Annotated in this window: 209 protein-coding genes, 1 tRNA gene, 3 pseudogenes and 1 riboswitch (1 of these 214 only partly in view); of the genes and pseudogenes, 120 read left to right on the plus strand and 93 right to left on the minus strand. The window is 63.5% G+C overall.

The genetic code is table 11. The annotated features are described in order from the left end of the window. The 3 genes from RYH74_RS03275 to RYH74_RS03285 form a co-directional block, all read left to right on the plus strand. Window positions 1-138: the 3' portion of a WbuC family cupin fold metalloprotein gene (locus tag RYH74_RS03275; RefSeq protein WP_075043765.1), read on the plus strand. It extends 336 nt beyond the left edge of the window; the window shows 138 of its 474 coding nt (coding positions 337-474); its start codon lies off the left edge, out of view; its stop codon occupies window positions 136-138. Window positions 139-280: 142 nt separating this feature from the next. Continuing rightward, on the plus strand, window positions 281-751 hold the full coding sequence (locus RYH74_RS03280; protein ID WP_013970925.1) for a hypothetical protein: 471 nt from the start codon (window positions 281-283) through the stop codon (window positions 749-751). Window positions 752-819: 68 nt separating this feature from the next. Then, the gene (locus RYH74_RS03285; protein WP_084785037.1) at window positions 820-1,110 is read left to right on the plus strand and encodes a PA4642 family protein; all 291 of its coding nucleotides are present in this window, start codon (window positions 820-822) and stop codon (window positions 1,108-1,110) included. A 178-nt stretch (window positions 1,111-1,288) separates the two neighbouring features. Here RYH74_RS03285 and mqo read toward each other — a convergent pair whose 3' ends face one another. Both mqo and RYH74_RS03295 read right to left on the minus strand, forming a co-directional pair. After that, a complete protein-coding gene (gene mqo / locus RYH74_RS03290) occupies window positions 1,289-2,797 on the minus strand; it encodes a malate dehydrogenase (quinone) (protein ID WP_025337698.1) in 1,509 nt (502 codons plus the stop codon). A gap of 600 nt (window positions 2,798-3,397) precedes the next feature. After that, on the minus strand, window positions 3,398-3,631 hold the full coding sequence (locus RYH74_RS03295) for a hypothetical protein (RefSeq protein ID WP_025337699.1): 234 nt from the start codon (window positions 3,629-3,631) through the stop codon (window positions 3,398-3,400). A gap of 145 nt (window positions 3,632-3,776) precedes the next feature. On the opposite strand from RYH74_RS03295, the gene RYH74_RS03300 reads away from it, so the two are divergent. Both RYH74_RS03300 and RYH74_RS03305 read left to right on the plus strand, forming a co-directional pair. Continuing rightward, complete coding sequence (locus RYH74_RS03300; protein WP_013970929.1) at window positions 3,777-4,361, plus strand: YajG family lipoprotein; 585 nt, start codon at window positions 3,777-3,779, stop codon at window positions 4,359-4,361. A gap of 197 nt (window positions 4,362-4,558) precedes the next feature. Then, on the plus strand, window positions 4,559-4,819 hold the full coding sequence (locus tag RYH74_RS03305; RefSeq protein WP_046616028.1) for a hypothetical protein: 261 nt from the start codon (window positions 4,559-4,561) through the stop codon (window positions 4,817-4,819). Between the two features lie 130 nt (window positions 4,820-4,949). On the opposite strand, the gene RYH74_RS03310 is transcribed toward RYH74_RS03305, so the two are convergent. Continuing rightward, window positions 4,950-6,116, minus strand: a complete 1,167-nt coding sequence (locus RYH74_RS03310) for a 1-acyl-sn-glycerol-3-phosphate acyltransferase (protein ID WP_025337700.1) — start codon at window positions 6,114-6,116, stop codon at window positions 4,950-4,952. 125 nt (window positions 6,117-6,241) lie between these two features. On the opposite strand from RYH74_RS03310, the gene RYH74_RS03315 reads away from it, so the two are divergent. The 4 genes from RYH74_RS03315 (at window position 6,242) to RYH74_RS03330 (ending at window position 8,315) form a co-directional block, all read left to right on the plus strand. Beyond that, complete coding sequence (locus tag RYH74_RS03315; RefSeq protein WP_012270508.1) at window positions 6,242-6,424, plus strand: CPXCG motif-containing cysteine-rich protein; 183 nt, start codon at window positions 6,242-6,244, stop codon at window positions 6,422-6,424. After that, window positions 6,424-6,684 carry a putative signal transducing protein gene (locus tag RYH74_RS03320; RefSeq protein WP_025337701.1) on the plus strand — a complete coding sequence of 87 codons (261 nt, stop codon included), beginning with the start codon at window positions 6,424-6,426 and terminating at the stop codon, window positions 6,682-6,684. The genes RYH74_RS03315 and RYH74_RS03320 overlap by 1 nt, the downstream gene beginning before the upstream one ends. Before the next feature lie 15 nt (window positions 6,685-6,699). Further along, window positions 6,700-7,320 (plus strand): SOS response-associated peptidase, encoded by a 621-nt coding sequence (locus RYH74_RS03325; RefSeq protein ID WP_286101036.1) that lies wholly within the window; start codon window positions 6,700-6,702, stop codon window positions 7,318-7,320. A 179-nt stretch (window positions 7,321-7,499) separates the two neighbouring features. Continuing rightward, entirely contained in the window at window positions 7,500-8,315 is an 816-nt protein-coding gene (locus RYH74_RS03330; protein ID WP_025337703.1) for a M48 family metallopeptidase, read from the plus strand. A gap of 36 nt (window positions 8,316-8,351) precedes the next feature. Here the strand turns inward: RYH74_RS03330 and RYH74_RS03335 are convergent, their stop codons facing one another. The 3 genes from RYH74_RS03335 to RYH74_RS03345 all read right to left on the minus strand — a co-directional run bounded on the left by RYH74_RS03335 (window position 8,352) and on the right by RYH74_RS03345 (window position 11,222). Further along, entirely contained in the window at window positions 8,352-8,936 is a 585-nt protein-coding gene (locus RYH74_RS03335; protein ID WP_013970934.1) for a TMEM165/GDT1 family protein, read from the minus strand. Between the two features lie 88 nt (window positions 8,937-9,024). Then, window positions 9,025-9,164: riboswitch (yybP-ykoY riboswitch) on the minus strand. 39 nt (window positions 9,165-9,203) lie between these two features. Then, a complete protein-coding gene (locus tag RYH74_RS03340; protein ID WP_286101037.1) occupies window positions 9,204-10,202 on the minus strand; it encodes a class I SAM-dependent methyltransferase in 999 nt (332 codons plus the stop codon). A gap of 54 nt (window positions 10,203-10,256) precedes the next feature. Continuing rightward, window positions 10,257-11,222: a 2-hydroxyacid dehydrogenase gene (locus RYH74_RS03345; protein ID WP_317408960.1), complete on the minus strand. Its 966-nt coding sequence runs from the start codon at window positions 11,220-11,222 to the stop codon at window positions 10,257-10,259. 312 nt (window positions 11,223-11,534) lie between these two features. On the opposite strand from RYH74_RS03345, the gene RYH74_RS03350 reads away from it, so the two are divergent. From RYH74_RS03350 to RYH74_RS03395, 10 genes are all read left to right on the plus strand, one after another. Beyond that, on the plus strand, window positions 11,535-13,217 hold the full coding sequence (locus RYH74_RS03350; RefSeq protein ID WP_075043772.1) for a fatty acid--CoA ligase: 1,683 nt from the start codon (window positions 11,535-11,537) through the stop codon (window positions 13,215-13,217). 332 nt (window positions 13,218-13,549) lie between these two features. After that, entirely contained in the window at window positions 13,550-15,421 is a 1,872-nt protein-coding gene (locus RYH74_RS03355) for a DUF1302 domain-containing protein (protein WP_075043773.1), read from the plus strand. 25 nt (window positions 15,422-15,446) lie between these two features. Further along, a complete protein-coding gene (locus tag RYH74_RS03360; RefSeq protein WP_075043774.1) occupies window positions 15,447-16,811 on the plus strand; it encodes a DUF1329 domain-containing protein in 1,365 nt (454 codons plus the stop codon). A 338-nt stretch (window positions 16,812-17,149) separates the two neighbouring features. Then, the gene (locus tag RYH74_RS03365) at window positions 17,150-19,867 is read left to right on the plus strand and encodes a LuxR C-terminal-related transcriptional regulator (RefSeq protein WP_286101039.1); all 2,718 of its coding nucleotides are present in this window, start codon (window positions 17,150-17,152) and stop codon (window positions 19,865-19,867) included. 158 nt (window positions 19,868-20,025) lie between these two features. Then, on the plus strand, window positions 20,026-21,633 hold the full coding sequence (locus RYH74_RS03370) for a response regulator (RefSeq protein WP_025337710.1): 1,608 nt from the start codon (window positions 20,026-20,028) through the stop codon (window positions 21,631-21,633). Continuing rightward, complete coding sequence (locus RYH74_RS03375; RefSeq protein WP_025337711.1) at window positions 21,630-22,322, plus strand: sensor histidine kinase; 693 nt, start codon at window positions 21,630-21,632, stop codon at window positions 22,320-22,322. The genes RYH74_RS03370 and RYH74_RS03375 overlap by 4 nt, the downstream gene beginning before the upstream one ends. Before the next feature lie 168 nt (window positions 22,323-22,490). Next, the gene (locus tag RYH74_RS03380) at window positions 22,491-22,769 is read left to right on the plus strand and encodes an AbrB/MazE/SpoVT family DNA-binding domain-containing protein (protein ID WP_003259615.1); all 279 of its coding nucleotides are present in this window, start codon (window positions 22,491-22,493) and stop codon (window positions 22,767-22,769) included. Beyond that, complete coding sequence (locus RYH74_RS03385) at window positions 22,766-23,113, plus strand: type II toxin-antitoxin system ChpB family toxin (protein ID WP_075043777.1); 348 nt, start codon at window positions 22,766-22,768, stop codon at window positions 23,111-23,113. Before RYH74_RS03380 ends, RYH74_RS03385 begins: the two co-directional genes overlap by 4 nt. An 18-nt stretch (window positions 23,114-23,131) precedes the next feature. Then, entirely contained in the window at window positions 23,132-23,776 is a 645-nt protein-coding gene (locus RYH74_RS03390) for an MBL fold metallo-hydrolase (RefSeq protein ID WP_075043778.1), read from the plus strand. Window positions 23,777-23,884: 108 nt separating this feature from the next. Next, window positions 23,885-24,601, plus strand: coding sequence for an OmpA family protein (locus RYH74_RS03395; protein WP_084785039.1), 717 nt, complete (start codon window positions 23,885-23,887; stop codon window positions 24,599-24,601). Window positions 24,602-24,726: 125 nt separating this feature from the next. Here RYH74_RS03395 and pta read toward each other — a convergent pair whose 3' ends face one another. Together pta and RYH74_RS03405 are read right to left on the minus strand one after the other, a co-directional pair. Continuing rightward, window positions 24,727-26,814 (minus strand): phosphate acetyltransferase, encoded by a 2,088-nt coding sequence (gene pta, locus RYH74_RS03400; RefSeq protein ID WP_317408961.1) that lies wholly within the window; start codon window positions 26,812-26,814, stop codon window positions 24,727-24,729. A 31-nt stretch (window positions 26,815-26,845) separates the two neighbouring features. Beyond that, on the minus strand, window positions 26,846-27,148 hold the full coding sequence (locus RYH74_RS03405) for a DUF3565 domain-containing protein (RefSeq protein ID WP_015268965.1): 303 nt from the start codon (window positions 27,146-27,148) through the stop codon (window positions 26,846-26,848). Here RYH74_RS03405 and RYH74_RS03410 point away from each other — a divergent pair. Together RYH74_RS03410 and RYH74_RS03415 are read left to right on the plus strand one after the other, a co-directional pair. After that, window positions 27,147-27,632 carry a peptidylprolyl isomerase gene (locus RYH74_RS03410; RefSeq protein WP_003259610.1) on the plus strand — a complete coding sequence of 162 codons (486 nt, stop codon included), beginning with the start codon at window positions 27,147-27,149 and terminating at the stop codon, window positions 27,630-27,632. The genes RYH74_RS03405 and RYH74_RS03410 overlap by 2 nt on opposite strands. A gap of 144 nt (window positions 27,633-27,776) precedes the next feature. Beyond that, window positions 27,777-28,259: a glutathione peroxidase gene (locus RYH74_RS03415; RefSeq protein ID WP_075043781.1), complete on the plus strand. Its 483-nt coding sequence runs from the start codon at window positions 27,777-27,779 to the stop codon at window positions 28,257-28,259. 131 nt (window positions 28,260-28,390) lie between these two features. Here RYH74_RS03415 and RYH74_RS03420 read toward each other — a convergent pair whose 3' ends face one another. Beyond that, on the minus strand, window positions 28,391-29,608 hold the full coding sequence (locus tag RYH74_RS03420; RefSeq protein ID WP_075043782.1) for a glycosyltransferase family 4 protein: 1,218 nt from the start codon (window positions 29,606-29,608) through the stop codon (window positions 28,391-28,393). Window positions 29,609-29,911: 303 nt separating this feature from the next. Here RYH74_RS03420 and RYH74_RS26415 point away from each other — a divergent pair. After that, a pseudogene (locus RYH74_RS26415) lies at window positions 29,912-30,511 on the plus strand (PAS domain-containing protein); the annotation flags it as partial. Window positions 30,512-30,739: 228 nt separating this feature from the next. Beyond that, window positions 30,740-31,099 (plus strand): annotated as a pseudogene (locus RYH74_RS26420) (methyl-accepting chemotaxis protein); the annotation flags it as partial. Between the two features lie 148 nt (window positions 31,100-31,247). On the opposite strand, the gene cysZ reads toward RYH74_RS26420, so the two are convergent. After that, window positions 31,248-31,976: a sulfate transporter CysZ gene (cysZ, locus tag RYH74_RS03430; protein WP_085587379.1), complete on the minus strand. Its 729-nt coding sequence runs from the start codon at window positions 31,974-31,976 to the stop codon at window positions 31,248-31,250. Between the two features lie 329 nt (window positions 31,977-32,305). Between cysZ and trxB the strand changes: the two genes are divergently transcribed. Next, window positions 32,306-33,268, plus strand: coding sequence for a thioredoxin-disulfide reductase (gene trxB / locus RYH74_RS03435; protein ID WP_317408963.1), 963 nt, complete (start codon window positions 32,306-32,308; stop codon window positions 33,266-33,268). 163 nt (window positions 33,269-33,431) lie between these two features. Here the strand turns inward: trxB and nadC are convergent, their stop codons facing one another. Next, window positions 33,432-34,280, minus strand: coding sequence for a carboxylating nicotinate-nucleotide diphosphorylase (gene nadC / locus RYH74_RS03440; RefSeq protein ID WP_046616049.1), 849 nt, complete (start codon window positions 34,278-34,280; stop codon window positions 33,432-33,434). A gap of 243 nt (window positions 34,281-34,523) precedes the next feature. On the opposite strand from nadC, the gene RYH74_RS03445 reads away from it, so the two are divergent. From RYH74_RS03445 to ampE, 3 genes are all read left to right on the plus strand, one after another. Further along, a complete protein-coding gene (locus RYH74_RS03445) occupies window positions 34,524-36,671 on the plus strand; it encodes a DUF1631 domain-containing protein (protein WP_075043795.1) in 2,148 nt (715 codons plus the stop codon). Window positions 36,672-37,004: 333 nt separating this feature from the next. Continuing rightward, complete coding sequence (gene ampD / locus RYH74_RS03450; protein ID WP_025337723.1) at window positions 37,005-37,577, plus strand: 1,6-anhydro-N-acetylmuramyl-L-alanine amidase AmpD; 573 nt, start codon at window positions 37,005-37,007, stop codon at window positions 37,575-37,577. Then, window positions 37,574-38,404 (plus strand): regulatory signaling modulator protein AmpE, encoded by an 831-nt coding sequence (ampE, locus tag RYH74_RS03455; protein ID WP_025337724.1) that lies wholly within the window; start codon window positions 37,574-37,576, stop codon window positions 38,402-38,404. Before ampD ends, ampE begins: the two co-directional genes overlap by 4 nt. Window positions 38,405-38,559: 155 nt before the next feature. On the opposite strand, the gene RYH74_RS03460 is transcribed toward ampE, so the two are convergent. Both RYH74_RS03460 and cra read right to left on the minus strand, forming a co-directional pair. After that, the gene (locus RYH74_RS03460) at window positions 38,560-39,336 is read right to left on the minus strand and encodes a TatD family hydrolase (RefSeq protein WP_286101062.1); all 777 of its coding nucleotides are present in this window, start codon (window positions 39,334-39,336) and stop codon (window positions 38,560-38,562) included. Between the two features lie 2 nt (window positions 39,337-39,338). Continuing rightward, window positions 39,339-40,334 (minus strand): catabolite repressor/activator, encoded by a 996-nt coding sequence (cra, locus tag RYH74_RS03465; RefSeq protein ID WP_317408964.1) that lies wholly within the window; start codon window positions 40,332-40,334, stop codon window positions 39,339-39,341. Between the two features lie 284 nt (window positions 40,335-40,618). Here cra and ptsP point away from each other — a divergent pair, with 284 nt between their 5' ends. From ptsP to RYH74_RS03480, 3 genes are read left to right on the plus strand one after another with little or no spacing between them, the layout of a single operon-like run. Continuing rightward, window positions 40,619-43,471, plus strand: coding sequence for a phosphoenolpyruvate--protein phosphotransferase (gene ptsP / locus RYH74_RS03470; RefSeq protein WP_317408965.1), 2,853 nt, complete (start codon window positions 40,619-40,621; stop codon window positions 43,469-43,471). Further along, the gene (pfkB, locus tag RYH74_RS03475) at window positions 43,472-44,419 is read left to right on the plus strand and encodes a 1-phosphofructokinase (protein ID WP_025337728.1); all 948 of its coding nucleotides are present in this window, start codon (window positions 43,472-43,474) and stop codon (window positions 44,417-44,419) included. After that, window positions 44,416-46,155: a PTS fructose-like transporter subunit IIB gene (locus RYH74_RS03480; protein ID WP_317408966.1), complete on the plus strand. Its 1,740-nt coding sequence runs from the start codon at window positions 44,416-44,418 to the stop codon at window positions 46,153-46,155. The genes pfkB and RYH74_RS03480 overlap by 4 nt, the downstream gene beginning before the upstream one ends. Before the next feature lie 122 nt (window positions 46,156-46,277). Here the strand turns inward: RYH74_RS03480 and RYH74_RS03485 are convergent, their stop codons facing one another. Further along, window positions 46,278-46,499 carry a DUF3820 family protein gene (locus RYH74_RS03485; protein ID WP_075046881.1) on the minus strand — a complete coding sequence of 74 codons (222 nt, stop codon included), beginning with the start codon at window positions 46,497-46,499 and terminating at the stop codon, window positions 46,278-46,280. A 203-nt stretch (window positions 46,500-46,702) separates the two neighbouring features. Between RYH74_RS03485 and RYH74_RS03490 the strand changes: the two genes are divergently transcribed. Continuing rightward, on the plus strand, window positions 46,703-47,179 hold the full coding sequence (locus RYH74_RS03490; RefSeq protein ID WP_025337730.1) for a ferritin-like domain-containing protein: 477 nt from the start codon (window positions 46,703-46,705) through the stop codon (window positions 47,177-47,179). Here the strand turns inward: RYH74_RS03490 and RYH74_RS03495 are convergent. From RYH74_RS03495 to norR, 11 genes are all read right to left on the minus strand, one after another. Next, the gene (locus RYH74_RS03495; protein ID WP_286101065.1) at window positions 47,176-48,666 is read right to left on the minus strand and encodes a GGDEF domain-containing protein; all 1,491 of its coding nucleotides are present in this window, start codon (window positions 48,664-48,666) and stop codon (window positions 47,176-47,178) included. The two genes, RYH74_RS03490 and RYH74_RS03495, sit on opposite strands and share 4 nt — an antisense overlap. A gap of 237 nt (window positions 48,667-48,903) precedes the next feature. Beyond that, on the minus strand, window positions 48,904-50,238 hold the full coding sequence (locus RYH74_RS03500) for an OprD family porin (protein WP_075043801.1): 1,335 nt from the start codon (window positions 50,236-50,238) through the stop codon (window positions 48,904-48,906). A 205-nt stretch (window positions 50,239-50,443) separates the two neighbouring features. Beyond that, a complete protein-coding gene (locus RYH74_RS03505) occupies window positions 50,444-50,668 on the minus strand; it encodes a hypothetical protein (RefSeq protein WP_075043802.1) in 225 nt (74 codons plus the stop codon). Window positions 50,669-50,983: 315 nt separating this feature from the next. Continuing rightward, on the minus strand, window positions 50,984-52,372 hold the full coding sequence (locus RYH74_RS03510) for a heavy metal sensor histidine kinase (protein ID WP_075043803.1): 1,389 nt from the start codon (window positions 52,370-52,372) through the stop codon (window positions 50,984-50,986). Continuing rightward, on the minus strand, window positions 52,347-53,021 hold the full coding sequence (locus RYH74_RS03515) for a heavy metal response regulator transcription factor (protein WP_025337735.1): 675 nt from the start codon (window positions 53,019-53,021) through the stop codon (window positions 52,347-52,349). The genes RYH74_RS03510 and RYH74_RS03515 overlap by 26 nt, the downstream gene beginning before the upstream one ends. 9 nt (window positions 53,022-53,030) lie before the next feature. Next, the gene (locus RYH74_RS03520; RefSeq protein WP_317408967.1) at window positions 53,031-56,123 is read right to left on the minus strand and encodes a multidrug efflux RND transporter permease subunit; all 3,093 of its coding nucleotides are present in this window, start codon (window positions 56,121-56,123) and stop codon (window positions 53,031-53,033) included. After that, window positions 56,120-57,283 carry an efflux RND transporter periplasmic adaptor subunit gene (locus RYH74_RS03525; protein WP_317408968.1) on the minus strand — a complete coding sequence of 388 codons (1,164 nt, stop codon included), beginning with the start codon at window positions 57,281-57,283 and terminating at the stop codon, window positions 56,120-56,122. The genes RYH74_RS03520 and RYH74_RS03525 overlap by 4 nt, the downstream gene beginning before the upstream one ends. Window positions 57,284-57,609: 326 nt before the next feature. After that, window positions 57,610-58,344 (minus strand): YkgJ family cysteine cluster protein, encoded by a 735-nt coding sequence (locus tag RYH74_RS03530; protein WP_317408969.1) that lies wholly within the window; start codon window positions 58,342-58,344, stop codon window positions 57,610-57,612. After that, a complete protein-coding gene (locus tag RYH74_RS03535) occupies window positions 58,341-58,652 on the minus strand; it encodes a hypothetical protein (RefSeq protein ID WP_025337739.1) in 312 nt (103 codons plus the stop codon). The genes RYH74_RS03530 and RYH74_RS03535 overlap by 4 nt, the downstream gene beginning before the upstream one ends. A gap of 88 nt (window positions 58,653-58,740) precedes the next feature. Further along, window positions 58,741-59,640: a chemotaxis protein gene (locus tag RYH74_RS03540; protein WP_075043807.1), complete on the minus strand. Its 900-nt coding sequence runs from the start codon at window positions 59,638-59,640 to the stop codon at window positions 58,741-58,743. Window positions 59,641-59,839: 199 nt separating this feature from the next. Then, window positions 59,840-61,393 (minus strand): nitric oxide reductase transcriptional regulator NorR, encoded by a 1,554-nt coding sequence (gene norR, locus RYH74_RS03545; RefSeq protein ID WP_075043808.1) that lies wholly within the window; start codon window positions 61,391-61,393, stop codon window positions 59,840-59,842. 154 nt (window positions 61,394-61,547) lie between these two features. Between norR and hmpA the strand changes: the two genes are divergently transcribed. The 15 genes and pseudogenes from hmpA to RYH74_RS03620 form a co-directional block, all read left to right on the plus strand. Beyond that, window positions 61,548-62,726 (plus strand): NO-inducible flavohemoprotein, encoded by a 1,179-nt coding sequence (hmpA, locus tag RYH74_RS03550; protein ID WP_075043809.1) that lies wholly within the window; start codon window positions 61,548-61,550, stop codon window positions 62,724-62,726. Between the two features lie 631 nt (window positions 62,727-63,357). After that, the gene (locus tag RYH74_RS03555) at window positions 63,358-63,864 is read left to right on the plus strand and encodes a disulfide bond formation protein B (RefSeq protein WP_025337743.1); all 507 of its coding nucleotides are present in this window, start codon (window positions 63,358-63,360) and stop codon (window positions 63,862-63,864) included. 559 nt (window positions 63,865-64,423) lie between these two features. After that, window positions 64,424-65,368, plus strand: a complete 945-nt coding sequence (gene cyoA / locus RYH74_RS03560) for a ubiquinol oxidase subunit II (protein WP_015268993.1) — start codon at window positions 64,424-64,426, stop codon at window positions 65,366-65,368. A gap of 3 nt (window positions 65,369-65,371) precedes the next feature. Beyond that, a complete protein-coding gene (cyoB, locus tag RYH74_RS03565; RefSeq protein WP_025337744.1) occupies window positions 65,372-67,390 on the plus strand; it encodes a cytochrome o ubiquinol oxidase subunit I in 2,019 nt (672 codons plus the stop codon). Between the two features lie 3 nt (window positions 67,391-67,393). After that, complete coding sequence (gene cyoC / locus RYH74_RS03570) at window positions 67,394-68,017, plus strand: cytochrome o ubiquinol oxidase subunit III (protein ID WP_025337745.1); 624 nt, start codon at window positions 67,394-67,396, stop codon at window positions 68,015-68,017. Next, window positions 68,017-68,349: a cytochrome o ubiquinol oxidase subunit IV gene (cyoD, locus tag RYH74_RS03575; RefSeq protein ID WP_003259128.1), complete on the plus strand. Its 333-nt coding sequence runs from the start codon at window positions 68,017-68,019 to the stop codon at window positions 68,347-68,349. Before cyoC ends, cyoD begins: the two co-directional genes overlap by 1 nt. Window positions 68,350-68,360: 11 nt before the next feature. Then, the gene (cyoE, locus tag RYH74_RS03580; protein ID WP_025337747.1) at window positions 68,361-69,248 is read left to right on the plus strand and encodes a heme o synthase; all 888 of its coding nucleotides are present in this window, start codon (window positions 68,361-68,363) and stop codon (window positions 69,246-69,248) included. A gap of 338 nt (window positions 69,249-69,586) precedes the next feature. Then, window positions 69,587-70,795, plus strand: coding sequence for an alanine transaminase (gene alaC, locus RYH74_RS03585; protein ID WP_025337748.1), 1,209 nt, complete (start codon window positions 69,587-69,589; stop codon window positions 70,793-70,795). A gap of 114 nt (window positions 70,796-70,909) precedes the next feature. Then, window positions 70,910-72,037, plus strand: coding sequence for a hypothetical protein (locus RYH74_RS03590; protein WP_075043812.1), 1,128 nt, complete (start codon window positions 70,910-70,912; stop codon window positions 72,035-72,037). A 159-nt stretch (window positions 72,038-72,196) separates the two neighbouring features. After that, window positions 72,197-72,580, plus strand: a complete 384-nt coding sequence (locus tag RYH74_RS03595) for a YkgJ family cysteine cluster protein (protein WP_003259127.1) — start codon at window positions 72,197-72,199, stop codon at window positions 72,578-72,580. Between the two features lie 403 nt (window positions 72,581-72,983). Next, the gene (locus RYH74_RS03600) at window positions 72,984-73,238 is read left to right on the plus strand and encodes a hypothetical protein (RefSeq protein WP_013970985.1); all 255 of its coding nucleotides are present in this window, start codon (window positions 72,984-72,986) and stop codon (window positions 73,236-73,238) included. Further along, complete coding sequence (locus tag RYH74_RS03605) at window positions 73,235-73,486, plus strand: DUF3077 domain-containing protein (RefSeq protein WP_075043815.1); 252 nt, start codon at window positions 73,235-73,237, stop codon at window positions 73,484-73,486. The genes RYH74_RS03600 and RYH74_RS03605 overlap by 4 nt, the downstream gene beginning before the upstream one ends. A 193-nt stretch (window positions 73,487-73,679) precedes the next feature. Then, the gene (locus RYH74_RS03610; protein WP_008093840.1) at window positions 73,680-74,243 is read left to right on the plus strand and encodes a GNAT family N-acetyltransferase; all 564 of its coding nucleotides are present in this window, start codon (window positions 73,680-73,682) and stop codon (window positions 74,241-74,243) included. A gap of 12 nt (window positions 74,244-74,255) precedes the next feature. Further along, window positions 74,256-74,795: a hypothetical protein gene (locus RYH74_RS03615; protein ID WP_317408971.1), complete on the plus strand. Its 540-nt coding sequence runs from the start codon at window positions 74,256-74,258 to the stop codon at window positions 74,793-74,795. Window positions 74,796-74,826: 31 nt separating this feature from the next. Continuing rightward, window positions 74,827-74,973, plus strand: a pseudogene (locus tag RYH74_RS03620) (lysozyme inhibitor LprI family protein); the annotation flags it as partial. A 122-nt stretch (window positions 74,974-75,095) separates the two neighbouring features. Here the strand turns inward: RYH74_RS03620 and mnmH are convergent. Further along, complete coding sequence (gene mnmH / locus RYH74_RS03625; protein WP_075043817.1) at window positions 75,096-76,208, minus strand: tRNA 2-selenouridine(34) synthase MnmH; 1,113 nt, start codon at window positions 76,206-76,208, stop codon at window positions 75,096-75,098. After that, window positions 76,208-77,242 (minus strand): selenide, water dikinase SelD, encoded by a 1,035-nt coding sequence (gene selD / locus RYH74_RS03630; RefSeq protein WP_075043818.1) that lies wholly within the window; start codon window positions 77,240-77,242, stop codon window positions 76,208-76,210. The genes mnmH and selD overlap by 1 nt, the downstream gene beginning before the upstream one ends. A 126-nt stretch (window positions 77,243-77,368) precedes the next feature. On the opposite strand from selD, the gene RYH74_RS03635 reads away from it, so the two are divergent. From RYH74_RS03635 to phnE, 4 genes are read left to right on the plus strand one after another with little or no spacing between them, the layout of a single operon-like run. Continuing rightward, entirely contained in the window at window positions 77,369-78,223 is an 855-nt protein-coding gene (locus RYH74_RS03635; RefSeq protein WP_025337756.1) for a putative selenate ABC transporter substrate-binding protein, read from the plus strand. A 20-nt stretch (window positions 78,224-78,243) separates the two neighbouring features. After that, window positions 78,244-79,038, plus strand: coding sequence for a phosphonate ABC transporter ATP-binding protein (locus RYH74_RS03640; protein WP_075046882.1), 795 nt, complete (start codon window positions 78,244-78,246; stop codon window positions 79,036-79,038). Next, the gene (locus RYH74_RS03645) at window positions 79,032-79,859 is read left to right on the plus strand and encodes a PhnE/PtxC family ABC transporter permease (protein ID WP_075043819.1); all 828 of its coding nucleotides are present in this window, start codon (window positions 79,032-79,034) and stop codon (window positions 79,857-79,859) included. Before RYH74_RS03640 ends, RYH74_RS03645 begins: the two co-directional genes overlap by 7 nt. Beyond that, entirely contained in the window at window positions 79,856-80,623 is a 768-nt protein-coding gene (gene phnE, locus RYH74_RS03650) for a phosphonate ABC transporter, permease protein PhnE (RefSeq protein WP_075043820.1), read from the plus strand. The genes RYH74_RS03645 and phnE overlap by 4 nt, the downstream gene beginning before the upstream one ends. A 130-nt stretch (window positions 80,624-80,753) precedes the next feature. On the opposite strand, the gene RYH74_RS03655 is transcribed toward phnE, so the two are convergent. Further along, window positions 80,754-81,641, minus strand: a complete 888-nt coding sequence (locus tag RYH74_RS03655) for a bestrophin family protein (protein WP_075043821.1) — start codon at window positions 81,639-81,641, stop codon at window positions 80,754-80,756. A gap of 191 nt (window positions 81,642-81,832) precedes the next feature. Between RYH74_RS03655 and RYH74_RS03660 the strand changes: the two genes are divergently transcribed. Continuing rightward, window positions 81,833-82,129: an addiction module antidote protein gene (locus RYH74_RS03660; protein ID WP_039613839.1), complete on the plus strand. Its 297-nt coding sequence runs from the start codon at window positions 81,833-81,835 to the stop codon at window positions 82,127-82,129. A gap of 153 nt (window positions 82,130-82,282) precedes the next feature. On the opposite strand, the gene RYH74_RS03665 is transcribed toward RYH74_RS03660, so the two are convergent. Together RYH74_RS03665 and RYH74_RS03670 are read right to left on the minus strand one after the other, a co-directional pair. Beyond that, window positions 82,283-83,185: a transporter substrate-binding domain-containing protein gene (locus tag RYH74_RS03665; protein ID WP_085587431.1), complete on the minus strand. Its 903-nt coding sequence runs from the start codon at window positions 83,183-83,185 to the stop codon at window positions 82,283-82,285. Between the two features lie 27 nt (window positions 83,186-83,212). After that, complete coding sequence (locus RYH74_RS03670) at window positions 83,213-84,484, minus strand: D-amino acid dehydrogenase (protein WP_317408975.1); 1,272 nt, start codon at window positions 84,482-84,484, stop codon at window positions 83,213-83,215. A gap of 107 nt (window positions 84,485-84,591) precedes the next feature. On the opposite strand from RYH74_RS03670, the gene RYH74_RS03675 reads away from it, so the two are divergent. Continuing rightward, window positions 84,592-85,497, plus strand: coding sequence for a LysR family transcriptional regulator (locus tag RYH74_RS03675; RefSeq protein WP_286101076.1), 906 nt, complete (start codon window positions 84,592-84,594; stop codon window positions 85,495-85,497). Window positions 85,498-85,781: 284 nt separating this feature from the next. Here RYH74_RS03675 and RYH74_RS03680 read toward each other — a convergent pair. Continuing rightward, window positions 85,782-85,866: transfer RNA gene (locus tag RYH74_RS03680), tRNA-Leu, on the minus strand. 107 nt (window positions 85,867-85,973) lie between these two features. Here RYH74_RS03680 and queA point away from each other — a divergent pair. The 6 genes from queA to RYH74_RS03710 all read left to right on the plus strand — a co-directional run bounded on the left by queA (window position 85,974) and on the right by RYH74_RS03710 (window position 92,038). Further along, complete coding sequence (gene queA / locus RYH74_RS03685; RefSeq protein ID WP_085665013.1) at window positions 85,974-87,023, plus strand: tRNA preQ1(34) S-adenosylmethionine ribosyltransferase-isomerase QueA; 1,050 nt, start codon at window positions 85,974-85,976, stop codon at window positions 87,021-87,023. A gap of 14 nt (window positions 87,024-87,037) precedes the next feature. Further along, window positions 87,038-88,153, plus strand: a complete 1,116-nt coding sequence (gene tgt / locus RYH74_RS03690; protein ID WP_013971009.1) for a tRNA guanosine(34) transglycosylase Tgt — start codon at window positions 87,038-87,040, stop codon at window positions 88,151-88,153. A gap of 42 nt (window positions 88,154-88,195) precedes the next feature. Next, entirely contained in the window at window positions 88,196-88,531 is a 336-nt protein-coding gene (gene yajC / locus RYH74_RS03695; RefSeq protein ID WP_003259111.1) for a preprotein translocase subunit YajC, read from the plus strand. Window positions 88,532-88,594: 63 nt separating this feature from the next. Next, window positions 88,595-90,457, plus strand: a complete 1,863-nt coding sequence (gene secD / locus RYH74_RS03700; protein WP_025337767.1) for a protein translocase subunit SecD — start codon at window positions 88,595-88,597, stop codon at window positions 90,455-90,457. A 10-nt stretch (window positions 90,458-90,467) separates the two neighbouring features. Next, window positions 90,468-91,376, plus strand: coding sequence for a protein translocase subunit SecF (gene secF, locus RYH74_RS03705; RefSeq protein WP_013971011.1), 909 nt, complete (start codon window positions 90,468-90,470; stop codon window positions 91,374-91,376). Window positions 91,377-91,495: 119 nt separating this feature from the next. Continuing rightward, window positions 91,496-92,038 (plus strand): glycine zipper 2TM domain-containing protein, encoded by a 543-nt coding sequence (locus RYH74_RS03710; RefSeq protein WP_013971012.1) that lies wholly within the window; start codon window positions 91,496-91,498, stop codon window positions 92,036-92,038. A 218-nt stretch (window positions 92,039-92,256) separates the two neighbouring features. On the opposite strand, the gene suhB is transcribed toward RYH74_RS03710, so the two are convergent. Continuing rightward, window positions 92,257-93,075 carry an inositol-phosphate phosphatase gene (gene suhB, locus RYH74_RS03715; protein WP_025337769.1) on the minus strand — a complete coding sequence of 273 codons (819 nt, stop codon included), beginning with the start codon at window positions 93,073-93,075 and terminating at the stop codon, window positions 92,257-92,259. Window positions 93,076-93,226: 151 nt separating this feature from the next. On the opposite strand from suhB, the gene trmJ reads away from it, so the two are divergent. The 22 genes from trmJ (at window position 93,227) to RYH74_RS03825 (ending at window position 113,234) form a co-directional block, all read left to right on the plus strand. Continuing rightward, a complete protein-coding gene (gene trmJ / locus RYH74_RS03720; RefSeq protein WP_031325634.1) occupies window positions 93,227-93,982 on the plus strand; it encodes a tRNA (cytosine(32)/uridine(32)-2'-O)-methyltransferase TrmJ in 756 nt (251 codons plus the stop codon). A gap of 3 nt (window positions 93,983-93,985) precedes the next feature. Further along, window positions 93,986-94,771: a serine O-acetyltransferase gene (cysE, locus tag RYH74_RS03725; protein ID WP_025337771.1), complete on the plus strand. Its 786-nt coding sequence runs from the start codon at window positions 93,986-93,988 to the stop codon at window positions 94,769-94,771. A 179-nt stretch (window positions 94,772-94,950) separates the two neighbouring features. Then, on the plus strand, window positions 94,951-95,442 hold the full coding sequence (iscR, locus tag RYH74_RS03730) for a Fe-S cluster assembly transcriptional regulator IscR (protein ID WP_008092572.1): 492 nt from the start codon (window positions 94,951-94,953) through the stop codon (window positions 95,440-95,442). A 46-nt stretch (window positions 95,443-95,488) separates the two neighbouring features. Continuing rightward, window positions 95,489-96,703 carry an IscS subfamily cysteine desulfurase gene (locus RYH74_RS03735; RefSeq protein WP_013971017.1) on the plus strand — a complete coding sequence of 405 codons (1,215 nt, stop codon included), beginning with the start codon at window positions 95,489-95,491 and terminating at the stop codon, window positions 96,701-96,703. A gap of 46 nt (window positions 96,704-96,749) precedes the next feature. Next, window positions 96,750-97,136, plus strand: a complete 387-nt coding sequence (iscU, locus tag RYH74_RS03740; protein ID WP_003248539.1) for a Fe-S cluster assembly scaffold IscU — start codon at window positions 96,750-96,752, stop codon at window positions 97,134-97,136. A 28-nt stretch (window positions 97,137-97,164) separates the two neighbouring features. After that, window positions 97,165-97,488, plus strand: a complete 324-nt coding sequence (iscA, locus tag RYH74_RS03745) for an iron-sulfur cluster assembly protein IscA (RefSeq protein ID WP_003257854.1) — start codon at window positions 97,165-97,167, stop codon at window positions 97,486-97,488. 8 nt (window positions 97,489-97,496) lie between these two features. Continuing rightward, window positions 97,497-98,018: a co-chaperone HscB gene (gene hscB, locus RYH74_RS03750; protein ID WP_015269012.1), complete on the plus strand. Its 522-nt coding sequence runs from the start codon at window positions 97,497-97,499 to the stop codon at window positions 98,016-98,018. Between the two features lie 42 nt (window positions 98,019-98,060). Beyond that, window positions 98,061-99,923, plus strand: coding sequence for a Fe-S protein assembly chaperone HscA (hscA, locus tag RYH74_RS03755; protein ID WP_317408976.1), 1,863 nt, complete (start codon window positions 98,061-98,063; stop codon window positions 99,921-99,923). Window positions 99,924-99,926: 3 nt separating this feature from the next. Next, on the plus strand, window positions 99,927-100,268 hold the full coding sequence (gene fdx, locus RYH74_RS03760; protein ID WP_025337773.1) for an ISC system 2Fe-2S type ferredoxin: 342 nt from the start codon (window positions 99,927-99,929) through the stop codon (window positions 100,266-100,268). Window positions 100,269-100,278: 10 nt separating this feature from the next. Next, window positions 100,279-100,479 carry a Fe-S cluster assembly protein IscX gene (gene iscX / locus RYH74_RS03765; RefSeq protein ID WP_003257859.1) on the plus strand — a complete coding sequence of 67 codons (201 nt, stop codon included), beginning with the start codon at window positions 100,279-100,281 and terminating at the stop codon, window positions 100,477-100,479. An 89-nt stretch (window positions 100,480-100,568) separates the two neighbouring features. Further along, window positions 100,569-101,000: a nucleoside-diphosphate kinase gene (gene ndk / locus RYH74_RS03770; RefSeq protein ID WP_013971021.1), complete on the plus strand. Its 432-nt coding sequence runs from the start codon at window positions 100,569-100,571 to the stop codon at window positions 100,998-101,000. A 24-nt stretch (window positions 101,001-101,024) separates the two neighbouring features. After that, window positions 101,025-102,170, plus strand: coding sequence for a 23S rRNA (adenine(2503)-C(2))-methyltransferase RlmN (rlmN, locus tag RYH74_RS03775; RefSeq protein WP_046615810.1), 1,146 nt, complete (start codon window positions 101,025-101,027; stop codon window positions 102,168-102,170). A gap of 14 nt (window positions 102,171-102,184) precedes the next feature. Beyond that, window positions 102,185-102,946: a type IV pilus biogenesis/stability protein PilW gene (gene pilW / locus RYH74_RS03780; RefSeq protein ID WP_025337776.1), complete on the plus strand. Its 762-nt coding sequence runs from the start codon at window positions 102,185-102,187 to the stop codon at window positions 102,944-102,946. Next, complete coding sequence (locus RYH74_RS03785) at window positions 102,943-103,998, plus strand: RodZ domain-containing protein (RefSeq protein ID WP_317408977.1); 1,056 nt, start codon at window positions 102,943-102,945, stop codon at window positions 103,996-103,998. The genes pilW and RYH74_RS03785 overlap by 4 nt, the downstream gene beginning before the upstream one ends. A gap of 2 nt (window positions 103,999-104,000) precedes the next feature. After that, a complete protein-coding gene (gene ispG / locus RYH74_RS03790) occupies window positions 104,001-105,110 on the plus strand; it encodes a flavodoxin-dependent (E)-4-hydroxy-3-methylbut-2-enyl-diphosphate synthase (RefSeq protein WP_003257869.1) in 1,110 nt (369 codons plus the stop codon). A 25-nt stretch (window positions 105,111-105,135) separates the two neighbouring features. After that, on the plus strand, window positions 105,136-106,425 hold the full coding sequence (gene hisS, locus RYH74_RS03795) for a histidine--tRNA ligase (RefSeq protein ID WP_317408978.1): 1,290 nt from the start codon (window positions 105,136-105,138) through the stop codon (window positions 106,423-106,425). Between the two features lie 39 nt (window positions 106,426-106,464). After that, window positions 106,465-107,103: a tetratricopeptide repeat protein gene (locus RYH74_RS03800; RefSeq protein ID WP_015269019.1), complete on the plus strand. Its 639-nt coding sequence runs from the start codon at window positions 106,465-106,467 to the stop codon at window positions 107,101-107,103. After that, window positions 107,104-108,246, plus strand: a complete 1,143-nt coding sequence (gene bamB / locus RYH74_RS03805; protein ID WP_025337779.1) for an outer membrane protein assembly factor BamB — start codon at window positions 107,104-107,106, stop codon at window positions 108,244-108,246. A 117-nt stretch (window positions 108,247-108,363) separates the two neighbouring features. Then, window positions 108,364-109,827, plus strand: a complete 1,464-nt coding sequence (der, locus tag RYH74_RS03810; protein ID WP_025337780.1) for a ribosome biogenesis GTPase Der — start codon at window positions 108,364-108,366, stop codon at window positions 109,825-109,827. Between the two features lie 283 nt (window positions 109,828-110,110). Next, complete coding sequence (locus RYH74_RS03815) at window positions 110,111-111,136, plus strand: RHS repeat-associated core domain-containing protein (RefSeq protein ID WP_317408979.1); 1,026 nt, start codon at window positions 110,111-110,113, stop codon at window positions 111,134-111,136. Between the two features lie 170 nt (window positions 111,137-111,306). Next, the gene (locus RYH74_RS03820; protein WP_286919995.1) at window positions 111,307-112,455 is read left to right on the plus strand and encodes a pyridoxal phosphate-dependent aminotransferase; all 1,149 of its coding nucleotides are present in this window, start codon (window positions 111,307-111,309) and stop codon (window positions 112,453-112,455) included. Further along, the gene (locus RYH74_RS03825; protein WP_023661352.1) at window positions 112,443-113,234 is read left to right on the plus strand and encodes an amidohydrolase; all 792 of its coding nucleotides are present in this window, start codon (window positions 112,443-112,445) and stop codon (window positions 113,232-113,234) included. The genes RYH74_RS03820 and RYH74_RS03825 overlap by 13 nt, the downstream gene beginning before the upstream one ends. A gap of 129 nt (window positions 113,235-113,363) precedes the next feature. Here RYH74_RS03825 and RYH74_RS03830 read toward each other — a convergent pair whose 3' ends face one another. Both RYH74_RS03830 and RYH74_RS03835 read right to left on the minus strand, forming a co-directional pair. Further along, complete coding sequence (locus RYH74_RS03830) at window positions 113,364-115,919, minus strand: sulfite reductase flavoprotein subunit alpha (RefSeq protein WP_317408980.1); 2,556 nt, start codon at window positions 115,917-115,919, stop codon at window positions 113,364-113,366. Window positions 115,920-116,173: 254 nt separating this feature from the next. Further along, window positions 116,174-118,456 (minus strand): TonB-dependent siderophore receptor, encoded by a 2,283-nt coding sequence (locus tag RYH74_RS03835; protein WP_317408981.1) that lies wholly within the window; start codon window positions 118,454-118,456, stop codon window positions 116,174-116,176. Window positions 118,457-118,678: 222 nt separating this feature from the next. Between RYH74_RS03835 and RYH74_RS03840 the strand changes: the two genes are divergently transcribed. Both RYH74_RS03840 and RYH74_RS03845 read left to right on the plus strand, forming a co-directional pair. Continuing rightward, window positions 118,679-119,359, plus strand: coding sequence for a Fe2+-dependent dioxygenase (locus RYH74_RS03840; RefSeq protein WP_317408982.1), 681 nt, complete (start codon window positions 118,679-118,681; stop codon window positions 119,357-119,359). A 3-nt stretch (window positions 119,360-119,362) separates the two neighbouring features. Then, the gene (locus tag RYH74_RS03845) at window positions 119,363-120,112 is read left to right on the plus strand and encodes a tetratricopeptide repeat protein (protein WP_317408983.1); all 750 of its coding nucleotides are present in this window, start codon (window positions 119,363-119,365) and stop codon (window positions 120,110-120,112) included. Window positions 120,113-120,330: 218 nt separating this feature from the next. Here the strand turns inward: RYH74_RS03845 and RYH74_RS03850 are convergent, their stop codons facing one another. Further along, window positions 120,331-121,494, minus strand: a complete 1,164-nt coding sequence (locus RYH74_RS03850) for a type III PLP-dependent enzyme (protein WP_025337787.1) — start codon at window positions 121,492-121,494, stop codon at window positions 120,331-120,333. Window positions 121,495-121,988: 494 nt separating this feature from the next. Between RYH74_RS03850 and RYH74_RS03855 the strand changes: the two genes are divergently transcribed. From RYH74_RS03855 to RYH74_RS03865, 3 genes are all read left to right on the plus strand, one after another. Then, window positions 121,989-122,486, plus strand: a complete 498-nt coding sequence (locus RYH74_RS03855; protein WP_025337788.1) for a sigma-70 family RNA polymerase sigma factor — start codon at window positions 121,989-121,991, stop codon at window positions 122,484-122,486. 20 nt (window positions 122,487-122,506) lie between these two features. After that, window positions 122,507-123,469, plus strand: coding sequence for a FecR family protein (locus RYH74_RS03860; protein ID WP_317408985.1), 963 nt, complete (start codon window positions 122,507-122,509; stop codon window positions 123,467-123,469). Between the two features lie 108 nt (window positions 123,470-123,577). Next, complete coding sequence (locus RYH74_RS03865; RefSeq protein WP_317408986.1) at window positions 123,578-126,007, plus strand: TonB-dependent siderophore receptor; 2,430 nt, start codon at window positions 123,578-123,580, stop codon at window positions 126,005-126,007. 272 nt (window positions 126,008-126,279) lie between these two features. Here RYH74_RS03865 and RYH74_RS03870 read toward each other — a convergent pair whose 3' ends face one another. From RYH74_RS03870 to RYH74_RS03885, 4 genes are read right to left on the minus strand one after another with little or no spacing between them, the layout of a single operon-like run. Further along, the gene (locus RYH74_RS03870) at window positions 126,280-127,437 is read right to left on the minus strand and encodes a betaine/proline/choline family ABC transporter ATP-binding protein (protein ID WP_046615796.1); all 1,158 of its coding nucleotides are present in this window, start codon (window positions 127,435-127,437) and stop codon (window positions 126,280-126,282) included. Beyond that, window positions 127,434-128,087 carry an ABC transporter permease gene (locus RYH74_RS03875; protein ID WP_025337792.1) on the minus strand — a complete coding sequence of 218 codons (654 nt, stop codon included), beginning with the start codon at window positions 128,085-128,087 and terminating at the stop codon, window positions 127,434-127,436. Before RYH74_RS03875 ends, RYH74_RS03870 begins: the two co-directional genes overlap by 4 nt. Continuing rightward, window positions 128,084-128,998, minus strand: a complete 915-nt coding sequence (locus RYH74_RS03880; protein ID WP_286101091.1) for a glycine betaine ABC transporter substrate-binding protein — start codon at window positions 128,996-128,998, stop codon at window positions 128,084-128,086. Before RYH74_RS03880 ends, RYH74_RS03875 begins: the two co-directional genes overlap by 4 nt. Before the next feature lie 13 nt (window positions 128,999-129,011). Beyond that, window positions 129,012-129,725: an ABC transporter permease gene (locus tag RYH74_RS03885; protein ID WP_286101092.1), complete on the minus strand. Its 714-nt coding sequence runs from the start codon at window positions 129,723-129,725 to the stop codon at window positions 129,012-129,014. 558 nt (window positions 129,726-130,283) lie between these two features. Between RYH74_RS03885 and RYH74_RS03890 the strand changes: the two genes are divergently transcribed. Continuing rightward, complete coding sequence (locus tag RYH74_RS03890) at window positions 130,284-131,867, plus strand: peptide chain release factor 3 (protein WP_003257876.1); 1,584 nt, start codon at window positions 130,284-130,286, stop codon at window positions 131,865-131,867. A 137-nt stretch (window positions 131,868-132,004) separates the two neighbouring features. Here the strand turns inward: RYH74_RS03890 and RYH74_RS03895 are convergent, their stop codons facing one another. From RYH74_RS03895 to RYH74_RS03955, 13 genes are all read right to left on the minus strand, one after another. Beyond that, a complete protein-coding gene (locus RYH74_RS03895) occupies window positions 132,005-133,084 on the minus strand; it encodes a polyamine ABC transporter substrate-binding protein (RefSeq protein WP_238067290.1) in 1,080 nt (359 codons plus the stop codon). 52 nt (window positions 133,085-133,136) lie between these two features. Beyond that, window positions 133,137-133,478: a cupin domain-containing protein gene (locus RYH74_RS03900; RefSeq protein ID WP_075043846.1), complete on the minus strand. Its 342-nt coding sequence runs from the start codon at window positions 133,476-133,478 to the stop codon at window positions 133,137-133,139. A gap of 32 nt (window positions 133,479-133,510) precedes the next feature. Then, on the minus strand, window positions 133,511-134,917 hold the full coding sequence (locus RYH74_RS03905; RefSeq protein ID WP_317408987.1) for an FAD-binding oxidoreductase: 1,407 nt from the start codon (window positions 134,915-134,917) through the stop codon (window positions 133,511-133,513). Between the two features lie 61 nt (window positions 134,918-134,978). Continuing rightward, window positions 134,979-135,788, minus strand: coding sequence for a nuclear transport factor 2 family protein (locus RYH74_RS03910; protein ID WP_317408988.1), 810 nt, complete (start codon window positions 135,786-135,788; stop codon window positions 134,979-134,981). 371 nt (window positions 135,789-136,159) lie between these two features. Further along, window positions 136,160-137,128, minus strand: a complete 969-nt coding sequence (locus RYH74_RS03915) for a peptide ABC transporter ATP-binding protein (RefSeq protein WP_317408989.1) — start codon at window positions 137,126-137,128, stop codon at window positions 136,160-136,162. Next, window positions 137,128-138,096: an ABC transporter ATP-binding protein gene (locus RYH74_RS03920; RefSeq protein WP_075043849.1), complete on the minus strand. Its 969-nt coding sequence runs from the start codon at window positions 138,094-138,096 to the stop codon at window positions 137,128-137,130. The genes RYH74_RS03915 and RYH74_RS03920 overlap by 1 nt, the downstream gene beginning before the upstream one ends. A gap of 10 nt (window positions 138,097-138,106) precedes the next feature. Beyond that, the gene (locus tag RYH74_RS03925) at window positions 138,107-139,033 is read right to left on the minus strand and encodes an ABC transporter permease subunit (protein WP_015269040.1); all 927 of its coding nucleotides are present in this window, start codon (window positions 139,031-139,033) and stop codon (window positions 138,107-138,109) included. 10 nt (window positions 139,034-139,043) lie between these two features. Next, window positions 139,044-140,054, minus strand: a complete 1,011-nt coding sequence (locus RYH74_RS03930; RefSeq protein ID WP_012316108.1) for an ABC transporter permease subunit — start codon at window positions 140,052-140,054, stop codon at window positions 139,044-139,046. Between the two features lie 89 nt (window positions 140,055-140,143). Further along, complete coding sequence (locus RYH74_RS03935) at window positions 140,144-141,754, minus strand: ABC transporter substrate-binding protein (protein WP_286101096.1); 1,611 nt, start codon at window positions 141,752-141,754, stop codon at window positions 140,144-140,146. A gap of 75 nt (window positions 141,755-141,829) precedes the next feature. Beyond that, window positions 141,830-143,209 (minus strand): OprD family porin, encoded by a 1,380-nt coding sequence (locus RYH74_RS03940; protein WP_286101097.1) that lies wholly within the window; start codon window positions 143,207-143,209, stop codon window positions 141,830-141,832. Between the two features lie 233 nt (window positions 143,210-143,442). After that, window positions 143,443-145,035 (minus strand): ABC transporter substrate-binding protein, encoded by a 1,593-nt coding sequence (locus RYH74_RS03945; RefSeq protein ID WP_075043851.1) that lies wholly within the window; start codon window positions 145,033-145,035, stop codon window positions 143,443-143,445. A 146-nt stretch (window positions 145,036-145,181) separates the two neighbouring features. Beyond that, on the minus strand, window positions 145,182-146,807 hold the full coding sequence (locus tag RYH74_RS03950; protein WP_317408990.1) for an ABC transporter substrate-binding protein: 1,626 nt from the start codon (window positions 146,805-146,807) through the stop codon (window positions 145,182-145,184). Window positions 146,808-147,280: 473 nt separating this feature from the next. Next, on the minus strand, window positions 147,281-147,997 hold the full coding sequence (locus RYH74_RS03955) for an SIMPL domain-containing protein (RefSeq protein ID WP_015269044.1): 717 nt from the start codon (window positions 147,995-147,997) through the stop codon (window positions 147,281-147,283). A 202-nt stretch (window positions 147,998-148,199) separates the two neighbouring features. Between RYH74_RS03955 and RYH74_RS03960 the strand changes: the two genes are divergently transcribed. The 4 genes from RYH74_RS03960 to RYH74_RS03975 all read left to right on the plus strand — a co-directional run bounded on the left by RYH74_RS03960 (window position 148,200) and on the right by RYH74_RS03975 (window position 152,589). Continuing rightward, a complete protein-coding gene (locus tag RYH74_RS03960; protein WP_317408991.1) occupies window positions 148,200-149,456 on the plus strand; it encodes an ATP-binding protein in 1,257 nt (418 codons plus the stop codon). Continuing rightward, the gene (locus RYH74_RS03965; RefSeq protein WP_025337806.1) at window positions 149,456-150,016 is read left to right on the plus strand and encodes a response regulator transcription factor; all 561 of its coding nucleotides are present in this window, start codon (window positions 149,456-149,458) and stop codon (window positions 150,014-150,016) included. Before RYH74_RS03960 ends, RYH74_RS03965 begins: the two co-directional genes overlap by 1 nt. 216 nt (window positions 150,017-150,232) lie before the next feature. Next, window positions 150,233-151,174, plus strand: coding sequence for an AEC family transporter (locus tag RYH74_RS03970; RefSeq protein WP_025337807.1), 942 nt, complete (start codon window positions 150,233-150,235; stop codon window positions 151,172-151,174). 56 nt (window positions 151,175-151,230) lie between these two features. Then, window positions 151,231-152,589 carry an amino acid permease gene (locus RYH74_RS03975; protein ID WP_013971058.1) on the plus strand — a complete coding sequence of 453 codons (1,359 nt, stop codon included), beginning with the start codon at window positions 151,231-151,233 and terminating at the stop codon, window positions 152,587-152,589. 119 nt (window positions 152,590-152,708) lie between these two features. Here the strand turns inward: RYH74_RS03975 and RYH74_RS03980 are convergent, their stop codons facing one another. The 6 genes from RYH74_RS03980 to gatC form a co-directional block, all read right to left on the minus strand. Beyond that, on the minus strand, window positions 152,709-153,080 hold the full coding sequence (locus RYH74_RS03980) for a carboxymuconolactone decarboxylase family protein (RefSeq protein ID WP_046615782.1): 372 nt from the start codon (window positions 153,078-153,080) through the stop codon (window positions 152,709-152,711). Between the two features lie 10 nt (window positions 153,081-153,090). Next, window positions 153,091-154,134: a calcium/sodium antiporter gene (locus tag RYH74_RS03985; RefSeq protein WP_286101858.1), complete on the minus strand. Its 1,044-nt coding sequence runs from the start codon at window positions 154,132-154,134 to the stop codon at window positions 153,091-153,093. A gap of 60 nt (window positions 154,135-154,194) precedes the next feature. Further along, on the minus strand, window positions 154,195-154,575 hold the full coding sequence (locus tag RYH74_RS03990; protein WP_075043857.1) for a septal ring lytic transglycosylase RlpA family protein: 381 nt from the start codon (window positions 154,573-154,575) through the stop codon (window positions 154,195-154,197). 143 nt (window positions 154,576-154,718) lie between these two features. Beyond that, window positions 154,719-156,164, minus strand: coding sequence for an Asp-tRNA(Asn)/Glu-tRNA(Gln) amidotransferase subunit GatB (gene gatB, locus RYH74_RS03995; RefSeq protein WP_013971062.1), 1,446 nt, complete (start codon window positions 156,162-156,164; stop codon window positions 154,719-154,721). Window positions 156,165-156,175: 11 nt separating this feature from the next. After that, window positions 156,176-157,627 (minus strand): Asp-tRNA(Asn)/Glu-tRNA(Gln) amidotransferase subunit GatA, encoded by a 1,452-nt coding sequence (gene gatA / locus RYH74_RS04000; RefSeq protein ID WP_075043859.1) that lies wholly within the window; start codon window positions 157,625-157,627, stop codon window positions 156,176-156,178. A gap of 15 nt (window positions 157,628-157,642) precedes the next feature. Further along, complete coding sequence (gene gatC / locus RYH74_RS04005; protein WP_003255165.1) at window positions 157,643-157,930, minus strand: Asp-tRNA(Asn)/Glu-tRNA(Gln) amidotransferase subunit GatC; 288 nt, start codon at window positions 157,928-157,930, stop codon at window positions 157,643-157,645. A 205-nt stretch (window positions 157,931-158,135) separates the two neighbouring features. Between gatC and mreB the strand changes: the two genes are divergently transcribed. From mreB to tldD, 8 genes are all read left to right on the plus strand, one after another. Continuing rightward, window positions 158,136-159,173: a rod shape-determining protein MreB gene (mreB, locus tag RYH74_RS04010; protein ID WP_003255163.1), complete on the plus strand. Its 1,038-nt coding sequence runs from the start codon at window positions 158,136-158,138 to the stop codon at window positions 159,171-159,173. 225 nt (window positions 159,174-159,398) lie between these two features. Beyond that, entirely contained in the window at window positions 159,399-160,406 is a 1,008-nt protein-coding gene (mreC, locus tag RYH74_RS04015) for a rod shape-determining protein MreC (RefSeq protein WP_410902906.1), read from the plus strand. Next, the gene (gene mreD, locus RYH74_RS04020) at window positions 160,406-160,894 is read left to right on the plus strand and encodes a rod shape-determining protein MreD (protein ID WP_015269051.1); all 489 of its coding nucleotides are present in this window, start codon (window positions 160,406-160,408) and stop codon (window positions 160,892-160,894) included. Before mreC ends, mreD begins: the two co-directional genes overlap by 1 nt. Window positions 160,895-160,927: 33 nt before the next feature. Beyond that, window positions 160,928-161,659, plus strand: a complete 732-nt coding sequence (locus tag RYH74_RS04025) for a Maf family protein (protein WP_075043861.1) — start codon at window positions 160,928-160,930, stop codon at window positions 161,657-161,659. Window positions 161,660-161,713: 54 nt separating this feature from the next. After that, window positions 161,714-163,171 (plus strand): ribonuclease G, encoded by a 1,458-nt coding sequence (gene rng, locus RYH74_RS04030; protein WP_013971067.1) that lies wholly within the window; start codon window positions 161,714-161,716, stop codon window positions 163,169-163,171. Between the two features lie 82 nt (window positions 163,172-163,253). Beyond that, complete coding sequence (locus RYH74_RS04035) at window positions 163,254-167,087, plus strand: YhdP family protein (RefSeq protein ID WP_317408992.1); 3,834 nt, start codon at window positions 163,254-163,256, stop codon at window positions 167,085-167,087. A gap of 8 nt (window positions 167,088-167,095) precedes the next feature. Further along, window positions 167,096-167,947: a carbon-nitrogen hydrolase family protein gene (locus tag RYH74_RS04040; RefSeq protein ID WP_075043863.1), complete on the plus strand. Its 852-nt coding sequence runs from the start codon at window positions 167,096-167,098 to the stop codon at window positions 167,945-167,947. Between the two features lie 2 nt (window positions 167,948-167,949). Further along, window positions 167,950-169,389, plus strand: a complete 1,440-nt coding sequence (tldD, locus tag RYH74_RS04045; RefSeq protein WP_286101101.1) for a metalloprotease TldD — start codon at window positions 167,950-167,952, stop codon at window positions 169,387-169,389. A gap of 139 nt (window positions 169,390-169,528) precedes the next feature. Here tldD and yjgA read toward each other — a convergent pair whose 3' ends face one another. After that, a complete protein-coding gene (yjgA, locus tag RYH74_RS04050; RefSeq protein ID WP_025337817.1) occupies window positions 169,529-170,050 on the minus strand; it encodes a ribosome biogenesis factor YjgA in 522 nt (173 codons plus the stop codon). Window positions 170,051-170,158: 108 nt separating this feature from the next. Here yjgA and pmbA point away from each other — a divergent pair, with 108 nt between their 5' ends. The 4 genes from pmbA (at window position 170,159) to RYH74_RS04070 (ending at window position 174,204) form a co-directional block, all read left to right on the plus strand. Continuing rightward, window positions 170,159-171,505: a metalloprotease PmbA gene (gene pmbA, locus RYH74_RS04055; RefSeq protein ID WP_025337818.1), complete on the plus strand. Its 1,347-nt coding sequence runs from the start codon at window positions 170,159-170,161 to the stop codon at window positions 171,503-171,505. Between the two features lie 241 nt (window positions 171,506-171,746). Next, entirely contained in the window at window positions 171,747-172,148 is a 402-nt protein-coding gene (locus tag RYH74_RS04060) for a hypothetical protein (protein WP_025337819.1), read from the plus strand. Then, window positions 172,141-173,517 (plus strand): class II fumarate hydratase, encoded by a 1,377-nt coding sequence (locus RYH74_RS04065; RefSeq protein ID WP_317408993.1) that lies wholly within the window; start codon window positions 172,141-172,143, stop codon window positions 173,515-173,517. The genes RYH74_RS04060 and RYH74_RS04065 overlap by 8 nt, the downstream gene beginning before the upstream one ends. A gap of 75 nt (window positions 173,518-173,592) precedes the next feature. Further along, window positions 173,593-174,204 carry a superoxide dismutase gene (locus RYH74_RS04070; protein ID WP_317408994.1) on the plus strand — a complete coding sequence of 204 codons (612 nt, stop codon included), beginning with the start codon at window positions 173,593-173,595 and terminating at the stop codon, window positions 174,202-174,204. A gap of 352 nt (window positions 174,205-174,556) precedes the next feature. Here RYH74_RS04070 and RYH74_RS04075 read toward each other — a convergent pair whose 3' ends face one another. The 10 genes from RYH74_RS04075 to RYH74_RS04120 all read right to left on the minus strand — a co-directional run bounded on the left by RYH74_RS04075 (window position 174,557) and on the right by RYH74_RS04120 (window position 181,569). Next, the gene (locus RYH74_RS04075; RefSeq protein WP_023660775.1) at window positions 174,557-174,829 is read right to left on the minus strand and encodes an HPr family phosphocarrier protein; all 273 of its coding nucleotides are present in this window, start codon (window positions 174,827-174,829) and stop codon (window positions 174,557-174,559) included. Between the two features lie 19 nt (window positions 174,830-174,848). Further along, window positions 174,849-175,703 (minus strand): RNase adapter RapZ, encoded by an 855-nt coding sequence (rapZ, locus tag RYH74_RS04080; RefSeq protein WP_025337823.1) that lies wholly within the window; start codon window positions 175,701-175,703, stop codon window positions 174,849-174,851. Between the two features lie 2 nt (window positions 175,704-175,705). After that, window positions 175,706-176,170, minus strand: coding sequence for a PTS IIA-like nitrogen regulatory protein PtsN (gene ptsN / locus RYH74_RS04085; protein ID WP_015269060.1), 465 nt, complete (start codon window positions 176,168-176,170; stop codon window positions 175,706-175,708). Between the two features lie 12 nt (window positions 176,171-176,182). Next, window positions 176,183-176,491 (minus strand): ribosome hibernation-promoting factor, HPF/YfiA family, encoded by a 309-nt coding sequence (gene hpf / locus RYH74_RS04090; RefSeq protein ID WP_003255135.1) that lies wholly within the window; start codon window positions 176,489-176,491, stop codon window positions 176,183-176,185. Between the two features lie 79 nt (window positions 176,492-176,570). Then, the gene (locus tag RYH74_RS04095) at window positions 176,571-178,064 is read right to left on the minus strand and encodes an RNA polymerase factor sigma-54 (protein ID WP_015269061.1); all 1,494 of its coding nucleotides are present in this window, start codon (window positions 178,062-178,064) and stop codon (window positions 176,571-176,573) included. Window positions 178,065-178,239: 175 nt separating this feature from the next. Beyond that, window positions 178,240-178,965, minus strand: coding sequence for an LPS export ABC transporter ATP-binding protein (gene lptB, locus RYH74_RS04100; protein WP_015269062.1), 726 nt, complete (start codon window positions 178,963-178,965; stop codon window positions 178,240-178,242). Continuing rightward, window positions 178,966-179,490 carry a lipopolysaccharide transport periplasmic protein LptA gene (gene lptA / locus RYH74_RS04105; protein ID WP_015269063.1) on the minus strand — a complete coding sequence of 175 codons (525 nt, stop codon included), beginning with the start codon at window positions 179,488-179,490 and terminating at the stop codon, window positions 178,966-178,968. It abuts the gene before it with no gap. Next, a complete protein-coding gene (gene lptC / locus RYH74_RS04110; RefSeq protein WP_317408995.1) occupies window positions 179,477-180,049 on the minus strand; it encodes an LPS export ABC transporter periplasmic protein LptC in 573 nt (190 codons plus the stop codon). Before lptC ends, lptA begins: the two co-directional genes overlap by 14 nt. Window positions 180,050-180,057: 8 nt before the next feature. Continuing rightward, a complete protein-coding gene (locus tag RYH74_RS04115; protein ID WP_024086339.1) occupies window positions 180,058-180,582 on the minus strand; it encodes a KdsC family phosphatase in 525 nt (174 codons plus the stop codon). 12 nt (window positions 180,583-180,594) lie between these two features. Further along, window positions 180,595-181,569, minus strand: coding sequence for an SIS domain-containing protein (locus tag RYH74_RS04120; RefSeq protein WP_003257920.1), 975 nt, complete (start codon window positions 181,567-181,569; stop codon window positions 180,595-180,597). A 248-nt stretch (window positions 181,570-181,817) separates the two neighbouring features. Here RYH74_RS04120 and RYH74_RS04125 point away from each other — a divergent pair, with 248 nt between their 5' ends. The 14 genes from RYH74_RS04125 to RYH74_RS04190 all read left to right on the plus strand — a co-directional run bounded on the left by RYH74_RS04125 (window position 181,818) and on the right by RYH74_RS04190 (window position 193,046). Further along, window positions 181,818-182,627, plus strand: coding sequence for an ATP-binding cassette domain-containing protein (locus RYH74_RS04125; RefSeq protein ID WP_012270662.1), 810 nt, complete (start codon window positions 181,818-181,820; stop codon window positions 182,625-182,627). Next, entirely contained in the window at window positions 182,627-183,424 is a 798-nt protein-coding gene (gene mlaE / locus RYH74_RS04130; RefSeq protein ID WP_025337825.1) for a lipid asymmetry maintenance ABC transporter permease subunit MlaE, read from the plus strand. Before RYH74_RS04125 ends, mlaE begins: the two co-directional genes overlap by 1 nt. Beyond that, on the plus strand, window positions 183,424-183,909 hold the full coding sequence (gene mlaD / locus RYH74_RS04135; RefSeq protein WP_003257921.1) for an outer membrane lipid asymmetry maintenance protein MlaD: 486 nt from the start codon (window positions 183,424-183,426) through the stop codon (window positions 183,907-183,909). Before mlaE ends, mlaD begins: the two co-directional genes overlap by 1 nt. Before the next feature lie 9 nt (window positions 183,910-183,918). Next, window positions 183,919-184,566: a phospholipid-binding protein MlaC gene (locus tag RYH74_RS04140; protein WP_025337826.1), complete on the plus strand. Its 648-nt coding sequence runs from the start codon at window positions 183,919-183,921 to the stop codon at window positions 184,564-184,566. After that, complete coding sequence (locus RYH74_RS04145) at window positions 184,563-184,865, plus strand: lipid asymmetry maintenance protein MlaB (protein WP_075043869.1); 303 nt, start codon at window positions 184,563-184,565, stop codon at window positions 184,863-184,865. The genes RYH74_RS04140 and RYH74_RS04145 overlap by 4 nt, the downstream gene beginning before the upstream one ends. 117 nt (window positions 184,866-184,982) lie before the next feature. Then, window positions 184,983-185,222 carry a BolA family protein gene (locus RYH74_RS04150; protein ID WP_003255121.1) on the plus strand — a complete coding sequence of 80 codons (240 nt, stop codon included), beginning with the start codon at window positions 184,983-184,985 and terminating at the stop codon, window positions 185,220-185,222. A gap of 23 nt (window positions 185,223-185,245) precedes the next feature. Further along, window positions 185,246-186,511, plus strand: a complete 1,266-nt coding sequence (gene murA, locus RYH74_RS04155; RefSeq protein WP_075043870.1) for a UDP-N-acetylglucosamine 1-carboxyvinyltransferase — start codon at window positions 185,246-185,248, stop codon at window positions 186,509-186,511. Between the two features lie 167 nt (window positions 186,512-186,678). Beyond that, window positions 186,679-187,314, plus strand: coding sequence for an ATP phosphoribosyltransferase (hisG, locus tag RYH74_RS04160; RefSeq protein ID WP_003257924.1), 636 nt, complete (start codon window positions 186,679-186,681; stop codon window positions 187,312-187,314). 134 nt (window positions 187,315-187,448) lie between these two features. After that, window positions 187,449-188,774 (plus strand): histidinol dehydrogenase, encoded by a 1,326-nt coding sequence (gene hisD, locus RYH74_RS04165; RefSeq protein WP_025337829.1) that lies wholly within the window; start codon window positions 187,449-187,451, stop codon window positions 188,772-188,774. A 2-nt stretch (window positions 188,775-188,776) separates the two neighbouring features. Further along, window positions 188,777-189,823, plus strand: a complete 1,047-nt coding sequence (gene hisC, locus RYH74_RS04170) for a histidinol-phosphate transaminase (protein WP_075043871.1) — start codon at window positions 188,777-188,779, stop codon at window positions 189,821-189,823. Window positions 189,824-190,172: 349 nt separating this feature from the next. Then, on the plus strand, window positions 190,173-190,823 hold the full coding sequence (locus tag RYH74_RS04175) for a FadR/GntR family transcriptional regulator (RefSeq protein WP_075043872.1): 651 nt from the start codon (window positions 190,173-190,175) through the stop codon (window positions 190,821-190,823). Window positions 190,824-190,836: 13 nt separating this feature from the next. Further along, a complete protein-coding gene (locus RYH74_RS04180; RefSeq protein WP_317408996.1) occupies window positions 190,837-192,117 on the plus strand; it encodes a CynX/NimT family MFS transporter in 1,281 nt (426 codons plus the stop codon). 163 nt (window positions 192,118-192,280) lie between these two features. Continuing rightward, entirely contained in the window at window positions 192,281-192,757 is a 477-nt protein-coding gene (locus RYH74_RS04185; RefSeq protein ID WP_075043874.1) for a nuclear transport factor 2 family protein, read from the plus strand. Beyond that, window positions 192,750-193,046, plus strand: coding sequence for a GIY-YIG nuclease family protein (locus RYH74_RS04190; protein ID WP_075043875.1), 297 nt, complete (start codon window positions 192,750-192,752; stop codon window positions 193,044-193,046). The genes RYH74_RS04185 and RYH74_RS04190 overlap by 8 nt, the downstream gene beginning before the upstream one ends. Window positions 193,047-193,169: 123 nt before the next feature. Here the strand turns inward: RYH74_RS04190 and yejK are convergent, their stop codons facing one another. After that, on the minus strand, window positions 193,170-194,177 hold the full coding sequence (yejK, locus tag RYH74_RS04195; protein WP_025337836.1) for a nucleoid-associated protein YejK: 1,008 nt from the start codon (window positions 194,175-194,177) through the stop codon (window positions 193,170-193,172). A 370-nt stretch (window positions 194,178-194,547) separates the two neighbouring features. Here yejK and RYH74_RS04200 point away from each other — a divergent pair, with 370 nt between their 5' ends. Continuing rightward, window positions 194,548-194,829, plus strand: a complete 282-nt coding sequence (locus RYH74_RS04200) for an HU family DNA-binding protein (protein WP_003257928.1) — start codon at window positions 194,548-194,550, stop codon at window positions 194,827-194,829. A gap of 50 nt (window positions 194,830-194,879) precedes the next feature. Here the strand turns inward: RYH74_RS04200 and rlmF are convergent, their stop codons facing one another. The 5 genes from rlmF to RYH74_RS04225 all read right to left on the minus strand — a co-directional run bounded on the left by rlmF (window position 194,880) and on the right by RYH74_RS04225 (window position 201,349). Continuing rightward, complete coding sequence (gene rlmF, locus RYH74_RS04205; RefSeq protein ID WP_317408997.1) at window positions 194,880-195,830, minus strand: 23S rRNA (adenine(1618)-N(6))-methyltransferase RlmF; 951 nt, start codon at window positions 195,828-195,830, stop codon at window positions 194,880-194,882. A 117-nt stretch (window positions 195,831-195,947) separates the two neighbouring features. Further along, window positions 195,948-198,794 (minus strand): valine--tRNA ligase, encoded by a 2,847-nt coding sequence (locus RYH74_RS04210; RefSeq protein ID WP_075043877.1) that lies wholly within the window; start codon window positions 198,792-198,794, stop codon window positions 195,948-195,950. A gap of 209 nt (window positions 198,795-199,003) precedes the next feature. Next, window positions 199,004-199,369 carry a hypothetical protein gene (locus RYH74_RS04215; protein ID WP_013971096.1) on the minus strand — a complete coding sequence of 122 codons (366 nt, stop codon included), beginning with the start codon at window positions 199,367-199,369 and terminating at the stop codon, window positions 199,004-199,006. Between the two features lie 5 nt (window positions 199,370-199,374). Then, window positions 199,375-199,806: a DNA polymerase III subunit chi gene (locus RYH74_RS04220; protein ID WP_025337838.1), complete on the minus strand. Its 432-nt coding sequence runs from the start codon at window positions 199,804-199,806 to the stop codon at window positions 199,375-199,377. Between the two features lie 49 nt (window positions 199,807-199,855). Beyond that, the gene (locus RYH74_RS04225) at window positions 199,856-201,349 is read right to left on the minus strand and encodes a leucyl aminopeptidase (protein ID WP_025337839.1); all 1,494 of its coding nucleotides are present in this window, start codon (window positions 201,347-201,349) and stop codon (window positions 199,856-199,858) included. A gap of 301 nt (window positions 201,350-201,650) precedes the next feature. Between RYH74_RS04225 and lptF the strand changes: the two genes are divergently transcribed. After that, complete coding sequence (gene lptF, locus RYH74_RS04230; protein ID WP_015269075.1) at window positions 201,651-202,766, plus strand: LPS export ABC transporter permease LptF; 1,116 nt, start codon at window positions 201,651-201,653, stop codon at window positions 202,764-202,766. Next, complete coding sequence (lptG, locus tag RYH74_RS04235) at window positions 202,759-203,820, plus strand: LPS export ABC transporter permease LptG (protein WP_075043879.1); 1,062 nt, start codon at window positions 202,759-202,761, stop codon at window positions 203,818-203,820. Before lptF ends, lptG begins: the two co-directional genes overlap by 8 nt. Window positions 203,821-204,002: 182 nt before the next feature. Here lptG and RYH74_RS04240 read toward each other — a convergent pair whose 3' ends face one another. The 13 genes from RYH74_RS04240 to arcD (RYH74_RS04300) form a co-directional block, all read right to left on the minus strand. Further along, complete coding sequence (locus tag RYH74_RS04240) at window positions 204,003-204,491, minus strand: RDD family protein (RefSeq protein ID WP_075043880.1); 489 nt, start codon at window positions 204,489-204,491, stop codon at window positions 204,003-204,005. A gap of 91 nt (window positions 204,492-204,582) precedes the next feature. Beyond that, the gene (locus RYH74_RS04245) at window positions 204,583-204,795 is read right to left on the minus strand and encodes a cold-shock protein (RefSeq protein ID WP_003257941.1); all 213 of its coding nucleotides are present in this window, start codon (window positions 204,793-204,795) and stop codon (window positions 204,583-204,585) included. Between the two features lie 356 nt (window positions 204,796-205,151). After that, the gene (gene gcvT / locus RYH74_RS04250) at window positions 205,152-206,273 is read right to left on the minus strand and encodes a glycine cleavage system aminomethyltransferase GcvT (RefSeq protein WP_317409001.1); all 1,122 of its coding nucleotides are present in this window, start codon (window positions 206,271-206,273) and stop codon (window positions 205,152-205,154) included. A 27-nt stretch (window positions 206,274-206,300) separates the two neighbouring features. Next, entirely contained in the window at window positions 206,301-207,677 is a 1,377-nt protein-coding gene (locus RYH74_RS04255; RefSeq protein WP_317409002.1) for an L-serine ammonia-lyase, read from the minus strand. Between the two features lie 141 nt (window positions 207,678-207,818). After that, complete coding sequence (gene gcvP / locus RYH74_RS04260; RefSeq protein ID WP_085616775.1) at window positions 207,819-210,674, minus strand: aminomethyl-transferring glycine dehydrogenase; 2,856 nt, start codon at window positions 210,672-210,674, stop codon at window positions 207,819-207,821. Window positions 210,675-210,685: 11 nt separating this feature from the next. Continuing rightward, a complete protein-coding gene (gcvH, locus tag RYH74_RS04265; protein ID WP_075043885.1) occupies window positions 210,686-211,069 on the minus strand; it encodes a glycine cleavage system protein GcvH in 384 nt (127 codons plus the stop codon). A 298-nt stretch (window positions 211,070-211,367) separates the two neighbouring features. Continuing rightward, window positions 211,368-212,564 (minus strand): sodium/glutamate symporter, encoded by a 1,197-nt coding sequence (gene gltS / locus RYH74_RS04270; RefSeq protein ID WP_075043886.1) that lies wholly within the window; start codon window positions 212,562-212,564, stop codon window positions 211,368-211,370. 507 nt (window positions 212,565-213,071) lie between these two features. After that, entirely contained in the window at window positions 213,072-214,580 is a 1,509-nt protein-coding gene (locus tag RYH74_RS04275; RefSeq protein ID WP_075043888.1) for a sigma-54-dependent transcriptional regulator, read from the minus strand. Window positions 214,581-214,763: 183 nt separating this feature from the next. Further along, window positions 214,764-215,132: a DUF5064 family protein gene (locus tag RYH74_RS04280; protein WP_025337852.1), complete on the minus strand. Its 369-nt coding sequence runs from the start codon at window positions 215,130-215,132 to the stop codon at window positions 214,764-214,766. A gap of 55 nt (window positions 215,133-215,187) precedes the next feature. Next, entirely contained in the window at window positions 215,188-216,117 is a 930-nt protein-coding gene (gene arcC / locus RYH74_RS04285; protein ID WP_003257953.1) for a carbamate kinase, read from the minus strand. 180 nt (window positions 216,118-216,297) lie between these two features. Continuing rightward, on the minus strand, window positions 216,298-217,308 hold the full coding sequence (locus RYH74_RS04290) for an ornithine carbamoyltransferase (RefSeq protein WP_025337853.1): 1,011 nt from the start codon (window positions 217,306-217,308) through the stop codon (window positions 216,298-216,300). A 69-nt stretch (window positions 217,309-217,377) separates the two neighbouring features. After that, on the minus strand, window positions 217,378-218,631 hold the full coding sequence (gene arcA, locus RYH74_RS04295) for an arginine deiminase (RefSeq protein WP_075043890.1): 1,254 nt from the start codon (window positions 218,629-218,631) through the stop codon (window positions 217,378-217,380). Window positions 218,632-218,664: 33 nt separating this feature from the next. Next, a complete protein-coding gene (gene arcD, locus RYH74_RS04300) occupies window positions 218,665-220,092 on the minus strand; it encodes an arginine-ornithine antiporter (protein ID WP_025337855.1) in 1,428 nt (475 codons plus the stop codon). A 436-nt stretch (window positions 220,093-220,528) separates the two neighbouring features. On the opposite strand from arcD (RYH74_RS04300), the gene arcD (RYH74_RS04305) reads away from it, so the two are divergent. Beyond that, a complete protein-coding gene (gene arcD, locus RYH74_RS04305; RefSeq protein WP_075043891.1) occupies window positions 220,529-221,956 on the plus strand; it encodes an arginine-ornithine antiporter in 1,428 nt (475 codons plus the stop codon). Here arcD (RYH74_RS04305) and RYH74_RS04310 read toward each other — a convergent pair. From RYH74_RS04310 to RYH74_RS04330, 5 genes are all read right to left on the minus strand, one after another. After that, complete coding sequence (locus tag RYH74_RS04310; protein WP_013971115.1) at window positions 221,936-222,352, minus strand: YbaN family protein; 417 nt, start codon at window positions 222,350-222,352, stop codon at window positions 221,936-221,938. The genes arcD (RYH74_RS04305) and RYH74_RS04310 overlap by 21 nt on opposite strands. Window positions 222,353-222,408: 56 nt before the next feature. After that, the gene (locus tag RYH74_RS04315; RefSeq protein ID WP_317409003.1) at window positions 222,409-223,002 is read right to left on the minus strand and encodes a biliverdin-producing heme oxygenase; all 594 of its coding nucleotides are present in this window, start codon (window positions 223,000-223,002) and stop codon (window positions 222,409-222,411) included. 222 nt (window positions 223,003-223,224) lie between these two features. Next, the gene (locus tag RYH74_RS04320) at window positions 223,225-225,828 is read right to left on the minus strand and encodes a TonB-dependent receptor (protein WP_317409004.1); all 2,604 of its coding nucleotides are present in this window, start codon (window positions 225,826-225,828) and stop codon (window positions 223,225-223,227) included. Between the two features lie 267 nt (window positions 225,829-226,095). Beyond that, complete coding sequence (locus tag RYH74_RS04325) at window positions 226,096-227,058, minus strand: FecR family protein (protein WP_317409005.1); 963 nt, start codon at window positions 227,056-227,058, stop codon at window positions 226,096-226,098. A 71-nt stretch (window positions 227,059-227,129) separates the two neighbouring features. Continuing rightward, window positions 227,130-227,642, minus strand: a complete 513-nt coding sequence (locus RYH74_RS04330) for an RNA polymerase sigma factor (protein WP_025337861.1) — start codon at window positions 227,640-227,642, stop codon at window positions 227,130-227,132. Window positions 227,643-227,666 lie beyond the last annotated feature (24 nt).

The raw sequence follows: 227,666 nt of genomic DNA on the forward strand, positions 1-227,666 counted from the left end.
CCGGACAGCATCCTGTTCGAGTGCAAGGCCGGGCCGTATCGGCCGGTGGGTGAAGGCGAACATGCGCACTGGGCGCCGCGCGAAGGAGAAGAGGGCGTGGACGAGTACCAGGCCTGGATGCGCGCGCAGTTCGATTGATGTTGCCTGCACCGGCCCCATCGCCGGCAAGCCAGCTCCCACATGGATAGCGCGGTACCTGTGGGAGCTGGCTTGCCGGCGATAGGGCCGGTACAGCCCAGACACAGCATGCTAGAGTGCTCCTTCATTCAAGGAGCCTCACATGCGTGCGTTTCTTCCCCTCCTGCTGGCGGTCAGCCTGCCACTCGCCGCCGCACCGCTGCACAGCCAGTTCCTGCCACCTGACGACCAGTCCCTGCGCCAGGAAGCGCCGACCGGCCAGCAATTGCTGCAAGTGACCGACTACTCGGTGGTAGTGGGTACCCAGCGCCAGTCCGACCAGCAGCCGATCCCGATCACCTCGTCGTTGCAGGTGCGCCTCAAGGGCAAGCCGCTGAGCAAGGGCGCGACCATCGCCCAGGTGCTGCTGACCTTTGACGGTGAAGCGGCCAAAAGCCTGAAGAAACCCGTATATGACGAGAAAACCCGCACCCTGAGCCTGAATTACCCGCTCAGCGACTACCGCGTGATCATGGACCTGCTGCGCAACGAGACGCTGTATGTGCAGTTCCTCACGTACGGCAACGGCCACGTCTGGGCCGACCTGCACACCGGTACCGTACGTACGCGTTGAGGCGCCCGGCCTGCGGGGGGTACACTGCCGGCCTTCGAAATTTCGTGATGGTCCAGTTGGAGTCGGCAATGCGTAAAGACAAGAAACAGGTAATCGGTGACGAGATCAGCGACGACTACATCAAGTCGTTCCTTCAGTTCGAGCCGGCCGATGGCGTGACTTCGCCGTCGCTGCACAAGCTGGTCAAGGCCTACCGCGGCCTGCGCATCGACGATTTCGAGCGTTTTATCGGCTTCTTCGTCGAGGCTGGGCTGGACCTGGATGGCAAGGACGAGCACGGCAAGACCTTTGTCGAGCAGATTGCCGACCAGCGCAATGCGGCGGATTACATCGAGATCATCGCCAAGGCCCGTGGCTGATTTGTAAACCTGCTCCGGCCTCTTCGCGGGTAAACCCGCTCCCACAGGTACAGCACAGCCATTAGCTGTGGTGCGGTCCTTGTGGGAGCGGGTTTACCCGCGAAAGGGCCGGAACAGGCTTACTAGGATCCAGGCACAAAAAAACGCCCCGAGGGGCGTTTTTTCGTTACCGGCCGAATCAAGCGTAATGCTTGGCCGCCGGGCTGCTTTCCACCAGGTCCAGCGCCACGTCGTTGTCGGCACTGATCTTGTGGTACAGGGCAGCATCGGTCGCCAGGGTCTTCTCGCGAGCCGGGAAGATTTCCTTGAGCTTGGCAGCCCAGGCACCTTTGGCCTGCTCGGGGAAGCAGCGCTCGATCAGTTCCAGCATGATCGACACGGTTACCGAAGCACCCGGCGATGCGCCGAGCAGTGCAGCCAGGCTGCCGTCCTGGGCCGAGACCAGCTCGGTACCGAACTGCAGAACGCCGCCTTTCTTCGGGTCTTTCTTGATGATCTGCACGCGCTGACCAGCCACTTCCAGGCGCCAATCTTCGGCCTTGGCCTGCGGGTAGAAGCGACGCAGGGCTTCCAGGCGCTGCTCCATCGACTGCATCACTTCGCTGACCAGGTACTTGGTCAGGTCCATGTTGTCACGGGCCACGGCCAGCATCGGGCCGATGTTGCCCATGCGCACCGACAGCGGCAGGTCCATCAGCGAACCGTGCTTGAGGAACTTGGTGGTGAAGCCGGCATATGGGCCGAACAGCAGCGATTTCTTGCCATCGACCACGCGGGTATCCAGGTGCGGTACCGACATCGGTGGGGCGCCGACCGCCGCCTGGCTGTAGACCTTGGCCTGATGCTGCTTGACGATTTCCGGGTTGTCGCAACGCAGCCACTGGCCGCTGACCGGGAAGCCGCCGAAACCTTTGCTTTCCGGAATGCCCGACAGCTGCAGCAGCGGCAGGGCCGCGCCACCGGCGCCGAGGAAGACGAAGCGGGCGTCCACTTCACGGCTGCCGCCGCTGTTGACGTCCTTGATGCTCACGGTCCAGCCCTTGCCGTTACGGCGCAGGCCGACGACCTTCTTGCTGTACTTGACCTGAGCGTCCTGCGAGTCGCCCAGCAGCTTCAGCAGCTTGTTGGTCAGGGCGCCGAAGTTGACGTCGGTGCCCTTGAGCACGCGGGTGGCGGCGATGTGCTGGTCGGCTGGGCGGCCTGGCATCATCAGCGGCATCCAGTCATTCATCACGGCCTTGTCTTCGGTGTATTCCATGTCCGCGAAGGCATGGTGCTGCTTGAGCAGCTCATAGCGCTTCTTGAGGAAGGAAACACCCTTGTCACCCTCGACGTAGCTCAGGTGCGGGACAGGGTTGATGAAGGCACGTGCCGAGCCGAAGTTGCCCTTTTTGCTCAGGTAGGCCCAGAACTGGCGCGAAACCTCGAACTGGGTGTTGATGTGCACGGCCTTCTTGATGTCGATGCTGCCATCGGCGGCCTGGGGCGTATAGTTAAGCTCGCACAGGCCGGCGTGGCCGGTGCCTGCGTTGTTCCAGGGGTTGGAGCTTTCCGCGGCTCCGGAGTCCATCGCCTCCACGACCTCAAGCTTCAGGGTCGGGTCGAGCTCCTTGAGCAGTACGGCCAGGGTGGCACTCATGATGCCCGCGCCTACCAGTACCACATCAACCGATTCGTTCTGCGCCATTTAACGCGTCTCCACAATCTACAGCTACCTAATTGACAGCATAGGACCTGGGTTCGCCAGGGTCGCCATGTCCGACTTTTCGCAGTTCTTGCAACTTCCGCGGACACCGCCAATCAGTCTTCGGGTTCGCGTATTGAACGCGGTTTGCCACGGGTGCGGCAATTCGACTTATGGTCAAGGTGTCGTGCGTGCGTTATGGAACGGCTCAGACACTCATACGGGATGAGCGCATTTGCCGCCTGTTCAGGGCTGTTCGGGACACATCTGCCGCTTTTGCACATGCCAGACTGTTCATTTGCTCGCCACACTCTTGTGAAGTTGTGAAAACCGTTTTTTCACGCTCTTTTGGAGACGTGAACCTCAAAAGGGGACTGCGCGATGGCAACCCGCAGGTTCATGCAGTGTGAAGGGCCGGAAAAGCAGGCACGACAGCCGATGCAAGACCTGAGTGGAAGGCTCTCTGTGGGCGAAGCGTTGAAGTTGCCGGGGTCAATCGGCGAGTGCGGGGCCCGATCAGGAGACGTCCTTATAATCGGGGGGAGATTATAGCGATGTCGCGGGCAGAAATGTCGCCATTCGTGGTTTTTATTGCAGCGTTTGTCAGGCCGCGAGGATGCGCTGGTGCCAGCGGCGGCTTGCGCGGGCGCAAACCCGGGCACTGGCGGGCAGTTCGCGGCCCAGCCAGGCGAGCTGGATTTCGCCGATCTGGACCCAGCCGCTGCCGCTGGGCGCCTGGCTGCATTGCTTGAAGGCCAGGCATTTGCCGTTCGCGTCGAGGCGGGCATAGGTGTTGTGGCGCGGGCGTTGGAAGAGCAGGGTCCAGAGCGAGGCCATGGCAGCGAGTCCTGTGCGTTAGGGCTTGGCGCAAGGATAAGGGCGCGGCGATGAAACGATTGTGACAAGCGGGCCAGGCCGATGACTGGTCGATGCGTGGCTAGGTATACTGTGGGCCTTCGCCGCTTTTTCTGGAGTAACGCGCATGTTGCAACGTCTGTTGTTCGGTTTGATCGCCGTGGCCAGCCTCAGCCTGGTCGGTTGTGCCCACAGCCCGCAACAACTCAATCCGCAACCCACGCTCAAGGCCCAGCTCGCCCCGGTCGGCCATGGCCAGCCGGTAGTGGTCCGGGTGGTTGACGGCCGGGCCTCGCAGTCCCTGGGCACTCGCGGTGGCATGTACCCCGAGACCAGCACCATCAGCGTCAGCGGTAACGACATCGTGCCCAAGCTGCAAGCCCAGGCCGAAGCCGCCGTGCGCCTGCTCGGCTTCACCCCGACGCCGAACGCCTACAACGCGCCGCAGCTGACCGTGACCCTGGCGGAGCTGAAGTACCAGTCGCCGAAAGACAACCTGTACGTGACCGAGGCTACCATCGGCGCCACCTTCCGTGCCGACGTGTCCAATGGCGGCCGCCGCTACAGTGGCCGTTATGGCGCTTCGCTGGACCAGCGTTTCGGCATGGCGCCGAACCAGGAAACCAACACCCAGCTGGTGGGCGATGTGCTGAGCGATGCCCTGACCCGTATGTTCAAGGACCCGACCATCGGTCAAGTGCTGGGGCAGTAAGCCTTCAGCTGTAAAACAAAACCCGCTGCCTGTGTTCCAGGCAGCGGGTTTTTTGTTGTCTGTGCCCGCGAAGAGGCCGGCAAAGCTTCATGCCATGCCAGATGAAATTTGATGACACTTTGTCGCCTGGGCCGGGCGTCTGGGCATGACTTGGGTAGAATGCCGGCCTTTGCCGTCGCTCATACCGAGGTTGCGTGATGTCCTTGCAAGTGCTCTGGGGGTTCCTGGCCGCCCACCCGACCAAGCTGATCAATCTGCTGGCGCTGCTGCTGACCTGCCCGGGTGGGTTGCTGCTGCACAGTGCGCGGCGGCGCGAGGCCGAGACCCGCGAATACATGGCGGTGGACGACGGGGTGGTGGACGCGTTCGACCTGCGGGTACCGCGGTACTTCTACATTCTCGGTTTTTCGTGCCTGGCGATGGCGCTGCTGTTGTCCTGGTTCAGTACCTGGGTTTGAGATTCCGGGGCCGCTTTGCGGCCCATCGCCGGCAAGCCAGCTCCCACAGGATTACACAAGCCTGAGGGAAATGCGGTCTCTGTGGGAGCTGGCTTGCCGGCGATGGGCTGCAAGGCAGCCCTAGGATTGCTCAGGCAACCGGTGCCTGCTGCCTGACCTGGTATTGGTTGCGCACCGGCGTCGCATACTGCAACACCAGGTACGGCCGCTGCTCCTCAGGGCAGGCATCCAGGCGGCGTTGCCATTCTTCCTTGGCCCGGGCCAGTTCATCAGCCGGGAACACCTTCTCGGCGCTCGGCACCTGCAGCGCCTCATCCTTGCCATCCCACATCGCATAGGCCAGGTAGTGCACCGGGAACAGCCGGTAGCCACCGAGGATCTGCCGGTCGATTTCCACTGCCAGCTGCTTGGTGTCCTCGTGGTACTCGGTCACCGGCGGGGCAAAGTTGATGTGCACCCGGCCCTTGTAGCCGGTAATGCCCTTGGCGATGCTGTTGTCGTCCTCGCCCGGCGCCTTCTTGTAGGTGCCGGTGGTGGCGCGGATGTACAGCTCGCGGGCCTTGGCCTGGTCGCACGGGTCATATTCGTAGCTGATCGAAACCGGTGTCAGGTTCAGGCTCTGGATCACCGCGCCGAACGGCTCGTCCTTGCGGCTCATGTGGAACATCTTGAGGATCGCCGAATCGGTGCGATCGTCACCGTCCTTGGCCCGGCCTTCGGCCTGGGCGATCCAGATCGACGTGGCGTCGTTGCGGATCGAATGGTTGATGTAGGCCGAGAGCAGCTGGTAGGCCGCCAGCTTTTCGCGGCGCCCACTGATCGAGCGGTGCACGATGAAGCTCTTGTTCAGGCGCATCATGTCGCTGACAAACGGCTTTTGCAGCAGGTTGTCGCCAATGGCGATGCGCGGCGTGGGCAGGCCGGCGTGGTACACCGCGTAGTTGACGAAGGCCGGGTCCATGACGATGTCACGGTGGTTGGCCAGGAACAGGTAGGCGGTGCCGGCCTTGAGCTGCTCCACGCCCGAATAGGTGACGCCGTCGGTGGCGCGGTCGATGGTCTGGTCGACGTAGTACTCGACTTTGTCCTGCAAGGTCGAGACACAGGTGACACCGGCGAATTCCTTGCGCAGGCGGCGGGCGATCAGCGGTTTGAGCAACCAGCCGAGAGCACCGGCCGCACGCGGGAAGCGGAAGTGGGTGAGGATATCGAGGAATGCCGGGTCGCTGAGCAGGCGTGCCAGAACGGCAGGGACCTCAGCGTCGTCGTACGGTCGGATGGCATCGAATTCGCCCATCATGCTCTCTTGTTGGAAACGGCTAGGGTAATAAGGTAGGGACGGGCTCCGAAAAACGGCTCGGACACACACAGGCCCTGTAAACAGACCGGCAATTATACGCATAAGTCACCCCGGAGGCCGCGATGCTGGAAACTGCTATCTACGATTGCCCTTATTGTGGCGAAGAAGTCGAAACCACGGTGGACCTGTCCGGTGGCGATCAGGAGTACATTGAGGACTGCCAGGTATGCTGCAAGCCTATCCGCTTCGTGCTGCAAGTTCATGGCGAGGAGTGGATGCTGGATGTATTCGGTGAGAATGACTGATGCAGCGCATCTACGAACCGGAAAGCCTGCTCGAGGCGGAAATGCTGGCGGGCATGCTCGCCAGCGAGGGGATCGAGGCGCACCTGGTTGGTCGTGACCTGGTCGGTGCCGCCGGTGAGCTGCCGATGCAGGGTTTGCTGGGGCTTGCCGTGGCTGATGAGCAGGCCGAGTACGCACGGCAGCTGATCGATGCGTACAATGACGCCCAGCCACTGGTTGGTGACGAACCGGAGAGTTTCCCCGGTACCTTGATCTGCTAGGTTCTGAATTCGCCCATGTGTGGACGTTACGCCCTGTTTCGCTGGCCCCAGGCTCTTGCCAGTCTGCCGGGCTTTCCCGTTGGCCAGCCCGCCCAATGGAACATCTCGCCCGGGGCTTCGGTGCTGATCCAGCGCCAGCTCGACGGCCAGCTGCAACTGACCAGGGCGCGCTGGGGGCTGACTCCGGCGTGGCTCACCGACCTGTCCCGTACCCCCGCCCATGCCCGCGCCGAAACCCTGGCCGAGCAGCCGATGTTTCGCGACGCGTTTCGCCAGCGCCGCTGCCTGATGCCGGCCAACGGCTTTTACGAATGGCGCGGTAGCGTGCGCAAGCGCCCGTACTGGCTGACCCCGGGGGAGGGCGCGTCGCTGTACTTCGCCGCCGTGTGGGAGGCCTACCCGGTGCAGGACCAGGTTTGGCTGAGTTGTGCGGTGGTGACCCAGGCGGCGATGAACCAGCGTCGGCCGCTGATACTGGACGAGGCAGGGCAGGCCGCCTGGCTTGACCCGGACACGCCGCTGGCCCGTCTGCATGAATTGCTGGCCAGCCCGCCGGCGACGCTGCGCGAGCGGGCCCTGGCGCATTTCGTCAATGACCCGAAGCTGGATGCGCCGGAGTGCCTGACCCCGGCCTGATGTATGGCTGTGCCGGCCTCTTCGCGGCTGAAGCCGCTCCTACAACGATCGCATTATCCCTGTAGGAGCGGGTTCACCCGCGAAGGGGCCGGCACAGGCGACGAAAATCTTCCCTGCGGCTATGGCGGCCCCAAGCGACTCGGCCTACGATACGGCGCATGTAAAAAGGGAGTGTTTTCATGCGTAAGTCTTTTGTCGTCAGCCTGTTGAGTGCTGGCATCCTGCTAGCCGGCTGCCAGGCGGTGAATACCACCAGCGGCGGTGCTGTCGGCGTCGAGCGCCAACAGTACATGTTCAGCATGCTCTCGACCGATGAGGTCAACCAGATGTACGCCCAGTCGTACCAGCAGACCCTGGGTGAAGCATCGAACAAAGGCGTGCTCGACAAGTCCAGCGCTGTTGCCAAGCGTGTGCAGGTAATTGCCAACCGCCTGATCGCCCAGACCCCCAAGTTCCGCCCGGATGCCGCGCAATGGAACTGGGAAGTGAACGTGATCAAGAGCGACGAGCTCAACGCCAACTGCGGCCCTGGCGGCAAGATCATCGTCTACACCGGGCTGATCGATCAGCTCAAGCTCACCGATGCGGAAATTGCTGCGGTGGTGGGCCACGAGATCGCCCACGCCCTGCGTGAGCACAGCCGCGAGGCGATGTCCAAGGCGTATGGCGTGGAAATGGCGCGCCAGGGCGCCGGTGCCCTCTTTGGCCTCGGCCAGGGTAGCATGGCCATGGCCGATACCGTGGTGAACTATGCCATGACCCTGCCCAACAGCCGGGCCAACGAGAACGAAGCCGACCTGATCGGCCTGGAACTTTCGGCGCGTGCCGGTTACGACCCGAATGCCGCGATCACCCTGTGGAACAAGATGAGCCAGGCTTCCGAAGGCGCACCGCCTGAGTTCATGAGCACTCACCCAGCGTCCCAGAGCCGCATTGCTTCGTTGCAGGCGGCCATTCCGAAGGTGATGCCGCTGTATCAGGCGGCCAAGAAGTAAGACCGTAAGGGGCCGCAGAGCGGCCCCCGTCAGCAGTTAGCCCACCCAGCCACTGGCTTTCATCGCCGAGTACACGGCCACGATCGCCAGCACGAAGAACGCCGTGGCCGCCAGGCGACGGATCAGCGTCAGCGGCAGTTTGTCCGCCGCGAAGTTACCCGCCAAAACCACCGGCACGTTGGCAATCAGCATGCCCAGGGTGGTACCGATAATGACCATGATCAGGTACGGATACTGTGCTGCCAGCATCACCGTGGCGACCTGGGTCTTGTCACCGATTTCAGCCAGGAAGAACGCGATCAGCGTGGTCAGGAACGGCCCGAAGCGGCGCGCCGGGTTCTCGTCGTCATCCATCTTGTCCGGAACCAGGGTCCACAGGGCAGTGGCGGTGAAGCTCGCAGCCAGGATCCAGTGCAGTGCCGAGTCGCTGAAGAAGCTGCCGACCCACGCGCCCACGGCACCAGCCGCAGCATGGTTGGCCAGGGTGGCGGCGATGATGCCGGCGATGATCGGCCAGGGCTTGCGGAAGCGGGCAGCGAGTATGAGCGCGAGCAGTTGCGTCTTGTCGCCAATTTCGGCGAGGGCAACGATGGCGGTGGGGACCAACAGAGATTCCAGCATCAGGATTCCTACGGGGGCGGGTCGACACGGCTATGACACGTACAGCCTCCCCGCCCCGGGTAAGGTGTGCGTGTCATAGGTCTTGTCAAACCCTGGATCCGTCTATGCGGATCTCGCCATGCAGGCTGGCATGGTGGGTCGCACGCGCCATGGTCTGTGGACCAAGTATGTTGACGCGTACCGGGCGAGCTGGGCGCTCGCGGGAGACTACTCCCCTAGGACGGTGCGGATTCTGCCTAGGCAAAACGCTTTCGGCAAGCGCTGTTTTTATCCGTGTGTTGCCTGGTAGATGCGGAAACCGTCCGCCTCGTCGCGTACCTGGCAGTTGCCCAGCGCCCCTTCGATCAGTGGCTGGTAGCGCAGGAAGCTGTTGGCAACCAGGCGCATTTCGCCACCTTTTCGCAGATGAAGGGCCGATTTTTTCAGCAAGTTTTCCGATGCCTGATAGTTGGTGTGCACCCCGGTGTGGAACGGCGGGTTGCTCAGGATCAAGCTCAGCTCGGTTGGCGCCGCGTCGATGCCGTCGCCGCTGATCACTTCGCCTTCCAGACCATTGGCGGCCAAGGTCAGGCGGCTGGCGGCCACGGCGAAGGCATCCACGTCCAGCAGGGTCACCCGGTTTTGTGGATAACGGCGCTTGACCGTGGCGCCCAGCACCCCGGCACCGCAGCCGAAGTCCAGCACATGCCCGCTCGGCAGGCCGTCGAGGTGCTTGAGCAGCAGGGCGGTACCGCGATCGAGGCGGCCATGGCTGAACACACCGGGCAGGCTGACCACTTGCAGTGGGCCGTCTTCCAGGCTGAGCTCGAAGCGTTCGGCCAGGCTTTCCAGGGGCTTGGCTTCTGGCGCGTGCTCGATGGTCACCTGCCACAGCTGGCAATGGCGGGCGCTGTCGAGCTTGCGTGGCTTGCCAAAGGCCTGCAGCTGCTTGGCCGCGCCCTCGATGCCACCACGTTTCTCGCCGACCAGGTACAGCTCGCGGCCAGCCAGGCGCGAGGCCAGGGCGTTGAGCAGGTAGGCGGCCAGTTCGCGGGACTTGGGCAGGAACAGCACGGCGCTATCGAAAGCCACTTCAGGGGGCTCCACTGCATAGTGGCTGCGCCCGGCGAAGCGGCTTTCGAGCAAGGCCTGGTCGCCCGCATGCCAGGTCCAGGCCCGGGCCTGGGGCAACTGGCCGAGCAGGCCGTCGGCGGGGGCGCCGGCGAGCAGCAGCGGGCCCTGGAACAGCTCTGCCTGGCGGAGCAACACTTCACTGCGCGGGTCCATGGACGACGCCTCCTGGAAAAAAGTGGCGCAGTGTAGCAGAGGCGGGCGTCGGGCTCAGCTGACCACGCGGCGTGGCTGCCCGGCGAAGAAGGCCTGGGCGTTCTCGCTGAGCTGGCCGACGATGCGCTGGCGCGATTCCACCGCGCCCCAGGCGCTGTGCGGGGTGATGATCAGGCGCGGGATGCCGGGTTCGAGCAGCGGGTTGCCATTGACCGGCGGTTCCACGCTCAGCACGTCGGTGGCGGCACCGCCCAGATGGCCACTGCGCAGGGCGTCGGCCAGCGCTTGCTCGTCGATCAGGCCGCCGCGGGCGGTGTTGACCACCAGCGCATTGGGCTTGAGCAGGGCCAGCTCGCGGGACCCGAGCATGTGTCGGGTGTGCTCGTTCAGCGGGCAGTGCAGGGTCAGGGCGTCGACTTGCGGCAGCAACTCGTCCAGTGGCAAACGGTCGGCGCGTTCCGGGCGGCCGGGGATCTGCCCGCTGAGTACGCGCATGCCGAAGGCTTCGGCCAGCCTCGCCACCGCGCCGCCCAGTTCACCGTGGCCGAGCAGGCCAAGGGTCTTGCCCTCCAGCTCGACGATGGGGAAGTCCAGCAGGCAGAACTGGCTGGCCTTGGCCCACTGGCCGTCGGCTACCGCCTGGTTGTAGTCGCACAGGCGGGTGGCCAGGGCCAGCAGCAGGGCGAGGGTGTGCTGGGCGACGGACGGTGTGCCATAGCCCTGGCAGTTGCACACGGTGATGCCCTGAGCGCGCGCGGCCGCCAGGTCGACATTGTTGGTGCCGGTGGCGGCCACCAGGATCAGCTTCAGTTGCGGGTTGGCGGCCAGGGTCGCGGCGTCGAGCATGACCTTGTTGCTGACTACTGCCACCGCGCCCTGCAGGCGTTCGGCGACCTGCTCCGGGCGGGTGGCGGCGAACAGTTCGAACTCTTCGAACTGCTGCTTCAGGGGCGAGAGGTCGAGATCGCCCAGGTCCAGGGACTGGTGATCGAGAAACACGGCGCGACGCGGGCTGGGCATGAAGTTCTCCGAGGCTGGGCGGGATTTCGGTGTCGCGGCCATTCGCGGGTAAACCCGCTCCCACAGGTACTGCACCAGCCTTTGCAATGGTGCAATACCTGTGGGAGCGGGTTTACCCGCGAATAGGCCATCAGCTTCACCACATGACCTGAAGCTGCCGCCGCAGTGTCTAGTTCAACCTTGCCGCCCGTCAACGCCCGCCACTCATACCTTCATCATGCAAATCATTCCTTCGGCTGATTTAGCCGTCACATTGGCGAACTACAGTAGTTCCCAGACTTGTCCGGCCCGCTTTTCAGAAAAGGGATACCCATGTTGCAGACCCGCATCATCAAGCCCGCCGAGGGCGCCTACGCCTACCCCCTGCTGATCAAGCGCCTGCTGATGTCTGGCAGCCGCTATGAAAAGACCCGCGAAATCGTCTACCGCGACCAGTTGCGGCTGACCTACCCACAACTCAACGAGCGTATCGCGCGCCTGGCCAACGTTCTGACCGAAGCCGGGGTAAAAGCCGGTGACACCGTGGCAGTGATGGACTGGGACAGCCACCGCTACCTGGAATGCATGTTCGCCATCCCGATGATCGGCGCGGTGGTGCACACGATCAACGTGCGCCTGTCGCCCGAGCAGATTCTCTACACCATGAACCACGCCGAAGACCGCGTGGTGCTGGTCAACAGCGACTTCGTCGGCCTGTACCAGGCCATCGCGGGGCAACTGACCACCGTCGACAAGACCGTGCTGCTGACCGACGGCCCGGACAAGACAGCCGAGCTGCCCAACCTGGTGGGCGAGTACGAGCAACTGCTGGCCGCTGCCAGCCCGCGCTACGACTTCCCGGACTTCGACGAGAACTCGGTGGCCACTACCTTCTACACCACCGGCACCACCGGCAACCCCAAGGGGGTGTACTTCACTCACCGGCAGCTGGTGTTGCATACCCTGGCCGAAGCTTCGGTGACCGGCAGCATCGACAGCGTGCGCCTGCTGGGTAGCAACGACGTGTACATGCCCATCACGCCGATGTTCCATGTGCACGCCTGGGGCATTCCCTACGCCGCCACCATGCTCGGCATGAAGCAGGTGTATCCGGGGCGCTACGAGCCGGACATGCTGGTCAAGCTGTGGCGCGAAGAGAAGGTCACCTTCTCCCATTGTGTGCCGACCATCCTGCAGATGCTGCTCAACTGCCCGACCTCCCAAGGTCAGGACTTCGGCGGCTGGAAGATCATCATCGGCGGCAGCGCACTCAACCGCTCGTTGTACCAGGCCGCCCTGGCACGTGGCATCCAGCTGACCGCCGCGTATGGCATGTCCGAGACCTGCCCGCTGATTTCCGCCGCCCACCTGAACGACGAACTGCAGGCCGGCAGCGAGGATGAGCGCGTCACCTACCGCATCAAGGCCGGCGTGCCGGTGCCGCTGGTCGAGGCGGCCATCGTCGACGGCGACGGCAACTTCCTGCCTGCCGATGGTGAAACCCAGGGCGAGCTGGTGCTACGGGCGCCGTGGCTGACCATGGGCTACTTCAAGGAGGCGGAGAAGAGCGAAGAGCTGTGGCAGGGTGGCTGGTTGCACACCGGCGATGTCGCCACGCTCGACGGCATGGGCTACATCGACATCCGCGACCGCATCAAGGATGTGATCAAGACCGGTGGCGAATGGATTTCCTCGCTCGACCTCGAAGACCTGATCAGCCGTCACCCGGCCGTGCGCGAAGTGGCGGTGGTAGGGGTGGCCGACCCGCAGTGGGGCGAACGCCCGTTTGCCCTGCTGGTGGTGCGCGAAGGCCAGGGCATCGACGCCAAGGCGCTGAAGGAACACCTCAAGCCCTTTGTCGAGCAAGGGCACATCAACAAGTGGGCGATTCCAAGCCAGATCGCCGTTGTTACTGAAATTCCCAAGACCAGTGTCGGCAAGCTCGACAAGAAACGCATCCGCCAGGACATCGTCCAGTGGCAGGCCAGCAACAGCGCGTTCCTCTCCACGCTGTAACCGCCATGCGGGTCGCGTACCGCAGCACGCGACCCGCATGCTAGAGGGGTGGAGCCTTGCCAAACGGCAGAAATACGCCATCCTTTAGCACTGCCAGCGCGCAGCCGGGGCAACATGGCAGCGAGTTGGCCGCACGGAGCGCAAATCACACTTTAGAGGGATCAAGCGCCTGTGCCTTGCTGGCTATAGTCGGGGCCAGGGGATTTTCAGGAATGGGGGAAGGCGACATGCGCAAGCCGTGTCGCCGCGGGCGCAAGCCTGCAAACCGGTCGCTCGGGCCGTTCTTGAAAGGACTCACTGCCATAACAAAAAAAGTACATGGAGTAGCGTCGATGAAATCTGCAAACCTGTTCTGGCGCCGGGCCAAGCTGCCCCTGGCTGTCAGCCTTGCTTCCACGCTCGCAAGTCCTGCTTTCGCTGTCAGTTTCAACATTGGTGAAATCGAAGGCCAGTTCGACTCGTCGCTCTCCATCGGCGCCAGCTGGTCGACGGCCAACCCCAACAAGAACCTGATCGGGGTGAACAACGGCGGCAAGGGCCTGTCGCAGACATCCGACGATGGCCACCTGAACTTCAAGAAGGGCGAAACCTTCTCCAAGATCTTCAAGGGCATCCATGACCTGGAGCTCAAGTACGGCGACACCGGCGTGTTCGTCCGCGGCAAGTACTGGTACGACTTCGAACTGAAGGACGAAGGCCGCGAGTTCAAGGACATCAGCGACTCCAACCGCAAGGAAGGCGCCAAATCGTCCGGTGCCGAGCTGCTCGACGCATTCGTCTACCACAACTACTCCATCGGCGATCAGCCGGGCTCGGTGCGCCTGGGCAAGCAGGTGGTGAGCTGGGGTGAAAGTACCTTCATCGGTGGCGGCATCAACTCGATCAACCCGATCGACGTGTCGGCATTCCGCCGCCCGGGGGCCGAGATCAAGGAAGGCCTGATCCCGGTCAACATGTTCTACGTTTCGCAGAGCCTGACCGACAACCTGTCGGCCGAGGCCTTCTACCAGATCGAATGGGACCAGACGGTCGTCGACAACTGCGGCACCTTCTTCTCCCAGCCGGACATCATTGCCGACGGCTGTACCGACAACCTGCGCGTGTTGTCTAGCGGCCGAACCCTGGGGCAACTACCACCTCCCGTGCAAGGGCTGCTCGCCGCCACTGGCGTCAACTACAACGATGAGGGTGTGCTGGTGCGCCGTGGCGCCGACCGTGATGCGCGGGATAGCGGACAGTTCGGCGTTGCGTTCCGCTATATGTTCGAGCCGCTGGACACCGAATTCGGCGCGTATTTCATGAACTACCACAGCCGAGCACCGATCTTCAGTGCCACAGGCGCTTCGCAGGCGGTGTTCGACGGGGTCGCCGCGCTGCCGGCGCGTTTGCGTCCACTGATTGTCGCGGGTAACTCGCAGTACTTCGTCGAGTATCCAGAAGACATCCGCCTGTACGGCTTGAGCTTCTCCACCACGCTGCCTACCGGTACCGCCTGGAGCGGTGAACTCAGTTATCGCCCCAACGCGCCGGTGCAGCTGAACTCTACCGATATTCTGTTCGCTGGTGTCACACCACTGCCCGGGTTCAATGATGCGTCCGTGCTCAAGGGCACGGCGGGGCAGGACCTGCATGGCTACCGCCGCAAGGAAATCACACAGTTCCAGACGACCTTCACTCACTTCTTCGACCAGATCATGGGTGCCAGTCGCCTCACAGTGGTTGGTGAAGTCGGTGTTACCCACGTCGGTGGGTTGGAGAGTACCAGTAAGGCACGGTACGGCCGCGACCCAGTCTTCGGCCCTGGCGAGCTGCCTAATGGCATGTGTACCGCGCTCAACCAGACCACCATTGACGGCTCTGGCCTCGGTAGCTCCACCGCCAACTTGTCGCGCAACTGCGAAAACGATGGTTTCACCACCACTACCTCGTGGGGTTACCGCGCTCGCGCAATCTGGGACTACAACGACGTCTTCGCCGGGGTCAACCTGAAACCCAGCGTGGCTTGGTCGCATGACGTTTCCGGCTATTCGCCTGGCCCAGGCGCCAACTTCGAGGAGGGCCGCAAGGCCGTCAGCCTGGGCCTGGACGCCGAGTACCAGAACACCTACACGGCAAGCCTGTCGTACACCAATTTCTTCGACGGCAAGTACACCACCGTGGATGACCGCGACTTCGTCGCCCTCAGCTTCGGCGTGAACTTCTAAGCATACAGATCCAGGACGACACGACATGAACAAGACCAGAAGTCTGCTGCAAGCCGGTGTGCTGGGCCTGTCCCTGCTGGCGACCAGCGTCATGGCTGCAGTATCCGCCGACGAGGCGGCCAAGCTGGGCAGTACCCTGACCCCGATGGGTGCCGAAAAGGCCGGCAACGCCGATGGCTCGATCGGCCCGTGGGAGCCGCTGTCGAAGAGCGCGGGCAGTGCCGACGGCAAGGGCTTCCTGTCCGACCCGTACGGCAGCGACAAGCCGCTGTTCACCATCACCGCGCAGAACGCCGACCAGTACAAGGACAAGCTCTCGCCGGGCCAGCTGGCCATGCTCAAGCGCTACCCGGACACCTTCAAGATCCCGGTATTCAAGACCCATCGCGGTTCCACGGTGCCGGCCGATGTGTTCGCCGCCATCAAGGAGAACGCCACCAAGACCACCCTGGTCGAAGGCGGCAACGGCCTGAGCAATTTCCGCACGGCTGTTCCGTTCCCGATCCCCAAAAGCGGCCTGGAGGTGATCTGGAACCACATCACCCGCTACCGGGGTGGCAGCGTCAGCCGCCTGGTGACCCAGGCCACGCCGCAGCAGAACGGCTCCTTCAACCCTGTGTACTTCTCTGACCAGTTCGTCTTCCGCGACAAGATGAAAGATTACGACCCGAACAACCCGGGCAACATCCTGTTCTACTTCAAGCAGGAGGTGACCGCGCCCGCGCGCCTGGCCGGTACCGTGCTGCTGGTGCACGAAACCCTCGACCAGGTGAAGGAGCCGCGCAAGGCGTGGATCTACAACGCAGGCCAACGCCGCGTGCGCCAGGCACCGCAAGTGTCGTACGACGGCCCCGGTACCGCCGCCGACGGTTTGCGTACCTCGGACAACCTGGACATGTTCAACGGTGCGCCGGACCGCTATGACTGGAAGCTGGAAGGCAAGAAGGAGATGTACATCGCGTCCAACGCCTTCAAGCTCGACGACCCCAAGCTCAAGTACACCGACATCATCAAGGCCGGGCACATCAACCAGGACCTTTCCCGTTACGAGCTGCGCCGCGTGTGGCACGTGGTCGCGACCCTCAAGCCAGGCCAGCGGCACATCTATGCCAAGCGTGACTTCTACATCGATGAGGACACCTGGCAGGCTGCGGTGATTGACCAGTACGACGGCCGTGGCCAGCTGTGGCGCGTGTCCGAGGCACATGCCCAGCCGTACTACAACGTGGAAGTGCCGTGGTACACCCTGGAGACTATCTACGACCTGCAGTCGGGCCGTTACCTGGCCCTGGGCATGAAGAACGAGGAGAAGCGCGCCTACGACTTCGGCTTCAGCGCCAGCAAGGCGGACTTCCAGCCAGCGGCACTGCGCCAGTCGGGTATTCGCTAAGTATCACGCAACCTCGGAGCGCCCCGGCTTGTCCGGGGCGTTTCATTTTCCTGTTCTGGCCTCTTCGCGGGTGAACCCGCTCCCACAGGGATTGCACAGGTTTCAAGTCCAGTGCAGTACCTGTGGGAGCGGGTTCACCCGCGAAGAGGCCGGTACAGCAATAAAGCTGGTGAATACCTCCCCAAACCCCCGCCCCAGCCCCTGTCCATCAGCCATGTTGCTTTTTGTCGCAGTCTTTTCCAGGGGAATTGCGCCCATCATCTTCAAATGCGCAGCGTTACCCGCTAGTCTCGCAAGCATCCATACCGCCGTAGTCTTCCAATCAGAACGAGCCGGCCATGACAGATCTGTCCCGTACGCATGGATTCGCCAGCCAGGCCCTGGGCCTGCTGGACGGGCGTTTCTTCCGGCCGCCCTTGCCGGACGGCCATGTGCCGCGCCTGCGCCTGTGCCAGCGGCTGCAAGCCGGCCTCGGCGGGCGGCTGTTGCTGGTCAATGCCCCGGCGGGTTTCGGCAAAAGCTCCCTGGCCATCGAATTTTGCGAAGCGCTGCCCGAGCACTGGCGTAGCCTGTGGCTGGGCCTGAGCCAACGGGATGCCGACCCTGGCCGCTTCCTCGAACGCCTGCTCGAAGGCCTGCAGCAATACTGTCCGGCGCTGGGCGGCCAGGCCATGGGCCTGCTGAAAATGCGCCAACGCCACCAGCCGTTCGCCTTCGAGGAATGGCTCGACGGCCTGCTCGACGAGCTGGCGCTGTACCTGCAAGCCGATACGCCCTTGTTGCTGGTGCTGGACGACTATCACCTGGCCCAGGGGCCGGTGCTCGACCGCTGCCTGCAGTTCTTCCTCAATCACCTGCCCCCCGGCCTGGTGCTGCTGGTCACCAGCCGCCAGCGCCCGGACTGGCACCTGGCGCGCCTGCGCCTGTCGCGGCAACTGGTCGAGCTTAACGAACAGGACTTGCGCCTTACCGCCGAAGAGTCGCTGGCGGTGATCGGTCGCCAACCCACCGGGCTGCGTGGCCAGGCCCTGGACAACCTGATCCAGCGCAGCGACGGTTGGGTGGCCGGGTTGCGTTTCTGGCAACTGGCGGCCAGCGAGTCCGCTGACGAGCAGGCCTTGCCACAGGCCTTGCATGGTGGTGAGGGCTTGATCCGCGACTATCTGCTGGAAGAAGTCATCGACATGCTGCCCGCCGATGTGCAGGCCTTCCTGTACGAAACGGCATGCCAGGAGCGTTTCTGCGCCCCGTTGTGCGATGCCGTGCGCGGCCGCCACGACAGCGCCGCGATCCTGCGCTTCTTGCAGGCGCACCAGGTGTTCCTGGTGCCGCTGGACGAGCATGGCCACTGGTTCCGCTATCACCACCTGTTCTCCGACCTGCTGCGCAGCCGCCAGGCCAGCGAGCCGCTGGCCGGCCTGCAGTTGCGTGCCTGCCGCTGGTTCGAAAGCCAGGGCTTGCTGGACGAAGCGGTGGAGCAGGCGCTGCGGGCCGGTCACCTCGATGTCGCCGCCGACCTGGTGCAGAGCCTGTCCGAGGAGCAACTGCTGGCCGAACAGAACGTCGGCATGTTGCTGCGCTGGAAGATGGACCTGCCCGACAGCCTGCTGATCAGCACGCCGCGGCTCATCGTGCTGTACAGCTGGGCGTTGGGCCTGGCGTGCCAGCTGGACGCGGCCGAAGAGCTGGCGGGTTATCTCAGCCGCTTCCTGCCCGCGCCTTCGGCGACCGCGCAAAAGTCCATGCTGGCCCAGTGGCTGGCGCTGAGTGGTGTGATCGCCCGTGGCCGTGGCGACCGCGAGCGCACTCTGGCCTATTGCGGCGAAGCGCTGCAGAGCCTGCCGAGCAAGCGTTATGGCCAACGCCTGGTGTGCCTGTCGACGCTGTCCAACCTGGCGATTGCCGATGGCGATTTCTGGCGGGCCCGCGGCTGGAACCGTGAGGCCCTGGAGCTGGCCCAGCGCGTTGGCAACCCATTGTTCGAGGCCCTGGCCCATTACGACCGGGCGCGGGTGCTGCATGCCCGTGGCGAGGTGTTGCGCGCACTGGACGAAGTGCGCCAGGGGCTGCAACGCCTGCAAGGGCTGTCGGCACAGCGGCTGTATGCCGTGCGCGCCCGCCTGACGCTTTACGAAGGCTACCTGCTGGTATCGCGCCTGCAGCCGTCCCAGGGCCGTGCCCGCTTGCGTGCGGGGCTGGGCGAGGCGCGGGCCTGCCGCGATATCAGCGTGCTCATCGGCCACTGTGTGATCGCTACGCTCGATGGCCGGGAAGGGCACTTTGCCGAGGCTTTTGCCGAACTGGCCGAGGCCGAGCGGCTGATGCACATCTGGGATGTGCCGCCGGTCTACTACCTGGCCATGATCACCCTGGTCAAATGCGAACTGTGGCTGGCCCAGGGGCGCATCGACCTGGCCGAGTCCTGGCTGCTGCGCCTGGGCCAGACCTATGGCGGCGAGCAACCGGCGGCGGCCCCGGAGTTCCACCCGTTGCTGCCGTTGCACATCGCCTTGCAGCAGGCATCGCTCGAACGTATCCAGTCGCGTAGCGATGACGCGGCGCAACGCCTGGCCAGCCTGGTCGAGCGCGGCCAGGCCAGTGGCGGCATGATGCTCAGCGTCAGTGCCCTGTGCCAGTGGCTCGGCTTGTTGCTGGGCGAAGGCCGGGAAGAGCAGGCCGCCCAGTTGTTGCCACGGTTGCTGGAGGCCGCCCAAGGCGGCGTGCTGCAACCGTTCCAGCCTTTGCTGGAGCAGCACCCGCAGTGGCTTCTCGAACAGCTGCAGGCAGTTGCCGCCTGCTCGGTGCAGGGCGAGCTGCTCAAGCGCCTGCCACCGCTGCCGAGCGTCAGCGCCGGCAGCGGCGAAGCCCTGAGTAGCCGCGAGCTGGCCGTGCTCGAGCTGATTGCCCAAGGCTGTTCCAACCAGCAGATCAGCGAGCGGCTGTTCATTTCCCTGCACACGGTGAAAACCCACGCCAGCCATATCAACAGCAAGCTGGGAGTGGAGCGGCGTACCCAGGCGGTGGCCAAGGCCAAGTCCCTGGGAATGCTGGCGTGAAATAGCCCTGCAGAGCCTTGCTCGCTAAAGCGATGGCGTCAGGCCATCGTTCGTGGCCGCCAACGCTCTACCCTCATCTTTCCCGACCAGCTGCCGATACAGCTATCGGTGGCATCGCCTCGCGCGATTTTTCAATCATTCCAAGGCAGGTCGTGTTGATGCTGCAGTACGGGCAAAAGAGCTTTCTGATCGTCGACGACTTTACCGACTTTCGCACGTCGACCCGTTCCATGCTGCGCGAGCTGGGCGTACGTGACGTGGACACCGCCGACAGCGGCGAGCAGGCGCTGCGCATGTGCGCGCAAAAGCGTTATGACGTCATCCTGCAGGACTTCCACCTGGGCGACGGCAAGAAGAACGGCCAGCAGGTGCTCGAAGACCTGATCCTCGACAAGCACATCAGCCATGAGTGCATATTCATCATGGTCACGGCCGAGAGCAGCCAGGCCATTGTCCTCAGCGCCATCGAGCACGAGCCTGATGCCTACCTGACCAAGCCGTTCAACCGGGTTGGCCTGGCCCAGCGCGTGGAGAAGCTGTACCAGCGCAAGACCCTGCTCAAGCCGATCCTGCAGGCCCTGGACCGCAATCGCCCGGCCGAAGTGCTGGCGGCCTGCGCCGAGCTGTGCAAGCGCGACCCACGCCTGGCCCCGCTGTGCCTGCGCTATCGGGCCGATGCCTTGCGCAACCTCAACCGTTTCGAGGAGCTGGAGAAGTTCCTCAAGGCCATTCTGGCCAGCCGCCCGCAGCCGTGGGTGTACTCGGCGTTGGGCAGCCTGATGCACAAGCGCGGCCAGAATGCCCAGGCCCAGGGCGTGTACGAGCAGGCGCTCAAGGCCTTCCCGATCATGCCAGGCCTGTACGATGGCATGGCCGAGGTGCTGGTGGCCCAAGGCGAAACCAGGCGTGCGCAGAACATGCTTGAAGAAGCCGTGCGCCTGTCGCCGCTGTCGGTGCGCCGGCAGTCGACGCTGGGCAAGCTGGCGTTGGAAAACGAAGACTTCGAGAGTGCCTCGAAAGCGTTCCGTCATGCGGTGAACCAGGGCCAGAGCTCACGCTACAAGGACCCCGAGAACAACCTGGGGCTGGTGCAGGCGCTGATGAGCAGGAATGCCGGCTTTGGCCTGGATGCGCGCACCCGGGTCGAGATCAACAGCACGCTCAGCGAAGTAGCCAAGGAAAACCCCGAGGACCAGGGCCTGCAGGTGCGTGCCCGCATGATGAAGGCCGCCAGCCTGCAGCAGGCCGGCGACCCTGAAACGGCTGCCAAGCTGACCGAACAGGCGATCCAGCGCCTGGACAAGATGAACCAGTTCTTTTCGGTCGATTCGGCCCTGACCGTTGCCGCGCAGTTGCAGGCCATGGGGCAGGAAGCCGCCGCCATCGGCGTGCTGAGGAGCTGTGTGGAAAGTTATGGCGACGACCCCAAGGTCATGGAGAGGGTCGGCAAGCTGACGGACGACCCCAGCGTGCTCAACGCCATTACCGAAGCGGTCACCCTCAATCGTCAGGGTGTGCGCAGTTACCAGGGGGGGCAGCTCGGCGAGGCGTTGCAGCTGTTCCGCAAGGCGCTGGGTTTGCAGCCGAAGAACATCAGCATCGCCCTCAACACTGCCCAGGCGCTGCTGCGCATCGGCGGAGACAGCCCTCAGCCCGCGATCATGCAGGAGTGCCGCGACGCCCTGACCAGCGTGGCCGGCATCCCCGCCAGCGACAACCGCTACGACCGCTACCGCAAACTGCACATCCGAGTGTTCGGCGCATGAATCAAGACAACCAGGGGCTGGATTTTTCCACGGTGATCGCCTCCACCGTGCACGACCTGAAGAATTCCCTGTCGGCGTTGATCCAGTCCCACAACCAGTGGATGCAGCGCTTGCCCGAGGAACTGCGCGGTGGTGCCGAGCAGGGGGTGATGGAGCATGAGTTTCGCCACCTCAACGGCATGCTGGTGCAGTTGCTGGGGTTGTACAAACTGGGCGTGAACCAGTTGCCGGTGTGCCCGGACTACCACGAACTGGACGATTTCATCGAAGCCCAGCTGGCTGCGCACGAGGAAGTGCTCAAGCACAAGGACATCCTTGCCACCTGGCGCATCGACACCGACAACCCGCTGGGCTTCTTCGACCGCGAGCTGGTGGCCTCGGTGATCGCCAACGTGATCACCAACGCCACCCGCTTTGCCGCGCATGCCTTGCTGATCACCATCGAAGAGGCAGACAACCAGCTGGCCATCTGCGTCAACGATGACGGCCCGGGTTATCCACAGCGCATGCTCGAACGCCAGGAAGAATTCATCCAGGGTATCGACTCGACCAGCGGCAGTACCGGCCTGGGCCTGTATTTTGCGGCGCGGATCGCGGCACTGCATGAAAGCGGCGGGGTGCGCGGGCGGATCGAGATCTCCAATGGCGGGGCGCTTGGGGGTGGGTTGTTCAGGTTGTTCTTGCCTTGAAACTGACAAGGATTGCGTTTCAAATTTTTGCAGGTGGAAAGTAGGTTCCCAAGTTGATGTAGGGCATTTCCTTCTTGAGGTTGCAGGGCTTTTGTCCATACCGGGCAAATGACAGTGTAGATACGACGTCTCTACATTTCGCTTGCAATCATTTGGAGGGTTTCTACTATGTATCTACCTTGGGAGATACTCATGCAGATCAAGATTCAACAGTGGGGTAACAGCGCCGCGATTCGCTTGCCGGCTGCAGTGCTCAAACAGATGCGTCTCGGTGTCGGCTCTACCTTGAGCCTGGACACCGCGGGTGAGACCATGGTGCTCAAACCCGTCAGGTCGAAACCCAAATACACCCTTGAAGAGCTGATGGCCCAGTGCGATCTGGATGCACCGGAGCCAGAGGACATGGCCGACTGGAACGCGATGCCACCAGTAGGGCGTGAAGTGTGAAACGGGTGAAGTTCGCCAGGGGCGATATCGTTCGCGTCAATCTCGATCCGACTGTTGGACGGGAGCAGCAGGGGGCCGGGCGACCTGCGCTGGTGCTCACTCCAGCTGCGTTCAATGCGTCAGGCCTGGCTGTGGTAGTGCCGATCACTCAAGGTGGCGATTTTGCCAGGCATGCGGGTTTCGCCGTCACGCTCAGCGGTGCGGGTACGCAGACTCAGGGCGTGATGCTCTGCAATCAGGTGCGCACAGTCGACCTTGAAGCCAGATTTGCCAAACGCATAGAGTCGGTACCCGAGGTCGTCATCCTTGATGCACTGGCTCGCGTACAGACCCTCTTCGATTAACCGGTTCCCGTATTCCCTATGCAGAATCCATCGTCAGCGCTCATCCGCGAAACCTTCCCCGTAGGCCCCCTGCAATGCAACTGCACGCTGATCGGCGACCCGCTTACCAAAAAGGCCATCGTCGTCGACCCGGGCGGTGACCCGGACAAGATCCTTGCCCGCCTGCAGGCCCACGGGCTGACGCTGGTGAGCATCATCCACACTCACGCTCACTTCGATCACTTCCTTGCCTCGGGCAAGCTCAAGGAACTGACCGGCGCAACGCTGCACCTGCACAAGGACGACCGGGCGCTGTGGGACAACCTGGAAATGCAGTGCCAGATGTTCGGCGTGCCCTACACCCCGGTACCTGCGCCAGACCGCTGGCTGGGGGATGACGAGGAGCTGGCCTGCGGTTGTGGCGTGGCCCTGCATACGCCAGGCCACACGCCGGGCTCGATGAGCTTCTGGTTTGCCGACGCCAAGCTGCTGATCGCCGGCGATACCCTGTTCCGCCGTGGCATTGGCCGTACCGATTTGTGGGGTGGCGACCAGCGGGCCATCGTCCGTTCGATCAAGGAGCGGCTGTACCGGCTGGACGAGGAGGCCATCGTGGTGACCGGCCACGGGCCTGATACCCGCCTGGGCGACGAAATGCGCGAAAACCCCTTCGTGCGTGCCTGATGGCACATGAAGGCACTTTCATGGAATTTTTTGTTGCCGATGCAATCCAAGGCTGGCATAGATCCCTTTATGATCTGCCGCATTCATGAATTCAGTAGGAGCTTGTCCATGTTCACCATGCGTCGTCTGATTATCGTCGCAACCGCCGCTGCCCTGATGACCGGCTGTGCCGGGCAGAACCCTTATGACAGCCAAGGGCAGGCGCAGGGCTCCACAGGGATGAGCAAGACCGCCAAGTACGGCGGCCTGGGCGCGCTGGCCGGTGCTATCGCCGGTGCCGCCATCGACCACAACAACCGTGGCAAGGGTGCACTGATCGGTGCCGCCGCCGTAGGTGCCGCCGCAGCCGGTTATGGCTACTACGCCGACAAGCAGGAAGCCGAGCTGCGCGCGCAGATGGCCAACACCGGCGTGGAAGTGCAGCGCCAGGGTGACCAGATCAAGCTGATCATGCCGGGCAACATCACCTTCGCTACCGACTCGGCCAACATCGCGCCAAGCTTCTACTCGCCGCTGAACAACCTGGCCGGCTCGTTCAAGCAGTTCAACCAGAACACCATCGAAGTGGTCGGCTTCACTGACAGCACTGGCAGCCGCCAGCACAACATGGACCTGTCCCAGCGCCGTGCGCAGGCGGTCAGCACCTACCTGACCTCGCAGGGTGTGGATGCCTCGCGTATCACCGTACGTGGCATGGGCCCGGACCAGCCGATCGCCAGCAACGCCGACGCCAATGGTCGCGCGCAGAACCGTCGGGTGGAAGTGAACCTGAAGCCGATTCCGGGTCAGCAGTATGACCAGGGGCAGGTTCAGCAGTATCCCTGATCGATCAGAGTAACCCTGTGGGAGCGGGTTCACCCGCGAACACCGGCATAGCCGGTGCCAAACACCGCGTCGCATTCTTCGCGGGTGAACCCGCTCCCACAAGGGCTGCAAAGCAGCCCCAGCTTTTAGCCCACCACGCTCGCCTGAATCGCCGTCAGGGCAATGGTATGCACGATATCGTCAACCTGAGCCCCGCGCGGCAAGTCGTTCACCGGCTTGCGCAACCCTTGCAGCATCGGCCCCAGGCTGACCCCGTCGGTGCTGCGTTGCACCGCCTTGTGGGTCGTGTTGCCGGTATTCAGGTCAGGGAACACGAATACCGTCGCCCTCCCGGCTACCGGGCTGCCCGGCGCCAGTTCCCGTGCAATCGCCGGGTTGGCCGCTGCGTCATACTGCAACGGTCCGTCGATCAGCAGCTCCTGCGCCGCGCCCTGTGCCAGGCGGGTCGCTTCGCGCACTTTCTCGACTTCCTCGTCGCTGGCCGAATCGCTTGAATAACTGATCATCGCCACCCGTGGCGCGATGCCGAAGGCCTGCGCCGATTCGGCACTCTGCCGGGCGATCTCGGCCAGTTCGACAGCGCTCGGGTGCGGGTTCATCACGCAGTCGCCGTACACCAGCACCTGCTCGGGGAACAGCATGAAGAACACCGACGACACCAGGCTCGAACCCGGTGCGGTCTTGATCAGCTGCAGGGCCGGGCGGATGGTGTTGGCGGTGGAGTGCACCAGGCCCGAGACCAGGCCGTCCACTTCGTCCAGGGCCAGCATCATGGTACCGATCACCACCGGGTCTTCCAGTTGCTGCTCGGCCATTGGTGCATTGAGGTTCTTGCTCTTGCGCAGCTCGACCATCGGTTCCACATAGCGCCCGCGAATCACCTCGGGGTCGAGGACTTCCAGGCCCGGCGGCAAGGTGATGCCCTGGGCGCGCGCCACGGCATCTACATCCTCGGGCTTGGCCAGCAGCACGCAGCGGGCAATGCCGCGGGCCTGGCAAATGGCCGCAGCCTGCACCAGCAGCGGCTCGGCGCCTTCCGGCAGGACGATGCGCTTGTTGGCCTGCTGCGCCCGCTGGATCAGCTGGTAGCGGAACACTGCCGGCGACAGGCGCAGTTCGCGCGGGGTACCGCAACGCTGGTGCAGCCAGGCGGCATCGAGGTGGCTGGCGACGAAGTCGGTGATGAATTCGGCGCGCTCGCGGTCGTCTACCGGGATTTCGCGATTAAGCGAGTTGAGCTGGTTGGCGGTATCGTACGAGCCGGTACTGACCGACAGGATCGGCAGGCCGGCCTGCAGGGCGCCGCGGCACAAGCCCAGGATGCGTGGGTCTGGCTTGCCGTCGCTGGTCAGCAGCAGGCCGGCCAGCGGTACACCGTTGATTGCCGCCAGGCTGACGGCGAGGATGATGTCGTCGCGGTCGCCCGGGGTCACCACCAGGGTACCCGAGGTAAGCAGAGGCACCGTGTTGGCCACGGTGCGCGCGCAGATGATGATCTTGCTCATGCGCCGCTGCTCGTAGTCACCGGCATTGAGCACCTGGGCACCCAGCAGGTCGGCCACGTCGCGGGTGCGCGGGGCGTTCAGTTCGGGCTGGTAGGGGATGCAGCCCAGCAGGCGGAAGTCGTTGCCGCGCAGCAGCGGCGAGTGCTCGCGCAGGCGGGTGGAAAAGTCCGCCATGCTTTCGTCGGTGCGCACCTTGTTGAGGATTACCCCGAGCACCTTCGGGTCGCGCGGGCCGCCGAACAGCTGGGCCTGCAGTTCGACCCGGCCGGACAACTCGCTGAGCACTTCGTTTTCCGGTGCAGATACCAGTATCACCTCGGCATCCAGGCTCTTGGCCAGGTGCAGGTTGACCCGCGCCGCATAGCTGGCGTGGCGTGTGGGCACCATGCCCTCGACCACCACCACGTCGTTGCCGATGCAGGCTTGCTGGTACAGGCGGATGATTTCTTCGAGCAATTCGTCCAGCTGGCCATCGCCGAGCATGCGCTCGACGTGGGCCAGGCTCAGCGGCACAGGGGGCTTGATGCCGTGGGTGCGGGCGACCAGCTCGGTGGAGCGTTCGGGGCCGGTGTCACCCGGGTGGGGCTGGGCGATCGGCTTGAAGAAGCCGACCTTCAGCCCGGCGCGCTCCAGGGTGCGCACCAGGCCCAGACTGATGGAGGTCAGGCCGACACCGAAATCGGTCGGCGCAATGAAAAATGTCTGCATGCGTGCTTCTCGAAATAAGCGGTGCAAGAAATTAACGGCCAAGGGTAGCGCTATCGGCCCCTTGTGCGCACCAGCCGCAAGCGAAAGGCTGGCCGATGCGTTGCGCGCGCTGGGCCGGGTCGAGCACCCAGGGGCGTGCCTGCCACGGCGGCTGGTGGCGCAGGTGCTGGGTGTGGCCGCAGGACAGTTCGGCCACCCAGTGGCCCTCTTCGTCCTGGTGGAAGCCGGTGATCCGACTGATGGGCCGTTGCTCGTCCGCAGTGCGTTCGCAATCGGGCGATGGCTTGGTTACACTTGTCCGCTCTACATACTTTTGCAAAAGGTCTTGCCCCATGCTGATCGCCGCCAACAAGGCTGTCTCCATCGACTATACCCTGACCAACGACGCCGGGGAGACCATCGACAGCTCCGCCGGCGGTGCACCGCTGGTTTACCTGCACGGTGCCGGCAACATCATCCCGGGCCTGGAAAAAGCCCTGGAAGGCAAGCAGGCCGGTGACGAGCTGAACGTTTCCATCGAGCCGGAAGATGCCTACGGCGAGTACCTGGCCGAGCTGGTCAGCACCCTGAACCGCAGCCTGTTCGAAGGTGTCGACGAGCTGGAAGTGGGCATGCAGTTCCACGCTTCGGCGCCGGATGGCCAGATGCAGATCGTCACCATCCGCGACATCGACGGCGACGACGTGACTGTCGACGGCAATCACCCGCTGGCCGGCCAGCGCCTGACCTTCCAGGTCAAGGTAGTCAACGTGCGTGATGCCAGCGACGAAGAAATCGCTCACCGCCACATCCACGGTGAAGGTGGCCATCACCACTGATTTTCTGCGCTAAGCTCAGAAAGTCGCCAGGCGCTCGGGCAAGCCGATTTGCCTTCCTACGGGAGGTGGACGGTTTGGACGAGCGCCTTTTTAGTGGGCGGAATTCACCTGCGCGGCAACCGGGAACCTGAGAGGGGATTCATCATGAGTGCATTTCACGACCTGAAACTGGACGCGTTGAACGGCGGGGAGCTGCCCCTCGCACCGTTCAAGGGCCAAGTGGTGCTGGTGGTCAACGTTGCCTCCAAGTGTGGTCTCACGCCGCAATACAAGGCCCTGGAGAACCTCTACCAGGTTTACAAGGACAAGGGCTTCAACGTGCTTGGCCTGCCGTGCAACCAGTTTGCCGGCCAGGAGCCTGGCAGCGAAAAGGAAATCCAGGAGTTTTGCAGCCTCAACTACGGGGTGAGCTTCCCGCTGGGTGGCAAGCTGGAGGTCAACGGGCCGCAGCGCCACTCGCTGTACCGCCTGCTGGCGGGTGAGGGTGCGGAGTTCCCGGGGGACATTACCTGGAACTTCGAGAAGTTCCTGGTGGGCAAGGACGGGCGGGTACTGGCGCGTTTTTCGCCGCGCACGGCACCGGATGATCCAGTGGTGGTACAGGCTATCGAGAAGGCATTGACCTGATTATCACTGGCCGCTTTGCGGCCCATCGCCGGCAAGCCAGCTCCCACAGGTACAGCGTCAGGCTCAAGGTTCCTGCGATCCCTGTGGGAGCTGGCTTGCCGGCGATGGGCGCGAAGCGCCCCGGCGATCGCTCAGCCGCGAGGTGCTGTCGAGCCAGGCTTGATCACCAGCGTAGCGCTCTTGGTTTTTTCAACAGCTGAGCCGGTTTGCCGACAGGCACAGAACAGATACCCCTCGAACTGCTCGACAATCGCCGGCCAGCCCTGGCGGCTGGCATGCTTTCTCGCATTCAGGCGCACCCGCCGTAACGTCTCTTCTTCCTCCAGCAACCAGCACGCTGCATCGATGAAAGCCGCCTGATCCCCCGGCATGGCCAGCGCACCGCTATGGCCATGGCGAATATGCTGCGCGGCGGCCGCCTCGTCATAGGCGACCACCGCCAACCCCGAGGCCATGGCTTCGAGCACCACATTGCCAAAGGTTTCGGTCAGGCTCGGAAACAGGAACAGGTCACCGCTGGCATAGTGTTCGGCCAGCACCTCGCCTCGCTGGGCGCCGCAGAACACGGCATCCGGTACCTGCTGTTCGAGGGCGGCACGCTGCGGGCCGTCACCCACCATGATCAGGCGCAGGCGTTTGTGTGGATAAGTTTTCTGCAGGGCCTCCAGGCTTGGGCGCAGCAAACCCAGGTTCTTTTCTGCCGCCAGCCGCCCGACATGCAGCACGGCGATGTCGTCAGGGCCGAGCCCCCAGCTTTCCCGTAATGCGGGGCTGCGCCGGGCCGGGTTGAACAGGCAGGCATCGACCCCCCGGGCCAGTAGCTCCAGGCGTTCGAAACCGCGACGTTCTAGCTCCAGGCGCTGACTGAGGCTGGGTACCAGGGTGGTCGCCGTGCGCCGATGGAACCAGCGCAGGTAGTTGGTGAGCAGGCGCGTCAGCAGGCCCAACCCGTACTGGCCGGAATACTGCGGGAAGTTGGTGTGGAAGCCGCTGACCACCGCTACCCCCAGGCGCCGGGCCGCGCGCAGTGCGCTGAGCCCAAGCGGCCCCTCGGTGGCGATGTACAGCACATCCGGGCGCTGCCGTCGCCAGCGGCGCAACAGCTTGTGCATCGACACCTCGCCCCATTGCAAGCCCGGGTAACCAGGCAGGGGCCAGCCACGGCACAGCATCAGGTTCGGGTCGTTGTGCAGTGGTGCTTCACCGGCCTGGCGCGGGCGCACCACTTCGATCTCATGGCCGCGTTGGCGCAACCCTTCGCTGAGCCGGCCAAGGGTATTGGCCACGCCGTTGATCTCGGGTGGGAAGGTTTCGCTGACCAGGGTAATGCGTAGGGCGGGTGTATTCATGACAAAAAGTGTCCGCCTGCTGGATTGCGCCAATGTGACTGCCATGTGACGTACAGATGACGCCTGATCGCTGACGCTTTTCGCCTTGTGAATTTTTTCCTTGCAAGGGTGCTCAAGAGGGGGCACCGGCAGCCGATGAAGATGCATTCGACGATGCGCTCCAGGAGAGCGGTGATGTTCAACAACAAGCTCAAGCAAGAAATCCGGCAGTTGCGCGAAGACCTGATGTCCATCGAACAGGTCAAGAGTAGCCTCGACAGCGAGATGCTGGTACTGCAACTCGACCCCCAGGGGCGGATCGAGATGGTCAACGGCAACTTCGAGAGCGAGATGCTCTACCGTGCCGAACAATTGCTTGGGCGCAACATCGAGGACATCGTCCCCGCCCATGTGAAGACGCTGGATTTCTACCAGCGCATGAAAGGCGCGATCAGCCGCGGTGAACACCTGAACGGTGCATTCCGCCTGCTGCGCGGCAATGGCCAGGAGGCCTGGTTACGGTCGATCCTGCAGCCGGTCAAGGACAGCGAAGGGCGCATCAAGTATTTCACGCTGCACTCCAGCGACCTTACCCGCACCATCGAGACCTCCCGCGAGCACGAAAGCCTGATCAAGGCGCTGATGCGCTCCACCGCCGTGATCGAGTTCGATCTCGATGGCACCGTGCTTACCGCCAACGAACGCTTCCTGGCCACCGTCGGTTACCGCCTGGAGCAGATCCGTGGCAAGCATCACCGCATGTTCTGCGAGCCGGAGGAGGCCAACTCGGCCGGCTATCAGGCGTTCTGGGACAAGCTGCGCCGTGGCGAGTACGTTGCCGACCGCTTCAAGCGTATCGATGCCCATGGCCGGGTGGTCTGGCTGGAGGCTTCGTACAACCCCATCTTCGATGCCCATGACGTGCTGTACAAGGTGGTCAAGTTCGCTACCGTCATCACCGAGCAGGTCAACCAGGAGCAGGCGGTGGCCGAGGCGGCGGATGTTGCCTACAACACCTCGCTGGGTACCGATGCCAGCGCCCGCAAGGCCACCGATGTGGTCACCCAGAGCGTCAGCGTGATGCGCGGGCTGGAAGCTTCGATGCAAGAGGCGGCAGAGGGCATCCAGGCGCTGGATACCCAATCACGGGTGATTGGCTCGATCATCAAGACCATCAGCGACATTGCCGGGCAGACCAACCTGCTGGCGCTGAACGCGGCCATCGAAGCAGCCCGCGCCGGCGAGCAGGGGCGGGGGTTTGCCGTGGTTGCCGATGAAGTGCGCCAGCTGGCCTCGCGCACCAGCACCGCCACCGAGGAAATCGCCCGGGTGGTGCAGCAGAACGAGCAACTGGCCCAGGCGGCAGTGGCGATCATCGACACCAGCAAGCGCCAGGCCGAGCAGGGGCTGGCGCTGGCGGACGAGACAGGGAGCGTGATTGTCGAGATCCAGGACGGGGCCAAGCGGGTGGTGGATGTGGTGGGGCAGTTTTCCAGCCGGTTGGGGCAGTAAAAAGCTGGGGCTGCTGCGCAGCCCATCGCCGGCAAGCCAGCTCCCACCCGGACCGCATCGTATTCAAACCATGCGCCTTATCTGTGGGAGCCTGGCTTGCCGGCGATGGGCCGCAGAGCGGCCCCGGCAATTGGAGCATCAACAGGGATCAGTTCCGTTCCCGCACCCAGAACAACGTGGCCCCGGCCACCGCCGCCGGCATCATCAGCACGTTCACCAGCGGGATCATCAACGCCAGGTAGGTAATGCCGCCAAAGCCCAGGCTCTGCCAGCGTTTCTGGCGCAGCCAGGCGAGCATGTCCTGCCAGCTCATCTTGTTGTTGTCCGCCGGGTAGTCGATGTACTGGATAGCCATCATCCACACCCCGAAGATCAGCCAAAGCGGCGCCGCCACCACGTTGACCACCGGGATCAGCGACAGGATGAACAGCCCGATGGCCCGCGGCAGGAAGTAGCCCAGCTTGCGCATTTCACGGCCGAAGGTCCGTGGCACCATGGCCACCAGTTCGCCCCAGCTGAACGCCGGGAAGTTGTCCTGCCCACGCACCACCACCTCGACCTTTTCCGCCAGGAAACCATTGAAAGGCGCGGCAATGATGTTGGCTACCAAGGTGAAGGTGAAGAACACCATCAGCACCAACAAGGCAACGAACAGCGGCCAGAGAATGTAGCTGAGGAAGCTCAACCAATCCGGCAGCGTCGGCATCAGGGCATCAAGCCAAAGGTCGAATTGATGCCCTGCGAAGTAGATCAGGCCGCCGAACAGCAGCAGGTTGACCGCCAGCGGCAGCAGCACGAACAACCGCAGGTTGGGGCTCAGCACCAGTTTCAGGCCTTCGCGCAGGTACTGGGGGCCAGAGAGGACAGGGGCTTGCATCGAGAGACTCCGCAGAGAAGGAAAACGCGCTGACCTTACCGAGTTTGCCGCGCCGACGAAAGGCGGGCAGCGGGCGGGAAACGGGCTGTAACAAAAGCAGCAGGGCTTGGCTATCGATGAAATCGCTGAATAGACGATGCCTATGAGGTGGATTGTCGAAGGATATTTCCTTAATCTTTGCGACCTCGCTACAGTGCGCTCAACTTTCCGCTTTCTGGGCCTGCGCGTTGTAGCCTTCCCCAAGTGCTGCGTGGGTCCTTTTTAATTTTCCTGCTGGCGCAGCCGGTGCACCGATGCCGGCCCTGCGGCCCGCTCGACAGGAGTTCGACATGTCTGAAGTACGTCATTCGCGCGTCATCATTCTCGGTTCCGGCCCTGCCGGTTACAGCGCCGCGGTGTATGCCGCCCGTGCCAACCTCAAGCCGCTGCTGATCACCGGCATGCAGGCCGGCGGCCAGCTGACCACTACCACCGAAGTCGACAACTGGCCGGGCGACCCCCATGGCCTGACCGGCCCGGCGCTGATGCAACGCATGCAGGAGCACGCCGAGCGTTTCGAAACCGAAATCGTCTTCGACCACATCAACGCCGTCGACCTGGCCAACAAGCCCTTCACCCTGCAGGGTGACAGCGGCAAATACACCTGCGACGCGCTGATCATCGCCACTGGCGCCAGCGCCCGCTACCTGGGCCTGCCGTCGGAAGAATCCTTCATGGGCAAGGGTGTTTCGGCCTGCGCCACCTGCGACGGCTTCTTCTACCGCAACAAGCCGGTTGCCGTGGTGGGCGGCGGCAACACTGCCGTGGAAGAGGCACTGTACCTGGCCAACATCGCCAGCAAGGTGACCCTGGTACACCGTCGCGATACCTTCCGCGCCGAGAAGATCCTGGTCGACAAGCTGCACGCCCGTGTGGCCGAAGGCAAGATCGAGCTCAAGCTCAACGCCACCCTGGACGAAGTGCTGGGTGACAACATGGGCGTGACCGGTGCGCGCCTGAAGAACAACGACGGCAGCAGTGACGAAATCAAGGTCGACGGCGTGTTCATCGCCATTGGCCACACCCCGAACACCTCGCTGTTCGAAGGCCAGCTGACCCTCAAGGACGGCTACCTGGTGGTCAACGGCGGCCGTGAAGGCAATGCCACCGCCACCAACGTCGAGGGCGTGTTCGCCGCCGGTGACGTGGCTGACCACGTTTACCGCCAGGCCATTACCTCGGCCGGTGCGGGCTGCATGGCGGCGCTGGATGTCGAGCGTTACCTGGACGGGCTGGCCAACGCTTCGTTCTGATTCTGAATCGCCGGGGCTGCTGCGCAGCCCATCGCGACACAAGGCCGCTCCTACAGGGGTATGCGATCTCTGTAGGAGCGGCCTTGTGTCGCGAAAGGGGCGCAAAGCGCCCCCCCCAAAAAAAACCGGCTCAATGGCCGGTTTTTTCATGCCTGCAATCAGCTCACAGGCTCAACCGCATCGACAGGTCCACCGCCTTCACATCCTTGGTCATGGCACCAATCGAGATGTAGTCCACCCCAGTCTCGGCAATCACCCGCAAGGTCGTCTCGTTGACCCCGCCACTGGCTTCCAGCTTGGCCTTGCCCGCAGTAATGCGCACTGCTTCGCGCATCTCCTCCAGGTTCAGTTCGTCGAGCATGATGATGTCGGCACCTGCGGCCAGTGCCTGGCGCAGTTCGTCCAGGCTTTCCACTTCGATTTCCACCGGCTTGCCCGGCGCAATGCGGTGCGCCGCCGCCACGGCCGCGGCCACGCCACCGCTGGCGGCGATGTGGTTTTCCTTGATCAGGAAGGCGTCGTACAGGCCGATGCGGTGGTTGTCGCAACCGCCGCAAGTCACTGCATACTTTTGCGCCAGGCGCAGGCCCGGCAGGGTCTTGCGGGTGTCCAGCAGGCGCACCTGGGTGCCTTCCACCAGGTCGGCCAGGAAGCGCGCACGGGTGGCGACCCCCGACAGCATCTGCAGGAAGTTCAGTGCACTGCGCTCACCACTGAGCAGCGAACGCGCGGGGCCCTCCAGATGGAACAGCGGCTGGTTGGCCGTGGCGCGCTCGCCATCGGCCACCTGCCAGTGCACGGCCACGCGCGGGTCGAGTTGGCGGAACACGGCATCGACCCACGCGGTGCCTGCGATCACGCAGTCTTCGCGGGTGATGATGGTCGCCTTGGCCAGGCGCTCGGCCGGGATCAGCTGCGCTGTGATATCGCCACTGCCGATGTCCTCCAACAGCGCACGGCGCACGTTGGCTTCGATTTCAGCGGTCAGGTCGGCAAGGCGTAGGTTCGGCATGGTCGGCTCCACAAGCTAGATGCCGGCGATTATAGGGCAGGGGGCCGGTGTGTACAGTCGCCTTGGCGATGACCTTTGGTCGGCCGGTGTGAGCAAGCGGGGTTAAATCAGGGTCATTAGCCAGCCAGTGAAACGGCGCTGGCAGCTGTGCGGGTTTTTACCGATAATGGTGACCAGTATTTGGCGTCATGACTTTGACGATCTTCAGCCCCTTCGGGCGAGACACCCTGCAAGGAGTACAGGATGCAAAAAGAAGGCAAGGTGGTGCCCTTGGCGGCAGCCATCGATCGAGGCGGGCGTACGCCTCTGCCTTGCCTTCCGGTGTTGCTCCTGCAGGTGCGGGACAAGGCCGCCTTGCAGTTGCGTCAGGGCCTGCAGGACTTGTTCGACAACGCCGACGACACCCTCTTCGAGATGGCCGACAAGGCCTTCGACCGCAGTGACCAGAACCTGTACTTCGAGGCCATGCGCGACCTGCGCCTGAAGCGCAAGAGCATCGAGCGCGGTTTTCTCGACACGTTCTATGATGCCTTTGCCCGTATCGGCCAGGTCGACCTGCTGGCGCACCTGGTCGAGCCGGGCAACCTGCGCAGCAAGGCCCAGGTGGAGCGGGCCGCCGCGATCGAAGGCATGGTCGCGCGGGTGCTGTCACGCGACGGCATTGCCCTGCAGCAACTGGGCCTGCGCTTGCAGGTACTGCTCGACCGCCCCCTGCACGAGCAGCACAACCCGCTGGGGCCCGCAGCGCTGTGCGGCTACTTCCTCGACGCTGGCCGCAACCTGGGGGTTTGCCTGCGGGTCAAGCTGGTCCTGCTGAAACTGTTCGAGCGCTATGTGTTGCGCGATGCCGATGTGATCTATGGCGAAGCCAACCAGTTGCTGGCCGCTGCCGGTGTGTTGCCCGAGTTGCCAACGGCACCGCGCCGGCGCGCCGAAGACCGGCGCATGAACGCACGACGCGGGCCTGCGAACCTGGGGCACGAGGTGGGCGCGGACGCGGCAGGGCAGGCGTTCTTTGCCTCGTTGCAAACACTGCTGGCCCCGGCGCGCGGGCAGTTCGCGCCTCGTTTGCAGGCGGTGGCCGCCGCCCAGCCAATCAGCACCGCCGACCTGCTGCGCCTGCTTTCGCATTTGCAGCACTACGTGCCCGCTACCCACGAGGCCGATGATTTCGAGCTTGGCCAACAGCTTGAACAACTGCTGCTGCGGGTCAGCGTGCGCAGCGGCACACGCCGGCGCATCGATGTGGCCGACGAGGACATGATCAACCTGGTTGGGCTGCTGTTCGCCTTCATCCAGGCCGACGACAACCTGCCGGCCAGCCTGCGTGCGCTGATCGGGCGCCTGCATATTCCGCTGCTGAAGGTAGCCCTGCTGGACAAGGGGCTGTTCAGTCGGGCCAGCCACCCGGCCCGCCGCCTGCTCAACGAGATCGCTGGCGCGGCAATCGGTTGGGAATGCGGCAGCGACGGCATGCGCGACAGCCTGCACCTGCGGGTTGAGCGTATCGTCCAGCGCCTGCTCAATGATTTTGCCGAAGATGCCAGCCTGTTCGCCGAACTGCTCGAAGACTTCCTCGCTTTCAACCAGGACGAGCGGCGGCGCAACGAGCTGCTTGAACAACGTACCCGCGACGCCGAAGAAGGGCGTGCCCGAGCCCTGCAGGCCAGGCAGCAGGTGCAGCATGCACTCAACCAGCGGCTGCGCGGCCGGTTATTGCCGCAGGTGGTGGTACAGATGCTGGTGCAGGCCTGGAGCCAGGTACTGCTGCTGGCCTGGCTCAAGCAGGGCGAGGCATCCCAGGCCTGGCGAGACGCCTTGCAGACGATGGACACGCTGCTGGCCAGCATCACCCCGCCGCACGAGCCACATACCTTGCTGCAGCAGGTACCGGGCCTGCTCAAGGCACTTCGCGATGGCCTGTCCAGCGTGGCCCTGGATTCGGCAGCGACCCGCGAATTCTTCCTGCAACTGGAGCAGCTGCACCTGCGTGCTTGCGCAGGTACCGCGATGCAGTCCGGTGGTGAGGGCCAACCCCTGAGCGAGGTGCTGGTGGACGAGGACATCGTCCTGGCGATTGCTGAAGAACCCGCTTGTGCTCCGTTGCAGTTTGCCGACGGGCAGGCTGTGGCGCTGCGCCAGGTGCAGCGCCTGCGTATCGGTACCTGGGTCGAGGTGCTGGACGAGGACGAAGCGTTGCGTTGCAAACTGGTGGCGCGCATCGACAGCAGCGACCGGCTGGTGTTCGCCAACCGCACCGGCATGAAAGTGCGCGAATGGAATGGTGCCAGCCTGGCCCAGGCACTGCACCGAGGCGACGTGCGAGTGCTGGATGACGGGCTGTTGTTCGAGCGAGCGCTGGAGGCGGTGCTCGACAGGCTGCGGCGGTAGGAGCAACTGCCCTGCGCAAAACCTGCAAGCACGCCCAATTTCTGTGGGAGGTAACTCAGTCCTTCGTGCTGCGCTGTTGCATAGAGAGCCGAGTTGGCAGGCAGTTCGCTTACTCTGTGGGAGCGGGTTCACCCGCGAAGAATCCAACGCGGTGCTTGGCACCGGCTGCGCCGGTGTTCGCGGGTGAACCCGCTCCCACAGAGACCCTGTTGAATCAATAATTTATGTGCAGCTCTATGAGAGTGCCGCCGGGATTACATTCATTCACATGCAAACGCCGTTGGTCGCAGGGCATACTGTTGACCTGTTCACGGCGTTTTCAGGATCTGCCCCATGCAATTGGACCGTGCCACTGGCTGGTTCCACGGAATCGGAATCACCCACTGCCCCTCGCCGAACTTCAATACCCGCCCCGAAGGCGAATCGATTTCCCTGCTGGTGATCCACAACATCAGTCTGCCGCCTGCCTGCTTCGGCACCGGCAAGGTCCAGCAATTCTTCCAGAACCGCCTGGACCCCGACGAACACCCGTACTTCGCCAGCATCAACCACCTGACCGTGTCGGCGCACCTGTTCGTCGAGCGTGACGGTGCGGTGACCCAGTTCGTGTCGTTGCTCGACCGCGCCTGGCACGCCGGTGTGTCGTGCTTCGACGGGCGTGAAGGCTGTAACGATTTCTCCATCGGCATCGAACTGGAAGGCACCGACGATCTGCCTTATACCGATGCCCAGTACACGGTACTGGAGCAACTTACCCGGCACATCCGCGGTGCCTGGCCGGCCATCGACCTGGGCCGCATCCAGGGCCACAGCGACATTGCCCCGCAGCGCAAGACCGACCCCGGCCCGGCCTTCGACTGGCCGCGCTACCGACAGGCGCTGCAGCAAAACGAGGACAAGGCATGAGTTTTCTGGTGTTGTTGCTGGCGCTGTGGGTCGAGAAGTTCTCGGCCCTGCGCCATCAGGTGCAGCGCGATGGGTTCTTCCTTGGCGAACTGGTGCGCCTGGAGCGCAGCGGCAAGGTGCACCCGTGGTGGACGCTGGCCATCCTGGTACTGGCACCGGTAGCGCTGCTGGTGTTGCTGCTGCATGTGCTGGACCCGGTGGCGTATGGCTTGCTGGCATTGCCGGTGCACCTGCTGGTGCTGATCTACAGCCTGGGCCGCGGCGATGCCAAGGCATCGTTGGGGCCGTTCCGCGATGCCTGGCGGCGCGGTGATGACCAGGCCGCTTTGCATGTGGCCGAGCGCGACCTGGGGCTGGCGGCCGACGAACCGCACAGCCTTTTGGTGCGGGTGCAGGGCAACCTGCTGTGGCAGGTGTACCAGGGCTTTTTCGCGGTGATCTTCTGGTACTTCGTGCTGGGCCCGGGTGCCGCGCTGGCCTACCGCCTGCTGGCGCTGTGTGGCGAACACAGCAAGCAACCGACGTTGAAGGCTCGTGCCGAGCAGCTCAGGCATATCATGGACTGGCTGCCGGTACGGGTGCTGGCCTTGAGTTTTGCCCTGGTCGGCAACTTCCTCGCGGTCACCCGGGTGATGCTGCACGAGGTGCTCAACTGGCACATCAGCGCCGCACACCTGGTGGCCCGGGTCGGGCGCATTGCCGATGACATTCCCGAGGAAGAAGACAGCCAGCGCGGGCTGGGGCGGCTGGACAGCCTGTGGGAGCTGCTGCTGCGTTGTGCGGTGCTGTGGTATGCCGGTTTTGCGCTGTGGACGGTGCTTGTCTGAAGCCAGGCGCATTCTTTTGTGGGAGCGGCCTTGTGTCGCGAAAGGGCCGCAAAGCGGCCCCAGTGATTCGTGCGGTGGGGCTGAAAGTCCGGGGCTGCTACGCAGCCCTTTCGCGACACAAGGCCGCTCCCACAAAAATCGCGGTCACCTTGAACTTACCAGCCAAACAACTCGCAAGCATTGCGGGTGCTGGCTTCAGCCAGCTCCGCGACATCCACTCCCATCACCTGCGCCAGCGCCCCGGCAATTTCCGGCAGGTGCTCCGGGCTGTTCCTCACCCTGGGGAACATGACCGGCGCCATGTCCGGCGCATCGGTCTCCAGCACCACGCTGTCCAGCGGCAACCGCGCCAGGGTCTTGCGCAGCCGTAGGGCCTGCGGCCAGGTACCCGCACCGCCAAGCCCAAGCCGGAAGCCCAGCTTGATGTACTCACGGGCCTCTTCGTAACTGCCGGCAAACGCATGAATCACCCCCGCCCGCGCTGGCTTGTAGCGCTTGAGCGTGGCGATCACCTGCGCATGGCTGCGGCGCACATGCAGCAGGGCGGGCAGTTCGAAGTCGCAGGCCATCTGCAGTTGCGCTTCGAACAGCACCTGCTGGCGGGCCTTGTCCAGGTCTTCGAGGTAATAGTCCAGGCCAAACTCGCCCACGGCACATAGCCGTGGGTCGCCGTGCAGGCGCTCCAGCCACTCGCGCAGCTGCGCCAGGTGCTCCGGGCGATGCTGGTCAAGGTAGATCGGGTGCAGGCCGAGCGCGGCGAACAGGCGCTGGTCGGCACAGGCCAGGTCCCACACCCGCTGGAAATTCGCCTGGTACACCCCCAGCACCACCATCCGCTCAACCCCGCGCGACGCCGCGTTGGCCAGCAGGCGCGGGCGGTCGGCGTCGAAGTCGGGGAAGTCCAGGTGGGTGTGGGTGTCGATCAGGCGCATGTTCAGGCCGCTGTAATGCGTTGCTTGAACGTTCGACCGACAGCATGCACGCCAGGTTCGTAGCGTTTGTCCTCGATCGCGGCCAGTGCCAGTTCCAGGGCGGTGGCGGCAATCAGGCCATGCTGCTGGGCCATGGCATTGACTGGCAGCGGCAGGAAGTCGAGCAACTGGTTGTCGCCAAAGGTACCCAGCTGCAGCTGGCGCGAGTCGGCAGGGCGCGCCTGCAGGGTATCGAACACCCCTTGCAGCAGCACGTAGGAGGTAGTCACCAAGGCACCCGGCAGGCCGCCAAGGTCGTCGATCAACTGCTGCATCAGGCGCTGGCCGCACTCACGGCTGAACGCTTCGCCCTGATAGCGGCGAACTTCGCCGGCATAGCCTTGCAGGGCTTCGTCGAAGCCGCCGGCACGTGCCTGGCTGACCGACAGCTCGGGGCGTGCGCCGATCAGTGCGATGCTGCGCGGGGCGGCGCTCAGCAGGCTGGTGGCCAGTTGGCGGCTGGCGTCGCGGTCGTCGCTGATCACCGAGCAGAAGTGCGCAGGGTCCAGGCGGCGGTCGATGGCGATCACCGGCAGGCCTTTGTCCTGCAGTTCGCGGTAGCTGTCGTCCTCTGGCGGCAGGCAGCTGGCGACGAACAGTGCATCGCAACGGCGGGCGCGGAACAGCTGCTGCAACTGGCGCTCGCTGTCGGGCTGGTCGTCGCTGCTGGCGATCAGCAACTGGTAGCCACGGGCGCGGGCACCTTGTTCGAGCTGCTTGGCGATGCGGGCGTAGCTGGGGTTCTCCAGATCCGGGAGAATGAAGCCCAGGGTGCGGGTATGCCGGCTGCGCAGGCCAGCGGCCTGCGGGTTGGGGGTGAAGCCGTGGGCCTCGACCACCGCGCGTACCCGCTCGACAGTGCTGTTGCTGATGCGCTGCTGTTCGGCCTTGCCATTGATGACGTAGCTGGCAGTGGTCACGGACACACCGGCCAGACGGGCGATATCGCTGAGTTTCACCGAATTTTCCTTGTTATTACCGGGGCTGGCTGTGAGCCCTGACCGGGTAGTTTGACCCGGCGAGGGCGCCACGCGCAGACGACCATTGTCGCAATTGTCCGACAGGATGGGGCTTTTTCCTCGGCAGATTATCGAGTAACGTGGCCGTCTGGTCAGATTAATCGTTTCAGCTGCCGAATTTTCTGCCTCGGCTGCCATCCGTGCAAGGCTGTTGAACTGGCCGTTCAAGTGAATTTCACAACAATACTCCAGTACCCGACCGGGAACTGCAAAAGGAGAAGGTCATGCTCGAGCTCGCCAAGGAGCAGATAGCCATGGGCCAGAAGGCCGCCGACAAGGCCGAGGCATTGCGCCTGCTGGCCGACCGGCTGGTCGCTGATGGCCTGGTCGCCGAGGGATACCTGCAAGGGCTGCAGGCCCGAGAGGCACAAGGCTCCACCTTCCTTGGGCAGGGCATTGCCATCCCCCATGGCACGCCGCAGACCCGTGACCTGGTGTACGCCACCGGCGTGCGCCTGTTGCAGTTTCCCGAGGGCGTGGATTGGGGCGATGGCCAGATGGTCTACCTTGCCATCGGCATCGCCGCCCGTTCCGACGAGCACCTGCGCCTACTGCAACTGCTGACCCGCGCCCTGGGCGAGACCGACCTGGCTGAGGCATTGCGCCGCGCCGGTTCCGCCGAAGCGTTGCTGAAACTGTTGCAGGGCGCGCCGCAGGAACTAGCGCTGGATGCACAACTGGTCGGCCTGAACCTGGCGGCCGAGGACTTCGATGAACTGGCCTGGCGCGGCGCCCGCCTGTTGCAGCGCGCCGACTGCGTCGACAGCGGTTTTGCCGCCGTGCTGCAGCAGGCCGAGCCGCTGCCGTTGGGCGAGGGCCTGTGGTGGCTGCACAGCGAGCGCCAGGTGCGCCAGCCGGGCCTGGCCTTCATCACCCCCCAGCAGCCGCTGCGTTACCGCGACCAGCCGCTCAACGGCCTGTTCTGCCTGGCCAGCCTCGGTGCTGCCCACCAAGCCTTGCTCGAGCGCCTGTGCGAAGTGCTGATCGAAGGCCGCGGGCAGATGCTCTACCAGGCCACCAGCAGCCGCGCGGTACTGGAAGTGCTGGGCGGTGAAGCGCCGGCGGACTGGCCCAGCGCGCGGGTCGTGCTGGCCAACCCGCACGGTTTGCACGCCCGCCCGGCAAAGGTATTGGCGCAACTGGCCAAAGGTTTCGAGGGGGAAATCCGTGTACGCCTGGTCGACAGCGCACAGCCAGCGGTGTCGGTGAAGAGCCTGAGCAAGCTGCTCAGCCTCGGCGCCCGACGTGGCCAGGCGCTGGAGCTGGTGGCTGAGCCAGCCATCGCCGCCGATGCCTTGCCGGTGCTGCTGGCCGCCATCGAACAAGGCCTGGGCGAAGAGGTGGAGCCACTGCCACAGAGCGCGGCGACCATAGCCGGCGCAGCGGCCGAAGTGCTGCAAGCGCCCGCGGCCGGTAGCCGCATCCACGGCGTGGGTGCGGCGCCCGGCATTGCCAGTGGCCCGGCGCATGTGTGTGTCGAGCGTGAGTTCGACTACCCCCTGCGCGGCGAGTCCTGCGCCCTGGAGCGGCAGAAGCTGCGTGAAGCCGTGGCGACTGTCAATGGCGAGCTGCAGGCCTTGGTCCAGCGCAGCGACAAGGCCATTGGCGAAATCTTCGTCACCCATCAGGAAATGCTCGCCGACCCGGCCCTGGCCGATGATGTGGAGCAGCGCCTGGGCCAGGGCGAAAGCGCCGCGGCAGCCTGGATGGCAGTGATCGAGGCGGCGGCGCGCCAGCAGGAGTCGCTGCACGATGCCTTGCTCGCCGAACGCGCTGCCGACCTGCGTGACATCGGCCGCCGCGTGCTGGCGCAGTTGTGTGGCGTGCAGGCTCAGGCTGAACCCGAGCAACCCTACGTGCTGGTGATGACCGAAGTCGGCCCGTCCGATGTCGCCCGGCTGGACCCGAGCCGCGTCGCCGGTATCGTCACCGCCCAGGGTGGCGCCACCGCCCACAGCGCCATCGTCGCCCGTGCCCTGGGCATTCCGGCGGTAGTGGGCGCGGGGGCGTCGATACTGCTGTTGGACAGTGGCACGCCGTTGCTGCTCGATGGCCAGCGTGGCGTGGTCAGCGTGGCGCCGCCGGCGGATGAACTGCAACGGGCCCTGGCCGAGCGCGACCTGCGCGAGCAACGCTTGCAGGCCGCCTGGGCCAACCGCTTCGAGCCGGCGGTCACCCGTGATGGTCACGCTGTCGAGGTGTTTGCCAACATCGGCGAGAGCAACGGCATCGCCAAGGTAGTGGAGCAGGGCGCCGAAGGCGTGGGCCTGCTGCGCACCGAGCTGATTTTCATGGCCCACACCCAGGCCCCGGACGTAGCGACCCAGGAAGCCGAGTACCGCCGCGTGCTCGATGGCCTCGACGGGCGCCCGCTGGTGGTGCGCACCCTGGATGTCGGCGGTGACAAACCGCTGCCGTACTGGCCGATCGCTGCCGAGGAAAACCCGTTCCTCGGTGTGCGCGGCGTACGCCTGACCCTGCAGCGCCCGCAGGTGATGGAGGACCAGCTGCGCGCCTTGCTGCGCGCGGCCGACCAGCGCCCGCTGCGCATCATGTTCCCGATGGTCGGGCAGGTGCATGAATGGCGCGAGGCGCGCGCCATGGTCGAGCGCCTGCGTGCCGAGATCCCGGTAGCCGACCTGCAACTGGGTATCATGGTCGAGGTGCCCTCGGCAGCGCTGCTGGCACCACAGCTGGCGCGCGAAGTGGACTTCTTCAGCATCGGCACCAACGACCTGACCCAGTACACCCTGGCCATCGACCGTGGCCACCCCAGCCTCTCGGCCCAGGCCGACGGCCTGCACCCGGCGGTGCTCAGCCTGATCGACATGACCGTGCGCGCCGCCCATGCCCATGGCAAGTGGGTGGGCGTGTGCGGCGAGCTGGCGGCCGACCCGCAGGCGGTGGCCGTGCTGCTGGGCCTGGACGTGGACGAACTCAGCGTCGCCGCGCGCAGCATTGCCGAAGTCAAGGCCCTGGTCCGCCAGGCCGATCACCAGACGGCCCGCGCCCTGGCGCGCGAGGCCCTGCAACAGGACAGCGCCGCAGCGGTTCGCGCGCTGGTGGAGCGTTACTGAATGGCCAAGATCCTCACCCTCACCCTGAACCCGGCGCTGGATATCACCATCGGCCTGGATACCCTGCGCCCGGGGCAGGTCAACCGCAGCCAGGAGCAGCACAGCCACGCCGCGGGCAAGGGGCTGAACGTTGCCCAGGTACTGGCCGACCTGGGGCACAGCGTCACTGTTGGCGGCTTCCTCGGGCGTGACAACCTGCAGCCCTTCGAAGCGCTGATCGATTGGCGCGGCTTCGTCGATTGCTTTGTCCGCGTACCGGGCGAAACCCGCAGCAATATCAAGCTGGTCGAGGCTGATGGCCGTGTCACCGACATCAACGGCCAAGGCCCGGAAGTCGACGAAGCGGCACGCAGTGCATTGTTGCGCCGCCTGGCGCAGATTGCCCCGGGCCACGACGCGGTGGTGGTGGCTGGTAGCCTGCCGCGCGGGATCAGTGCCGACTGGTTCCGCCAGTTGCTCGAACAGCTCAAGGCGCAAGGCCTCAAGGTGGCCCTGGACAGCAGCGGCGAAGCCCTGCGTGCCGGCCTGCAGAGCTCGCCCTGGCTGGTCAAGCCCAATACCGAAGAGCTGGGCGAAGTGCTTGGCCTGGCTGTGGATAACCCGGCGCAGCAGCGCGCTGCTGCCGAGCGTCTGCTGGCCAGTGGCGTCGAACACGTGGTGGTGTCGGCGGGCGAGCAGGGCGTCAGCTGGTTTACCCATGACCATGCCGTACATGCTTGCCCGCCCAAGGTGCAGGTCGCCAGCACGGTGGGCGCAGGTGATTCGCTGGTGGCCGGCATGGTCCACGGCCTGCTGCAGGGCGAAGCCCCGGCGCAGACCTTGACCCGTGCCACCGCGATCGCAGCACAGGCTGTTACCCAGGTTGGTTTCGGCATCCGTGACCGCGAGCAACTGGCGCGTCTGGAAGCCGCCGTGCAACTGACAGAACAACAAGAGGGTTGCCGATGAACATTGCCATTGTCACTGCCTGCCCCAACGGCCAGGTGTCGAGCGTGCTGAGCGCGCGCTTGCTGTCCGCCGCTGCCCAGCGGCGGGGCTGGAGCACCAGCGTCGAAGTGCAGGATGCCGGCCACCCCGAGCGGCAACTGAGCGCCGCGCAGATAGCCGAGGCCGACTGGGTGCTGGTGGTCAGCACCGGCCCGGTGGACCTGGCGCGTTTCGTCGGCAAGCGCGTGTACCAGAGCGCGCCGTCCCAGGCTTTGGCCGACCGCGAAGGCTTCCTCGATGAGGCGGCGGCCAACGCCCGGCTGCTGGCCGCGGTGCCAGGCCTTGCGGCCGAAGCTGGCAGCGCAGGCGCACGCATCGTCGCCGTCACGGCTTGCCCGACTGGCGTCGCGCATACATTCATGGCCGCAGAAGCCTTGCAGCAGGCCGCGCAGCAACTGGGCTACCAGCTCACCGTCGAGACCCAGGGTTCGGTCGGTGCGCGCAACCCCTTGTCCGCGGAAGCCATCGCCGCAGCCGATGTAGTGCTGCTGGCCGCCGACATCGAAGTGCCCACCGCGCGTTTCGCCGGCAAGCGCATCTACCGTTGTGGCACCGGTATCGCCCTCAAGCAGGCCCGTGCCACCCTGGACAAGGCCTTGGCCGAAGCCAAGGTGGAAAACAGCAGCGATGCTGCAGCGGCGAGCACGTCAGCGAAGGGCGAGAAGACCGGGGTATACAAGCACCTGCTCACCGGCGTGTCGTTCATGCTACCGATGGTGGTGGCTGGCGGCCTGCTGATTGCCCTGTCGTTCGTGTTCGGTATCGAGGCCTATAAAGAATCGGGCACCTTGCCGGCGGCGTTGATGCAGATCGGCGGCGAGGCTGCGTTCAAGCTGATGGTGCCGCTGCTGGCGGGATATATCGCCTGGTCCATCGCTGACCGCCCGGGGCTGGCGCCCGGCATGATCGGCGGCCTGCTGGCCAGCACCCTGGGCGCCGGTTTCATCGGTGGTATCGTCGCCGGCTTCCTCGCCGGCTACAGCGCCAAGGCCATTGCCCGCTGGGCGCGCCTGCCCAGCAGCCTGGAGGCACTCAAGCCGATCCTGATCATTCCGCTGCTGGCCAGCCTGTTCACCGGCCTGGTGATGATCTACGTGGTCGGCCAGCCGGTGGCGGCGATGCTGGAAGGGCTCACGCATTTTCTCGACAGCATGGGTACCACCAATGCCATCCTCTTGGGCCTGTTGTTGGGCGGCATGATGTGCGTCGACCTGGGCGGGCCGATCAACAAGGCCGCCTATGCCTTCTCGGTGGGGCTGTTGGCCTCGTCGAGCTATGCGCCGATGGCGGCGACCATGGCCGCCGGCATGGTGCCGCCGATTGGCCTGGGTATCGCCACCTTCCTGGCCCGACGCAAGTTTGCCCAGAGCGAGCGTGAAGCGGGCAAGGCGGCCCTGGCGCTGGGGCTGTGCTTCATCTCCGAAGGGGCGATCCCGTTTGCCGCCAAGGACCCGCTGCGGGTGATCCCGGCCAGCGTGGCCGGCGGGGCATTGACCGGGGCATTGTCGATGTACTTCGGCTGCAAGCTGATGGCGCCGCATGGCGGCCTGTTCGTGCTGCTGATCCCCAATGCGATCAACCATGCGCTGCTGTACTTGTTGGCGATCGTGGCGGGTAGCCTGCTGACGGCGGTGGTGTATGCGGTGATCAAGAAGAGCGAGCGGGTGGAGTTGGCGGTAGCGCCGGTGAAGGGTTAGAGATTTCAGCGGGCCTTACTGGCCTCTTCGCGGGTGAACCCGCTCCCACAGGTACTGCACAGGCATCAGGTCCGGCGCGGTCTCTGTGGGAGCGGGTTCACCCGCGAAGAGGCCAGAACAGGTCAACGCCCGTGCTTTTGCCGCAACGGCACAAGCAGCTCACCCAGCCCGTTGTGATCGATCTCGTGCATCAGCGCCAGCAACCCACCCAATTCCCCCGCCGGGAAACCCTTGCGCGCAAACCAGGCCAGATAATCCCCCGGCAGGTCGGCAATGATTCGCCCCTGATACTTGCCAAACGGCATGGTGCGGGTGACCAGCAGTTCGAGGGTTTCCGGCTTCATCATCGGCGCACCTGGCTGTTGAAAAGCGCCGACCATACTGCAATCTGCACGAAGGCCCAAGCGGCAATCATGCAGAACGCCGTTTTCAGGTTCTGCTCTGATATTTGTATCTATTTGATTTATAAAGATTTTGTCGAGATTAAAGGCTTGGCACGAACGCTGCTCCATTACAGATGACTATCACCTGCCAAGGAGTTTGTGCCATGAGCAATCCCAACAAAGATGTGATCGACGTGCTGAACGACCTGATCGAGTACAGCAAGGATGGCGAGAAAGGCTTCAAGGCCTCGGCCGATGATGTGAAGAACCCCGAACTGAAAGCGTTCTTCGTTCAACGTGCCGGTGAGTGTGCCAATGCGGCCGGCGAACTGCAGAGCGAGGTGCGTCGCCTGGGTGGCGACCCGGAAACCTCCACCAGCATCAGCGGTGACCTGCATCGGGGTTGGGTCAACCTCAAGGCGATGGTCACCGGCAAGGATGAGGAAGCGGTGCTGAACGAGGTGGAGCGGGGTGAGGACCATGCCCTCAAGGCCTACAAGGAAGCCCGCGAGAAACTGGTGAAGCTGGGCCGCACCGCTAGCGACCAGACCTACACCCTGGTGGAAAAACAGCTGCAAGGTGTACAGCGCAACCATGACCAGGTCAGGGCCCTGCGCAACGCCGCCCGCGCCCGCGCCTAGCCGGCAGGCCCCTCTACCCGGTTGCGGCCTTTGGCCTTGGCCCGGTAGAGCGCTTCGTCCGCAGCACCCAGCACCCTCGCCAGATCGTGCTGGGTGCCTGACAGGCCGATGCCGATGCTCACCGTGACCGAGTGGGCATCATCGGCAAACGGCGCCAGCGCCTCGACACTGGCGCGGATGCGCTCGGCCAGCAGCTGCGCACCGGCCAGGTCGGTTTCCGGCAGCACCACCTGAAATTCCTCCCCACCGTAACGCGCTGCCAGATCGGCCGGGCGGCGGATGCATTCCTCGATGGTCCGGGCCACTTCACGCAAGGCATGGTCGCCACCGGCATGGCCGTGGCGCTGGTTGAACGCCTTGAAATGGTCCACATCCACCATCAGCACGGCCAACGGCTTGCGGTTACGCTGGGCGCGGGCCCACTCCTGGCGCAGTACCTGGTCCAGGCGGCGGCGGTTGGCCAGACCGGTCAGGCTGTCGGTGGCAGCCAGGGTCGCCAGGCCCTGTTCCGCCTCTTGGCGGCGGCGCAGTTCGCGGCCCAGCAGCAGGGTCAGCGAGAGAATGCCGACACAGAGTACCCCGGTGGCCACGCTGACCAGGATCGCAGTGCGGCGCCAGGACTCGAACACATCTTCGGCCGAATGCACCACCAGTACGATCAGCGGCAGCTGCGCGACCCGGGCGAAGGTGTACATGCGCGGTTTGCCGTTGCGGCTGGAGCGGGCAGTGAAGCTGCCGCTCTGCTCGCTGAGAATGCGTTTGAAATTGGGCCGCTCGGCATAGTTGCTGCCGATCCGCGGGTCTTGCGTGCGGCTGGGCTGGCGAGCCAGCAGTTGGCCGTCGGTGTTGAGCAGGTTGATGCTGCTGTCATCGCCAATGTCCAGGCGCTGGAACAGCTCACTGAAGTACGACAGGCGCAGTGCACCCGCTGCCAGGCCGGTGAATTCGCCATTGGCGTCGGAGATACGCCGGCTGAAACTGATGCACCAGTCCAGGTCGCCCAGCTTGGCCTTGAATGGCGGGCCCACCAGCAGGCCGAGGTTGGGGTTGTGCAGGTGCGCCTGGAATACCCCGGTGTCGCCGAAGTTGGCCTTGCGTGGCACGCTGCTGGTGGAGTCGCCCACCACATTGCCTTGCTTGTCCAGCCACAGCACGTCACCGCGCTTGCGGTCGACGAAGGCTTCATTGAATAGCAGGCGTTGGCGCACCGGGCCGGGGATTTCCGGCAGCTCCTTGCGCCCGACCGCCCAGATCAGGCCCTGCAGCGATTGGTCGTAGAGTTCGACGTTGCGCAGGATGTCGCTTTCGATCAGCTGGACGATATTGTTGGACGAGCGAATTGCCGACAGCTCGACATTGTCGCGCTCGCGCGCCAGCAGGTAGCTGACGATGGCCACGATGGCGAGCACGGCAAGGCAACTGCCCAGATTGAGGATCAGCTCGGGGTGCGACCTGTAGTGTGCGAAACGCGGTAATCGGGTGGTCATGCTCGCTACTGCGTGGGCAGGGCCATTCGCGGCGGCGACATTCTAGGGAAGCGGGGATTGTCGGACAAGATTTGTCCGACGGAATCACGGTATACCTTATTCTGGATTTACCACAAGCCCCTGTGGGAGCGGGTTCACCCGCGAAGAAACCAACTCGGTGTCTGGCACCGGCTTCGCCGGTGTTCGCGGGTGAACCCGCTCCCACAGGGGTTATGTGTACTTCCTTTTAAACCAGGATCAGAACACGTTCAACGGGTAATCCACGATCACCCGCAGTTCATCGTTGTCGCTGTTGCTGTCGATCGACGCATAACCCTGGCTGCCACGGTGGGTGGCATAGCGCACCAGCACCGACAGGTCCTTCAGGTCACCCTCCTGGAACACATACTTCACGTCCAGGTCGCGCTCCCAGTGCATGGCGTTCTTGCCATCGGCACGGTAGTAGTCGTAGTGGGTGGGGTCCTGGACGGCCTTGGTCAGGTCGGCTTCACCGCGCGAGTACGACAACACCGTGGTCAGGCCAGGGATGCCCACACCAGCGAAGTCATAGTTGTACTGCAGCTTCCACGAGCGCTCGTTCGGTGCGTTGAAGTCCGAGTACATGCGCGAGTTGTCCAGGTAGATGCTGTCGCCCAGGTTGATGTAGTCGAACGGCGTGTTGCCATTGACCCGCTGGTAGGCGGCGGTGACGCTGTGGAACCCGGCGTTGACGGTGAAATGCACGCTATAGGTGTTGTTGTCGATCTTGCCCAGCAGGGCCTGGCCGGTGTCCTGGGTGTGATAGAAGTGCACGCCCGGGTTCAGGCTGACCAGGTCGTTGACCACATAGGTGTAGTCGAAATCGGCGTAGTACTGGTTCCAGATGTCCTTCAGCTCGGCCGCATACAGGTTGGCGGTGATGTTCGGGGTACCGCTCCACGACGCGCCGGCCCAGTTCAGGTGCTTGCTCTTGTCATGCTCGCCCAGCGAACCGTAGTAGGTGTCGATGCGGCGGTGGCCGCTCTGGTTGTACGGCTTGGTGAAGCTCACCTGGCCGCCTTCGAGCAGCAGGCCGTCGATGCTGGTGTTGGTCAGGCTCACACCACGGAAGGTCTGCGGCAGCATGCGGGTTTCGCCGCCGGCGATCACCGGGTTGGTGAGGAACAGGTCACCGGCTTTCAGCTCGGTGTCGAACGCCTTGAGCTTGACTGCGGCACCGGCGGTGGAGAACGAGTGCGGGGCAGCACCCAGTTCGTCTTCGTTCTTTTGGTGGGTCGGCAGGATGCTGGTGCCAGCATGGCCGCCGCCACCGTCGAGTTTCAGGCCCAGCATGGCGTGGGCGTCCAGGCCAAAGCCGACCACACCTGGGGTGTAGCCCGACTCGAAGCGTGCAACCGCGCCCTGGCCCCACTCGCGGGTGTCGCGCACGCCGGCGTTGTGGTTGTCGCGGTTGAAGTAGGCATTACGGAAATGCAGGTTGAAGGACGAGCCTTCGATGAAGCCATCAGCCTTGTCTTCATCTGCCTGGGCGGCGAAAGGGATCGTTGCAGTCAACGCAATGAACAACGGGGTAAAACGAAACGCGGAAGGCACCGGTACTAGCTCCTTGGGTCTGGCGGTGGGGCAGTTTTTATTTTCGAATGTGCGTCTTTTTTATAGGTGGACGTTACAGCTTGGCTGATAGTTGAAGCACATAAAAAAAGCCGCTGATCGGCAGCGGCTTTAAAAGGCTAACATATCGGCACCGGTGGTGCCCATGGCGTAGCCAAGGGAAAACGGGAGCAGCGACAGCGCTTGATCAGCTGTCGGCGTTGGCATCGACAGAAACCTTGGAAGCTGTCTGGGTTGCGTCTTTGGCGGCGTCTGCCTGCTGTGCGGCTACGGCTTCGCGGGCCTCTTGGTGGACCGCGGCGAACTCAGCATTACGGGTGACGAAAGCATTGGATTCTTCGGCCATGGCCAGGGGCGACAACAACAGGGAAGACAGGACGAAGACGCTGGCAATACCCATACTGTTGGACATTTGAAACTACCTTCTTGCGGTGCAAGTGCTAATGAGGACGGGGGTAAAGTTAGTCCTTTCAATGCACTTGAAACAGAGCGAAGTGCGATAAGCACTGTTGCGCAAAAGGTAATTATCGCAGGAAAAGCAATTGGACTTTCGCCGCAAACCTGCATGCTAGAGGGCCTACGCGGTCTTTACTTTTGTGGGAGCGGCCTTGTGTCGCGAAAGGGGCGCGAAGCGGCCCCAGGTTCTGAGCCATGGCAGCATTTGTCGGGGCTGCTGCGCAGCCCTTTCGCGACACAAGGCCGCTCCCACATCGACCGCGACCTCCTGTCAGGCATGGGCCGGCAGCCTGATCCCAAAGGTATTGGCCCCAGCGGCACTACGCACGAACACCTCCCCACCATGCATCAGCGCAATCGCCTTGACGATCGCCAACCCCAACCCATGGTTACCGCCACCACTGTTGCTACGTGCCGCATCCACCCGGTAGAAGCGTTCGAACAGCAACGGCAGGTGCTCATCGTCGATCGCCGGCCCCGGGTTGCTCACGGCGATGCTGACCTGCTGCGGCCCGGCATCGATCTGCACCTTGATCACCTGGTGCGGTGCGGTGTGCTGCACGGCGTTGTTCAGCAGGTTGATCAGCGCCCGGCGCAGCTGGGCCTTTTCAATGGGCGCCTGGGCATCGCCGCTCACGCTCACGCTGACCTGCGCGTCTTCGAGAATGTAGTCCAGGTAATCGAGGGTGGTCGCCACTTCCTCGGCCAGCGAGGCCTGGGTCAGGGCAGTGGCCTTGCTGCCCTGGTCGGCACTGGCCAGGAACAGCATGTCGTTGATGATGCTGCGCAGGCGCTCCAGTTCCTCAAGGTTCGATTGCAGCACTTCGAAGTAATGCTCGGCGCTGCGCCCGCGGGTCAGCGCCACCTGGGTCTGGCCGATCAGGTTGGTCAGCGGCGAGCGCAGTTCGTGGGCGACGTCGGCATTGAACGCCTCCAGCCGCGAGTAGGCCTGGCTTACCCGGTCGAGCGCGGCGTTGAAGGCGCCGGCGAACTGCGCCAGCTCCGGGGCCAGGGCGTGGGTCTGCAGGCGCCCGTCCAGGCGCGGAGGGGCCAGGGCCTGGGCCTCAACGGACAATGCCAGCAGCGGGCGCAGGCCGATACGCGCCACCCAGTAGCCCAGTAGCGAGGCCAGCAGCACGCCGAGCACCGCCAGCCCGACAATCGCCACCAGCAGGCTGTGCTGCGCCTGCCAGAATGTTTCGGTGTCGATGCCGATCAGAAAGCGCAGCGGCGGCCGCTCGCCCAGGGCCGGCAGTTCGCTGACCAGCACCTTGTAAGGGTAGGGCCGGTCGGGCAGGCGCAGGTCGCGCATGCCCTGCGCGCCTTCGGCGAAGGCGCGGACCAGTTCGCTGGGGTGGCCGTATTCGTAGGCCGGGTTGCTGCTGACCACCCAGAAGCGAATGCGCTTGTCCTCTTCACTGAGCAGGTTGAGCTTGTTGTTGATCTTGACCCAGTGCTCCGGTGTGCCGAAGCGGTTGAGGGTGGACTCGAGCACGCTGAAACGCGCATCCAGCTCGGCCTGCGGCAGCAGGTCGAGGCTGCGGTCGACCTGGCGGTACAGCGCCGAACCGATCAGCAGGAACACGCCCAGCGCCACCAGGATGAACAGCGCCGAGAGGCGCAGTGCGATGGAATTACCCCGCACGGTTTTCCAGGACATAGCCCATGCCTCGGATGGTGTGCAGCAACTTGTTGTCGAAAGGCCCGTCGAGCTTGGCGCGCAGGCGCTTGATCGCCACTTCGACGACGTTGGCATCGCTGTCGAAATTGATGTCCCAGACCAGCTCGGCAATCGCCGTCTTCGACAGGATTTCACCTTGTCGGCGGGCCAGCACGCTGAGCAGCGAGAACTCCTTGGCCGTCAGCTCCAGGCGTTGGCCGGCGCGCGTGGCCTTGCGCGCCATCAGGTCGATCCACAGGTCACCCACCTGCACCTGCAGCGGTTCATGGTTGCTGCTACGGCGGGTCAGGGCTTGCAGGCGGGCGACCAGTTCGAGGAAGGAAAACGGCTTGCCCAGATAGTCGTCGGCACCCTCGCGCAGGCCATGGATACGGTCTTCGACCCGTTCACGGGCGGTCAGCATGATGACCGGTGTCTGCTTGCGAGCGCGCAGGGCGCGCAGCACGCCATACCCGTCCAGGCCAGGCAGCATCACGTCCAGCACGATCACCGCGTAGTCGCCTTCCAGGGCCAGGTGCAGGCCATCGATGCCATCCCGCGCCAGGTCGACGGTAAACCCCTGCTCGCTGAGGCCGCGATGCAGGTAGTCGGCGGTTTTTTCTTCGTCTTCGATGATCAGCACACGCATGGTCTTGTCCTAACTGGCACTGGGCGCCGCCGCACGGGCGGCCTGGCGGCGGTGGAACAGGCGCTCCAGGGCCAAGTATATGACCGGGGTGGTGAACAGCGTCAGCGCCTGGCTCACCAGCAGGCCGCCAACCACGGCGATGCCCAGTGGCTGGCGCAGTTCGGAACCGGTGCCGAAGCCGAACATCAGCGGCACCGCGCCGAGCAAGGCGGCCAGGGTGGTCATGATGATCGGCCGGAAGCGCGTCAGGCAGGCCTGATGGATCGCCTGCTCCGGGGTCAGGCCCTGGCGGCGTTGGGCTTCGAGGGCGAAGTCGATCAGCAGGATGCCGTTTTTCTTGACGATACCGATCAGCAGCACCACACCGATCAACCCCATGATGCTGAAGTCCTGGCCCATGGCCCACAGCAGGATCAGTGCGCCGAGGCCGGCCGAGGGCAGGGTGGAGATGATCGTCAGCGGGTGGACGAAGCTTTCGTACAGCACGCCGAGGATGATGTACACCGCCACCAGCGCAGCCAGGATCAGCCACGGCTGGCTCGACAGCGAACTCTGGAAGGCCTGGGCCGCGCCCTGGAAGTTGCCGCTGATGGAGTCGGGCATGCCCAGTTCGCGCTGGGTGCGCTCGAGGATGGTCACCGCATCGCCCAGGGCCACGCCCGGGGCCAGGTTGAACGACAGGTTGGCTGCCGGGAACAGGCCATCGTGGCTGATCGACAGCGGCCCGGTGCTGGGCGGCGCCACATGGGCCACTGCCGACAGCGGCACCATCTCGTTGGTCAGCGGCGAGCGCAGGTAGAAGTAGTTGAGGCTTTCGGCCTTGCCGCGCTGGCGGGCATCCAGTTCGAGGATCACCTTGTACTGGTTGGTCTCGGTCTGGAATTCACTGATCTGCCGCTGGCCGAAGGCGTCGTACAACGCCTGGTCGACGTCGGTGGTGGTCAGGCCGAAACGTGCCGCGGCCTGGCGGTCGATATCGATGCGGGTGACGCTGGCGCCCAGTTGCAGGTCGTTGGACAGGTCGCGGAACGCCGGGTTTTCCCGCAGGCGCTCGGTCAGGCGCTGGGTCCACAGGTTCAGCGCCATGCCGTCGTTGCTCTTGAGCACGTACTGGTACTGGGTGCGCGACGGGCCGGAGCTCAGGTTGATGTCCTGGCCGGCACGCATGTACAGGACGATGCCTGGTACCTGGGCCAGTTTGGGCCGCAGCCGGTCGATCAGTTCGCTGGCCGATACATCGCGTTCGCCACGCGGCTTGAGGGCGATCCAGAAACGGCCGTTGGCGATGGTCTGGTTGCTGCCGGTGACGCCCACCGAGTGGGAGAACGCGCGCACCGCCGGGTCGGCCTCGATGATTTTGGCCAGCGCCTGGTGCTTCTCGATCATCGACGGGTACGACACATCCGCCGCCGCCTCGCTGGTGCCGAGGATGAAGCCGGTGTCCTGCAGCGGGAAAAAGCCCTTTGGGATACCCACGTAACCGGCCACCGCCAGGGCCAGGGTCAGGCCGAACATGCCGAGGGTCAGGCGCTGGTGGGCGAGGGCGCGGTCCAGGCCCTTTTCGTACCACCTGACCAGCCGCTCGCCGAAGCCGCCCTTGTGCTCTCCGGGCGGGCGGCGCATGAACAGTGCGCACAGGGTTGGCGCCAGGGTCAGCGAAACCATCACCGAAATCAGGATGGTGGCGGTGGCGGTAAGGGCGAACTCCTTGAACAGCCGGCCGACCACGCCGCCCATGAACAGCAGCGGGATGAACGCGGCGATCAGCGAGAAACTGATCGACACCACGGTGAAGCCGATTTCCCCGGCGCCCTTGAGCGCCGCCGTGCGGCTGTCGTCGCCGGCCTCCAGGTGGCGGTGGATGTTCTCCACCACGACGATGGCATCGTCGACCACGAAGCCCACCGAGATGACGATGGCCACCAGGGTCAGGTTGTTCAGGCTGAAGCCGAAGATGTACATCAGCGCGCAACTGGCGATCAGCGATACGCCGAGCACGCTGGACACCACCATGGTCGCCGACCACTGGCGCAGGAACAGCGCCATCACCCCGATCACCAGGGCCACGGCGATCATCAGGGTCAGCTCCACTTCATGCAGCGAGGCACGGATGGTCTGGGTGCGGTCCTGCAGCACCGACACTTCGACCGAGGCTGGCAGCATCTCCTGCAGCTTGGGCAGGGCAGCCAGTACCCGGTCCACGGTATCGACGATGTTGGCGCCAGGCTGGCGGAAAATCACCAGGTTCAGCCCGGGCTGGTCGCCGGACCAGGCTTTGACATAGGCGTTCTCGGCGCCATTGATCACCTTGGCCACGTCCTTCAGGTGCACCGGTGCACCGTCACGGTAGGAGACGATCAGCTGGGCGTAGTCGTCGGGGTGGAACAACTGGTCGTTGGCGGCGATGGTCGACACGCTGTGTTCGCCGTACAGCGCGCCCTTCGCCAGGTTCAGGCTGGTCTGCTGGATGGCCTGGCGCAGGTCGGCCAGGGTCAGGCCGATGGCGGCCAGTTTCTCGGGTTGCGCCTGCACACGGATCGCCGGGCGCAGTTGCCCGGTGATGTTGATCAGGCCGACCCCGTCGATCTGGCTCAGCTGGCGCGCGAGCAGGGTTTCGGCGTAGTCGCTGAGGTCGTTGCCAGGCATCTGGCTGGAGCTGACCGTCAGCACCAGCACCGGGCTGTCGGCCGGGTTGACCTTGCGCCAGGTCGGCGGGTTGGGCAGGTCTTGCGGCAAGCGCGCGGTGGCGGTGTTGATGGCCGCCTGCACTTCCTGGGCGGCGGTGTCGATGTTCTTGTCGAGCGTGAACTGCAGGATCAGGTTGGTCGAGCCCAGTGCGCTGCTGCTGGTCATCTGGGTCATGCCGGGGATGGCGCTGAACTGCACTTCCAGCGGCGTGGCCACTGACGAGGCCATGGTTTCCGGGCTGGCGCCGGGCAGCTGGGCGGTGACCTGGATGGTCGGGAAGTCGGCTTCCGGCAGTGGTGCCACCGGCAGGCGCGGGAAGGCGATGGCCCCCAGCAGCACCAGGGCGAAGGTCAGCAGCAGGGTGGCGATGGGGTGGTCGATGCACCAGGCCGAAACACCGTTGTGCGTGTTCATGGCTGGCTCCGGCGGTCGGCCATTTCCGACGGCGCGGGGGCGTCGGGGGCCACCTCGACCCGCGAACCGGGCTTGAGCCGCGACTGGCCATCGAGCACCAGGCGCTCGCCCGGCTTGACCCCGGCAATGATGTTCAGCCCGCTGTCCTGGTACAGCACCTTGACCGGCACACTGCTGACCTTGTCACCGTCCAGGCGGTAGACAAAGTGCCCGTCGACGCCGCGCTGTACCACAGGCGGCGGGACCACCAGGGCGTTTTCTTCCACGGCGGTGCGTAGGCGGATGGTGACCAGCTGGCCCGGCCACAGGCGGCCGTCCTTGTTGTCGAACTCGGCTTTTACCCGCACGGTACCGGTGGTGGCGGAGATCTGGTTGTCGATCAGTGCCAGGTGGCCTTCACCGAGCAGGCTGCGTTCGCCGTCGGCATCCATGTAGGCCTGCACCAGTGCCGGGGTGGGCGCCTTCAGCAGGCTTTGCAGGGTTGGCAGCATTTGCTGCGGCAGGGCGAATTCGACGGCGATCGGGTCGATCTGGGTGACGCTGAACAGGCTGCGGGTATCGCTGGTGCGTACCAGGTTACCGGGGTCGACGTTGCGAATACCCACCCGGCCGGTCACCGGCGAGCGGATCTGCGTGTACGACAGCTGCACCTCGGCATTGGCGATGGCCGCCTGGTTGCCCTTGACCGTGGCTTGCAGGCGGTTGACCAGGGCCTGCTGCTGGTCGAGGGTCTGCTTCGAAACGCCGTTGTCGGTACTCAGCAGGCGGTAGCGCTGCAGGTCGACGTTGGCTACCTGGATCTGTGCCTGGCTCTGGCCAAGTTCGGCACGGGCCTGGTCGAGGTTGGCGCGGATGGCGCGGTCGTCGAGGGTGGCCAGCAGGTCGCCTTCCTTCACCCACTGGCCTTCCTTGACCAGCACCTGGGTCAGTACCCCCTCCACTTGCGGGCGCACCTCGACGCTGTGCAGCGACAGCACCGAGCCGATGGCGCTGGCGTAGCGCGGCACGTTCTGCTGGACGACACTGACCACGCGCACCGGGATGGCGGCTTGCGCGCGGGTGGCAGGTGCTGGCTGGCGCTGGCCGAACCAGATACCCGCTACCGCCAGGACCAGGAGTGCCAGGGCGGCGAGGATGACAGGGCGGGACGGACGTCGCATCGGTGCGGGCACCTTGGCCAGAGGGGAGGGGAGTGGTTGTCTGTATTCAAGCTTATAGCCCCCGAACCGGGTCGGCAGCGTGACCGCTGGCTGACAGCGCTGTCAGTTTTGCGCCCTTTGGTCATGCGCGGATTTCTTTTGTGGGAGCGGCCTTGCGTCGCGAAAGGGCTGCAGAGCAGCCCCAGCAATATCAGCACCATGGCCAAAATCCCGGGGCTGCGTCGCAGCCCATCGCGACACAAGGCCGCTCCCACCCTGACCGCGTCGACCTGAAGCCATGTGTTATCCCTGTGGGGCTTGCCGGCGATAGGGTCGGTACTGCTTACCTAGAAACCGATGAAGGCGTAATACACCGGGGGCTCGTTGGTGGTGCGCAAACCATGCTCCTGCAGGCTCGCCACCAGCGCCGCGTCCTCCACATGCAGGGCCCACTGTGCCCGGCCAGCCTCCGGTACCTGGGCCAGGGCCGCGCTGAACGCGCCCATGTCAGGTAAGTAGGCAGTAAACCCGTTGCCCTTGAGCGCACTGGTGGTCATGCCCAGCGCTTGGCACACCGCCACCTTGGCGGCGATATCATCGCGGTCGGCCTGGCGCGAGGCCTGCACCAGCGCCTCCAGCCCGGCATCGACCAGTTGCCTGCCGTGAATCAGCTCCGGCCCCTGTTGCCAGGCTTCCGGCGGGCAGTCCTTGCTGCCTGGCCGCAGCGGGATATGCGGGTTTATTTCCACCGGGTAGATGCGACAGACCAGCGGCCGCTGGTCATAGATGGTGCACAGGTCGTTGTCGTCGAGGTTGCGGCAGCGCCCGGGGTTGAAGGCGGCAAAGGTCACCGATACGCGCGCCTCGCCGTCGCCACAGGGCACGGGATGGGAACGACGCAGCACATGATCACGCTGTTCTACCGGCATGCCAGGGCCGTCTGCCACGAAGGCTTCGATCAGCACCACCACCTGGCCGCCGTTGTCCGCCCAGCGGCGCGCTTCGGCCAGGGTCAAGGGCACGTGGTGGCCGGTACAGCACTTGCCGCAGCCGGTACAGGCGAAACGCAGGCTGTCGGTCACTTGGCTTCCGGGCTCCACTCGCTGACGAAGGCGCGCTGGTGCTGGCGGTCGTAAAGGCAAAGCTCGGTGCCGGTGCGCTGCTGCATGTGCTTCTGGGGGTAGACGCCTTCGATCAGCAGGGCGCTCATGCCGACCTGGTCATCGAACTCGGCGGGCTTGCTGCGGGCGTGGGCATCCTTGAACTGGCTGGCGGCCAGGCAGGCCTTGAGCATCTGCTGGCGCTGCTCGTTCCAGGCCTGGCTGCTGGAGGCCTGGGCGATACCGCTGAAGAGGGCGCAACTGATCAGGATAGAGCTGAGAAACTTCATACGCGATTCCGGCAAGTTACTTGCGAGGGGCGCGAATTATGCCCGACTCGACCCCGGCGGCAAGCCGGGGAGTTTGTCTCCGAATATATCAGCGTTCGGCGAACACCACGGCGCGCGCCGCCACCACCAGACAGTCGGTCAGCTCCGGCGAGGAGAACTTGGTGAGGATGGCATTGGCCCCGGCCTGGGTCGCCTTTTCGCTGCTCATGGCGCTGTCCAGCGAGGTGTGCAGCAATATGTACAGATGCTGGAAATCGGGGGTTTCGCGCAGGGTGCGAGTGAAGGCGTAGCCGTCCATTTCGCTCATTTCGATGTCGGAGACGATCACGTTGATTTCCTGCGCGGTGCCTTGCAGTTCAAGCAGCACGTTGATGGCGTCCTTGGCGCTGCGCGCGGTATGGCATTCGATGCCGAGGTTGCGCAGGGTGTGCACCGACTGCTGCAGGGCCACCTGGCTGTCGTCCACCACCAGGATGTTGGCGGCGGCCAGCAGGCTGGCATCTTCCTCGCTCAAGGTGCCGTGAGGCTGCTCGGGCACCGGCGGGGCGATGGCGTGGATGACTTTTTCGATGTCCAGCACCTGCACCAGGGTGTTGTCGACCCGGGTCACGCCGGTGATGAACGAGCGGCTGCCCGAGCCGTAGGGTGGTGGTTTGATGTCGGTGCTCAGGCAATGCACGATGCGGCTGACCGCCTGTACATGCAGGCCCTGGCGCGAGCGGCTGATCTCGGTGACGATCAGGCAGCCGCCGTCCGGGTCAGCCAGCGGCCGTTCGCCGATGGCGCGGGACAGGTCGATGACCGACAGCGGATTACCGCGCAGGGTCGCCACGCCTTTCACGTGGGGGTGCGATTCGGGCAGCTTGGTCAGCGGCGGGCAGGGAATTATCTCGCTGACCTTGAGCAGGTTGATTGCCATCAACTTGCCGCTGCGCAGGGTGAACAGCAGCAGGGACAGCGAATCCGCGCGGGCATTTTGCGTGGCCATGGTGACCTTCGTGGGGAACAGGGGATAACCGGTTATCGGCCTGTTCGGGCTTGGCTTTAGTCATTTTGCACCGAGCCAAGGAATGCTCTGGACCCTGTGGGAGCGGCTTTAGCCGCGAACACCGGCGCAGCCGGTGCCATGCACCGCGTTGGATTCTTCGCGGCTAAAGCCGCTCCCACAGGTACCGCGCTGGTTTCAATCAGCGCAGCCCGAGCCTACGGGCCAGGCGACTAAGGTTGGCGCGGTCCAGGCCGAGTTCCCGGGCAGCCGCTGCCCAGTTTTCTTCGTGCCGCTGCAAGCAGGCCTCGATCACCTGGCGCTGGTAGTCGTCGACGGCTGCGCGCAGGCCCCCCTCGGGTAGCGGTGCCGCCGGCAAGGGCACAGCAGGGGAGGGCGGGGTGCCGGGCGTTGCCGTTGCGCGCAGGTCCAGGTCGATGGCTTCCAGGGTGAGGATGCGTGGCCTGTCGGAATGTTGGCCCAGCGCCTTGAGCGCCGAGCGGCCGATCAGGTGTTCCAGTTCACGCACGTTGCCTGGCCAGTCGTAGGCCAGCAGCGCGGCCTGGGCCTCGCTGCTAAGGCGCAGGCTGTTCAGGCCCAGGCGCGAACGGTTCTGTTCGAGGAAGTAGCCGGCCAGTAGCAGCACATCGCGCCCACGTTCGCGCAACGGCGGCACATGCAGCGGGTATACGCTGAGGCGGTGGTAGAAGTCGGCGCGGAAGTTGCCAGTGCGTACTTCTGCTGCCAGGTCGCGGTTGGTGGCTGCGATCAGGCGCACATCCACCCGGTGTTCGCGATCCGAGCCCAGGCGCTGCAACTGGCCGCTCTGCAGCACGCGCAACAGCTTGGCTTGCACCGTCAGTGGCAGCTCACCGACTTCGTCGAGGAACAGTGTGCCGCCATTGGCCAACTCGAACTTGCCGCGGCGCTCGCCATGGGCGCCGGTGAAGGCACCGCGCACATGGCCGAACAGTTCGCTTTCCACCAGGGTGTCGGGCAGGGCGGCACAGTTGAGGCTGACCAGCGGTTTGTCGGCGCGGTTGCTGGCCTGGTGCAGGGCCTGGGCCACCAGCTCCTTGCCGACGCCGGTCTCACCGGTGATCAGCACGGTCAGGTCGCTGCCACCGACCAGTCGGATTTCCTCCACCAGGCGCTTGTGCGCGGGGCTCTGGCCAATCAGCTCTTTATCCTGGCCGCTGGCCTGGCGGTAGATCTCCGCGCGGTGGTGTTCGTCTTCCGCGCGCAGGGCCAGGTGCTCGATGCGCTCGGCCACGGTGACCGTGGCGGCGGCCAGGCTGGCGAAGGCCTGCAGGGCACCCAGCTCCAGGCTCTGGAATTGCCCGGGGGTGAGGGCGTCGAGGGTAACCAGGCCCCAAGGGCGCTCGTCGACCATCAACGGGCAGCCCATGCAGTCATGTACTTCCAGGTTGGCATCGGGGGCGTTGACCAGGCCGTCGTAAGGGTCGGGCAGCTCGGAGTCGCTGGCGAAGCGGGTGGGTTCCGCGCTGCTGAGCAGGATCTGGAAGCGTGGGTGCTCGCTGACCCGGAAGCGCCGGCCCAGGGTATCGGGGCTCAGGCCGTCCACTGCCAGCGGCACCAGCCACTCGCCGTCCAGGCGCAGCAGCGCGGCGGCATCGCAGGGCAGCAACCCACGCATGGCCTGCAGCAGGCGGCGATAGCGTTCCTGGTCGGGTAGGTCGCGGGAAAGGTCGCTGACCAGGGGCAGCAGGGTGGTGAGCAGGGGCTTCGTGGTCATATGGACTCCTGTGGGTCGATATGACTATACGTCGAGGTGGGTCGTTTTGACATGACCTGCGTCAAACCCCTGATTTTGCTGGAGATAAAAGTTGGCATGATTGATGTAGTAGCTCGGGCAGTCATTTGAAGCCACAGGCTCAGGAGTTGTTGCAATGCTCAATGCCGAACAACGTGCAATCATCAAGGCCACTGTCCCCCTGCTGGAAAGCGGCGGCGAAGCGCTGACCACCCACTTCTACAAGATGATGCTCAGCGAGTACCCGCAAGTGCGCCCGCTGTTCAACCAGGCCCACCAGGCCAGCGGTGACCAACCGCGCGCCCTGGCCAACGGCGTGCTGATGTATGCCCGCCACATCGACCAGCTGGAGCAGCTTGGCGGCCTGGTCGGCCAGATCATCAACAAGCACGTTGCCCTGCAGATTCTGCCGGAGCACTACCCGATCGTCGGTAGCTGCCTGCTGCGTGCCATCGAAGAAGTGCTTGGCAAGGAAATCGCCACCCCTGCCGTGATCGACGCCTGGGGCGCGGCCTATGGCCAGCTGGCCGACATCCTGATCGGTGCGGAAGAGAACCTCTATAAACAGAAGGAAGAAGCCGAAGGCGGCTGGCGCGGTACCCGCGAATTCCGCCTGGTGCGCCGTGAGCAGGAAAGCAGCGAAATCGTTTCGTTCTACTTTGCCCCTGTGGATGGCAAGCCGGTGCTCAAGGCCGAGCCTGGCCAGTACATCGGCCTGAAGCTGGACATCGACGGCGCCGAGCAGCGCCGCAACTACTCCCTGTCGGCACTGTGCGACGGCAAGGAATACCGCATCAGCGTCAAGCGCGAGGCGGGTGGCAAGGTCTCCAACTACCTGCACGATGTGCTGGCGGTGGGCGATACCCTGCAGCTGTTCCCGCCGGCTGGCGATTTCACCCTGGCAGCGAGCGACAAGCCGCTGGTGCTGATCAGCGGTGGCGTGGGTATTACCCCGACCTTGCCAATGCTGCAGGCGGCACTGCAAACCCAGCGTGAGGTGCATTTCATTCACTGCGCCCGTAACGGCGCCGTGCATGCCTTCCGCGACTGGATCGACGAGCTGGCCGAGCGTCACCCGCAGCTCAAGCGCTTCTACTGCTATGCAGAGCCGCAGGGTGGTGCCGCGGCTGATGCCGTGGGCCTGCTGAGCGAGGACCTGCTGGCCGAGTGGCTGCCGCAAGAGCGAGACGTGGATGCCTACTTCCTCGGGCCCAAGGGCTTCATGGCGGCGGTCAAGCGCCAGCTGAAAGGCCTTGGTGTGCCAGAGCAGCAGAGCCGCTACGAGTTCTTCGGGCCGGCGGCTGCGCTGGAGTGATGTAGCGCCTGCACTGGCCTCTTCGCGGGTAAACCCGCTCCCACAGGGACCGCACAGGTTTCAAAACTTGTGGGGGCCTGTGGGAAATTCTGTGGTTTTCAACAAGCCAGCCCCCACAGGGATCGCGCAGATTTCAAAGCCTGCGCGATCCCTGTGGGAGCGGGTTTACCCGCGAAGAGGCCGGTACAGGCTTGCAGCGTATTCATCCCAGCCGCTGGCAAGCCAGCTCCCTTGCAGCACTGCTCCCGCCCGTGGGTAATCGAGAACGAAACGGTCGATCGCATTCGCCGCCTGGGGGCTGGCTTGCCAGCGGCTGGGCCGCACCTCACCTTCCTGCCTATATAAAGGAGAGATGAAAGCGGCTGTGCAGCTTTCATCTTTAATCCTCCTTTAATCACGGTATCCTTCACTCCCGGGTGTCGAGGGGCTTGCCCCTGCGCGGCACCCGGGCAGCCGCTTTTTTGCCGCCCGGCGTTGAACCGACGTCGTTGCGGCCGGTCTCAGCCACACCGGATAGCCCTGCGCAGCGCTATCACGCCGCTTCCTCGGCACGCTCAAAGGCCCTGCCCAGCGTGTAGACTTGCGCCAGGCAGGCGGATCACGCTGCCACTATCCATCGAAGGAACCGGCAATGAACGAACAAACATCGCGCCTGAATCGGGAACGGCGCTTTCTGGTACTGTTGGGCCTGATCTGCCTTTCGCTGATCGGTGGCGCCCTCTACATGCAGATAGTCCTGGGCGAGGCACCATGCCCGCTGTGCATCCTGCAACGTTATGCACTGTTGTTCATCGCCGTGTTCGCCTTCATCGCCGCGGCGATGCCCGGGCGTCGCAGCCTGACCTTCTTCGAGGCACTGGTGGTACTCAGCGCCATTGGCGGAATCGTTGCGGCCGGCAACCATGTGTATATACTCGCCAACCCCATGGTCAGTTGCGGCATCGACACCCTGCAGCCGATCGTGGACGACCTGCCGCTGGCCAAGCTCTGGCCGCTGGTGTTCCAGGTCGACGGCTTCTGCAGCACGCCGTACCCGCCGATCCTCGGTCTGTCGCTGGCGCAATGGGCGCTGGTGGCGTTTGTCCTGACGGCCGTCCTGGTTCCGCTCGGGATCTACCGCAACCGACGCCAGGCTTAGACAAAAGTCCCGAATGGCATGGGGTCTTTTACGCCGCATGAGAAGAGGGAAAATTCGCTCACCGCTTGATCCAGATCAACCCAGAGGCCTTGCAGAATGCGGCTTTGGGGCCTATCAAGCGGGGTGCGACAAACTGTCGCGAAGTTGAATTTTTGAGCAGCATTGTTACAGATTCTGTAAAGGACTGTTGCTCAATAAGTCATAGTCAAGGGTTGGCGACCTATCTACAATCGCCCCCAATTTCCGTTCGGCACTGCTTGCAAGTCGCAGGATTGAAGGAAGCCCCAGCGCTCCTTTTTGCTGACTTCGTCAAGTTTCGCCCAACGGCGATACCGGGCGGACCCCCCTCCGCGTTTTCCCGCACCAAATGGACTTGGTCTGAAGTACAGGCCTGTTGCCTACGAAACCATAAGCACCGCTAACCCGCTTGACGCCAAGGTCCTGCAGTCGGACCCCGGGCAGGAGCGAGTACGGGCGCGAAATGCCGCACTTGGCAGGACGAAGTGTTGGCTACCAAAACACAAATTGCATTGAAGCAAGCTGATCTAGAGGTCGTGAGATGAGTAAAAAGCGTTACCCCAGACTGTTTGGCATATTGCCCTTTTTAGGCATGCTTTTACTCAGTGGGTGCAACTGGACCCTGCTCGACCCGAAAGGTCAGGTCGGCATTGAGCAAAAGAACCTGATCCTGATCGCTACCGGCCTGATGCTGCTGGTGGTGATTCCTGTCATTATCATGACCGTGGTTTTCGCCTGGAAGTACCGTGCTTCCAACAAGGCTGCCACCTACACCCCTGACTGGTCGCACTCGACCAAGATCGAAGCCGCGGTGTGGATCATCCCGATCCTGATCATCATCGCCCTGGGCTACTTCACCTACCACTCCACCCACAAGCTGGACCCGTACCGTCCGCTGGATTCCGATGTGAAGCCGGTGCAGATCGACGTGGTCGCGCTGGACTGGAAGTGGCTGTTCATCTACCCGGAGCAGGGCATTGCCACGGTCAACAAGATCGTCTTCCCGGCTAACACTCCGGTCAACTTCCGCGTCACTTCCGACGCCGTGATGAACTCGTTCTTCATCCCGGGCCTGGGCGGCCAGATCTACGCCATGGCCGGCATGACCACCAAGCTGCACCTGATCGCCAACGAAAACGGCGAGTTCGACGGTATCAGCGCCAACTACAGCGGTGCTGGCTTCACCGGCATGAAATTCAAGGCTACTGCCACCTCTCAGGAAGACTTCGACAAGTGGGTCGCCGAGGTCAAGCAGTCGCCGAAGAAGCTGGACAAGGCCGAATACGACGCCTTGGCCAAACCAAGCGAAAACAACCCAGTCGCGCTGTATAGCGAGGCTTCGCCAGACCAGTTCCAGCTGATCGTCGACAAGTACGAAGGCATGAACCGCGGTCGTCCGAGCCACGAAGAAGCAGGCAGCAAAGATCTGGCCACTACCAAGGGTGTGGAATCGAGTATGCAACCAGCTGCCGGTGCAGAGGAGTAAGAGATGTTCGGTAAACTAAGCCTGGAGGCGATACCCTATCACGAGCCGATAGTCATGGTGACGCTTGCCATGATCGCGCTCGGTGGTATCGCTGTCGTCGGTGCTATCACCTACTTCCGCAAGTGGACCTACTTGTGGAGCGAGTGGTTGACGACTGTCGACCACAAGAAAATCGGGGTGATGTACATCATCGTCGCGATGGTCATGCTGCTGCGCGGCTTTGCCGACGCCATCATGATGCGTACCCAGCTGGCTGCCGCTACCGGTGGCTCCGAAGGCTACCTGCCGCCTGAACACTATGACCAGATCTTCACCGCTCACGGTGTGATCATGATCATCTTCATGGCGATGCCGTTCTTCACCGGCCTGATGAACCTGGCGGTTCCTCTGCAGATCGGTGCACGTGACGTTGCCTTCCCGTTCCTGAACTCCCTGAGCTTCTACCTGCTGCTGGCAGGCGTGCTGCTGGTCAACATCTCGCTGGGCGTTGGTGAATTCGCCAAGACCGGCTGGGTTGCCTATCCGCCGCTCGCGGGCATTCAGTACAGCCCTGGGGTGGGTGTCGACTACTACATCTGGGCGCTACAGCTCTCAGGCTTGGGTACGACGCTTACCGGCGTGAACTTCCTCGTCACCGTGATGAAGATGCGCGCACCTGGCATGAAGCTGATGGACATGCCGATCTTCACCTGGACCTGCACCTGGGCCAACGTGCTGATCGTGGCTTCCTTCCCGATCCTGACCGCTGCACTCGCTCTGCTGACTGTTGACCGTTATCTGGACTTCCACATCTTCACCAACGAGCTTGGTGGGAACCCGATGATGTACGTCAACCTGTTCTGGGCGTGGGGTCACCCTGAGGTCTACATCCTGATCCTGCCGGCCTTCGGTGTGTTCTCGGAAGTTACCTCGACCTTCTCCGGCAAGCGTCTGTTCGGCCACCACTCGATGATCTACGCATCGGGCGCCATCGCCGTGCTGGGCTTCGCCGTATGGCTGCACCACTTCTTCACCATGGGTGCCGGCGCCAGCGTCAACACCTTCTTCGGCCTGGCGACGATGCTGATCTCCATTCCGACCGGTGTGAAACTGTTCAACTGGCTGTTCACCATCTACCAGGGCCGTCTGCGCTTCACCGCGCCGATCATGTGGACCCTGGGCTTCATGATCACCTTCTCCATCGGTGGCATGACTGGCGTTCTGCTGGCTGTTCCAGGTGCTGACTTCGTGCTGCACAACAGCCTGTTCGTAATTGCTCACTTCCACAACGTGATCATCGGTGGTGCGGTATTCGGCTACATCGCCGGCTTCGCCTACTGGTTCCCGAAAGCCTTCGGTTTCACCCTGAACGAGAAGTGGGGCAAGGCTGCCTTCTGGTTCTGGATCTCGGGCTTCTACGTAGCGTTCATGCCGCTGTACGCCCTGGGCTTCATGGGCATGACCCGTCGTCTGAACCACTCCGACAACCCACTGTGGGAACCCTACCTGTACGTAGCCGTTGTCGGCGCCGTGCTGATCCTGTTCGGTATCGCCTGCCAGCTGATCCAGCTGTACGTATCGGTTCGCGACCGCAACCAGAACCTGGACGTGACCGGCGACCCATGGGGCGGCCGTACCCTGGAATGGTCGACTTCGTCGCCACCTCCGTTCTACAACTTCGCCCACATGCCTGAGAAGGTTGGCCTGGACGCCTGGCACGAAGCCAAGGAAGCCGGTGTCGCCTACAAGCCTGCGGCCAAGTACGAAGCGATCCACATGCCGAGCAACACCGCCACCGGTTTGTTCATGGGCCTGTTCCTGACCGTCTTCGGCTTCGCCTTCATCTGGCACATCTGGTGGCTGGTTGGCGCGAGCCTGGTTGCAACCATCGCTGTCTTCGTTCGCCACGCTGCGCGTGACGACCAGGGCTACATGGTTCCGGCCGAAGAAGTGGCGCGCATCGAAGGCGAGCGCATGAAAGCGCTGGCCAAAGCAGGTGCTCTGCCTGCCGGCGCACGTGTCGAATCGTTTGAGCGGGTGTAATCAATGTCCAGTCAAGTAATGCACGGTGCTGCTCATGGTCACGACCATGGGCATGACGACCACCACCACGACTCGGGCCAGATGACCGTACTCGGTTTCTGGCTGTACCTGATGACCGACTGCATCCTGTTTGCGTCGCTCTTCGCCACCTACGCGGTGCTGTCCGGCAGTTTTGCCGGCGGCCCGTCGGGTCATGACATCTTCCAGCTCGATTTCGTAGCTGTTGAAACGCTGTTCCTGCTGCTGTCCTCGATCACCTTCGGCTTCGCCATGCTGAAGATGTTCGATGGCAAGAAAGCTGGCGTACTGGGCTGGTTGGCTGTGACCTTCCTGTTCGGTGCAGGCTTCATCGCGATGGAAATCTACGAATTCCATCACCTGATCGCCGAGGGCTTCGGCCCGCAGCGCAGTGGCTTCCTGTCGGGCTTCTTCGCCCTGGTAGGTACCCACGGTCTGCACGTGACCGCTGGCCTGATCTGGATGGCAATCATGATGTACCAGATCAACAAGCACGGCATCACGCCGACCGCCAAGACCCGCATGAGCTGCCTGAGCCTGTTCTGGCACTTCCTGGACGTGGTCTGGATCTGCGTATTCACCGTCGTCTACCTGCTGGGAGTTCTGTAATGGCTAACGCACACGACACTCATCACGAAGGTAACCACGGCAGCGTCAAGTCGTACATGATCGGCTTCATTCTGTCGATCATCCTGACTGCGATCCCGTTCGGCCTGGCCATGTCGCCAAGCCTGCCGAAGAACCTGACCGTTCTGATCATTGTTGCCATGGCCGTGATCCAGGTAGTAGTGCACCTCGTGTACTTCCTGCACATGGACCGCTCGAAAGAGCAACGCAACAACGTTTCGACGTTCCTGTTCACCACCCTGGTGATCGCTCTGCTTGTCGGCCTGTCGCTGTGGATCATGTTCAGCATCCACTTCGAAATGTTGGCCAAGTGAGGTAAGACTGCATGTCCGTTAAGCACTTTATCCAAATCACCAAACCGGGGATCATTTTCGGTAACGTGCTTTCCGTGGCAGGCGGTTTCTTCCTTGCCTCGAAGGGCCATGTGGATTTCGCCCTGTTCCTGGCGGTGGTGATCGGTACTTCGCTGGTGGTTGCGTCCGGATGCGTGTTCAACAACTGCATCGACCGTGACATCGACCACAAGATGGAGCGCACCAAGAACCGCGTCATGGTCCAGGGCGGCATGTCGCTGCCCCTCGCGCTGATCTACGCCACCCTGCTCGGGGTGGCGGGTTTCAGCCTGCTGTATGTCCAGGCCAACCCGCTGTCGGCGTTCTGTGCGCTGATCGGCTTCATCGTCTACGTCGGTTTCTACAGCCTGTGGCTGAAGCGTAAATCGGTGCACGGCACCTTGGTCGGCAGCCTGTCTGGTGCCATGCCTCCGGTGATCGGCTATTGCGCCGTGAGCAACAGCTTCGACCTGGCTGCGGTTACCCTGCTGGTGATGTTCAGCCTGTGGCAGATGCCGCACAGCTTCGCCATCGCGATCTTCCGCTTCAAGGATTACAGCGCTGCCAACATACCGGTCCTGCCGGTGGCACGTGGCATCCTCGCGGCGAAGAAGCAGATCGTGCTGTACGTGCTGGCCTTCGTGCTCGCGACCTTGATGCTTACCCTCGGCGGTTACGCCGGCCTCGGCTACCTGGCCGTGGCAGCAGCCATGGGCCTGTACTGGCTGTACATGGCCTGGGGTGGCTACAAGGCCGAGGACGACAGCAAGTGGGCCCGCAAGGTGTTCGGCTTCTCCATCCTCACCGTCACTGCCCTGAGCGTGATGATGGGTGTGGACAGCCAGACCGCTGCGGACGTGCTGATGACATACGCACGCTGATACTGCTGCCTGTTTCACGAAAACCCCGGCCACTGTGCCGGGGTTTTTTTATGGGCGTTTTTCTGTGCCGGCCTCGTTCGCGGGCTCGCCCGCTCCCACAGGTACGGCGCAGGTCTCGGGGCAGGTGAGTAATCCTGTGGGAGCGGGCAAGCCCGCGAAGAGGCCGGCACAGCAGGATATAAATTTCTTATTTTCAAAAAATACATCTGAAAAGATCTATGAAAACAGGAAATTGTCCTTTACAAGCATCCTCTATCGGCACTATCTTCTGATTCAGGCCGCCACATCGGCCAGCGTCGCTCGGACGGTTCCGGGCGCTTACGTACTCAGAGGAAGCCATGGCCAACCCAGGTTCGCCGCGCCGCTTTGCGCGCATCGATCGTCTCCCCCCTTACGTCTTCAACATCACTGCCGAGCTCAAGATGGCCGCCCGCCGCCGTGGCGAGGACATCATCGACCTGAGCATGGGCAACCCCGATGGCGCCACCCCGCCGCACATCGTCGAGAAGCTGGTGCAGGTCGCCCAGCGTGAAGACACCCACGGCTACTCCACCTCCCGTGGCATCCCGCGCCTGCGTCGGGCCATCTCCAACTGGTACAAGGAACGCTACGAGGTCGACATCGACCCGGAAAGCGAAGCCATCGTCACCATCGGCTCGAAGGAAGGCCTGGCACACCTGATGCTGGCCACCCTCGACCAGGGCGACACGGTGCTGGTGCCCAACCCCAGCTACCCGATCCATATCTACGGAGCGGTGATTGCCGGTGCCCAGGTGCGTTCGGTGCCACTGGTACCGGGTGTGGACTTCTTCAACGAACTCGAGCGGGCCATCCGCGAGTCGATCCCCAAGCCGAAGATGATGATCCTCGGTTTCCCGTCCAACCCCACCGCCCAGTGTGTGGAGCTGGACTTCTTCGAACGCGTGGTGGCTTTGGCCAAGCAGTACAACGTGCTGGTGGTGCATGACCTGGCCTACGCCGACATCGTCTACGACGGCTGGAAAGCCCCGTCGATCATGCAGGTGCCGGGGGCAAAGGACATCGCGGTGGAGTTCTTCACCCTGTCCAAGAGCTACAACATGGCCGGCTGGCGGATCGGTTTCATGGTCGGCAACCCCGAGTTGGTCAGTGCCCTGGCGCGGATCAAGAGCTACCACGACTACGGCACCTTCACCCCGCTGCAGGTGGCTGCCATTGCAGCACTGGAAGGCGACCAGCAGTGCGTGCGCGACATCGCCGAGCAATACCGCCAGCGCCGCAACCTGCTGGTGAAAGGGCTGCACGAGCTGGGCTGGATGGTCGAGAACCCCAAGGCCTCGATGTACGTGTGGGCGAAGATCCCGCCGGAGTACGCGCACCTGGGCTCGCTGGAGTTTTCCAAGAAGCTGCTGGCCGAGGCCAAGGTATGCGTGTCGCCGGGGATCGGCTTTGGTGATTATGGTGATGACCATGTGCGCTTTGCCCTGATCGAGAACCAGGACCGTATTCGCCAGGCGATTCGCGGGATCCGGCAGATGTTCCGGGCTGATGGGGTGGCCCGCAAATAAGCTGTTGGGGCTGCAAAGCAGCCCCGACTGACTCAAGGGCGAGTTTTCCACCTGCATCCCACCGATTGATCTACCTATTTTTCCGCACTCATTTCTCACCACAGAGATCCACAAATGAGTGTCTTCACTGCCTACTTCTGCGGTACCGGTTCCCACCGCTTCGACGACGCCAACCCCAACTTCTGGAATGGCGAGCTGGTCTCGACCCTGGCCAGCAATGACCAGGGCCGCGAATTTGCCCACTGGATCGCCGTTGACGGCCCCGGCAGCGGCAACCTCCAGGATGACAATCTGTTCGTCGAGCCTGGCGGCTACTTCAACTGGACCGGTCAGTTGTTCGGCCGCGGGTGGGAAGAGAACGTCAACCATGTGCTGCAGGTGATCAAGGGTGAAAGCAGCTGGCAGCGCACCAAGTTGAGCGAGGAGGAGTACGAGCGCCTCAAGGATGCTGGCGTACCCATTCCGGATGTTTCCTCCACAGCCTCCTGGTTCTGGCGCACCTACGACTACGGCGAGCGCCATCCAACACCGCAAGAGTTGCAGGAGCGCATCATCAGCTTGTTCCGCAAGCCGCGCTTGCCGACCCAGGTGAACCTGGTGGGCTGGAGCAGGGGAGGCATCAGTTGCCACATGCTGGCCAACGCCATGGCGCAGGACCCTGTATTACGGGACATACCCGTCAATATCTTCGTCATCGACCCGGTGCCAGGCATCGGTAACCTGCAAAGCCAGCGGGTAACCCTGGCGGGCAATGTCCGCGAGTACGTGGGTTTCTATTCGCGGGACGAACGATCCAAAGGTTTCGCCTGTGTGATCCCCTCGGTCGAACCGGATACGCGGATGTGCATCTACCCCATGCCAGGCCGGCATGCCACGCTGGTGGGCAACGCCTCCGTCGACGGTGCGGGTGACGGCAAGGTACTGGCGGAGCCGGGGTTGATCGTTCGCCATTTTGCCGAGGTATGTCTGACCCGCTGGGGTGTGCAACTGGACAAGCGCCTGTCCCTGAGCAACAACCAATTGATGCAATATCACACGGTCATGGCTGGTGCGGAAGGGCAGTACAAGGCCATGCGCAGCAAGTCGTATACCGTACTTACCGAGGGTCAAAAGGACGACCGTCTGGTGTATTGCGGCGAAGCTCGGACGCACTTCAGCAAGGTGTGTGGTGATGGCTATGAGCCGACCGAAGGCCTTGGCCTGCAGCGCTGGGATGTCACTTCCTACGAGGCATTGCGCTAACTTGAACGGGCGGCCGGCGAAGGCGCTGGTCGTCCATGCTCAATTGCCGGATCAGCGGCAAATATTTTTGCATTCCCCCTCTATCCAGCCGCCCCGGCTTGGATTGAAAATGGCGCCGCGGGCCAGCCCCGATAACAACAACCTTCCCTTCGTGCCATCATGTCCGAATACAACCCTTGCCTTGACTGCGGCGCCTGCTGCGGGTACTTCCGTGTGTCCTTTTTCTGGGGCGAATGCCAGTCTGCCGGGGGCCTTGTACCGGACGACCTGGTGGTACAGATCAACCCCACCCGTGTTGCCATGATTGGCACCGATGCCAAACCCTGCCGCTGCATCAGCCTGCAGGGCGAGATCGGCCAGGAGGTGGCGTGCACCATCTACGCCAACCGTTCCAGCCCCTGCCGTGAGTTCGAGGCGTCGTGGGAGGGTGGGGTGCATAACCCCAGCTGCGACGATGCGCGGGCGGCGTATGGCCTGCCACCGCTGACCCCGCCCGGGGCCAACGAGCCGCATTGGCCGGATGATGGGGCTGAGGTGGCCTGATTCATCCTGGTTGCCTTTGTCGGCCTCTTCGCGGGCACGCCCGCTCCCACAGGTACTGCACAGGACTCAAACACTGTGCGGTCCCTGTGGGAGCGGGCGTGCCCGCGAAGAGGCCATCAGCTGTAAGAAGATTCTGAACCTGAAACCAAATGCTTCAGGTTGCCAGGGATTAGGAATTATCCTACGGCCTCAGTCGGATGCCGTCTGATAGGCAAGTAGCTACCTCAGAGATAACGTTTCGGCGTCGTCACAATTGGCGATCGGGTGTGAGAAGCCCGGTGTTTCGAGATGGCTTGCCAGTTATGGCAGCCGTGCGCGTGCAGACTTCGGTCTGGCCGGTGCCTCGGACACTGGTCTTCTCACCTCGCGTACGGCTGCCACCTTATCTGTGAGAAGGATGCGAGTGGTTGCCTCTGAAAATATTTCCGAGATGACTATGAAAAAACTTGTACCTGATCCACCCGTTACCGACCTTACTTACCAAGCCGCGAAGTCCCAGGCTACCCAGGTCATGGACATTCTCTCCAACACCATCCTCCAATACCTCGACGCAGAAGCCCCGGACCTGCGTTCCACCCTTCTCGAAAACATGTCGACGCAAACTGCCCTGTTGCACGCCTTGTTAGCCCACATAAAGGCGCAGGAGGCCCAGGCATGAGCGACCACCTCAAATCCCGCACCACCGTAGGTGCGGAGAAATTCCTTGAGCTGTACCGGGTAGAGCCGGGTGTACCGCTTGATCTGGCATTCGATGAATTGTCGGTGCTGATCGGCTGTATCAAGCACCTGAACGAAGAGGCCGAGATGGAGGGCGACAAGATCGCCGGCAGCGCGGCGCGGATTCTCAGTGCCATGGCCAAGGCGCTGATCAATGACATGGAGTTGGGATTGAATCGGGGCGCCTGAAAGATTTTGGGGCCGCCTTGCGGCCCATCGCCGACAAGCCAGCTCCCACAGGGTCTCCACAGGCCTCATGCGCAGTGATTACCCGTGGGAGCGGCCTTGTGTCGCGAAAGGGCTGCAAAGCAGCCCCGGGATGCTTGAACCGATCGCTTGACGTTAAACTGTCATCTCCTCAGCAATGGACAGGAGATCCGGCGTGACCCCACCCCGCAGTTTCCCCAGTGACCTCTGCCTCGACAGCCCGCGTCTGCAATTGCGCCCCATGCGCCATGCCGATGCCGCGCAATGGCTGGCAATCATGGCCGACCCCGAGGTCATGCGCTATTGGCACCATGCACCCTGGCAAAACCTGGCCGAAGCCGAAAGCGCCCTGGCCGCCGACCGCGAAGCCTATGCCAATGGCGACCAGCTCAAGCTTGGCATGTACCGCCGTGACAACGGCGAACTGATCGGCATGGTCCAGCTGTTCAACATCGACGATGTATCCCGCCGTGGTGAAATCGGCTACTGCCTCGCCAGCGCGGTGCAGGGCAGGGGATACATGGACGAAGCACTGACCTGCTTCATCGACTACCTCGCCCACACCCTGCACATGCGCCGCCTGGAAGGCGAGATAGACCCGCGCAACCAAGGTTCGGCACGCACTCTGGAGCGCCAGGGCTTCGTGCTGGAAGGCACATTGCGTGCGCGTTGGTGCGTTGCCGGCGAGTTGTCCGATTCGGGTATTTATGGCCTTCTGCTAGAGCCCCCGGTTGCATAGGAAGTAGATCTCTTGCCAGCTTTTTACCTGAGCGCCAGCCTGCTGCTGTACCTGCTCGCATTGTTCTTCGATGGCGCGCTGATGAGTGGCGACCGCCACATGCCGGCCCTGCAGATGCTGTTGTACGGGCCTTGGGGCATGCCCTTCGGGTTGTACCAGTGGTTTGCCAACCCGCTGCTGGCCCTGGCAATCCTTGCCCATCGGCGCTTTCGTCGTCTGGCATTGCTGGTCGGGCTGGTGGCTGTGTATCTGGCGGCCAGCAGCTTTGGAATTGACCGCCTGCCGGACAATCAGAGCTATGAGTTCCATGACCTGACCGGTTTTGGTGCCGGTTTCTACCTGTGGCTGGCGGCAATGGTGGTGTTTTGCATGGGCCAGGCCTGGCATTGCTGGAGGGCACGCAGCGCCGACGACATGCCGGGCTGGAGCTGGCTGGATGTGGTGTTGATCGCGGCGCTTGGCGTGGCGTTGTATGCGGCAACGCAGATGCCGTCGCTGCGCTTCGAACCGGGCAAGGTACTGATGCCGCCGGAACAGCCACAGACGCTCTGATACCCACAAGCAGGGTTTATGACCAAGTATTTGGCTTGCCTACCGCGATGGCAATTGCGGGTTCCATGTGCAGGCCAGTGGCGGGACCATGGCGCAGCTGGAAGGTGGGACCTGTGTGATGGACATGACCCGCGACCGCGCGGCGGAGCTGGAGCGGGTGCTCAGCCCTGGGCAGTGAGGTTGTCTGTACTGGCCCTATCGCCGGCAAGCCAGCTCCCACAGGGAACGCATGCCCTGTCAGGCAGTGCAATACCTGTGGGAGCTGGCTTGCCGGCGATGGGGCGCGAAGCGGCCCCGTTTTTACTTGCGCGGTTCGCGCAGCGCCCGGGCCTTGAGGTACTCGCGCACTTCCACCGCATCCCCGGCAAACTCGATACGCTCTGCTTTCGCTGCACGCTGGTAGGCATACATCGGGTCGTAATACTCGCTCAGCAAGCTTTCGATGAAGACCCGGTGCAACTCCACCGAACCACTGCGCTGCTGTTCTTCCAGCGCCTGGCGCAGGATTTCCGACAGCCGTTGATGGCGCTCGCCGCCGAGGCGCTTGTGAATCCTGCCCATGCTCTGCAGAAGCGTCTCGGCAAACAGTCGAAGGCCATCTTCTTCACCATGCAGGCTGACGAACTCGGCGCTCAGGTCGATCACGTAGTCGCGCAGGATACGCTCCACGCGGTTGGCCAAACTGTCTTCCAGCCACACCAGCGGGTATTGCTGCATGCCCTGGTACAACTCCAGCGGTACGGTGCAGCTGCCCACGATTCGGCCTTCGTCTTCCAGCACGAACTGCTCGATACCCCGGGCGCGTTTTTTCAACACGTCTATGGCCAGCCTGTTCTCGAAGTCGATCTGCGCTGGCTGTGCAGTGGCGCGCTTGCCAAAGCTGGAACCTCGATGGTTGGCGTAGCCCTCAAGGTCCAGCTCGTTGTCCAGCAGGTGCAGCACGTCGGTCTTGCCGGTGCCGGTCAGGCCGCCCACGAGCACGAAATCACATTGCGCGACCGCCTGTTGGGTAGTCTCCAGCAGGAAGTGGCGCATGGCCTTGTAGCCGCCCTCGACGAGGGGGTAGTCGATGCCCTTCTCATCGCGCAGCACTTTTTGCACAAGATGCGAGCGCAGGCCGCCACGGAAGCAGTACAGGTAGCCTTCCGGGTGATCCTCGGCAAACTTTGCCCAGGCCTCCAGACGTGCCTGCTTGATCTCACCGCTGACCAGCTTGTGGCCCAGAACGATGGCTTCAGCTTGGCCCTTCTGCTTGTAGCAGGTGCCGACCTTTTGCCGCTCCTGGTCATTCATCAGCGGCAGGTTTACGGCACCGGGGAAGGCGCCCTTGGCAAATTCGACAGGTGCACGCATGTCCATCATCGGCACGTCGTCGAGGAACAACTGGCGGAAGTCGGTGCAGTCGGGGCGCATCAGATCACCTCGACCGCGTGGCTCTGTCGCTCGACCAGCTTGCCGATCGGCGCCAGCTGCAGGCCCAGTTCGGCGGCCACCACCAGGAACTCGGCTTCACCTTCAGGGGTAACCGCCACCAGCAGGCCACCGCTGGTCTGCGGGTCGCACAGCAGGTGCTTCTGGTCGTCGCTCAGGGCGCCGATCTTGTGGCCGTAGCTGTCGAAGTTGCGCAGGGTACCGCCGGGGATGCAGCCCTCGGCCAGGTAGTGGTCGACGCTGGGCAGGCGCGGGACGGCGGCATAGTCCAGGTGTGCGGTAAGGCCACTGCCTTCGGCCAGTTCCACCAGGTGGCCGAGCAGGCCGAAACCGGTGACGTCGGTCATGGCCTTGACCCCGTCAAGCTTGCCGAAGCGGCTGCCGGGGGTATTGAGGGTGCACATCCAGTCGCGAGCCAGGCCCTGGTCCTGGGTGCGCAGCTTGGCCTTTTTCTCGGCGGTGGTGAGGATGCCGATACCCAGTGGCTTGGTCAGGTACAGGTGGCAGCCTGCGCTGGCGGTGTCGTTGCGCTTGAGGTGGCGCTTGCTGACCACGCCGGTAACGGCCAGGCCGAAGATCGGCTCGGGCGCGTCGATGGAGTGGCCGCCGGCCAGCGGGATGCCGGCTTCGGCGCATACCGCACGGCCACCTCGGATCACTTCGCGGGCCACCTCCGGCGGCAGCACGTTGACCGGCCAGCCGAGGATGGCAATGGCCATCAGCGGGTCGCCGCCCATGGCGTAGATGTCGCTGATGGCGTTGGTGGCGGCGATGCGGCCGAAGTCGTACGGGTCATCGACGATCGGCATGAAGAAGTCGGTGGTCGAGACCACGCCGCGCTCGTCATCCAGCGCGTACACGGCAGCGTCGTCGCGCGAGGCGTTGCCCACCCACAGTTTCGGGTCCAGGGCCTGGGCGCCGCTTTCAGCGAGGATCACATCCAGCACCTTGGGGGATATCTTGCAGCCACAGCCGGCACCATGGCTGTACTGGGTCAGGCGAATCGGCTCGCTCATGTGCACCTCAGGAGGTCAATTTGATGCGCGATTGTAGCAAAGCTGGCCTTTGCGCCTGTGCCTCTTATAATTCCCGTCGTCGGCGCATAAGCCGGCCTTTCCCCGCTATTGAACCGGAGAACACCCATGCTCAAACGCCCTCTGGCGCTCGCCGCCGGCCTCGTGCTGTCTTGCTGTGCCGTTGTCGCCCAGGCTGCCGACACCCTGCGGGTCAGCGCCATCCCTGACGAAGCACCGACCGAACTGCAGCGCAAGTTCAAGCCTTTGGGCGAGTACCTGGCCAAGCAGCTGGGCATGGAGGTGAAGTTCGTGCCGGTGGCTGATTACCCGGCGGTAGTCGAATCGTTGGCTTCCAACCGCCTGGACCTGGCCTGGCTGGGGGGCTTCACCTTCGTGCAGGTGCACCTGAAGGACCCTGCCGCCACGCCGCTGGTGCAGCGTGAACAGGATGCGCAGTTCACTTCCAAGTTCATTACCGCCAACCCCGACGTGAAGAGCCTGGCCGACCTCAAGGGCAAGTCGTTTGCCTTCGGTTCCATCTCGTCTACCTCGGGCAGCCTGATGCCGCGTTACTTCATGCTCAAGCAGGACAACATCAAGCCTGAAGACTACTTCGGCCGCGTCGCCTACTCCGGCGCCCACGATGCCACCGTGGCCTGGGTGCAGGCCGGCAAGGTCGATGGCGGCGTGCTCAACGCCAGCGTGTGGCAGAAGCTGGTGGATGCCGGCAAGGTCGATACCGCCAAGGTGAAGGTGTTCGCCACCACCCCGACCTACTTCGACTACAACTGGACCGTGCGCGGCAACATGGACCCGGCGCTGAAAGAGAAGATCAAGAAAGCCTTCCTCGGCCTCGACCCGGCCAACCCGGAGCACAAGGCGATCCTCGACCTGCAGGCCGCCAGCCGCTTCATCGAGACCAAACCTGAGAACTACGTGGGCACCGAACAGGCTGCACGCGAGGCCGGCCTGCTCAAGTGACATCGACAGTGGCTTCCAACGTGGCTATTCATCTGCACGGGGCCGGGCTGCGCCATGGCCAGGTGCGTGCGCTTGATGCCGTGAGCCTGAGCATCGGTCAGGGCGAGCGCGTCGCCATCATCGGGCCTTCGGGCGCGGGCAAGTCCAGCTTGCTGCACCTGATGGCGACCGCCGTCCAGCCCAGCAGCGGGCGCCTGGAGCTGCTCGGCGAACAGCCCTGGGCGCTGTCTGCCAGGGCTCGCCAGCGCCTGCGTGCGCGGGTAGGCCTGGTGCACCAGGCACCGCCCTTGCCTCCGCGCCAGCGGGTGGTGACGGCGGTGCTGGCCGGCCGCCTGGGGCAGTGGGGTGTGCTGCGCGGCCTGCTCAACCTGCTGTACCCCAGTGATGTGCCGGGGGCGCGCCAAGCCTTGGCCGAGCTGGGCCTGGCCGACAAGCTGTTCGTGCAGTGCGGGCAATTGTCCGGTGGCCAGTTGCAGCGGGTGGGTATTGCCCGGGCGTTGTACCAGCGGCCGCAGGTGTTGCTGACTGACGAGCCGGTGTCGGCCATGGACCCGGTGCTGGCCGACCACAGCCTGGCCTTGCTCAACCGCCACGCCCAGGCCAATGCCGTGACCCTGGTGGCGAGCCTGCATGCCGTGGATCTGGCGCTGGCGCACTTCCCGCGGGTGATTGGTATCCGCGAAGGGCAGGTGGCGTTCGACTGCCCGGCGCAAGCGGTGACCGAGCAGTTGCTGGATGCGCTGTACGCCAACGAACAACTGGCTTCACCGCCAAGCCAGGGGCCGACCCTGACCGTGCAGATTCCGCGATGCTGAAGCTTGATGCCCGCGACCCGGCGCTGCTGCCGCGGTTGCTGCTGACCCTGCTGGCGGTGGCGGTGCTATGGCCTGGCATCCGGTTGAGCGAACTGAACCCGGGGGTGCTGCTGCAGGCAGAGAACCGCCAGCAGATCGCCAGTTTCACCAGTGCCTTCTGGCCACCGGCACACGATGCCGACTTCCTTTCGCTGCTGTATGAAGCCACCCTGCAGACCCTGGCCGTGGCCACGGCCGGCATGGCGTTGGCGTTGCTGCTGGCGGTCCCTGCCGGGTTGCTGGCCAGCCGTGCCCTGTCGCTGCGCGCAGCCTCCCGTGGCGGTCGCGCCGGGTTATGGTCGCGGTTGCTGCGCCTGCCGGTGCGCTGGTTGCTGATTTTCCTGCGCAGTGTGCCGGAAATCGTCTGGGCGTTGCTGTTCGTGCGGGCCGTGGGGCTGGGGCCGACGGCGGGCGTACTGGCCATTGCCATCACCTACAGTGGCATGCTCGGCAAGGTCTATGCCGAGATCTTCGAGTCGGTCGACCAGCGCCCGGCGCATGCCTTGCTGCAGGCGGGTAGTGGCCGCCTGGCTGCGTTTTTCTACGGCATCCTGCCCAGTGCGGTGTCCGAAGTGGTGTCCTACACCGTGTACCGCTGGGAGTGCGCTGTACGCGCCTCGGTGGTGATGGGCTTTGTCGGTGCTGGCGGGCTGGGGCAGCAGATCGACTTGTCGATGCGCATGTTCGCTGGAGCGGAAGTGGCAAGCATGCTGCTGACGTTCCTGGTCCTGGTGATGCTGGCCGACCTGCTCAGCCGCTTCCTGCGTTGGAGGCTGGCATGAACCGGGTCATCAATTGGTTGGTGCTAGGCGCCATCGTGGCTGCGGTGATGGCCTCGTTCGCATACCTGGAGCTGGACTTGCAGGCGCTGGTCGGCAACGGCGGGCTGGGGCAGATGGGCGAATATGCCGGTCGTTTCCTGCACCCGGACCTGTCTGCCGGGCACCTGCGCGCGGTTGCGCGCGGGGCGCTGGAAACTCTGGCCATGTCCGGCCTTGGCACCTTGTTGGCCATGCTGCTGGGCATGCTGTTGGCGCTGCCGGCCGCTGGCCGGTTCGGTTGGCCGCTGCAGGCCTGTGCGCGGTTGTTGCTGAATGCCCTGCGGGCCATCCCGGAACTGGTGTGGGCCGCGCTGACGGTGCTGGCGGCCGGGCTTGGGCCGAATGCCGGTACCCTGGCGTTGGCGCTGCACACCGCTGGCGTGCTGGGGCGGCTGTTTGCCGAGGCGCTGGAGAACGCACCGCCGGAGCCGGCGGTGGCCATCCGCTTGCAGGGCGGTAGCCAGGTGGCGGCATTCTGCTTCGGTACCTTGCCCAATCTGTGGCCGCAGTTGCTGGCTTATAGCCTGTATCGGTGGGAGAACAATATCCGCATGGCCAGCGTGCTGGGGTTTGTCGGTGCGGGTGGGTTGGGGCAGATGCTGTACACCACCTTGAGCCTGTTCCAGGAGGCCCAGGCCAGCACGGTGATCATGGGGATGCTGGTGCTGGTGTTACTGGTGGACGCGTTGAGTGATGTGTTGCGCCAGCGCTATGTGCGGGCCTGATGGATAGCCGGGGCCGCGTTGCGGCCCTTTCGCCGGCAAGCCAGCTCCCACAGGTACGGTGCAAGGTCACAGGATTCCACGGCCCCTGTGGGAGCTGGCTTGCCGGCGATAGGGCCGTTGAGGTCTGGCACTAAGCCAACTCCCCGCACTGCGCCTCCCGCTGCATCGACTCCAGGTTCCGCTCGATCGTCTCGCAAATGCTGTCCATCTGGATCTGGTGTTCACTGAATCTGAACGGGCTCTGCAAATCCGTCCCGATCCGCTCGATGGCCAGCAGCATGAAGCCCACCACCGTCGAAGCCAGCGGCGTGAACCAGCCCAGCGATTCCACCAACCCCACCGGTACGATCAGGCAGAACAGGGTGATGAACAGCCGCGGAAAGTAAACGTAAGGGTAGGGCAGCGGCGTATTGGCGATCCGTTCCATGCCACCTTGGGCATTGGACAGGTCCACCAGCGTCGACTCCAGCCTTGCCAGGCGAATGCTGTCCAGCCGCCCGGCCTGGTATTCCCGCGCCAGCAACGCAGCAGAACCGCTCAGGATGTCGTTGGCGAAATTGTTCGAACGGTTGCGCCGCTCGAATTCCGCAGGTGGGATGAACGCCATCAGTTCATCCGGGCAGCGCTCGCCCTTCAAGTGTGCCGCCAGGCAGTTCACATAGGCGATATGCCGGCGCAGCAGGGTAGCCTTGATCGGGTTCAGGCCATCATCCGGGTCATCGATCAGGGTCAGCGCCTGCCGCGCGAAGCTGCGTGAACTGTTCACCAACGCCCCCCACAATGTGCGCGCCTCCCACCAGCGGTTGTAGGCGCTGCTGTTGCGAAAGCTCACCAGCACCACCAGCGCCGAGCCCAGCAAGGTCAACGGGATCAGTGGCAGGGTGAACTTGCTGTTGAAGAACAGCATGAAATCGATGGTGACCAGCACATCCCAGATCAGCAGCCAGAACAGCGACCAGCCGATGTAGCCGACGGTCTTCACGACCAGGCGGTACTTGCGGGTGATGATGTCTTTCACGCGGGGTACCTCGAAACGCGGGTGATGCAGGATCGGACGTCGAGGCGCGGCGAAGGTTCTGGTGTTGAATGTTGCAAGGTTTTTTATGACCGTGAAGAGAAAAGTCTGACCCCGTTATGGGAAATGCCTGAGTTCCCATATAAGGGGTAAGGCGACAGAGTGGGCCGCTTCAACACTTGAATGGGTGTGAAATGAGCGAAAAGTTGATCCCGTTTGATATGGCGGCCTTGTTGAGTAGTGATGAGGCCATCACTGAGTACCTTAGTCAGGTCCTCGCAGATGGCGATACCGAGGAAATAATTCGGGCACTTGGCCATATCGCTCGCGCACGGGGAATGACGCAGATCGCCACCGAGAGTGGGTTGGGAAGGGAAAGTCTGTACAAGGCACTCAGTCCAGGCGCAAAACCACGCTTTGACACTGTGCTGAAAGTCATTCGTGCCTTGGGTGTCGACCTCCTCGTTCAGCCCCATGTAGTTCCCCGCTAGCAGAACAGGGATTTCGGAGGGCTGAACGGGGCGGTTGGTCAGCTTCATGGCAGGTCATTCCTGCGCTGGCAACGGGGCGCGGTCGGAGCGGCCGAGGCCATTGCCTCCAGTACTTTGCGAGGCCGTGAGCCAGAGGGGCTGGTCGTCTGGATGCTACTCCACCGGGTCACTCACCGGCTTGGCAAAGATGGCCTTGAGTTCGCTGGTCATCGGGAATTCCAGGTTCAGGCCTTTGGGCGGAATCGGTTGTTCGAACCAGCGCTGGTAGATCCCATTGATTTCCCCGGAACTGTACAGCTCGCCCAGCGATGCGTTCACCAGCGCGAGGAACTGCGGGTCATCCTTGCGCACCATACAGCTGTAGATTTCCCGCGACTGCTCTTCCCCGACCACCACCCAGTTGTGCGGATCACGGGCCTTGGCGCGTTCTCCGTAGAGCAGCGCATCGTCCATGTAGAACGCCGCCGCTCGGCCGGACTGCAACATCTGGAAGGCTTCACCGTGGTCCTTGGCGCTGATCACGTACATGTCCATCTTGTTATCGACGTTGTAGCTTTTCAGATAGCGTTCGTTGGTGGTGCCGGCGGTGGTTACCACGTTCTTGCCGCGCAGGTCGGCGAAACTCTTGATCCCGCTGTCTTTGGCCGTCAGCAACTGGCCTTTGACATAGATGAACCCATAGGAAAACGCCACCTGTTTCTGGCGCTCTGCGGTGACGCCGGTCGAGCCGCACTCCAGGTCAACGGTACCGTTCTGTACCAGCGGAATGCGGGTTTGCGATGTCACCAGGTTGTATTTCACCTTGAGCTGGGGCAATGCCAGCTTCTGCTGTACCCGCTCGACGACCTTGTTCGCCAGGTCTACCGAGTAGCCCATGGGTTGCCCCGAATGGTCGCCCACATAGGAGAACGGTACTGAAGCATCGCGATAGCCCAAGGTAATGCTGTTGGCTCTGGCAATCTTGCTCAGGGTAGGCCCCAGCGCTGCTTCGTCAGCATGGGCCTGGGTGCCTAGCAACAGGCCAAGGGTGCAGCCGATCAACGTGATTTTTCGCATTGTTATTCTCCGTTGTAGGTGAGGGGATCAGAGACATGCTGCAGTACGGTTATTTCCACCAGCCGCACGGGCGGTGAAACCCTGCAGGTCGATGGAGGGGCGGCGCTGGCCGATCAGTTCGCTGAGCAAGCGTGCGCTGGCGCAGGCCAGGGTAAAGCCCAGCGCACCATGGCCAAGGTTAAGCCACAGGTTGCGATACGCCGTTGCGCCCAGCAGCGGCACGCCGCTAGGCGTGGCCGGACGCATGCCGGCCCATTCGATGGCGTAGTCATAATTACCGGCATTGGCGAAGGTCTCGCGGGCCTGGCGCTTGAGCAAGGCCAGGCGCTTGGGGTCCAGCGACGGATCGAAACCGACAATGTCGACCATCGCCGCCACACGCAACTGTTCACCGATCCGGGCGTAGACGATCTTGCGGTCGTAGTCGGTGATGCTCAGGTCCGGCGCCCGGTGCTGGGCGCCGATCGGTACTGTCAGGCTATAACCCTTCAGCGGATACAGCGGCAGGTCAATGCCCGGCAGTGCCAGCAACGCACTGCGATGGCCGGCCGCAACCACCAGGTGCTCCACCGGCAGCACTTCGTCGTCCAGTTCAATCGCATTCACCACGCCATGCGCATGGCGAATTCCGGACACCGCCTGGCCCAGGCGGAACTTGCAGCGTCCCGACGCCTGCAGGCGCGCCGCCAGTTGCTGGCAAAAGCTGTGGCAATCGCCGACTTCTTCATCCGGGGTATAGATGGCGCCGACAAAGGGCGCCTCCGCCAGCGCTGGGTCCAGACGGGCACAGTCGGCGTGCGACAGCACTTGTTGTTGCTGGGGTACGGCAAGGTTCTTGCGCGCATGCTCGAAGCTGCTGGCCTTGCGGAAGGTGACCAGCTTGCCGTTGCGTCGCCAGTTGAAATCACCCAGACCGTCTTCCTCACGCCAGGCTTGCAAGGTCGACTGGCTCAGCAGCGCGAGGCGTAGCAGATGGCCGGCGTTGGCGCGGTTGACCGAGGAGCGGCAAGCACCCAGGAATGCTGCCATCCAGCGCCATTGGGCACGATCGAAGCGCGGGCGCAATCGCAGCGGCGATTCACCGCGCAGCATCCAGCCAAGGGCCTGCAATGGCACACCGGCGTCGGCCAGGGGCGCCACGTAGCGATAGGACAGCTGGCCGCCGTTGGCGAAGCTGGTTTCACTGCCCAACGAATCGCGAGCCTCGATCAGCGTCACGTCAAAGCCGTCGCGTACCAGTGCATAAGCGGTTGACAGGCCAATGACGCCACCGCCGATGATGCATACATGCTGAGCCATGTCAGTCCTTGGTCGTGGTTGGAACGAGGCTGAGGTTAGGGCCAGGTGACAGGTGGCGAAAAATGAATAAAGATCGCTGAGCCATAAACAAAGGTTATGGACTTGCCATGCGCCTTCGCCATATCGAGATTTTCCAGGCCATCCGCCAGACCGGCTCGGTCAGCGGTGCCGCACAGTTGCTGCACGTTTCCCAACCTGCCGTGACCAAGGTGCTACAGCACGCCGAGCAGCAACTGGGCTTCCCGTTGTTCCTGCGGGTGCGCGGCAAGCTGCAGCCCACGCCCGAAGCGCTGGAGCTGGAGCGTGAGGTCGACAAGGTCACGGAGAGCCTGCAAGGGGTGCGACGCCTGGCGCAAAGCCTGCGTCGCGCGCCAGGCCACAGCCTGCGGATCGGAGCGACCCCGGCACTGGCCCTGTCACTGCTGCCGCCGGCCATTCATGAGTGGACCCAGCGGTACCCGGACATCGCCTGCGAGCTGTCCAGCGCCCACAGTCGCGAACTGGTGCAGAACCTGTTGATGCGGGAGATCGATGTCGCCCTGACCCTGCAACAGCCAGATCACCCAGCGCTCAAGGCGCAGGCGCTGGCCAGCGGAGTTTTGGTGGCATTGGCACCGGCAGGTTATTGGCCGCTGGAAGATGAAGGCAAGCCGCTGCCGTTGGCGGCACTGGCCGGTGCGCCCATGATCGGGCTGTCCAGCGCCGACCCGCTGTCGGTGCGCCTCGAAAGCTACCTCAAGGCGGTGGAGCCGCCGCCACGGGTGAGCATCGCGGTGCAAACCTATTCACTGGCCAGAGCGATGGTCGAATCCGGTGCTGGGCTGGCGGTGATCGATCCCTTCACCGCACTTGGCGCGGCGCCTGGGGCGACCGCGATCAGGCCGCTGGCCCCGGCGCTGCCGATTACCTTGTATGCGGTCACCCGCACTGCCGAACCGTCAGCGCATACATTGAGCGAGCTGCTGACGATTTTCAGCAGCCGTGCCCAAGGGCAGCTGGATCGCTGGCGCTGATTGCAGATATGCCCGGAAAGCGCATCAATGTCAGCCCGGACTCTCATGGAACTGCACATAACTAATTGAGTTAGCAGGGTCACCGTGGGAGCGGGCGTGTCGAGGCGTCGAACCGCCGCGAACACCGGCGGAGCCGGTGCCATACACCGCGTTGGGCGTTTCGCGGGCTCGCCCGCTCCCACAAGGGTATATGACACGCTCTCGAACATTGTTCCCTGTGCGACAGCCCAGCCCAGATCGCAGGCGAAAAAAAACCGACCATAAGGTCGGTTTTTTCCGGATCTTGGTGCCCCGAGGGAGACTCGAACTCCCACTCCTTTCGAAAACGGATTTTGAATCCGCCGCGTCTACCAATTCCGCCATCAGGGCATGTGGCGCGCAGTATAGAGAGCCACCGCTGGTCGGTCAATCGGCTTTCATGGTCAATTTTCACACATTGGGCTAAACTTCCCGGCCCTGCCGAACCGAACATCATCATGCGCGTCGCCGATTTTTCCTTCGAACTCCCCGATTCCCTGATCGCCCGCCACCCGCTGGCCGAGCGCCATGGCAGCCGTCTGCTGGTCCTCGATGGACCGAGCGGCGCGCTGGCGCACCGGCAATTCCCCGATCTGCTCGAGTATCTGCGCCCCGGCGACCTGATGGTGTTCAACAACACCCGGGTCATCCCGGCGCGGTTGTTCGGCCAGAAAGCTTCCGGCGGCAAGCTGGAAGTGCTGGTCGAGCGCGTACTCGACAGCCATCGGGTGCTGGCCCATGTGCGCGCCAGCAAGGCGCCCAAGGTAGGCGCGGTCATCCTCATCGATGGCGGCGGCGAGGCCGAAATGGTCGCGCGCCATGACACGCTGTTCGAGCTGCGCTTCACCGAAGAGGTGCTGCCACTGCTCGACCGCGTCGGGCACATGCCGCTGCCGCCCTACATCGACCGCCCGGACGAGGGCGCCGACCGTGAGCGCTACCAGACCGTGTACGCCGAACGTGCCGGTGCGGTCGCCGCGCCCACCGCAGGCCTGCACTTCGACGAGGCGCTGCTGGAAAAGATCGCCGCCAAGGGCGTCGAGCGGGCTTTCGTCACCTTGCACGTGGGCGCGGGCACCTTTCAGCCGGTGCGGGTCGACAAGATCGAAGACCACCACATGCATAAAGAGTGGCTCGAAGTGGGCCAGGATGTGGTCGATGCCATCGAGGCTTGCCGCGCCCGTGGCGGCCGGGTGGTCGCGGTCGGTACCACCAGCGTGCGTTCGCTGGAGAGCGCGGCGCGCGATGGCGTGCTCAAGGCCTTCAGCGGCGACACCGACATCTTCATCTACCCGGGCCGGCCGTTCCATGTGGTCGACGCGCTGGTCACCAATTTCCACCTGCCGGAGTCCACGCTGCTGATGCTGGTCTCGGCCTTCGCCGGCTACCCCGAGACCATGGCCGCCTACGCGGCGGCGGTCGAGCAGGGGTACCGCTTCTTCAGTTACGGTGATGCCATGTTCATCACCCGCAATCCGGCGCCACGCGGGCCCGAGGATCAAGCATGAGTCGCACCTGTCGAATGTCCTTCGAACTGCTGGCCACCGACGGCAAGGCCCGTCGTGGCCGCATCACCTTCCCACGCGGCACCGTGGAAACCCCGGCGTTCATGCCGGTGGGCACCTATGGCACGGTCAAGGGCATGCTGCCGCGCGACATCGAGGCCATCGGCGCCGAGATGATCCTGGGCAACACCTTCCACCTGTGGCTGCGCCCGGGCACCGAGGTGATCAAGAAGCACAACGGCCTGCACGACTTCATGCAGTGGAAAGGCCCGATCCTCACCGACTCCGGTGGCTTCCAGGTGTTCAGCCTGGGCGCCATGCGCAAGATCAAGGAAGAGGGCGTGACCTTCGCCTCGCCGGTAGATGGCGCCAAGGTGTTCATGGGCCCGGAAGAGTCGATGCAGGTGCAGCGTGACCTGGGCTCGGACGTGGTGATGATCTTCGACGAGTGCACCCCGTACCCGGCCGAGCACGATGTGGCGCGCGCGTCCATGGAGCTGTCGCTGCGCTGGGCCCAGCGCTCGAAGAACGCCCACGCTGACAACACCGCGGCGCTGTTCGGTATCGTCCAGGGTGGCATGTACCAGGACCTGCGCATGCGCTCGCTGGAAGGCCTGGAAAACATCGGCTTCGACGGCCTGGCCATTGGTGGCCTGTCGGTGGGCGAGCCCAAGCACGAAATGATCAAGGTGCTGGATTACCTGCCGGGCCAGATGCCTGCTGACAAACCTCGTTACCTTATGGGGGTAGGCAAACCGGAAGATCTCGTTGAGGGTGTGCGCCGCGGCGTCGACATGTTCGACTGCGTGATGCCGACGCGTAACGCGCGCAACGGTCATCTGTTCGTCGATACAGGGGTGATCAAGATCCGCAATGCGTTCCATCGCCACGATGATTCGCCGCTGGATCCGACCTGTGACTGCTACACCTGCACCAACTTCTCCCGCGCCTATCTCCATCACCTGGACAAGTGCGGCGAAATGCTGAGCAGCATGCTGAATACCATCCACAACTTGCGCCATTACCAGCGCTTGATGGCCGGTTTACGCGAGGCTATTCAACAGGGTAAATTGGCCGCCTTTGTCGACGCCTTCTACGCCAAGCGCGGGCTTCCTGTGCCGCCTTTGGACTGACTGTCCGCATCCATTATTAGAAAATTACATTAGGAGTGCCCAATGAGCTTCTTGATCCCCGCCGCATACGCGGACGCTGCAGCACCCGCCGCCGGCCCAGCCGGTACCGGCTTCGAGTGGATTTTCCTGGTCGGTTTCCTGGTCATCTTCTACCTGATGATCTGGCGCCCGCAGGCCAAACGTGCAAAAGAGCAGAAGAACCTGCTGAGCAACTTGCAGAAGGGTGACGAAGTTGTCACCAACGGCGGCATCGCCGGCAAGATCGTCAAGGTTTCCGATGATTTCGTGGTACTGGAAGTTTCCGACAACGTCGAGCTGAAGTTCCAGAAGGGTGCCATCGCGGCCACCCTGCCAAAAGGTACGCTCAAGGCTATCTGAGTTACCGGTTTTTCTTTCCAGTCGGGGCGCGCAACGCGCCCCGCGTCTTGAACGGGCGGCGTGATGCTGAACAAATACCCTCTGTGGAAATATGCACTGATCGTGCTGGTACTGGTGGTCGGTTTCATTTATTCCGCTCCCAACCTCTACCCGGATGATCCGGCGGTACAGATCAGTGGTGCCAGCTCGGCGCTGCAGGTGAACCAGGCCGACCTCGATCGCGTCAGCAAGGCGCTGGGCGATGCCAAGATCGCCGTCAAGGGCGCTAGCCTGGGTGAGAAGGGCAGCGGGCTGATCCGCCTGACCAATCAGGAAGACCAGCTGCCAGCCAAGGATGTAGTGCGCAAGGCACTGGGCGATGATTACGTCGTGGCCCTGAACCTGGCCCAGACTACCCCGCAATGGTTGCGCAACCTGGGCGCAAGCCCGATGAAGCTGGGCCTGGACCTGTCCGGTGGTGTGCACTTCCTGCTGGAAGTGGATATGGACAAGGCCATGAACGCCCGCATGAAAGTCTACGAAGGCGAGGTCAAGACCTTGCTGCGCAAAGAGCGCGTCCGCTACCGCAGCCTGCCTCAGCAGGATGGCGGCATCATGCTGGGCTTCGCTGACGATGCTACCCGCGAACAGGCTCGTGCCCTGATCCGCAAGAATTTCAATGACTTCGACCTGACCACCACCGAGCGCAACGAGCTCGCCGTGCTGCGTCTGGCGCTGACCCAGGCGAAAGTCGCCGAGATCCGCGAATACTCGATCAAGCAGAACCTCACCACCGTCCGCAACCGGGTCAACGAGCTGGGTGTGGCCGAGCCGCTGGTACAGCGCCAGGGCGCCAACCGCATCGTGGTCGAGCTGCCAGGCGTGCAGGACACTGCCGAAGCCAAGCGTATCCTGGGTAAAACCGCCAACCTGGAGTTCCGCTTCGGCGCCGAGCCGGGCGCGTCCAAGGCCACTACCGAGGTGTTCGAGTTCCGTGAGGGCGGCCGTTCCGCCGCGGTCGAGCGCGGCCTGATCATCACCGGTGACCAGGTAACCGACGCCCAGGCCAGCTTCGACGAGCAAGGTCGCCCGCAGGTGAACATCCGCCTGGATGGCCACGGTGGCGAGCTGATGACCCGCGCTACCCGCAGCAACGTCGGCCGCAGCATGGCGGTGATCTTCATCGAGCAGAAGCCGGTCACCCGCTATGTCAAGCAGACCGTCGACGGCGTCGAGAAGGACGTTGCCGTCCAGAGCTTCCAGGAAGAGAAGAAGATCATCAGCCTGGCGACCATCCAGTCGCCGCTGGGTAGCCAGTTCCGCATCACCGGCCTGAACGGCCAGGGCGAATCGTCCGAACTGGCCCTGCTGCTGCGTGCCGGTGGCCTGGCTGCGCCGATGTACTTCGCTGAAGAACGTACCATCGGCCCAAGTCTGGGTGCCGACAACATCACCAAGGGTATCGATGCGTCGCTGTGGGGCATGCTGTTCGTCTCGCTGTTCATCATCGCCATCTACCGCGCCTTCGGTGTGATCGCCACCATTGCCCTGGCGGGCAACATGGTCCTGCTGCTGGCGCTGATGTCGCTGCTGGGTGCCACCCTGACCCTGCCGGGTATTGCCGGTATCGTGTTGACCATGGGTATGGCGGTGGACGCCAACGTGCTGATCTTCTCGCGTATCCGCGAAGAGCTGAACGCCGGCATGTCGGTGCAGCGCGCCATTCATGAAGGCTTCAATCGCGCCTACACCGCGATCATCGACGCCAACCTGACCAGCCTGCTGGTCGGCGGCATCCTGTTCGCCATGGGTACCGGCCCGGTCAAGGGCTTTGCGGTCACCATGTCCCTCGGGATTTTCACCTCGATGTTCACCGCCGTCATGGTGACCCGTGCAATGGTCAACCTGACCTGCGGCGGGCGTGACATCAAGAAGCTGTGGGTTTGAGGGAGCTGCGATGAAAACCATCAACTTCATGGGCGTGCGCAATGTCGCGTTCGCCGTTACCGTGCTCCTCACCGTGCTGGCGCTGTTCAGCTGGTGGCAGAAGGGCCTGAACTTCGGCCTGGACTTCACCGGCGGTACGCTGATCGAGCTGACCTACGAGCGCCCGGCCGACCTCAAGGCGGTGCGTGCCGAGCTGGTCAACTCCGGCTTCCACGAGGCGGTGGTGCAGAGCTTCGGCGCCACCACCGACCTGCTAGTGCGCATGCCGGGCGATGACCCGCAGCTGGGCAACAAGGTAGCTGAAGCCCTGCAGAAGGCCGGTGGCGACAACCCGGCCAAGGTCAAGCGTGTCGAGTTCGTAGGCCCGCAGGTGGGTGAGGAGCTGCGCGACCAGGGTGGCATGGGCATGCTCCTGGCACTGGGCGGCATCCTTATCTACCTGGCATTCCGCTTCCAGTGGAAGTTCGCCGTGGGCGCGATCGTCTCGCTGATCCACGACGTGGTGGTGACCCTGGGTATCCTGTCGTTCTTCCAGATCACCTTCGACCTGACGGTGCTGGCGGCGGTACTGGCGATCATCGGCTACTCGCTGAACGACACCATCGTCGTGTTCGACCGGGTGCGCGAGAACTTCCGCGTCATGCGCAAGGCCTCGCTGATCGAGAACATCAACGTTTCCACCACCCAGACCCTGCTGCGGACCATCGCCACCTCGGTTTCTACCTTGCTGGCCATTGCCGCGCTGCTGTTCTTCGGTGGCGACAACCTGTTCGGCTTCTCGCTGGCCCTGTTCATCGGCGTCATGGCCGGTACCTATTCGTCGATCTATATCGCCAACGTGGTACTGATCTGGCTTAACCTGAGCAGTGAAGACCTGATCCCGCCGGCCAAGACCGACGGTGTGGACGACCGTCCGTAAGGCGTGCTCCACGCCGTTTGGCGGCCAAAAAGGCGCGAGTGTTGAACTCGCGCCTTTTTTTTTACTCCAAGGCTGGGAGAAGGCGGGTCGGACCCGCGGGTTATGATCAGGAGGTTCATGTGAACAAATCAATGCTTGTGGGTGCGGTACTGGGTGCTGTCGGTGTGACTGCCGGAGGTGCTGTCGCGACCTACAGCTTGGTCAACAAGGGGCCTGAGTATGCGCAGGTCACCGACGTGCAACCGATCAAACAACAGGTAAAAACCCCCCGTGAAGTCTGCAAGGACGTCGCCGTGACGCGGCAGGCGCCGGTCAAGGACCAACACCAGATCGCAGGTACCGTGGTGGGCGCCATTGCCGGTGGCCTGCTGGGTAACCAGATTGGTGGTGGTAGCGGCAAGAAGATCGCCACCGTGGCCGGTGCGGTCGGTGGTGGTTATGCCGGTAACAAGGTGCAGGAAGGCATGCAGGAGCGTGACACCTACACCACCACGCAAACCCGCTGCAATACGGTCAACGACATCAGTGAGAAAGTGGTGGGCTACAACGTGAAGTACACCATTGGCGACAAGGTGGGGCAGGTGAAGATGGATCACGAGCCCGGGTCGACCATTCCGCTGGACAAGAATGGCAAGCTGATCCTGAGCGAAGCCGGGCAGTAAGGCCGCATGGGGTCTGCTCTTTTTGTGGGAGCGGCCTTGTGTCGCGAAAGGGGCGCGCAGCGGCCCCTGGGTCTGTGAACCATTAGAGATCGCCGGGGCTGCTATGCAGCCCTTTCGCGACACAAGGCCGCTCCCACAAAAAGCAGATTGCGCATGGCTTCTACAGGCACAAAAAAAGCACCCCGAGGGGTGCTTTTTTGTTTGCCGGCAATCCGCGCTTAGCGCTTCATGTTCTCTGGCAGGTGCGGCTGGATAGCAGTCAGCACGGCCTTGAAGCACTTGATGTTGCCCGCAACGATATGGCCCTTGTCGAGGAAGTCGTGGCCACCGTTGAAATCGCTCACCAGGCCGCCCGCTTCCTGGATCAGCAGCACGCCGGCCGCCATGTCCCATTCGGACAGGCCCGACTCCCAGAAGGCGTCGAAACGGCCGGCGGCCACGTAGGCCAGGTCCAGGCTGGCGGAGCCGGCGCGGCGGATGCCGGCGGTCTGGCCAGTCAGGGCGCGGAACATGCCCAGGTAGTTGTCCAGGTCAGCCATCTGGCTGTCACGGAACGGGAAGCCGGTACCCAGCAGGGCGCCTTCCAGGCTGGTGCGCGAGCTGACACGCAGGCGGCGACCGTTGAGCTGGGCGCCACGGCCACGGCTGGCGGTGAATTCTTCCTGGCGAACCGGGTCGACGATCACGGCGTGCTCAAGGCGGCCACGGTATTTGCAGGCGATGCTGACCGCGAAGTGCGGGATGCCACGCAGGAAGTTGGTGGTGCCATCCAGCGGGTCGATGATCCACAGGTAATCCTTGCCTTCTTCGCCGCTACCCGCGTGCAGGCCGGTTTCCTCGCCCTGGATGGAGTGGTTCGGGTAGGCCTTGCGCAGGGCGTTGACGATGCTCTGCTCGGCGGCGCGATCGACTTCGGAGACGTAGTCCTTGGCCTCTTTCTCATCGACCTTGATGCTATCCAGGCGTTCGATGGAGCGGAAAATCAGTTCACTGGCGCTGCGAGCGGCGCGCAGGGCGATATTCAGCATAGGCTGCATGGGCGGGTCACCTGGAGATGTTAAAGAAGAAAGCCGATCATTCTAGCAGAAAACTTTGGCGGCAGAAGTGTCACATTTGCTTTCATGGCGTTACGTCTGTCGGTTCTGTAAGATCGAAGGCCCTGATTCCTGCATCTGTGAGCACAACACCTTGCTGCAAAATATTCGTGTTGTTCTGGTCAATACCAGCCACCCCGGCAACATCGGCGGCGCTGCACGTGCCATGAAAAACATGGGCTTGTCGCGTCTGGTGCTGGTGCAGCCGAAAGAGTTCCCCGCCGTGGATGCCAGCGCCCGAGCCTCGGGTGCCGACGATGTGCTGGACAACGCCCAGGTGGTCGACAGCCTTGAGCAGGCGCTGGTCGGCTGCAACCTGGTGATGGGCACCAGCGCCCGCGAGCGGAGCATCCCCTGGCCGCTGATCGGCCCGCGCGAGTGCGGGGCCAAGGCTGTGGAGCATGCCAATGGTGGCGAGGAAATCGCCCTGGTGTTCGGGCGTGAACACGCCGGCCTGACCAACGAAGAACTGCAGCGATGTCACTTCCACGTGCACATTCCCTCCAACCCCGACTTCAGCTCGCTGAACCTGGCCGCCGCTGTCCAGGTGCTCTCCTACGAGGTGCGCATGGCCTGGCTGGCCGCCGGTGCAGCGCCGGGCAAGGTCGAGAAGGTTGACGCCAGCGAGCTGGCGACCATGGACGAAATGGAGCTGTTCTACGACCACCTGGAAAAGACCCTGGTCGGTATCGGCTTTCTCGACCCCGAAAAGCCCAAGCACCTGATGCCGCGCCTGCGCCGGCTGTATGGGCGGGTGGCGGTCGAACGTTCGGAAATGAGCATTTTGCGCGGCATCCTCACCGAGACCCAGAAAGTGGTCCGGGGCGAGCCGCATAAACGGAAGGACTGACAGATGTTCGAACGCCTGCGTGAAGATATTCAAAGCGTATTCCACCGTGACCCGGCTGCGCGTAACGCCTTCGAGGTGCTGACCTGCTACCCGGGCATGCACGCCATCTGGCTGCACCGCCTGGGCAATGCCTTGTGGAAGCGTGATTTCAAGTGGCTGGCCCGCCTGGTATCGAACTTCGGTCGCTGGCTGACCGGCATCGAGATCCACCCCGGCGCCACCATCGGCCGGCGCTTCTTCATCGACCACGGCATGGGCATCGTCATCGGCGAAACCGCCGAGATCGGCGACGATGTCACCCTTTACCAGGGCGTGACCCTGGGCGGCACCAGCTGGAACAAGGGCAAGCGCCACCCCACCCTGGAAAACGGCGTGGTGGTAGGGGCGGGGGCCAAGGTGCTGGGCCCGTTCACCGTCGGTGCCGGGGCCAAGATCGGTTCCAATGCGGTGGTGACCAAGGCAGTGCCGCCCGGCGCCACCGCGGTCGGCATCCCTGGGCGCATCATCGTCAAGAGCGAAGACAATGAGGTCGAGGCCAAGCGCAAGGCCATGGCCGAGAAGATCGGCTTCGATGCCTATGGTGTCAGTGGCGACATGCCCGACCCGGTGGCCCGTGCCATCGGCCAGATGCTCGACCACCTGCAGGCAGTCGACGAGCGGCTGGAGGGCATGTGCGGCGCCCTGACCAAGATGGGCAGCGATTACTGCGCCAAGGAACTGCCGGCCCTGCCGGAAGATGACTTCACGGAAGTCGCCCAGGTGGCTCAGCGCGACACTCAGTCGCATTGATTGCGCCGCGCTGAAATCATGGTGACATACGGGGCGTGTGCTCACGCCCCCTGTCTGCTACAATCGCGCCCGCCTCCCCGATGCAAACCCGACTAAAGCACTAGGTCTAATAGTTGACTTAAATGCTCGGGAATCGCATACTCGCTCACATCCTGTAACTCCCGTGGTACCCAATAGCCATGCGACTGACTACCAAAGGCCGATACGCCGTGACCGCCATGCTCGACCTGGCGTTGCACGCGCAGCATGGGCCGGTGTCTTTGGCCGACATTTCCGAGCGCCAGGGCATTTCCCTCTCTTATCTGGAACAGCTGTTCGCCAAGCTGCGCCGCAGCAGTCTGGTCTCCAGCGTGCGTGGTCCAGGCGGTGGCTACCAGCTGTCGCGGGGCATGGAAACCATCCAGGTGGCCCAGGTCATCGATGCGGTCAACGAATCGGTCGATGCCACCCGTTGCCAGGGCCTCGGGGACTGCCATGCCGGTGACACCTGCCTGACCCACCACCTGTGGTGCGACCTCAGCCAGCAGATCCATGAATTCCTCAGCGGTATAAGCCTGGCCGACCTTGTCATGCGCCGTGAGGTGCAGGAAGTTGCCCAGCGTCAGGACCTGCGTCGTGTCGCAGGCCGAACCGCCCAGCTGGACAAGATTGAGACGTCCGCCGTCGATTGATCCCACCGGGACGACGAGCGACGCCACCGCCTGATAGGAGAGACAAATGAAGTTGCCGATCTACCTCGATTACTCCGCGACCACCCCGGTCGACCCACGCGTGGCCCAGAAGATGGCCGACTGCCTGCTGGTCGACGGGAACTTCGGTAACCCGGCTTCGCGCTCCCACGTCTTTGGCTGGAAAGCCGAGGAAGCGGTCGAGAACGGTCGTCGCCAGGTTGCCGAACTGATCAACGCCGATCCGCGCGAAATCGTCTGGACCAGCGGTGCCACCGAGTCCGACAACCTCGCACTCAAGGGCGTCGCGCACTTCTATCAGACCAAGGGCAAGCACATCATCACCTCCAAGATCGAGCACAAAGCGGTCCTGGATACCGCTCGCCAGCTGGAGCGTGAAGGTTTCGAAGTCACCTACCTCGAGCCAGGCGAAGACGGCATCGTCACCCCGGCCATGGTCGAAGCGGCGCTGCGCGACGACACCATCCTGGTTTCGCTGATGCACGTGAACAACGAAGTCGGCTCGATCAACGATATCGCCGCCATCGGTGAACTGACCCGCTCGCGCGGCGTGCTGTTCCACGTTGACGCCGCACAGTCGGCCGGCAAGGTCGAAATCGACCTGCAGAAGCTGAAGGTCGACCTGATGTCGTTCTCGGCGCACAAGGTCTACGGCCCGAAAGGCATCGGCGCGCTGTACGTCAGCCGCAAGCCGCGCGTACGCCTGGAAGCCATCATTCACGGCGGTGGCCATGAGCGCGGCATGCGTTCGGGCACCCTGCCGACCCACCAGATCGTCGGCATGGGCGAAGCCTTCGCCATCGCCAAGCAGGAAATGGCCGCGGAAAACGTACGCATCAAGGCCCTGAGCGACCGCTTCTTCAAGCAGGTCTCGGACCTCGAAGAGCTGTACGTCAACGGCAGCAAGACTGCCCGCGTACCACACAACCTGAACCTGAGCTTCAACTACGTCGAAGGCGAATCGCTGCTGATGTCGCTGAAGGACATCGCCGTATCGTCCGGTTCGGCCTGCACCTCCGCGTCGCTCGAGCCGTCCTACGTATTGCGCGCCCTGGGCCGCAACGACGAGCTGGCGCACAGCTCGATCCGCTTCTCCTTCGGCCGCTTCACCACCGAAGAAGAAGTCGACTACGCCGCGCAGAAAGTCTGCGAGGCCGTGAACAAACTGCGTGAGCTGTCGCCGCTGTGGGACATGTACAAAGACGGCGTTGACATCTCCAAGATCGAGTGGGCCGCCCACTAAGCAGTCGCCGGCAAGAGCGGCTCCCTGATGAGGAAGGAATTGCACCATGGCATACAGTGAAAAGGTCATCGACCACTACGAAAACCCGCGCAACGTCGGCAAGATGAACGCCGAAGACCCGGACGTCGGTACCGGCATGGTCGGCGCGCCGGCCTGCGGTGACGTGATGCGCCTGCAGATCAAGGTCAACGAGCAGGGCGTGATCGAAGACGCCAAGTTCAAGACCTACGGCTGCGGTTCGGCCATCGCTTCCAGCTCCCTCGCCACCGAGTGGATGAAGGGCAAGACCCTGGACGAAGCCGAGACCATCAAGAACACCCAGCTGGCCGAAGAACTGGCGTTGCCGCCGGTCAAGATCCACTGCTCGGTACTCGCCGAAGATGCCATCAAGGCAGCCGTACGCGATTACAAGCAGAAGAAAGGCTTGATCTAAGTCGCCTGTTGCGAGGTAAGGAGTCCTGATGGCTATCAGCATGACAGAAGCCGCCGCCAACCACGTGCGGCGTTCCCTGGAAGGGCGCGGCAAGGGCGAAGGCATTCGCCTGGGCGTGCGCACCACCGGTTGCTCGGGCCTGGCCTACGTGCTGGAGTTCGTCGACGAGCTGGCGGACGAAGACCAGGTGTTCGAGAACCATGGCGTCAAGGTGATCATCGATCCCAAGAGCCTGGTCTACCTCGATGGCACCGAACTGGACTTCGTCAAGGAAGGGTTGAACGAAGGCTTCAAGTTCAACAACCCCAACGTGCGCGGTGAGTGTGGCTGCGGCGAAAGCTTCAACGTTTGAGGCTGGCTGTGGGTACTCCTTGTCATTTCGCATTGTTTGACCTCCAGCCAAGCTTCCGCCTGGATCTCGACAAGCTGGCCACTCGCTATCGCGAGCTGGCCCGCGAAGTCCATCCCGACCGCTTTGCCGACGCCTCCGAGCGCGAGCAGCGCGTGGCGCTGGAAAAGTCCGCGGCCCTCAACGACGCCTACCAGACACTGCGCAGTGCGCCGCGTCGCGCCCGCTACCTGCTGGCCATCGGCGGCCACGAAGTGCCTCAGGAGGTCACGGTCCACGACCCTGACTTCCTGTTGCAGCAGATGCAGTGGCGTGAAGAGCTCGAAGAACTGCAGGACGAAGCCGACCTCGATGGCGTGGCCGTGTTCAAGAAGCGCCTGAAGGTCGCCCAGGACACGCTGAACGAGGACTTTGCCGCCTGCTGGGACGCCCCAGGCGAGCGCGACAAGGCCGAACGCCTGATGCGCCGCATGCAGTTCCTCGACAAGCTCGCCCAAGAAGTGCGCCAACTGGAAGAGCGCCTCGACGATTAACCCGGTGCTGCCCGTGATGGCACCTAAGGTATTCAGATAAGCATGGCCCTACTGCAGATTGCCGAACCCGGTCAAAGCCCTCAGCCGCATCAGCGCCGCCTGGCGGTGGGGATCGACCTGGGTACCACCAACTCCCTGGTCGCCGCACTGCGCAGCGGCCGTAACGAGCCCCTGCCCGACGCGCAGGGCAACGTCATTCTGCCGTCCGCGGTGCGCTACCTCGAAGGGCGCAACGAAGTGGGGCAGGCTGCACGCGATGCCGCTTCCAGCGACCCGCTGAACACCGTGCTGTCGGTCAAGCGCCTGATGGGGCGCGGCCTGGCCGACGTCAAGCAACTGGGCGAGCAGCTGCCGTACCGCTTCGTTGGCGGTGAGTCGCACATGCCGTTCATCGACACCGTGCAGGGGCCGAAAAGCCCGGTGGAAGTGTCCGCCGATATCCTCAAGGTGCTGCGCGAGCGTGCCGAAGCCACCCTTGGTGGTGAGCTGGTGGGGGCGGTGATCACCGTGCCGGCCTATTTCGACGATGCCCAGCGCCAGGCCACCAAGGACGCTGCGCGCCTGGCCGGCCTGAACGTGCTGCGCCTGCTCAACGAGCCGACCGCCGCTGCCGTGGCCTATGGCCTGGACCAGAATGCCGAAGGCGTGGTGGCCATCTATGACCTGGGCGGCGGTACCTTCGACATTTCCATTTTGCGCCTGACCGCCGGCGTATTCGAAGTGCTGGCCACCGGTGGCGATACCGCCCTGGGTGGTGACGACTTCGACCACGCCATCGCTGGCTGGATCATCGAGCAGGCCGGGCTGTCGTCCGACCTGGACCCGGCCACCCAGCGCGCGCTGTTGCAGACCGCCTGCGCCGCCAAGGAAGCCCTGACCGACGCCGACGTGGTCAGCGTCAGCCATGGCACCTGGCAGGGCGAGCTGAGCCGCGCCGGCTTCGAAGCCATGATCGAGCCCATGGTTGCCCGCAGCCTCAGGGCCTGCCGCCGCGCCGTGCGTGACAGCGGTATCGAGCTGGAAGAAGTCAGCGCCGTGGTCATGGTCGGTGGTTCGACCCGCGTACCGCGTGTACGTGAAGCCGTCGGAGCACTGTTCGGCCGCACCCCGCTGACCTCGATCGACCCCGACCAGGTGGTGGCCATCGGTGCCGCCATCCAGGCCGATACCTTGGCCGGCAACCGCCGCGAAGGTGGCGAACTGCTGCTGTTGGATGTCATCCCGCTGTCGCTTGGCCTCGAGACCATGGGCGGGCTGATGGAGAAGGTGATCCCGCGCAACACCACCATCCCGGTGGCGCGTGCCCAGGAGTTCACCACCTATAAAGATGGCCAGTCGGCCATGATGATCCATGTGCTGCAGGGCGAGCGCGAGCTGATCAGCGACTGCCGCTCGCTGGCGCGCTTCGAGCTGCGTGGCATCCCGGCCATGGTCGCCGGTGCGGCAAAAATCCGCGTCACCTTCCAGGTCGACGCCGACGGCCTGCTCAGCGTCGCTGCCCGCGAACTGGGCTCGGGCGTGGAAGCCAGCATCCAGGTCAAGCCGTCATACGGCCTGACCGACGGCGAAATCGCCCGCATGCTCAAGGATTCCTTCGAACACGCAGGTTCCGACAAGCAGGCCCGCCAGCTGCGCGAGCACCAGGTGGACGGCGAGCGCCTGCTCGAAGCGGTACAGGGCGCCCTGGACGCCGACGGTGAGCGCCTGCTCAGCAGTGACGAGCGCGACGCCATCGAATTCCAGATGCAAGAACTACGTGATTTGCTGGCCGGCACCGATGGCGCAGCCATCGAGCAACAGACCAAGCGTCTGTCGCAGGTGACCGACGCATTTGCCGCCCGTCGCCTTGATTCGACGGTCAAAGCCGCACTGGCCGGGCGCAACCTGAATGAGATCGAGGAGTAACCGATGCCGCTGGTGACATTCCTGCCGCACGAGAAGTTCTGCCCCGAAGGGCTGACCGTGGAAGTCGAGCCCGGGACCAACATCCTGGAGCTGGCCCACGACCATCATATCGAGATGGAAAGCGCCTGCGGCGGCGTCAAGGCCTGCACCACTTGCCACTGCATCGTGCGCAAGGGCTTCGACTCGCTCGAAGAAGCCGACGAACTGGAAGAGGACATGCTGGACAAGGCCTGGGGCCTGGAGGCTCAATCGCGCCTCGGCTGCCAGGTGGTCGTCGCTGACCAGGACCTGGTCATCGAGATCCCCAAGTATTCGCTCAACCACGCCGCCGAAGCGCCGCACTGAGGTTTGCCCCATGAGCCTGAAATGGATTGATGTACTTGAGATCGCCATCCAGCTTGCAGAAAGCAAGCCGGAAGTCGATCCTCGTTATGTGAATTTCGTCGATCTGCACCGCTGGGTGCTGGCCTTGCCAGAATTCAGCGACGATCCGTCACGCGGCGGTGAGAAAGTGCTCGAGGCCATCCAGGCGGCCTGGATCGAAGAAGCCGACTGAACGCGTCCTGCAGGTTAGGCAATCCCCTGGAACCCGCGTATAATTCGCGGGTTTAATTTTTCGCAACACTCATTTTTCTGGAGTTTTCCATGGCTGTTCAACGTACTTTCTCCATCATCAAGCCTGACGCCGTTGCCAAGAACGTCATCGGCGAGATCACCACTCGTTTCGAGAAAGCCGGCCTGCGCGTCGTCGCTTCGAAAATGAAGCAACTGTCCAAAGCCGAAGCCGAAGGCTTCTACGCCGAGCACAAAGAGCGCGGCTTCTTCGGTGACCTGGTTGCCTTCATGACCTCCGGCCCGGTCATCGTTCAGGTTCTGGAAGGCGAGAACGCCGTTCTGGCCAACCGCGAACTGATGGGCGCCACCAACCCGAAAGAAGCTGCCGCTGGCACCATCCGTGCTGACTTCGCCGTTTCCATCGACGAAAACGCTGTTCACGGTTCCGACTCGGAAGCTTCGGCTGCCCGCGAAATCGCTTACTTCTTCTCCGCTACCGAGCTGTGCGACCGCATTCGCTAAGCGAAGCAGGTCTTGGGTGATTCCATGAGTGACATGACTGGCAAGATCAACCTGTTGGGCCTGACCCTGCAGGAAATGGAAAAATTCTTCGAGTCGATCGGAGAGAAGCGTTTTCGTGCCGGTCAGGTCATGAAATGGATTCACCACTTTGGCGTCGACGATTTCGCCGCCATGACCAATGTCGGCAAGGCCTTGCGCGAAAAGCTCGAGGCCGTTGCCGAGATTCGGGGCCCGGAAGTGGTCAGTGAAGACATTTCCGCCGACGGTACCCGCAAGTGGGTGGTCCGCGTTGCCTCCGGCAGCTGCGTCGAAACCGTCTACATCCCCACCGACGATCGCGGCACCCTGTGCGTGTCGTCGCAAGCCGGCTGTGCCCTGGACTGCAGCTTCTGCTCCACCGGCAAGCAAGGCTTCAACAGCAACCTCACCGCCGCCGAAGTGATCGGCCAAGTGTGGCTTGCCAACAAATCCTTCGGGACCGTTCCGGCCAAGATCGACCGCGCCATTACCAACGTGGTCATGATGGGCATGGGCGAACCCCTGCTGAATTTCGACAATGTCATCGCCGCCATGAAGATCATGATGGAAGATCTGGGCTATGGCATTTCCAAGCGTCGCGTCACCCTGTCCACCTCGGGCGTGGTGCCGATGATCGACGAGCTGGCCAAGCACATCGACGTGTCGCTGGCCCTGTCGCTGCACGCACCGAACGACGAACTGCGCAACAAGCTGGTACCGATCAACAAGAAGTACCCGCTGAAGATGCTGCTGGAATCATGCATGGGCTACATGTCCACCCTGGGTGGCAAGCGCGTGCTGACCATCGAGTACACCCTGCTCAAGGATGTAAACGACCAGCCGGAGCATGCTGCGCAAATGATCGAGCTGCTGCGCGACGTGCCGTGCAAGATCAACCTGATCCCGTTCAACCCGTTCCCGCACTCCGGCTACGAGCGGCCGAGCAACAACGCCATCCGCCGCTTCCAGGACCTGTTGCACCACGGTGGCTTCAACGTCACCACCCGCACCACCCGTGGTGATGACATCGACGCTGCCTGTGGTCAGCTCGTCGGCCAGGTCAACGACCGCACCCGCCGCAGCGAGCGCTACATCGCTGTGCGCCAGCTGTCCGCGGACGCCGAGCTGCAAGACAGCCCCGCCAGCCACTGACCGGGACCTTGCCCATGAGCCTGCGCGCCGCGCTGTCGATCCTTGCGCTTTCGCTGCTGGCCGGCTGCGTGTCGGGCGGCGCGAGCGACCCCCTGGCCAGCCGCCAGGGCAGGGCAGAGGCGGGGCGGGCCTATGTGCAGCTTGGGCTGGGTTATTTGCAACAGGGTTTGACCGAGCAGGCCAAGGCGCCGCTGGGCAAGGCCCTGGCCCTGGATGGCGGTGATGCCGACGCGCACGCCGCCCTGGCGCTGGTCTTCCAGGCCGAAGGCGAGCCGGCGCTGGCCGAAACGCACTTTCGCAAGGCGCTGCAGGCACGCACGGGCGACACGCGAATTCGCAACAATTACGGCAGTTTCCTTTATGCTCAGGGGCGATTTGCCGAGGCCGAGCAGATGTTTCGCCTGGCCAGCGCCGATACCCTGTATCCTGAGCGCTCACGCGTGTACGAGAACCTGGGCCTGACGGCTCTGAAGCTCGAGCGCCGCGACCAGGCGCATGCGTATCTGCTGAAAGCTTTGCAACTCAACCAGCGGCAACCGAAAGCGTTGCTGGAAATGGCTGAGTTGTCCTACGAAAACAGGCATTATGTGCCGGCCCGGGACTACTACGATCGTTTCAGCCAGTTGAGCGACCACGATGCCCGTAGCCTGCTGCTGGGCAGCCGCCTTGCCAGGGTATTCGACGAGCAGGGCACACTGGCCGAGCTGGGCCAGCAATTACAACGACTTTATCCCGGTACGCCGGAATATCAGCAATACCTGTCGGAGCAACGATGAAAGCCGCGCATCCCGAAGTAGCAGTAGCGCCTGGCCAGAACCCCGGTGAGCTTTTGCGTCAGGCCCGTGAGAACCGGGACTGGTCACAAGCCGAGGTGGCCCGCAAGCTCAACCTCACTGTCAGTTCGTTGAACCACGTGGAAACCGGCGCCTTCGACAAGCTGCCGGGGCATACCTTCGCCCGTGGTTATATCCGCGCCTATGCCAAGCTGATGGACCTGGACCAGGCTGCCCTGGTGGAGGCCTTCGACCGTTACACCGGCACCCACGCCAAAGGCAGCGACGTGCACTCGCTGGGCCGTATCGAAGAGCCGGTGCGCCTGTCGCACAATATTCTGCGCGGCGTCAGCCTGCTGCTGCTGGTGGCCGTGGTCGGTGGCGGCTTCGTCTGGTGGCAGGACCAGGGCAGCCTGCGTGGCAAGGACCTGGCCAAGATCGCCCTGGAGCACGTCGAAGTCGAAAGCGCCGACGGTACCACCCAGATTCACCCGCTCGATGAGCCTGAAGACCAGGCTGTTTCCGCTGGCCAGCAGCCTGAGAGCGCGCCGCTGCCGCTGGAGCAGGGCGCTGCCGAGCAGCCTGCCGCCGCCGAACCGGCACCGGCAAGCCCGGCACCTGCTGCTACCGCTGCCGCAGTGCCGGCACCGGCCCAGCAGGCGCCTGTGCCACCGGTCGTCACCGCCCCTGCTGCCGCGCCTGCGCCGGTAGCACCGGTTGCCCCGGCTCCGGCCCCGGCGGCTGTTGCACCTGCTACGCCGGTAGCGGCCGTGGCCGCTGCCGAGCCTGCCGCCCCCGCCGCAGTGCCGGCTGGCAGCGCCAAGGTCGCCATCCAGTTCGTCGCCGATTGCTGGACCCAGGTCACCGACGGCAACGGCAAGGTGCTGTTCAGCGCCATCAAGCGCAAGGGGGACAACCTCGAGCTGACCGGCAAGCCGCCGTTCTCGGTACGCCTGGGCTTTGCCCGTGGCGCCCAGGTCAGCTACAACGGCCAGGCCGTCGATGTTGCCCCGTTCACCAGTGGCGAGACCGCTCGCCTGAAGTTGGGACAGTAATCATGCACGGCGAATCTCCGATCAAACGTCGCGAATCCCGCAAAATCTGGGTCGGCAATGTACCGGTGGGTGGTGATGCCCCCATCGCGGTGCAAAGCATGACCAACACCGACACCAACGATGTGGCCGCCACCGTGGCGCAAATCCAGCGCCTGGTCGATGCCGGCGTGGACATCGTGCGCGTCTCGGTGCCGGATATGGACGCCGCCGAGGCGTTCGGCCGCATCAAGCAGCAGGTCAGCGTGCCGCTGGTTGCCGACATCCACTTCGACTACAAGATCGCCCTGCGCGTGGCCGAACTGGGCGTCGACTGCCTGCGTATCAACCCGGGCAACATCGGCCGTGAAGACCGTGTGCGCGCGGTGGTCGATGCCGCCCGCGACCGCGGCATCCCGATCCGTATCGGCGTCAACGCCGGCTCCCTGGAAAAGGACCTGCAGAAGAAGTACGGCGAACCGACCCCGGCAGCGCTGGTCGAGTCGGCCCTGCGCCACGTCGAGCACCTCGACCGCCTGGACTTCCAGGACTTCAAGGTCAGCGTCAAGGCCTCCGATGTGTTCATGGCCGTCGAAGCCTACCGCCTGCTGGCCAAGCAGATCGTGCAGCCGCTGCACCTGGGCATCACCGAAGCCGGTGGCCTGCGTTCGGGGACGGTGAAATCCGCTGTCGGCCTCGGTATGCTGCTGGCCGAAGGCATTGGCGATACCATCCGTATCTCGCTGGCGGCCGACCCGGTCGAAGAAGTGAAAGTCGGCTACGACATCCTCAAGTCGCTGCACCTGCGTTCGCGTGGCATCAACTTCATCGCCTGCCCGAGCTGCTCGCGGCAGAACTTCGATGTGGTCAAGACCATGAACGAGCTGGAAGGGCGTCTGGAAGACCTGCTGGTGCCGCTGGACGTGGCGGTGATCGGTTGTGTGGTCAACGGCCCGGGCGAAGCCAAGGAGGCCCATGTGGGGCTGACCGGCGGCACGCCGAACCTGATCTACATCGACGGCAAGCCGGCGCAGAAGCTGACCAATGACAACCTGGTCGATGAGCTGGAAAAACTCATCCGCCAGAAAGCGGCCGAAAAGGCCGAAGCCGACGCGGCGCTGATCGTCCGTGGCTGACACACAGAATTCGTAAGGACTTTTCGTGAGCAAATCGCTGCAAGCCATCCGTGGCATGAACGACATCCTGCCAGAACAGTCGCCGCTGTGGCGCTACTTCGAAGGCACCGTGGCCGGCCTGCTGGACACCTACGGGTACAGCCAGATCCGCACGCCGATCGTCGAGTTCACCGAGCTGTTCAAGCGCTCCATCGGTGAAGTGACCGACATCGTCGAAAAAGAGATGTACACCTTCGAGGACCGCAACGGCGATTCGCTGACCCTGCGCCCCGAAGGCACTGCCGCCTGCGTGCGTGCCGTGCTCGAGCATGGCATCACCGGCAACGGCCAGGTGCAGAAACTGTGGTACATCGGCCAGATGTTCCGCCACGAGCGCCCGCAGAAGGGCCGCTACCGCCAGTTCCACCAGATTGGCGTGGAAGTGTTCAACCTGGACGGCCCGGACATCGACGCCGAGCTGATCATGCTGACCTGGCGCCTGTGGGGCCTGCTGGGCATCCAGGACGCGGTCAAGCTGGAGCTCAACAGCCTGGGCACCAGCGAAGCCCGTGCACGCTACCGCGATGCGCTGGTCGAGTTCCTCTCGGCGCGCCTGGAGCAACTGGACGAAGACAGCCAGCGCCGCCTGAAGAGCAACCCGCTGCGCATCCTCGACAGCAAGGACCAGAACACCCAGGCGGTGCTGGTCGGTGCGCCGAGGCTGGAAGACTACCTGGACGAAGAGTCGCGCGTGCACTTCGAGGGCCTCAAGGCCCGCCTGGACGCTGCCGGCATTCCGTTCGTGATCAACACCAAGCTGGTGCGTGGCCTGGACTACTACAGCAAGACCGTGTTCGAGTGGGTCACCGACAAGCTCGGCGCCCAGGGCACCGTCTGCGCCGGCGGCCGTTATGACGGCCTGGTCGAACAGATGGGCGGCAAGCCGACCCCGGGCGTCGGTTTCGCCATGGGCATCGAGCGCCTGATCCTGCTGCTGGAAACCCTGGGCAAGGTGCCCGAGTCCATCAGCCGCCAGATCGACGTCTATCTGTGCGCCTTTGGCGAACAGGCGGAACTGGCCGGCCTGCGCCTGTCCGAAGGCCTGCGCGACCGCCTGCCGGGCCTGCGCCTGGCAGTCAACGCCGGTGGTGGCAGCTTCAAGAGCCAGTTCAAGAAAGCCGACAAGAGCGGCGCGCTGTTCGCCCTGATCCTCGGCGACGACGAACTGGCCAAGCAAGAGATCGGCTTCAAGCCCCTGCGTGGTCAGGGCGAACAACAGAACATTGCCTGGGATGCTCTGGCTGAGCACCTGGAAACCGCGATCGCGCAGGCGTAACGCGGTTCAACAAGCGAATAGGCGAAAAGGAGTATTGGGGTGTCGAGTACCGATGATGAACTGGCAGGGGTCAAGGACTGGTGGAACCGCAACGGCAAGCCGCTGCTGACCGGTGCCCTGTTGGCTGGCGTGGTGGTGTTGGGCTGGAATACCTGGCACAAGTACCAGAACAATCAGTCGCAAGGTGCCTCGCAGCTGTACCAGGCCTTGCTGGAGACCAGCCTGACGCCGACTGGCCAGCCTGACGCGACCAAGGTCGCGGAACTGGCCGGCAAGCTCAAGAGCGAGTTCGGCGGTACCGCCTACGCCCAGTACGGCAGCCTGTTCGTGGCCAAGGTCGCGGTCGAGACCGGCAAGCTCGACGACGCTGCTGCCGAGCTGAAGAGCGTGCTGGACAAGCCGGCCGATGCCACCCTGGGCGAAATTTCGCGTCAGCGCCTGGCTCGTGTGCTGGCCGCCCAGAACAAGGCCGAGGACGCCCTAAAGCTGCTCGACGGCGACGCCGACAAAGCCTTCCTGGCCAGCCGCGAAGAGTTGAAAGGTGACCTGCTGGTGCAACTGGGTCGCGCCGACGACGCGCACAGCGCTTACGAGAAAGCCAAGGCTGCGTTGTCCGATGAGGCGGCGGTCGGTGGCCTGCAATTGAAGCTGGATGACTTGGCCAAAGGGGACGCGTAAGTGATCGGTTGGAAACATGCAGCAGTGCTGACCCTGGCCGTACTGGCCGCAGGTTGCAGCAGCAACAGCAAGAAGGAACTGCCTCCGGCCGAGCTGACCAAGTTCACCGAGGAAGTGGTGCTGAAGAAGCAGTGGAGCCGTTCGATCGGTGACGGCCAGGGCGAGACCTACAACACCCTGGTACCCGCCATCGAGAACGACCGTATCTACGCCTCCGACGTCAACGGCGAAGTCTTCGCCCTCGACCGCATCACCGGCGACGTGGTGTGGAAGAAGGACCTCGAGCTGCCGGTATCCGGCGCTGTCGGCGTGGGCTACGGCCTGGTCATGATCGGTACCCTCAAGGGTGAAGTCATCGCCCTGGACTCCAGCACCGGTGAGGAGCGCTGGCGCTCCCGCGTGACCAGCGAAGTGCTGGCCCCGCCTGCCAACAACGGTGAGGTGGTGGTGGTGCAGACCCAGGACGATCGCCTGATCGGCCTGGATGCCGCCACTGGCGACCGTCGCTGGATCTACGAAAACACCCCGGCCGTGCTGACCCTGCGTGGCACCGGCGCGCCGATCGCCACCAACCGCCTGGCCGTCGCCGGCCTGTCCACCGGCAAGGTGGTGGCGGTGGACATCAACAACGGCGTACCGGTGTGGGAAAGCCGTGTGGCAATCCCGCAGGGCCGTTCCGAGCTGGACCGCGTGGTCGATATCGACGGCGGCCTGCTGCTGTCGGGTGGTACCCTGTACGTCAGCACCTACCAGGGCCGCGTCGCGGGCCTGGACCTGGAAAGCGGCCGCGTGCTGTGGCAGCGTGATGCCTCCAGCTACGTGGGTGTCGCCCAGGGCTACGGTAACGTCTATGTCAGCGAAGCTTCCGGTACTGTCGAAAGCGTCGACGAGCGCTCGTCCAGCGCCCTGTGGACCAACGACACCATGGCTCGCCGCCAGCTGACCGCGCCTGAAGTGTTCTCCAGCTACGTGGCGGTGGGCGACTTCGAGGGTTACCTGCACCTGCTGAGCCAGGTCGATGGCCGCTTCGTCGGCCGTGAGCGTATCGACAGTGATGGCCTGCGTGCCCGCCCACTTGTGGTCGGCGACACCATCTACGTCTTCGGCAACAGCGGCAAGCTCGAGGCACTGACCATCCGCTGAAGCTATGCTTGAAGCCTTGGCGGGCTTCAAGCCGCGGCGTAGGACACGCCGCCCGAACTCCGGCCGCTGCCTTGCAGCGGCCTTTGCATTTTCAAGAATTCAAGAGTGGAGAGCCGAATGGTTCCCGTAATCGCCCTGGTGGGCCGCCCGAACGTCGGCAAATCCACCATGTTCAACCGCCTGACCAAGACCCGCGATGCCATCGTCGGTGACCTGTCGGGCCTGACCCGTGACCGCCAGTATGGTGATGCCAGCTGGCAGGGTCGCTCCTTCATCCTGATCGACACCGGCGGTATCACCGGTGACGAAGTGGGCATGGACGAGAAGATGGCCGAGCAGTCGCTCATGGCCATCGAAGAAGCCGACTATGTGCTGTTCCTAGTCGATGCCCGTGCCGGCATGACCGCTGCCGACCAGATGATCGCCGAGCACCTGCGCAAGCGGAACAAGGAAGCGATCCTAGTTGCCAACAAGATCGACAACATCGATGCCGATGTGGCACGCGCCGAGTTCTCGCCGCTGGGCATGGGCAACGCCATCCCGGTGGCCGGCTCCCAGGGCCGCGGCATCAATGCGCTGATGGAGGCCGTGCTCGGCCACCTGCCACGCGACCAGGTCGAGGAAGCGCTGGACGCCGAAGTCGCCGAAGGCGAGGAAGCGGTGCGCATCCCGGGCCCGAGCGAGAAGGATGGCATCAAGATCGCCATCATCGGCCGCCCCAACGTCGGCAAGTCGACTCTGGTCAACCGCATGCTCGGCGAAGAGCGCGTGGTGGTGTACGACCAGCCGGGCACCACCCGCGACAGTATCTACATCCCGTTCGAGCGCGATGACGAGAAGTACACCTTCATCGACACCGCCGGCGTGCGCAAGCGCGGCAAGATCCATGAGGAAGTCGAGAAGTTCTCGGTGGTGAAGACGCTGCAGGCGATCAAGGACGCCAACGTGGTGATCTTCGTCATGGACGCCCGCGAAGGCGTGGTGGACCACGACCTGAACCTGCTGGGCTTCGCCCTGGAAGCCGGCCGTGCCATCGTCATCGCCCTGAACAAGTGGGACGGCATGGAGCCGGGCGAGCGTGACTACGTGAAGACCGAGCTGGAGCGCCGGCTGTTCTTCGTCGATTTCGCCGACATCCACTTCATCTCCGCCCTGCACGGCACCGGCGTGGGCCACCTGTACAAGTCGGTGCAGGCCGCGTTCAAGTCGGCGGTAACCCGCTGGCCGACCAGCCGCCTGACGCAGATCCTCGAAGATGCCGTGAGCGAGCACCAGCCGCCGCTGGTCAACGGCCGCCGCATCAAGCTGCGCTATGCCCACCTCGGTGGTGCCAACCCGCCGCTGATCGTGATCCACGGCAACCAGACCGACAAGATTCCGAAGTCGTACTCGCGTTACCTGGAGAACACCTACCGCCGCGTGCTGAAGCTGGTCGGTACGCCGATCCGCATCGAGTACAAGGGCGGTGAGAACCCGTACGAGGGCAAGAAGAACACCCTCACCGACCGCCAGGTCAACAAGAAGCGCCGCCTGATGTCGCACCACAAGAAGGCCGAGAAGAAGCGCCGCGACAAGCGCTGATTCCGCGTCAGCTTCTTCGCGGGCTTGCCCGCTCCCACAGGTACTGCACAACCCTTGAGCTTTGTGTAGCACCTGTGGGAGCGGGCAAGCCCGCGAAGAGGCCCTTTGATCCAGCGCAAATCCCCTATTGTTTCAACCTTTTTTCTGACCCCTCGATTGTCTCATCACGCCCGTGGTCAGACGCTGCTACTCGCCCCTACCTAGTAAAAATGCTAGTTGTCCGTTGCTGTAAGCTTTGAAAGACTTATGCCCATTTGAGTGGTCTATCAATCAGGGCTTAAGTATGGATCTTCAGCGTAAAACATTGAAGTTATTTTATTGTGACGGTGATATGCACACGAGCCTTCGTCATCAAGGCAGTCGTACTGTGTTTCGGGTCGCAGGACAATCATTAGCCGAATTGAGAGTAGGTACTGTAGATAGCGTCAGCCTGTTGTCGGTTAATAACGCCGGCTCTGTAGTTGGCGTGGCGCAGGAGAGTGAGCGGGCGCAGTTTGATTATACTGCTTATGGCCATTGTTCGTCCCTTTCTTCGGGACGTTCCTCGTTAGGGTTCAATGGTGAATATTATGATGATTTGCTTCAAGGTTATATGCTGGGGAATGGCTACAGATTGTTTAATGGTATGCGATTTAACTCCCCGGACAGTTTTGCACCTTTCAGGGTATTGAACGCATATGGGTATTGCGGAGATCCCGTCAATTATTCCGACCCAAGTGGACACGCCCCCTTTCCTCTTTTTTTCTTTACTCGCAGATCCTATTTCAAAATGAAGCGCGTGATGACATCCGCTCAGCACATGATAAAAAAAATGGACATCTCAGGGACGAAACCTTACGACCCGGCTCTGTCCCGCGCCACCGTTAATAGAAATATCGAAACTCGTATCGCAAATATGCAGAAATTGGCAGGGCAGGTGGAACGCGTAAAAAATAAGGAAGGGAGTCGCGCATATCGTGAGCTTTCGCGCAAATATGAAGTGGGGAGTACAATTGCTGATTATCGTAAGAGCTTGGAGAACTACAAGGCCAGGCTGGATGCTCTTCGGTCTCGCCATGCAACTGAGCGTGTTGCATATGTTGAACGGCTCAACCACAATCGCCCGATTCAACACCAAATTTCCCAGCTCGTACAACAAGTGGGAGAAGAGCGAGGTAAAATGAAATCTGGAAATAAATTCGACGCAGATTTATCGAGCGACGCGCTGGCACGGTTAGAGAAAGAACGGGATCGTTACAACGCACCTTACGAAAAGACTATTAATGATTTAAATGAGAAAATTGCCGCTCTGCGCTCAGGTCTGCAATGAGTTAAAGCGAGGTAATTAGTTATACGAGTAGCTCAGTTTTGAAGAACCTTTCCCATGTGCTCAGGCGCCGAAATCCGTTTTTGGTGAGGCGCTCTGCTTTTTCCTGACCGCTCGATCCGCTATGCTCGGACTCCACCCCGTGCCGGATACACCCCAGGAAAGAGGGCTCCATGATCCGCAGCAAACTGCCGAATGTCGGCACGACCATCTTCACCACCATGTCTCAGCTCGCCGTGCAGACTGGCGCGCTCAACCTGTCGCAAGGCTTCCCCGACTTCAATGGCCCGCAGGCGCTGCTCGATGCTGTCGGCCGGCATGTGGCCGCCGGGCATAACCAGTATTCGCCGATGACCGGCTTGCCGGCCCTGCGCCAGCAGGTGGCGGCCAAGGTCGCGCGGCTGTATGGCGCGCAGGTGGATGCCGACCAGGAAGTGACCATCACCCCTGGAGCCACCGAGGCGATCTTCTGTGCCATCCAGGCGGTGGTGCATGCTGGCGACGAAGTGATTGTCTTCGACCCTTGCTATGACAGCTACGAGCCGTCCGTGGAACTGGCCGGTGGGCGCTGCGTGCATGTACAGCTGAGCGACGGCGATTTCCGCATCGACTGGCAGAAGTTCAGCGATGCCCTCAGCCCGCGCACGCGCATGGTGATCCTCAACTCACCGCACAACCCCAGCGGTGCGCTGATTACCCGGGAAGACCTCGACCAATTGGGCCGGCTTATCGCTGACCGCGATATCTACCTGGTCAGCGATGAAGTGTATGAACACCTGGTCTACGACGGCGTGCGCCATGCCAGCGTGTTGGCCCACGAGCAACTGTATCAACGCGCCTTCGTTGTCAGCTCGTTCGGCAAGACTTATCACGTCACCGGCTGGAAGACCGGCTATGTGATCGCCCCGCCGGCGCTGAGTGCCGAGCTGCGCAAGGTGCACCAGTACGTCAACTTCTGCGGTGTGACCCCGCTGCAGTGCGCCCTGGCCGATTTCATGGCTGAGCACCCCGAGCATATCGATGAACTGCCGGCCTTCTACCAGGCCAAGCGAGACTTGTTCTGCGGCTTGCTGGAGGGTTCGCGGTTCCGTTTCACCCGCACGGCGGGTACCTATTTCCAGCTGGTGGACTATTCGCAGATCCGCCCGGACCTGAACGATGTCGACATGTCGCTGTGGCTGACCCGTGAGCACGGCGTGGCGACCATCCCGGTGTCGGTGTTCTACCAGCAACCCATCCCCGAGCAACGCCTGGTTCGCCTGTGCTTTGCCAAACGAGAGGAGACGCTGCGTCAGGCAGCGGAAAAACTATGCGCGATCTGAGTACACTGCCGAACCTGAAAGTCGCCCTGGTGCAGACCACCCTGGCCTGGCACGACCGCGAGGCCAACTATGCGCACTTCGAGGTGCTGCTGGAGCAGGTGGGCGAGGTGGACCTGGTGATCCTGCCGGAAATGTTCACCACTGGTTTTTCCATGCAATCGGAAAGCCTGTGCGAGCCGGAAAACGGCCCGACCTACAAATGGCTGAAGGCCCAGGCGAAGAAGTACAACACGGTGATTACCGGCAGCGTGATCATCCAGGCCGCCGATGGCAGCCACCGCAACCGCCTGCTGTGGGCCCGGCCGGATGGCGAGATACTGCACTACGACAAGCGCCACCTGTTCCGCATGGCCGGTGAGCACAAGCATTACACCCCGGGCGAGCGCCAGGTGCAGTTCGAACTCAAGGGCTGGCGGATTCGCCCGCTGATCTGCTACGACCTGCGCTTCCCGGTGTGGAGCCGCGATGCCCAGGACACCGACCTGTTGCTATACACCGCCAACTGGCCGGCTGCGCGCCGCCAGCACTGGAACCGCCTGTTGCCGGCGCGGGGTATCGAGAACCTGTGCTATGTGGCGGCGGTGAACCGGGTGGGCACCGACGGCAAGGGCTTTGCCTATTCCGGCGACAGCCAGGTGCTGGACTTCCAGGGCGAGAGCCTGCTCAGTGCCGGGGAGGCCGACGGGGTGTTCACCGCGGTGTTGAGCGCGGCGGAGCTGGCGGCCTACCGGACCAAGTTCCCGGCCAACCTGGATGCTGACACCTTCGAGCTGCACTGACAGTCTGTACCGACCTCTTCGCGGGTAAACCCGCTCCCACAGGTACCGCACAGTATTCAAAATCTGTGAGGACCCTGTGGGAGCGGGTTTACCCGCGAAGAGGCCGGTGCTGGTTACATCAGTTTCCGATCAGTACACATCCCGCCGATACCGCCCATCCTCGATCAGCTGCTGCACAACCGCTTCCCCGAGGATGCCGTTGAGCGCCGCATCCACCCCGGCAGCCATGCCTTGCAGGCTGCCACATACATACACACAGGCACCATCCGCGATCCAGCGCTTGAACTCTTCAGCCTGCTGCAGCAACACATCCTGCACATACACCTTGTCGGCCTGATCCCGCGAAAATGCGAGGTCCAGGCGTGCCAGGTCGCCTTTGTCCAGCCAGCCTTGCAGCTCGTTGCCGCACAGCAGGTCATGCGCCCGGTTACGCTCGCCGAACAGCAGCCAGTTGCGCTGCTCGCCAGCATTCACCCGCGCGCGGAGCAGGCTGCGCAGGCCGGCCAGGCCGGTGCCGTTGCCAATCAACACCAGCGGTGCAGCCGTTTCCGGCAGGTGGAAGCTGCTGTTGCGCCGCAAACGCAGGCTCAGCGTACCGTCAAGCGGCAGGTACTCGGTCAGCCAGCCGGAACCCAGGCCCAGGTTGCCATCGGCATGGCGTTCCTGGCGCACGATCAGCTCCAGCACGCCATCGCTGGCGATTGAGGCAATCGAGTATTCGCGGCTGCCGATCGGCACCAGTGCGTCGACCAGTGCTTGCGGCTGTAGGCCGATCAGGTGATCGCGACGGGTCGGCAACTGGCGGCCGGCCAGGGCCTGGGCGAGGGTTTCGCCCAGGCCATTCACTTGCACCTTGGCCCCGGCGTCCAGCGCCATGCCATCGAGGAAGGCGTCGATCCTCGGCTGGCCGTTGAGCGGCAGGATCTCCACCAGGTCGCCGGCTTCCCAGCTGGCGGGCTGTTCCGGTCGCAGGCCCAGCAGGTACACCGGCTGGCCCTGGCTGCCCGGGTTGAGCAGTTCGCGGCGCACCAGCGACCAGTTGCCGAAGCTCGGCGGCTGCCAGGCGGCCACTGGCTGGGCGCCGGTCAGTTGCGCCAGTTCCTGCTGCCACTGCTGCAGCGCGGCCTGGTCGGCGTTGTCCACTTCCACCGGGCTGAACGCACTGCTGGCACCGCGTTCACCCAGCCATGCCTGCAGGCGGCGGGCGAAGCCGCAGAAGTGCGGATACTGGCGGTCACCGAGGGCGAGCAGGGCATAGCTGAGGTTGTCCAGCGCCCAAGGCTGGCCGAGCACCTTGCGCTCGAAGGCGCGGGCGCTGTCGGGGGCTTCGCCGTCGCCGAAGGTGCTGACCACGAACAGTGCACGGCGGGCCTGGCGCAGGTCGCTTTCACCCAGTTCTGCCAGGGCGCGTACCTGCACTGGCAGGCCGGCGGCCTGAAGCTGCCCGGCGCTCTGCCAGGCCAGTTGTTCGGCAAGCCCGCTCTGGCTGGCAAAGCCGATCAGCCAGCTGTCGCCGCTGGTGGTGTTGCTGGTGACGTTGCCACGGGCGGCACGTACCTGGCGCTTCTTGCGACGGCGGTCGAGGTACAGCAGCCAGCCGGTGACGAAGAACAGCGGCATGGTCAGGCTGGCGATGGTGACGATGATGCGCCCCGGCAGGCCGAAGTATTCGCCCACGTGCAGGGCGTAGACGCTCTGCAGCAACTGGGCCTTGAAGGACTTGTCGGTGTAGCGGTCATGTCTTTTCACCTGGCCGCTGGCCGGGTCCAGTACCAGGGTGTTGAAGGCACGTGGGTGGTCGGCGTTGTCCAGCAGGTAGAACAGGTTGGCCGGCTGGCCGCCTACCGGTGGCAGGCGCAGGTTGTACATGGCCAGGCCCGGGCCGGCAGCGTCCTTGAGGTTGGCCCAGATCGCGTCGTAGTCGACCACCAGCGGCGGGGCGTTCTTGTCGATTTTCTGCGGCCCGTGGCGGCCACGGCCTTCGCCGCGCTTTTGCTGCTGGCCGGCGGCCGGCGCGTCGGCCAGCAGCTTGTTCAGGCCCTCGCGGTACCACTCGTAGGACCAGAACAGCCCGGTCAGGGCGAACAGCAGGTAGAACATCAGGCACCAGGTGCCGGCTACCGCGTGCAGGTCCCAGTTGAAGGCGCGGCCTTTCTTGGCCCAGTCGAAGGTCAGCCAGGTGCGCCAGTCCAGCGCCTTGCGCGGCCAGCGCAGGTACAGGCCGGAGAGGCAGAAGAACACCAGCATCAGGGTGCAGGCACCGGTGATCTGCCGGCCGCTGTCGCCCATGGCCAGGAAGCGGTGCAGGTTGAGCATGAGGTTGAAGAAGCCTTGCCCGGCCACTTCTCCCTTGAGTTCGCCGGTGTACGGGTCGGCATAGCGCAGCTGGCCACGGCGCTCGCCTGGTGGTGGGGTGAAGAAGACGCGTGCGGCGTTGCCTTCGCGTACATCGACCCACAGCATCGCCACCTTGTCGTGCTGCTGGGCCTCGACCCGCTGGACCAGTTCGGCCGGGGGCAGCACGCCCTCCGGGCGCACCTGGACCTTCAGGACATCGGCATTCAGCGCGCGCAGCAGTTCTTCCTGAAACGAGTACAAGGCTCCGGTGATACCCATCAAGGCCAGCACCAGGCCAGCGGTGATGCCAAAGAACCAGTGCAATTGGAACAGCGTCTTCTTCACCACATGATCACCTTGTGTTTCTGCCGCACACTGCGCGGCGTGCATTATGCCTTGATACGCAAAAGCCCCGCTCACGGGAATGAACGGGGCGGGGGCTTCTTTTGGTGGTCTCCTGTACTGGCCTCTTCGCGGGCTTGCCCGCTCCCACAGGAACTGCACAGCACTTGAACCCTGTGGAGTACCTGTGGGAGCGGGCAAGCCCGCGAAGAGGCCGTTACAGGAGCAGCCTATCCGAGCAGATCAACCCCATCCCGGCATCAGAAGTGGAAGCTGGTGGTCAACAGCGCCGTCCGCCCCGCCGCCTGGTTGGCGAAGTGGGTGGAGAAGGCCTTGTCGTAGTACACCTCGTTGGTCAGGTTCTGCACGTTCAGTTGCAGGTCGATGTTCTTGGTCAGCTTGTAGGCGGCCATCGCGTCGTAGCGCACGTAGCTGTCGACCATTGTGGTATTGGCTACGTTGCCATACACGTCATCGACGTAGAACGCACCGCCACCGATGGTCAGCTTCGGCGTAATGGAGTACGTGGTCCACAGGCTGGCGCTGTTGTTCGGCGTGTTTGGCAGCTGGTTGCCGTCGTTAGCCTTGTTCAGTGGGCCTCCGTCGATCTGACGCGCCTGGAGGTAGGTGTAGCCAGCGAATACCTGCCACTTGTCGGTAAGTTTGCCGCTGGCCGACAACTCGATGCCCTGTACACGAGTTTCGCCGACGTTCTCATAGGTGGTGGTGTCCACCTGAACGCGGGCGTTTTCCTTCTCTGTGCGGAAGATCGCTGCTGCCAGCGACAGGCGTTCGTCCAGCAAGTCCCACTTGGTACCTACTTCGTAGTTGGTGGTCTCTTCCGGCTCCAGGTCACTGCCCAAGATATTGCCGCTGCGGTCAGTGGTGCCTGGCAGAGTGTTGGTTTCGGTACCTTCACCGAGCATGGCGCCTGGCGGGGTCGCGGACGTGGCGTAGGAAACATAGATGCTGCCGTTCTCGGCAGGCTTCCAGACCAGACCCAACTGGCCTGTGAAGAATTCACTCTTGTCGCGACCTTTGGTAGGTACGCCGTTCTTGTTCACGACGGTTGCGCCGCTGGCGTCGTAGGTACGGAACTTGGTATCGAAATGGTCGTAACGCAGGCCCATGTTCAGCAGCCACTGGGGCGTGAGCTCCAGTGTATCGAAAGCATAGATCGCACGTGTCTTGCCGCTGGTTTTGGTACCGGCGTAGTTGCGCGAGACCGTGCCGTCCCAAGCGTCATCCGGGTTCGGGTCGCTCAGCGAGGTGCAGCTACCGCCGTTGCCAGGCCCAGTGCAGCTGAGTTTGCTGTTTGGCGTGACGGTGTAACTCTGGCGGTCGGACTCTTCCTTGGTGAACTCGATACCGGTGGAGAAATTGTTCTTGAAGCCGCCGACGAAGAACTCACCGAACAGGTCGGTCTGGTTGGTTGTGGTGGCGGTGTTGCCAACACGGGTGTTGGCGCGACGCCAGACCCCATTGTTGTTGACGTTGCCAACACTGTCGTCAGGCTGGGTCAGGATGTAGTCCTGCATGCTGTTGCCGTGACGCAGGGTGTTTTTGATGGTCAGCGAGTCCGTCAGGTCGTGCTCGATGCCAATGGTTGCGATGTCAACGCGGGTCTTGCGGAAATCGCGACCGGTCAGGCCATAGAAGTTGTCGCTGTCGCCGCCGTCAGTCGGCTTGCTCGGGTGCGCCGAGGTGCGTGCAGTGTTGCCACCGGTCGGGATGGTGTACGGGATGCCCGAATCCGGAAGGTCGTCGCTTTCCAGATGGTAGTAGTCGAGGTTCACGCGGGTCGGGGTACCCAGGCCGAAGGCCAGCGATGGGGCGATACCCCAACGGTCGTAGTTGACCTTGTCGCGGCCGGCGGCGTTGCTTTCGTGGGTCATCAGGTTCAGGCGGCCGGCAACGGTATCGCTGAACTGGTAGTTACCATCGAAGGTGTAGCGCTGGGTCTGGTCGCTGCCCCAAGTCCAGGCGCCATCGAGCGAGTTGCCCAGGTGTGCACGTTTGCTCACCAGGTTGATGGTGCCGCCGGCGGCACCACGGCCACCGATGGCCGAGTTCGGGCCCTTGGCTACTTCTACCGATTCGATGGCGAAGATTTCGCGGGTTTGCGCACCAGTGTCACGCACGCCGTCCAGGTAGGTGTCGCCTTGGGCGTCGAAGCCGCGGATGAACGGGCGGTCGCCTTGCGGGTTGCCACCTTCGCCGGCACCAAAGGTGATGCCCGGCACGGTGCGCAGTGCATCCTGCAGGGTCAGGGCGCTGGTGTCCTTGATCACTTGCTGCGGGATCACGGTGATCGACCGCGGGGTATCTACCAGCGGCGCGGTGTACTTCTGCGAAGAGGCCTTGTCGACCTTGTAATCGGTGCTGGCCTGTTCAGCCTTGCCGTTGACGCTGGTGGCGTCGAGGGTGATAGCGCTGCTGGCGGCCGGGTCGGCGGCATAGGCCGACGAAGCGCTGAGGGCGACACCGATGGCAGACACGATCAGGCGTGGTGAACTCACTGCAGATGGTACGTACTGGCGCATTGCTAAGGACCTTCCCCAAGGTGTTAAGGCCGCGGATCTTAATGTAAGCAATTGTGACTCACAATTGAGAGTCGTTACCATTCGTGAAGAATTTACAATCTTTACAATTTGCCTTTACGGTTTCATCAAGCTGAAACGTCTTAAGCGGCGAATGGGGCTTGTGAAGCGCAAAAGGGAATCAATATCATTGGCGCCTTTACATTTTCCAACGGTGCTGCCGCCATGCTGCTTCACATCCCCAGCCTGTTTCACGCCGATGAACTGGCCCGTATCCGCGAGGCGCTGGAGCAGGCCGACTGGGCCGACGGCAAGATCACGGCCGGCTACCAGTCGGCCAAGGCCAAGCACAACCTGCAGTTGCCGGAAGGCCACCCGCTGGCCAAGGAGATCGGCAGTGCGCTGATCGACCGCCTGTGGCAGACCCCGCGCTTCATGTCTGCAGCCTTGCCGCACAAGGTGTTCCCGCCGCTGATCAACTGCTACCGTGAAGGCGGCAATTTCGGCTTCCACATCGACAACGCCCTGCGCCAGCCCAAGGGCAGCCCGGAGCGGGTGCGTACCGACCTGTCTTCCACGCTGTTCCTCAGCGATCCGGACAGCTACGACGGCGGCGAGCTGGTGATTCAGGACACCTATGGCGTGCAGCAGGTCAAGCTGGCCGCCGGTGACCTGGTGCTGTACCCCGGCACCAGCCTGCACAAGGTCAACCCGGTGACCCGTGGCCAGCGTTACGCCGCATTCTTCTGGACCCAGAGTCTGGTGCGCGAGGACAGCCAGCGGGCGTTGCTGTTCGAGATGGACAATGCCATCCAGCAACTGACTGCCGATGTGCCGGAGCATCCATCACTGCTACAGCTGACCGGCACCTACCACAACCTGCTGCGCCGCTGGGCCGAGGTCTGAACCGTGTCCTATCAGTTGCGGCGTGAGGAAGTGGTGGATGTGGCCGGTTTGCAGGCCATGCTGGAAGAAAGCCCTGGCAAGGCCGCCCAGGCGATCCTGGCGGCGGCCGGGCAGGGCGCGGTGGAGGCACAGTTGCTGCTGGGGCAGATCCTGCTCGACGGGCGCGGCATTCAGACGGATGCCGCCGTGGCCAGGCGCTGGTTCGGCATCGCCGCGCAGGGTGGCAGTGCCATGGCGCACAACATGCTGGGGCGTTGCCTGGAGCATGGCTGGGGCGGTGAGCCAAGCCAGGCACAGGCGGCCATCCACTATGCGCGTGCGGCCGATGCCGGGCTGGACTGGGGGCTGTACAACCTGGGCAACCTGCTGGCCACCGGGCGCGGCATACCGGCCAACCAGGCGCAGGCGCTGATGTGCTACGAGAAGGCCGCGCACATGGGGCATGCCAAGTCGATGAACCTGTACGGGCGTTACCTGGAGCAAGGCATCGCCACGGCGCCCAACCCGGCACGGGCGGTGCGCTGGTATCGGCGTTCGGCCGAGGCGGGGGACTTTCGTGGCATGTTCAGCCTGGGGCTGGTGCTGGTCGAGCGTGGGCAGGTGGCGGAAGCCGGGCCCTGGCTGGAGCGGGCGCGGGTCGAGGGGAACATGAATTTCCTGCGCAGTGCGCTGGTGACCTTGCAAGGGGCGGGGCCGGTGTTGATGGCCTTTGCGGCGCGGTATGCCGAGGAGATCGAACGGCGAGGGAACTGAGGTTGCCTGTGCTGGCCCTATCGCCGGCAAGCCAGCTCCCACAGGGATATCACTGCCCTCCAGACCTGTGCTGTACCTGCAGGAGCTGGCTTGCCGGCTCTCACAGGGATATCACTGTCCTCCAAGCCTGTGCTGTACCTGTGGGAGCCGGCTTGCCGGCGATAGGGCCGGTACAGGAAAGCACAAATGAAAACGGGGCCTTGCGGCCCCGTTTTGCGTTACAGGTAGTAAGCCTTCAGCGGCGGGAAGCCGTTGAATTCCACTGCGCTGTAGCTGGTGGTGTAGGCACCGGTCGACAGCCAGTACAGGCGGTCGCCGATGGCCAGGTTCAGCGGCAGGCCGTACTTGTAGTTTTCGTACATGATGTCGGCGCTGTCGCAGGTCGGGCCGGCGATGACCACTTCTTCTGCCTCGCCTTTCTTCTCGGTCCAGATCGGGAACTTGATGGCTTCGTCCATGGTTTCGATCAGGCCGGAGAACTTGCCCACGTCGGTGTAGATCCAGCGCTCGACGGCGGTGCGCGACTTGCGTGCAACCAGGACCACTTCGCTGACCAGGATGCCGGCGTTGGCAATCAGCGAACGGCCCGGCTCGAGGATGATTTCCGGCAGGTCGTCACCGAAGTCTTCCTTCAGGAAGCGGATGATCTCTTCGGCGTAGGTTTCCAGGCTGTTGGTCCGGGTGATGTAGTTGGCCGGGAAGCCGCCACCCATGTTGATCAGCTTCAGCTCGATGCCGTCTTCTTCCTTCAGGCGCTCGAAGATCACCTTGACCTTGGCGATGGCAGCATCCCACACGCTGATGTCGCGCTGCTGCGAGCCAACATGGAAGGAAATGCCGTAAGGCACCAGGCCCAGGTCGCGGGCGAGGATCAGCAGGTCCATGGCCATGTCGGTCTGGCAACCGAATTTACGCGACAGCGGCCAGTCGGCAGTGGTCGAGCCTTCGGTGAGGATACGCACGTACACCTTCGAGCCCGGCGCGGCCTTGGCGATGTTGCGCAGGTCGGCTTCCGAGTCGGTGGCATACAGGCGCACGCCCTTCTCGTAGAAGTAGCGGATGTCCTTGGACTTCTTGATGGTGTTGCCGTAGCTGATACGGTCGGCGCTGACGCCGCGGCCCAGCACCTTGTCCAGCTCGTAGATCGAGGCGATGTCGAAGCTCGAACCTTTCTCTTTGAGCAGGTCGATGATTTCCACGGCCGGGTTGGCCTTTACCGCGTAGTACACCTTGGCGAATTCGAAACCAGCACGCAGGTCGTCATAGGCCTGGCTGATCATCTGGGTGTCGATGAGTACGAACGGGGTTTCTTGCTTGTCGGCGAACGCCTTCATTTTCTGGAAGGTGTCACGCGCGAAATAGTCTTCGACCTGGATCGACATGCTCAGGGACTCCATGGGCAAACTGAAAATTTAAGTGGCTGCAAACTGAACGTCCTCCGTATCCCCACTTTGGTTCGCCTACTCAGTACTTGAGCCGGATGGATCGTTTCCAGCATGGACGTTCGGCGCGCACTTTAGGGCGTGAAGAATGCAGAATCAACAGGCAATCCGGGCGTGATCGACGCGGATCGACGACCTGCCATTTGAATAACCGACCCATGTGACCGGCTGATGTTCCCCGGAGTGTTTCAAGCGTAAAAAATAGTGGAATGGAGCGCGTTGGTTCCTTCGCGGGCACGCCCACTCCCACAGGCATCTCGCGGTTCCTGTGGGAGCGGGCGTGCCCGCGAAAGGGCCTCAGGTGTTCATATTTATGGCCACATTTTCCTGGCACCGCCGTGCATGAAAAAGGCGATAAATTTTTTGTTACCGACTGGCGGAATTGCCGTGTTTGATGAGAAACATTACTATTCGCACCCTTGTCTGCCTCCCTGATGACCCCGACCGTGTCCGGACCCAAAGGCTTCCTCGACCACTACCATGAGCTGATCGGCACCTGGACGCGCAAGTTGCGCAGTCGACAGCAGGCCGAGGACCTCACCCACGATGCCTTTGTTCGGGTACTGGAAAACCCGCGCGAGCAGGTCGAGCAGCCACGCGCCTACCTGCACCAGACCGCACGCAATATTGCCGTGGATGGTTTCCGGCGCGAGGACCGCCGCCAGGCCCTGGAGCTGGAAGCCTTCGACGAAGGCGTGGCCGCCAGTGGCGACCCCGAGGCCTACGTGCATGCGCTGGAGCTGGCCGACAGTGTCGAGCGTGCGCTGGCCGAACTGCCGCTCAATTGCCGGCAGGTGTTCATCTGGCAGAAGCTCGAAGGCCTGACCCAGGCCGAGATCGCCGAGCGCATGGGGTTGAGCAAGAACATGGTCGAAAAGTATATGATCCGCACGCTCCGGCATCTGCGTGAGCACCTGGATGTGTCGGCATGATGAGTCAGGAGACCTTTTCGATGAAACAGCACGGTACCGATACCGTCCGCGAGCAGGCGGCCGCGTGGTTCGCCCGGGTGCAGGATGCGCCTCGCGATGCCGGGCTGCAGGCGCAGCTGCACGCCTGGCTGGAAGGCGATGCACGGCACCGTGATGAGTACCAGCAGCTCGCCCGCCTGTGGCAGGCCACCGACTTCATCCCGCGCCAGCGCCTGGAAGCGCTGTGCCAGCCGGCACCGGTACGCCAGTTGCCACGTCGGCGCTTCGTGCGCCAGGCCTTGGCCGCCAGCGTGGCCGCACTGGCGTTGGGCCTGGGCTGGGGCGGCTGGCACTACCAGCAACTGAATCACCAGGGCAGCTTGCAGACCGCCTTCAACGAACGCCGCCAGGTCGAACTGCCGGATGGTTCGAACCTTGAGCTCAACGGCAGCACGCAAGTGCAGGTCGCTTTCAGCGCCGGCCAGCGGCATGTCCGGCTGATGGCGGGTGAGGTGATGTTCACCGTCGCACACGACAGTGGCAGGCCGTTCGTGGTTGACACCGCCCAGGGCAGCGTGACCGTCACCGGTACCCGTTTCGACGTCCGCCTGGACCCGGCCAGCACCCGCGTGGCGGTGGAGCAGGGCTCGGTGCGTGTGCAGGGCAAGGGCGCCTCGCTGGCGCAGCTCACGGCGGGCCAGGGCTCGCATATAGATGCACAAGGCCAGGTGGCCGCGCCTTATGCGGTGAATACCGGCGCCCTGACTGCCTGGCGCCAAGGCAGGCTGGTGTTCGACAACGCCACCCTGGCCGAGGTGGTGGCCGAGGCCTCGCGTTACCGCAGCCAGCCGCTGCGGGTCGCCTCCGGCAAAGTCGCCCAGCTGCGGCTGTCCAGCACCTTCAGCACCGACGACACCGACGCGCTGCTGCGTGCCTTGCCGAGCATCCTGCCGGTGGCCATCAAGGTCCATGAAGATGGCTCGCGCGAAATAATCGCGAAATAGATTCAGGTTTTTTTCCGCTCGTTCGTCTTCCCCGCCAGCTGCAACTGCCAAGCATTTCCATTTGCATGCGGTTGGCGTTTATTCCGTATTCCAGGAAGTTTCGACGACGTGAACAACAACAAGCCCTTCCCACGCTTCCGCGCCCTGGCGCTGGCCTTGGCGGTCAGTGCCGTGGCCGTCAACAGCCAGGCCGCAGAGGCCGGCAGCACCATCCAGATCCAGGCCCAACCCTTGGCTTCGGCGCTGAACCAGCTGGGCCAGCAGACCAACCTGCAGCTGTTCTTCAGCCCAGAGCTGGTGGCCGGCAAGCAGGCCCCGGCGGTGTCCGGCCAGCTGGCGCCCGAGCAGGCGCTGCAGCAGCTGCTGCAAGGCAGCGGCCTCACCTACGAGATGTCCCAGGGCACCGTGGTGGTCAAGCCGGCCCAGGCCGATGGCACCCTCACCACCGGCAGCCTGGAGCTGGCACCCACCGACATCAAGGTGGTGGGTGACTGGCTGGGCGATGCCCAGCAGAGCGTGGTGCAGAACCACCCCGGCGCGCGCACCGTGGTACGCCGCGAGGCGATGGTGGAGAAGGGCGCAATGAACGTGCGCGACGTGCTGCGCGGCATCCCGGGCGTGCAGGTGCAGGACTCCAACGGCACCGGCGGCAGCGACCTGTCGCTGAACGTGGGTGTTCGCGGCCTGACTTCGCGCCTGTCGCCACGCTCCACGGTGCTGATCGACGGCATCCCGGCCGCCTTCGCGCCCTATGGCCAGCCGCAGCTGTCGATGGCGCCGATTTCCTCGGGCAACCTCGACAGCATCGACGTGGTGCGTGGCGCCGGCTCCGTGCGTTATGGCCCACAGAACGTCGGCGGGGTGATCAACTTCGTTACCCGGGCTATCCCGGAGAAGGCCTCGGCCGAGCTGTCCACCACCCTGGAAAACTCCCAGCATGGTGGCTGGAAACACACCGAGTCGGCGTTCGTCGGCGGCACGGCGGACAACGGCATGGGCGTGGCGCTGCTGTACACCGGGGTGAATGGCAACGGCTACCGTGAAAGCAACAACGGCAACGACATCGACGACGTCATCCTCAAGACCCACTGGGCGCCGACCGACGTTGACGAGTTCTGGCTCAACTTCCACTACTACGACGGCCGTGCCGACATGCCCGGCGGCCTGACCCAGGCGCAGTACGACAGCAACCCGTACCAGTCGCTGCGCGACTACGACTATTTTGCCGGCCGGCGCAAGGACGTGTCGTTCAAGTGGCAGCGCCAGCTCGACGACGCCACCCAGTTCGAAGTGCTGACCTACTACACCGACAGCTTCCGCGGCAGCTCCATTGCCTCGCGCGACATGAAGACCCTGTCGTCGTACCCGCGCAACTACCATACCTTTGCCATCGAACCGCGGCTGTCGCGGATCTTCTTCGCCGGCCCGACCACCCAGGAAGTCAGCGTGGGTTACCGCTACCTGAAGGAAGCGATGCGTGAGCAGTCGACCCGCCTGGCGCTGATCGACAACGTGCCGACGCCGACCCCGACCTCCGACGGCCATGTGTTCCAGGACCGCAGCGGTGGTACCGAGGCCAGCGCCTACTACATCGACGACAAGATCGACGTGGGTAACTGGACCATCACCCCAGGTATCCGCTTCGAGCATATCAACACCGACTGGCGCGACCGCCCGGTGCTCGGTGCCAACGGCCAGCCGGTGCCGGAGAAGAAACGCAGCATCACCAGCAACGAGCCACTGCCGGCGCTGAGCGTGATGTACCACATCTCCGATGCGTGGAAGGTGTTCGCCAACTACGAGACCTCGTTCGGCAGCCTGCAGTACTTCCAGCTGGGCCAGGGTGGTACTGGCAACAGCACGGCCAATGGCCTGGAGCCGGAAAAGGCCAAGACCTACGAGATCGGTACCCGCTATGACAATGGTGGCTTTGCCGGTGAGCTGACGGCGTTCTACATCGATTTCGATGACGAACTGCAGTACATCAGCAACGACGTGGGCTGGACCAACCTCGGCGCGACCAAGCACCAGGGTATCGAGGCCTCGGTGCGCTATGACCTGGACGGCCTGGACCCGCGCCTGGAAGGGTTGTCGGTGAGCGGTGGCTATACCTACACCCGCGCTACTTATGAAGGGGACATTCCTGGCTTCGAGGGCCGTGACCTGCCGTTCTATTCACGCCAGGTGGCCACTGCCGGGGTGCGTTACGCGGTCAACCACTGGACCTGGAACCTGGATGCCTACGCCCAATCCAAGCAGCGCGCGCCGGGTACCGGGATCAATGCCGATGGCAGCTTCAACGGCGACTACATCACCGAGCCGAGTGCGGATGGGCAGTACGGTGATATTCCGGGTTACGTGACCTGGCATGCCCGTGGCGGGTATGAGTTCGGGCCACAGATGTCCAACCTGAAGCTGGCGGCGGGGGTGAAGAACCTGTTCGACAAGCAGTACTTCACCCGCTCCAGCGACAACAATGCCGGCATCTATGTGGGTGAGCCGCGGACCTTCTATGTGCAGGCCAGTGTAGGGTTCTGACATTTGTGTGGTCCTCTTCGCGGGCTTGCCCGCTCCCACAGGTACAGCGCAGGCCTGGAGGATTGTGATATCCCTGTGGGAGCGGGCAAGCCCGCGAAGAGGCCGGCACAGGCAATCCACAACCTGGGTTCTGAGCCGAGATTGCCGGGGCCGCTTTGCGGCCCATCGCGACACAAGGCCGCTCCCACAGGTACCGCGCCAGGCCCGAGGCTGATGCTGTACTTGTGGGAGCGGCCTTGTGTCGCGAAAGGGGCGCAGCGCGCCCCCGGCGTTTACGAAATCACCGCCTCGGCCGGCGAGACAATGCTGGTCTTGGCCCCCCGCGAGCGCCCCGAACTCAAGTACGCCGCAATCGACTCCTGCGTCACCTCGCCCAGGAACACCTGCTCGGCATCCAGCACCGGCAGCCACGCCCGGTTGAACTCGTACATCCGCGACAACAGGATGCGCAAATGCTCATCATGCGACGCCGTGGCATTGAACGGCCGCAGGAAGTCGCCACAAGTCCCTTGCTGGCGATGCATGTCACGCCGGCGCACGTAGCCCAGTGCCTTGTTCTGCGCATCGGTCACCACCACGTAGCGGCGGTCGTGCTCGTCCAGCAGCTCCAGCGCATCGCTCACCGGCGTCTGCGGGCTTACCGATGGCGCGTTGTCTGCCGCATCCTCCGCACGTACCAGCAACAGGCGCTTGAGGGTGCTGTCCTGGCCGACGAAGTTGCTGACGAACTCGTCCGCCGGGTGCGCCAGCAAGGTGTCCGGGTGGTCCAGCTGCAACAGCTTGCCGGCGCGGAAGATGGCGATCTTGTCGCCCAGCTTGATCGCTTCGTCGATGTCATGGCTGACCATGATCACGGTCTTGTTCAAGGCCCGCTGCATCTCGAAGAACTCGTTCTGGATCATCTCGCGGTTGATCGGGTCGACCGCGCCGAACGGCTCGTCCATCAGCAGCACCGGCGCTTCCGCCGCCAAGGCGCGGATCACGCCGATACGCTGCTGCTGGCCGCCGGACAGCTCGCGCGGGTAGCGCTGCAGGTACTGCTTGGGCTCCAGCTTGATCATGTGCATCAGTTCGCGGGCGCGTTCATGGCACTTCTGTTTGTCCCAGCCGAGCAGGCGCGGCACCACGGTGATGTTCTCCTCGATGGTCATGTTGGGGAACAGGCCGATCTGCTGGATGACATAGCCGATGTGCCGGCGCAGGGTGACTTCGTCCAGCCCGGTGGTGTCTTCGCCATTGATGAACACCTGGCCGGAAGTGGGCGTGATCAGGCGGTTGATCATTTTCAGGGTAGTGCTCTTGCCGCAGCCCGAGGGGCCGAGGAACACGCAGATTTCCCCTTCGTTGACGGTGAGGCTTACCGAGTCGACGGCTTTGACGTCCTTGCCGTTGACGTTGAAGGTTTTGCTGAGGTTCTTCAGTTCGATCATGAGCGCAGTCCTTCTGGAGTCAGGGCACGTTGCAGGGTTTGCAGGAGCAGGTCGGCGATGATTGCCAGCAGGCTGACCAGCACGGCGCCGACCAGCAGCATCGACATGTCGCTGCGGCTGATGGAGGTGAGGATGAGTACGCCAAGGCCGCCGGCGCCGATGGTGGCGGCGATGGTCATCACGCCGATGTTCATCACCACGGCGGTGCGCACGCCGGCGAGGATCACCGGCACGGCGATGGGCAGTTCGACCATGCGCAGGCGCTGGCCGAAGGTCATGCCGATGCCGCGCGCGGCTTCACGGATGCCGGGCTCGACGTTGGTCAGGGCCAGGTAGGTGTTGCGCATGATCGGTAGCAGTGAGTAGAGAAACACCGCAGTGATCGCCGGCAGTGGCCCGAGGCCCTGGCCGAACTTGGAGTAGAACGGCAGCAGTAGGCCGAACAGGGCGATCGAGGGGATGGTCAGCAGCACCGTGGCGCTGGCCTGCAATGGGCCGGCGACGGCCGGGAAGCGGGTCATCAGGATGCCCAGCGGTACGCCGACGATGATCGCCAGGCCCACGGCGACGCCGACCAGCATGATGTGCTGCCAGGTCAGTTGCAGCACCTGGGCCCAGTCCAGGTGGTTGAAGGTATCGATCAGGTTCATGGCTGGCCCTCGCTGTTCAGTGGGTGCTCACGCAGGAAGCTGGCGGCCACGGCAGTCGGGTTCTGGTGCTCGACATCGACCTTGGCGTTGAGCTGGCGCATGGTTGCGTCATCCAGCTGTTCGGCCAGTGGCTTGAGCAGGCCGGCCAGCTGCGGGTTGGCGTCGAGCACAGCTTTGCGCACCACCGGCGCGGCGGTGTAGTCGGGGAAGTAGTGCTTGTCGTCTTCCAGCAGCTTGAGGTTGAACGCGTTCAGGCGACCATCGGTGGTGTACACAAGGCCGGCGAACACCTGGTTGTTGTGCATGGCGGTGTAGACCAGGCCGGCATCCATCTGGCGGATGTTGGCGCGGCCCACTTGCAGGTCGTACATCGCTTTCAGGCCTACCAGGCCGTCCGGGCGGTTGGCGAACTCGGTGTCCAGCGCCACCAGGTGGTTGCGGTGGCTTTCGTCACGCAGTACCTGGTTGAGGTCGCTGATCGAGTTGATCTGCGGATAAGCCTCGGCGACCTGCTTGGGCAGGCCCAGCGCATAGGTGTTGCTGAACTTCGACGGGGTCAGCCAGATCAGGTCCTTCTTCGCGTCCAGTGCCTTGACCTTGGCGTAGGTGGCCTCGGCACTGGGCATGCGCTCGTCGATATGGTTGTACGACACTAGTGACACGCCGGTGTATTCCCACATCAGGTCGAGCTGGCCGGTTTCCTGAGCCTGGCGTGCGATGTTGCTGCCAAGGCCGCTGGTGACGCGCACATCAAAACCGTTGGCGCGCAGGTATTGCGCGGTGATTTCGGCAAGTACGGTCTGTTCGGTGAACACCCGCGCGCCGATACGGACAAGTGGTTTTTCCGCTGCCTGGGCAAATCCTGCGAACAGCAGGGTCGCGCCCAACAACAAGGCGATTCTCTTGTTCATACGTTCCCTCTCGTTATCCAGCCAGGCCACGTTCCAGCCAGCGCTTGCTGGAGAAACTCACCGCTGCGTCCAGCGCCAGCGCCAGTAGTGCGGTGCAGGCAGCCCCCAGCAGCAGCTGTGGCTGGTTGTTCAGGGCGATGCCGGGGAAGATCAGGCTGCCCAGGCTGTTGGCGCCAATCAGGAACGCCAGCGGTGCGGTGCCGACGTTCAGCGCCAGGGCCACGCGCACACCGCCAACGATGATCGGCACGGCGTTGGGCAGCTCCACTTGCCACAGTTGCTGGCGCGGGGTCATGCCGATGCCGGTGGCGGCTTCCTTGAGCGAGGCGGGGACGTTTTTCAGACCCTCGTAGGTGTTGCGCACGATGGGCAGGAGGGAGGCGAGGAACAGCGCGAAGATCGCGGGCCCGGCGCCGATGCCCAGGATACTCAGGGCGATGGCCAGGACGGCCAGGGGAGGGATGGTGTTACCAACGTTGAACAACTGCATGAAGCGCTCGGCTTTGTCGACCCGGTGCGGTCGACTTAACGCAATGCCGGCGGGGATGCCCACGGCCAGCGCCGCCGCCATCGAAGCCAGCACCAGTACCAGGTGCGCTTGCAGGTAGAACCCAAGATCGTCGCGATAACGCGCGATCGTGTCGATGCCGATCCAGTGGACCAGCAGGGCCAGGATGACGAGCACGGCGGCCCATCCCAACAGCCCTTTTCCGTAGCGTTCAGCCACAGGCGGACTCCTTGTGTAGTCGGCGAGCACACTTCTTGGTTGCCGGCCAGTCCTGGCGGCGGGTGGTGTGTTCGCGAGTAGCAGCGTGATGCACGCCGAAGGCTGCGATCAGGCCATGAGCCGAACCCCGTCGGGCCCGAAAATGCTGATGAAACCAGCTCCCCAACCGAAGCGGGTTGCAGGGGAGTGGACGTCTCCGTGGGCGTAAAGGTTCCCATCTGGGGCGGCATTTGGCCAGCGTTAATCACTGGTTGGTTGGAAAATTGACGAGAAAAAGCAGCGGGTTAATGTGCCGTAGGCGTTGAAATAACTGCTCTTGGGCCATTTGTCGTGATAAAGCGATTGCCTGGCGAATTTGTGGCCTCTGGGCGGGCCCTTTCGCGGGTAAACCCGCTCCCACAGGTCCTGCACAGGTTTCAAAGACGGTGTGATACCTGTGGGAGCGGGTTTACCCGCGAAGAGGCCGGAACAGGCACCGCCGGTTCAGCAAATTTTGGTCCCGGCCCAACTTCAGGTATGATATCGCCCCTTTTAAATCCCCCAGTCAGGCGATTTCCCATGACCAACCAGGCCGCCGAAGTCGCGAAGCGCCGCACTTTCGCAATCATTTCCCACCCCGACGCCGGTAAGACCACCATCACCGAGAAGCTGCTGCTGATGGGCAAGGCCATTGCCGTCGCCGGTACCGTGAAGTCGCGCAAGTCCGACCGCCACGCCACCTCCGACTGGATGGAAATGGAGAAGCAGCGCGGCATCTCCATCACCACCTCGGTGATGCAGTTCCCGTACCGCGAGCACATGATCAACCTGCTCGACACCCCCGGCCACGAAGACTTCTCGGAAGACACCTACCGCACCCTGACCGCGGTGGACTCGGCGCTGATGGTGCTCGACGGCGGTAAAGGTGTAGAGCCACGTACCATCGCCCTGATGGACGTGTGCCGCCTGCGCGACACGCCGATCGTCAGCTTCATCAACAAACTCGACCGCGACATCCGCGACCCGATCGAGCTGCTGGACGAGATCGAAGCCGTGCTGAAGATCAAGGCCGCGCCGATCACCTGGCCGATCGGTTGCTACCGCGACTTCAAGGGCGTGTACCACCTGACCGGTGACTACATCGTGGTGTACACCCCGGGCCACGGCCACGAGCGCACCGAAGCCAAGATCATCCAGAAGCTGGACTCGGACGAAGCCCGTGCCCACCTGGGCGACCAGTACGATTCGTTCGTCGAACAGCTGGAGCTGGTGCAGGGCGCCTGCCACGAGTTCAACCAGGAAGAGTTCATCAACGGTCAACTGACCCCGGTGTTCTTCGGTACCGCGCTGGGCAACTTCGGTGTCGACCATGTGCTTGACGCCGTCGTCGACTGGGCGCCGCGCCCGCTGGGCCGTGTTGCCCATGAGCGCACCGTGGAGCCTGTGGAAGAGAAGTTCACCGGTTTCGTGTTCAAGATCCAGGCGAACATGGACCCGAAACACCGCGACCGCATCGCCTTCATGCGTATCTGCTCGGGCAAGTACGAGAAGGGCATGAAGATGCGCCACGTGCGGATCAACAAGGACCTGCGTATCGGCGATGCGCTGACCTTCTTCTCCTCCGAGCGTGAGCAGCTGGAAGAGGCCTATGCCGGCGACATCATCGGCCTGCACAACCACGGCACCATCCAGATCGGCGACACCTTCACCGAAGGCGAGGCGCTGGGCTTCACCGGTATCCCGCACTTCGCCCCGGAGCTGTTCCGCCGCGTGCGCCTGAAGGACCCGCTGAAATCCAAGCAGCTGCGTCAGGGCCTGCAACAGCTGGCCGAAGAAGGTGCTACCCAGGTGTTCTTCCCAGAGCGCAGCAACGACATCATCCTCGGTGCAGTCGGTGTGCTGCAGTTCGACGTGGTCGCCAGCCGCCTGAAGGAAGAGTACAAGGTCGAGTGCGCCTACGAGCCGATCACCGTATGGTCGGCCCGCTGGATCGGTTGTGACGACAAGAAGAAGCTCGAGGAATTCCAGAACAAAGCCATGGAGAACCTGGCCATCGACGGTGGCGGGCACCTGACCTACCTGGCGCCGACCCGGGTCAACCTGTCGCTGATGGAAGAGCGCTGGCCGGACATCAAGTTCCGCGCTACTCGCGAGCACCACTGATTTCGAGAGCTTGCTCCTGATTTTCAGGGCCTGCTCCTGACCCTTGTGGGAGCGGGTTTACCCGCGAATGCGTCGGTAAACTCAACATCGCATTCGCGGGTGAACCCGCTCCCACAGGGACCGTGTTAAGGCCGAAATCAATTCCCGGCCTTGATACTGGTCCAGATCCTCGTCCGAATACGGTCGATCTTGGCCGGCATCGCCTCCAGCGCATACAGCTTGCCCATTACTTCCTCGCTCGGGTAAATCATCGTATTACCCTTCATCGCCGGATCCACCAGCCCGTCCGCCTCAAGGTTGCCGTTGGCGTACTGCACATGGTTGCTGATGTTGGCCATCACCTCCGGCTGCAGCAGGTAGTTCATGTAGGCATACCCGGCCTTCTCATCCGGTGCATCGGCCGGCATGGCAACCATGTCGAACCACATCGGTGCGCCTTCCCTGGGTATCGAATACCCCACCTTCACCCCGTTCTTCGCCTCCTCGGCACGATTCTTCGCCTGCAACACATCCCCCGAGAAACCCACCACCACGCAGATATCGCCGTTGGCCAGATCGCCGGTGTACTTCGATGAGTGGAAGTAGCTGATGTATGGCCGCACCTGCATCAGCAGCGCCTTGGCCTTGTCGTAGTCCGCCGGGTTCTGGCTGTGGTGCGGCAGGCCCAGGTAGTGCAGGGCGATCGGTAACAGCTCAGGGCCGTTGTCCAGCACGGCGACGCCGCAGCTTTTCAGCTTGCTCATGTACTCAGGCTTGAAGATCAGGTCCCACGAGTTTATTGGCGCGCTGTCGCCGAGCACCGCCTTGACCTTGTCGACGTTGTAGCCGATGCCGGTGCTGCCCCACAGGTATGGGAAGCCGTATTGGTTACCCGGGTCATTGACCTCCAGTGCCTTGAGCAACACCGGGTTGAGGTTGTGCCAGTTGGGCAGCTGCGACTTGTCCAGCTGCTTCAGGGCTTTGCCCTGGATTTGACGGGCCATGAAGTGGTTGGACGGGAACACCACGTCGTAGCCGGAGTTGCCGGTCATCAGCTTGCCGTCGAGGGTTTCGTTGCTGTCGTAAACGTCGTAGGTGGGCACGATACCGCTGGCTTGCTGGAAGTTCTTCAGTGTGTCGGGGGCAACGTAGCTGGACCAGTTGTAGATCTTCACCGTTTCGGCGGCACCGGCCACGCTGGCGGCCAGCATCAGGGGGGCGAGAAGGAGCGTGCGCATGTCGGGGTTACCTTGCTTTGTGTGTTGTTATCGAAGGCAGGCGATCAGCGGATCAGAAAATAAGGACGTAGGTCTTGCGCACGGTCTCCTGGATGTCCCAGGTGCCTGTGCTGTTGGCCGGTAGCATCAGTGCGTCTCCGGCTTCTATGAACAGGGGCTCGCCACCGTCAGGGGTGAAGGTGCAGCGGCCCTTGGTGAAATGGCAGAACTCCTGCTGCACGATCTGCCGCCGCCAGCGCCCGGGGGTGCACTCCCAGATGCCGGTTTCGACGCCGTCGCTGCGTTCCACGCAGGTGACCGAAGTCACTGCAACTGGGTCGCCAAGCGGCACCGCGACCGGGTTGGAGCTGTCGAGCACGGCGCTGTCGGTGTTCTTGAAATGGGTGATGCTCATGACCGGTAAATCCTGTGTCGGGGAAAGGGAAGTCAGTGCATGAAGCCTTCCATGAAGTCTGCAAGATTGCTGGCCAGGCGCCGCCTCCAAGGTGCGCTGGCGGGGTTGGCGAGGGTCCGGTCCTCGTGGACGAAGCTCTGGATGATTGCGTTGTAGCCCAGCCAGCGGCAGGGCTCGGGTGGCCAAGTGGCCAGGCTTGAAAGCGGGCGGTTGTCGAGTACCCAGGGTTGCGCGGTCAGTTCGTTGTGCTGGTTCAGGATCAGCGCCGCCAGGGTGCGTCCGCCCAGGTTGGTGGCGCCGACGCCTTCGCCGCCGTAGCCGCCCGCCAGGGCGATGCCACGCTGGCGGTCGCAGAGCATGTGCGGGCGGAAGCGCCGCGCCATGCCCAGGTTGCCGCCCCAGGAATGGGTGATGCGTGCGTGCTTCAACTGCGGGAACAACTCGCTGAACAGGTAGCGGCGCAGCTCGATTTCCTGTTCGTCGAGGTTGAAGTTTTCGCGCAGGCGGCCACCGAAGCGGTAGCCGCCACGGGCGCCGAATACCAGGCGGTTGTCGGCGGTGCGCTGGCCGTAGGTGACCTGGCGGCTGCTTTCGCTGAACGCCTGGCCCTGGTTCAGGCCGATCTGTTGCCAGGTGGCCTCCGGCAGTGGTTCGGTGGCCACCAACAGGCTCTGTACCGGCAGCTGATGTTTGCCCAATGGCGGCAGGCTGGCGGCGTAGCCCTCCACGGCGGGTACCATCCATTGGCAACGGATGCGCGCCAACGGGGTACGCACCTCACCCGGCTGCCAGTCGATGGCTGGGGTGTTTTCGTAGATGGGTACGCCCAGCGCCTCTACCGCCCGGGCCAGGCCACGCGCCAGCTTGGCGGGTTGGATGGTTGCGGTGTGCGGGCTGTAGATGGCGCCATAGGCGTTGCTGACCCGCAACTGAGCGTCAAGCTGTTCGGGGCGTAGCCAGCGGTAGTCGTCCTCGGTCATGCCTTGGCGATAAAGGTCGTCGAGGTAGGCGCGCAGGCTGCGCTCCTGTTCCGGGTAGCGCGCGGCGCAGTACAGCACGCCGCCTTTGCGGTAGTCGCAGTCGATGCTTTCGCGATGCAGCACGCGGTGTACTTCATCGGGAATGCCATGCAGCAGGTCGATGCTGGCGCGGCGCTGTTGCGGCGACAGGGTGGCCAGCAGGCGGTCTTCGCCGAGCAGGTTGCCCATCAGCCAGCCGCCGTTGCGCCCCGAGGCGCCGAAGCCGGCGATGTTGGCGTCGATTACCGCGATGTTCAACTGTGGCGCCTGGCGCTTGAGGTAGTAGGCGGTCCACAGGCCGGTGTAGCCAGCGCCGATGATGCATACATCCGCGTCCAGGTCCTCGCGCAGGGCCGGGCGGGCGCACAACGGCTCGTCGAGCTGGTCCATCCACAGGCTGAGCGTGCGCAGGGGTTGCATCGGGTTCGGCTCCACATCCAAGGTCTGTGGGCGATCCTAGTGGTGTCGGCGGGCAGCTGTCCTACGTGCGTGCACGCAGGGAAATTTGCTTAAGGTACGCCTTGGGCGTAAGCCCGGTGTGTTCGCGGAAACACTTGTAGAACGCCGACAACGAGTTGAAACCGGCATTGAACGCCAGCTCGTCGATCGTGGCTTCGATGCTGTCGTCGTCGAGGCTGGCCATCAAGTGCTGCAGGCGGGCCTGGTTGACGTAGCGGTAGAAGCTTTGCCCGAGCACCTGGTTGAGCAGGTAGGAGATCTGGTTGCGGCTGTAGCCGCTGGCGTCGGCCACCTGCTGCAGGTCCAGCTCCGGGTCCAGGTAGGGGCGCTGGCGCTGGAAGTAGTGTTCCAGGTCCTGGGCCATGGTCGACAGCTGCCGGGGTGACAGGCCCAGGCGGCTGGTGGCCGGGCGCGGGCCGCTGCTGGCATGGCCACTGCTGCTCCGGCGGACCAGCGTGGCGTATTCGTTGACCTGCCAGATCAGGCCGTCCTTGACGGTAATCGCCTCGCTGGACTGGAACGCCACCAGGCCGTCGCCGCCCTGGACCGTGACCTGGTACTGGATGAACGCGGTACAGCCGTCGACGCGGATGCGGTCGCTGTGCACGATATCTTCGCCGGCTTCATGGGGCAGGCAGGCGCGCACGTAGTCACGCAGTTCCTGGTAGCCGAGCACGCGGTTCTGGAAGAAGTCGTGGTACTGGATGTCGGGGTGGTAGAGCGCCATGACGCCGCCGAGGTCGCGGTGCTTCCAGCACTGGTGGTAGCGCAGCACGGTGTCGGCGGTGAGCGGGGTCTGCTCGGGGCCGTCGGGGAGGGTGGTGGCGGTCATGAGCCTGATAGTGCATTGCAGAACACCCAGCCGCAAGGGTGCGGATCCGGCATATTGCACGGTTTTGCCAAGCGGCTTGGGCAGTAAGCCGTTGATTCGGTTGAGAGTGATTTTTTGACAGGGATGGCATGGCGAGTGCACCGGTCTGTTCAACATCGAACAAGGAGAAATGCCATGCGCTCGATACTGCTTTGGATGATTGGGGTGCCGATTCCGGTGATTATCCTGATCTGGTTCTTCATGCATTGAGATTTTTGGGGCCGCTTTGCGGCCCATCGCGACACAAGGCCGCTCCTACAGGAGATCGCGGTCCCTTGTAGGAGCGGCCTTGTGTCGCGATTGGCTGCAAAGCAGCCCCGTCTATCTAAAGGCTAAAGAAACTGCTCGGCATAGTGACAAGCCACTTGCCGCGTACTCACGTGCCGCAACGCCGGCACCTCCTTGGCACACCGCTCGGTCGCATACGGGCAACGCTTGTGAAACGCACACCCATCCGGCGGGTTCAGCGGGTTGGGCAACTCTCCGGCAATACGGATCTTCGGCTTCAAAGGGTCCGGGTGAATCGCCGGCGTCGCCGACAGCAGCGCCTGGGTATACGGGTGCAGTGGCCTTTCGTAGATATCTTCTTTCGGCCCCATCTCCGCCGGCCGGCCGAGGTACATCACCAGCACCTGATCGGCCACATGCCGCACCACCGCCAGGTTGTGCGAGATGAACACGTAGGCGGTGTTGAACTCCTTCTGCAAATCCATGAACAGGTTCAGCACCTGGGCCTGGATCGACACGTCCAGCGCCGAGGTCGGTTCGTCCGCCACCAGCACCTTGGGCTGCAGCATCATTGCCCGGGCCAGGGCGATACGTTGGCGCTGGCCACCGGAGAACATGTGCGGGTAGCGCTGGTAATGCTCGGGGCGCAGGCCGACCTGTTCCATCATTTTCTGCACCTTTTCTCGCCGCTCGGCCTTGCTCAGCGAGGTGTTGATCAGCAGCGGCTCGGCCAGTTGGTCGCCAATCTTCTGCCGTGGGTTGAGCGAGGCGTAGGGGCTCTGGAACACCATCTGCACGTCGCGGCGCAGTTGCTTGCGCTCGCTCTTGCTGGCGCCTTTCACTTCGGTGCCGGCAATTTGCAGCGAGCCGGACGACGGCTCTTCGATCAGGGTCAGTGCGCGGGCCAGGGTCGACTTGCCACAGCCGGACTCGCCGACCACGGCCAGGGTCTTGCCGGCCTCCAGTTCGAACGACACGCCATTCAGCGCGCGGACCAGGGCGTGGCCCTTGAACAGCCCGCGGGAGACTTCGTAATGCCGGGTCAGCTCCCGGGCGGATAGAACGACGGCCATCACGCCACCTCCTGGTTCAGCGGGTAGAAGCAACGCACCAGGCCATGGGCCTGGGGATCGAGGGGCGGGCGCTGGCGCCGGCAGTTGTCCTGCACGTACGGGCAGCGCGGTGACAGCAGGCAACCCACGGGGCGGTCGTAGCGGCCTGGGACGATGCCGGGCAGGGTGGCCAGGCGTTCGGCACCGATGCTGTGCTCGGGGATCGCCGCCAGCAACGCTTCGCTGTAGGGGTGGGCGGGCACGTCGAACAGCTCCGGCACCTGGCCCACTTCCACGGCCTGGCCGGCGTACATCACGCACACCCGCCTGGCCGTTTCAGCGACCACGGCGAGGTCGTGGGTGATCAGGATGAGCGCCATGTTGCGCTCCTTCTGCAGGTTGACCAGCAGCTCCATGATCTGCGCCTGGATGGTCACGTCCAGCGCAGTGGTGGGTTCGTCGGCAATCAGCAGCTTGGGCTCGCCGGCAATCGCCATGGCAATCGCCACGCGTTGGCTCATGCCGCCGGACAGCTGGTGCGGGTAGGCGTCCAGGCGGCTTTCCGCAGCCGGGATCTCGACCTTTTTCAGCAGCTCCAGGGCACGCTGGCGCGCGGCCTTGCCCTTCAGGCCCAGGTGCTGGCGCAGCACTTCCTCGATCTGGTAACCAACGGTGTAGCTGGGGTTGAGCGCGGTCATCGGGTCCTGGAAGACCATGGCGATGTCCTTGCCCACCACCTTGCGTCGCTGGCGGCCGCTGAGCTTGAGCATGTCGGTGCCGTCGAAGGTGAGCGAGTCGGCGGTGATGCGCCCGGGGGCGTCGATCAGGCCCATCAGGGCCATCATGGTCACGGACTTGCCCGAGCCGGATTCGCCGACGATGGCCAGGATCTCGCCGGCCTCCACCGTCAGGTCCAGGCCATCGACCACCGGTACCGAATTGGCGTCGCCGAAGCGCACGTTCAGGTTGTTGATCTGCAACAGTGACATGGCGTTCTCCTCAGGCGGCGTTCTTGAGTTTCGGGTCCAGCGCATCGCGCAGGCCGTCGCCCATCAGGTTGATTGCCAGCACACTGAGCAGAATGGTCAGGCCGGGCAGGCTCACCACCCACCAGGCGCGCTCGATGTAGTCACGGGCCGAAGCCAGCATGGTGCCCCACTCCGGGGTCGGCGGCTGTACGCCAAGGCCGAGGAAGCCCAGGGCGGCGGCGTCGAGGATGGCCGAGGAGAAGCTGAGGGTGGCCTGCACGATCAGCGGTGCCATGCAGTTGGGCAGCACGGTGACGAACATCAGCCGTGGCAGCCCGGCACCAGCCAGGCGTGCGGCGGTGACGTAGTCGCGGTTCAGCTCGCCCATCACGGCGGCGCGGGTCAGGCGCACGTAGGATGGCAACGACACGATGGCGATGGCGATCACGGTGTTGATCAGGCCCGGGCCGAGGATGGCGACGATGGCCACCGCCAGCAGCAGCGAGGGCAGGGCCAGCATCACGTCCATCAGGCGCATGATCGACGGGCCGAGCAGTTGCGGGAAGAAACCGGCCAGCAGGCCCAGCAGGATGCCAGGGATCAGCGACATCACCACCGACGACAGGCCGATCAGCAGCGACAGCCGCGCACCCTGGATCAGCCGCGAAAGCAGGTCGCGGCCCAGTTCGTCGGTGCCGAGGATGAACTGCCAGCTGCCACCTTCGAGCCACACCGGTGGGGTCAGCAGGAATTCGCGGTACTGCTCGCTCGGGTCGTGCGGGGCGACCCACGGCGCGAACAGCGCGCAGAACACCACCAGGCACATGAAGGCCAGGCCCATCACCGCGCCTTTGTTGCGGGCGAAGGCTTGCCAGAATTCTTTGTATGGCGAGGGGTAGAGCAGGCTCTGGTCCACCGGGCTGGCCGGTGTGACGGATTTCGGAATCGGGCTAGTCATGGCGAAGGCCTCAGCGCTGATGACGGATGCGTGGGTTGGCCAGGCCGTAGAGGATATCCACGACGAAGTTGACCAGGATCACCAGGCAGGCGATCAACAGGATGCCGTTCTGGACCACGGGGTAGTCACGGGCACCGATGGCTTCGATCAGCCACTTGCCGATGCCCGGCCAGGAAAAGATGGTTTCGGTCAGCACCGCACCGGCCAGCAACGTGCCGACCTGCAGGCCGAATACGGTCAGTACCGGGATCAGCGCATTGCGCAGGCCGTGCACGAACACCACGCGGGCCGGCGACAGGCCTTTGGCGCGGGCGGTGCGGATGTAGTCCTCGCGCAGCACTTCGAGCATCGACGAGCGGGTCATGCGGGCAATCACTGCCAGCGGGATGGTACCGAGCACGATGGCCGGCAGGATCAGGTGCATCACCGCGTCCTTGAACGCGCCTTCCTCGTCGCTGAGCAGGGTGTCGATGAGCATGAAGCCGGTCTTCGGCTCGATGTCGTAGAGCAGGTCGATGCGCCCGGACACCGGGGTCCAGCCCAGGCTTACCGAGAAGAACATGATCAGGATCAGGCCCCACCAGAAGATCGGCATCGAGTAACCGGCCAGGGAAATGCCCATCACCCCGTGGTCGAACAGCGATCCGCGCTTGAGCGCAGCGATCACCCCGGCCAGCAGGCCGACGATGCCGGCGAACAACAGGGCGGCAAAGGCCAGTTCCAGAGTGGCCGGGAACAGGGTGAGGAACTCGCTCCACACGCTCTCGCGGGTGCGCAGCGATTCACCGAGGTCACCCTGGGCCAGCTTGCCGACGTAGTCCAGGTACTGGACCGGCAGCGGCTTGTTCAGGCCCAGGCGCTCCATGGCCTGGGCATGCATTTCGGGATCGACCCTGCGCTCGCCCATCATCACTTCCACCGGGTCGCCGGGGATCAGGCGTATGAGCGCGAAGGTCAGCAAGGTGATACCGAAAAAGGTCGGTATCAGCAGGCCAAGGCGCCGGGCAATAAAGCTCAACATTGTCTGGGTTACCTCATCAGGCCGTGCGGCTAGCAGCACGCTACGGGTGCCGCCGGTTCCCGTGTGGGTTGCCGGCGGTCGTTGTTGTTCTACTTCACCTTGGTGGTGGCGAAGTTGTTGTTGGTCAGAGGGTTGATCACGTAGCCCTCCACGTTGTCACGCATGGCGGTGAACATCTTTGGATGGGCCATGCTGATCCAGGGTTGGTCGTCATCGTACACTTTCAATGCCTCGTTATAGAGCCTTGCACGCTCGTCGTTGTCGATCACTTCGCGGGCGCGGCTGATCAACTCCTGGAACTTAGGGTTGCACCAGCGCGCATAGTTCTCGCCGCTTTTGGCGGCATCGCAACTGAGCAGCGGGCTGAGGAAGTTGTCCGGGTCGCCGTTGTCGCCGGCCCAGCCGGTGGACACCAGGTCGGCCTCGCCCTTCTTGGCCCGGCGCAGCATTTCGGCCCACTCCATCACGCGGATGTCCAGCTGCAGGCCGATCTGCTTGAGGTCGGCCTGCAGCATCTCGGCAGACAAACGCGGGTTGGGGTTGGTCGGGCCGCCGCCGTTGCGCGTGAACAGGGTGATTACCGTACCTTCGGGCACGCCCGCCTGCTTGAGCAGATCGCGCGCCTTGGCCAGGTCGCGGGGCGGGTTTCTGTTCTCGTTGTTGTAGCCGATCATGGTCGGCGGGTACGGATTCACGCCGACCAGCGCATTGCCTTTGCCGAACAATTGGTCGACATGGGTCTGGCGGTCGAAGGCCATGTTGATGGCTTTGCGCACGCGAACGTCGCTCAGGTATTTGTGTTCGGTGTTCATCGAGATGTAACCGGTGACCAAAGCCTCGATCTCCTCGACCTTGAGTTTCGGGTCCTGCTTGATCGACGGTACATCATCGGGCTTGGGGTAGAGCGCCACCTGGCATTCGTTGGCGCGCAGTTTCTGCAGGCGCACGTTGCTGTCGGTAGCGATGGCGAAGACCAGCGCATCGGCAGGCGGCTTGCCGCGGAAATAGTCCGGGTTGGGCTTGAAGCGAACCTGGGCATCCTTGTTGTAACGCTGGAAGATGAATGGGCCGGTGCCGATTGGCTTGCTGTTCAACTCGGCAGCCTTGCCGGCCTTGAGCAACTGGTCGCCGTACTCGGCGGAGTAGATCGAGGTGAAGCCCATGGCCATGTCGCGCAGGAACGGCGCTTCCGGTCGGTTAAGGGTAATCACCACGGTGTGCTCGTCGGCTTTGCTGACCGACTTGAGCAGGTCCTTGAAGCCCATGCTCTCGAAGTACGGGTACCCGACGCTGGTCTTGTCATGCCATGGATGGTTCGGATCGAGCTGGCGATTGAGGCTCCACAATACGTCATCGGCGTTGAAGTTGCGGGTGGGCTTGAAGTAGTCGGTAGTGTGGAACTTCACGCCCTGGCGCAGATGGAAGGTGTAGGTCAGGCCGTCGGCTGAAATGTCCCAGCGCTCGGCCAGGGCCGGCTGGACTTCGGTGGTACCGGGCTTGAAGTCGACAAGGCGGTTGAATACCGTCTCGGCCGAGGCATCGGCGGTAACCGCAGTGGTGTACTGGACGATGTCGAACCCTTCAGGGCTGGCCTCGGTGCACACTACCAGCGGCTTGGCTGCCAGCTGTGTGGCGCTGCCCAGTACCAGCGCTGCCAGGGCGAGGCGTAGCGGTAGCGATTTCATGAAAGCTCTCTGCATGGGTGGACTCCCTGCTTGCATTGATTCCAGCGTAGCCGCCACGGCCCGCAGCGAAGCAGGCCGTGGCGCCGGCGGTCAGAGAATGTTGAATGGAATGGTGGTAACCACGCGGAACTCATCCAGGCTGCCATCGCCCTGGGCCTTGCTGGCGCGGTGCGCGGTGTAGGTGGCACGGATGCTAGTGTCTTTCAGCGGCCCGCTCTGTACCGCGTAGCTGGTGCCGAAGCCCCACTCGTAGTGGGTTTCGCCATCCAGGCCGTTCACGTCGTAGGCGGTACCGCGGTAATGGGTACCATCGATGCCCCAGCCGCGGGCGTTGTACAGGTTGAACTTCAGGCCCGGCACCCCGTACGGCGCCATGTTCAGCACGTAGGAAATCTGCAGCGATTTCTCGTTGGGGCCGTTGAAGTCCGACAGCAGCGAGTTGGCCAGGTAGATGCCGTTGGTTTCGTGCAGGTAGTCGAAGTACTCGTTGCCGTTGACCTGCTGCCAGGAGGCGCTGAGGGTGTGGGCCTGGTGAGTCAGGCCGAACGACAGGCTGTAGGTGTCGTTGTCGATATCGCCCATCTTCTTGCTGCCGGCGTCGACGGTCTTGTAGTAGTTCAGGCCGGTGCTCAGGCTGAGCACTGCGCTGTCGCCGAGCACGTGGTTGGCGCCGAAGTAGTACTGGTTCCAGAAGTCGTCGACCTTGGTGGCGTACAGGCTGGTGCTCAGGCTCTTGAACGGCTGGTAGTTGATGCCGGCGGTGCTGGCGCGGTCGGTTTCCACGCCAGTGGCACTGTACTCGGTGCGGAACTTGCTGAGGCTCTGTTCGGTACGTGGCGAGACGCGGTCGAAGGTGCCCAGGTCGAAGCTCAGGTTGTCGAATTCGGCGCTGTGCAAAAACGCGCCCTGGAAGCTCGAGGGCAGGGCGCGGTTGCCGATGTAGGCGATCATCGGCGTGTCCACCGATTGGCGGCCGACGGTGAGGGTGGTGTTGGACACCCGCGCCTTGACGTTGGCCAGGCCCATCTTGCTCCACTGGCCGACCGGGTCGCCGTCGCTGTGGGTCAGGGTGCGGTTGTTGGGGCCGGCGACGTCCTCGCGGTTCTGCAGCAGGGCGATGGCATTGTAGCCGGCGGCTTCGACGGCGAAGCCGACGGTGCCCTGGGTGAAGCCGGAGCTGTAGTTGAGGATGGTGCCCTGCACCCAGTTCTCGCGGCTGTGGGTGTCGTGGCGGGTGCCGTCGCTCTTGTAGTACTTCCACAGCGGGGCGCGTGTGGCGCGCTCGCGGGCGTACCAGTTGCGGGTGCTGCCGGACAGGCTCTGGCCGTCGACGAAGCCGCTGGCCTGCTCCTGCTCGCTGCTGCCTTTGAGGGTGATGGGCACGTATTCCTGGCTTTGCGGGTCGGCCTGGGTCACGGTGGATAAGGCACTGATGGATAACGCCAGTGCGGTCAAGGTGAATAGTCTCAAGGTTAAAGCTCCCTTTCTGTTCTTCTAGTTATTGCCTGGCCTTGTGGGCCGGGCTTCTTGCTGCGGTGTTGCCAGGGTTGCCCGGGGTCACCGGGCAGAATCGGGGCGTTGTGTTGGCTGTGCCGGCCCTTTCGCGGGTAAACCCGCTCCCACAGGGGCACCACAGGTTTCGGCATGTGCGCCGTACCTGTGGGAGCGGGTTTACCCGCGAAGAGGCCCTTGAGGGCTAAAGATCAATCAACACTCACACCGGAAAAGTCGTTGCGCCCGAACGGGCTGACCTTGAACTCGGAAACCTTGACGCTGAGCGGTTGGTTGACCGTGGAGTGCGCCACCGGGGTAATCGGCACCTGTTGCTTGAGCCGCTGCTGGGCCTGCTGGTACAGGGCGGTGCGCTGCGTGCGGTCGGTGACCTGCTTGGCCTGCTTGACCAGGCTGTCGTACTGCGGATCGCACCACAGCGAGTAGTTGTTGCTGCCGATGGCATCGCAGTTGTAGAGGGTGCCCAGCCAGTTGTCCGGGTCACCGTTGTCCCCGGTCCAGCCGATCAGGGCGATATCGTGCTCGCCGCTTTTCATGCGCTTGAGGTACTCGCCCCATTCGTAGCTGACAATGCGCACCTTGAAGCCGAGCTTGCTCCAGTCAGCCTGGAGCATTTCCGCCATCAGCTTGGCGTTGGGGTTGTACGGGCGCTGCACCGGCATGGCCCACAGGGTGATCTCGGTGCCCGGCTTGACCCCGGCCTGCTGCAGTAGCTGCTTGGCCTTTTCCGGGTCGAAGGGGGCATCCTTGATACTGTCGTCATAGGACCACTGGGTCGGCGGCATGGCGTTGACTGCCAGCTGGCCGGAATCCTGGTACACGGCCTGGATGATCGCCTGCTTGTTCACTGCCATGTCCATGGCCTGGCGCACTTCCAGGCGGTCGAACGGTGGGTGCTGGGTGTTGTAGGCGATGTAGCCGAGGTTGAAGCCAGGTTGTTGCAGCACCTGCAGTTTGCTGTCGGCCTTGAGCGCCGGCAGGTCGGCGGGGCGCGGGTGCAGGGTGACCTGGCATTCGTTGCGGCGCAGCTTCTGGATGCGCACCGAAGGGTCGATGTTGATCGAGAACACCAGGTTGTCGATCTTCACGTCCTGCGGTGACCAATAGGCCTTGTTGCCCTTGTAGCGGATCTGCGAATCCTTCTGATAACGCTGGAACACGAACGGGCCGGTGCCGATCGGTTGCTGATTGATGTCGCTGGGGCGCCCGCTGGCCATCAGTTGTTCGGCGTATTCGGCAGACAGGATGGAAGCGAAGCTCATGGCCAGGTTCTGGATGAACGCGGCATCGACGCTGTTCAGGGTGAACACCACGGTCAGTGGGTCGGTCTTTTCGACACGGGCGATGTTCTTGTCCAGGCCCATGCTGATGAAATAGGGGAACTCGGTCGGGTAGGCCTGGCGGAACGGGTGGTTCTTGTCGAGCATGCGGTTGAAGGTGAACAGCACGTCGTCGGCGTTGAAGTCGCGGCTCGGTGCAAAGGCCTTGTTGCTGTGGAATTTCACCCCTCCGCGCAGGTGGAAGGTGTAGCGCAGGCCGTCTTCGGACACCTCCCAGCGGGTCGCCAGGGCAGGGTGCACGGCAGTGCCGCCGCGTTCGAACTCGACCAGGCGGTTGTAGAGCGGTTCGGCGGCATCGTTGTCGGTGGCGCTGGTGTACTGGGCGGTGTCGAAGCCGGCGGGGCTGCCTTCGGAGCAGAACACCAGGTTGTTGGCCAGCAAGGCCGGCGATTGGCTGATCAGGCCCAGGGCCAGCAGGGCGGAAAGGCGGGTGGTATGGCGCATGGAAAGTCCTTTTACGTCTGTTTGCGCCGCCTCGGGGTACGAATGGCGGCAACAGGTCGCCGACCCCGCAGCGGATGGCGGCGGGACGACATGAAAGGGTACGAGGATGGCGGGGCACCCGCCGCTCGGCGGGTGCCTTGGCTAGCCTATTTGTCCACGCTGACGCCGTAGAAGGAGTTCAGCGCGAACGGGCTGATCTTGAAGTCCTTCACCTTGGCGCTCATGGGCTGGTACACGGTGGAGTGGGCGATCGGGGTGATCGGCACCTGCTCCTTGAGGATGTGCTGTGCCTGCTGGTACAGCTCGGTGCGCTTGGCCTGGTCGGAGGTGGCCTTGGCCTGCTTGATCAGGTCGTCGTAGGGCTTGTAGCACCACTTGGAGAAGTTGTTGCCGCTCATGGCGTCGCAGCCGTACAGGGTGCCCAGCCAGTTGTCCGGGTCACCGTTGTCACCGCTCCAGCCGATCAGCATGGCGCCTTGTTCGCCGCCTTTGGAGCGCTTGATGTACTCGCCCCATTCATAGCTGACGATCTTCGCCTTGATGCCGACCTTGGCCCAGTCGGATTGCAGCATCTCGGCCATCAGCTTGGCATTGGGGTTGTACGGGCGTTGCACGGGCATCGCCCACAGGGTGATTTCGGTGCCTTCCTTGATGCCGGCTTCCTTGAGCAGCTGCTTGGCTTTCTCAGGGTCGAACGAGGCGTCCTTGATGCTGTCGTCATAGGACCACTGGGTCGGCGGCATGGCGTTGACCGCCAGTTGGCCGGCGCCCTGGTAGACCGACTCGATGATCTTTTTCTTGTCCACGGCCATGTCCAGCGCCTCGCGGACTTTCAGCTGGGCCAGCGGGTTGGGCTCGTTGCTGCCCTTGACCTTGTCCATCACGTTGTAGGCGATGTAGCCGAGGTTGAAGCCGGCTTGTTGCGGCATCTGCAGCTTGGGGTCCTGCTTCAGCGGCTGGATGTCGGCCGGCCGCGGGAACAGGGTGACCTGGCATTCGTTCTTCTTCAGCTTCTGCATGCGCACCGAGGCGTCGGTGGTGATGGCGAAGATCAGGTTGTCGATCTTCACATCATCGGGTTGCCAGTAGTCCTTGTTGCCCTTGAAGCGGATCTGCGCGTCCTTCTGGTACTTGCTGAACACGAACGGGCCGGTGCCGATCGGCTTCTGGTTGATGTCGGCGGCCTTGCCGTCCTTGAGCAGCTGGTCGGCGTATTCGGCGGACTGGATCGAGGCGAAGCTCATGGCCAGGTTCTGGATGAACGCGGCGTCGACTTCGTTGAGGGTGAACTTGACCGTGTGCTCGTCGAGCTTCTCCAGCTTGGCGATGTTCTTGTCCATGCCCATGTCGGTGAAGTACGGGAACTCGGTGGGGTAGGCCTTGCGGAACGGGTGGTTCTTGTCGAGCATGCGGTTGAAGGTGAACAGCACGTCGTCGGCGTTGAAGTTGCGGGTGGGTTTGAAGTAATCGGTGGTGTGGAACTTGACCCCTTCGCGCAGGTGGAAGGTGTAGGTCTTTCCGTCGTCGGAGACTTCCCACTTGGTCGCCAGACCCGGGATGACTGCAGTGCCGCCACGTTCGAACTGGGTCAGGCGGTTGAACACGGTCTCGGCCGAGGCGTCGAAGTCAGTCCCTGTGGTGTATTGGCCTGGGTCGAAGCCGGCCGGGCTGCCTTCGGAGCAGAACACCAGGTTGGACGCGGCGAGGGCCGACGGTGCGCCGGAGAGCAAGCCTGCGCCTAGCAGGAACGGAATGACTGCGTGTTTGAGCATGGTGGCCTCATTGTTGTCATTTTTCGATTGAGGTGGCCTCGTGAGCCGACCTGCGGATACTAATGCAGGGGCTGTTCCCAATGCAATATGCGGAGGGATAGTTGACGTCAGAAAAGTGGTACGGTCGTACATGGATGTCGCATTGATATAACTTTCGAAGAAGTTAAACGTTTGCGTAGGCAAAATGATGGCTTTTTGCGGGATATTTCGAGGCGGGGTTAGCGTAGGAAGCACCTATTTGGTGCGTAGGAAATTTCCGAAAATCCTGATTTGACAGACAACTGGACTCGCAAGCGATCCGCGTACCCTGTGGGAGCGGCTTTAGCCGCGAAGAATCCAACGCGGTGCATGGCACCGGCTGCGCCGGTGTTCGCGGCTAAAGCCGCTCCCACAGGGTCCCTGCTAACTCAATGAGTTATGTGCAGTTCCATGAGAGCGGGCAAGCCCGCTCCCACAGGTGTTTCGAGGATCCTTCAAGGCATCTGCACTTCGATCAGGCCATCGGCATTCATGCTCACTTCACTGGTCCCGGCCTCGATATCCGGCGCCGGTGCCGACTCATCAGCCCCCATGGCCTTCATCGCCATCGGTGCACTGCGCAGGTACGGGCGTGGGTAACCGCTGCTGTTGAGGTTCAGGCTGACCACTTTGTAGCCCTTGCCACCCAGCGCTTCGGTAGCCAGCTGGGCGCGCGCCTTGAAGGCATCCACGGCATCCTTGAGCAGTGCATCCTCGCTGGCCTTGCGCGTGGCCGGGGCGATGGAGAAGTCCATGCCACCCATCTTCAGCTCTTGCAGCAGGTCGGCGGTCAGCTGCGACAGGGCCGGGAAGTTGGCGCTTTCCAGGCGCAGCTCGGCGCGCTCGCGCCAGCCGGTGATCTTCTGGCCCTTGCTGTCATATACCGGGTAGCTGTTGCGGCTGCCCTGGCTGATCTTCACGTCCTTGACCTGGCGCGACTGCTGTACGGCCTTGTTCATGGTTTCGGTGATCTGCTTGGCGAGCTTGCCCGGGTCGGTGTTCTGCGCTTCGCTGTACAGGGTAACGACCATCAGGTCGCGCGCCACTTCCTTGCTGACTTCGGCACGCAGCGAGACCTGGTTGTAGCGCGGCTCATCGGCAGCCAGCGCCGGCAGGCTGGCGAGCAGGCCGCAGGACAGGATCAGGGCGGTGCCGCGACGTGGGATTTGCATGTGGTACTCCTTGGCAATATAAGGCGTGGGTTGTGGTCATCCATTCCACGCATGGCCCATCAGACCGGCAACAGTGTAGTGGGTTCAAAAGTGCCATCATCAACCTGTGACAAAGTGTGGCGCTTTGCCGCATCGCTGCAGCGAGGCGCCTGGCTTCGGTATACTCCAGCCGATTTTTCTGGAGCACTCATCAGGAGAGCTCATGCTCGCCGCCGTACAACCGCTGTCCGCTACTCGCCAGAACCTCTGGCGCCTGACTGTCATTCGGGTCCTGGTCCTGGCTGCCCAGGCCGGCTCCGTGGGCGTCGCCTACTGGACCGAACTGCTGCCCTTGCCCTGGCTGTCGCTGGCCGGCACCTTGGCCTTGTCTTCGCTGCTGTGCGCCTTCACGGCCCTGCGCCTGCGCCTGTCGTTGCCGGTCACCGAGCTGGAGTACGCCCTGCAACTGGCCTGCGACCTGCTGATCCACAGTGCCTTGCTGTATTACTCCGGCGGCTCGACCAACCCGTTCGTGTCGTATTACCTGGTGCCGCTGGCGATCGCCGCGGTGACCTTGCCGTGGTTGTATTCGCTGATTCTCTCGGGCATTGCCCTGACCGCATACAGCCTGCTGCTGGTGCAGTTCTACCCGCTCGAAGGCCTGCCGATGGCGCGGGACAAGATGCAGGTGTACGGCATGTGGTTGAGCATTGCCCTGGCCGCCGCAGTGATCACCTTCTTTGCCGCGCGCATGGCCGAAGAGCTGCGCCGCCAGGAGCAGCTGCGTTCCGAGCGGCGTGAAGAAAGCCTGCGCGACGAGCAGCTGCTGGCCGTGGCTACCCAGGCCGCCGGTGCTGCCCATGAGCTGGGAACGCCGTTGGCGACCATGAGCGTGCTGCTGAATGAGATGCGCCAGGACCACGCCGACCCGCTGCTGCAGGAAGACCTGCAGATCCTTCAGGACCAGGTGAAACTGTGCAAGGAAACCCTGCAACAGCTGGTACGCGCCGCCGAAGCCAACCGCCGCCTGGCCGTTGTGGAGCAGGACGTGACGGCCTGGCTGGACGAAGCGCTCAACCGTTGGCACCTGATGCGCCCGGAAGCCAGCTACCGCTTCCAGCGCCTGCGCGAAGGCCAGGTGCCGCGCCTGACCCCGCCGCCGGACCTGACCCAGGCGCTGTTGAACCTGTTGAACAATGCCGCCGATGCCTGCCCCGATGACCTTGAAGTGCGCCTGGACTGGGACGCCCATGACATCGTCATCAGCATCCGTGACCATGGCCCCGGCGTGCCGCCGGCCATCGCCGAAGCCATCGGCAAACCCTTCATTACCACCAAAGGCAAAGGCTTCGGCCTGGGCCTGTTCTTGAGCAAGGCCAGCGTGACCCGTGCGGGCGGTTCGGTGAAACTCTATAGTCATGAACAGGGTGGCACCCTGACCGAACTGCGCCTGCCCTATGGCAAGCGAGGAGATGAATGATGAGCGAAGAAAACCAGGTCGAAGGCGAAGAGCTGCCGCACCTGCTGCTGGTGGATGACGATGCCACCTTCACCCGGGTCATGGCCCGTGCCATGAGCCGCCGCGGTTTCCGCGTGAGCACCGCCAGCTCTGCCGAGGAAGGGTTGATCCTGGCCCAGCAGGACCTGCCGGACTACGCCACGCTGGACCTGAAGATGGACGGTGACTCCGGGCTGGTGCTGTTGCCCAAGCTGCTGGAGCTGGACCCGGAAATGCGCGTGGTGATCCTGACCGGTTACTCGAGCATTGCCACCGCGGTGGAAGCGGTCAAGCGCGGTGCCTGCAACTACCTGTGCAAGCCGGCCGATGCCGATGATGTGCTGGCGGCGCTGCTGTCGGAGCACACCGACCTGGACACCCTGGTGCCGGAAAACCCGATGTCGGTCGACCGCCTGCAGTGGGAACACATCCAGCGGGTGCTGAACGAGCACGAAGGCAATATCTCGGCCACCGCCCGGGCGCTGGGCATGCACCGGCGGACCTTGCAGCGCAAACTGCAGAAGCGCCCGGTTCGGCGCTGATTCAGTACTGGCAGTACCGGCCTCTTCGCGGGTAAACCCGCTCCCACAGGTATTTCACAAGCCTCAAGACCTGTGCAGTACCTGTGGGAGCGGGTTTACCCGCGAAAGGGCCGTAACTGACAGAAACTTCTCTTTATCACCCCGCGATCCCCGCAAGTCCCGGCCGTTGGCGTATCATTAGCCCCCTAACGGCAACCCCTCCAGGATCGCTTGCGCATGCTCGCCCTTCTTATCCAGACACTGAACATCACGGCCCCGGTCTTCGCCATGCTGTTCATGGGCGTGCTGCTCAAACGTATTCGCCTGATCGACGACAATTTCAACCGCGTCGCCTCGCAGCTGGTGTTCAACGTGTGCATGCCAGCGCTGCTGTTCCTCGGCATCTATCACGCCGACCTGGCCACGGCGGTCAAACCGGGCGTCCTTCTCTATTTCGTCGTCGCCACCCTGGCCGGCTTCGCCATTGCCTGGGGCCTGGCCATCTGGCGCAGCCCGCTGGCCGACCGGGGCATCTATACCCAAGGCGCATTCCGCGGCAACAACGGTGTGATCGGCCTGGCCCTGGCCGCCAGTCTCTATGGCGACTACGGCATCTCCCTGGGTGCGGTGCTCGCCGGCCTGGTCATCCTCATGTACAACTCGCTGTCGGCAGTGGTGCTGGCGGTGTACAGCCCGGACCTGAAGTCCGACCCGTGGAGCATCTGCAAGAGCATCCTCAGCAACCCGCTGATCATCAGTGTGCTGGTGGCCACGCCCATGGCGTACGGCCAGGTGCCGCTGCCCAACTGGCTGCTGACCTCGGGCGACTACCTGGCGCAGATGACCCTGCCGCTGGCGCTGATCTGCATCGGAGGCACGCTGTCGCTGGCGGCACTGCGCGACAGTGGCAGGCTGGCCATCGACGCCAGCCTGGTGAAGATGGTCTGGCTACCGCTGCTCGGCACCCTCGGCGCCTGGCTATGCGGCTTCCGCGGGGCCGAGCTGGGCATCCTGTTCCTCTACATCGGCAGCCCGACCGCAGCGGCCAGCTACGTCATGGCGCGGGCGGCCAACGGCAACCATGAGCTGGCGGCGTCGATCATCGTGATTACTACGCTAATGGCGGCGATCACCACCAACATTGGTATTTTCATCTTGCAGTGGGGCGGATGGATCTAGATCCTTGACTGCAAACAACACAAAAAACACAGCCTCACTGAGCTAAAGGACACTTCATGCAAGACCAGAGCACGCCCGAGCGGTTACAGCGCGGGCTGAAGAATCGCCATATCCAGCTGATCGCGCTGGGCGGGGCCATTGGTACCGGGTTGTTCCTGGGCATCGCCCAGACCATCCAGCTGGCCGGCCCTTCCGTCCTGCTGGGCTACGCCATTGCCGGCCTGATGGCCTTCCTGATCATGCGCCAGCTCGGCGAAATGGTGGTGGAAGAGCCGGTGGCCGGCAGCTTCAGCCACTTCGCCCACCAGTACTGGAGCGAGTTCGCCGGCTTCGTCTCGGGCTGGAACTACTGGGTGGTGTATGTACTGGTCGGCATGGCCGAGCTGACAGCGGTGGGTATCTACGTGCAGTACTGGTGGCCCGGCTTCCCCACCTGGGCCACGGCGGCGATCTTCTTCGTGGTGATCAACCTGATCAACCTGACCCAGGTGAAGGTCTACGGCGAGATGGAGTTCTGGTTCGCCCTGGTCAAGGTGGTGGCCATCGTCAGCATGATCGGCTTCGGCGCCTGGCTGCTGACCAGCGGCCATGGCGGCCCGGACGCCAGCGTGGCCAACCTCTGGCAGTACGGCGGCTTCTTCCCCAACGGCGTCACCGGCCTGGTGATGGCACTGGCAGTGATCATGTTCTCGTTCGGTGGCCTGGAGCTGGTGGGCATTACCGCCGCCGAGGCCGACAACCCGCGTCAGAGCATCCCCAAGGCCACCAACCAGGTGGTGTACCGCATCCTCATCTTCTATATCGGTGCCCTGGCGGTGCTGCTGTCGCTGTACCCGTGGCAGAAGGTGGTGCAGGGTGGCAGCCCGTTCGTGATGATCTTCCACGAACTGGACAGTGACCTGGTGGCGACCATCCTCAATATCGTGGTGCTGACGGCCGCACTGTCGGTGTACAACAGCTGCGTGTACGCCAACAGCCGCATGCTGTTCGGCCTGGCCAGCCAGGGCGACGCACCGCGTCAGTTGCTGAAGGTAAGCCGTAGCGGCGTGCCGCTGACCGCGCTGGGTGTGTCGGCTTTCGCCACCGGGCTGTGCGTACTGATCAACTACCTGATGCCGGGTGAAGCCTTTGGTTTGCTGATGGCCCTGGCGGTGTCGGCGCTGGTGATCAACTGGGCGAGCATCAGCATCACCCACCTGAAGTTCCGCAAGGCCAAGCTGGCGGCCGGGATTACCCCGTTCTACAAAAGCTGGGGGCACCCGGTCACCAACTACCTGTGCCTGGCGTTCATCGTGCTGATCCTGGTAGTGATGTACCTGACCCCGCCGATTCGCATCTCGGTGATGCTGATTCCGGGGTGGATCCTGGTGCTGTGGGTGGCCTTCAAGATGAAGAAGGCTCGCCAGGCCAGGTAGGTAACACAGTACCGGCCTCTTCGCGGGCACGCCCGCTCCCACAGGTACTGCACAGGTCTCAGAGCCTGTAGGGTCCCTGTGGGAGCGGGTTTACCCGCGAAGAGGCCGGCACAGGCTACCTATTGATAACTGTCGATCACTTCCTGTGCCGCACGGAACGCATCAATCGCCGCCGGCACCCCCGCATACACCGCGCAATGCAGCAGCGCTTCGCGAATTTCCTCCACCGTACAGCCATTGTTCAGCGCCCCGCGCACATGCCCCTTGAGCTCTTGCGGGCACTTGAGTGCGGTCAGCGTGGCCAGGGTAATCAGGCTGCGGGTTTTCAACGGCAGCCCGTCGCGGGCCCACACGCTGCCCCAGGCATGTTCGTTGACGAAGTCCTGCAGCGGCTGGGTAAAGTCGGTGGCATTGCCCAAGGCGCGGTCGACGAACGCATCGCCCATCACCTGGCGCCGAATCTGTTCGCCGGTTTTCTTGCTATCAGCCATGTTGTTTTCCTTAGTGTTGGCGACGCCAGGCTCGTGCGGTGGTGTACAGCAACACCATGGCGAGCACCGGCAGTACGTAGAACAGCATCAACCGCTCCAGGCGGCCGGCCAGTGGCATGCCCATGGTGAACGCCGCCACGTGCAGCCCATAGGCCAGGTACAGGCAGAGGAACACCAGGCCTTCGGCGCGGGTGATGCGGTAACCGGAATAGAACACCGGCAGGCTCAGCGCAGCAACACCCAGCATTACCGGCAGGTCGAAGGCCAAGGCGTTGGGCGAGATCGACAGCGGCTCGGGAGTGACCAGTGCGGTCAGGCCCAGCACCGCCAGCAGGTTGAACAGGTTGCTGCCTATCACCGTACCCACGGCGATTTCCCGTTCACCGCGCAGGGCGGCGATCAGCGCAGCGGCCAGTTCCGGCAGGGAAGTGCAGATGGCAACGACGGTCAGGCCGATGATGCGCTCGGACAGCCCCAGGTCGGTGGCCACCTCCACGGCGGCTTCCAGCAACAAGTGACCCGCCAGGCTCAGCAGGCCCAGGCCGGCCAGCACCTGCAGCAGCGTGCCCGACCAGAAGCGCCCGGTGCTGCTGGTGACGGTGGCCGGAGCGGGGTAGGTGCGGGCGTAGTGGCGCGACTGGTGCCAAAGCATAGCCAGGTAGCCGACCAGCCCGGTCAGCAACAATACCCCTTCGACCCGGCCCAGGTGGCCGTTGGCGGATAACGCGTAGACCAGGCCGCTGGCGATGATCATCAGTGGAATGTCCAGGCGCACCAGTTGCCGCGACACACGCAGCGGGATGATCAGTGCGGCCAGGCCAAGAATGACCAGTACGTTGAAGATGTTGCTGCCGATCACGCTGCCCACCGCCACATCCGGCGCGCCCTGGTAGGCGGCCTGCAGGCTCACGGTCAGTTGCGGGGCAGTGCTGCCGAAGGCCACCAGGCTCAGGCCGATGATCAGCGGGCGTACGTGCAGGCGCTGGGCCAGGCGCAGGGCTGCGCGTACCAGCAGTTCGGCACCGCCGACCAGCAACAGCAGGGCGATGCCCAGTTGCAGGAGGCTGGAGGTGGGAAGGGTAGCCAGGTCGAAAATGGTCGGACTCCTGTCGCGTCAGTCGCTAAGCCCTTGTACTCGCACGCGCGCGGTTCCGCTACGGATCATGCCGATTTTTTCTGCGGCGGCACGTGAAAGATCGATCAGGCGGCCGCGGGTATGTGGGCCACGGTCGTTGATGCGCACCACGACGCTGCGCTGGTTGGCCAGGTTGGTAACCCGTACCCGGGTGCCGAAGGGCAGGCTGCGGTGGGCTGCGGTGAGGCCGTGCTGGTTGAACGGTTCGCCGCTGGCGGTGCGTTTGCCGTGGTGGCGCGCGCCGTAATAGGAAGCGGTGCCGGTCTTGTCGTAACCGTTGGGGGCGACGTCGATGTCCTGGCTGGCGCAGCCGGCCAGCAGGGAGAAGAGGGCGAGGGTGCTCAGGGATCGCTTTAGCAATTCGAATGCTCCGGTGCGGCCATTCGCGGCTAAAGCCGCTCCCACAGGTACGGCGCTGCACTGGCGAGCGGCGCTGTACCTGTGGGAGCGGCTTTAGCCGCGAACGAGGGCGAAGCCCTCGCAGGACTACAGGGGTAAAACAATCACCCTTCGAGCTTGGCCTTGAGCAATTGGTTCACTTGCCCCGGGTTGGCCTTGCCTTTGGAGGCTTTCATCGCCTGGCCGACGAAGAAGCCGAACATCTTGCCGCGCTTGGCCTCGTCGGCTGCGCGGTACTGTTCGACCTGCTCGGCGTTGGCCGCCAGCACTTCGTCGAGCATCTTGTCGATCGCACCGGTATCGGTGACCTGCTTCAGGCCTTTGCTTTCGATGATGCTGTCAGCATCGCCTTCACCGGCGGCCATGGCCTCGAACACGGTCTTGGCGATCTTGCCGCTGATGGTGTTGTCGCGGATCCGCAGCAACATGCCGCCCAGCTGTGCGGCGCTGACCGGCGCCTGGTCGATCTCGATGCCCAGCTTGTTCAGCAGGCTGCCCAGCTCGACCATGACCCAGTTGGCTGCCAGCTTGGCATCGCCACCGATCTTCACCACTTCCTCGAAGTAGTCCGCCTGTTCCCGGCTGGAAGCCAGCACGTTGGCGTCGTAGGCCGACAGGCCGTACTGGTTCTGGAAGCGCTCGACCTTCTGCGTCGGCAGTTCCGGCAAGCCGGCGCGGACGGTTTCGAGGAAGCTGTCCTCGATCACCACCGGCAGCAGGTCCGGGTCGGGGAAGTAACGGTAGTCGTTGGCTTCCTCCTTGCTGCGCATGGAGCGGGTCTCGTCCTTGTTCGGGTCGTACAGGCGGGTTTCCTGTACCACCTTGCCGCCGTCCTCGATCAGGTCGATCTGGCGCTGGATCTCGCTGTTGATCGCGCGCTCGATGAAGCGGAACGAGTTGACGTTCTTGATCTCGCAGCGGGTGCCGAACTCGGCCTGGCCTTTCGGGCGGATCGACACGTTGCAGTCGCAACGCAGCGAGCCTTCGGCCATGTTGCCGTCGCAGATGCCCAGGTAACGCACCAGCGCGTGGATCGCCTTGACGTAGGCCACGGCTTCCTTGGCGCTGCGCATGTCAGGCTCGGAGACGATTTCCAGCAGCGGGGTGCCGGCACGGTTCAGGTCGATGCCGGTGGAGCCGCTGAAGTCTTCGTGCAGGCTCTTGCCGGCGTCTTCTTCCAGGTGCGCGCGGGTTACCCCGATGCGCTTTATGGTGCCGTCTTCCAGGGCGATGTCCAGGTGGCCCTTGCCGACGATCGGCAGGTCCATCTGGCTGATCTGGTAGCCCTTGGGCAGGTCCGGGTAGAAGTAGTTCTTGCGCGCGAACACGTTGCGCTTGCCGATCTCGGCATCGATGGCCAGGCCGAACATGCACGCCATGCGCACGGCTTCCTGGTTCAGCACCGGCAGTACGCCAGGCATGCCCAGGTCAACCAGGCTGGCCTGGGTGTTCGGCTCGGAACCGAAGGTGGTGGCGCTGCCGGAGAAGATCTTCGACTGGGTGGCGAGCTGAGTGTGGATTTCCAGCCCGATCACAACTTCCCATTGCATGTGTGAATTCCTCAGAAGCCGTTGGGGGCGCGGGTGTGCCAGTCGGTCACTTGCTGGTAGCGGTGCGCGACGTTGAGCAGGCGGCCTTCCTGGAAGTATGGCGCCAGCAGCTGCACGCCGACCGGCAGGCCATCGACGAAGCCGGCCGGCATCGACAGGCCCGGCAGGCCCGCCAGGTTGGCGGTGATGGTGTAGACGTCTTCCAGATAGGCGGCGACCGGGTCGCTGCTCTTGGCGCCGAGCTTCCAGGCCGGGTTTGGCGTGGTCGGGCCGAGGATCAGGTCGACGTCGTTGAAGGCGGCCATGAAGTCGTTCTTGATCAGGCGGCGGATCTGCTGCGCCTTCACGTAGTAGGCGTCGTAGTAGCCGGCCGACAGGGCGTAGGTGCCGACCATGATGCGGCGCTGCACTTCGACACCGAAGCCTTCGCCACGCGAACGCTTGTACAGGTCGGTGAGGTCTTTCGGGTTTTCGCAGCGGTAGCCGAAGCGCACGCCGTCGAAACGCGACAGGTTGGACGAGGCTTCAGCGGGGGCGATCACGTAGTAGGCCGGGATGGCGTGCTGCATGTTCGGCAGGCTGATTTCCTTGACCACCGCGCCGAGCTTTTCCAGCTCCTTGACGCTGGCCTGGACCAGGTCGGCGATGCGTGGGTCGAGGCCGGCACCGAAGTACTCCTTCGGCAGGCCGATGCGCAGGCCCTGCAGCGAAGCATTCAGGTTGGCGCTGTAGTCCGGCACCGGCTCTTCGATGCTGGTGGAGTCCTTGGCGTCGAAACCGGCCATGCCTTGCAGCAGCAGGGCGCAGTCTTCGGCGGTACGGGCCAGCGGGCCACCCTGGTCGAGGCTGGAGGCGTAGGCGATCATGCCCCAGCGCGACACGCGGCCGTAGGTCGGCTTGAGGCCGGTGAGGTTGGTCAGTGCCGCCGGTTGGCGGATCGAGCCGCCGGTGTCGGTGCCGGTGGTGGCTGGCAGCAGGCGCGCAGCCACTGCCGCGGCCGAACCGCCCGACGAGCCGCCCGGGACGTGCTCGAGGTTCCATGGGTTCTTCACCGCGCCGTAGTGGCTGGATTCGTTGGCCGAACCCATGGCGAATTCGTCCATGTTGGTCTTGCCCAGGGTGACCATGCCGGCTTCGGCCAGCTTGGCAACCACGGTGGCGTCATACGGCGCCTTGAAGTTGTCGAGCATCTTCGAGCCGCAGCTGGTGCGTACGCCGTTGGTGCAGAACAGGTCCTTGTGGGCGATCGGGGCACCCAGCAGCGCGCCGGTTTCGCCGGCGGCGCGACGGGCGTCGGCGGCACGCGCCTGGCCCAGGGCCAGGTCTTCGGTGACGCTGATGAAGCTGTTGATCTGCGGGTCGAGCTGCTTGATGCGCGCCAGCAGGGTGCCGGTCAGCTCTTCGGAGGAAAACGACTTGTCGGCGAGTCCGCGGGCGATCTCGGCCAGGGTCAATTGATGCATGGCAGGCTCTATCCCTTACTCGATGACTTTGGGAACCAGGTACAGACCGCTTTCGGTCGACGGCGCGATGGCCTGGTAGGCGTCGCGCTGGTTGCTTTCGGTGACCTGGTCGGGACGCAGGCGCTGGCTGGCCTCCAGGGGGTGGGCCAGTGGCTCGATGCCGGTAGTGTCGACCGCTTGCATCTGGTCGACCAGCCCGAGAATGCTGTTCAGTGCGTCAGTAATGCGTGGCAGTTCGCCATCATTCAGGCCCAGACGGGCCAGATGGGCGATCTTTTCCACGTCGCAGCGTTCAAGCGCCATGGGGATCTCCAGGGGAAACAAAGACCGGAATTTGGGTCCGCAGTGAGGAACATGTCAGCTTTCTGGCGGTCTAACGGCCGCGAAATTCTGCTGGCGTGCTCGGAAAAACAGCCAATTTAACATATTGGCTCCTTGCCCAAAATCCCTGCCATTGTTAGAGTTTGCCGCACTTTTTTACCCACGCTTTCCCCAGGGTCACTTTCCCATGTTCAAGAAACTGCGTGGCATGTTTTCCAGCGATCTGTCCATCGACCTGGGTACTGCCAACACCCTTATTTACGTGCGTGAGCGCGGTATCGTCCTGAATGAGCCCTCGGTTGTTGCCATCCGTACCCATGGCAACCAGAAAAGCGTCGTCGCCGTCGGTACCGAAGCCAAGCGCATGCTGGGCCGTACGCCTGGCAACATTGCTGCCATTCGTCCGATGAAGGACGGCGTCATCGCCGACTTCAGCGTCTGCGAAAAAATGTTGCAATATTTTATCAACAAGGTTCACGAGAACAGCTTCCTGCAGCCGAGCCCGCGTGTGCTGATCTGCGTGCCGTGCAAGTCGACCCAGGTAGAGCGCCGCGCCATTCGCGAATCGGCGCTGGGTGCCGGTGCCCGTGAAGTGTTCCTGATCGAAGAGCCGATGGCCGCCGCCATCGGTGCCGGCCTGCCGGTCGAAGAAGCCCGCGGTTCGATGGTCGTCGATATCGGTGGTGGTACCACTGAAATCGCGCTCATCTCCCTGAACGGCGTGGTCTATGCCGAATCCGTCCGCGTTGGCGGCGACCGCTTCGATGAAGCCATCGTCACCTACGTGCGCCGCAACTACGGCAGCCTGATCGGCGAGTCCACCGCCGAGCGCATCAAGCAGGAAATCGGTACCGCCTACCCGGGCGGCGAAGTACGCGAAGTCGACGTGCGCGGCCGCAACCTGGCCGAGGGCGTACCGCGTGCCTTCACCCTGAACTCCAACGAAGTGCTCGAAGCGCTGCAGGAGTCCCTGGCGACCATCGTCCAGGCGGTCAAGAGTGCCCTGGAGCAATCGCCGCCCGAGCTGGCCTCGGACATCGCCGAGCGTGGCCTGGTGCTGACCGGTGGTGGCGCCCTGCTGCGTGACCTGGACAAGCTGCTGGCCCAGGAAACCGGCCTGCCGGTGATCGTCGCCGAAGACCCGCTGACCTGTGTCGCCCGTGGCGGTGGTCGCGCCCTGGAGATGATGGACAAGCACGCGATGGACCTGCTCTCCAGCGAGTGATTCCGCTCGCTGTTCACGAGCCCCGGTTTACAGGTAGTACGCACAGTGCTACCTGTATGTGCTGGGCTGGCGCCCGTTCGGGGCGCCGTATCCGTCAACCCGCAACCAGGCTGGTGCGTTGTCCCATGTCCAATGACCTCCTGAGTCGTCCACGAGGAACGGCCCATTAAACCGCTTTTCTCCAAGGGCCCTTCGCTGGGCGTTCGCCTGCTCGTCCTGGTGGTGATGTCGGTCGCGTTGATGGTTGTCGACGCGCGCTTCGACGTGCTCAAACCAGTGCGCAGCCAGATGGGCCTGGTACTCATGGAGTCGTACTGGATCACCGACCTGCCGCAGCGTGCGTGGCAAGGTGTGGCCGGCCAGTTCGGCAGCCGCACTGAACTGATCGCCGAGAACGAAAAGCTCAAGACCGAAGCCCTGCTGCTGCAGGGGCGCCTGCAGAAGCTGGCGGCCCTGACCGAGCAGAACGTGCGCCTGCGCGAGTTGCTTAACTCCTCGGCGCTGGTCAACGAAAAGGTCGAGGTGGCCGAGCTGATCGGTGTCGACCCCAACCCGTTCACCCACCGCATCCTGATCAACAAGGGCGAGCGTGATGGCGTGTTCCTTGGCCAGCCGGTGCTCGATGCCCGTGGCCTGATGGGCCAGGTGGTCGAGCTGATGCCCTACACCTCGCGGGTACTGTTGCTGACCGATACCACCCATAGCATCCCGGTGCAGGTCAACCGCAACGGCCTGCGCGCCATCGCCAGCGGCACCGGCAACCCGGAGCGCCTGGAGCTGCGCCATGTGGCCGATACCGCCGACATCAAGGAAGGCGACCTGCTGGTCAGTTCCGGCATGGGGCAACGGTTCCCGGCCGGCTACCCGGTGGCCACGGTCAACGAAGTGATCCACGATTCCGGCCAGCCGTTCGCCATCGTTCGTGCCATCCCCACCGCCGCGCTCAACCGCAGCCGCTACATGCTGCTGGTGTTCAGCGACCGGCGCAGCCCGGAACAGCGCGCCACCGATGCCGCCATTGCCCAGGAAGAGGCTGACCGCAAGGGCACCTCGGCCGCAGGCCAGCCGGTCACGACGGGCGAGCAGGGCGCACCAGCTGGCAGCGCCCCTGCCACGCCGGCCACACCAGCGGCCACACCAGCGACCCCGGCTGCGCAGCCTGCAGCTCCGGCGGCCGCACCTGCCACGCCGGCTGCCGCGCCTGCCGCACCCGCTCACACCCGGAGGCAATGATGGCTGCATCACGCCGCAACAACGGCTGGGTCATCTGGCTGACTTTCGCCATCGGCCTGCTGCTCAGCGTCTCGCCCATGCCGCAGTTCATGGAAGTGTTCCGGCCCATGTGGCTGGCCTTGCTGGTGTCGTTCTGGACCCTCGCCGTACCGAACAAGGTCGGCATGACCACCGCGTTCGTGCTGGGCCTGGCCGAGGACGTGCTGTACGGCACCCTGCTGGGGCAAAACGCGCTGATCCTTACCCTCATCACCTTCCTGGTGCTGTCCTTGCAGCAGCGCCTGCGCATGTTCCCCATGTGGCAGCAGAGCCTGGTGATCCTGGTGATCTTCGGCATTGCCCAGCTGATCCAGCTGTGGCTCAGCGCGCTGACCGGCAACCGCCTGCCCACCCTGGCGTTGGTCTGGTCGGCGGTAATCAGTGCCTTGCTCTGGCCGTGGATCAGCTTCGCCCTGCGCGACCTGCGCCGACGCTTGCATATCAACTGACGGCGCCGCCGCGACTGACAGGGAGATGTCTGCATGACCCCGCTATACCTGGCCTCCGGCTCGCCCCGTCGTCGTGAACTGCTGGCCCAGATCGGTGTGCCGTTCAGCGTCGTCAGTGCCCCCATCGATGAAACCCCACTGCCCGATGAAAGCGCCCCGGCCTACGTCGAGCGCCTGGCCCGGGCCAAGGCTGCCGCTGGCCTGGCCAGCCTGGAACATCCAGTGCAGGCCATTCGCGGGCATGCCCGCTCCCACAGGTCCGATGATGGCCTGGAGGGCAGCGCCGTCCCTGTGGGAGCGGGCGCGCCCGCGAATAGCCACACCGCGGCCCTGGAAAATCGGGCTGTGGTGCTGGGTGCAGACACTGCCGTGGTGCTCGATGGTCGTATTCTCGGCAAACCGGAAAACCGCGAAGATGCCCTGGCCATGCTGGCCGACCTTTCGGGCCGCGAGCACCAGGTTTTGACCGCGGTCGCCCTGAGCGATGGCCAGCGCGTGCACAGCCTGTGCGTCACCAGCAAGGTGCGCTTCCGTGCGATCAGTGCCGAGGAAGCGCAACGCTACTGGGCCAGCGGCGAGCCCGCGGACAAGGCCGGCGGCTATGCCATCCAGGGCTTGGGCGCGGTGTTCGTCACCGGCCTTTCCGGCAGCTACTCGGCGGTGGTCGGCTTGCCCCTCAGTGAAACGGCCGAACTGCTTGGCCAATTCGGCATTGCCTGCTGGCAATCGCCCGCGCATACGCCAGAGGTAACAAACCAGCGGTAGCCAGCACTGCATACGCCATCCATCATTATCCAAGACCTTTGACGAGAGCCTGCCATGAGTGAAGAGATCCTGATCAACATCACCCCGATGGAGTCGCGCGTGGCGGTGGTGGAAAACGGGGTGCTGCAGGAAGTGCATGTCGAGCGCACCCAGCGCCGGGGCATCGTCGGCAATATCTACAAAGGCAAGGTGGTGCGTGTGCTGCCGGGCATGCAGGCGGCCTTCGTCGACATCGGCCTGGAGCGCGCGGCATTCATCCATGCCTCGGAAATATCCCAGCGCGAAGGCTCGGCGGTAGAGAACATCACCGCCCTGGTGCACGAGGGCCAGGCCCTGGTGGTGCAGGTGACCAAGGACCCGATCGGCACCAAGGGCGCGCGCCTGACCACCCAGCTGTCGATCCCGTCGCGCTACCTGGTGTACATGCCGCGCAGCAGCCATGTCGGCATTTCCCTGAAGATCGAAGACGAAGCCGAGCGCGAGCGCCTCAAGCAGGTGGTCAGCGACTGCATGGAAAGCGAGAACATCAAGGACGCCGGTGGCTTCATCCTGCGTACCGCCGCCGAAGGCGCACGCGCTGAAGAGATCCTGCAGGACATTCGCTACCTGCGCCGCCTGTGGGAGCAGATCGGCACCCAGATCAAGACCTGCGGCGCGCCCACGGTCATCTACGAGGACCTGGGCCTGGCCCTGCGTACCTTGCGCGACCTGGTCAACCCGAAGATCGAGAAGATCCGCATCGACTCGCGGGAAACCTTCCAGAAGACCACGCAGTTCGTTGGCGAGCTGATGCCGGAAATCGCCGACCGCCTCGAGCACTACCCGGGCGAACGGCCGATCTTCGACCTGTACGGCGTCGAGGACGAGATCCAGCGTGCACTGGAGCGCAAGGTACCGCTGAAGTCCGGTGGCTACCTGGTGGTCGACCCCGCTGAAGCGATGACCACCATCGATGTGAACACCGGCGCCTTCGTCGGCCATCGCAACCTTGAAGAGACCATCTTCAAGACCAACCTCGAGGCCGCCACAGCCATCGCCCGGCAACTGCGCCTGCGCAATATCGGCGGCATCATCATCATCGACTTCATCGACATGGAAGACGAAGAGCACCAGCGCCAGGTGCTGCGCACCCTGGAAAAGCAGCTGGAGCGCGATCACGCCAAGACAAATATCATCGGCATCACCGAGCTGGGCCTGGTGCAGATGACCCGCAAGCGCACACGGGAAAGCCTGGAACAGGTGCTGTGCGAGCCCTGCCTGGCCTGTCAGGGCCGTGGCAAGCTGAAAACTCCCGAGACCATCTGTTACGAAATCTTCCGCGAGATCCTGCGCGAGGCCCGTGCCTACCAGGCCGAAGGCTACCGCGTGCTGGCCAACCAGAAGGTGGTCGACCGGCTGCTGGATGAAGAGTCCGGTAACGTCGCGGAACTGGAGGCCTTCATCGGCCGAACCATTCGTTTCCAGGTGGAGTCGATGTATTCGCAGGAACAATACGATGTGGTGCTGCTCTGAGGCCTTCTGAAACGCGCCGCGGGTGGCCCGGGCTGGCAAAACCGGGACGACGGGCCATCATGGATAAACGACCTGGAGGGCCATGGCCATGGGACGTCTGACCCGCGTTCTTGTCGCCTTGACCCGCTGGGGGCTGGGCGTTTGCGCCCTGCTGGCGGTACTGGTGGCGCTGTATGTCAGCCTCGGCCGCGAACTGGTGCCGTTGGTGGCCGAGTACCGCGCCGATGTGGAGAGCAAGGCCGAGCAGGCTTTGGGCCTGCCCGTGCACGTCGGTGCCCTGGAAGGCCGCTGGAGCGGCCTGGCACCGGTGCTGCGGGTGCGCGACCTGCAACTGGGCGAGGGGGCCACGGCCCTGCGCCTGGACGACGTCAAGGTGGTACCCGATGTCTGGGCCAGCCTCACCGCCCGCGAGGTACGCTTGGCACGCATTCAGTTGGGCGGCCTGCAACTGATCCTGCGCGAGAACGAGCAGGGCGCCTGGAGCCTCGAAGGCCTGCCGAAGAAGGACGATACGCCGCTCGACCCCGCCGAGTTGTTGCAGCGCCTGCGCCAGTTGGGCCGCATCGATGTGTTCGACAGCCAGGTCACCCTGCACCCCTGGCAGCGCGACCCGTTGACCCTGACTTATGTGAGCGTCGGCCTGCAGGCCGGGGCTTCACGCCATGCCCTGGACCTGCGCGCGACCCTGCCCGATGGCCAGCCCCTGTCGCTGAACCTGCGCAGTCGTGCCTCGGCCAACGCCTGGCGCGACGGCCAGGTCGAAGCCTACCTGAGCCTGCCACAGAGTGACTGGGCGCGTTGGCTGCCGCCACGCCTGCTGGGCCAGTGGCATGCCGACGCCTTGCGGGCGGGCGGCGAGTTCTGGGTCGACTGGCGCAAGGGGCAGTTGCAGCAGGCCGTCGTACGCCTCAATGCACCGGCGCTGCAGGGCGCCTATGCCGGGCGCAAGGCGGCCAAGGTGAACAACCTGGCCCTGGGCGCCTGGTTCCAGCGCCGGGAGCAAGGCTTCGATGTGGTGGTCGACTCCCTGGCCATGGATGTCGGCAAGACCCGTTGGGAGTCGCACCTGCAATTGCAGCAGCGTCCAGGCGAGGACGCTGCCGCGGAAAGCTGGCAAGTGCAGGCCGACCGCCTCGACCTCACGCCGTTGACCCCGCTGATCGATGCCCTGGCGCCGCTGCCGGACAAGGTCATGGCCGTGGTCGATGGCCTGAAGGTGACCGGCGCGCTGCGCAATGTGCGCCTGGAGGCCCGGCCCAAGGCCGAGGGTGACCAGCGCCTGCAGTTCGAAGCCAACCTGGAGAAGGTCGGTTTCGATGCCTATCACAATGCTCCTGCAGCCGGTAACGTCAGCGGCAGCATCAGCGGTGACCTTGGCCATGGCGAACTGCGCCTTGATACCGATGCGTTCATGCTGCATCTGTACCCGATCTTCGCCAAACCCTGGCACTACCAGAAGGCCAATGCGCGCCTGACCTGGGCCTTGGACAAGGAAGGTTTCACCCTGGTCGCGCCTTACCTCAAGGTGCTCGGCGAGGAGGGGAAGATCGCCGGTGACTTCCTCATTCGCCTGTTGTTCGAAGAGGGCCGCGAGGACTACATGGACCTGCGTGTCGGCCTGACCGAAGGCGATGGCCGCTACACCGCCAAGTACCTGCCCGAGGTGCTCAGCCCAGCCCTCGACGAGTGGCTGCGCAGTGCGATCGTCAAAGGCACGGTGGACGAAGGCTACTTCCAGTACCAGGGCTCGCTGAACCATGGTGTCGCGCCGGAAGCCCGCAGCATCAGCCTGTTCTTCAAGGTGCGTGATGCGGCCCTGGACTTCCAGCCGGGCTGGCCGCAGGTGCAGCACGTGGATGGCGATGTGTTCATCGAGGACAGCGGTGTGCGCATCAAGGCCCAGCGTGGCGTACTGCTCGACACCAAGGTCAGTGATGTGAGCGTCGATATCCCGCATGTTGACCAGGGCCAGCAAAGCCACCTGTACCTCGATGGCGACTTCGACGGCAGCCTGGGCGATGGCCTGAAGATCCTCAAGGAAGCGCCAATCGGCACTGGCGAGATCTTTGCTGGCTGGGAGGGCGAGGGGCCGCTCAAGGGCAAGGTCAAGCTCGACATTCCGCTGGCCCACGGGCAGCGGCCGAAAGTGCAGGTGGACTTTGCCACAGACGATGCACGGTTGAAGGTGGCGCCGCCGAGCCTGGAGTTGAGCCGCCTGAAGGGTGACTTCAGTTTCGATTTGGACAAGGGCCTGAGCGGCAAGGGCATCAGCCTGCAGGCCTTCGGCAAGCCGGTAACGGCGCAAATCACCGCCGAAGGCCAGCCCGGGCAGATGCAGACACGCGTCAACGCCAGCGGCCAGGTGTCGCTCAAGGCACTGACCGACTGGCTGCAGTTCAACCAGGCCTTGCCGGCTTCCGGCGACCTGCCGTACCAGTTGCAGGTCAGCCTGGGTAGCCGGGACAACCGCCTGAGTGTCAATTCCAGCCTCAAGGGCCTGGCCATCGACCTGCCAGCACCCTTTGGCAAGGCAGCGTCCGATACCCGTGACACCCGTTTCAGCATGACCCTGCAGGGGCCGGAGCGGCGCTTCGATGTCGCCTACACCGACCTTGCCCGCTTTGCCTACGCCGCGCCGGCCGAGAAGCTGGGGCAGGGCCGTGGCGAGTTGCTGCTGGGCGCCGGTGACGCCCAGGTACCTGCCGGCCAAGGCCTGCGAGTGCGCGGGCACCTGGAGGCGCTGGACCTGGGGCCTTGGCAGGAACAGGCGGCGCGCCTGGCCGGTAACGACCCGGGCGGAAGCGCGCGGCAGAACCTGCAAGGCGTCGACCTGAGCATCGGCCAGCTGAAAGCCTTTGGCCTGGACCTGAACCAGGCCGTGGTGCGCCTGGCCCGTGGTGGCCCCGCCTGGGATTTGCGCCTCGACAGCAAGGAAGTCATCGGCAACGCCCGGGTGCCGGATGCCAAGGGCGCGCCCATGGTCGTGCGCATGCAGACCTTGCGCCTGCCCGCCGCCAGCGCTGCTGAAAAGCAGGCCGAGGCACAGGCCGAAGAGGGCCCCGACCCGCTGGCCTCGTTCGACCCGCGCAAGGTGCCGGCGCTGGACCTGAGCATCGACAAGCTCTATCGCGGTGACGACCTGTTCGGTAGTGCGTCGCTCAAGCTGCGGCCGACCGCGCGTGGCGTGACCGCCAGCGACATCGACCTCGACTTCAAAGGCCTGCGTATCGATGGTGGCGGCGGCTGGGAAGGCGAACCGGGCGGCACCAGCAGCTGGTACAAAGGGCGCCTGGACGGCAAGAACCTGGCGGATGTGCTCAAGGCCTGGGGCTTTGCCCCGACCGTGACCAGCCGCGACTTCCGCCTGGATGTGGATGGCCGCTGGCCGGGTTCGCCGGCCTCGGTGAGCCTCAAGCGCTTCTCTGGCAGCATGGACGCAGCGCTGCGCACCGGACAGTTCGTCGAGGTCGAAGGCAGTGCCCAGGCGCTGCGGGTGTTCGGCCTGTTGAACTTCAACTCCATCGGCCGGCGCTTGCGCCTGGACTTCTCCGACCTGTTCGACAAGGGCCTGGCCTACGACCGGGTCAAAGGCTTGCTGGTGGCCAGTAACGGTGTCTATGTGACCCGCGAGCCAATCGCCGTGACTGGCCCGTCGAGCAACTTCGAGCTGGACGGTACCCTGGACCTGGTACGCGACCGGGTCGATGCCAATCTGCAGGTGAGCCTGCCAGTGACCAACAACCTGCCGCTGGCGGCCCTGATTGTCGGCGCGCCGGCCGTGGGCGGGGCGCTGTTCCTGGTCGACCGGCTGATCGGCGACCGCGTGTCGCGCTTCGCCAGTGTGCACTACCGTGTCGAAGGTCCGGTGAAAGAGCCTAGAATCACATTTGTGAAACCTTTCGAGAAATCCCGCTAGGAGTGCCCATGAAGGCAGCTGTAATCCAGATGGTCAGCCAGGACGATGTGCTGGCCAACCTGCAGCGCGCCGGTGCCCTGCTGGAGCAGGCCGCCTTTGGCGGTGCACGGCTGGCCGTGCTGCCGGAAAACTTCGCCGCCATGGGCCGCAAGGACGCCGCTGCCATCGGCCGCGCCGAAGCGTTGGGCGAAGGGCCGATCCTGCCATGGTTGAAACGTACCGCCCGCGACCTCAAGTTATGGATTGTCGCCGGTACCTTGCCATTGCCACCGGTCGGCCAGCCCGAAGCAAAGGCGCATGCCTGCTCGCTGTTGATCGACGAACACGGTGAGGTGGCGGCACGCTATGACAAGCTGCACCTGTTCGATGTGGACGTTGCCGACAACCGTGGCCGTTACCGCGAGTCTGATGACTATGCCCACGGCGCCCAGGTAGTGGTGGCTGATACGCCGGTGGGGCGGCTGGGGCTGAGCGTGTGCTACGACCTGCGCTTCCCCGAACTGTACAGCGCACTGCGCGCCGCTGGTGCGGAACTGATCACTGCGCCGGCCGCCTTCACTGCGGTAACGGGCGCGGCGCACTGGGAAGTGCTGGTGCGCGCCCGTGCCATCGAGACCCAGTGCTACCTGCTGGCTGCGGCGCAGGGCGGCACTCACCCGGGGCCACGGGAAACCCATGGCCATGCGGCGATCGTCGACCCCTGGGGGCGCATCGTCGCGGAACAGGCGCAAGGTGAAGCGGTACTGCTCGCCGAGCGCGACATTGACGAACAAGCGTCCATCCGGGCGCGCATGCCGGTGGTATCGCACCGGCGCTTTTTCTCGCAGGGCGCGTTGCGGCCTGCGCACACCTCGGAGTGACTATGAGCCAGATGTTATCCACCGTCAGCGAGCAGCTCCTGGCCCCAGGCGGCTTGACCCTGGACAGCCTGCAGAGCGTGCTGGGTGAGTTGGCCGGCCCCGGCATCGATGCCGCCGACCTGTATTTCCAGGGCCAGATCTCGGAAACCTGGGCGCTGGAAGACGGCATCGTCAAAGAGGGCAGTTTCAACCTCGACCAGGGCGTGGGCGTGCGTGCCCAGTCCGGTGAAAAGACCGGCTTTGCCTACAGCAACGCAATCAACCTCGAAGCGCTGACCTCGGCCGCCCGTGCAGCCCGTTCGATCTCCCGTGCCGGGCAGAACGGCAAGGTGCAGGCCTTCCGCAGCCAGGAGGTGACAGCCCTTTATCCGGCGGACAACCCGCTGGATGTGCTCAGCCGTGCCGAGAAGGTCGAGCTGCTCAAGCGTGTCGACGCCGCCACCCGTGCCCTGGACCCGCGTATCCAGCAGGTCAGTGTGAGCATGGCCGGGGTCTGGGAGCGCATCCTGATCGCTGCGGCCGATGGCAGCCTGGCCGCCGATGTGCGCCCGCTGGTGCGCTTCAACGTCAGCGTCATCGTCGAGCAGAATGGCCGCCGCGAGCGTGGCGGGCAGGGCGGTGGCGGGCGTACCGACTACCGCTTCTTCACCGAAGAGCGGGTCATGGGCTATGCCCGCGAAGCGCTGCGCCAGGCCCTGGTGAACCTGGAGGCGATCCCGGCACCGGCTGGTACCCTGCCGGTGGTGCTGGGTTCGGGCTGGTCGGGCGTGCTGCTGCACGAGGCTGTCGGCCACGGCCTGGAAGGTGACTTCAACCGCAAGGGCAGTTCGGCGTTCAGCGGCCGTATTGGCGAGAAAGTGGCATCGAGCCTGTGCACCATCGTCGACGACGGCACCCTCGAAGGCCGCCGTGGCTCGCTGAGCGTGGATGACGAAGGCACCCCGACCGAGTGCACCACGCTGATCGAGAACGGTGTGCTCAAGGGCTACATGCAGGACAAGCTGAACGCGCGCCTGATGGGCATGGCGGTGACCGGCAACGGCCGCCGCGAATCCTACGCGCACCTGCCGATGCCGCGCATGACCAACACCTACATGCGTGCCGGCGAAAGCGACCCGCAGGAAATCATCGCTTCGGTGAAGAAGGGCATCTACTGCGCCAATCTCGGCGGTGGCCAGGTGGACATCACCAGCGGCAAGTTCGTGTTCTCGACCAGTGAGGCTTACCTGATCGAAGACGGCAAGATTACCGCGCCGGTGAAGGGGGCGACCCTGATCGGCAATGGCCCGGAAGCGATGAGCCGGGTGTCGATGGTCGGTAACGACCTGGCGCTGGACAGCGGGGTAGGGACTTGCGGCAAGGACGGGCAGTCGGTGCCGGTGGGGGTCGGGCAGCCGACCTTGAAGCTGGATGCGATTACCGTGGGCGGTACAGGGGCGTGATGGCCATCTGGGACCGCTTTGCGGTCCTTTCGCGACGCAAGGCCGCTCCCACAGGGATTGCGCCATGCAGAAATGGCTGCGCACTTACTGTGGGAGCGGCCTTGTGTCGCGATTGGGCCGCAAAGCGGCCCCAGGGTGATCAGCGCAAGCCGCGCTGCAGCTCGTCGAGGTCGCGGATGTACTTGAACACCTTGCGCGCGGCGGCAGGCGGTTTGTTCCGCGCCTTCTCGTGCTGGGCATGGCGCACCAGCGAGCGCAGTTGCTGGCGGTCGGTGTCGGGGTATTCGCTGACGAAGCGCTCGAGGTCTTCGTCGTTACCGTCGATCAACCGGTCGCGCCAGCGCTCCAGGCCGTGGAAGCGCTCGTTGTACTGGCGGGTCGAGCTGTCCATCTGTTCGAGCAAGGCGTGGATGGCATCCAGGTCCTGCACGCGCATCAGCTTGCCGACAAACGACATGTGGCGTTTGCGGGCACCGTGAGCGGTGTGCTTGCTGGCTTCAGCCAGGGCCTTGCGCAGCTCGTCGGTCAACGGCAGGCGAGCCAGGGTATCGGCCTTGAGCGTGGTAAGGCGCTCGCCGAGTTCGACCAGCGCATGCAGCTCGCGCTTGATCTGGGTTTTGCTTTTTTCGCCGTCGAAGGCGTCGTCGTTTGAATCAACCATGGTGGCAGTCCGCTAGAAATCGCCGCCATGATAACCAGTCGGGGGCCGCTTGTCCGGCCCGGTCGTAGAATGACCCTCGCCGAACGCAGAATTTGAGTGGAGAGAACCATGAGTGCAGTCCAGAGCGTAGGTCCGAAGGACCTGCCAGCATTGCAGGAGCAGGTCGAGGCGATCATCGCCGAAGCGCGCCGCCAGGGGGCCAGTGCCTGCGAAGTGGCGGTGTCGCTGGAGCAGGGCCTGTCCACCACGGTACGCCAGCGAGAGGTCGAAACGGTCGAGTTCAACCGCGACCAGGGCTTTGGCATCACCCTCTATGTGGGCCAGCGCAAAGGCTCGGCCAGCACCTCGGCCAGTGGCCCGGAGGCGATCCGCGAAACCGTCGCCGCGGCCTTGGCGATTGCCAAGCATACCTCCGAGGACGAATGTTCCGGCCTGGCCGACGCAGCGTTGATGGCCCGCGAGATCCCGGATCTGGACCTGTACCACGACTGGAACCTCGAGCCGGAGAAGGCCATCGAGATGGCCCTGGCCTGCGAGGCGGCGGCATTCGACGCCGACCCGCGTATCCTCAATGCCGACGGCACCACCCTCAATACCCACCAGGGCTGCCGCGTGTATGGCAACAGCCATGGTTTCATCGGTGGCTACGCCTCGACCCGGCACAGCCTGAGCTGCGTGATGATCGCCGAAGGCGACGGCCAGATGCAGCGTGATTACTGGTACGACGTGAACCGCCAGGGCAACCTGCTGGCAGACCCGCGTAGCATCGGCGTGCGCGCTGCCCAGCGTGCCGCCAGCCGCCTGGGTGCGCGGCCGGTGCCGACCTGCGAGGTGCCGGTGCTGTTCTCGGCCGAGCTGGCCGGTGGCCTGTTCGGCAGCTTCCTGTCGGCCATCTCCGGCGGCAACCTGTATCGCAAGTCGTCGTTCCTGGAGGGGACCATCGGCCAGCGCCTGTTCCCTACCTGGCTGACCCTCGACGAGCGCCCGCACATTCCGCGGGCACTGGGTAGTGCTGCATTCGACGGCGATGGCCTGGCTACCTATGCCAAGCCGTTCGTCGACAAGGGTGAGCTGGTGTCGTACCTGCTGGGTACCTATTCCGGGCGCAAGCTGGGTTTGCCAAGCACGGCCAACGCCGGCGGCGTGCACAACCTGTTCGTCAGCCATGGTGTCGAAGACCAGGCGGCGCTGATCCGGCGCATGGGCCGCGGGCTGCTGGTGACCGAGTTGATGGGGCATGGCCTGAACATGGTGACGGGGGATTATTCCCGTGGCGCGGCAGGGTTCTGGGTCGAGAATGGCGAGATTCAGCACGCGGTGCAGGAAGTGACCATTGCCGGGAACATGAAAGACATGTTCCAGCAGATTGTCGCGATTGGCAGCGATCTTGAGACCCGCAGCAACATTCACACCGGCTCGGTGCTGATCGAGCGGATGACTGTGGCGGGTAGCTGATCCACAGCCTGCACCGGCCTCTTCGCGGGCTTGCCCGCTCCCACAGATACTGCACAAGCTTGAAACCTGTGCGATCCCTGTGGGAGCGGGCAAGCCCGCGAAGAGGCCGGTGCAGGCTATAGAGAATTTTCAATGAAACCGAAGACCCGGCCCCACGCCGGGTTTTTTGTTTCATCACCTTTCTCTTGAAGTGATTCTGTTTATCACTTAATAATGAATATCATTATCCAGTAACCCGGCGATGATGTTCATGAAACCCGTCCTCCGCGAACTGCCCTACCTGGAAAACTGGCGCTGGCTCAGCCGACGCATCCGCTGTGCGCTCGAGCCCGACGAGCCGCGCTTGATCGAGCATTACCTGGCTGAAGGCCGTTACCTGGTGTGCTGCACCGAGACCTCGCCATGGACGGTGGCGCTGACTTCCTTCCGCCTGCTGCTGGATACCGCCTGCGACCGCATGCTGCCTTGGCATTGGCGCTGCCTGTGCCTGGACCAGGCCTGGCGCCCATTGCTGGACCTGCGCAACCTCGACCGCGAGGCCCAGAACCAGCGCTGGCAGCCCTACGCCCTGCAGTTGGCCAATTGCCGCCTGCTGCCGTCGATTTCTCCCGATGAACTGATGCAAGGATTTGATGATGAGTGATACCCGTATCGAGCGTGACAGCATGGGCGAACTGCAGGTGCCGGCCCAGGCCCTGTACGGTGCCCAGACCCAGCGCGCGGTCGACAACTTCCCGATCAGCGGCCAGCGCATGCCGGCCCAGTTCATTCGCGCGCTGCTGCTGGCCAAGGCTGCCGCGGCCAAGGCCAACGTCGAACTGGAACAGCTGTCGACCGCGCAGGGTCAGGCCATCGTCACGGCAGTCGAGCAACTGCTGGCGGGTGACTTCATCCAGCATTTCCCGGTGGATGTGTTCCAGACCGGCTCCGGCACCAGCTCGAACATGAACGCCAACGAGGTGATCGCGACTCTGGCCAGCCGCGTGCTGGGTGAGGCCGTCAACGCCAACGACCACGTCAACTGCGGCCAGAGCAGCAACGACATCATCCCGACCACCATTCACGTCAGCGCCGCCCTGGCCCTGCACGAGCAACTGCTGCCAGAACTGGCGCACCTGGTACAGGTGATCGAGGCCAAGTCGGCACAGGTGCATCAGTACGTGAAGACCGGCCGCACCCACCTGATGGACGCCATGCCAGTGCGCATGAGCCAGGTGCTGGATGGCTGGGCGGCGCAGATCAATGGCGCCAAGGCACACATCGAAGCGACCCTGCCGAGCCTGCAGGCGCTGGCCCAGGGTGGCACCGCCGTGGGCACCGGCATCAACGCTCACCCACAGTTCGCTGCCGGTTTCGCCCGCCAGCTCAGCGGCCTGACCCAGGTCGAGTTCACCCCCGGGCAGAACCTGTTCGCCCTGATCGGCTCGCAGGACACCGCCGTGGCCCTGTCCGGCCAGCTCAAGACTGCCGCCGTGGCGCTGATGAAAATCGCCAACGACCTGCGCTGGATGAACTCTGGCCCGCTGGCCGGGCTGGGCGAAATCGAGCTGCAAGGCCTGCAGCCGGGCTCTTCGATCATGCCGGGCAAGGTCAACCCGGTGATTCCAGAGGCCACCGCCATGGTCGCCGCCCAGGTGATCGGCAATGACGCCACCATCGCCATCGCCGGCCAGTCCGGCAACTTCGAGCTGAACGTGATGCTGCCGGTGATCGCCCGCAACCTGCTGGAGAGCATCGAGCTGATGGCCAACGTCAGCCGCCTGCTGGCCGACAAGGCCATCGCCAGCTTCAAGGTCAACGAAAGCAAGCTCAAGGAAGCCCTGGCACGCAACCCGATTCTGGTCACAGCGCTGAACCCGATCATCGGCTACCTCAAGGCCGCTGAAATCGCCAAGACCGCCTACAAGCAGGGCCGTCCGATCATCGACGTGGCGCTGGAGCACACCGACCTGTGCCGTGACCAGCTGGAAGCGCTGCTGGACCCGGAGAAGCTCACCGCCGGTGGTATCTGACACTGAGTCACGGCCCAAGCGCCAGCGGTGGCCGCGTTGGTCATCGCCCAACCCATGCCTACGGAATTCACTGATATGCCCCATACCTTGCCTGCACTGCCTTACGCCTACGCTGCGCTGGAACCGCACATCGACGCGCAGACCATGGAAATCCACCACACCAAGCACCACCAGACCTACGTCAATGGCCTCAACGCCGCCATCGAAGGCACCGAGTGGGCTGGGTGGCCGGTGGAAAAACTGCTCGGCGCGGTCGGGCAACTGCCGGAAAACCTGCGTGGTGCGGTGACCAACCATGGCGGCGGGCACGCCAACCACAGGCTGTTCTGGACCGTGATGTCGCCGCAGGGTGGGGGAGAGCCGCAGGGCGCTCTGGCGCAGGCCATCGACGCCCAACTGGGCGGCTTCGATGCCTTCAAGGAGGCCTTCACCAAGGCTGCGCTGACCCGCTTCGGCAGTGGCTGGGCCTGGCTCAGCGTGAACCCGCAGAAAACCCTGGTAGTGGAAAGCAGCGGCAACCAGGACAGCCCGCTGATGCACGGCAACACGCCAATCCTCGGCCTGGACGTGTGGGAGCATGCCTACTACCTGAAGTACCAGAACCGTCGTCCGGAATACATCGGTGCCTTCTACAACGTCATTGACTGGGCGGAAGTGGAGCGCCGCTACCTCGAAACCCTGAAGTGAGTCTCCCCGGTATGCGCTCCCAGATGATGTCTGTCAGCCGTGTGCGCCTGTTTCGCTTGTTTCGCCTGACGCTTGGGACTTTGCTGTTACTGGCAGGCACTGCATTGCTATTGGCGCGCGGCTTTGCCTGGTTGGACCTGGCCTGGCCATCTTGGGGCTGTGCATCGGTTTGCGCCGGATGATGGGGTGTTCACCGGCTTCGCTTTGGGAGCGGCACATAACTCATTGAATTGGCGGGGACTCTGTGGGAGCGGCTTTAGCCGCGAACACCGGCGCAGCCGGTGCCATGCACCGCGTTGGATTCTTCGCGGCTAAAGCCGCTCCCACAGGGTACGCGTACCGCTTGCGAAATTCATTCGCCTTCGTCGAAGAAGTTGTTGATCAGCTCGACCAGCGCATCCATGGCATCAACGTCCTGCTCGCCTTCGGTATGCAGGTGCACCTGGGTGCCTTTGCCGGCCGCCAGCATCATCACCGCCATGATGCTCTTGCCATCCACCAGCTTGTCCGGCGCACGGCCAACCCTGACCTGACAGGGGAAGCGGCCGGCAACGCCGACGAACTTGGCTGCCGCCCGGGCATGCAGACCCAGCTTGTTGATGATGGTGATTTCACGGGCGGGCATCGTGGGGCGGATCCTTGGGCTAGAGGTCGCGGTGGCGGACCTGGACGTTTTTCAGGGATTGCTGCAGCAGCTGGCCAAGGCGTTCAGTGATGTACACCGAGCGGTGGTGACCGCCGGTGCAGCCAATGGCAATGGTGACGTAGGCACGGTTGCTGGCGGCGAAGCGGGGCAGCCACTTGAGCAGGTAGCTGGAAATGTCGTTGAACATCTCTTCGACATCCGGCTGTGCGGCCAGGTAGTCGATCACCGGTTGGTCGAGGCCGGAATGCTCACGCAGCTCGGGTTTCCAGTAGGGGTTGGGCAGGCAGCGCACATCGAACACCAGGTCGGCATCGACCGGCATTCCGCGCTTGAAGCCAAACGACTCGACCAGAAACGCGGTGCCAGGCTCGGGCTGGTTGAGCAGGCGCAGCTTGATCGAATCACGCAACTGGTAAAGGTTCAGGCTGGTGGTATCGATCTTCAGGTCGGCCAGGTCTGCAATCGGCCCCAGCAATTCGCTTTCCACCCGAATCGCTTCCGCAAGCGAGCGGTCGGCGTTGGTCAGCGGGTGGCGTCGGCGGGTTTCCGAGAAGCGCTTGAGCAGTACGTCTTCGTCGGCATCCAGGTACAGCACGTCGCACTGGATATGCCGGGCGCGGGCTTCTTCGAGCAACTCGGGGAAACGCGTCAGGTGGCTGGGCAGGTTGCGCGCGTCGATCGACACGGCGACCTTGGGTTGCAGCAATTCGGTATTGATCAGCGCATTTTCCGCCAGCTGTGGCAGCAGCCCGGCGGGCAGGTTGTCAATGCAGTAGAAACCGTTGTCTTCCAGGACATCGAGGGCGGTGCTCTTGCCGGAGCCGGACCGGCCGCTGACGATGATCAGGCGCATGTTCAGTGCTCGTTCTGTACGTCCAGGACAACCTGGAACAGGGCCTCGCTGCTGGTGGCCGCACGCAGGCGATCACGGACCTCCTTGCGATCGAGCATGCTGGCAATCTGGCGCAGCAATTCCAGATGGGCATCGGTGGCGGCTTCAGGCACCAGCAGGACGAACAGCAGGTCCACCGGCGCGCCATCGATGGCGTCGTAGTCGATAGGGGCTTCCAGGTGCAGCAGGGCGCTGACCGGAGCGGAACATCCTTCAAGCCGGCAGTGCGGGATGGCGATGCCGTTGCCGAAACCGGTCGAACCGAGTTTTTCCCGGGCGACCAGTTTTTCGAAGACGTCTTGCATCTCCAGTTCGGGCACTTGTTCGGCGATGACGGTGGCGACCTTTTCCAGGGCGCGCTTCTTGCTGCCGCCCGGCACGTTCACGAGGGAACGGCCGGGGGTCAGGATGGTTTCAAGTCGGATCATGGATGAGGGGGATCAGCGGGCAGCTGCACCTTGCAGCAGGCTTTGCTGTTTTTCCTTGTGTTTTTTCAGTTGGCGGTCGAGCTTGTCGGCCAAGGCGTCGATCGCTGCATACATGTCTTCGTGTTCGGCGTTGGCAACCACTTCGCCGCCGGGAATCTGCAAGGTCGCCTCGACCTTCTGCTGCAGCTTCTCGACTTTCATGATGACCTGCACGTTGGTGATCTTGTCGAAGTGACTTTCCACGCGAGCGAGCTTTTCAAGCACATAATCGCGCAGTGGCTGGGTGACTTCTACATGCTGTCCACTGATATTGACTTGCATACAGCTTCTCCTTTGTTGCCCGTGCATAAAGAGGCAGGTCTTGCACCTGCCCCACAAACGCTGTGGCACATCTCAGGGGCTACATCAGTCGCTTGCGCTCGCTCGACGGTGCGATGCCGAGGGACTCGCGGTACTTGGCGACGGTGCGACGGGCTACCTGGATGCCTTGTGCCTCCAGTAAACCAGCGATCTTGCTGTCACTCAATGGCTTTTTCTGATTTTCCGCCGCAACCAGTTTCTTGATGATCGCGCGGATCGCCGTAGACGAGCATTCTCCGCCTTCGGAGGTGCTGACGTGGCTGGAGAAAAAGTATTTCAGTTCGTAGATGCCACGCGGGGTGTGCATGTATTTCTGCGTGGTTACCCGCGAAATGGTCGACTCGTGCATGCCCACCGCTTCGGCGATGTCATGCAGTACCAGCGGCTTCATCGCTTCGTCGCCGTGGTCGAGGAAGCCGCGCTGGTGCTCGACGATCTGCGTGGCCACTTTCATCAGGGTTTCGTTGCGGCTTTGCAGGCTCTTGATGAACCAGCGCGCTTCCTGCAACTGGTTGCGCATGAAGGTGTTGTCGGCGCTGGTGTCGGCCCGGCGCACAAAACCGGCGTACTGCGGGTTGACGCGCAGGCGCGGAATGGCCTCCTGGTTCAGCTCCACCAGCCAGCGGTCGCTGTCCTTGCGCACGATGACGTCGGGCACCACGTACTCGGGCTCGCTGGACTCGATCTGCGAGCCGGGGCGCGGGTTGAGGCTTTGTACCAGTTCGATGACCTGGCGCAGCTCGTCTTCCTTGATTTTCATGCGACGCATCAGCTGGCTGTAATCACGGCTGCCGAGCAGGTCGATGAAGTCGGTGACCAGGCGCTTGGCTTCGGCCATCCACGGGGTGCTGGCAGGCAGCTGGCGCAGTTGCAGCAACAGGCATTCGCCCAGGGTGCGGGCGGCAACGCCGGCTGGCTCGAACTGCTGGATGCGGTGCAGCACCGCTTCGACCTCGTCCAGCTCGATATCCAGCTCCGGGTCGAAACCGGCGCAGATTTCCTCGAGGGTGTCTTCCAGGTAGCCCTGGCCGTTGATGCTGTCGATCAGGGTGACGGCGATCAGGCGGTCGGTGTCGGACATCGGAGCCAGGTTCAGTTGCCACAGCAGGTGGCTTTGCAGGCTTTCGCCGGCCGATGTGCGGGTGGTGAAGTCCCACTCGTCGTCGTCGTTGCTCGGCAGGCTGCTGGCACTGGTCTGGTAGATGTCTTCCCAGGCGGTGTCGACCGGCAGTTCGTTGGGGATGCGCTCGCTCCACTCACCGTCTTCCAGGGTGTCGGCACTGGTGGTGCTTTCCTGGAAGCTGTTGTCCTGGACTTCGGCGGCCGGCTTGTTCTCGGCGTTGTCCGCCATCGGGTCGCTGTTGTCGAAGTCGTCGCCGTCTTCCTGACGTTCGAGCATCGGGTTCGACTCCAGCGCTTCCTGGATTTCCTGTTGGAGGTCCAGGGTGGAGAGCTGGAGCAGGCGGATGGCCTGTTGCAACTGCGGTGTCATCGTCAGTTGCTGGCCCATTTTTAGGACGAGCGATGGTTTCATGGCTGGGGCTTAATACCTTGTTCGCCGGCGCGCATGCGCCATCCACTACACGAGGGCGCCGGGGCGCCAGATCAAGCAAGTTTTATGCCTTAAATTGTAGCGTTTGCCTAGAGCACCGTAACACTTTACCCCGGGTTTCAGGGCGATTTGCCAGTACTCCAGGCGCGTGCCGGGCTCAGAGCCGGAACTCGTGGCCCAGGTAAACCTCTTTGACCAGGTCGTTGGCCAGGATGGTTTCGGCGTCGCCTTCAGCGATCAGCCGGCCATCGTTTACGATATAGGCGGTTTCGCAGATATCCAGGGTCTCACGCACGTTGTGGTCGGTGATCAGTACACCGATGCCCTTGGCCTTGAGGTGATGGATGATCTGCTTGATGTCGCCGACCGAAATCGGGTCGACACCGGCAAACGGCTCGTCCAGCAGGATGAACTTGGGTGCGGTCGCCAGCGCGCGGGCAATTTCCACGCGGCGGCGCTCACCACCGGACAGGCTCATGCCGAGGTTGTCGCGAATGTGGCTGATGTGGAACTCCTGCAGCAGGCTTTCCAGCTCTTTGCGCCGGCCGTCGCGGTCGAGTTCCTTGCGGGTCTCGAGGATGGCCATGATGTTGTCGGCCACCGACAGCTTGCGGAAGATCGAGGCTTCCTGCGGCAGGTAGCCGATGCCGGCGCGGGCGCGACCATGCATGGGCTGGTGGCTGACATCGAGGTTGTCGATCAGCACGCGCCCCTGATCGGCCTGGACCAGGCCGACGATCATGTAGAAGCAGGTGGTCTTGCCGGCGCCGTTGGGGCCGAGCAGGCCGACGATCTGGCCGCTGTCGATCGACAGGCTGACGTCACGTACGACCTGTCGCCCCTTGTAGCTCTTGGCCAGGTGCTGGGCTTTGAGGGTTGCCATTTACTCGGCCTTCTTCTTGGGCTGGATCACCATGTCGATACGCTGACGCGGCGAGGTCACGTTGCCACCGCGACCGGCGGTTGCCACCTGGGTCTGGGTGTTGTAGACGATCTTCTCGCCTTCGGTGGTGTTGCCTTCGTTCTCGACCTTGGCGCGGTCGGTGAGGATCACCATGTCCTTCTGCGACTGGTACTGGATGGTCACCGCCCAGCCTTTCATCTTGTCCGGTTTGGCTGCGCTCTGCTGCTGCTCGAAGTAGGCCAGGTTGCCCACCGAGGTCACCACGTCGATGTCGCCGGAGGCGGAGCGGGTGATGGTCACGGTGTTGCCTTTGATCATCATCGAACCCTGGGTGATGATCACGTCGCCGGTGTAGGTGGCCACGCCCTGCTTGTCGTCCAGGTGGGCGTTGTCGGCCTGGATGCGGATAGGCTGGTCACGGTCGTTCGGCAGGGCGAGGGCGCTCGCGCTTCCCAGTGCTGCGCTCAGGCTGAGCAGAAGGGGGAGGGTTTTAACGAGCCTCATACTGTCCTCTTACGTTAGAGAGCAAGTCCATCTTGCCTTCTTTCAAATACGCTTTCATTCCTTTGCCCGTAGTTGTGCCACCGGCGCCGTCGATTCTAACGGCTTGCTCGGTCTGCGCATATTGCTTCTGCGGGAACACGGTCATGCGCGAGCTGGTAATGATCATTTCGCGCTGCTTTTCGTCGGTGCGGGCGACCCGTACGTTGTCGATCAGTTCGACTTCACTGCCGTCCGGGTTGACTTCGGCGCGGGTGCTCTGCACGTGCCACGGGTATTCGGTGCCGCGGTACAGGTGCAGGTCCGGCGTGGTCAGCAGGGTGATTTCGCTGGCCTTGAGGTGTTCGACCTTGTCGGCGGTCATTTCGTACTGCAGTTTGCCGTCGGGCAGGAACTGCACGCTGTGGGCGTTGACCGCGTAGTAGTCGACGGCGTTTTCGTCGACCTGGGCCACCGGCTTGTCGAGGAAGCTTTCCGGGCTGACATTCCAGTAGCCGATCGCCACCAGCAGGGTGGCGATCACCGTGAGCAGCGCAATGTTGCGGGCTTTCTTGCTGAACATGGGCAGCCTTACAGATAGTTGGCGTTGGCAGCGTCCAGGGTGCCCTGGGCCTGCATGATCAGTTCGCAGAATTCACGGGCCGCGCCTTCGCCGCCACGTGCCTGGGTCACGCCATGGGCGTGCTGGCGAACGAACGGCGCGGCATTGGCCACCGCCATGCCCAGTGCGACCCGGCGGATCACCGGCAGGTCGGGCAGGTCGTCGCCAAGGTAGGCCACTTGAGCATAGCTCAGGCCCAGTTCGGCGAGCAGGCCGTCCAGCACCACCAGTTTGTCCTCGCGGCCCTGGTACAGGTGCGGGATGCCGAGGTTCTTCGCCCGGCGCTCGACCACCGGAGTCTTGCGCCCGCTTATGATCGCGGTGGTCACGCCCGAGGCCATGAGCATCTTGATGCCCTGGCCGTCGAGGGTGTTGAAGGTCTTGAACTCGCTGCCGTCCTCGAGGAAGTACAGGCGCCCGTCGGTGAGCACGCCGTCCACGTCGAACACTGCCAGCTTGATGTTCTTGCCGCGTTGCATGAGGTCCTGGTTCATTCCATTGCTCCTTTACATCACGCCGGCGCGCAGCAGGTCGTGCATGTTCAGGGCGCCGGTGGGGCGGTCCTCGCGGTCCACCACCACCAGGGCGCCGATCTTGTGGTCTTCCATGATCTTCAGGGCCTCGGCCGCGAGCATTTCGGCGCGGGCCGTCTTGCCGTGCACGGTCATTACCTGGTCGATCAGGGTGGTGTGGACGTCGATGTTGCGGTCCAGGCTCCGGCGCAGGTCGCCGTCGGTGAAGATCCCTGCCAGCTTGCCATCGGCTTCGACGATCACGGTCATGCCCAGGCCTTTGCGGGACATTTCAAGGAGTGCGTCCTTGAGCAGGGTGCCGCGGGGCACCTGGGGCAGTTCGTCGCCGGCGTGCATCACGTTCTCCACCTTGAGCAGCAGGCGGCGGCCCAGTGCACCACCCGGGTGCGAGAAGGCAAAGTCCTCGGCGGTGAAGCCGCGGGCTTCGAGCAGGGCAATGGCCAGCGCGTCGCCCAGCACCAGCGAGGCGGTGGTGGAGGAGGTGGGGGCCAGGTTCAGCGGGCAGGCCTCTTGCTCGACGCGGGCGTCGAGGTTGACCTCGGCAGCCTGGGCCAGGGGCGAGTCCGGGTTGCCGGTCAGGCTGATCAGCTTGATGCCCAGGCGCTTGATCAGCGGCAGCAGGGTGACGATTTCGGCGGTGCTGCCGGAATTCGACAGGGCAAGGATGACATCATCGCGGGTGATCATGCCCATGTCGCCATGGCTGGCTTCGGCCGGGTGCACGAAAAACGCCGGTGTGCCGGTGCTGGCCAGGGTGGCGGCGATCTTGTTGCCGATGTGCCCGGACTTGCCCATGCCGACCACGACGACCCGGCCCTTGCTGGCCAGGATCAGTTCGCAGGCCTTGACGAAATTGTCGTCGATGCGCGCCAGCAGGGCCTCTACGGCCTCGAGTTCCAGGCGCAGGGTGCGTTGGGCGGATTGGATCAGCTCGCTGGATTGGCTCATGTCGAAAAAGCAATGCCTGATGAAAAGGCGGCGATTATAGCTGCAATGAAAGAAACCCTCACGCTTTCGATTGTCGTGGTGAATGTCTGGCCAGCCTGTCGCAGGGCTGAACGACTCGTTAGCCGGCCTTGGGGCGGCGCTGTCAGCGGTGCTATAGTTCGCCGCTATTCGGCCTGCCTGGGGCGCTTGTGCCTTCCAGATGGAGGCCGACGTCCATTAGGACGAGGCTGCACTAGCAAGGAGTCTAGATGAGTGTGGATAGCGCCTACGCGGTCGAGTTGAAGGGGGTTACCTTCAAACGCGGTTCGCGCAGCATTTTCAGCAACGTCGACATTCGCATCCCGCGCGGCAAGGTCACCGGTATCATGGGGCCATCGGGTTGCGGCAAGACCACGTTGCTCCGCCTGATGGGCGCGCAGTTGCGCCCCTCCAGCGGTGAGGTCTGGGTTGCCGGGCAGAACCTGCCGACGCTGTCGCGCAGCGACCTGTTCGACGCCCGCAAGCAAATGGGGGTGCTGTTCCAGAGCGGCGCGCTGTTCACCGATCTCGATGTGTTCGAGAACGTCGCGTTCCCGCTTCGCGTGCACACCCAGCTGTCGGACGAGATGATCCGCGATATCGTACTGATGAAGCTGCAGGCTGTGGGGCTGCGCGGTGCCATCGACCTGATGCCCGACGAGCTGTCCGGTGGCATGAAGCGCCGTGTGGCGTTGGCCCGGGCAATTGCCCTGGACCCGCAGATCCTCATGTACGACGAACCGTTCGTCGGTCAGGACCCGATCGCCATGGGTGTATTGGTGCGTCTGATCCGCCTGCTCAACGACGCCCTGGGTATCACCAGCATCGTTGTTTCCCATGACCTGGCGGAAACCGCCAGCATCGCCGACTACATCTATGTGGTAGGTGACGGCCAGGTGCTGGGCCAGGGGACGCCTGACGAGCTGATGGGCTCGGACAACCCGCGCATTCGCCAGTTCATGAAGGGCGACCCGGACGGCCCGGTGCCTTTCCACTTCCCTGCGCCTGACTACCGCGCCGACCTGCTGGGAGCGCGTTGATGCGCAGAAAATCTTTACTCGAACGTGTCCGCCTGCTGGGGCGCTCGGCCATCGACGTGCTGGCGGTGCTGGGGCGCTCCTGCCTGTTCCTGTTCCATGCGCTGATCGGCCGTGGCGGCATCGGTGGCGGCTTCCAGCTGCTGGTCAAGCAGCTGTATTCGGTGGGCGTGCTGTCGCTGGCAATCATCGTCGTGTCCGGCGTGTTCATCGGCATGGTGCTGGCGCTGCAGGGCTTCAGCATCCTGACCAAGTACGGCTCGGAGCAGGCAGTGGGGCAGATGGTTGCCCTGACCCTGCTGCGTGAGCTCGGCCCGGTGGTGACGGCATTGCTGTTCGCCGGCCGTGCCGGTTCGGCGCTAACCGCAGAAATCGGCAACATGAAGTCCACCGAGCAGTTGTCGAGCCTTGAAATGATCGGCGTCGACCCGCTCAAGTACATCGTCGCGCCGCGCCTGTGGGCCGGTTTCATCTCGCTGCCGTTGCTGGCGCTGATCTTCAGCGTGGTCGGCATCTGGGGTGGCTCGTGGGTGGCGGTGGACTGGCTGGGCGTCTACGAGGGCTCGTTCTGGGCCAACATGCAGAACAGTGTTTCGTTCACCGACGACGTGCTCAACGGGCTGATCAAGAGCCTGGTATTTGCCTTCGTCACGACCTGGATCGCCGTATTCCAGGGGTACGACTGTGAGCCCACCTCAGAAGGGATCAGCCGTGCCACCACCAAGACCGTGGTCTATGCCTCGTTGGCAGTGCTGGGTCTGGACTTTATTCTGACCGCCTTGATGTTTGGAGATTTCTGATGCAAAACCGCACCCTGGAAATCGGTGTCGGCCTGTTCCTTCTGGCCGGGATCCTGGCGCTGCTGCTGCTCGCCCTGCGTGTCAGCGGGCTGTCGGCCAGCCCGAGCAGCGATACCTATAAAGTTTATGCCTACTTCGACAATATCGCCGGTTTGACGGTCAGAGCTAAAGTGACCATGGCCGGTGTGACCATCGGCAAGGTTACCGCCATCGATCTGGACCGTGATTCGTACACCGGTCGGGTGACGCTGCAGCTGGACAAGTCGGTGGACAACCTGCCGACCGACTCCACTGCCTCGATCCTGACCGCCGGGTTGCTGGGCGAGAAGTACATCGGCATCAGCGTGGGCGGTGAGGACCAGGTGCTCAAGGACGGCGGGACCATTCACGACACCCAGTCGGCGCTGGTGCTGGAAGATCTGATTGGCAAGTTCCTGCTCAACTCCGTTGGCAAGGAACCGAAAGAAGCGCAACCGGCTAATTAAGGAGTTTCCATGATTTCCATCCTGCGACGTGGCCTGCTGGTCCTGCTGGCGGCCTTCCCCCTGCTGACCATGGCTGCGCAGACGCCACACGATGTGGTTCAGGGCACCACCACTGAACTGCTGGGCGACCTCAAGGCCAACAAGGAACAGTACAAGTCCAACCCCAATGCCTTCTACGATGCGCTGAACCGCATCCTCGGCCCGGTGGTGGACGCTGACGGTATTTCCAGAAGCATCATGACCGTCAAGTACTCGCGCAAGGCTACCCCCGAGCAGATGCAGCGCTTCCAGGAAAACTTCAAGCGCAGCCTGATGCAGTTCTATGGCAATGCCCTGCTCGAGTACAACAACCAGGGCATCACCGTCGACCCGGCCAAGGCTGATGACGGCAAACGCGCCAGCGTTGGCATGAAGGTCACCGGCAACAACGGTGCCGTGTATCCGGTGCAGTACACCCTGGAAAACATCGGCGGCGAGTGGAAGGTGCGTAACGTGATCGTCAACGGCATCAACATCGGCAAGCTGTTCCGCGACCAGTTCGCCGACGCCATGCAGCGCAATGGCAACGACCTGGACAAGACCATCGACGGCTGGGCCGGCGAAGTGGCCAAGGCCAAGCAGGCCGCCGACAACTCGCCAGAGAAGACCGTCAAATGAGTGAGGCCGGCGTAAGCATGGCCGAGCCGGGCGTGCTGCGCCTGGCCGGCGAGCTGGACTACCGCAGCGGGCCGGCCCTGCGCAAGCAGGGCAAGGCGCTGATCGCGGCCTGCCGCGAGGCGCAGCTGGTGCTCGATTGCTCGGCAGTGCAGCGCTCCACCAGTGTCGGCCTGTCGTTGCTGCTGGCCTTCATGCGCGATGCCCAGGCCGCCGGCAAGGGTTGCCAGGTGCGCAGCATGCCCGACGACATGCGGGAAATTGCCGAGGTCTATGACCTCGATGAAGTGCTGGCAACCTGATGGCCCGGCACGGATGATGGCCCCTCGGTCAGCGAAGCCCTCGTTGGGCTTCGCAGGCGAGGGGCTTTTTTGTATGATGGCCGACCCGTGCGCATCGGGCGCCGATTGAGGTTGAGCATGCAGGCCGTAGAAGTTAAAAGCTTCCTTGAAGAGAAATTGCCGGGTTCCCGGGTCGAAGTTGAAGGCGAAGGCTGCAACTTCCAGTTGAACGTGATCAGCGACGAGTTGGCTGGCCTGAGCCCGGTCAAACGCCAGCAGGCGATCTATGCTCACCTGAATCCGTGGATCGCCAATGGCAGCATCCATGCGGTAACCATGAAATTTTTCAGCAGCGCAGCCTGGGCTGAGCGCACCTGAGCCAACGTGGCGGCGAGATTCCAATGGACAAACTGATTATTACTGGCGGCGCTCGCCTTGATGGCGAGATCCGCATTTCGGGCGCGAAGAACGCAGCCCTGCCGATTCTGGCAGCGACCCTGCTGGCCGACGGCCCGGTCACCGTGGGCAACCTGCCGCACCTGCACGACATCACCACCATGATCGAGCTGTTTGGCCGCATGGGCATCGAGCCGGTGATCGACGAAAAGCTGGCGGTCGAGATCGACCCTCGCACCATCAAGACCCTGGTCGCGCCTTACGAACTGGTCAAGACCATGCGCGCCTCGATCCTGGTGCTGGGCCCGATGGTCGCCCGTTTCGGTGAGGCCGAAGTGGCCCTGCCTGGCGGTTGCGCCATTGGCTCGCGCCCGGTCGACCTGCACATCCGTGGCCTCGAGGCCATGGGCGCGAAGATCGAAGTCGAAGCCGGCTACATCAAGGCCAAGGCACCTGAGGGTGGCCTGCGCGGTGCGCACTTCTTCTTCGACACCGTGAGCGTGACCGGTACCGAGAACATCATGATGGCCGCTGCCCTGGCCAAGGGCCGCAGCGTGCTGCAGAACGCCGCGCGCGAGCCGGAAGTGGTCGACCTGGCCAACTTCATCAACGCCATGGGCGGCAAAGTCCAGGGCGCTGGTACCGACACCATCGTCATCGATGGCGTCGAGCGCCTGCACTCGGCCAACTACCGCGTGATGCCGGACCGTATCGAGACCGGTACCTACCTGGTTGCCGCTGCCGTGACCGGCGGCCGCGTCAAGGTCAAGGACACCGACCCGACCATCCTTGAAGCCGTACTGGAAAAACTCAAGGAAGCCGGCGCCGACATCAGCACCGGCGAAGACTGGATCGAGCTGGACATGCACGGCAAACGGCCGAAAGCCGTCAACCTGCGTACCGCCCCGTACCCGGCTTTCCCGACCGACATGCAGGCGCAGTTCATCTCGCTCAACGCCATTGCCGAAGGCACTGGTGCAGTGATCGAGACGATCTTCGAAAACCGCTTCATGCACGTCTACGAAATGCACCGCATGGGCGCGCAGATCCAGGTCGAAGGCAACACTGCCATCGTCACTGGCGTCAAGGCGCTGAAGGGTGCCCCGGTAATGGCCACCGACCTGCGTGCTTCCGCCAGCCTGGTGCTGTCGGCGCTGGTAGCCGAAGGCGATACCCTGATCGATCGTATCTACCACATCGACCGTGGTTACGAGTGCATCGAAGAAAAACTGCAGATGCTGGGCGCGAAGATCCGTCGCGTACCGGGCTAGTAGCCCTTCGGCATACCGTGTGGGAGCGGGCTTGCCCGCGAATACCGGCAGAGCCGGTGCCATGCACCGCGATGGTTGCTTTGCGGGCAAGCCCGCTCCCACAATGAATCAAATGCGGTCGGGCTCGACGCCCGGCCGGCAGTAGCCGCTTAAGGACCGACGTTCCAATGTTGACCATCGCGCTTTCCAAAGGCCGTATTCTCGACGATACCCTGCCATTGCTGGCCGAGGCCGGTATCGTGCCGACCGAGAACCCGGACAAGAGCCGCAAACTGATCATCCCCACCACGCAGGACGATGTGCGCCTGCTGATCGTGCGTGCCACCGACGTGCCGACCTATGTCGAGCATGGTGCCGCCGACCTGGGGGTGGCCGGCAAGGATGTGCTGATGGAGTACGGCGGCCAGGGCCTTTACGAGCCCCTGGACCTGCAGATTGCCCGTTGCAAGCTGATGACCGCTGGCGTGGTCGGCGCACCCGAGCCCAAGGGCCGTCTGCGCGTGGCTACCAAGTTCGTCAACGTAGCCAAACGCTACTACGCCGAACAGGGCCGCCAGGTCGACATCATCAAGCTGTACGGCTCGATGGAGCTGGCACCGCTGATCAACCTCGCCGACAAGATCATCGACGTGGTCGACACCGGCAACACCCTGCGTGCCAACGGCCTGGAGCCCCAGGAACTGATCGCCACGATCAGCTCGCGCCTGGTGGTCAACAAGGCCTCCATGAAAATGCAGCACGCCCGTATCCAGAGCCTGATCGACACGCTGCGCGGTGCGGTCGAATCGCGACACCGCGGCTGACTCTCTACCGACTGCGCGCGGCCTTCGCTGCCGCGCCCGTCTATCCGCGTCATAGCCATTTTTCTCGGGTGCCCGCGCGGATGGACTGGTAGCCTAGGGCGCCTGAGCATTCGCCAATAATCGAGGCCCTCGCCATGACCGTGTCCACTGCAATTGCCCGTCTCAACGCTGCTGATCCGGATTTCGCCCGACATCTGGATCATCTGCTGAGCTGGGAAAGTGTGTCCGATGACGCGGTCAACCAGCGCGTGCTCGACATCATCAAGGCCGTGCGCGAGCGTGGTGATGCTGCATTGGTGGAATTCACCCAGCGTTTCGATGGTGTCGATGCCAAGTCCATCGATGACCTGATCCTCGGTCGCGAGCGCCTGGAACTGGCCCTGACCCGCATTACCCCGGTCCAGCGCGAAGCTCTGGAAAAGGCTGCCAACCGTGTGCGCATGTACCACGAGCGGCAGAAGCAGGACTCCTGGCAGTACACCGAGGCCGACGGCACCGTGCTTGGCCAGAAGGTCACCCCGCTGGACCGCGCCGGCCTGTATGTGCCGGGTGGCAAGGCGTCGTACCCGTCGTCGGTGCTGATGAACGCCATCCCGGCCAAGGTCGCCGGTGTGGCCGAAGTGGTGATGGTGGTGCCGACCCCGCGTGGCGAGGTCAACGAGCTGGTGCTGGCGGCTGCCTGCATCGCCGGTGTCGACCGTGTGTTCACCGTCGGTGGCGCCCAGGCTGTCGCCGCCCTGGCCTACGGTACCGAAAGCGTGCCGCAGGTGGACAAGATCGTCGGCCCAGGCAACATCTACGTTGCCACCGCCAAGCGCCACGTGTTCGGCCAGGTGGGTATCGACATGATCGCCGGCCCGTCGGAAATTCTCGTGGTATGCGACGGCCAGACCGACCCGGACTGGATCGCCATGGACCTGTTCTCCCAGGCCGAGCACGACGAAGACGCCCAGGCCATCCTGGTCAGCCCGGATGCCGCCTTCCTCGACCGCGTTGCCGCCAGCATCGACAAGCTGTTGCCGACCATGGAACGTGCCGAGATCATCGAGAAGTCGATCAATGGCCGTGGTGCGCTGATCCAGGTGCGTGACATGCAGCAGGCCATGGAAGTGGCCAACCGCATTGCACCCGAGCACCTGGAACTGTCGGTGGCCGACCCGCAGGCCTGGCTGCCGCACATCCGCCACGCTGGCGCGATCTTCATGGGCCGCCACACCAGTGAAGCGCTGGGCGACTACTGCGCAGGGCCCAACCACGTGCTGCCGACCTCCGGCACCGCGCGTTTCTCGTCGCCGCTGGGGGTGTATGACTTCCAGAAGCGCTCGTCGATCATTTTCTGCTCCGAGCAGGGCGCGTCCGAGCTGGGCCACACCGCCTCGGTCCTTGCCCGTGGCGAGTCGCTGACCGCCCACGCCCGCAGCGCCGAATACCGCATCCTGACCCAAGAGAAGGGGAACTGAGCATGAGTCGATTCTGGAGCCCCTTCGTCAAGGACCTGGTGCCTTACGTGCCGGGCGAGCAGCCCAAGCTGGCCCGCCTGGTCAAGCTGAACACCAACGAAAACCCCTACGGCCCTTCGCCCAAGGCGCTGGAGGCCATGCGCGGCGAGCTGAACGACAACCTGCGCCTGTACCCGGACCCGAACGGTGACCGGCTGAAGCAGGCGGTGGCCGAGTACTACGGCGTGACGCCGGCACAAGTGTTCGTCGGCAACGGCTCGGACGAGGTGCTGGCGCACATCTTCCACGGCCTGTTCCAGCACGACGCACCGCTGCTGTTCCCTGACATCAGCTACAGCTTCTACCCGGTCTACTGCGGCCTGTACGGTATCGCCTTCGAGCAGGTGGCGCTGGACGAGCAGTTCCAGATCCGCATCGAGGACTACAACAAGCCCAATGCCGGCATCATCTTCCCCAACCCCAACGCGCCGACCGGTTGCCTGATGCCGCTGCAGGCGGTGGAGCAGTTGCTGCAGGCCAACCGTGATTCGGTGGTGGTGGTCGATGAAGCCTACATCGACTTCGGTGGCGAAACGGCGATCAGCCTGGTGGACCGCTACGACAACCTGCTGGTCACCCAGACCCTGTCGAAGTCGCGCTCGCTGGCCGGGCTGCGGGTTGGCCTGGCGGTGGGGCACCCGGACTTGATCGAGGCGCTGGAGCGGATCAAGAACAGCTTCAACTCCTACCCGCTGGACCGTGCCGCGATCGTCGGCGCGGCGGTGGCGTTCGAGGACCGCGAGTACTTCGAGGAAACCTGCCGCAAGGTGATCGACAGCCGCGAGGTGTTGGTCGGGCAGCTGCAGGCCAAGGGCTTCGAAGTCCTGCCGTCGGCGGCCAATTTCATCTTCGCCCGTCACCCGCAACAAGATGCCGGTGAGCTGGCTGCACGCCTGCGCGAGCAGGGCGTGATCGTGCGCCACTTCAAGCAGCCGCGCATTGCCCAGTTCCTGCGCATCACCATCGGTACGCCAGAGATGAACCAGGCGCTGCTCGATGCGTTGACCTGACGGTATTGCAAGCTGCCGTGACGCAGCCCTTGTGGGAGCGGGCGAGCCCGCGAACACCGGCAACGCCGGTGCCATCCATCGCGTTGGATTCTTCGCGGGCATGCCCGCTCCCACAGAACAGCACATAACTCATTGAATTAGCGGGAACTCTGTGGGAGCGGCTTTAGCCGCGAACACCGGCGCAGCCGGTGCCATGCACCGCGCTGGATTCTTCGCGGCTAAAGCCGCTCCCACAGGGTACGCGGATTGCTTGCAATTTCAGTTCACTATCGCCAGAAACCATCAGTGTTTGCTGTATTGCCGGTATACATTATGCTGACCAGATTCATCGGATGATTGGTTGAGTTGCATGAGTACCGAATTGACCAAGCGCTCCCTGGTCGAACTGGCCGTCGAGCGCATGCGCGAACGCATCGTGCTGGGCGACTGGCAGGTTGGCCAGCGTTTGCCGACCGAGCCGGAACTGGCCCTGCAGTTGGGCATAAGCCGCAACACCGTACGCGAGGCCATGCGTGTGCTGGCGTTCAGTGGCCTGGTGGAGATCCGCCAGGGCGACGGCAGCTACCTGCGCACGGCCCAGGACCCGCTGCAGGCGATGCAGGCGATGTCACGCTGCACGCCCGAGCAGGCCCGTGAAACCCGGCATATCCTCGAAGCCGAGGCCATCGGCCTGGCCGCGCTGCGCCGAACCGACGCCGACCTGCAGGCGCTGCGTGATGCTCTGGCCAATAGTGCCGGGCATTTTCACGGTGATATCGATGCTTATGTGGCCTGCGACCTGGTGTTTCACCAGCGGCTGGTCGATGCCGCCCACAACCCGGCCTTGAGTGAGCTGTACCGGTACTTTTCCGGGGTGGTGGCTGCCGCGTTGCAGCACAACATGGCGACCGTGCCGCGCTGCCAGGCCACGTTCGACCTGCATGGGCAGATCCTTGCCGCCATCGAGCAACGCGATGCGGAGCAGGCCAAGCGCCTGAGCCGTACCCTTATCGAATCCTGACTCCGAGAAGGCCATGGCTGATTCCATCACCCGTAACACCCCACCGAGCGAGCGGGACCTCGAAGAGTTGCTGATCGACGCCGAGGCTGACGACGAACAGGTCCAACAGCAGCCGGTACAGGTACAGCGGCCTTGGCTGTTGTTGCTCGGCCTGGTGCTGGTGGCTTTGAACCTGCGCCCGGCATTGTCGAGCATGGCGCCAGTGCTGGGCCAGGTGTCCGAAGGCCTGGGGCTGAACGCCTCGCAGGCCGGTTTGCTGACCACCTTGCCAGTGCTGTGCCTGGGCCTGTTCGCCCCCTTGGCGCCGGTGCTGGCGCGGCGCTTTGGCAGCGAGCGGGTGATCCTCGGCATCCTCGCCACCCTGGCGCTCGGCATTGTCGTGCGCAGTAGCCTGGGGGCCACCGGGGTGTTCCTCGGTAGCCTCATGGCGGGGGCCAGCATCGGCATCATTGGCGTGCTGCTGCCGGGCATCGTCAAGCGCGATTTCCCGCAGCACGCTGGCACGCTGACCGGCGTGTACACCATGGCGTTGTGCCTGGGCGCCGCCATGGCGGCTGGCGCCACGGTGCCCCTGGCCCAGCATTTCGACGGCAGCTGGGCGCTGGGGCTTGGCTTCTGGATGTTGCCGGCTCTGCTGGCCATGCTGGTATGGCTGCCGCAGGCCCGCCAAGGTCATGGCCTGCACAAGGTGGCCTACCGCGTGCGTGGGCTGTGGCGTGATCCGCTGGCCTGGCAGGTGACCCTGTACATGGGCCTGCAGTCGTCACTGGCCTACATCGTCTTTGGCTGGTTGCCATCGATCCTGATCGGTCGCGGCCTGAGCCCGACCGAGGCGGGGCTGGTGCTGTCGGGGTCGGTGATCGTGCAGCTGGTCAGTTCGCTCAGTGCGCCCTGGCTGGCCACTCGCGGCAAGGACCAGCGCCTGGCGATCGTGCTGGTCATGCTGATTACCCTGGCCGGCCTGTTCGGTTGCCTGTATGCGCCGCTTTCCGGGCTGTGGGGTTGGGCGGTTGTGCTGGGCCTGGGGCAGGGCGGTACCTTTGCCCTGGCGCTGACCTTGATCGTGCTGCGCTCGAAGGATGCCCATGTGGCGGCGAACCTGTCGAGCATGGCGCAGGGGGTGGGTTATACCCTGGCGTCGATGGGGCCGTTTGCGGTGGGGCTGGTGCATGACCTGACCGGGGGCTGGGCGGCAGTGGGGTGGATCTTTGCCGTGCTGGGGGTGGGGGCTATCGTGTTCGGCCTGGGCGCCGGGCGGGCTTTGCATGTGCAGGTGAGCAGCGAGAGAGTCTGAAGGGGCCTCTTCGCGGGCACGCCCGCTCCCACAGGAGAGCCACAGGTTCGAAGCGTGTGTAGATCCTGTGGGAGCGGGCGCGCCCGCGAAGAGGCCGGTACTGGCATAAGCAACCGGGGCAGATTATCGTGCTGCTTTCATCCCCAGGACGGACCAGCCCCCCATGAGCGACGCCAACCGCGACCTGATCACCCGCTTCTACCAGGCCTTCCAGCGCCTGGACGCCGAGGCCATGGTCGCCTGCTACAGCGACGATATCGTCTTCAGCGATCCGGTATTCGGCACCTTGCGTGGCAAGGATGCAGGCGACATGTGGCGAATGCTCACCAGCCGGGCCAAGGACTTCACCCTGACCTTCGACAACGTCCGCGCCGATGAACGCACAGGCGCCGCACATTGGGTGGCCACCTACCTGTTCAGCCAGACCGGCCGCATCGTGATCAACGATATCCAGGCGCGTTTCGTGATCCGTGACGGGCTGATCTGCCAGCACGATGACCACTTCGACTTGTGGCGCTGGTCGCGGCAGGCGCTGGGTGTGCCTGGCATGCTGCTGGGCTGGTCGCCGCTGGTGCAGAACAAGGTACGCCAGCAGGCGTTCACAGGATTGCGAGCATTCCAGCAGGCCCAGGGTGAGTGAGCCCGTCGACATTGCCGCGAGCAAACCCTGGTATGTCTACTTGGTAAGGGCTGCCAATGGATCGCTGTATTGCGGTATCAGCGATGACCCGCAGCGGCGCTTTCTGGCGCACCAGAAAGGGCAGGGCGCGCGCTACTTCAAGACCAGCCCGGCCCAGGCGCTGGTGTATGTGGAGCAATGGCCGGACAAGGGCGAGGCGTTACGCCAGGAGCGGCTGGTGAAGCGGCTGCGCAAGTCGGCGAAGGAGGCGTTGGTGGCCTCCTATGGGGCTGTGCCTTCCACTATTTAGGGCCGCTTCGCGCCCCATCGCCGGCAAGCCAGCTCCCACCTCGACCGCTTTGACCGCAAGCCATGTGCTACCCCTGTGGGAGCTGGCTTGCCGGCGATGGGCTGCCCAGCAGCCCCGGGGCCATCAGTCCTTGCGCCGCTTCAACTGATCCACCAAGGTGGTCGGAAGACCCTTGATGATCAAGGTCCCTGCCTCTTCGTCATACTCGACCTTGTCCCCCAGCAGGTGCGCTTCGAAGCTGATCGACAACCCCTCGGCACGCCCGGTGAAACGGCGGAACTGGTTGAGGGTGCGCTTGTCTGCGGGGATTTCCGGCGACAGGCCGTAGTCCTTGTTGCGGATGTGGTCGTAGAACGCCTTGGGCCGGTCCTCGTCGATCAGGCTGGACAGCTCTTCCAGCGTGACCGGCTCGCCCAGTTTGGTCTGGGTTGTGGCGTACTCGACCAGGGTCTGGGTTTTTTCGCGGGCAGACTCTTCCGGCAGGTCTTCGCTCTCGACGAAGTCACTGAAGGCCTTGAGCAGGGTGCGGGTTTCGCCCGGGCCGTCGACGCCCTCCTGGCAGCCAATGAAGTCGCGGAAGTAGTCCGAGACCTTCTTGCCGTTCTTGCCCTTGATGAACGAAATGTACTGTTTGGAGTTCTGGTTGTTCTTCCACTCCGACAGGTTGATGCGCGCCGCCAGGTGCAGCTGGCCAAGGTCGAGGTGGCGCGAAGGCATCACGTCGAGCTCGGCGTTCACCGCCACGCCTTCGCTGTGGTGCAGCAGGGCGATCGCCAGGTATTCGGTCATGCCTTGCTGGTAGTGGGCAAACAGGATGTGGCCGCCGGTGGACAGGTTGGACTCTTCCATCAGCTTCTGCAGGTGCTCCACGGCCACGCGGCTGAAGGCGGTAAAGTCCTTTTCTTCGTCCAGGTACTGCTTCAGCCAGCCGCTCAGCGGGTAGGCGCCGGACTCGCCGTGGAAAAAGCCCCAGGCCTTGCCTTGCTTGGCGTTGTAGCTGTCATTGAGGTCGGCCAGCAGGTTTTCGATGGCGTCGGAGGCGGCCAGTTCGCGATCGCGGGCATGCAGCACGGCGGGGCTGCCATCGGGCTTTTTGTCGATCAGGTGAACGATGCAATGACGGATTGGCATGGAATTCTCGGCGAGCTGCAAAAGTCGTCCAGTTTACCCTAGACACAAGGTGGTGCAGTGGCCGGATGTTGGCGGAAATGCCGGTTGTTCGTTTTTTGTTCAAATTTGTGCGTTTTAGGCTAAAACCCCCGAAAAACCTGCATTAAATCGAAGCGCGCAGCGGATATTTATCCGTTCCTGTGGTAGCTTTGCGCGGTCTTGCGCCCCTTGTGTGGCGCATTGCTGGCAGCGTGCTGTCGTCGTGTCGAACCAAACGTCGATTTGCGTATCTACATACGCGATTGGCGCGGCCCTCCACTTTCAGGGGCTGGCCCGATAACGTCGTAGTCCGCTGCATAACCATCGAATTTGATAGGGAAGGAACACCACCATGGCATTGACCAAAGACCAACTGATTGCCGACATCGCCGAATCGATCGCCGCGCCAAAAGCCACCGCCAAGAACGCTCTGGAGCAACTGGGCCAGATCGTTGCCGACCAGCTGGAAAACGGCGCTGAAATCACTCTGCCAGGCATCGGCAAGCTGAAAGTCGCTGAGCGTCCTGCCCGTACCGGCCGCAACCCTTCGACTGGCGCTGCCATCGAAATCGCTGCCAAGAAAGTCGTCAAGTTCGTTCCAGCCAAAGTGCTGACCGACGCCATCAACAAGTAATTGTTGAAGCTTTGACGAAACCGCGCCCGGCTTGCCCGGGCGCGGTTTTTTCATGCCTGGGTTTTACGCCCGGCGTGCCAGGCCTGGCGCGCGGCGTCGTCGTGGAAGCTCCAGGCGACCATGCGGCTCTGCTTCTGCCCTTGGCCCATTTCACTGATGCGCACGGCCTTGGCGCCCGCTTTCCTGAGCGCAGCCTCGATCCCCGGCAGGTTGCTGGCCTTGGACACCAGGCTGGTGAACCACAGTACCCGCTCGGCGTACTGCACGCTTTCGCTGACCAGTTGGCTGACAAAGCGGATTTCGCCGCCTTCGCACCACAGTTCGTTGTTCTGGCCGCCGAAGTTGAGCACCGGCAGCTTGCGCTTGGGGTCCTGCTTGCCGAGGTTCTTCCACTTGCGCTGGCTGCCACGGGTGGCTTCGTCGCGTGAGGCATGGAAGGGCGGGTTGCACAGAGTGAGGTCGAAGCGTTCGCCCTCCTGCAGCAGGCCGCTGAGGATGTGTGCACGGTTGGCCTGCTGGCGCAGGGTGATGGCCTTGCCCAGGCCATTGGCCTGGACGATGGCCTTGGCCGAAGCCAGGGCCACGGGGTCGATGTCCGAGCCGAGGAAGCGCCAGCGGTAGTCGCTGTGGCCCAGCAGCGGGTAGATGCAGTTGGCCCCCACGCCGATGTCCAGCGCACGCACCTGGGCGCCCTTGGGGATCTCGCCGGCATTGTCGTCGGCCAGCAGGTCGGCGGCCACGTGGATGTAGTCGGCGCGACCGGGAATCGGCGGGCACAGGTAGTCGGCGGGGATATCCCAGTGCTGGATGCCGTACTGGGCCTTCAGCAGGGCACGGTTGAACACCCGCACGGCCTCGGGGTTGGCGAAGTCGATGCTGGGTTTGCCGTGTGGGTTGGTGATGGTGAAGCGCGCCAGGTCAGGGTGGGCCTTGATCAGGCTGGGGAAGTCGTAGCGGCCCTGGTGGCGGTTGCGCGGGTGCAGGGTGGGTTTGTCGGTCATGATGGGGTCCTGAAAAGCATCGCCGGCAAGCCAGCTCCCACAGGTACAGCGCTTTCCTGTGGGAGCTGGCTTGCCGGCGATGGGCTGCGAAGCAGCCCGCTATGGCTTCACTTTTGGTTACAGCGCTGCAATCCGCGCATGCTGCTCGGTGAAGTTGGCCAGGGCCTGTTCGGACTCGGCCAGCTTGGCGCGTTCCTTCTCGATCACGGCAGGTGGTGCCTTGTCGACGAAGGCGGCGTTGGACAGCTTGCCACCCACGCGAGCCACTTCACCCTGCAGGCGCTGGATTTCCTTGTTCAGGCGCGCCAGCTCGGCATCCTTGTCGATCAGGCCGGCCATTGGCACCAGCACTTGCAGGTCACCGACCAGGGCCGTGGCCGACAGCGGCGCTTCGTCGGCATCGCCCAGTACGGTGAACGATTCGACCTTGGCCAGCTTCTTCAGCAGGGCTTCGTTTTCCTGCAGGCGACGCTGGTCGTCGGCGTTGGCGTTCTTCAGGAACAGCGGCAGCGGCTTGCCCGGGCCGATGTTCATTTCGGCGCGGATGTTGCGCAGGCCGACCATCAGCTCCTTGAGCCACTCGATGTCGCCTTCGGCGGCAGCATCGATGCGGCTTTCATTGGCCACCGGCCATGGCTGCAGCATGATGGTCTTGCCTTCGATGCCGGCCAGCGGCGCGATGCGCTGCCAGATTTCTTCGGTGATGAACGGCATGAACGGGTGCGCCAGGCGCAGCGCCACTTCCAACACGCGCACCAGGGTGCGGCGGGTGCCACGGGCGCGCTCGACCGGGGCGTTCTCGTCCCACAGCACTGGCTTGGACAGCTCCAGGTACCAGTCGCAGTACTGGTTCCAGATGAACTCGTACAACGCCTGGCTGGCCAGGTCGAAGCGGAACTGCTCCAGCTGGCGGGTCACTTCGGCTTCGGTACGCTGCAGCTGCGAGATGATCCAGCGGTCGGCCAGCGACAGCTCGTAGGCTTCGCCGTTCTGGCCGCAGTCCTCGCCCTTGTCCAGCACGTAGCGGGCGGCGTTCCAGATCTTGTTGCAGAAGTTGCGGTAGCCTTCGACGCGGCCCATGTCGAACTTGATGTCGCGGCCGGTGGAGGCCAGCGAGCAGAAGGTGAAGCGCAGGGCGTCGGTGCCGTAGCTGGCGATACCTTCGGGGAACTCGGCCTTGGTCTGCTTGGCGATCTTCTCGGCAAGCTTGGGCTGCATCATGCCGCTGGTGCGTTTTTCCAGCAGTGCGTCGAGGGTGATGCCGTCGACGATGTCCAGCGGGTCCAGCACGTTGCCCTTGGACTTGGACATTTTCTGGCCCTGGCCGTCACGTACCAGGCCGTGCACGTACACGGTCTTGAACGGTACCTGCGGGGTGCCATCCTCGTTCTTGATCAGGTGCATGGTCAGCATGATCATGCGCGCAACCCAGAAGAAGATGATGTCGAAGCCGGTCACCAGCACGTCGGTGGAGTGGAACTTCTTGAGGAACTCGGTCTGTTCCGGCCAGCCCAGGGTAGAGAAGGTCCACAGGCCCGAACTGAACCAGGTGTCGAGTACGTCGTCGTCCTGGCGCAGGACCACGTCGGCGCCCAGGTTGTGCTTGGCGCGCACTTCTTCCTCGTTGCGGCCGACATAGACCTGGCCGGCCTCGTCGTACCATGCCGGGATGCGGTGGCCCCACCACAGCTGGCGGCTGATGCACCAGTCCTGGATGTCACGCATCCAGGAGAAGTACATGTTCTCGTACTGCTTGGGCACGAACTGGATGCGGCCATCTTCCACGGCGGCGATGGCAGGCTCTGCCAGCGGCTTGGTGGAAACGTACCACTGGTCGGTCAGCCACGGCTCGATGACGGTGCCCGAACGGTCGCCTTTCGGCACTTTCAGCGCGTGGTCGTCGATGCTGACCAGCAAGCCCTGGGCATCCAGGTCGGCGACGATCTGCTTGCGCGCGACGAAGCGGTCGAGGTTGGCGTACTGGGCCGGCAGGCGGGTGTCCACCTCCTCGTTGACGCTGCCGTCGAGGTTGAAGGCCTGCGCGCTGGCCAGCACGAAGGCGTTCTTGTCGAAGATGTTCAGCAGCGGCAGGTTGTGGCGCTTGCCGACTTCGTAGTCGTTGAAGTCGTGGGCCGGGGTGATCTTCACGCAGCCGGTACCGAACTCGGGGTCGCAGTAGTCGTCGGCGATGATCGGGATGCGGCGGCCGACCAGCGGCAGTTCGACGAACTTGCCGATCAGTGCCTGGTAGCGCTCGTCGTTCGGGTTGACCGCCACGGCGGCGTCACCCAGCAGGGTTTCCGGACGGGTGGTGGCGACTACCAGGTAGTCCTTGCCTTCGGCGGTCTTGGCGCCGTCGGCCAGTGGGTAGCGCAGGTTCCACAGGTGGCCCTTCTCGTCGTGGTTTTCCACTTCGAGGTCGGAGATGGCCGTGTGCAGCTTGGTGTCCCAGTTGACCAGGCGCTTGCCGCGGTAGATCAGGCCGTCTTCATGCAGGCGCACGAAGGCTTCCTTGACCGCTTCGGACAGGCCGTCGTCCATGGTGAAGCGCTCGCGGCTCCAGTCGACCGACGAGCCCAGGCGGCGGATCTGACGGCTGATGTTGCCACCGGACTGGTCCTTCCATTCCCAGACCTTTTCCAGGAACTTTTCGCGGCCCAGGTCATGCCGGTTCTGGCCCTTGGCCTCGAGCTGGCGCTCGACCAGCATCTGGGTGGCGATACCGGCGTGGTCGGTGCCTGGCTGCCACAGGGTGTCGCGGCCTTGCATGCGGCGGAAACGGATCAGGGCGTCCATGATCGCGTTGTTGAACCCGTGGCCCATGTGCAGGCTGCCGGTTACGTTCGGCGGCGGGATCATGATGGTGTAGGACTCGCCTGCACCTTGTGGGGCGAAATAGTTCTCGGACTCCCAGGTGTTGTACCAGGAAGTTTCGATGGCGTGCGGCTGGTAGGTCTTATCCATGCGCGGCGGGACCCTGTGCATTTATTCGGGAAAGCCGGGAAGTATAACCAAGCTGGGGGCCGCAGGCGACAAGCTGCTGCTATCTGGCAGGCAGGGACGGCCTATTCGCGGGTAAACCCGCTCCCACAGGAGCTGCGCAAGCTTTGAGACTTGCGCAGCTCCTGTGGGAGCGGGTTTACCCGCGAAGAAGGCACCGCCGAATTTCGGTTTTACTCGGAACGCTTGATCAACCGCTCGATCCGCGCATCCAGCCGGCGCTTGATCTCGTTCTCGATGTGCGGGGTGAAGTCGTTGATCACGTCCTGCATGATCATCTGCGCCGCCGCACGCAGTTCGCTTTCCAGGTGCAGCAGGGTGTCCTGGCGACGGGTCTGCGGGTCATCTTCGGGTTCGGCAGCTACCGGTTCGGCCGCAGGCACATGGTTGCCGGGCGCTTCTTCCAGCAGCAACGGGATCTGCTCCACCGTCTCGGTCAGCAGCGGCGGTTGCAGGTCGGCGTCGCCAAGCAACTGGCGTATCGACTCGAGGTCATCGAGCAGATGGGCGGAATCGGGTAGGGGGGAGGGCTTGTCCATCGTCGTCAAAGTCGCTGTAAGCGGTGGTCTTGCAGAGCATAGCCCTGTTCACGGTAGAAACGGAATCGTTCACGGGCCGATTGGCGGATGCCAGGCTCTTCAACGACTATTTCGGCCACCCGTTCGAACTGGCCGACGAAGGCCGGTACGCCGGCGCCCAGGTTGATCAACAGGTCGTGGTGATCGCCTGCACTGTCGGCGGCCAGGCCCAATGCCACGCTGGCATCGGCATGTACCTCCGCGAGGTCGTGGGGCACGAAGGCCTCGCCCTTGAAGCGCCACAGGCGTTGGTCCAGCTCGCTGCGCTGCTCGGCGTCCTGGCAATGCAGGTAGACCCGGTGGCCAAGGCGCCAGGCCTTTTCGCACAGCTTGCAGGCGAAATCGAGCCGCGCCGACAGCGAGTCGGTGGGCAGGATGTAGAAATCGACTTTGCTCATGGTGGTATCGCCGGCCGGTGGCGCGCGGGGCGCCACCGGCTTCATGGCGTCAGGCGCCAGCGCGGTCCAGCAGGTACTGGGTCAGCAGGGGCACAGGGCGGCCAGTGGCGCCCTTGTCCTTGCCACCGCTGACCCAGGCGGTGCCGGCGATGTCCATGTGCGCCCAGTCGTAGGCCTTGGCAAAGCGCGACAGGAAGCAGCCGGCGGTGATGGTGCCGGCCTTCGGCCCGCCGATGTTGCCCATGTCGGCGAACGGGCTGTCCAGCTGCTCCTGGTACTCATCGAACAGCGGCAGCTGCCAGGCACGGTCGTCGGCGCGCTTGCCGGCGTCGAGCAACTGGCCGACCAGGTCGTCGTTGTTGCCCATCAGGCCGGTGGTGTGGCTGCCCAGGGCGACGATGCAGGCACCGGTCAGGGTGGCGATGTCGATGACTGCCTGCGGCTTGAAGCGCTCGGCGTAGGTCAGGGTGTCGCACAGCACCAGGCGGCCTTCGGCGTCGGTGTTGAGGATTTCCACGGTCTGCCCGCTCATGGTGGTGACGATGTCACCCGGGCGGGTGGCGCCGCCGCTCGGCATGTTCTCGGCGCAGGCCAGCAGGCACACCAGGTTGACCGGCAGCTGCAACTCGAGCACCGCACGCAGGGTGCCGAGGACGCTGGCGGCACCGCACATGTCGTACTTCATTTCGTCCATGCCGGCACCAGGCTTGAGGCTGATGCCGCCGGTGTCGAAGGTAATGCCCTTGCCCACCAGCACGAACGGCTTGTCCGCCTTCTTGCCGCCCTGGTAGTTGAGCACGATCAGGCGTGGCGGCTGGTCGCTGCCCTGGCCGACGGCGTAGAACGCGCCCATGCCCAGGTCCTTGATCTTCTTCTCGTCCAGCACTTCGACTTTCAGCGCCTTGTGCGCCTTGCCCAGGTCCTTGGCCTGTTCGGCCAGGAAGCTTGGGTGGCACAGGTTGGGCGGCAGGTTGCCCAGGTCGCGGGTGAAAGCCATGCCGGTGGCGATGGCGCTGGCATGCTTGACGGCACGCTCGACCTCGGCCTGGCCGGCCTTGTCGGCCAGCAGGGTGACCTTCTTCAGGGCGCGCGGCTCGGCCTTCTGGCTCTTGAAGCGATCGAACACGTATTCGCCGTCGAGCAGGGTTTCGGCCAGCAGGCGGTACTTGCCATAGTGGGCATCGCGGTTGCTGACCGCGATGTCGTCCAGGGCCAGCACTGCGTCAGCGCCGTTCAGGCCCTTGAGCACGCCGGCGACGCTGGCGACCAGTTTGCGCCAGGCGCGGTCGCCCAGGGCTTCGTCCTTGCCGCTGCCCACCAGCAGCACGCGCTCGGCCTTCAGGCCCGCGAGGTTCTGCAGGAGCAGGGTCTGGCCCGGCTTGCCGGCCAGGTCGCCACGCTTGAGCACGGCACTGATGGCGCCTTCGCTGGCCTGGTCGACGGCTTTGGCCACGGCGCCGAGCTTGCGGTTTTCACCTACCGGGAGGACCAGGGTGGCGGTTTTTACGGATGCAGCAGCTACGCTTTTTACAACCAGTTCCATGTCAGGATCCCCGAATGATCGATACAGTCGGCGCTGTGTGTTCCAGCGCTCTGGACGGGCCTGGCCGCGTCGTCGCGCGCCAGCGGAAAAGCTGCCAGTTTGAGCCTGCGGCAAGCGTGCTGACAACCCCGTTGTGCGCCTTCATGCGCGGCGAAGTGACAGGGGCGGTCAATCACAGGATAATGCGCGCACTTTACATGGAGGTTCGCCTTTGGCGAACCGGCATTGGTCTTGGCTGTACTAAGTCATTGTCTGGCGCCATTGATTGGCAGTCCGCCCTGACAACCCAGGAGTGTCTGGTTTGATCGTCTTTCGTTATCTGTCCCGCGAGGTCCTGGTGACCTTGAGCGCCGTCAGCGCCGTGCTGCTGGTGATCATCATGAGCGGGCGCTTCATCAAGTACCTGGCCCAGGCTGCCCAGGGTGTGCTCGACCCGAGCGTGCTGTTCCTGATCATGGGCTTCCGCCTGCCGGGTTTCCTGCAACTGATCCTGCCTCTGGGGCTGTTCCTCGGCATTCTCCTGGCGTACGGGCGCCTGTACCTGGAAAGCGAGATGACCGTGCTGTCGGCCACCGGCATGAGCCAGCAGCGCCTGCTGGGCCTGACCATGGCGCCGGCCGCCCTGGTCGCCCTGCTGGTAGCGTGGTTGAGCTTGAGCCTGGCACCGCTGGGCGTGGCCCAGGTGCAGCAGATCATCGCCCAGCAGGATGCCCTGACCGAGTTCGATACCCTGGTGCCGGGCCGCTTCCAGACCCTGCGCGACGGCTCGCGGGTGACCTACACCGAAGAGCTGTCGGACGACCGCATCAACCTGGCCGGGGTGTTCATTTCCGAGAAGCGCTTCAACCAGGACAAGACCAAGGACCGCGCCCCGTCGGTGCTGGTTGCCGAAAAAGGCCACCAGGAAATCCAGGCCGACGGCAACCGCTACCTGGTGCTGGAAAACGGTTACCGTTACGACGGCAACCCGGGCCAGGCCGATTACCGTGCAATCAAGTACGACACCTACGGCGTGCTGCTGCCCAAGCCGGAAGTCGCCGAGGAAGTGACCGATCGCGAAGCCATCCCCACTTCCGAGCTGATCGGCAAGAAAGGCCTGCGTGAGCGCGCCGAGCTGCAATGGCGGCTGTCGCTGCCGATCCTGGTGTTCATCGTCACCATGCTGGCGGTGCCGCTGTCCCGGGTCAACCCGCGCCAGGGCCGCTTCCTCAAGCTGCTGCCGGCAATTCTTCTGTACATGGCCTACCTGACAATGCTGATTTCCGTACGCGGCGCCCTCGAGAAGGGCAAACTGCCGATCGCCCTGGGCATGTGGTGGGTCCACGGCCTGTTCCTGCTGATCGGCCTGGGCCTGATGTACTGGGAGCCGCTGCGTCTCAAACGCGCCGCCCGTCGTGCGGAGGTGGCCCATGGGTAAGCTCGACCGCTACATCGGCCAGAGCGTGCTGCTGGCCATCCTTGCCGTGCTGGGGATCATCCTCGGCCTGGCTTCGCTGTTTGCCTTCATCGACGAGATGAGCGACCTGAGTGACACCTACACGGTGATGGAGGCGGGCAACTTCGTCCTGCTGACCGCACCGCGGCGCCTGTACGAAATGCTGCCGATGGCCGCCTTGATCGGCTGCCTGATCGGCCTGGGCAGCCTGGCCAGCAGCAGCGAACTGACCATCATGCGTGCTGCCGGGGTTTCCATCGGGCGCATCGTCTGGGCGGTGATGAAGCCGATGCTGGTACTGATGCTGGTCGGCCTGCTGATCGGCGAGTACGTGGCGCCGGTGACCGAGAACAAGGCCCAGGCCGACCGTTCCCTGGCCCAGGGCGGTGGTGATGCGCAAAGCTCCAAGCGCGGCATGTGGCACCGCCAGGGCGAGGAATACGTGCACATCAACGCCGTGCAGCCCAACGGCCTGCTGCTGGGTGTGACCCGTTACCGCTTCGACAGCGAGCGCAAGATCGTCACCTCGAGCTTTGCCCGCCGTGCACAGTACCAGGACGACCACTGGATGCTCAGCGACGTGCGCACCACCTTCTTCCGTGGCGACCACACCGAAGTGGTGACCGCGCCGAAGGAACGCTGGGACGTTTCGCTCACACCGCAACTGCTCAATACCGTGATCCTGGCGCCGGAGTCGCTGTCCATCACCGGGCTGTGGGACTACATCCACTACCTGTCCGACCAAGGCCTGAACAATGCCCGTTACTGGCTGGCGTTCTGGACCAAGGTGTTGCAGCCGATGGTGACCGCGGCGCTGGTGCTGATGGCCATTTCCTTCATCTTCGGCCCGCTGCGTTCGGTAACCCTTGGCCAGCGCGTGTTCACCGGTGTACTGGTGGGCTTCGTGTTCCGCATCGCCCAGGACCTGTTGGGGCCTTCGAGCCAGGTGTTCGGCTTCCCGCCGCTGCTGGCGGTGGTGATCCCGGCAGGCATCTGCGCGCTGGCTGGTGTGTGGTTGTTGCGCCGGGCAGGTTGATGGCCTGAGCTGTACAAAAAAGCCGACCTCAGGGTCGGCTTTTTCATGGGTGTTCGGCTGTGCTGGCCCCTTCGCGGGTAAACCCGCTCCCACAGGAATCGCACCGGTCGTGATGCCTGTGCTGTACCTGTGGGAGCGGGTTTACCCGCGAAGAGGCCGGAGCAGGCAATACAAGTCTCAGTTCATTTCTTCTGCTTCGGCACCCGCACCAACTGGCTTTCCGAATAGATGTCATGCCAGCCCCGCTGGCGCTTGTCGATCAGCACCCAGAAAAAACCCAGCCCCAGGCACAGCCACGAGGCAATCGACACCACGAAGCGCAGCAGCGCCTGCCACAGGCTGATGGCCGTGCCATCGGCGTTCTGCACCCGCACGCCCCACACCTGCATGCCCAGGGTCTGCCCGCCATGGGTCCAGAACTTGGCAAAGAAACCGAACAGGACGAACAGCAACACCGTGGACAACAGCGGGTCGCCGTCCAGTGCGCCAGCCTCGGTCAGCTCACGCATGCGGGCTTCGCCGATGATCGCCATCTGGATCATCTTGTAGGCACCGGCGGTCACGATCAGCAGCGCCGTGCACAGCAGGAAGTCGTAGAACATCGCCGCCAGGCGCCGGCCCAGGCCGACCGGCGGAAAATCACCCTGGGGTGTGAGCAGAGGCTTGGACATGCAAAACGGCTCCAGAAGACGAAGCCGCTATTCTACGGGCAAAAAAAAGCCCCTGCACTTGGCAGGGGCTTTTCTCGAAGTAGGGTTCGGCTTAGCCGGCGACCTGAACTTTGTCAGCCTGCATGCCTTTCTGGCCCTGGACTGCTTCGAAGGTGACCTTCTGGCCTTCTTTCAGGCTCTTGAAGCCGTTACCTTCGATAGCGCGGAAGTGCACGAACAGATCCGGACCGCTTTCTGGGGTGATGAAGCCGTAACCTTTTTCGTCATTGAACCACTTGACGGTACCGTTCTGACGCTCAGCCATTGTCTTATTTCCTATGAAGCTTGAATTTTGATGACAGTTTCTTTTGCAATAAAGGAAGCAAAAGATTACTGGGCTGGGTTGCAGGAAAGTAAGAGACGTCGAACGGGTTGTAGCAGATTGCGGCTACTGGCCCAGGTCACGAACTGTTGCGACCCATGCAAACACAGTGCAGTGACTCTACGCCAACTCCCGAGCGAAAAACAAGCCCTTGGTCGTATGGAAAATCGGCCGTTTGCCGATAACCGACCGATTTGTCGGAAACGGCATGGCGCCTGGCCTGGCGCCATGTTCAAAAGTTATTGGACAGGTTCGAAAACGAATATGTCGAACCTGCCCGCAACCTTCACAAAGCGGCTTCAGCCCCGGTAGTAACGTTGTGCCACGAAAGGCATTTTGCTGACTTTCAAGGCAACCTTCTTGCCGCGCACCACGGCAAACAATGAGGTGTCGATAGCGCTATGTTCACTATCGATATAACCCATTGCTACAGGTGCACCGAGTGTCGGGCCAAAGCCGCCGCTGCACACTTTGCCTACAGGTTTATCGTTTGCATCGACAATATCCGCGCCTTCACGTACCGGGGTACGCTCCTGCGGCAACAGGCACACACGTTTGCGCGCCACACCATCGCGCTGATGAGCGAAGATGGCCTCGGCACCCGGGAAACCGGCGGCACGCGCGCCATCGGCACGGCGAACCTTGGAAATGGCCCACAACAGGCTGGCTTCCACCGGCGTGGTTTCGGTGTTCATGTCGTGGCCATACAGGCACAGGCCGGCTTCCAGGCGCAGCGAGTCACGCGCACCCAGGCCGATCGGCTGTACTTCCGGCTCGGCCAGCAGGCGGCGGGCCAGGGCTTCGGCGGCATGTACCGGTACCGAGATTTCGTAGCCGTCTTCGCCGGTGTAGCCCGAGCGGCTGACGAAGCAGTCTTCACCCAGCAGTTTCACGGGGCGGAACTGCATGAAGGTCATGCCGGCCACTTCCGGGGCCAGGCGCTCCAGCACCTTGACCGCCGCCGGGCCTTGCAGGGCCAGCAGAGCGCGCTGCTCGAACAGCGGCTGCACCTCGCAACGGCTACCGATGTGCGCTTGCAGGTGGGCCAGGTCCTGGTCCTTGCAGGCGGCGTTGACCACCAGGAACAGCGTGTCGTCGCCCAGGTTGGCGACCATCAGGTCGTCGAGGATGCCGCCTTGCTCATTGGTGAACATGGCATAGCGCTGCATGCCCACCGGCAGGTCGATGATATCCACCGGCACCAGGCTTTCCAGGGCCTTGGCGGCATCGCTGCCGCGCAGGGTGATCTGGCCCATGTGCGAGACATCGAACAGGCCGGCCTGCTCGCGGGTGTGCAGGTGTTCCTTGAGCACGCCCAACGGGTACTGCACCGGCATGTCATAGCCGGCGAACGGCACCATGCGCGCACCCAGTTCCAGGTGCAGGGCGTGCAGTGGGGTCTTGAGCAGTGTTTCGGACATCGGTGACTCCTTGCTGTTGTTGTCGGGTCAACATTCGATGATGTTGACGGCCAGGCCGCCACGGGCGGTCTCTTTGTATTTGCTTTTCATGTCGGCGCCGGTCTGGCGCATGGTGCGGATGACCTTGTCGAGCGACACGTAGTGCTGCCCGTCGCCGCGCAAGGCCATGCGCACCGCGTTGATCGCCTTCACCGAGCCCATGGCGTTGCGCTCGATGCAAGGCACCTGGACCAGCCCGCCAATCGGGTCGCAGGTCAGGCCCAGGTTGTGTTCCATGCCGATTTCGGCAGCGTTCTCCACCTGCTGCACGCTGCCGCCCATCACCTCGCACAGCGCCCCGGCGGCCATCGAGCAGGCCACGCCGACCTCGCCCTGGCAGCCTACTTCGGCGCCGGAGATGGAGGCGTTTTCCTTGTACAGGATGCCGATGGCCGCGGCGGTGAGCAGAAACCGCACCACCCCGTCCTCGTTGGCTCCCGGTACGAAGCGCATGTAGTAATGCAGCACCGCCGGGACAATGCCCGCCGCGCCGTTGGTCGGCGCGGTGACCACACGCCCGCCGTGGGCGTTTTCCTCGTTCACTGCCAGGGCATAGAGGTTGACCCAGTCGAGTACCGACAGGGCATCGCGAAGGCTGGCCTCCGGGTTTCGGCTCAGCTGGCGGTACAACGCCGGCGCCCGGCGCTTGACCTTGAGCCCGCCCGGCAGGATGCCTTCATGCTGGCAACCGGCTTCGACGCAGTCCTGCATCACTTGCCAGATGCGCAGCAGCCCGGCACGGGTTTCCGCCTCGGGGCGCCAGGCCGCCTCGTTGGCCAGCATTACCTGGCTGATCGACAGGTTTTGCCCGGTGCAATGGCCGAGCAGCTCCTTGGCGGTCTTGAACGGGTAGGTCAGCGGTGTGCTGTCCTCGACGATGCGGTCGTGGCCGGCAGCGTCCTGGTCGACCACGAAACCGCCGCCCACCGAGTAGTACTCGCGGCTGCGGATTTGCAGGCCGGCCTCGTCGAAGGCGCGGAAGATCATGCCGTTGGGGTGGTAGTCCAGCGGCTTGCGAATCATCGCCAGGTGCTGCTTTTCGATGAACGCGATGCTGTGCTCGCCGAGCAGGTTCAGCCGACCGCTGTCGCGGATGGCCTGCAGCCGGGCAGGGATGGTGTCGGTGTCGATGACATCGGGGTGTTCGCCTTCAAGGCCCAGCAGCACGGCCTTGTCGCTGCCGTGGCCCTTGCCGGTGGCGCCGAGCGAGCCGTACAGCTCGGCCTTGACGCTGACCGTGCGGGCAAGCAGGCCATCACGGCGCAGCCCTTCGGCGAAACGCGCGGCGGCGCGCATCGGGCCGACCGTGTGCGAGCTGGAGGGGCCGATGCCGATCTTGAACAGGTCGAAGACGCTCAAAGACATTGCTCATTCCCTCCGGTAAGTAAGGCGAGTGCTGCGCACTCGATCGCCGGCAAGCCAGCTCCCACAGGTATTGCACCAGCCTTGAGTGCGGTGAGGCCCCTGTGGGAGCTGGCTTGCCGGCGATGAGGCCTGAGCGCCGGGTCAGGCGTCCTGATAGCTCTCGATCGACGGGCAGGCGCACACCAGGTTGCGGTCGCCGAACACGTTGTCGACCCGGCCGACCGGTGGCCAGTACTTGCCTTCCACCAGGCTCGGCAGCGGGTACACCGCCTGCTCGCGGCTGTAGCCATGGGCCCATTCGCCAACCAGCTCGGCCGCAGTGTGCGGGGCGTTCTTCAGCGGGTTGTCGTCCTTGTCCAGGCTACCGTTCTCGACCGCGCGAATTTCTTCGCGGATCTGGATCATCGCGTCGCAGAAGCGGTCCAGTTCTTCCTTGGACTCGCTTTCGGTCGGTTCGATCATCAGCGTGCCCGCCACCGGGAAGGACATGGTCGGGGCGTGGAAGCCGAAGTCGATCAGGCGCTTGGCCACGTCGTCGACGCTGATGCCGCTGGTGTCCTTCAGCGGGCGCAGGTCGAGGATGCACTCGTGGGCCACCAGGCCATTGCCGCCGGTATACAGAACAGGATAGTGCTCTTCCAGGCGACGGGCGATGTAGTTGGCGTTGAGGATCGCCATCTGCGAGGCACGCTTGAGACCGGCACCGCCCATCATGCGGATGTACATCCAGGTGATCGGCAGGATGCTGGCGCTGCCGAACGGCGCGGCACAAACCGCGCCCTCGGTGTTTTCCAGCTGCGCGTGGCCGGGCAGGAACGGCGCCAGGTGCGACTTGACGCCGATCGGGCCGACGCCCGGGCCGCCACCGCCGTGCGGGATGCAGAAGGTCTTGTGCAGGTTCAGGTGGGATACGTCGCCGCCGAACTTGCCCGGGGCGCACAGGCCGACCATGGCGTTCATGTTGGCGCCGTCGATGTACACCTGGCCACCGTTGTCGTGGATGATCGCGCAGATTTCGCCGATCGCTTCCTCGAACACGCCGTGGGTCGACGGGTAGGTGATCATGATCGCGGCCAGGCGCTCGCGGTGCTCGATGGCCTTGGCGCGCAGGTCCTCGACATCGACGTTGCCGCGGGCATCACAGGCGGTGACCACCACGCGCATGCCGGCCATGTGCGCGGTTGCCGGGTTGGTGCCGTGGGCCGACGACGGGATCAGGCAGATGTCGCGGTGGCCTTCGCCACGGCTGCGGTGGTAGGCGCGTATGGCCAGCAGGCCTGCGTACTCGCCCTGGGAACCGGCGTTGGGCTGCAGCGACACGGCGTCATAGCCGGTGGCGGCGCAGAGCATGGCTTCCAGCTCGGTGGTCATCTGCAGGTAGCCCTGGCTCTGCTCGGCCGGGGCGAACGGGTGCAGGTTGCCGAACTCGGCCCAGGTGACCGGGATCATTTCGCTGGCGGCGTTCAGCTTCATGGTGCACGAGCCCAGCGGGATCATGCTGCGGTCCAGCGCCAGGTCCTTGTCGGCCAGGCGGCGCAGGTAGCGCATCAGCTCGGTTTCGCTGTGGTAGCGGTTGAATACCGGGTGCGCGAGGATGGCCGACTGGCGCAGCAGGGCGGCAGGCAGCAGCGAGCCGGTGCTGGCGGCCAGGGCGTTGAAGTCCGGCTGGGCCTGGTCGCCACCGATCAGCTGCCACAGGGCCTCGACATCGGCCTGGCTACTGGTTTCGTCCAGCGACAGGCCCACGTGGGCGGCGTCGATCTGGCGCAGGTTGATGCCCTGGGCGCGTGCCTTGTCATGCAGGCTGGCAGTGGCACTGCCGGTGGCCAGGGTCAGGGTGTCGAAGGCGCTGGCGCCCACCACCTGCACGCCCAGCGTCTTCAGGCCGGCGGCCAGGATCGCGGTCAGGGCATGGGTACGTTCGGCGATGCGCTTGAGGCCGGCCGGGCCGTGGTATACGGCGAACATGCTGGCAATGTTGGCCAGCAGCACCTGGGCGGTGCAGATGTTGCTGGTGGCCTTTTCGCGGCGGATGTGCTGCTCGCGGGTCTGCATGGCCAGGCGCAGGGCGGTCTTGCCGAAGCGGTCGATCGACACGCCGACCAGGCGGCCCGGCATGTCGCGCTTGAACGCGTCACGGGTGGAGAAGTAGGCCGCGTGCGGGCCACCGAAGCCCAGTGGCACGCCGAAGCGTTGGGCGCTGCCGATGGCTACGTCGGCGCCGAACTCGCCCGGCGGGGTCAGCAGGGTCAGGGCCAGCAGGTCGGCGGCCACGGCGACCAGGGCGTTGGCGGCGTGGAAGCGCTCGACCACTTCGCGGTAGTCGAACACTTCACCGTTGCTGGCCGGGTACTGCAGAAGGGCGCCGAAGAAGGCGCTGACATCGCCCAGCTCGCGCTCGTCGCCGACCACGATCTCGATGCCCAGCGGCTCGGCACGGGTACGCAGCACGTCGAGGGTTTGCGGGTGGCAGTGCACGGAGGCGAAGAAGGCGTGGCTGGCCTTGTTCTTCGACAGGCGCTTGCAGAAGGTCATGGCCTCGGCCGCAGCGGTGGCTTCGTCGAGCAGGGAGGCGTTGGCGATCGGCAGGCCGGTCAGGTCGCTGATCAGGGTCTGGAAGTTCAGCAGCGCTTCCAGGCGGCCTTGGGAGATTTCTGGCTGGTACGGGGTATAGGCGGTGTACCAGGCCGGGTTTTCCAGCAGGTTGCGCAGGATCGGCGCCGGAGTGTGGGTGTTGTAGTAGCCCTGGCCGATGTAGCTCTTGAACAGCTGGTTCTTGCCGGCGATGGCCTTGAGCGCGGCAAGCGCGTCGGCTTCGCTCTGGCCGTCGTGCGAGCCGAGCACGCTGGTGCCTTTGATGCTGTCGGGAATGACCGCGGCGGTCATGGCTTCCAGCGAGTCGAAGCCGAGGGCGGCCAGCATGGCCTGCTCGTCAGCGGCGCGCGGGCCGATGTGGCGGGCGATGAATTCGTTGGCGGTGCCGAGGTTGATGGTCATGGCGGGGTTCCTCAGGCGTCGTCGTTGGCTTTGATCAGGCGGTCGTAGGCGTCTTGGTCGAGTAGGGCGGTGACTTCGCTCATGTCGGCCGGGTTGAAGCGGAAGAACCAGCCTTCGCCCATCGGGTCTTCGTTGACCAGTTCCGGGCTGTCTTCGAGTTGGTCGTTGATCTGGACCACTTCGCCGGTCAGGGGCATGTACACACCGCTGGCGGCCTTGACCGACTCGACGGTGGACGCTTCGCTGCCTTTCTCATACTGCTGCAACTCTGGCAGTTGCACGAAAACCACATCGCCAAGGGCGTTCTGGGCGTAGGCGGTGATGCCCACGGTGACGCTGCCATCGGCTTCGACGCGCAGCCATTCGTGATCTTCAGTGAAACGCAACTCGCTCATGGGGAATCCTCGGGAAGCAGGGCGTTAGGCGCAGTGGCTCCGCGCTCTTGGGGTTGGGATTCCCTTAGCAAAAATGCGGCCAATCGTTAAAAATCGTTATAAATCAAGATGTTAATTATTTTGCGTAATCATTTTGTCATTCTTGTGGAATGAAAACGCTACAGCGGGTGGGGGATGGAAAAGGGTTTGGGGATCAAACCCTTGCACTGCCGTATCCGAATGGGTGTGTATCGATTTGAATACGGTGTATTTAAATCGATACGGTTCTGACTTACCGGCTGAGTGGTCAGCCTCTGGCTCAAAAGAACGGCAACGCCAGATACAGCTTGATGACGATGACATTGATGATGTCGATGAAGAACGCCCCCACCATCGGCACCACCAGGAAGGCAATGCGCGAGGCTCCGTAGCGCTGGGTCACCGCTTGCATGTTGGCGATTGCCGTTGGCGTTGCGCCCAGGCCGAAACCACAGTGCCCGGCAGCCAGTACCGCTGCATCATAGTTGCGGCCCATGACCCGGAACGTGACGAATATCGCGAACAGTGCCATGACCAATGTCTGTGCGGCGAGCAATGCAAAGAACGGTAATGCCAACGCTGAAAGGTCCCACAACTTGAGCGACATCAAGGCAATGGCCAGGAATAACGACAAGCTCACATTGCCCAATACCGACACTTCCCGTTCGAAAACTTGATAAAAGCCGAGCGCCGAAAGGCCGTTTCGCAACACCACGCCCACGAACAGCACGCAAACGAACGTTGGCAGTTCAAATGCAGTGCCTTTCAGCAAACCGTTAAGTAACGAGCCAGCGAGCAAACTGACAGCGATCAGCGCCAGTGTTTCGATAAATGAAAACGGTGTAATCAGGCGCTCTTTGTCCGGTTGTTCGAAACCTTTGGGCAGTTGTGGTGCTGCTTCTTCGATACCAGGCGTCGATACCCGCTTGATCAGCAACCGGGCGACCGGGCCACCAATCAGGCCACCCAGTACCAGACCGAAGGTAGCTGATGCCATTGCCAGTTCGGAGGCCGAGGCCAGGCCAAACTTTTCGGTGAAAGTGGCCCCCCATGCAGCGCCTGTACCGTGGCCACCGGACAAGGTGATAGAGCCGGCCAGTAGGCCCATCAGCGGGTCGAGGCCCAGTGCCGTTGCCAGGCCGATGCCCATGGCGTTCTGGACCAGTAGCAAACCGGTTACCACCAGCAGGAACACGGTAACCACGCGGCCACCTTTTTTCAGGCTGGCGAAGTCTGCACTCAAACCAATGGTGGCGAAGAATGCCAGCATCAGAGGGGTTTGCAGTGAAGTATCGAATTGCACGTGGATATCGAAACTGCGCAACGCCAAGAGCGCCAAGGCCACTACCAGGCCGCCAGCGACAGGTTCAGGAATATTGTAAGTGCGCAGGAAACCAATACGCGCGACCAGGCCGCGCCCCAATAACAGTACCAAAGAGGCGGCTACAAGCGTCCCGTAAAAATCGAGTTCAAACATCAGGTGCTCTCGTTATATCCAGTAGCGGACCACTTCCCGCTATGGGGCGGACAAGTGGGGTGACAGGTGGGAATACACTGTCACCATTCTACGAGGCATCCGTGGGAGAGTATCTTTCACTGGCGTAGGAAAAGCCTGAATAACAACCGGATTATTACAATAACTATCAGGGGCCGCTTTGCGGCCCATCGCAGGCAAGCCAGCTCCCACAGGTATCGCGCAGAATTCAGGGCGTGTGCGATACCTGTGGGGGCAACTGTCTTGCTCAAATTCTGAAAGTTGGCGCGATCTCTGTGGGAGCGGCCTTGTGTCGCGAATGGGCTGCAAAGCAGCCCCAGCAATTTCAACTGTTACGCATCAATCCGGGGGCCGCGATGCGGCCCTTTCGCGACACAAGGCCGCTCCCACAATTACCGCGACAACCTCGAGAGCAACGCCGTACCTGTGGGAGCTGGCTTGCCTGCGATGGGCTGCGTAGCAGCACCGGTTGACGCTATCTGACAGGTATCAGGCTTTGCCCGGTATTCCATATTTGCGCAGGCGCTGCGCAATGGCGGTATGTGAAGTTTGCAAGCGCCCGGCCAGTTGCCGCGTCGATGGGTAGCTGGCGTACAGGCGTTGCAGCAGCTCGCGCTCGAAATCGCCCACGGCCTGTTCCAGGCTGGCCACTTCGCCGTCCAGGCCGCGGGCCACCGAGGTGCCGGCGATGTCCAGGTCACCGATATCCACCAGGTTGCCCTCGCAGATGGCTGCGGCGCGGAATATCACGTTCTGCAGCTGGCGCACATTGCCCGGCCAAGGGTTGGCCAGCAGTGCCGAATGGGTGGCCGGGGTCAGCCGGCACGGTGGGCGCTGGATCTGCGTGCAGGCCTGCTGCATGAAAAAATGCGCCAGCATCAGGATGTCCTGGCCACGGTCGCGCAGCGGCGGCACTTGCAGGTTGAGCACGTTCAGGCGGTAGAACAGGTCTTCACGGAAGCTGCCTTCGGCGACCATGCGCTCCAGGTCGCGGTGGGTGGCGCTGATGATGCGTACATCCACCTTCACTTCGCGGTCGCCACCCACCCGGCGGAAGCTGCCATCGCTGAGAAAGCGCAGCAGCTTGGCCTGCAGGTACGGTGACATCTCGCCGATTTCATCGAGAAATACCGTGCCCTGGTTGGCCAGCTCCATCAGCCCGGGCTTGCCGCCCCGTTGCGCGCCGGTGAAGGCGCCGGGGGCGTAGCCGAACAGTTCGCTCTCGGCCAGGCTCTCGGGCAGCGCGGCGCAGTTCAGGGCCAGGAATGGCGCCGCGTGGCGGCTGCTGATGGCGTGGCAGGCGCGGGCTACCAGCTCTTTGCCGGTGCCGGTCTCGCCATGCACCAGCAGCGGTGCATCGAGCGCAGCCACGCGCAGGGCGCGGGCCTTGAGGGTGCGGATGGCCGGTGACTCGCCGAGCAGGGCATCGAAGCCTTCGGCATGGTCGTGGTGCATCGCCGACAGGCGTTCGCCCATGCGCGTGGGTGGGTACAGCGTCAGCAGGCCACCGGCGTTGGTGATCGGCATGGCGTCCAGCAGCAGGCTCTGGCCGTTGAGCTGCATCTCGCGCATGGGCAAGTGGAAGTTGTTGTCCAGCAGGGCCTGCAGCAGCGCCGGGTCGCCGAACAGTTCACCCACCGAGCGCCCGGCCGATTCGCGGCCGCACAGCTCGATCAGCGCCGGGTTGGCCAGCAGCACCTTGCCGGCACTGTCCACGGCCAGCACCGGGTCGCTCATCGCCGCCAGCAGGGCATCGAGCTGCAGGTGCCGGCGTTGGCCAGGGAGGATGTCGACCACGTCCACCGATTGCACGCCATGTACCTCGAACAGCGCGTCGTGCAGTTCTTCGAGCACGGCGGGGCTGAGGGTAGGGGCGTCGATGTAGACGTTCGGCGGGACCATCTCCACGGCGTCCAGGTTGAGGTTGCGGGCACCGAGCAGGGCGAGGACTTCCTGGGTGATGCCGACGCGGTCGATGAAGCTGACGTGGATGCGCATGGGGAGGGTGAAGTGGTGGCCGGGGAGGGCGGTAGTATGCCTCAACATCGCCGGGGCCGCTTTGCGGCCCTATCGCCGGCAAGCCAGCTCCCACCTCGATCTCATCGGCCTCAAGGCCTGCGCAGTACCTGTGGGAGCTGGCTTGCCGGCGATGGGCTGCAAAGCAGCCCCCGGATCCTGAAATCACTCCAGATGTTCAGGCTTGATCGGATCGCCCGACTTCACATCCAGCTTTTCGCGAATGTCCGCGAACATATGGTCATAAAGCTTGTGCGGCGAACCCAGGCTCTCGAATTTCTTCGGTGGCTTCAGGTACGACTGCGCCCTTCGGCTCAGCTGCATGAGGAAGCTGGGCAACACCTGGTCCTTGGCCAGGAAGAACTTTTCTTCCACTGGCTTGCCTTCGATGCTGCCATGCATCTTGAACTGGATGCCTCTGCCTTCCTTGGGGTCCGACACTGCCTCGTATTCGATGTTCAGGTCATAGCTGTGGTCGTTCTGGTTCAGCGCGGTGCGCTCGATGTGTACATGACCGGGCTGGTACTGGGCCATGGCAAGCTCCTTTGGAAGGTCGAAAATGGCGGGCGCTGGCGCCCGCCTACTGCATTCAACGGTAGCTGATCCCCGGCTTCGCGGTGGAAACCCGCGTGCCGGCGGTGCCTTTGACGATGTCTTCGATGTTCTCCAGCGAACTGATCACTGCCACTTTGCCGGTGTTGCGGGCAAAGTCGCAGGCCGCCTGCACCTTCGGCCCCATGGAGCCGGCGGCGAAGCCGAGGCGTTCGAGCTCGTCGGGGTGGGCCTGGGCAATGGCCTTTTGCGTGGGCTTGCCCCAGTCAACATACGCCGCATCGACGTCGGTGGCGATTATCAGAAGGTCGGCGTCCAGCTGCTCTGCCAGCAGGGCCGAGCACAGGTCCTTGTCGATCACCGCCTCGATGCCCTTGAGCTTGCGGTTCTCGTCGTACATGGTGGGGATGCCGCCGCCGCCGGCGCAGATCACGATGCTGCTCTTTTCCAGCAACCACTTGATCGGGCGGATCTCGAAGATGCGCTTGGGTTTCGGGCTGGCCACCACACGGCGGTACTTGTCGCCGTCGGCCTTGACCACCCAACCCTTTTCCTTGGCCAGGCGCTCGGCCTCTTCCTTGCCATAGACCGGGCCGATGAACTTGGTCGGGTCCTTGAAGGCGGGGTCGTTGGCGTCCACTTCGACCTGGGTCAGCAAGGTGGCGAACGGCACTTCGAAGGCCAGCAGGTTGCCCAGTTCCTGTTCGATCATGTAGCCGATCATGCCCTCGGTCTCGGCACCCAGCACGTCCAGCGGGTAGGCCTCGTCGGGCTTGTAGGACAGGCCCTGCAGCGACAGCAGGCCAACTTGCGGGCCGTTGCCGTGGGCGATGACCAGCTCGTTGCCTGGGTGGATCTTGGCGATCTGTTCGGTGGCGGTGCGGATATTGGCGCGCTGGTTGTCAGCGGTCATGGGCTCGCCGCGACGCAGCAGGGCGTTGCCGCCCAATGCAACAACGATACGCATGGGGAATGTCCTTTAACGAAAGAAGGGAGCGCTGCTCTCGACCGGTATCGCCGCCCCCTTGTGGGAGCGGGTTTACCCGCGAAAGCGTCAGCCCATGCAACACGGCTGGTGCTACTGACGCATTCGCGGGTAAACCCGCTCCCACAGGGATTCGGGTTGCCCGGCTTGCCGGGTCAGCCTTTACAGGTCAGCCAGTGTCGACACCAGGATCGCCTTGATCGTGTGCATGCGGTTTTCCGCTTGCTCGAAGGCGATGCAGGCCGGCGACTCGAAGACGTCGTCGGTCACTTCGATACCGTTGGCCAGGTCCGGGTACTGTTCGGCGATCTGCTTGCCTACCTTGGTTTCGGAGTTGTGGAACGCCGGCAGGCAGTGCATGAACTTGGTCCGCGGGTTGCCGGTGGACTTCATCAGCTGTGCATTCACCTGATACGGCTTGAGCAGCTTGATGCGCTCACCCCAGGCTTCGATCGGCTCACCCATCGATACCCACACGTCGGTGTGCACGAAGTCCACACCCTTGACCGCGGCAACCGGGTCTTCGGTGAGGGTGATGCGCGCGCCGCTTTCCTCGGCGTACTTGCGGCAACGCTCGACCAGATCGTCATGCGGCCACAGCGCCTTGGGCGCGGCGATGCGCACGTCCATGCCGAGCTTGGCGCCAATCAGCAGCAGCGAGTTGCCCATGTTGTTGCGGGCGTCGCCCAGGTAGGCGTAGCTGATGTCGTGCAGCGGCTTGTCGCTGTGCTCACGCATGGTCAGCACGTCGGCGATCATCTGGGTGGGGTGGTATTCGTCGGTCAGGCCGTTGAACACCGGAACGCCGGCGAACTTGGCCAGCTCTTCGACGATTTCCTGCTTGAAGCCACGGTACTCGATGGCGTCGTACATGCGCCCGAGCACGCGGGCGGTGTCCTTCATGCTTTCCTTGTGGCCGATCTGCGAGGAGGTCGGGTCGATGTAGGTGACATTGGCGCCCTGGTCATAGGCGGCCACTTCGAAGGCGCAGCGGGTACGGGTAGAGGTTTTTTCGAAGATCAGCGCGATGTTGTTGCCTTTCAGGTGCTGCTGCTCGGTGCCGGTGTACTTGGCACGCTTGAGGTCGCGGGACAGGTCCAGCAGGTAGCGCAGCTCGCGGGTGCTGTGGTGTTCCAGGCTGAGCAGGTTGCGGTTGTGAATATTGAACGCCATGACTTTTCTCCTTGAGTTTGGTGAACACACCGGCCGCCACTTTGTGAGGGCGGCCGGGGGTAATGGTCGTTAGTAGTCGATCGGGTCGCGCACGATCGGGCAGGTCATGCAGTGGCCGCCGCCACGGCCCCGGCCCAGTTCGCCGGCGCTGATGGTGATGACTTCGATCCCGGCCTTGCGCAGCAGGGTATTGGTGTAGGTGTTGCGGTCGTAGCCAATGACCACGCCCGGCTCGATGGCCACCACGTTGTTGCCGTCATCCCACTGTTCGCGCTCTGCGGCAAAGCTGTTGCCACCGGTTTCGACCACGCGCAGCTTGACCCCAAGCTGCTCGCCCACCACTTCGATGAACGACTTGTTGATGCGGCGCACGTCCATGCCGTAAGGCTTGCTTTCGTCCGGACGGATGATGAACGGCACGATCTCTTTCACCACTTCCGGGAAGACCGTGACCAGGTCGCGGTCGCAGAAGCTGAACACGGTATCCAGGTGCATGGCGGCGCGCGATTTCGGCAGGCCTGCGACGATCACTTCCTTGACGGCGCCCTTGGCGAACAGGTTCTGCGCGAGCTGGCCGATAGCCTGGCGCGAGGTACGCTCGCCCATGCCGATCAGCACGATGCCCTTGCCGATCGGCATGACATCGCCGCCCTCGAGAGTGGACTGGCCATGTTCCTTGTCCGGGTCGCCATACCACACCTGGAAGTCGGCGTTGGTGAACTGTGGGTGGAACTTGTAGATGGCGGTAGTCAGCAGGGTTTCCTGGCGTCGCGCCGGCCAGTACATCGGGTTGAGCGTGACGCCGCCGTAGATCCAGCAGGTGGTGTCGCGGGTGAACTGGGTGTTGGGCAGCGGTGGCAGGATGAAGCTGGAGTGGCCCAGGTAGTCGTTGTACATCTTGACCACCTCGGCACCTTCGCTCTGCGGCAGGTCCTGCCCGGCGACGCCGCCGATCAGGAACTCGGCCAGGTGGCGTGGCTCGAGGCCTTCGAGCCAGCTGCGCACTTCATTGGTCAGGCCGACACCGACGGTGTCGGGGGTGATCTTGCGATCGAGGATCCACTTCAGTGCCTCGGGTTGCTGGACGATGTCGGTCAGCAGGTTGTGCATCTCCAGCACATCCACGCCACGCTCGCGCATCTTGGTGACAAAGTCGAAATGGTCACGCTTGGCCTGGTCGACCCAGATCACGTCGTCGAACAGCAGCTCGTCACAGTTGCTCGGCGTCAGGCGCTTGTGCGCCAGGCCCGGCGAGCAAACCATGACCTTGCGCAGTTTGCCGGCTTCGGAGTGGACACCGTACTTCTGTTTTTCAGCGGACATGATTTCATTCCTCCAGTTGAACGAAGACGTGGGTCAAAGAGTCAGGAAGCCGTCGTACAGGCCAAAGGCTGCCACCAGGGCGCCGATGACCACGGCTGCGAAGATCAGTTTTTCCACGTTGGTGAAGACAGGTTGGCCAACCTCACGCTTGGCCTTGGCGAACAGGATCGCGCCAGGTGCGTAGAGCAGGGCCGAGAGCAGCAGGTATTTCACGCCACCGGCGTAAAGCAGCCAGACGGCGTACAACAGGGCGATACCACCGATCACCAGGTCCTTCTGCCGTTCGGCCAGGGCCTGCTCGTAGGTTTCGCTACGCACTGCCAGCAGCACGGCATAGGCTGCCGACCACAGGTAGGGCACCAGGATCATCGATGTGGCCAGGTAGATCAGCGACAGGTAGGTGCTGTTGGAGAACAGCGTGATCACCAGGAAGATCTGCACCATGGCGTTGGTCAGCCACAGGGCGTTGGCCGGTACCTGGTTGGCGTTCTCGCGGCGCAGGAACTCCGGCATGGTGTGGTCCTTGGCGGCGGCGAACATGATCTCGGCGCACAGCAGCACCCACGACAGCAGGGCCCCGAGCAGCGAGATGATCAGGCCGACGCTGATCAGCACCGCGCCCCAGTGGCCGACCACATGCTCCAGCACGGCAGCCATCGACGGGTTCTGCAGCTTGGCCAGTTCCGGTTGGGTCATGATGCCCAGCGACAGTACGTTGACCAGCACCAGGAACAGCAGCACGGTGACGAAGCCGATGACCGTGGCCTTGCCCACGTCAGAGCGTTTTTCCGCCCGCGACGAGAAGATGCTCGCACCCTCGATGCCGATGAACACCCACACGGTGACCAGCATCATGTTGCGCACCTGGTTCATCACGCTGCCAAGCTCTGGTGTGCCCAAGGCCCAGATGTCGGCGGTGAAGATGTCGAGCTTGAAGGCGAACAGGCAGATCAGGGCGAACAGCAGCAGTGGCACCACCTTGGCCACGGTGGTGACCAGGTTGATGAACGCCGCTTCCTTGATGCCGCGCAGCACCAGGAAGTGCACGGCCCACAGCAGCACCGACGCGCCGATGATGGCGGCCGGGGTGTTGCCTTCGCCGAAGATCGGGAAGAAGTAGCCCAGGGTGCTGAACAGCAGCACGAAGTAGCCGACGTTGCCCAGCCAGGCACTGATCCAGTAGCCCCAGGCCGAGGAGAAGCCCATGTAGTCGCCGAAACCGGCCTTGGCGTAGGCATACACCCCGCCATCCAGATCAGGCTTGCGGTTGGCCAGGGTCTGGAACACGAACGCCAGGGTCAGCATGCCGACCGCGGTGATTGCCCAGCCGATCAGTACAGCGCCAACCCCTGCACTGGCAGCCATGTTTTGCGGCAGCGAGAAGATCCCGCCACCAATCATCGAACCGACCACAAGTGCAACTAACGCGCCGAGCTTTAGTTTTCCGGATGTATCAGACATTTAACAACTCCTGCCAGGAGAAAGTTGACGACAGAGTAAATCCGACGCCGCTGCCATTCGCTGACTTGGGTCAGTTCATGGCGACGTGAAGTAGGAAAATTCCTTCACGAAGCTCCTGGAGAGTGCCGACAACTTATGCTGCAGGGCTTGCACGCTGGCACCTCCATGTCCTTCTAGAGCAAACGCTCTGTTCAGCCTGCGATGCTTGAAGCTAGCCGCTTTTGCCGCTTTCGCAAATTTTTCACAAGAATTTCGAGTTTTATCGGATTCTTTTCTAGTTGCTCGGGAGCTGCTAGTTTTTACTCGAAGGGTGACATAGACAAAGCAGTTATTAGTGCTATAGCTTCATTGATCAGGATCATTATAAGTAACACCATTTATATGGCCCGCATGGCTGTTTCAAGCCCATGACAGCGCGCAAAAAAAAGGAAGGCTCATGAGCGAACCGGGACAGAAGCTGCGCCTGGGCGCGCTGATCGCGTTGGTGGTCGGCTCGATGATTGGTGGCGGGATCTTCTCGCTGCCGCAGAACATGGCGGCGCGTGCCGATGTGGGGGCGGTGTTGATCGGCTGGGGTATCACCGCGGTCGGCATGCTGGCCCTGGCGTTCGTGTTCCAGACCCTCGCCAACCGCAAGCCGGAGCTGGACTCGGGGGTGTACGCCTACGCCAAGGCCGGCTTTGGCGAGTACATGGGTTTTTCCTCGGCCTGGGGCTACTGGATCAGTGCCTGGCTGGGCAACGTCGGCTACTTCGTGCTGCTGTTCAGCACCTTGGGCTTCTATTTCCCGGTGTTCGGCGAGGGCAACACGCCAATCGCCATCGGCTGCGCTTCGCTGCTGCTTTGGGCGGTGCATTTCCTGGTGCTGCGCGGCATCAAGGAAGCGGCATTCATCAACCAGGTGACCACCGTGGCCAAGGTGGTGCCGTTGCTGATTTTCGTGGTGATCGCCGCGTTTGCCTTCCGCGCCGATATCTTCACCCGTGACATCTGGGGCCTGAGCAACCCGCAGTTCGGCAGCGTGCTGGAACAGGTGCGCAACATGATGCTGGTAACCGTGTTTGTGTTCATCGGCATCGAGGGCGCCAGCGTGTATTCCGGCCGCGCCCAGCGCCGCTCGGATGTGGGCAAGGCCACGGTGATCGGTTTCCTGGGGGTACTGGCGCTGCTGGTGCTGGTCAACGTGCTGTCGCTGGGGGTGATGACCCAGCCGGAACTGGCCGGGCTGCAGAACCCGTCACTGGCCTCGGTGCTGGAGCATATCGTCGGGCCCTGGGGCGCCTTGCTGATCAGTATCGGCCTGGCGATTTCGCTGCTTGGCGCGCTGCTGTCGTGGGCGTTGCTGTGCGCCGAGATCCTCTTTGCCACGGCGCGGGACAAGACCATGCCGCGCTTCCTGGCCAAGGAAAACGCCAATCACGTGCCGGCCAACGCCCTGTGGCTGACCAACAGCATGATCCAGGGCTTCCTGCTGATCACGCTGTTTTCTGCCGGTACCTATACCAGCCTGATCTACCTGGCCTCGTCGATGATCCTGGTGCCCTACCTTTGGTCGGCGGCCTACGCCGTGCTGCTGGCGGTGCGTGCAGAAACCTACGCCGGGCAGCCGGCCCTGCGCCGCAAGGACCTGCTGGTGGCGCTGGTTGCCCTGGTGTATGCCGTGTGGCTGTTGTACGCCGGCGGGCTCAAGTACCTGTTGCTGTCGGCGCTGCTGTACGCGCCGGGTGTGATCCTGTTCGCCAGGGCCAAGCATGAGCAGGGAAAAACCTTGTTCACCACTTGGGAAAAGCTGATCTTCGCCGCCGTGCTGGCAGGTGCCGCGCTGGCGGCCTATGCCCTGTACTCAGGGCTGCTGAGCTTGTGACGGGGCAGGGCAGGGGGCGTGCTCGGGGCGGGACCAGATCCACAGGTTGCCCAGGGTCATGCCGGCAATGGCCAGGAACACCGGCCAACGGTGTTCCAGGAACGTCAGCATCAGGCCCGCGCACAGCAACATGCTGAGGGTCGCGCTGACTTTGGCCCGGCGCTGGATCACCTTGCCATTGCGCCAGTTGTGCAGGATCGGCCCGAACAACCGGTGGTTTTCCAGCCAGGCAGACAGGCGCGGCGAACTGCGTGTGGCCGCCCAGGCAGCCAGCAGGATGAATTCGGTGGTCGGCAGGCCGGGAATGACGATCGCGACCAGGCCCACGCCCAGGCTCACGTAAGCCAAGGTCGCATACAGCAGGCGGGCGAGTTTCGAACGGGCGGGTCGGGTCATGGTCTCACTGCATGGAAGCGGTTCGGCCACCGGTAGGGTGGCCGGGGTACGGCGTGTCAAACCAGCGCGGCATCTGCAGCATAGGCATGCTTGAGCAGCTTGGTGAAGCGCTCGAAGGCAGCAACTGCGCCGCGTTCGGCAGCGGCTTCCTCTTCGGCCGACAGGGCCAGGCCATCAAGAATGCGGGTGAACTGTTTCCAGCCTTCGGCACGGCCACCGGCCGGTTCGCCCAGGTGTCGGGCACCGAAAGTTTCGGACAGTTCCAGGGCCACGGCACGCTTGATCAGAAACGCAGCGCCCAGTTTGGAGCCTTCGGAGACGAAGATCCAGCCCATTGCCTCGCCCAGGCTCGGGTTGCGCAGGGCGCCCGGCACGGCTGGTGGTACTTCGGTGTCGAGGTCGGCGAGGTCCAGGCGGGCCTGTGCGGCGCGGCAGCGCTCCGCCAGGTCGGGGACGATGGCGATCAGTTGCGGGTCGTTGTACAGGGCCTGCAGCTCGGCCTGGAACAGGTACTGGGCGACCACGAAGCGGGCGAAGCTTTCGCGGCTGTCGAAGGGCGCGTGGGCTTTGACCAGGGCATCCAGTTCGGCGTGGGGGGCGTGGGTGATCTGGTTGAGGCGCTGGGAGCGCAGGGCTGGGCGGTCGGTCATGGGGCAGTCCTTGGAAAAGGGGGCGTCTAGAGACAAGACGAAATAGTTGGAGCGCGACAGTAAAAAAAGCTGGTATTTGTGCTGGTAGTGCTGGCCTCTTCGCGGGTAAACCCGCTCCCACAGGGACATCACAGGCCCGAGGTCTGCGCGATACCTGTGGGAGCGGGTTTACCCGCGAAGAGGCCGGCACTGACGAAACAAACCTGTCAGCGATAATCCAGGTCAGATATCCCAAACCACATTGATGCCGAAGTTGCGCCCCGGCATGGTCAGGCGGTCGATGTTGGCCGGCTGGGTCACGGCCGCTTCACCCTGGGCGTCGTAGCTGCGTACCGAATCCCACTGCCAGTACTTCTTGTCGGTGAGGTTGTACAGGCCGGCGTTGATGGTCACGTCGTCGGTGACCTTGTAGTAGCCGGTCAGGTCCAGCACCCCGTAGCCCGGGGTGCGGAACTTGGAGCTCGAGCCGTCGGGCGAGTAGAAGGTGCTGTCGTCGACGCGGGTCTTGCGCTTGACCAATGTCCAGCTCAGCAGGCCGCCGTAGTGTTGTTGTTCGTAACCCAGGCCGAACACGCCCTTGAGCGGGTTGACGCTGTTCAGTGGCTCGCCGGTGTCATCGTTGCGGCCATAGGTGTAGGCGATCGAGCCCTGGGTATACAGGCCCTGCGGCGCACCGAAGTGGTCCAGGTTCAGGCGGCCCTTGACCTCGGTACCCTTGATGGTGGCGTGCTTGATGTTGTTGGCCTTGAAGGTCTGCTCCAGGTTGGCGCTTTGTACGGCATCTTCGTCGATGAAGTCGCGGTACTTGTTGTAGAACACCGCCACGTCGAAATTACCGGCGTCGAAGTTGCCACGCAGACCGGTTTCATAGCTTTTGCTCTTTTCGGGTTCGAGACCCGGGTTGCCTTCGACGCGGTAGCCTTGCTCGATGTTCTCAAACTTCCCGTACATGGATTTGGCAGTCGGGGTGCGGAAACCTTCGGCGTACTGGCCATACCAGGTGTAGTTGTCGTTGAAGGCGTAGGTCAGGCCGAACTTGGGCGAGACGCGATGCCACTTCTTGTCCGAGTCGTCCTGGGAGGTAGGTGCGGTACCGCTGGACTCCAGGCCACGCAGGAATTCCTCGGTGAACCTGGGCTCCATGCGCGTGTAGTCGTAACGAGCACCAGGCATGAAGGTCCAGTTGTTCCAGCGGATTTCATCCTGCACGAACAGGCTGTAGGTGTTCACCGTCGGGTCCGGGAAGTCGCTGACCAGGGCCTGGCCGTCTGCCGGGCGCTCGGCGCCAGCGGCAGAACAGCCTGAACCAACGGCCAGGCAGGTACCGGTGCCGCTGCGGGAACCGGTGACCTTCTCGTGCTTGAGGGTGGTGCCGTACGTCAACAGGTGGTCGGTGGCGCCGAGGCTGAAGGCCTTGTCCAGCTGGGCGTCGAATACCCACTGGCGGTCCTTGTACAGGGTGTCTCGGGTACGCAGTACCTGACGGCTAGGCGGTGCGTAGACTTCCTCGGTGTGCTGGTCGGTCTTGGCGATCTGGTAGTTCAGGCTCCACTTCACATGGTCGGCGACCAGCGAATCCAGGCCGAACTCATGGTTGATGCCAAAGCGTTCGCGGGTGATGGTGTCGTTGCCATTGCGCGCCTTGTAGTACCCCGAGGCACCAAAGCCAGGAATGAAAGGCCCGCCCACCGCACTGAGGATGTTCTGGTCGCGGTCATCCTTGTAGCGCTCGTAGGTGAAGCCCAAGCGCGCTTCGTCGGCGTAGTTCCAGCCCAGCTTGGCCAGCACGTTTGTGGTGCGCACGTCCATCGGGTTGGCTTCGGTACGCGCCAGGCCGTCACCGCTGTGGCCGCCGTGGGTCTCGGTTTCGTGACCGTTGCGCTGGCTCAGGTGCAACAGGCCGTCGAAGTCGCCCTGGCGGCCGGCGACGGTGGCGGAGGTCAGCCAGCTTTCGTCGGCCGAGCTGTAGCCGGTCTTCAGGCGGGCACCGGCGTCCTTGCCAGGCTTGATGATGTCGTCCGGGTCGAGGGTGAAGTAGCTCACCGCCCCGCCGATGGCGTTGCTGCCATACAGCACCGAGGCCGGGCCGCGGAGGATTTCCACGCGCTTGACGATCTCCGGGTCAACGTAGTTGCGCTGGGTCTGGGCGTAGGGGCCGAAGAAGAAGCTGTCGGGGATCGACACGCCGTCCACCTGGGTGAGGATGCGCTCGCCATCGATACCACGGATGTTGTAGCCGTTCAGGCCGCTGCGCTGGCCGGTGCCGGCTACCGACACACCTGGTTCGTAGCGCACCAGGTCCTGGATGTTGTTCACGTTCTGCCGGTCCAGTTGCTCGCGGGTCTGCACGCTGACGGTGCTCGGCACCTGGCTGACGTCCTGGGCGCTGCGGGTGGCGCTGACGGTCACCTGCTGCAGGGCAATCACATTGGCGCTGGCCTGGCGTTCGAGCACCACATTGCCGTTGCTGATCTTGCGAAAGCCCAGGCCGGTGCCGTGCAGCAGGCGCTTGAGCGCGGCTTCCGGCGGTAACGAACCCTGCACCCCTGGCGATGCCACGCCGTCGGCCAGTTCGGCGCTGAAGCCGACCTGCCAGCCGGTGACCTGGCTGAAAGCATTTATGGCCGAAACCAGCGGCTGCTGGCCGATGCTGAAGCGGTAGTCGCCCATGCGCGGGCTGCTGGCCTGTGCCGGTTCGGCGGCCAGTGCCGGCAGGCTGATGGCGCCGCTGGCGAGCAGGGCGAGGTTCAGTAGGGAAAGGCTCAGGAGGGACAGTTGCCCTCCATGGCGAGGAAGGGTGGAGGGGCGGGTAGGACCTGTGGACATCGGAAGCGCTCCCTGACGCGCGGACTGTTATAGGTGATGGCTGTCCTCGTTTTCAAACGAGAATCAGTTGCATTGGCTATAACGAGACGGGCGGGGTAGCGTGACTGCGTAAAAAAAGTTGGATTGCGGTTTGGCGGTCTGTATCGCGATTTCTGTGGGAGCGGGCATGCCCGCGAAACAGGCACTGCGGTGGATGGCACGGGCGTTGCCCGTGTTCGCGGGCACGCCCGCTCCCACAGGGACCGTGTCGGGTTTCAGATTTGCGGATCAGTTCAGAATGACCAGCGCCGGGTACTCATGCAGCTGTGCCGAGGTGATGTGGGCCAGCGCACGCAGGGTTTCCAGCGGTTGGTCGAGGCGGTAGTTGCCGGTGACCGCCATGTCTTCCAGCTGCGCATTGCGGTTGATGATCCAGCCCGGGTAGTAGCGCTGCACCTCGGCCAGCACCTGGCTCAGCGGGCAGTTCTCGAACACCAGGCGGCCGTCGACCCAGGCCAGGTCCTTGTGCATGTCGGGGCGCTGGCGCTTGCCGAATCCCTGGGGGCCGACGCTGATGCTGTCGCCGGCGCTCAGGCGGATGCGCTGGTCGCGGGCCCCCTGCAGGTCGACATCGCCGCGCTGCACCCGTACCTGTGCCTCGCCGTCGAGGTAGCGCACGGCAAAGTCGGTGTCGCGCACCTGCGCGCGCAATGGCCCGGCTTGCACTTCCAGTGGTAGCAGCGCGCCTTCGGGGACCTGGAAATAGGCCTCGCCCTGTAGCAGGCGGGCGATCTGGCGGCCGTCACGCTGCTCGCTGGCAAATGCCGAATTGGTGTTGAGCAGCACTTTCGCGCCGTCTTCCAGCTGCAGGCGCTGGCGCTCGCCCACCACCGTCAGGTGGTCGGCCTGCAGGCGCATGGGCAGGTTGCCGAGGGTGAACAGCCCGACCAGCAGCAGCGCCGCCGTGGCCAGGGGTTTCCAGTGGCTGCGCAGGCGCCCGCGCCACGAGCGGCGCTGTTGCTGATGCATCTGCACGGCCACCTGGTGCAGCGGTGCGCCGTTCCACAATGCTTCTGCCTCGACATAGGCCTCGGCATTTTCCGGCGCTGCGCTGAGCCAGGCTTCGAAGGCCTGGGTGTCCTCGGCGTCGGCGCATTGCAGGCGCACCAGCCAGTCCAGCGCCTCGTCCATGGCACGAGCACGGGCGCTGGGCCCGGCAGGTGACGGGCGAGGGACAGGGCTGTCGGTCACGGTGAATCCTTGAATGGTTTTTTGCGAATGATCAAGGCTGAGGCGGGGTGTGGCAAGGGCTTTGCGTTGCCTCACTTGAGGCGGTCGGCGACACCCATGCAGATCGCCATGATCAGTTTCAGTTCCTTCTGCACCGTGCTGGGCGAAACATTCAGTTGTTCGGCGATTTCCAGATAGGTGGCGCCATGCAGGCGGCTGAGGATGAAGATGCGCTGCTGGCGTTCGCTCAACTGGTTGAGGCTGATGCTCAGGTGCTTGAGCAACTGCTCGGCATGGGCCGCATCCTCGCTGCTGGTGGCTGGCGCGGCCACGCTGTGCAGGACCTCGTCGGGCACGTCGTCGACCAGCATGCGCGATTGCACCCGGCGCGCGCGCAGGTGGTCGAGGGCCAGGTTGCGCGCGGTCTGGAACACGAACGGTTCGATGTGTTCGATGGGCCGCTCACCGAGGGCGCGGGACACCCGCAGGTAGGTTTCCTGCAACAGGTCCTCGGCTGTGTTGGGGTTGCCCACCATGCGCTGCAAGGTGCGCAGCAGGGTAAGGCGCTGGACGAGGAAGACAGAGTTGAACCGGGACTGACTCACTGGGGGACCTGGCCGACGAAAGGT

The organism is Pseudomonas sp. LSJ-87 (genome assembly GCF_032971465.1).
GTDB classification, from domain to species: domain Bacteria; phylum Pseudomonadota; class Gammaproteobacteria; order Pseudomonadales; family Pseudomonadaceae; genus Aquipseudomonas; species Aquipseudomonas putida_Z.

Coding starts and splice junctions, on each gene's coding strand:
- alaC (WP_025337748.1), top strand. CDS start 69,587: ATGGCCAACCCAGGTTCGCCGCGCCGCTTTGCGCGCATCGATCGTCTC.
- murA (WP_075043870.1), top strand. CDS start 185,246: ATGGACAAACTGATTATTACTGGCGGCGCTCGCCTTGATGGCGAGATC.
- RYH74_RS03835 (WP_317408981.1), bottom strand. CDS start 118,456: ATGCGCCAGTACGTACCATCTGCAGTGAGTTCACCACGCCTGATCGTG.
- iscU (WP_003248539.1), top strand. CDS start 96,750: ATGGCATACAGTGAAAAGGTCATCGACCACTACGAAAACCCGCGCAAC.
- selD (WP_075043818.1), bottom strand. CDS start 77,242: ATGAGCGAGCCGATTCGCCTGACCCAGTACAGCCATGGTGCCGGCTGT.
- RYH74_RS03460 (WP_286101062.1), bottom strand. CDS start 39,336: ATGCGCCTGATCGACACCCACACCCACCTGGACTTCCCCGACTTCGAC.
- RYH74_RS03480 (WP_317408966.1), top strand. CDS start 44,416: ATGAACATTGCCATTGTCACTGCCTGCCCCAACGGCCAGGTGTCGAGC.
- RYH74_RS04175 (WP_075043872.1), top strand. CDS start 190,173: ATGAGTACCGAATTGACCAAGCGCTCCCTGGTCGAACTGGCCGTCGAG.
- RYH74_RS04280 (WP_025337852.1), bottom strand. CDS start 215,132: ATGGCCCAGTACCAGCCCGGTCATGTACACATCGAGCGCACCGCGCTG.
- RYH74_RS04215 (WP_013971096.1), bottom strand. CDS start 199,369: ATGGACAAGCCCTCCCCCCTACCCGATTCCGCCCATCTGCTCGATGAC.
- RYH74_RS03925 (WP_015269040.1), bottom strand. CDS start 139,033: ATGACTAGCCCGATTCCGAAATCCGTCACACCGGCCAGCCCGGTGGAC.
- RYH74_RS03890 (WP_003257876.1), top strand. CDS start 130,284: ATGACCAACCAGGCCGCCGAAGTCGCGAAGCGCCGCACTTTCGCAATC.
- RYH74_RS04145 (WP_075043869.1), top strand. CDS start 184,563: ATGAGTGAGGCCGGCGTAAGCATGGCCGAGCCGGGCGTGCTGCGCCTG.
- ptsN (WP_015269060.1), bottom strand. CDS start 176,170: ATGATCCGACTTGAAACCATCCTGACCCCCGGCCGTTCCCTCGTGAAC.
- RYH74_RS03855 (WP_025337788.1), top strand. CDS start 121,989: ATGACCCCGACCGTGTCCGGACCCAAAGGCTTCCTCGACCACTACCAT.
- RYH74_RS03405 (WP_015268965.1), bottom strand. CDS start 27,148: ATGGGGCAAGACCTTTTGCAAAAGTATGTAGAGCGGACAAGTGTAACC.
- norR (WP_075043808.1), bottom strand. CDS start 61,393: ATGACCACGAAGCCCCTGCTCACCACCCTGCTGCCCCTGGTCAGCGAC.
- mreC (WP_410902906.1), top strand. CDS start 159,399: ATGTCGGTCGCGTTGATGGTTGTCGACGCGCGCTTCGACGTGCTCAAA.
- gatA (WP_075043859.1), bottom strand. CDS start 157,627: ATGCATCAATTGACCCTGGCCGAGATCGCCCGCGGACTCGCCGACAAG.
- ptsP (WP_317408965.1), top strand. CDS start 40,619: ATGCTCGAGCTCGCCAAGGAGCAGATAGCCATGGGCCAGAAGGCCGCC.
- RYH74_RS03415 (WP_075043781.1), top strand. CDS start 27,777: ATGAGTGCATTTCACGACCTGAAACTGGACGCGTTGAACGGCGGGGAG.
- mreB (WP_003255163.1), top strand. CDS start 158,136: ATGTTCAAGAAACTGCGTGGCATGTTTTCCAGCGATCTGTCCATCGAC.
- RYH74_RS03635 (WP_025337756.1), top strand. CDS start 77,369: ATGCTCAAACGCCCTCTGGCGCTCGCCGCCGGCCTCGTGCTGTCTTGC.
- cyoA (WP_015268993.1), top strand. CDS start 64,424: ATGAGTAAAAAGCGTTACCCCAGACTGTTTGGCATATTGCCCTTTTTA.
- RYH74_RS03540 (WP_075043807.1), bottom strand. CDS start 59,640: ATGGCCACGCAAAATGCCCGCGCGGATTCGCTGTCCCTGCTGCTGTTC.
- RYH74_RS03935 (WP_286101096.1), bottom strand. CDS start 141,754: ATGCAGAGAGCTTTCATGAAATCGCTACCGCTACGCCTCGCCCTGGCA.
- RYH74_RS04025 (WP_075043861.1), top strand. CDS start 160,928: ATGACCCCGCTATACCTGGCCTCCGGCTCGCCCCGTCGTCGTGAACTG.
- RYH74_RS03665 (WP_085587431.1), bottom strand. CDS start 83,185: ATGCGAAAAATCACGTTGATCGGCTGCACCCTTGGCCTGTTGCTAGGC.
- RYH74_RS03825 (WP_023661352.1), top strand. CDS start 112,443: ATGCGCGATCTGAGTACACTGCCGAACCTGAAAGTCGCCCTGGTGCAG.
- RYH74_RS04180 (WP_317408996.1), top strand. CDS start 190,837: ATGGCTGATTCCATCACCCGTAACACCCCACCGAGCGAGCGGGACCTC.
- RYH74_RS03535 (WP_025337739.1), bottom strand. CDS start 58,652: ATGAAGTTTCTCAGCTCTATCCTGATCAGTTGCGCCCTCTTCAGCGGT.
- RYH74_RS03785 (WP_317408977.1), top strand. CDS start 102,943: ATGAAAGCCGCGCATCCCGAAGTAGCAGTAGCGCCTGGCCAGAACCCC.
- RYH74_RS03980 (WP_046615782.1), bottom strand. CDS start 153,080: ATGGCTGATAGCAAGAAAACCGGCGAACAGATTCGGCGCCAGGTGATG.
- RYH74_RS04140 (WP_025337826.1), top strand. CDS start 183,919: ATGATTTCCATCCTGCGACGTGGCCTGCTGGTCCTGCTGGCGGCCTTC.
- RYH74_RS03860 (WP_317408985.1), top strand. CDS start 122,507: ATGAAACAGCACGGTACCGATACCGTCCGCGAGCAGGCGGCCGCGTGG.
- mqo (WP_025337698.1), bottom strand. CDS start 2,797: ATGGCGCAGAACGAATCGGTTGATGTGGTACTGGTAGGCGCGGGCATC.
- RYH74_RS03325 (WP_286101036.1), top strand. CDS start 6,700: ATGTGTGGACGTTACGCCCTGTTTCGCTGGCCCCAGGCTCTTGCCAGT.
- RYH74_RS03395 (WP_084785039.1), top strand. CDS start 23,885: ATGTTCACCATGCGTCGTCTGATTATCGTCGCAACCGCCGCTGCCCTG.
- hpf (WP_003255135.1), bottom strand. CDS start 176,491: ATGCAAGTCAATATCAGTGGACAGCATGTAGAAGTCACCCAGCCACTG.
- phnE (WP_075043820.1), top strand. CDS start 79,856: ATGAACCGGGTCATCAATTGGTTGGTGCTAGGCGCCATCGTGGCTGCG.
- RYH74_RS03960 (WP_317408991.1), top strand. CDS start 148,200: ATGCTCGCCGCCGTACAACCGCTGTCCGCTACTCGCCAGAACCTCTGG.
- RYH74_RS03820 (WP_286919995.1), top strand. CDS start 111,307: ATGATCCGCAGCAAACTGCCGAATGTCGGCACGACCATCTTCACCACC.
- arcD (WP_075043891.1), top strand. CDS start 220,529: ATGAGCGAACCGGGACAGAAGCTGCGCCTGGGCGCGCTGATCGCGTTG.
- ampE (WP_025337724.1), top strand. CDS start 37,574: ATGAGTTTTCTGGTGTTGTTGCTGGCGCTGTGGGTCGAGAAGTTCTCG.
- RYH74_RS03300 (WP_013970929.1), top strand. CDS start 3,777: ATGTTGCAACGTCTGTTGTTCGGTTTGATCGCCGTGGCCAGCCTCAGC.
- gatC (WP_003255165.1), bottom strand. CDS start 157,930: ATGGCGCTTGAACGCTGCGACGTGGAAAAGATCGCCCATCTGGCCCGT.
- RYH74_RS03675 (WP_286101076.1), top strand. CDS start 84,592: ATGCGCCTTCGCCATATCGAGATTTTCCAGGCCATCCGCCAGACCGGC.
- RYH74_RS04225 (WP_025337839.1), bottom strand. CDS start 201,349: ATGGAACTGGTTGTAAAAAGCGTAGCTGCTGCATCCGTAAAAACCGCC.
- mnmH (WP_075043817.1), bottom strand. CDS start 76,208: ATGCGCCCCGACTGCACCGACTTCCGCCAGTTGTTCCTCGACGACGTG.
- RYH74_RS03970 (WP_025337807.1), top strand. CDS start 150,233: ATGCTCGCCCTTCTTATCCAGACACTGAACATCACGGCCCCGGTCTTC.
- RYH74_RS03310 (WP_025337700.1), bottom strand. CDS start 6,116: ATGGGCGAATTCGATGCCATCCGACCGTACGACGACGCTGAGGTCCCT.
- RYH74_RS04125 (WP_012270662.1), top strand. CDS start 181,818: ATGAGTGTGGATAGCGCCTACGCGGTCGAGTTGAAGGGGGTTACCTTC.
- lptG (WP_075043879.1), top strand. CDS start 202,759: ATGGGTAAGCTCGACCGCTACATCGGCCAGAGCGTGCTGCTGGCCATC.
- trxB (WP_317408963.1), top strand. CDS start 32,306: ATGTCTGAAGTACGTCATTCGCGCGTCATCATTCTCGGTTCCGGCCCT.
- RYH74_RS03330 (WP_025337703.1), top strand. CDS start 7,500: ATGCGTAAGTCTTTTGTCGTCAGCCTGTTGAGTGCTGGCATCCTGCTA.
- secD (WP_025337767.1), top strand. CDS start 88,595: ATGCTGAACAAATACCCTCTGTGGAAATATGCACTGATCGTGCTGGTA.
- RYH74_RS03525 (WP_317408968.1), bottom strand. CDS start 57,283: ATGCGACGTCCGTCCCGCCCTGTCATCCTCGCCGCCCTGGCACTCCTG.
- RYH74_RS04245 (WP_003257941.1), bottom strand. CDS start 204,795: ATGGCTGAGCGTCAGAACGGTACCGTCAAGTGGTTCAATGACGAAAAA.
- iscR (WP_008092572.1), top strand. CDS start 94,951: ATGCGACTGACTACCAAAGGCCGATACGCCGTGACCGCCATGCTCGAC.
- lptB (WP_015269062.1), bottom strand. CDS start 178,965: ATGGCAACCCTCAAAGCCCAGCACCTGGCCAAGAGCTACAAGGGGCGA.
- RYH74_RS04075 (WP_023660775.1), bottom strand. CDS start 174,829: ATGCCCGCCCGTGAAATCACCATCATCAACAAGCTGGGTCTGCATGCC.
- RYH74_RS03605 (WP_075043815.1), top strand. CDS start 73,235: ATGAGCGACCACCTCAAATCCCGCACCACCGTAGGTGCGGAGAAATTC.
- tldD (WP_286101101.1), top strand. CDS start 167,950: ATGAGCCAGATGTTATCCACCGTCAGCGAGCAGCTCCTGGCCCCAGGC.
- tgt (WP_013971009.1), top strand. CDS start 87,038: ATGTCCTTCGAACTGCTGGCCACCGACGGCAAGGCCCGTCGTGGCCGC.
- iscX (WP_003257859.1), top strand. CDS start 100,279: ATGAGCCTGAAATGGATTGATGTACTTGAGATCGCCATCCAGCTTGCA.
- RYH74_RS03390 (WP_075043778.1), top strand. CDS start 23,132: ATGCAGAATCCATCGTCAGCGCTCATCCGCGAAACCTTCCCCGTAGGC.
- secF (WP_013971011.1), top strand. CDS start 90,468: ATGAAAACCATCAACTTCATGGGCGTGCGCAATGTCGCGTTCGCCGTT.
- arcC (WP_003257953.1), bottom strand. CDS start 216,117: ATGCGTATCGTTGTTGCATTGGGCGGCAACGCCCTGCTGCGTCGCGGC.
- pmbA (WP_025337818.1), top strand. CDS start 170,159: ATGAGTGCAGTCCAGAGCGTAGGTCCGAAGGACCTGCCAGCATTGCAG.
- RYH74_RS03490 (WP_025337730.1), top strand. CDS start 46,703: ATGAGCAATCCCAACAAAGATGTGATCGACGTGCTGAACGACCTGATC.
- mreD (WP_015269051.1), top strand. CDS start 160,406: ATGGCTGCATCACGCCGCAACAACGGCTGGGTCATCTGGCTGACTTTC.
- yejK (WP_025337836.1), bottom strand. CDS start 194,177: ATGCCAATCCGTCATTGCATCGTTCACCTGATCGACAAAAAGCCCGAT.
- pfkB (WP_025337728.1), top strand. CDS start 43,472: ATGGCCAAGATCCTCACCCTCACCCTGAACCCGGCGCTGGATATCACC.
- RYH74_RS03880 (WP_286101091.1), bottom strand. CDS start 128,998: ATGAACAAGAGAATCGCCTTGTTGTTGGGCGCGACCCTGCTGTTCGCA.
- RYH74_RS04070 (WP_317408994.1), top strand. CDS start 173,593: ATGCCCCATACCTTGCCTGCACTGCCTTACGCCTACGCTGCGCTGGAA.
- RYH74_RS03840 (WP_317408982.1), top strand. CDS start 118,679: ATGCTGCTTCACATCCCCAGCCTGTTTCACGCCGATGAACTGGCCCGT.
- cyoB (WP_025337744.1), top strand. CDS start 65,372: ATGTTCGGTAAACTAAGCCTGGAGGCGATACCCTATCACGAGCCGATA.
- iscA (WP_003257854.1), top strand. CDS start 97,165: ATGGCTATCAGCATGACAGAAGCCGCCGCCAACCACGTGCGGCGTTCC.
- RYH74_RS03895 (WP_238067290.1), bottom strand. CDS start 133,084: ATGCGCACGCTCCTTCTCGCCCCCCTGATGCTGGCCGCCAGCGTGGCC.
- RYH74_RS04115 (WP_024086339.1), bottom strand. CDS start 180,582: ATGAACCAGGACCTCATGCAACGCGGCAAGAACATCAAGCTGGCAGTG.
- RYH74_RS04315 (WP_317409003.1), bottom strand. CDS start 223,002: ATGACCGACCGCCCAGCCCTGCGCTCCCAGCGCCTCAACCAGATCACC.
- cysZ (WP_085587379.1), bottom strand. CDS start 31,976: ATGCAAGCCCCTGTCCTCTCTGGCCCCCAGTACCTGCGCGAAGGCCTG.
- RYH74_RS03335 (WP_013970934.1), bottom strand. CDS start 8,936: ATGCTGGAATCTCTGTTGGTCCCCACCGCCATCGTTGCCCTCGCCGAA.
- ispG (WP_003257869.1), top strand. CDS start 104,001: ATGCACGGCGAATCTCCGATCAAACGTCGCGAATCCCGCAAAATCTGG.
- gcvH (WP_075043885.1), bottom strand. CDS start 211,069: ATGAGCGAGTTGCGTTTCACTGAAGATCACGAATGGCTGCGCGTCGAA.
- RYH74_RS03965 (WP_025337806.1), top strand. CDS start 149,456: ATGAGCGAAGAAAACCAGGTCGAAGGCGAAGAGCTGCCGCACCTGCTG.
- RYH74_RS03670 (WP_317408975.1), bottom strand. CDS start 84,484: ATGGCTCAGCATGTATGCATCATCGGCGGTGGCGTCATTGGCCTGTCA.
- RYH74_RS04065 (WP_317408993.1), top strand. CDS start 172,141: ATGAGTGATACCCGTATCGAGCGTGACAGCATGGGCGAACTGCAGGTG.
- RYH74_RS03920 (WP_075043849.1), bottom strand. CDS start 138,096: ATGTCACTGTTGCAGATCAACAACCTGAACGTGCGCTTCGGCGACGCC.
- RYH74_RS03350 (WP_075043772.1), top strand. CDS start 11,535: ATGTTGCAGACCCGCATCATCAAGCCCGCCGAGGGCGCCTACGCCTAC.
- RYH74_RS04185 (WP_075043874.1), top strand. CDS start 192,281: ATGAGCGACGCCAACCGCGACCTGATCACCCGCTTCTACCAGGCCTTC.
- hisC (WP_075043871.1), top strand. CDS start 188,777: ATGAGTCGATTCTGGAGCCCCTTCGTCAAGGACCTGGTGCCTTACGTG.
- RYH74_RS03410 (WP_003259610.1), top strand. CDS start 27,147: ATGCTGATCGCCGCCAACAAGGCTGTCTCCATCGACTATACCCTGACC.
- RYH74_RS03735 (WP_013971017.1), top strand. CDS start 95,489: ATGAAGTTGCCGATCTACCTCGATTACTCCGCGACCACCCCGGTCGAC.
- nadC (WP_046616049.1), bottom strand. CDS start 34,280: ATGCCGAACCTACGCCTTGCCGACCTGACCGCTGAAATCGAAGCCAAC.
- RYH74_RS03495 (WP_286101065.1), bottom strand. CDS start 48,666: ATGACCACCCGATTACCGCGTTTCGCACACTACAGGTCGCACCCCGAG.
- gcvP (WP_085616775.1), bottom strand. CDS start 210,674: ATGACCATCAACCTCGGCACCGCCAACGAATTCATCGCCCGCCACATC.
- RYH74_RS03285 (WP_084785037.1), top strand. CDS start 820: ATGCGTAAAGACAAGAAACAGGTAATCGGTGACGAGATCAGCGACGAC.
- RYH74_RS03645 (WP_075043819.1), top strand. CDS start 79,032: ATGCTGAAGCTTGATGCCCGCGACCCGGCGCTGCTGCCGCGGTTGCTG.
- der (WP_025337780.1), top strand. CDS start 108,364: ATGGTTCCCGTAATCGCCCTGGTGGGCCGCCCGAACGTCGGCAAATCC.
- RYH74_RS03975 (WP_013971058.1), top strand. CDS start 151,231: ATGCAAGACCAGAGCACGCCCGAGCGGTTACAGCGCGGGCTGAAGAAT.
- rlmN (WP_046615810.1), top strand. CDS start 101,025: ATGAGTGACATGACTGGCAAGATCAACCTGTTGGGCCTGACCCTGCAG.
- cyoC (WP_025337745.1), top strand. CDS start 67,394: ATGTCCAGTCAAGTAATGCACGGTGCTGCTCATGGTCACGACCATGGG.
- fdx (WP_025337773.1), top strand. CDS start 99,927: ATGCCGCTGGTGACATTCCTGCCGCACGAGAAGTTCTGCCCCGAAGGG.
- lptA (WP_015269063.1), bottom strand. CDS start 179,490: ATGAGGCTCGTTAAAACCCTCCCCCTTCTGCTCAGCCTGAGCGCAGCA.
- mlaE (WP_025337825.1), top strand. CDS start 182,627: ATGCGCAGAAAATCTTTACTCGAACGTGTCCGCCTGCTGGGGCGCTCG.
- pta (WP_317408961.1), bottom strand. CDS start 26,814: ATGCAGACATTTTTCATTGCGCCGACCGATTTCGGTGTCGGCCTGACC.
- queA (WP_085665013.1), top strand. CDS start 85,974: ATGCGCGTCGCCGATTTTTCCTTCGAACTCCCCGATTCCCTGATCGCC.
- arcA (WP_075043890.1), bottom strand. CDS start 218,631: ATGTCCGCTGAAAAACAGAAGTACGGTGTCCACTCCGAAGCCGGCAAA.
- RYH74_RS03375 (WP_025337711.1), top strand. CDS start 21,630: ATGAATCAAGACAACCAGGGGCTGGATTTTTCCACGGTGATCGCCTCC.
- RYH74_RS04240 (WP_075043880.1), bottom strand. CDS start 204,491: ATGTCCAAGCCTCTGCTCACACCCCAGGGTGATTTTCCGCCGGTCGGC.
- lptC (WP_317408995.1), bottom strand. CDS start 180,049: ATGTTCAGCAAGAAAGCCCGCAACATTGCGCTGCTCACGGTGATCGCC.
- RYH74_RS03660 (WP_039613839.1), top strand. CDS start 81,833: ATGAGCGAAAAGTTGATCCCGTTTGATATGGCGGCCTTGTTGAGTAGT.
- gatB (WP_013971062.1), bottom strand. CDS start 156,164: ATGCAATGGGAAGTTGTGATCGGGCTGGAAATCCACACTCAGCTCGCC.
- arcD (WP_025337855.1), bottom strand. CDS start 220,092: ATGTCTGATACATCCGGAAAACTAAAGCTCGGCGCGTTAGTTGCACTT.
- RYH74_RS03280 (WP_013970925.1), top strand. CDS start 281: ATGCGTGCGTTTCTTCCCCTCCTGCTGGCGGTCAGCCTGCCACTCGCC.
- RYH74_RS03510 (WP_075043803.1), bottom strand. CDS start 52,372: ATGTCCTGGAAAACCGTGCGGGGTAATTCCATCGCACTGCGCCTCTCG.
- hmpA (WP_075043809.1), top strand. CDS start 61,548: ATGCTCAATGCCGAACAACGTGCAATCATCAAGGCCACTGTCCCCCTG.
- gltS (WP_075043886.1), bottom strand. CDS start 212,564: ATGTTTGAACTCGATTTTTACGGGACGCTTGTAGCCGCCTCTTTGGTA.
- RYH74_RS03590 (WP_075043812.1), top strand. CDS start 70,910: ATGAGTGTCTTCACTGCCTACTTCTGCGGTACCGGTTCCCACCGCTTC.
- RYH74_RS03815 (WP_317408979.1), top strand. CDS start 110,111: ATGGATCTTCAGCGTAAAACATTGAAGTTATTTTATTGTGACGGTGAT.
- RYH74_RS03515 (WP_025337735.1), bottom strand. CDS start 53,021: ATGCGTGTGCTGATCATCGAAGACGAAGAAAAAACCGCCGACTACCTG.
- RYH74_RS04255 (WP_317409002.1), bottom strand. CDS start 207,677: ATGTCTTTGAGCGTCTTCGACCTGTTCAAGATCGGCATCGGCCCCTCC.
- RYH74_RS04290 (WP_025337853.1), bottom strand. CDS start 217,308: ATGGCGTTCAATATTCACAACCGCAACCTGCTCAGCCTGGAACACCAC.
- ampD (WP_025337723.1), top strand. CDS start 37,005: ATGCAATTGGACCGTGCCACTGGCTGGTTCCACGGAATCGGAATCACC.
- RYH74_RS03380 (WP_003259615.1), top strand. CDS start 22,491: ATGTATCTACCTTGGGAGATACTCATGCAGATCAAGATTCAACAGTGG.
- RYH74_RS03485 (WP_075046881.1), bottom strand. CDS start 46,499: ATGAAGCCGGAAACCCTCGAACTGCTGGTCACCCGCACCATGCCGTTT.
- RYH74_RS03445 (WP_075043795.1), top strand. CDS start 34,524: ATGCAAAAAGAAGGCAAGGTGGTGCCCTTGGCGGCAGCCATCGATCGA.
- yajC (WP_003259111.1), top strand. CDS start 88,196: ATGAGCTTCTTGATCCCCGCCGCATACGCGGACGCTGCAGCACCCGCC.
- RYH74_RS03950 (WP_317408990.1), bottom strand. CDS start 146,807: ATGCTCAAACACGCAGTCATTCCGTTCCTGCTAGGCGCAGGCTTGCTC.
- rlmF (WP_317408997.1), bottom strand. CDS start 195,830: ATGACCGACAAACCCACCCTGCACCCGCGCAACCGCCACCAGGGCCGC.
- RYH74_RS03295 (WP_025337699.1), bottom strand. CDS start 3,631: ATGGCCTCGCTCTGGACCCTGCTCTTCCAACGCCCGCGCCACAACACC.
- RYH74_RS03320 (WP_025337701.1), top strand. CDS start 6,424: ATGCAGCGCATCTACGAACCGGAAAGCCTGCTCGAGGCGGAAATGCTG.
- RYH74_RS04310 (WP_013971115.1), bottom strand. CDS start 222,352: ATGACCCGACCCGCCCGTTCGAAACTCGCCCGCCTGCTGTATGCGACC.
- RYH74_RS04210 (WP_075043877.1), bottom strand. CDS start 198,794: ATGGATAAGACCTACCAGCCGCACGCCATCGAAACTTCCTGGTACAAC.
- RYH74_RS03870 (WP_046615796.1), bottom strand. CDS start 127,437: ATGATCGAACTGAAGAACCTCAGCAAAACCTTCAACGTCAACGGCAAG.
- RYH74_RS03595 (WP_003259127.1), top strand. CDS start 72,197: ATGTCCGAATACAACCCTTGCCTTGACTGCGGCGCCTGCTGCGGGTAC.
- RYH74_RS03875 (WP_025337792.1), bottom strand. CDS start 128,087: ATGAACCTGATCGATACCTTCAACCACCTGGACTGGGCCCAGGTGCTG.
- RYH74_RS03930 (WP_012316108.1), bottom strand. CDS start 140,054: ATGTTGAGCTTTATTGCCCGGCGCCTTGGCCTGCTGATACCGACCTTT.
- hisD (WP_025337829.1), top strand. CDS start 187,449: ATGACCGTGTCCACTGCAATTGCCCGTCTCAACGCTGCTGATCCGGAT.
- RYH74_RS04040 (WP_075043863.1), top strand. CDS start 167,096: ATGAAGGCAGCTGTAATCCAGATGGTCAGCCAGGACGATGTGCTGGCC.
- RYH74_RS03555 (WP_025337743.1), top strand. CDS start 63,358: ATGAACGAACAAACATCGCGCCTGAATCGGGAACGGCGCTTTCTGGTA.
- RYH74_RS04150 (WP_003255121.1), top strand. CDS start 184,983: ATGCAGGCCGTAGAAGTTAAAAGCTTCCTTGAAGAGAAATTGCCGGGT.
- gcvT (WP_317409001.1), bottom strand. CDS start 206,273: ATGTCCGAAACACTGCTCAAGACCCCACTGCACGCCCTGCACCTGGAA.
- RYH74_RS03905 (WP_317408987.1), bottom strand. CDS start 134,917: ATGCAACCCCTGCGCACGCTCAGCCTGTGGATGGACCAGCTCGACGAG.
- cyoE (WP_025337747.1), top strand. CDS start 68,361: ATGTCCGTTAAGCACTTTATCCAAATCACCAAACCGGGGATCATTTTC.
- RYH74_RS03345 (WP_317408960.1), bottom strand. CDS start 11,222: ATGCCCAGCCCGCGTCGCGCCGTGTTTCTCGATCACCAGTCCCTGGAC.
- RYH74_RS03370 (WP_025337710.1), top strand. CDS start 20,026: ATGCTGCAGTACGGGCAAAAGAGCTTTCTGATCGTCGACGACTTTACC.
- RYH74_RS03955 (WP_015269044.1), bottom strand. CDS start 147,997: ATGCAAATCCCACGTCGCGGCACCGCCCTGATCCTGTCCTGCGGCCTG.
- RYH74_RS03900 (WP_075043846.1), bottom strand. CDS start 133,478: ATGAGCATCACCCATTTCAAGAACACCGACAGCGCCGTGCTCGACAGC.
- RYH74_RS03305 (WP_046616028.1), top strand. CDS start 4,559: ATGTCCTTGCAAGTGCTCTGGGGGTTCCTGGCCGCCCACCCGACCAAG.
- RYH74_RS04320 (WP_317409004.1), bottom strand. CDS start 225,828: ATGTCCACAGGTCCTACCCGCCCCTCCACCCTTCCTCGCCATGGAGGG.
- rng (WP_013971067.1), top strand. CDS start 161,714: ATGAGTGAAGAGATCCTGATCAACATCACCCCGATGGAGTCGCGCGTG.
- RYH74_RS04095 (WP_015269061.1), bottom strand. CDS start 178,064: ATGAAACCATCGCTCGTCCTAAAAATGGGCCAGCAACTGACGATGACA.
- RYH74_RS03315 (WP_012270508.1), top strand. CDS start 6,242: ATGCTGGAAACTGCTATCTACGATTGCCCTTATTGTGGCGAAGAAGTC.
- RYH74_RS03850 (WP_025337787.1), bottom strand. CDS start 121,494: ATGTCGATCCAGGTCGAAGACTATTTCGCGCGTGACACCTTCCAGAAA.
- ndk (WP_013971021.1), top strand. CDS start 100,569: ATGGCTGTTCAACGTACTTTCTCCATCATCAAGCCTGACGCCGTTGCC.
- RYH74_RS03915 (WP_317408989.1), bottom strand. CDS start 137,128: ATGGCCGTCGTTCTATCCGCCCGGGAGCTGACCCGGCATTACGAAGTC.
- RYH74_RS03360 (WP_075043774.1), top strand. CDS start 15,447: ATGAACAAGACCAGAAGTCTGCTGCAAGCCGGTGTGCTGGGCCTGTCC.
- RYH74_RS03355 (WP_075043773.1), top strand. CDS start 13,550: ATGAAATCTGCAAACCTGTTCTGGCGCCGGGCCAAGCTGCCCCTGGCT.
- suhB (WP_025337769.1), bottom strand. CDS start 93,075: ATGCAGCCTATGCTGAATATCGCCCTGCGCGCCGCTCGCAGCGCCAGT.
- hisG (WP_003257924.1), top strand. CDS start 186,679: ATGTTGACCATCGCGCTTTCCAAAGGCCGTATTCTCGACGATACCCTG.
- cyoD (WP_003259128.1), top strand. CDS start 68,017: ATGGCTAACGCACACGACACTCATCACGAAGGTAACCACGGCAGCGTC.
- RYH74_RS03505 (WP_075043802.1), bottom strand. CDS start 50,668: ATGTCCAACAGTATGGGTATTGCCAGCGTCTTCGTCCTGTCTTCCCTG.
- RYH74_RS03420 (WP_075043782.1), bottom strand. CDS start 29,608: ATGAATACACCCGCCCTACGCATTACCCTGGTCAGCGAAACCTTCCCA.
- yjgA (WP_025337817.1), bottom strand. CDS start 170,050: ATGGTTGATTCAAACGACGACGCCTTCGACGGCGAAAAAAGCAAAACC.
- RYH74_RS03520 (WP_317408967.1), bottom strand. CDS start 56,123: ATGAACACGCACAACGGTGTTTCGGCCTGGTGCATCGACCACCCCATC.
- RYH74_RS04060 (WP_025337819.1), top strand. CDS start 171,747: ATGATGTTCATGAAACCCGTCCTCCGCGAACTGCCCTACCTGGAAAAC.
- RYH74_RS03945 (WP_075043851.1), bottom strand. CDS start 145,035: ATGCGCCATACCACCCGCCTTTCCGCCCTGCTGGCCCTGGGCCTGATC.
- RYH74_RS03365 (WP_286101039.1), top strand. CDS start 17,150: ATGACAGATCTGTCCCGTACGCATGGATTCGCCAGCCAGGCCCTGGGC.
- RYH74_RS04200 (WP_003257928.1), top strand. CDS start 194,548: ATGGCATTGACCAAAGACCAACTGATTGCCGACATCGCCGAATCGATC.
- mlaD (WP_003257921.1), top strand. CDS start 183,424: ATGCAAAACCGCACCCTGGAAATCGGTGTCGGCCTGTTCCTTCTGGCC.
- RYH74_RS03910 (WP_317408988.1), bottom strand. CDS start 135,788: ATGACCGCCACCACCCTCCCCGACGGCCCCGAGCAGACCCCGCTCACC.
- RYH74_RS04035 (WP_317408992.1), top strand. CDS start 163,254: ATGGCCATGGGACGTCTGACCCGCGTTCTTGTCGCCTTGACCCGCTGG.
- rapZ (WP_025337823.1), bottom strand. CDS start 175,703: ATGCGCCTGATCATCGTCAGCGGCCGGTCCGGCTCCGGCAAGAGCACC.
- RYH74_RS04275 (WP_075043888.1), bottom strand. CDS start 214,580: ATGCGCATCCACGTCAGCTTCATCGACCGCGTCGGCATCACCCAGGAA.
- cysE (WP_025337771.1), top strand. CDS start 93,986: ATGTTCGAACGCCTGCGTGAAGATATTCAAAGCGTATTCCACCGTGAC.
- hscA (WP_317408976.1), top strand. CDS start 98,061: ATGGCCCTACTGCAGATTGCCGAACCCGGTCAAAGCCCTCAGCCGCAT.
- RYH74_RS04120 (WP_003257920.1), bottom strand. CDS start 181,569: ATGAGCCAATCCAGCGAGCTGATCCAATCCGCCCAACGCACCCTGCGC.
- RYH74_RS03340 (WP_286101037.1), bottom strand. CDS start 10,202: ATGGACCCGCGCAGTGAAGTGTTGCTCCGCCAGGCAGAGCTGTTCCAG.
- RYH74_RS04220 (WP_025337838.1), bottom strand. CDS start 199,806: ATGAGCAAAGTCGATTTCTACATCCTGCCCACCGACTCGCTGTCGGCG.
- pilW (WP_025337776.1), top strand. CDS start 102,185: ATGAGCCTGCGCGCCGCGCTGTCGATCCTTGCGCTTTCGCTGCTGGCC.